General features: G+C 63.1%; 198 protein-coding genes, 2 tRNA genes and 4 pseudogenes (2 of these 204 running past the window's edge). 94 read left to right on the top strand and 110 right to left on the bottom strand.

Annotated elements, in window-relative coordinates:
- The 6 genes from HRU92_RS10710 to HRU92_RS10735 all read right to left on the bottom strand — a co-directional run.
- A protein-coding gene (locus HRU92_RS10710) for a cisplatin damage response ATP-dependent DNA ligase (RefSeq protein WP_172124198.1) crosses the window boundary here: on the bottom strand, positions 1–1,503 show its 5' portion. It extends 75 nt beyond the left edge of the window; only the first 1,503 of its 1,578 coding nucleotides appear in the window; it begins with the start codon at positions 1,501–1,503; its stop codon lies off the left edge, out of view.
- Positions 1,500–2,501, bottom strand: a complete 1,002-nt coding sequence (locus HRU92_RS10715) for a ligase-associated DNA damage response exonuclease (RefSeq protein WP_173088133.1) — start codon at positions 2,499–2,501, stop codon at positions 1,500–1,502. The genes HRU92_RS10710 and HRU92_RS10715 overlap by 4 nt, the downstream gene beginning before the upstream one ends.
- Positions 2,502–2,534: 33 nt before the next feature.
- Positions 2,535–3,236, bottom strand: a complete 702-nt coding sequence (locus tag HRU92_RS10720; RefSeq protein ID WP_173088135.1) for an exopolysaccharide biosynthesis protein — start codon at positions 3,234–3,236, stop codon at positions 2,535–2,537.
- Between the two features lie 35 nt (positions 3,237–3,271).
- Entirely contained in the window at positions 3,272–6,181 is a 2,910-nt protein-coding gene (locus HRU92_RS10725; protein ID WP_173088137.1) for an insulinase family protein, read from the bottom strand.
- A 149-nt stretch (positions 6,182–6,330) separates the two neighbouring features.
- Positions 6,331–7,305: an aldo/keto reductase gene (locus tag HRU92_RS10730; RefSeq protein WP_172124206.1), complete on the bottom strand. Its 975-nt coding sequence runs from the start codon at positions 7,303–7,305 to the stop codon at positions 6,331–6,333.
- Between the two features lie 97 nt (positions 7,306–7,402).
- Complete coding sequence (locus HRU92_RS10735) at positions 7,403–8,083, bottom strand: GntR family transcriptional regulator (protein WP_172124208.1); 681 nt, start codon at positions 8,081–8,083, stop codon at positions 7,403–7,405.
- 175 nt (positions 8,084–8,258) lie between these two features.
- Here HRU92_RS10735 and HRU92_RS10740 point away from each other — a divergent pair, with 175 nt between their 5' ends.
- Both HRU92_RS10740 and HRU92_RS10745 read left to right on the top strand, forming a co-directional pair.
- Positions 8,259–9,539 (top strand): Gfo/Idh/MocA family oxidoreductase, encoded by a 1,281-nt coding sequence (locus tag HRU92_RS10740; RefSeq protein WP_172124210.1) that lies wholly within the window; start codon positions 8,259–8,261, stop codon positions 9,537–9,539.
- Between the two features lie 132 nt (positions 9,540–9,671).
- Positions 9,672–11,186: an ATP-binding protein gene (locus HRU92_RS10745; protein WP_172124212.1), complete on the top strand. Its 1,515-nt coding sequence runs from the start codon at positions 9,672–9,674 to the stop codon at positions 11,184–11,186.
- Between the two features lie 173 nt (positions 11,187–11,359).
- Here HRU92_RS10745 and HRU92_RS10750 read toward each other — a convergent pair whose 3' ends face one another.
- The 3 genes from HRU92_RS10750 to HRU92_RS10760 all read right to left on the bottom strand — a co-directional run bounded on the left by HRU92_RS10750 (position 11,360) and on the right by HRU92_RS10760 (position 13,700).
- Positions 11,360–12,232, bottom strand: a complete 873-nt coding sequence (locus tag HRU92_RS10750; protein WP_172124214.1) for an aldose 1-epimerase family protein — start codon at positions 12,230–12,232, stop codon at positions 11,360–11,362.
- A 12-nt stretch (positions 12,233–12,244) separates the two neighbouring features.
- On the bottom strand, positions 12,245–13,192 hold the full coding sequence (locus HRU92_RS10755; protein ID WP_172124216.1) for a DUF72 domain-containing protein: 948 nt from the start codon (positions 13,190–13,192) through the stop codon (positions 12,245–12,247).
- A gap of 139 nt (positions 13,193–13,331) precedes the next feature.
- On the bottom strand, positions 13,332–13,700 hold the full coding sequence (locus HRU92_RS10760) for a DoxX family protein (protein ID WP_172124218.1): 369 nt from the start codon (positions 13,698–13,700) through the stop codon (positions 13,332–13,334).
- A 131-nt stretch (positions 13,701–13,831) separates the two neighbouring features.
- On the opposite strand from HRU92_RS10760, the gene hrpB reads away from it, so the two are divergent.
- Positions 13,832–16,288, top strand: coding sequence for an ATP-dependent helicase HrpB (hrpB, locus tag HRU92_RS10765; protein ID WP_172124220.1), 2,457 nt, complete (start codon positions 13,832–13,834; stop codon positions 16,286–16,288).
- Positions 16,289–16,468: 180 nt separating this feature from the next.
- On the opposite strand, the gene msrB is transcribed toward hrpB, so the two are convergent.
- From msrB to HRU92_RS10790, 5 genes are all read right to left on the bottom strand, one after another.
- Positions 16,469–16,873: a peptide-methionine (R)-S-oxide reductase MsrB gene (msrB, locus tag HRU92_RS10770; RefSeq protein ID WP_127754033.1), complete on the bottom strand. Its 405-nt coding sequence runs from the start codon at positions 16,871–16,873 to the stop codon at positions 16,469–16,471.
- 89 nt (positions 16,874–16,962) lie between these two features.
- Positions 16,963–17,532 (bottom strand): pyridoxamine 5'-phosphate oxidase family protein, encoded by a 570-nt coding sequence (locus HRU92_RS10775; RefSeq protein WP_172124222.1) that lies wholly within the window; start codon positions 17,530–17,532, stop codon positions 16,963–16,965.
- A 740-nt stretch (positions 17,533–18,272) separates the two neighbouring features.
- Positions 18,273–18,347 (bottom strand) — tRNA-Val (locus tag HRU92_RS10780).
- Between the two features lie 29 nt (positions 18,348–18,376).
- Positions 18,377–18,451 (bottom strand) — tRNA-Val (locus HRU92_RS10785).
- A gap of 210 nt (positions 18,452–18,661) precedes the next feature.
- Entirely contained in the window at positions 18,662–19,021 is a 360-nt protein-coding gene (locus HRU92_RS10790) for a cell cycle two-component system response regulator CpdR (protein ID WP_127754035.1), read from the bottom strand.
- Between the two features lie 196 nt (positions 19,022–19,217).
- On the opposite strand from HRU92_RS10790, the gene HRU92_RS10795 reads away from it, so the two are divergent.
- On the top strand, positions 19,218–20,114 hold the full coding sequence (locus tag HRU92_RS10795) for an N-formylglutamate amidohydrolase (protein ID WP_127754036.1): 897 nt from the start codon (positions 19,218–19,220) through the stop codon (positions 20,112–20,114).
- A gap of 29 nt (positions 20,115–20,143) precedes the next feature.
- Here the strand turns inward: HRU92_RS10795 and HRU92_RS10800 are convergent, their stop codons facing one another.
- The 3 genes from HRU92_RS10800 to HRU92_RS10810 form a co-directional block, all read right to left on the bottom strand.
- Positions 20,144–21,076, bottom strand: coding sequence for a DMT family transporter (locus tag HRU92_RS10800; RefSeq protein WP_172124224.1), 933 nt, complete (start codon positions 21,074–21,076; stop codon positions 20,144–20,146).
- A gap of 106 nt (positions 21,077–21,182) precedes the next feature.
- Complete coding sequence (locus tag HRU92_RS10805; RefSeq protein WP_173088139.1) at positions 21,183–22,028, bottom strand: AraC family transcriptional regulator; 846 nt, start codon at positions 22,026–22,028, stop codon at positions 21,183–21,185.
- A 127-nt stretch (positions 22,029–22,155) separates the two neighbouring features.
- Entirely contained in the window at positions 22,156–22,644 is a 489-nt protein-coding gene (locus tag HRU92_RS10810) for an MgtC/SapB family protein (RefSeq protein WP_349236715.1), read from the bottom strand.
- A 264-nt stretch (positions 22,645–22,908) separates the two neighbouring features.
- Between HRU92_RS10810 and HRU92_RS10815 the strand changes: the two genes are divergently transcribed.
- A complete protein-coding gene (locus tag HRU92_RS10815; protein WP_172124228.1) occupies positions 22,909–23,820 on the top strand; it encodes a bifunctional GNAT family N-acetyltransferase/nucleoside diphosphate kinase regulator in 912 nt (303 codons plus the stop codon).
- A 282-nt stretch (positions 23,821–24,102) separates the two neighbouring features.
- Here HRU92_RS10815 and HRU92_RS10820 read toward each other — a convergent pair whose 3' ends face one another.
- Positions 24,103–24,831 (bottom strand): Crp/Fnr family transcriptional regulator, encoded by a 729-nt coding sequence (locus tag HRU92_RS10820; RefSeq protein ID WP_172124230.1) that lies wholly within the window; start codon positions 24,829–24,831, stop codon positions 24,103–24,105.
- Positions 24,832–25,488: 657 nt separating this feature from the next.
- Between HRU92_RS10820 and HRU92_RS10825 the strand changes: the two genes are divergently transcribed.
- Together HRU92_RS10825 and hisN are read left to right on the top strand one after the other, a co-directional pair.
- The gene (locus HRU92_RS10825) at positions 25,489–26,217 is read left to right on the top strand and encodes a Crp/Fnr family transcriptional regulator (protein ID WP_172124232.1); all 729 of its coding nucleotides are present in this window, start codon (positions 25,489–25,491) and stop codon (positions 26,215–26,217) included.
- 406 nt (positions 26,218–26,623) lie between these two features.
- A complete protein-coding gene (gene hisN / locus HRU92_RS10830) occupies positions 26,624–27,412 on the top strand; it encodes a histidinol-phosphatase (RefSeq protein ID WP_172124234.1) in 789 nt (262 codons plus the stop codon).
- Between the two features lie 19 nt (positions 27,413–27,431).
- Here hisN and HRU92_RS10835 read toward each other — a convergent pair whose 3' ends face one another.
- The gene (locus tag HRU92_RS10835; protein ID WP_172124236.1) at positions 27,432–28,403 is read right to left on the bottom strand and encodes an alpha/beta hydrolase; all 972 of its coding nucleotides are present in this window, start codon (positions 28,401–28,403) and stop codon (positions 27,432–27,434) included.
- A gap of 443 nt (positions 28,404–28,846) precedes the next feature.
- Here HRU92_RS10835 and HRU92_RS10840 point away from each other — a divergent pair, with 443 nt between their 5' ends.
- The 6 genes from HRU92_RS10840 to hpt all read left to right on the top strand — a co-directional run bounded on the left by HRU92_RS10840 (position 28,847) and on the right by hpt (position 37,605).
- The gene (locus HRU92_RS10840; RefSeq protein WP_127754044.1) at positions 28,847–29,308 is read left to right on the top strand and encodes an Hsp20 family protein; all 462 of its coding nucleotides are present in this window, start codon (positions 28,847–28,849) and stop codon (positions 29,306–29,308) included.
- Between the two features lie 144 nt (positions 29,309–29,452).
- A complete protein-coding gene (gene dps, locus HRU92_RS10845; protein WP_172124238.1) occupies positions 29,453–29,926 on the top strand; it encodes a DNA starvation/stationary phase protection protein Dps in 474 nt (157 codons plus the stop codon).
- A gap of 580 nt (positions 29,927–30,506) precedes the next feature.
- On the top strand, positions 30,507–35,192 hold the full coding sequence (gltB, locus tag HRU92_RS10850; RefSeq protein ID WP_349236741.1) for a glutamate synthase large subunit: 4,686 nt from the start codon (positions 30,507–30,509) through the stop codon (positions 35,190–35,192).
- 12 nt (positions 35,193–35,204) lie between these two features.
- Complete coding sequence (locus tag HRU92_RS10855; RefSeq protein WP_172124242.1) at positions 35,205–35,513, top strand: hypothetical protein; 309 nt, start codon at positions 35,205–35,207, stop codon at positions 35,511–35,513.
- Positions 35,514–35,585: 72 nt separating this feature from the next.
- Positions 35,586–37,013, top strand: coding sequence for a glutamate synthase subunit beta (locus tag HRU92_RS10860; RefSeq protein ID WP_172124244.1), 1,428 nt, complete (start codon positions 35,586–35,588; stop codon positions 37,011–37,013).
- 52 nt (positions 37,014–37,065) lie between these two features.
- Entirely contained in the window at positions 37,066–37,605 is a 540-nt protein-coding gene (hpt, locus tag HRU92_RS10865; protein WP_172124246.1) for a hypoxanthine phosphoribosyltransferase, read from the top strand.
- Between the two features lie 26 nt (positions 37,606–37,631).
- Here hpt and HRU92_RS10870 read toward each other — a convergent pair whose 3' ends face one another.
- The 3 genes from HRU92_RS10870 to galE all read right to left on the bottom strand — a co-directional run bounded on the left by HRU92_RS10870 (position 37,632) and on the right by galE (position 41,132).
- On the bottom strand, positions 37,632–38,822 hold the full coding sequence (locus HRU92_RS10870; protein WP_172124248.1) for a DUF459 domain-containing protein: 1,191 nt from the start codon (positions 38,820–38,822) through the stop codon (positions 37,632–37,634).
- Positions 38,823–38,920: 98 nt separating this feature from the next.
- Positions 38,921–40,132, bottom strand: a complete 1,212-nt coding sequence (locus HRU92_RS10875) for a lytic murein transglycosylase (RefSeq protein WP_172124250.1) — start codon at positions 40,130–40,132, stop codon at positions 38,921–38,923.
- Between the two features lie 13 nt (positions 40,133–40,145).
- Positions 40,146–41,132 (bottom strand): UDP-glucose 4-epimerase GalE, encoded by a 987-nt coding sequence (gene galE, locus HRU92_RS10880; protein ID WP_172124252.1) that lies wholly within the window; start codon positions 41,130–41,132, stop codon positions 40,146–40,148.
- A gap of 52 nt (positions 41,133–41,184) precedes the next feature.
- On the opposite strand from galE, the gene galU reads away from it, so the two are divergent.
- The gene (gene galU / locus HRU92_RS10885; RefSeq protein ID WP_127754053.1) at positions 41,185–42,114 is read left to right on the top strand and encodes a UTP--glucose-1-phosphate uridylyltransferase GalU; all 930 of its coding nucleotides are present in this window, start codon (positions 41,185–41,187) and stop codon (positions 42,112–42,114) included.
- A 3-nt stretch (positions 42,115–42,117) separates the two neighbouring features.
- Here galU and HRU92_RS10890 read toward each other — a convergent pair whose 3' ends face one another.
- The 3 genes from HRU92_RS10890 to HRU92_RS10900 all read right to left on the bottom strand — a co-directional run bounded on the left by HRU92_RS10890 (position 42,118) and on the right by HRU92_RS10900 (position 44,986).
- Entirely contained in the window at positions 42,118–43,323 is a 1,206-nt protein-coding gene (locus HRU92_RS10890) for an outer membrane beta-barrel protein (RefSeq protein WP_172124254.1), read from the bottom strand.
- A 198-nt stretch (positions 43,324–43,521) separates the two neighbouring features.
- The gene (locus HRU92_RS10895) at positions 43,522–43,998 is read right to left on the bottom strand and encodes an NfeD family protein (protein WP_172124256.1); all 477 of its coding nucleotides are present in this window, start codon (positions 43,996–43,998) and stop codon (positions 43,522–43,524) included.
- A 10-nt stretch (positions 43,999–44,008) separates the two neighbouring features.
- Positions 44,009–44,986 (bottom strand): SPFH domain-containing protein, encoded by a 978-nt coding sequence (locus HRU92_RS10900; protein ID WP_172124258.1) that lies wholly within the window; start codon positions 44,984–44,986, stop codon positions 44,009–44,011.
- Between the two features lie 138 nt (positions 44,987–45,124).
- Here HRU92_RS10900 and HRU92_RS10905 point away from each other — a divergent pair, with 138 nt between their 5' ends.
- Together HRU92_RS10905 and ligD are read left to right on the top strand one after the other, a co-directional pair.
- Positions 45,125–46,018 carry a Ku protein gene (locus HRU92_RS10905; protein ID WP_172124260.1) on the top strand — a complete coding sequence of 298 codons (894 nt, stop codon included), beginning with the start codon at positions 45,125–45,127 and terminating at the stop codon, positions 46,016–46,018.
- A gap of 3 nt (positions 46,019–46,021) precedes the next feature.
- Complete coding sequence (gene ligD, locus HRU92_RS10910) at positions 46,022–48,706, top strand: DNA ligase D (protein WP_172124262.1); 2,685 nt, start codon at positions 46,022–46,024, stop codon at positions 48,704–48,706.
- Here the strand turns inward: ligD and modB are convergent.
- The 5 genes from modB to HRU92_RS10935 all read right to left on the bottom strand — a co-directional run bounded on the left by modB (position 48,703) and on the right by HRU92_RS10935 (position 52,410).
- A complete protein-coding gene (gene modB / locus HRU92_RS10915; protein ID WP_172124264.1) occupies positions 48,703–49,383 on the bottom strand; it encodes a molybdate ABC transporter permease subunit in 681 nt (226 codons plus the stop codon). The two genes, ligD and modB, sit on opposite strands and share 4 nt — an antisense overlap.
- 6 nt (positions 49,384–49,389) lie before the next feature.
- Positions 49,390–50,124: a molybdate ABC transporter substrate-binding protein gene (modA, locus tag HRU92_RS10920; RefSeq protein WP_172124266.1), complete on the bottom strand. Its 735-nt coding sequence runs from the start codon at positions 50,122–50,124 to the stop codon at positions 49,390–49,392.
- Between the two features lie 27 nt (positions 50,125–50,151).
- Positions 50,152–50,787, bottom strand: a complete 636-nt coding sequence (eda, locus tag HRU92_RS10925) for a bifunctional 4-hydroxy-2-oxoglutarate aldolase/2-dehydro-3-deoxy-phosphogluconate aldolase (protein WP_172124268.1) — start codon at positions 50,785–50,787, stop codon at positions 50,152–50,154.
- A 93-nt stretch (positions 50,788–50,880) separates the two neighbouring features.
- The gene (locus HRU92_RS10930) at positions 50,881–51,387 is read right to left on the bottom strand and encodes a hypothetical protein (protein WP_172124270.1); all 507 of its coding nucleotides are present in this window, start codon (positions 51,385–51,387) and stop codon (positions 50,881–50,883) included.
- Positions 51,388–51,450: 63 nt separating this feature from the next.
- A complete protein-coding gene (locus HRU92_RS10935; RefSeq protein ID WP_172124272.1) occupies positions 51,451–52,410 on the bottom strand; it encodes a carbohydrate kinase in 960 nt (319 codons plus the stop codon).
- 222 nt (positions 52,411–52,632) lie between these two features.
- On the opposite strand from HRU92_RS10935, the gene HRU92_RS10940 reads away from it, so the two are divergent.
- The gene (locus HRU92_RS10940) at positions 52,633–53,196 is read left to right on the top strand and encodes a TRAP transporter small permease subunit (protein ID WP_172124274.1); all 564 of its coding nucleotides are present in this window, start codon (positions 52,633–52,635) and stop codon (positions 53,194–53,196) included.
- On the top strand, positions 53,196–54,584 hold the full coding sequence (locus HRU92_RS10945; RefSeq protein WP_127754065.1) for a TRAP transporter large permease subunit: 1,389 nt from the start codon (positions 53,196–53,198) through the stop codon (positions 54,582–54,584). Before HRU92_RS10940 ends, HRU92_RS10945 begins: the two co-directional genes overlap by 1 nt.
- Before the next feature lie 77 nt (positions 54,585–54,661).
- Here HRU92_RS10945 and HRU92_RS10950 read toward each other — a convergent pair whose 3' ends face one another.
- On the bottom strand, positions 54,662–55,762 hold the full coding sequence (locus tag HRU92_RS10950; RefSeq protein WP_127754066.1) for a TRAP transporter substrate-binding protein: 1,101 nt from the start codon (positions 55,760–55,762) through the stop codon (positions 54,662–54,664).
- Between the two features lie 251 nt (positions 55,763–56,013).
- Between HRU92_RS10950 and HRU92_RS10955 the strand changes: the two genes are divergently transcribed.
- Genes HRU92_RS10955 through HRU92_RS10965 form a run of 3 tightly spaced genes read left to right on the top strand, consistent with a single transcriptional unit; the run spans position 56,014 to position 57,728 of the window.
- A complete protein-coding gene (locus tag HRU92_RS10955; RefSeq protein ID WP_127754067.1) occupies positions 56,014–56,406 on the top strand; it encodes a hypothetical protein in 393 nt (130 codons plus the stop codon).
- A gap of 18 nt (positions 56,407–56,424) precedes the next feature.
- Positions 56,425–56,931 carry a sigma-70 family RNA polymerase sigma factor gene (locus HRU92_RS10960; protein ID WP_173088140.1) on the top strand — a complete coding sequence of 169 codons (507 nt, stop codon included), beginning with the start codon at positions 56,425–56,427 and terminating at the stop codon, positions 56,929–56,931.
- Entirely contained in the window at positions 56,928–57,728 is an 801-nt protein-coding gene (locus tag HRU92_RS10965; protein ID WP_172124278.1) for an anti-sigma factor, read from the top strand. Before HRU92_RS10960 ends, HRU92_RS10965 begins: the two co-directional genes overlap by 4 nt.
- A gap of 6 nt (positions 57,729–57,734) precedes the next feature.
- Here the strand turns inward: HRU92_RS10965 and HRU92_RS10970 are convergent, their stop codons facing one another.
- Both HRU92_RS10970 and HRU92_RS10975 read right to left on the bottom strand, forming a co-directional pair.
- Positions 57,735–58,922, bottom strand: coding sequence for an alpha-hydroxy acid oxidase (locus tag HRU92_RS10970; RefSeq protein ID WP_172124280.1), 1,188 nt, complete (start codon positions 58,920–58,922; stop codon positions 57,735–57,737).
- A 106-nt stretch (positions 58,923–59,028) separates the two neighbouring features.
- Positions 59,029–60,579, bottom strand: a complete 1,551-nt coding sequence (locus HRU92_RS10975) for an altronate dehydratase family protein (RefSeq protein ID WP_248307068.1) — start codon at positions 60,577–60,579, stop codon at positions 59,029–59,031.
- A gap of 124 nt (positions 60,580–60,703) precedes the next feature.
- On the opposite strand from HRU92_RS10975, the gene HRU92_RS10980 reads away from it, so the two are divergent.
- Positions 60,704–61,453, top strand: a complete 750-nt coding sequence (locus HRU92_RS10980) for a GntR family transcriptional regulator (protein WP_172124282.1) — start codon at positions 60,704–60,706, stop codon at positions 61,451–61,453.
- Between the two features lie 42 nt (positions 61,454–61,495).
- Positions 61,496–62,344 (top strand): fumarylacetoacetate hydrolase family protein, encoded by an 849-nt coding sequence (locus HRU92_RS10985; protein WP_173088142.1) that lies wholly within the window; start codon positions 61,496–61,498, stop codon positions 62,342–62,344.
- A gap of 103 nt (positions 62,345–62,447) precedes the next feature.
- Here HRU92_RS10985 and HRU92_RS10990 read toward each other — a convergent pair whose 3' ends face one another.
- On the bottom strand, positions 62,448–62,822 hold the full coding sequence (locus HRU92_RS10990; RefSeq protein ID WP_172125110.1) for a RidA family protein: 375 nt from the start codon (positions 62,820–62,822) through the stop codon (positions 62,448–62,450).
- A 117-nt stretch (positions 62,823–62,939) separates the two neighbouring features.
- Here HRU92_RS10990 and HRU92_RS10995 point away from each other — a divergent pair, with 117 nt between their 5' ends.
- A complete protein-coding gene (locus HRU92_RS10995; protein WP_248307069.1) occupies positions 62,940–63,236 on the top strand; it encodes a GNAT family N-acetyltransferase in 297 nt (98 codons plus the stop codon).
- 3 nt (positions 63,237–63,239) lie between these two features.
- On the opposite strand, the gene HRU92_RS11000 is transcribed toward HRU92_RS10995, so the two are convergent.
- Both HRU92_RS11000 and HRU92_RS11005 read right to left on the bottom strand, forming a co-directional pair.
- Positions 63,240–64,280, bottom strand: coding sequence for a DUF3298 domain-containing protein (locus HRU92_RS11000; protein WP_172124288.1), 1,041 nt, complete (start codon positions 64,278–64,280; stop codon positions 63,240–63,242).
- A gap of 96 nt (positions 64,281–64,376) precedes the next feature.
- The gene (locus HRU92_RS11005; protein WP_172124290.1) at positions 64,377–64,997 is read right to left on the bottom strand and encodes an alpha/beta hydrolase; all 621 of its coding nucleotides are present in this window, start codon (positions 64,995–64,997) and stop codon (positions 64,377–64,379) included.
- A 238-nt stretch (positions 64,998–65,235) separates the two neighbouring features.
- On the opposite strand from HRU92_RS11005, the gene crtY reads away from it, so the two are divergent.
- The 3 genes from crtY to HRU92_RS11020 are packed head-to-tail and all read left to right on the top strand — an operon-like array spanning position 65,236 to position 68,830.
- Positions 65,236–66,417 carry a lycopene beta-cyclase CrtY gene (crtY, locus tag HRU92_RS11010; protein WP_172124292.1) on the top strand — a complete coding sequence of 394 codons (1,182 nt, stop codon included), beginning with the start codon at positions 65,236–65,238 and terminating at the stop codon, positions 66,415–66,417.
- The gene (locus HRU92_RS11015) at positions 66,414–67,910 is read left to right on the top strand and encodes a phytoene desaturase (protein ID WP_172124294.1); all 1,497 of its coding nucleotides are present in this window, start codon (positions 66,414–66,416) and stop codon (positions 67,908–67,910) included. Before crtY ends, HRU92_RS11015 begins: the two co-directional genes overlap by 4 nt.
- A complete protein-coding gene (locus HRU92_RS11020; protein WP_172124296.1) occupies positions 67,907–68,830 on the top strand; it encodes a phytoene/squalene synthase family protein in 924 nt (307 codons plus the stop codon). The genes HRU92_RS11015 and HRU92_RS11020 overlap by 4 nt, the downstream gene beginning before the upstream one ends.
- Here HRU92_RS11020 and HRU92_RS11025 read toward each other — a convergent pair.
- From HRU92_RS11025 to HRU92_RS11050, 6 genes are all read right to left on the bottom strand, one after another.
- Positions 68,827–69,351, bottom strand: a complete 525-nt coding sequence (locus HRU92_RS11025) for a sterol desaturase family protein (RefSeq protein ID WP_172124298.1) — start codon at positions 69,349–69,351, stop codon at positions 68,827–68,829. The two genes, HRU92_RS11020 and HRU92_RS11025, sit on opposite strands and share 4 nt — an antisense overlap.
- Before the next feature lie 80 nt (positions 69,352–69,431).
- Positions 69,432–70,634 (bottom strand): ABC transporter permease, encoded by a 1,203-nt coding sequence (locus HRU92_RS11030; RefSeq protein ID WP_172124300.1) that lies wholly within the window; start codon positions 70,632–70,634, stop codon positions 69,432–69,434.
- The gene (locus HRU92_RS11035) at positions 70,631–71,587 is read right to left on the bottom strand and encodes an ABC transporter ATP-binding protein (protein WP_172124302.1); all 957 of its coding nucleotides are present in this window, start codon (positions 71,585–71,587) and stop codon (positions 70,631–70,633) included. Before HRU92_RS11035 ends, HRU92_RS11030 begins: the two co-directional genes overlap by 4 nt.
- The gene (locus HRU92_RS11040) at positions 71,584–72,510 is read right to left on the bottom strand and encodes a polyprenyl synthetase family protein (protein ID WP_172124304.1); all 927 of its coding nucleotides are present in this window, start codon (positions 72,508–72,510) and stop codon (positions 71,584–71,586) included. Before HRU92_RS11040 ends, HRU92_RS11035 begins: the two co-directional genes overlap by 4 nt.
- Positions 72,511–72,808: 298 nt before the next feature.
- On the bottom strand, positions 72,809–73,798 hold the full coding sequence (locus HRU92_RS11045; RefSeq protein WP_248307120.1) for a sulfate ABC transporter substrate-binding protein: 990 nt from the start codon (positions 73,796–73,798) through the stop codon (positions 72,809–72,811).
- A 219-nt stretch (positions 73,799–74,017) separates the two neighbouring features.
- Complete coding sequence (locus tag HRU92_RS11050) at positions 74,018–74,806, bottom strand: sugar transferase (RefSeq protein WP_172124308.1); 789 nt, start codon at positions 74,804–74,806, stop codon at positions 74,018–74,020.
- Between the two features lie 318 nt (positions 74,807–75,124).
- Here HRU92_RS11050 and HRU92_RS11055 point away from each other — a divergent pair, with 318 nt between their 5' ends.
- The 3 genes from HRU92_RS11055 to HRU92_RS11065 all read left to right on the top strand — a co-directional run bounded on the left by HRU92_RS11055 (position 75,125) and on the right by HRU92_RS11065 (position 78,992).
- The gene (locus tag HRU92_RS11055) at positions 75,125–75,904 is read left to right on the top strand and encodes a metallophosphoesterase family protein (protein ID WP_172124310.1); all 780 of its coding nucleotides are present in this window, start codon (positions 75,125–75,127) and stop codon (positions 75,902–75,904) included.
- A gap of 194 nt (positions 75,905–76,098) precedes the next feature.
- Positions 76,099–77,526 carry a mannose-1-phosphate guanylyltransferase/mannose-6-phosphate isomerase gene (locus tag HRU92_RS11060; protein ID WP_173088144.1) on the top strand — a complete coding sequence of 476 codons (1,428 nt, stop codon included), beginning with the start codon at positions 76,099–76,101 and terminating at the stop codon, positions 77,524–77,526.
- Positions 77,527–77,558: 32 nt separating this feature from the next.
- Positions 77,559–78,992, top strand: coding sequence for a phosphomannomutase (locus HRU92_RS11065; RefSeq protein WP_173088146.1), 1,434 nt, complete (start codon positions 77,559–77,561; stop codon positions 78,990–78,992).
- 72 nt (positions 78,993–79,064) lie between these two features.
- Here the strand turns inward: HRU92_RS11065 and glf are convergent, their stop codons facing one another.
- Positions 79,065–80,216 carry a UDP-galactopyranose mutase gene (gene glf / locus HRU92_RS11070; RefSeq protein WP_349236867.1) on the bottom strand — a complete coding sequence of 384 codons (1,152 nt, stop codon included), beginning with the start codon at positions 80,214–80,216 and terminating at the stop codon, positions 79,065–79,067.
- Between the two features lie 416 nt (positions 80,217–80,632).
- On the opposite strand from glf, the gene HRU92_RS11075 reads away from it, so the two are divergent.
- From HRU92_RS11075 to HRU92_RS11090, 4 genes are all read left to right on the top strand, one after another.
- A complete protein-coding gene (locus HRU92_RS11075; protein ID WP_172124318.1) occupies positions 80,633–81,739 on the top strand; it encodes a glycosyltransferase in 1,107 nt (368 codons plus the stop codon).
- Positions 81,736–82,662, top strand: a complete 927-nt coding sequence (locus tag HRU92_RS11080; RefSeq protein WP_172124320.1) for an NAD-dependent epimerase/dehydratase family protein — start codon at positions 81,736–81,738, stop codon at positions 82,660–82,662. Before HRU92_RS11075 ends, HRU92_RS11080 begins: the two co-directional genes overlap by 4 nt.
- Before the next feature lie 96 nt (positions 82,663–82,758).
- Positions 82,759–83,793 (top strand): glycosyltransferase family 4 protein, encoded by a 1,035-nt coding sequence (locus HRU92_RS11085; RefSeq protein ID WP_173088150.1) that lies wholly within the window; start codon positions 82,759–82,761, stop codon positions 83,791–83,793.
- Between the two features lie 171 nt (positions 83,794–83,964).
- On the top strand, positions 83,965–85,206 hold the full coding sequence (locus HRU92_RS11090; RefSeq protein WP_172124324.1) for an O-antigen ligase family protein: 1,242 nt from the start codon (positions 83,965–83,967) through the stop codon (positions 85,204–85,206).
- Positions 85,207–85,293: 87 nt separating this feature from the next.
- Here the strand turns inward: HRU92_RS11090 and HRU92_RS11095 are convergent, their stop codons facing one another.
- Positions 85,294–86,364 (bottom strand): DUF4214 domain-containing protein, encoded by a 1,071-nt coding sequence (locus HRU92_RS11095; RefSeq protein WP_173088152.1) that lies wholly within the window; start codon positions 86,362–86,364, stop codon positions 85,294–85,296.
- 685 nt (positions 86,365–87,049) lie between these two features.
- On the opposite strand from HRU92_RS11095, the gene HRU92_RS11100 reads away from it, so the two are divergent.
- From HRU92_RS11100 to HRU92_RS11110, 3 genes are all read left to right on the top strand, one after another.
- Positions 87,050–88,768, top strand: coding sequence for a type I secretion system permease/ATPase (locus tag HRU92_RS11100; RefSeq protein WP_172124328.1), 1,719 nt, complete (start codon positions 87,050–87,052; stop codon positions 88,766–88,768).
- 66 nt (positions 88,769–88,834) lie between these two features.
- Entirely contained in the window at positions 88,835–90,172 is a 1,338-nt protein-coding gene (locus HRU92_RS11105; RefSeq protein WP_173088154.1) for an HlyD family type I secretion periplasmic adaptor subunit, read from the top strand.
- Positions 90,173–90,338: 166 nt separating this feature from the next.
- A complete protein-coding gene (locus HRU92_RS11110) occupies positions 90,339–91,757 on the top strand; it encodes a hypothetical protein (RefSeq protein WP_172124332.1) in 1,419 nt (472 codons plus the stop codon).
- A 6-nt stretch (positions 91,758–91,763) separates the two neighbouring features.
- Here HRU92_RS11110 and HRU92_RS11115 read toward each other — a convergent pair whose 3' ends face one another.
- Both HRU92_RS11115 and HRU92_RS11120 read right to left on the bottom strand, forming a co-directional pair.
- Positions 91,764–92,921, bottom strand: a complete 1,158-nt coding sequence (locus HRU92_RS11115; RefSeq protein WP_173088156.1) for a glycosyltransferase family 1 protein — start codon at positions 92,919–92,921, stop codon at positions 91,764–91,766.
- A gap of 68 nt (positions 92,922–92,989) precedes the next feature.
- Entirely contained in the window at positions 92,990–93,805 is an 816-nt protein-coding gene (locus HRU92_RS11120) for a SapC family protein (RefSeq protein ID WP_173088158.1), read from the bottom strand.
- Positions 93,806–94,136: 331 nt separating this feature from the next.
- Between HRU92_RS11120 and HRU92_RS11125 the strand changes: the two genes are divergently transcribed.
- Complete coding sequence (locus HRU92_RS11125) at positions 94,137–96,296, top strand: Ig-like domain-containing protein (RefSeq protein WP_173088160.1); 2,160 nt, start codon at positions 94,137–94,139, stop codon at positions 96,294–96,296.
- A gap of 405 nt (positions 96,297–96,701) precedes the next feature.
- Here HRU92_RS11125 and HRU92_RS11130 read toward each other — a convergent pair whose 3' ends face one another.
- Positions 96,702–98,504, bottom strand: coding sequence for a DUF4214 domain-containing protein (locus HRU92_RS11130; protein WP_173088162.1), 1,803 nt, complete (start codon positions 98,502–98,504; stop codon positions 96,702–96,704).
- 306 nt (positions 98,505–98,810) lie between these two features.
- Here HRU92_RS11130 and HRU92_RS11135 point away from each other — a divergent pair, with 306 nt between their 5' ends.
- Positions 98,811–99,227, top strand: coding sequence for a helix-turn-helix transcriptional regulator (locus tag HRU92_RS11135; RefSeq protein ID WP_172124342.1), 417 nt, complete (start codon positions 98,811–98,813; stop codon positions 99,225–99,227).
- A gap of 310 nt (positions 99,228–99,537) precedes the next feature.
- Here HRU92_RS11135 and HRU92_RS11140 read toward each other — a convergent pair whose 3' ends face one another.
- Together HRU92_RS11140 and HRU92_RS20755 are read right to left on the bottom strand one after the other, a co-directional pair.
- A complete protein-coding gene (locus HRU92_RS11140; RefSeq protein WP_173088164.1) occupies positions 99,538–101,244 on the bottom strand; it encodes a DUF4214 domain-containing protein in 1,707 nt (568 codons plus the stop codon).
- A gap of 610 nt (positions 101,245–101,854) precedes the next feature.
- Entirely contained in the window at positions 101,855–103,570 is a 1,716-nt protein-coding gene (locus HRU92_RS20755) for a DUF4214 domain-containing protein (protein WP_172124346.1), read from the bottom strand.
- 260 nt (positions 103,571–103,830) lie between these two features.
- Here HRU92_RS20755 and HRU92_RS20865 point away from each other — a divergent pair, with 260 nt between their 5' ends.
- From HRU92_RS20865 to HRU92_RS11165, 4 genes are all read left to right on the top strand, one after another.
- Positions 103,831–104,298, top strand: a complete 468-nt coding sequence (locus HRU92_RS20865) for a helix-turn-helix transcriptional regulator (RefSeq protein WP_349236716.1) — start codon at positions 103,831–103,833, stop codon at positions 104,296–104,298.
- A 166-nt stretch (positions 104,299–104,464) separates the two neighbouring features.
- The gene (locus HRU92_RS11155) at positions 104,465–105,946 is read left to right on the top strand and encodes a methyltransferase domain-containing protein (protein WP_172124348.1); all 1,482 of its coding nucleotides are present in this window, start codon (positions 104,465–104,467) and stop codon (positions 105,944–105,946) included.
- Positions 105,946–106,992, top strand: a complete 1,047-nt coding sequence (locus tag HRU92_RS11160; protein ID WP_172124350.1) for a glycosyltransferase — start codon at positions 105,946–105,948, stop codon at positions 106,990–106,992. Before HRU92_RS11155 ends, HRU92_RS11160 begins: the two co-directional genes overlap by 1 nt.
- On the top strand, positions 106,989–109,382 hold the full coding sequence (locus tag HRU92_RS11165; protein ID WP_172124352.1) for a glycosyltransferase: 2,394 nt from the start codon (positions 106,989–106,991) through the stop codon (positions 109,380–109,382). The genes HRU92_RS11160 and HRU92_RS11165 overlap by 4 nt, the downstream gene beginning before the upstream one ends.
- A gap of 6 nt (positions 109,383–109,388) precedes the next feature.
- Here HRU92_RS11165 and HRU92_RS11170 read toward each other — a convergent pair whose 3' ends face one another.
- Together HRU92_RS11170 and HRU92_RS11175 are read right to left on the bottom strand one after the other, a co-directional pair.
- Positions 109,389–110,654 carry an ABC transporter ATP-binding protein gene (locus HRU92_RS11170; RefSeq protein WP_172124354.1) on the bottom strand — a complete coding sequence of 422 codons (1,266 nt, stop codon included), beginning with the start codon at positions 110,652–110,654 and terminating at the stop codon, positions 109,389–109,391.
- The gene (locus HRU92_RS11175) at positions 110,651–111,445 is read right to left on the bottom strand and encodes an ABC transporter permease (protein ID WP_172124356.1); all 795 of its coding nucleotides are present in this window, start codon (positions 111,443–111,445) and stop codon (positions 110,651–110,653) included. Before HRU92_RS11175 ends, HRU92_RS11170 begins: the two co-directional genes overlap by 4 nt.
- Before the next feature lie 494 nt (positions 111,446–111,939).
- On the opposite strand from HRU92_RS11175, the gene HRU92_RS11180 reads away from it, so the two are divergent.
- Both HRU92_RS11180 and HRU92_RS11185 read left to right on the top strand, forming a co-directional pair.
- Positions 111,940–113,838, top strand: a complete 1,899-nt coding sequence (locus HRU92_RS11180; RefSeq protein WP_173088166.1) for a DUF4214 domain-containing protein — start codon at positions 111,940–111,942, stop codon at positions 113,836–113,838.
- 218 nt (positions 113,839–114,056) lie between these two features.
- Positions 114,057–114,278: a hypothetical protein gene (locus HRU92_RS11185; protein ID WP_172124360.1), complete on the top strand. Its 222-nt coding sequence runs from the start codon at positions 114,057–114,059 to the stop codon at positions 114,276–114,278.
- A 225-nt stretch (positions 114,279–114,503) separates the two neighbouring features.
- On the opposite strand, the gene HRU92_RS11190 is transcribed toward HRU92_RS11185, so the two are convergent.
- The 13 genes and pseudogenes from HRU92_RS11190 to HRU92_RS11250 all read right to left on the bottom strand — a co-directional run bounded on the left by HRU92_RS11190 (position 114,504) and on the right by HRU92_RS11250 (position 130,612).
- A complete protein-coding gene (locus tag HRU92_RS11190) occupies positions 114,504–115,772 on the bottom strand; it encodes a DUF4214 domain-containing protein (RefSeq protein WP_172124362.1) in 1,269 nt (422 codons plus the stop codon).
- Positions 115,773–115,935: 163 nt separating this feature from the next.
- A complete protein-coding gene (locus tag HRU92_RS11195; protein WP_172124364.1) occupies positions 115,936–117,846 on the bottom strand; it encodes a nucleoside-diphosphate sugar epimerase/dehydratase in 1,911 nt (636 codons plus the stop codon).
- Positions 117,847–118,084: 238 nt separating this feature from the next.
- Entirely contained in the window at positions 118,085–118,861 is a 777-nt protein-coding gene (locus HRU92_RS11200) for an SDR family oxidoreductase (RefSeq protein WP_172124366.1), read from the bottom strand.
- A gap of 177 nt (positions 118,862–119,038) precedes the next feature.
- Positions 119,039–120,268 carry an OpgC domain-containing protein gene (locus HRU92_RS11205; protein ID WP_172124368.1) on the bottom strand — a complete coding sequence of 410 codons (1,230 nt, stop codon included), beginning with the start codon at positions 120,266–120,268 and terminating at the stop codon, positions 119,039–119,041.
- Positions 120,255–122,012, bottom strand: coding sequence for a glucans biosynthesis glucosyltransferase MdoH (gene mdoH / locus HRU92_RS11210; protein WP_172124370.1), 1,758 nt, complete (start codon positions 122,010–122,012; stop codon positions 120,255–120,257). The genes HRU92_RS11205 and mdoH overlap by 14 nt, the downstream gene beginning before the upstream one ends.
- A 41-nt stretch (positions 122,013–122,053) precedes the next feature.
- Positions 122,054–122,191 (bottom strand): hypothetical protein, encoded by a 138-nt coding sequence (locus HRU92_RS11215; protein WP_164854880.1) that lies wholly within the window; start codon positions 122,189–122,191, stop codon positions 122,054–122,056.
- Complete coding sequence (locus tag HRU92_RS11220) at positions 122,181–123,788, bottom strand: glucan biosynthesis protein G (RefSeq protein WP_210258566.1); 1,608 nt, start codon at positions 123,786–123,788, stop codon at positions 122,181–122,183. Before HRU92_RS11220 ends, HRU92_RS11215 begins: the two co-directional genes overlap by 11 nt.
- A 186-nt stretch (positions 123,789–123,974) precedes the next feature.
- The gene (locus HRU92_RS11225; RefSeq protein WP_172124372.1) at positions 123,975–125,042 is read right to left on the bottom strand and encodes a glycosyltransferase; all 1,068 of its coding nucleotides are present in this window, start codon (positions 125,040–125,042) and stop codon (positions 123,975–123,977) included.
- Positions 125,039–126,130, bottom strand: a complete 1,092-nt coding sequence (locus tag HRU92_RS11230; RefSeq protein ID WP_172124374.1) for a glycosyltransferase — start codon at positions 126,128–126,130, stop codon at positions 125,039–125,041. Before HRU92_RS11230 ends, HRU92_RS11225 begins: the two co-directional genes overlap by 4 nt.
- Positions 126,127–127,257 carry a glycosyltransferase gene (locus HRU92_RS11235; RefSeq protein ID WP_172124376.1) on the bottom strand — a complete coding sequence of 377 codons (1,131 nt, stop codon included), beginning with the start codon at positions 127,255–127,257 and terminating at the stop codon, positions 126,127–126,129. Before HRU92_RS11235 ends, HRU92_RS11230 begins: the two co-directional genes overlap by 4 nt.
- A gap of 9 nt (positions 127,258–127,266) precedes the next feature.
- Positions 127,267–128,400, bottom strand: coding sequence for a glycosyltransferase family 4 protein (locus HRU92_RS11240; RefSeq protein WP_248307070.1), 1,134 nt, complete (start codon positions 128,398–128,400; stop codon positions 127,267–127,269).
- Positions 128,401–128,477: 77 nt separating this feature from the next.
- Positions 128,478–129,449 (bottom strand): annotated as a pseudogene (locus tag HRU92_RS11245) (NAD-dependent epimerase/dehydratase family protein); the annotation flags it as partial.
- 56 nt (positions 129,450–129,505) lie between these two features.
- The gene (locus HRU92_RS11250; protein ID WP_172124378.1) at positions 129,506–130,612 is read right to left on the bottom strand and encodes an NAD-dependent epimerase/dehydratase family protein; all 1,107 of its coding nucleotides are present in this window, start codon (positions 130,610–130,612) and stop codon (positions 129,506–129,508) included.
- 626 nt (positions 130,613–131,238) lie between these two features.
- Here HRU92_RS11250 and HRU92_RS11255 point away from each other — a divergent pair.
- Complete coding sequence (locus HRU92_RS11255; RefSeq protein ID WP_248307071.1) at positions 131,239–132,225, top strand: zinc-binding dehydrogenase; 987 nt, start codon at positions 131,239–131,241, stop codon at positions 132,223–132,225.
- Positions 132,226–132,267: 42 nt separating this feature from the next.
- Here the strand turns inward: HRU92_RS11255 and HRU92_RS11260 are convergent, their stop codons facing one another.
- Together HRU92_RS11260 and HRU92_RS11265 are read right to left on the bottom strand one after the other, a co-directional pair.
- A complete protein-coding gene (locus tag HRU92_RS11260) occupies positions 132,268–133,194 on the bottom strand; it encodes a Ku protein (protein ID WP_172124380.1) in 927 nt (308 codons plus the stop codon).
- 89 nt (positions 133,195–133,283) lie between these two features.
- Positions 133,284–134,684: an amidohydrolase family protein gene (locus HRU92_RS11265; protein WP_172124382.1), complete on the bottom strand. Its 1,401-nt coding sequence runs from the start codon at positions 134,682–134,684 to the stop codon at positions 133,284–133,286.
- Between the two features lie 70 nt (positions 134,685–134,754).
- Here HRU92_RS11265 and HRU92_RS11270 point away from each other — a divergent pair, with 70 nt between their 5' ends.
- A complete protein-coding gene (locus HRU92_RS11270) occupies positions 134,755–135,012 on the top strand; it encodes a hypothetical protein (protein WP_172124384.1) in 258 nt (85 codons plus the stop codon).
- A gap of 12 nt (positions 135,013–135,024) precedes the next feature.
- Here the strand turns inward: HRU92_RS11270 and denD are convergent, their stop codons facing one another.
- The 5 genes from denD to HRU92_RS11295 all read right to left on the bottom strand — a co-directional run bounded on the left by denD (position 135,025) and on the right by HRU92_RS11295 (position 141,377).
- Positions 135,025–136,011 carry a D-erythronate dehydrogenase gene (gene denD, locus HRU92_RS11275; protein WP_172124386.1) on the bottom strand — a complete coding sequence of 329 codons (987 nt, stop codon included), beginning with the start codon at positions 136,009–136,011 and terminating at the stop codon, positions 135,025–135,027.
- Positions 136,012–136,097: 86 nt separating this feature from the next.
- Positions 136,098–136,853, bottom strand: coding sequence for a glucosamine-6-phosphate deaminase (locus HRU92_RS11280; protein ID WP_349236717.1), 756 nt, complete (start codon positions 136,851–136,853; stop codon positions 136,098–136,100).
- Positions 136,854–136,962: 109 nt separating this feature from the next.
- Complete coding sequence (locus tag HRU92_RS11285; protein WP_172124388.1) at positions 136,963–138,774, bottom strand: ABC transporter ATP-binding protein; 1,812 nt, start codon at positions 138,772–138,774, stop codon at positions 136,963–136,965.
- A 21-nt stretch (positions 138,775–138,795) separates the two neighbouring features.
- On the bottom strand, positions 138,796–140,241 hold the full coding sequence (locus HRU92_RS11290) for a M81 family metallopeptidase (RefSeq protein WP_172124390.1): 1,446 nt from the start codon (positions 140,239–140,241) through the stop codon (positions 138,796–138,798).
- Between the two features lie 14 nt (positions 140,242–140,255).
- Positions 140,256–141,377: an ROK family transcriptional regulator gene (locus tag HRU92_RS11295; protein WP_172124392.1), complete on the bottom strand. Its 1,122-nt coding sequence runs from the start codon at positions 141,375–141,377 to the stop codon at positions 140,256–140,258.
- Between the two features lie 104 nt (positions 141,378–141,481).
- On the opposite strand from HRU92_RS11295, the gene HRU92_RS11300 reads away from it, so the two are divergent.
- From HRU92_RS11300 to HRU92_RS11325, 6 genes are read left to right on the top strand one after another with little or no spacing between them, the layout of a single operon-like run.
- Complete coding sequence (locus tag HRU92_RS11300) at positions 141,482–143,023, top strand: ABC transporter substrate-binding protein (protein WP_172124394.1); 1,542 nt, start codon at positions 141,482–141,484, stop codon at positions 143,021–143,023.
- 57 nt (positions 143,024–143,080) lie between these two features.
- On the top strand, positions 143,081–144,001 hold the full coding sequence (locus HRU92_RS11305; RefSeq protein WP_127754138.1) for an ABC transporter permease: 921 nt from the start codon (positions 143,081–143,083) through the stop codon (positions 143,999–144,001).
- Positions 144,002–144,868, top strand: a complete 867-nt coding sequence (locus tag HRU92_RS11310; RefSeq protein WP_172124396.1) for an ABC transporter permease — start codon at positions 144,002–144,004, stop codon at positions 144,866–144,868.
- Positions 144,865–145,839 (top strand): ROK family protein, encoded by a 975-nt coding sequence (locus HRU92_RS11315; RefSeq protein WP_172124398.1) that lies wholly within the window; start codon positions 144,865–144,867, stop codon positions 145,837–145,839. Before HRU92_RS11310 ends, HRU92_RS11315 begins: the two co-directional genes overlap by 4 nt.
- Before the next feature lie 4 nt (positions 145,840–145,843).
- Positions 145,844–146,569, top strand: coding sequence for a copper homeostasis protein CutC (locus tag HRU92_RS11320; RefSeq protein ID WP_172124400.1), 726 nt, complete (start codon positions 145,844–145,846; stop codon positions 146,567–146,569).
- An 11-nt stretch (positions 146,570–146,580) separates the two neighbouring features.
- Positions 146,581–148,008 carry an amidohydrolase gene (locus tag HRU92_RS11325; protein ID WP_172124402.1) on the top strand — a complete coding sequence of 476 codons (1,428 nt, stop codon included), beginning with the start codon at positions 146,581–146,583 and terminating at the stop codon, positions 148,006–148,008.
- Positions 148,009–148,045: 37 nt separating this feature from the next.
- Here HRU92_RS11325 and HRU92_RS11330 read toward each other — a convergent pair whose 3' ends face one another.
- From HRU92_RS11330 to HRU92_RS11345, 4 genes are all read right to left on the bottom strand, one after another.
- The gene (locus tag HRU92_RS11330; RefSeq protein WP_349236742.1) at positions 148,046–148,813 is read right to left on the bottom strand and encodes an aspartate dehydrogenase; all 768 of its coding nucleotides are present in this window, start codon (positions 148,811–148,813) and stop codon (positions 148,046–148,048) included.
- Between the two features lie 91 nt (positions 148,814–148,904).
- Positions 148,905–149,255 carry a DUF2200 domain-containing protein gene (locus tag HRU92_RS11335; protein WP_172124406.1) on the bottom strand — a complete coding sequence of 117 codons (351 nt, stop codon included), beginning with the start codon at positions 149,253–149,255 and terminating at the stop codon, positions 148,905–148,907.
- 61 nt (positions 149,256–149,316) lie between these two features.
- Positions 149,317–150,939 (bottom strand): ABC-F family ATP-binding cassette domain-containing protein, encoded by a 1,623-nt coding sequence (locus HRU92_RS11340; protein WP_172124408.1) that lies wholly within the window; start codon positions 150,937–150,939, stop codon positions 149,317–149,319.
- Positions 150,940–151,098: 159 nt separating this feature from the next.
- Positions 151,099–151,959 carry an alpha/beta hydrolase gene (locus tag HRU92_RS11345; protein WP_172124410.1) on the bottom strand — a complete coding sequence of 287 codons (861 nt, stop codon included), beginning with the start codon at positions 151,957–151,959 and terminating at the stop codon, positions 151,099–151,101.
- A gap of 153 nt (positions 151,960–152,112) precedes the next feature.
- On the opposite strand from HRU92_RS11345, the gene HRU92_RS11350 reads away from it, so the two are divergent.
- On the top strand, positions 152,113–152,694 hold the full coding sequence (locus HRU92_RS11350) for an isoprenylcysteine carboxylmethyltransferase family protein (RefSeq protein WP_172124412.1): 582 nt from the start codon (positions 152,113–152,115) through the stop codon (positions 152,692–152,694).
- A 27-nt stretch (positions 152,695–152,721) separates the two neighbouring features.
- Here HRU92_RS11350 and HRU92_RS11355 read toward each other — a convergent pair whose 3' ends face one another.
- From HRU92_RS11355 to HRU92_RS11365, 3 genes are read right to left on the bottom strand one after another with little or no spacing between them, the layout of a single operon-like run.
- Positions 152,722–154,194 (bottom strand): NAD-dependent succinate-semialdehyde dehydrogenase, encoded by a 1,473-nt coding sequence (locus HRU92_RS11355; RefSeq protein WP_172124414.1) that lies wholly within the window; start codon positions 154,192–154,194, stop codon positions 152,722–152,724.
- A gap of 16 nt (positions 154,195–154,210) precedes the next feature.
- Positions 154,211–155,434, bottom strand: a complete 1,224-nt coding sequence (locus tag HRU92_RS11360) for an iron-containing alcohol dehydrogenase (RefSeq protein ID WP_173088168.1) — start codon at positions 155,432–155,434, stop codon at positions 154,211–154,213.
- On the bottom strand, positions 155,431–156,465 hold the full coding sequence (locus HRU92_RS11365; RefSeq protein WP_172124418.1) for an Ldh family oxidoreductase: 1,035 nt from the start codon (positions 156,463–156,465) through the stop codon (positions 155,431–155,433). The genes HRU92_RS11360 and HRU92_RS11365 overlap by 4 nt, the downstream gene beginning before the upstream one ends.
- A 156-nt stretch (positions 156,466–156,621) precedes the next feature.
- On the opposite strand from HRU92_RS11365, the gene HRU92_RS11370 reads away from it, so the two are divergent.
- The 3 genes from HRU92_RS11370 to HRU92_RS11380 all read left to right on the top strand — a co-directional run bounded on the left by HRU92_RS11370 (position 156,622) and on the right by HRU92_RS11380 (position 159,875).
- Positions 156,622–157,812 (top strand): pyridoxal phosphate-dependent aminotransferase, encoded by a 1,191-nt coding sequence (locus HRU92_RS11370; RefSeq protein WP_173088170.1) that lies wholly within the window; start codon positions 156,622–156,624, stop codon positions 157,810–157,812.
- 42 nt (positions 157,813–157,854) lie between these two features.
- On the top strand, positions 157,855–158,724 hold the full coding sequence (locus HRU92_RS11375; RefSeq protein WP_173088172.1) for an extensin family protein: 870 nt from the start codon (positions 157,855–157,857) through the stop codon (positions 158,722–158,724).
- Positions 158,725–158,792: 68 nt separating this feature from the next.
- Entirely contained in the window at positions 158,793–159,875 is a 1,083-nt protein-coding gene (locus HRU92_RS11380) for a L,D-transpeptidase family protein (protein WP_173088175.1), read from the top strand.
- 78 nt (positions 159,876–159,953) lie between these two features.
- Here the strand turns inward: HRU92_RS11380 and HRU92_RS11385 are convergent, their stop codons facing one another.
- Complete coding sequence (locus HRU92_RS11385; RefSeq protein ID WP_349236718.1) at positions 159,954–160,802, bottom strand: helix-turn-helix domain-containing protein; 849 nt, start codon at positions 160,800–160,802, stop codon at positions 159,954–159,956.
- A gap of 153 nt (positions 160,803–160,955) precedes the next feature.
- Between HRU92_RS11385 and HRU92_RS11390 the strand changes: the two genes are divergently transcribed.
- The 5 genes from HRU92_RS11390 to HRU92_RS11410 all read left to right on the top strand — a co-directional run bounded on the left by HRU92_RS11390 (position 160,956) and on the right by HRU92_RS11410 (position 167,138).
- Positions 160,956–162,233 (top strand): ABC transporter substrate-binding protein, encoded by a 1,278-nt coding sequence (locus HRU92_RS11390; RefSeq protein ID WP_172124426.1) that lies wholly within the window; start codon positions 160,956–160,958, stop codon positions 162,231–162,233.
- A gap of 77 nt (positions 162,234–162,310) precedes the next feature.
- Positions 162,311–163,171 (top strand): sugar ABC transporter permease, encoded by an 861-nt coding sequence (locus tag HRU92_RS11395; RefSeq protein ID WP_172124428.1) that lies wholly within the window; start codon positions 162,311–162,313, stop codon positions 163,169–163,171.
- Positions 163,168–164,001 (top strand): carbohydrate ABC transporter permease, encoded by an 834-nt coding sequence (locus HRU92_RS11400; protein ID WP_127754156.1) that lies wholly within the window; start codon positions 163,168–163,170, stop codon positions 163,999–164,001. Before HRU92_RS11395 ends, HRU92_RS11400 begins: the two co-directional genes overlap by 4 nt.
- Positions 164,002–164,011: 10 nt before the next feature.
- Positions 164,012–165,100, top strand: coding sequence for a sn-glycerol-3-phosphate ABC transporter ATP-binding protein UgpC (ugpC, locus tag HRU92_RS11405; RefSeq protein ID WP_172124430.1), 1,089 nt, complete (start codon positions 164,012–164,014; stop codon positions 165,098–165,100).
- A gap of 25 nt (positions 165,101–165,125) precedes the next feature.
- Positions 165,126–167,138 (top strand): aldo/keto reductase, encoded by a 2,013-nt coding sequence (locus HRU92_RS11410; RefSeq protein WP_172124432.1) that lies wholly within the window; start codon positions 165,126–165,128, stop codon positions 167,136–167,138.
- Positions 167,139–167,178: 40 nt separating this feature from the next.
- On the opposite strand, the pseudogene HRU92_RS11415 reads toward HRU92_RS11410, so the two are convergent.
- The 5 genes and pseudogenes from HRU92_RS11415 to HRU92_RS11435 all read right to left on the bottom strand — a co-directional run.
- Positions 167,179–168,297: pseudogene (locus tag HRU92_RS11415) on the bottom strand (glycosyl transferase family 1); the annotation flags it as partial.
- A 280-nt stretch (positions 168,298–168,577) separates the two neighbouring features.
- A pseudogene (locus HRU92_RS11420) lies at positions 168,578–169,585 on the bottom strand (glycosyltransferase); the annotation flags it as partial.
- 525 nt (positions 169,586–170,110) lie between these two features.
- A complete protein-coding gene (locus HRU92_RS11425) occupies positions 170,111–173,233 on the bottom strand; it encodes an efflux RND transporter permease subunit (protein WP_173088177.1) in 3,123 nt (1,040 codons plus the stop codon).
- Positions 173,234–174,442, bottom strand: a complete 1,209-nt coding sequence (locus HRU92_RS11430; RefSeq protein WP_172124438.1) for an efflux RND transporter periplasmic adaptor subunit — start codon at positions 174,440–174,442, stop codon at positions 173,234–173,236.
- Between the two features lie 319 nt (positions 174,443–174,761).
- Positions 174,762–176,540 (bottom strand): hypothetical protein, encoded by a 1,779-nt coding sequence (locus tag HRU92_RS11435; protein ID WP_210259507.1) that lies wholly within the window; start codon positions 176,538–176,540, stop codon positions 174,762–174,764.
- A 149-nt stretch (positions 176,541–176,689) separates the two neighbouring features.
- Here HRU92_RS11435 and HRU92_RS11440 point away from each other — a divergent pair, with 149 nt between their 5' ends.
- The 4 genes from HRU92_RS11440 to HRU92_RS11455 are packed head-to-tail and all read left to right on the top strand — an operon-like array spanning position 176,690 to position 180,127.
- The gene (locus tag HRU92_RS11440) at positions 176,690–177,793 is read left to right on the top strand and encodes an inositol-3-phosphate synthase (protein WP_172124442.1); all 1,104 of its coding nucleotides are present in this window, start codon (positions 176,690–176,692) and stop codon (positions 177,791–177,793) included.
- On the top strand, positions 177,790–178,386 hold the full coding sequence (locus HRU92_RS11445) for a histidine phosphatase family protein (protein WP_127754163.1): 597 nt from the start codon (positions 177,790–177,792) through the stop codon (positions 178,384–178,386). Before HRU92_RS11440 ends, HRU92_RS11445 begins: the two co-directional genes overlap by 4 nt.
- Before the next feature lie 23 nt (positions 178,387–178,409).
- A complete protein-coding gene (locus HRU92_RS11450; RefSeq protein ID WP_349236743.1) occupies positions 178,410–179,195 on the top strand; it encodes a TIGR04290 family methyltransferase in 786 nt (261 codons plus the stop codon).
- A complete protein-coding gene (locus tag HRU92_RS11455; RefSeq protein ID WP_172124446.1) occupies positions 179,192–180,127 on the top strand; it encodes a beta-xylosidase in 936 nt (311 codons plus the stop codon). The genes HRU92_RS11450 and HRU92_RS11455 overlap by 4 nt, the downstream gene beginning before the upstream one ends.
- A 17-nt stretch (positions 180,128–180,144) precedes the next feature.
- On the opposite strand, the gene HRU92_RS11460 is transcribed toward HRU92_RS11455, so the two are convergent.
- From HRU92_RS11460 to HRU92_RS11475, 4 genes are all read right to left on the bottom strand, one after another.
- A complete protein-coding gene (locus tag HRU92_RS11460) occupies positions 180,145–181,566 on the bottom strand; it encodes a Coenzyme F420 hydrogenase/dehydrogenase, beta subunit C-terminal domain (RefSeq protein ID WP_172125128.1) in 1,422 nt (473 codons plus the stop codon).
- Positions 181,553–182,617, bottom strand: a complete 1,065-nt coding sequence (locus tag HRU92_RS11465; protein WP_172124448.1) for a polysaccharide pyruvyl transferase family protein — start codon at positions 182,615–182,617, stop codon at positions 181,553–181,555. Before HRU92_RS11465 ends, HRU92_RS11460 begins: the two co-directional genes overlap by 14 nt.
- Positions 182,618–182,741: 124 nt before the next feature.
- A complete protein-coding gene (locus HRU92_RS11470) occupies positions 182,742–183,533 on the bottom strand; it encodes a ZIP family metal transporter (protein ID WP_173088244.1) in 792 nt (263 codons plus the stop codon).
- A gap of 4 nt (positions 183,534–183,537) precedes the next feature.
- Complete coding sequence (locus HRU92_RS11475; protein WP_172124450.1) at positions 183,538–184,599, bottom strand: ATP-dependent DNA ligase; 1,062 nt, start codon at positions 184,597–184,599, stop codon at positions 183,538–183,540.
- Between the two features lie 89 nt (positions 184,600–184,688).
- Here HRU92_RS11475 and HRU92_RS11480 point away from each other — a divergent pair, with 89 nt between their 5' ends.
- Entirely contained in the window at positions 184,689–186,092 is a 1,404-nt protein-coding gene (locus HRU92_RS11480; RefSeq protein ID WP_173088179.1) for a M20/M25/M40 family metallo-hydrolase, read from the top strand.
- A gap of 22 nt (positions 186,093–186,114) precedes the next feature.
- Here the strand turns inward: HRU92_RS11480 and HRU92_RS11485 are convergent, their stop codons facing one another.
- Positions 186,115–186,999, bottom strand: coding sequence for a PfkB family carbohydrate kinase (locus tag HRU92_RS11485; protein ID WP_172124454.1), 885 nt, complete (start codon positions 186,997–186,999; stop codon positions 186,115–186,117).
- Positions 186,996–187,943 carry a pseudouridine-5'-phosphate glycosidase gene (locus HRU92_RS11490; protein ID WP_172124456.1) on the bottom strand — a complete coding sequence of 316 codons (948 nt, stop codon included), beginning with the start codon at positions 187,941–187,943 and terminating at the stop codon, positions 186,996–186,998. Before HRU92_RS11490 ends, HRU92_RS11485 begins: the two co-directional genes overlap by 4 nt.
- A gap of 401 nt (positions 187,944–188,344) precedes the next feature.
- Here HRU92_RS11490 and HRU92_RS11495 point away from each other — a divergent pair, with 401 nt between their 5' ends.
- The 4 genes from HRU92_RS11495 (at position 188,345) to HRU92_RS11510 (ending at position 192,641) form a co-directional block, all read left to right on the top strand.
- A complete protein-coding gene (locus tag HRU92_RS11495) occupies positions 188,345–189,436 on the top strand; it encodes a polyamine ABC transporter substrate-binding protein (protein ID WP_127754172.1) in 1,092 nt (363 codons plus the stop codon).
- Positions 189,437–189,496: 60 nt separating this feature from the next.
- Positions 189,497–190,645, top strand: a complete 1,149-nt coding sequence (potA, locus tag HRU92_RS11500; protein WP_172124458.1) for a polyamine ABC transporter ATP-binding protein — start codon at positions 189,497–189,499, stop codon at positions 190,643–190,645.
- A 234-nt stretch (positions 190,646–190,879) separates the two neighbouring features.
- Positions 190,880–191,830, top strand: coding sequence for an ABC transporter permease subunit (locus HRU92_RS11505; RefSeq protein ID WP_127754174.1), 951 nt, complete (start codon positions 190,880–190,882; stop codon positions 191,828–191,830).
- Between the two features lies 1 nt (position 191,831).
- Positions 191,832–192,641 carry an ABC transporter permease subunit gene (locus tag HRU92_RS11510; RefSeq protein ID WP_173088181.1) on the top strand — a complete coding sequence of 270 codons (810 nt, stop codon included), beginning with the start codon at positions 191,832–191,834 and terminating at the stop codon, positions 192,639–192,641.
- Positions 192,642–192,877: 236 nt separating this feature from the next.
- On the opposite strand, the gene HRU92_RS11515 is transcribed toward HRU92_RS11510, so the two are convergent.
- Positions 192,878–193,306: an Rrf2 family transcriptional regulator gene (locus tag HRU92_RS11515; protein WP_127754176.1), complete on the bottom strand. Its 429-nt coding sequence runs from the start codon at positions 193,304–193,306 to the stop codon at positions 192,878–192,880.
- A gap of 861 nt (positions 193,307–194,167) precedes the next feature.
- Positions 194,168–195,949: pseudogene (locus HRU92_RS11520) on the bottom strand (cation:proton antiporter); the annotation flags it as partial.
- 298 nt (positions 195,950–196,247) lie between these two features.
- Here HRU92_RS11520 and HRU92_RS11525 point away from each other — a divergent pair.
- Positions 196,248–197,087 (top strand): transglutaminase family protein, encoded by an 840-nt coding sequence (locus HRU92_RS11525; RefSeq protein ID WP_127754177.1) that lies wholly within the window; start codon positions 196,248–196,250, stop codon positions 197,085–197,087.
- 26 nt (positions 197,088–197,113) lie between these two features.
- Here HRU92_RS11525 and HRU92_RS11530 read toward each other — a convergent pair whose 3' ends face one another.
- Genes HRU92_RS11530 through HRU92_RS11545 form a run of 4 tightly spaced genes read right to left on the bottom strand, consistent with a single transcriptional unit; the run spans position 197,114 to position 200,826 of the window.
- Complete coding sequence (locus tag HRU92_RS11530) at positions 197,114–198,004, bottom strand: transglutaminase family protein (RefSeq protein ID WP_127754178.1); 891 nt, start codon at positions 198,002–198,004, stop codon at positions 197,114–197,116.
- Complete coding sequence (locus HRU92_RS11535; RefSeq protein WP_172124463.1) at positions 198,001–199,089, bottom strand: AAA family ATPase; 1,089 nt, start codon at positions 199,087–199,089, stop codon at positions 198,001–198,003. Before HRU92_RS11535 ends, HRU92_RS11530 begins: the two co-directional genes overlap by 4 nt.
- Positions 199,089–199,772, bottom strand: a complete 684-nt coding sequence (locus HRU92_RS11540; protein WP_127754180.1) for a fumarylacetoacetate hydrolase family protein — start codon at positions 199,770–199,772, stop codon at positions 199,089–199,091. The genes HRU92_RS11535 and HRU92_RS11540 overlap by 1 nt, the downstream gene beginning before the upstream one ends.
- Complete coding sequence (locus HRU92_RS11545; RefSeq protein WP_172124465.1) at positions 199,765–200,826, bottom strand: aldo/keto reductase; 1,062 nt, start codon at positions 200,824–200,826, stop codon at positions 199,765–199,767. The genes HRU92_RS11540 and HRU92_RS11545 overlap by 8 nt, the downstream gene beginning before the upstream one ends.
- A gap of 118 nt (positions 200,827–200,944) precedes the next feature.
- Between HRU92_RS11545 and HRU92_RS11550 the strand changes: the two genes are divergently transcribed.
- The 3 genes from HRU92_RS11550 to HRU92_RS11560 all read left to right on the top strand — a co-directional run bounded on the left by HRU92_RS11550 (position 200,945) and on the right by HRU92_RS11560 (position 203,497).
- Positions 200,945–201,811, top strand: coding sequence for an EamA family transporter (locus HRU92_RS11550; RefSeq protein ID WP_248307072.1), 867 nt, complete (start codon positions 200,945–200,947; stop codon positions 201,809–201,811).
- 73 nt (positions 201,812–201,884) lie between these two features.
- Complete coding sequence (locus HRU92_RS11555; protein WP_127754182.1) at positions 201,885–202,262, top strand: YciI family protein; 378 nt, start codon at positions 201,885–201,887, stop codon at positions 202,260–202,262.
- Positions 202,259–203,497: an RNA polymerase sigma factor gene (locus HRU92_RS11560; protein ID WP_172124467.1), complete on the top strand. Its 1,239-nt coding sequence runs from the start codon at positions 202,259–202,261 to the stop codon at positions 203,495–203,497. Before HRU92_RS11555 ends, HRU92_RS11560 begins: the two co-directional genes overlap by 4 nt.
- A gap of 114 nt (positions 203,498–203,611) precedes the next feature.
- Here the strand turns inward: HRU92_RS11560 and HRU92_RS11565 are convergent, their stop codons facing one another.
- The 5 genes from HRU92_RS11565 to HRU92_RS11585 form a co-directional block, all read right to left on the bottom strand.
- Complete coding sequence (locus tag HRU92_RS11565; protein WP_173088183.1) at positions 203,612–203,959, bottom strand: DUF2934 domain-containing protein; 348 nt, start codon at positions 203,957–203,959, stop codon at positions 203,612–203,614.
- Positions 203,960–204,004: 45 nt separating this feature from the next.
- The gene (locus tag HRU92_RS11570; protein WP_127754185.1) at positions 204,005–204,208 is read right to left on the bottom strand and encodes a hypothetical protein; all 204 of its coding nucleotides are present in this window, start codon (positions 204,206–204,208) and stop codon (positions 204,005–204,007) included.
- A 5-nt stretch (positions 204,209–204,213) separates the two neighbouring features.
- Positions 204,214–204,402 carry a hypothetical protein gene (locus tag HRU92_RS11575; RefSeq protein ID WP_127754186.1) on the bottom strand — a complete coding sequence of 63 codons (189 nt, stop codon included), beginning with the start codon at positions 204,400–204,402 and terminating at the stop codon, positions 204,214–204,216.
- Between the two features lie 77 nt (positions 204,403–204,479).
- Positions 204,480–204,998: a metallophosphoesterase family protein gene (locus HRU92_RS11580; RefSeq protein ID WP_127754187.1), complete on the bottom strand. Its 519-nt coding sequence runs from the start codon at positions 204,996–204,998 to the stop codon at positions 204,480–204,482.
- A 45-nt stretch (positions 204,999–205,043) separates the two neighbouring features.
- On the bottom strand, positions 205,044–205,349 hold the full coding sequence (locus tag HRU92_RS11585; protein ID WP_127754188.1) for a hypothetical protein: 306 nt from the start codon (positions 205,347–205,349) through the stop codon (positions 205,044–205,046).
- 131 nt (positions 205,350–205,480) lie between these two features.
- Between HRU92_RS11585 and HRU92_RS11590 the strand changes: the two genes are divergently transcribed.
- The 4 genes from HRU92_RS11590 (at position 205,481) to HRU92_RS11605 (ending at position 208,453) form a co-directional block, all read left to right on the top strand.
- A complete protein-coding gene (locus tag HRU92_RS11590; RefSeq protein ID WP_127754189.1) occupies positions 205,481–205,768 on the top strand; it encodes a hypothetical protein in 288 nt (95 codons plus the stop codon).
- Between the two features lie 109 nt (positions 205,769–205,877).
- Positions 205,878–207,251, top strand: coding sequence for a hypothetical protein (locus tag HRU92_RS11595; protein ID WP_172124471.1), 1,374 nt, complete (start codon positions 205,878–205,880; stop codon positions 207,249–207,251).
- A complete protein-coding gene (locus HRU92_RS11600; RefSeq protein WP_173088185.1) occupies positions 207,248–208,126 on the top strand; it encodes an ATP-dependent Clp protease proteolytic subunit in 879 nt (292 codons plus the stop codon). Before HRU92_RS11595 ends, HRU92_RS11600 begins: the two co-directional genes overlap by 4 nt.
- Before the next feature lie 30 nt (positions 208,127–208,156).
- Positions 208,157–208,453 (top strand): hypothetical protein, encoded by a 297-nt coding sequence (locus HRU92_RS11605; RefSeq protein ID WP_127754192.1) that lies wholly within the window; start codon positions 208,157–208,159, stop codon positions 208,451–208,453.
- Between the two features lie 3 nt (positions 208,454–208,456).
- On the opposite strand, the gene HRU92_RS11610 is transcribed toward HRU92_RS11605, so the two are convergent.
- A complete protein-coding gene (locus HRU92_RS11610) occupies positions 208,457–209,467 on the bottom strand; it encodes an LLM class flavin-dependent oxidoreductase (RefSeq protein WP_173088187.1) in 1,011 nt (336 codons plus the stop codon).
- Positions 209,468–209,662: 195 nt separating this feature from the next.
- On the opposite strand from HRU92_RS11610, the gene HRU92_RS11615 reads away from it, so the two are divergent.
- Positions 209,663–210,268 carry an acyloxyacyl hydrolase gene (locus HRU92_RS11615; RefSeq protein WP_172124477.1) on the top strand — a complete coding sequence of 202 codons (606 nt, stop codon included), beginning with the start codon at positions 209,663–209,665 and terminating at the stop codon, positions 210,266–210,268.
- An 83-nt stretch (positions 210,269–210,351) separates the two neighbouring features.
- The gene (locus tag HRU92_RS11620; protein ID WP_172124479.1) at positions 210,352–210,888 is read left to right on the top strand and encodes an acyloxyacyl hydrolase; all 537 of its coding nucleotides are present in this window, start codon (positions 210,352–210,354) and stop codon (positions 210,886–210,888) included.
- A gap of 2 nt (positions 210,889–210,890) precedes the next feature.
- On the opposite strand, the gene HRU92_RS11625 is transcribed toward HRU92_RS11620, so the two are convergent.
- On the bottom strand, positions 210,891–212,081 hold the full coding sequence (locus HRU92_RS11625; RefSeq protein ID WP_172124481.1) for an NAD(P)/FAD-dependent oxidoreductase: 1,191 nt from the start codon (positions 212,079–212,081) through the stop codon (positions 210,891–210,893).
- Between the two features lie 421 nt (positions 212,082–212,502).
- Here HRU92_RS11625 and HRU92_RS11630 point away from each other — a divergent pair, with 421 nt between their 5' ends.
- Positions 212,503–213,546 (top strand): aspartate-semialdehyde dehydrogenase, encoded by a 1,044-nt coding sequence (locus tag HRU92_RS11630; RefSeq protein ID WP_172124483.1) that lies wholly within the window; start codon positions 212,503–212,505, stop codon positions 213,544–213,546.
- Between the two features lie 92 nt (positions 213,547–213,638).
- A complete protein-coding gene (locus HRU92_RS11635; protein ID WP_172124487.1) occupies positions 213,639–214,532 on the top strand; it encodes an EamA family transporter in 894 nt (297 codons plus the stop codon).
- On the opposite strand, the gene HRU92_RS11640 is transcribed toward HRU92_RS11635, so the two are convergent.
- Positions 214,513–215,154, bottom strand: coding sequence for a carbonic anhydrase (locus HRU92_RS11640; protein WP_172124489.1), 642 nt, complete (start codon positions 215,152–215,154; stop codon positions 214,513–214,515). The two genes, HRU92_RS11635 and HRU92_RS11640, sit on opposite strands and share 20 nt — an antisense overlap.
- Positions 215,155–215,226: 72 nt before the next feature.
- On the opposite strand from HRU92_RS11640, the gene HRU92_RS11645 reads away from it, so the two are divergent.
- Positions 215,227–215,433, top strand: a complete 207-nt coding sequence (locus tag HRU92_RS11645; RefSeq protein WP_127754200.1) for a DUF1737 domain-containing protein — start codon at positions 215,227–215,229, stop codon at positions 215,431–215,433.
- Here HRU92_RS11645 and HRU92_RS11650 read toward each other — a convergent pair.
- The gene (locus tag HRU92_RS11650) at positions 215,430–215,999 is read right to left on the bottom strand and encodes an NUDIX domain-containing protein (RefSeq protein WP_172124492.1); all 570 of its coding nucleotides are present in this window, start codon (positions 215,997–215,999) and stop codon (positions 215,430–215,432) included. The two genes, HRU92_RS11645 and HRU92_RS11650, sit on opposite strands and share 4 nt — an antisense overlap.
- 210 nt (positions 216,000–216,209) lie before the next feature.
- Between HRU92_RS11650 and sdhC the strand changes: the two genes are divergently transcribed.
- The 4 genes from sdhC to HRU92_RS11670 all read left to right on the top strand — a co-directional run bounded on the left by sdhC (position 216,210) and on the right by HRU92_RS11670 (position 219,670).
- Complete coding sequence (gene sdhC / locus HRU92_RS11655; protein WP_173088246.1) at positions 216,210–216,599, top strand: succinate dehydrogenase, cytochrome b556 subunit; 390 nt, start codon at positions 216,210–216,212, stop codon at positions 216,597–216,599.
- Positions 216,599–216,991: a succinate dehydrogenase, hydrophobic membrane anchor protein gene (sdhD, locus tag HRU92_RS11660; protein WP_172124495.1), complete on the top strand. Its 393-nt coding sequence runs from the start codon at positions 216,599–216,601 to the stop codon at positions 216,989–216,991. The genes sdhC and sdhD overlap by 1 nt, the downstream gene beginning before the upstream one ends.
- A gap of 6 nt (positions 216,992–216,997) precedes the next feature.
- The gene (sdhA, locus tag HRU92_RS11665) at positions 216,998–218,800 is read left to right on the top strand and encodes a succinate dehydrogenase flavoprotein subunit (RefSeq protein ID WP_172124498.1); all 1,803 of its coding nucleotides are present in this window, start codon (positions 216,998–217,000) and stop codon (positions 218,798–218,800) included.
- 87 nt (positions 218,801–218,887) lie between these two features.
- Positions 218,888–219,670, top strand: a complete 783-nt coding sequence (locus tag HRU92_RS11670; protein WP_127754204.1) for a succinate dehydrogenase iron-sulfur subunit — start codon at positions 218,888–218,890, stop codon at positions 219,668–219,670.
- Between the two features lie 61 nt (positions 219,671–219,731).
- On the opposite strand, the gene HRU92_RS11675 is transcribed toward HRU92_RS11670, so the two are convergent.
- Positions 219,732–220,646 carry a hypothetical protein gene (locus HRU92_RS11675; RefSeq protein WP_172124501.1) on the bottom strand — a complete coding sequence of 305 codons (915 nt, stop codon included), beginning with the start codon at positions 220,644–220,646 and terminating at the stop codon, positions 219,732–219,734.
- A 92-nt stretch (positions 220,647–220,738) separates the two neighbouring features.
- Positions 220,739–221,668: a tyrosine recombinase XerC gene (locus tag HRU92_RS11680; RefSeq protein WP_172124503.1), complete on the bottom strand. Its 930-nt coding sequence runs from the start codon at positions 221,666–221,668 to the stop codon at positions 220,739–220,741.
- A gap of 96 nt (positions 221,669–221,764) precedes the next feature.
- On the opposite strand from HRU92_RS11680, the gene HRU92_RS11685 reads away from it, so the two are divergent.
- The 6 genes from HRU92_RS11685 to HRU92_RS11710 all read left to right on the top strand — a co-directional run bounded on the left by HRU92_RS11685 (position 221,765) and on the right by HRU92_RS11710 (position 229,180).
- The gene (locus tag HRU92_RS11685; protein WP_173088189.1) at positions 221,765–223,933 is read left to right on the top strand and encodes a primosomal protein N'; all 2,169 of its coding nucleotides are present in this window, start codon (positions 221,765–221,767) and stop codon (positions 223,931–223,933) included.
- A gap of 261 nt (positions 223,934–224,194) precedes the next feature.
- Positions 224,195–224,755, top strand: a complete 561-nt coding sequence (locus HRU92_RS11690; protein WP_172124507.1) for a F0F1 ATP synthase subunit delta — start codon at positions 224,195–224,197, stop codon at positions 224,753–224,755.
- A complete protein-coding gene (gene atpA, locus HRU92_RS11695) occupies positions 224,756–226,291 on the top strand; it encodes a F0F1 ATP synthase subunit alpha (protein ID WP_172124509.1) in 1,536 nt (511 codons plus the stop codon). It begins immediately after the preceding gene.
- A 24-nt stretch (positions 226,292–226,315) separates the two neighbouring features.
- Positions 226,316–227,206 carry a F0F1 ATP synthase subunit gamma gene (locus HRU92_RS11700; protein WP_172124511.1) on the top strand — a complete coding sequence of 297 codons (891 nt, stop codon included), beginning with the start codon at positions 226,316–226,318 and terminating at the stop codon, positions 227,204–227,206.
- A 21-nt stretch (positions 227,207–227,227) separates the two neighbouring features.
- On the top strand, positions 227,228–228,667 hold the full coding sequence (atpD, locus tag HRU92_RS11705; RefSeq protein ID WP_127754211.1) for a F0F1 ATP synthase subunit beta: 1,440 nt from the start codon (positions 227,228–227,230) through the stop codon (positions 228,665–228,667).
- An 87-nt stretch (positions 228,668–228,754) separates the two neighbouring features.
- Positions 228,755–229,180, top strand: coding sequence for a F0F1 ATP synthase subunit epsilon (locus tag HRU92_RS11710; RefSeq protein WP_172124513.1), 426 nt, complete (start codon positions 228,755–228,757; stop codon positions 229,178–229,180).
- A gap of 53 nt (positions 229,181–229,233) precedes the next feature.
- Here HRU92_RS11710 and HRU92_RS11715 read toward each other — a convergent pair whose 3' ends face one another.
- The 3 genes in view from HRU92_RS11715 to HRU92_RS11725 are tightly spaced (at most 9 nt apart) and all read right to left on the bottom strand, a layout consistent with a single transcriptional unit that may run on beyond the window.
- The gene (locus HRU92_RS11715; RefSeq protein WP_172124515.1) at positions 229,234–229,923 is read right to left on the bottom strand and encodes an aspartate/glutamate racemase family protein; all 690 of its coding nucleotides are present in this window, start codon (positions 229,921–229,923) and stop codon (positions 229,234–229,236) included.
- A gap of 6 nt (positions 229,924–229,929) precedes the next feature.
- Positions 229,930–230,466, bottom strand: a complete 537-nt coding sequence (locus tag HRU92_RS11720) for an RNA pyrophosphohydrolase (RefSeq protein WP_172124517.1) — start codon at positions 230,464–230,466, stop codon at positions 229,930–229,932.
- Positions 230,467–230,475: 9 nt separating this feature from the next.
- Positions 230,476–230,686: the 3' portion of a divergent polysaccharide deacetylase family protein gene (locus tag HRU92_RS11725; protein WP_172124519.1), read on the bottom strand. Its footprint extends 902 nt past the window's final position; the window shows 211 of its 1,113 coding nt (coding positions 903–1,113); its start codon lies beyond the right edge, outside the window — the gene reads right to left on this strand; it ends in the stop codon at positions 230,476–230,478.

Here is a 230,686-nt window from a genome sequence, read left to right on the forward strand (position 1 = left end):
GTTGATGCGCGGAAACCGCAGCGCCACCCCCGATTTGTGCCGCGTCGATTCCTGCGCCGAGTCGAATGCCACCTCGAACACCAGCTCCTTGCGCACCTCGCGCACTGGCCCGAAGCTTTGCAGCGTATTGGTGCGGATCCACTTGTCGAGCTGCTTGAGTTCCTCGTCGGTGAACCCGAAATAGGCCTTGCCGATCGGCACGATCTCGTTGCCCTTCCACACGCCGAATGTGTAGTCCGAATAAAAGGAGCTTCGCTTGCCGTGCCCGCGCTGGGCGTACATCAGAATGGCATCGACCACATTGGGATCGCGCTTCCACTTGAACCAATAGCCCTTGGGCCGCCCCGGCAGATAAGGCGAGGTCCTGAGCTTGAGCATCACGCCTTCATGCCCGTGCTGGTCCGCCCCCTCGCGCCGTTGCTGCGCCAGGTCGTCCCAGTCGGTGAACGGCAGCACCGGCGACAGATCCAGCCGCGTTTGCGGATTAGCCTCGAGCCACCGCTCCAGCCGTAGCCGCCGCTCGGTCCAGGGCAGCGCCCTGATGTCCTCACGTCCATCGAACAACATGTCATAGACGCGGATAAAGGCCGGGGACTCCTTGAGATGCTTGGCGCTCGCCACTTTCTTGTTGAGCCGCTGCTGCAAGTCGTTGAACGAGCCCGCCTCGAAATCGCGCCCCACCAGCAATTCCCCGTCCAGCACCGCCTGCCCGTTCACATTCTCCACAATGTCGGGAAAGGCGGCGGCAATATCGTCGCCCGTGCGCGAAAACAGCGATGCCGTGCCCGGTCCCAGCACCAGTTGCACCCGGATGCCGTCCCACTTCCACTCCGCCGAAAAATCCTCGGGCTTGAAGCGGGTCAGATCCTTTTCCTCATCGATCGGATTGCTCAGCATCAGCGGATGGAACCGCGCGGCATGATCGATATCGGGGCGCTCGGCCTCCCCGCTCAACCAGGCAAAGAGTTCGGTATAGGGCACCTGCAATCCATGCCAAACCTCCTCGATTTCCTGCAGCGGCACCCCGCTCATTTCGGCAAGCGCCGTTTTGGCCAGCCGCGCTGAAACGCCGATCCGCAACGCGCCCGTCGCCAGCTTCACCACCGCCCAGCGCTCATTGATCCCCGCCCGCGTCAGCAGCGCCGCGATGAGCTTGGGCAATTCGCTTTTGGAAGTGGTGTTGAAGAGCTCGATGAGGTCGGTCAGCGACGGCAACTCGCCCTCGCCGCCATGATGGGGCCAGATCAGCGCGATGGTTTCCCCCAGATCCCCGACATAATCGTAGCTCATGGCGAACAGCACGGGATCGACTTCGCGCAGCACGATGTCCTTGAGCAGCGCCGGCTTCACATTGCGGAAGGTCAGCGCCCCGGTCAGCACCGCCAGCGCAAAGCCGCGGTCGGGGTCGGGCGTTTCGCGGAAATACTGCGTCAGAGCCTCGATCTTGCGATTGCGCGAGGGCGTCAGCGCCAGCAGTTCCAGCAATTGGGCAAAGCGTTTCATTCCTCGCCCTCCCCGCCATCATCCTCAAAGCCCTGGATGTTGAGCGGCTCGGCCTCCAGCCCCTGCTGGCGGCACCAATACACCAGCGCATCCTCGCGACCATGCGTCACCCACACGGTCTGCGCTTCGGTCTCGTGGATGGTTTGCCCCAGCTCGCCCCAGTCGCAATGGTCCGAAATCACCAGCGGCAATTCCACCAGCGCCTGACGCGCCCGCTGCTTGACGCTCATCCACCCCGACGCCTGGCAGGTCACAGGATCGGGAAAGCGCCGGCTCCAGCGGTCGCGAATGGCCGAAGGCGGCGCAATCACGATCGCGCCGGCCAGCTCCGCCTTGGCCACACCCGTCGCCGGGCGCAGATCCCCCAGCGGCACGCCGAGCTCTTCATACAGCGCACAAAGCCGGATCATCGCCCCATGCAGATAGATGGGCGCCTCATAGCCGGCATCACGCAACAACCCAATCACCCGCTGCGCCTTGCCCAAGGCATAGCAGCCGATCAGATGCGCCCGTTCGGGGTTCTTGCGCACCGAATTGAGCAGCCGCTCGATCTCCGTCTGCGGCTTGGGATGCTGGAACACCGGCAGCCCGAAGGTCGCTTCGGTGACCAACAGGTCGCACTGCACCAGCTCATAGGGCTGCGCCGTGCGGTCGGCGAGCCGCTTGTAATCCCCCGTCACCACCACCCGCTGCCCATCCTGCTCGATCAGCACCTGCGCGCTCCCCAGGATATGCCCGGCCGGGTAAAAGGTGATCCTTGTATCGTCGATCGCCAGGGGCTCGCCGAACGGCAGCGCCTGGAACTGATCCGCGCAATCCTCGCCATAGCGCACCTTCATGATGGCGATCGTGTCGGGCGTCGTCAGCACCGCGCCATGCCCGGCCCGCGCATGGTCGGCATGGCCATGGGTGATGATCGCCCGCGCCTTGGGCGTGGACGGATCGATAAAGGCATCGATGGCCCGGAGATGGAGGTTTTTGTCGAGGATCTGCGGCATGGTAGCTGCCTAACGCCCCAACCCTTCCGAGGTTCAGGGCGTCTCGGAGGTGTCTCCCCCCGGCAGCAGCGGATCGAGGATCTCGAGCGGTGTGCCTTCGAGCGGCGGCACCAGATCGGGCACGTCCACCCCGAACACCAGCCCGATCGCCTGCGGCGCCAGCCACAGCCCCAGCGCCACCAGCACGGCAAGGCACCCCCACCAGACCAGCGTCAGCAAACCGTCGCGCGCCGACAGCGCCAGCGCAAAGATGGCGATCACCGAAGCGGCGATGGTCGAGGACAGCGGAATAAACTCCAGCAGCGGCATGATCGCGCCCATCAGCACGCACACCCCTGCCCCTAGTCGCCGGGCCCAGGTGCCGGTCAACACCAGCCAGCGCCGCCGCACTACGCCGTCCGCCATCCGGCTCACGGGATATAAAAAGCTCAGCAGCTTGCCCACATGCTTGGGCGCCAGCGACCGCCGCGCCAACCATCCCGGCAGCCAGATCCGGTTGCGCCCCAGCATCAGCTGCCCCGCGACCAGCACTGTGTTGAGCCCTACCAACGAGGGCACGCCCGGAAGGATGCTGAGCGGCGAGACCACGATCAGCGCCGGCAGCAGCAGCATCGGCCCCGCCGCCTGCGCTCCCGCGACATTGCGCAAGGTGCCGATCGACACCGCTTCACCGGCGGCGGCCCGCGCTTCCACCTTGCGCACCAGCCGCTCCAGCGAGCCTTCAGCCTGCGACATGCAGCATTCCCTTTCCCGGCGCCGAGCGCGGTCCTCTAGAGGACCTTGCTCACGTCGAGCAGTCCCGGCCGCTGGGCATTGGCGGCAGTGATAGCGGCTTCCCCGCCCAGCACCACCACATGCCCATGGCTCGCCACCGCCGCAACGGCTTCCGCCAGTTCAGCGAAATCCTTGCTGCTGGCATTGAGCACTTCGTCGCGCCGCTGCTGGCGGATCGCATCGGTCGTGCCGGTCAGCTGCCGCCACATCGAGCCATAGCCCTTGGCATCGGGGAACTGGTAACCGTCCATATCCCCGATCACCCCGATGATGGAACGCGTCAAATCGTTCTCGCCCACCCCAGCCGCCAGCGCCTTGGCCGCGCCGTCATAGACATCGACCGTCTTGAGCAGATTGGGATCGCGATAGCTCAAAAACGAGAAATTGCCCGAGGTCAGGTCGAACCGGCTCGAGCCGCCATAAGCGCCGCCCTGCACCCGCACCTTGTCCCAGAGATAGGTGGTGTTGAGATATTTGAGCGCCACGCTCGCGGCGGCCGAAACCTCGAACCCCAAGGCCTTGAGGTTGGCGCCCTTGCCGACATAATTGACCTGGGCCGGGATCACGAGCCCTTCCGAGCGCGCCGCCAGCGGCCCCGGCCATTGCTGTAGTGGCTGTTCCACCGCCGGCAGCCGTTCGGTGAACGCGCCGATCTCGCCCCGCGCCTGGTTCCACAAAGCGCCGTCAGTGGTCACATTGACCACCATATGTTGGCGGTTAAACAGCGTGTCGCGGATCGTTTCGAGCACCTGCTGCACCCCCGCCCAGTCGCTGTCGATCCGCCCGACAAGTTGGCGCAGGAACTGCAGATAGCTGATCCCGCCCATGCGCTCGGACAGGGCGCCCGCCTGTGTTAGGCCGGCCTTGAGCCTCGTGTCGACAATGGCATTGCCGCTCGGCACCAGCCGCGCTTCAAACCCCGCCTTTTCCTCGAGCGCCATCTGCCGGAACCGCTCGCGGTTATCCAGCCGCGCATCGAGCAGCACATCGCCCATGATGGCGAGCATTTCCTCGACCTTGTCGGCCACCGCCTTGCCCGAAAGGAAGAACCACGCCGCCGTCTCGGCGCTGCCCTGCATCGCCGAAAGCCCGCGATGCTGGTTTATCCCGCCCGTGCTGCGCCCGATGCGCTGCGTCAGCGCCACGAAATCTTCCTTGCTCGTCCCGGTCTGCAGCAGCGCCCGCCCAAACAGCGGCAAATAGGGCAGCAACTCGTCGGGCAATACATGCAGGTCGAACCCCAGATCGAGATACACGATCCCGAGCGTCGGCAGGTCATGGTAGAACAGCCGCGCGCCCCCGATTTCGCCGGTTTCCACCGGCACCTTGCGGATCTCGCGATCGAGGTCACCCAGCGTCAGGGTGGGGATCTTGGCGAGATCAGCCGGATCATCGGCGGTTTCCTGCAGGCGCTTGAGCTTTTCGGTTTCGCTGATCGTGGCCGCGATAGCCGCCTCATCCATGCCGGCGCGCACCTGGGCGAGCTTGTCGGCTTCCGCCGCCGCCTCGCGCGCCCCCTGCTCCGGATCAGCCTCGAGCGTCACCGTGGTGCGGTGAGTATTGTCGAGGAACAGCCGGCGGATTTCGCCTTCAAAATGGCCGCCTTGCGCCTTGTCCTTGAGCGCCGCCAATGCCGTCTCGAAATGCAGCGGCGCCAGCGGATCCCCGCCATGCAGCCAGGTCGCAAGCGCGGTGAACATATAGGTCATCCCGCGCGGATAAGAGCCCGTATTGTTTTCGCGCAGCGAGAACTCGAAAGTATTAATCGCCGCCTCGAGCTGCTCGCTCGGAAAGCCGCGCTCGGCGATTTCGGCCAGCGTATCGAGGATCAGCGTTTCGACCTTGGGCGCGTTGGTGGGGTCGATCCCCTTCATGCCAAAGCTCGCCATGGGCTGGCGCAGCCCCGAGCCGATCCCGCCGCCCGTCATGCCCTCGCCCAAACCCGATTCGGTCAGCGCCTTGCGCAGCGGCGCCGCCGGATTGCCCGCCAGCAGATAGCTCAGCAGCCCATGCGACAGCGCTTCCTCGCGATCAGCGGGGGGATCGATCATCCAGTTGACCGAGATCATCCCATCGCGCGGTTTGTCGGCGTCCTTGGTGCCGGCATAGGTGCCATGGAGCTGGCGCGGCGCGTTAAAGCGCGGCTGCAGCCCAACTTCCGCATCGACCTCCGCCCGCTCGAACTGCGAGAAATAGGCGTCGAGAATATCGAGCCGCTGCGCCGGATCGTCATCGCCCGAAAAGAACGCCCGCGTATTGGAGGGATGGTAGAACTTCTCGTGGAAGCGCTTGAACTGCTCGAAGGTCAGGTCGGGAATGGCCTTGGGATCGCCGCCCGAAGACTTGCCATAGGTCACATCGGGGTAAAGCGAGCGCTGCGACAGGTCGCGCATCACCGCATCGGGGGAGGAAAACACCCCCTTCATCTCGTTGAACACCACGCCCTTATAGACCAGCGGCGCCTTGGCATCCTCGAGCTCGTAATGCCAGCCCTCCTGGTGGAAGGTGTCTTCGGTCAGGAGCGGGAAAAACACCGCATCGAGATACACATCCACAAGGTTGTAGAAGTCCTTGAGGTTTTGGCTCGCCACCGGATACGCCGTTTTGTCCGGGAAGGTCATGGCGTTGAGGAAAGTGTTGAGCGATCCCTTGATCAGCTCCACGAAGGGCTTTTTGACCGGATATTTCCGGCTCCCGCACAGCACCGAATGCTCGAGGATATGCGCGATCCCGGTGGAATCGGTGGGCGGCGTCTTGAAGGTGACGCCGAACACCTTGTTCTCATCGCTGTTGACGAGGCTCAGAACCTCCGCCCCGGTCTTTTTGTGGCGATACAACAGCGCTTGGGAATCTACGTCAGCGATGCGTTCGTCGCGGACCAGTTCAAAGGCGGGATGGGAAAACATGACTACTCGACTGCCTGACAATTGCCCCCAAGGTAAGCAGCCCAAGCCTGATCCGCTAGAGGCAAGCCCTCCCTCCCCCTTGAGGGGAGGGATCGAGGGTGGGGGTTCGGGCGGTTCAACCTACTCGCAACTTGCGAGCTTCGCCCCCGCTAAACCCCACCGCGAATGGCGGGCTTCACGTCCTTTTCATACCATTCCTTGAGCCGCGTATTGAGCGCTGGGAACAGGCTCCGCTGCTCGCTGGCAGCCACATTATCGGCCAGCTGCTCGGGCTTGCTCACCCCCGCAATGATCGTCGAAACCTGCGGATGATCGAGGATCCAGCGCAGCGCAAACTGACTCAGCGGCATGCTTTCGGGCGCGAGGCCCTTGAGCTCCTGCACCAGTTCCAGCCCCCGCTCATAGGGGATGCCCGAAAAGGTCTCGCCCACCGAAAAGGCTTCCCCGTCCCGGTTGAAGTTGCGGTGGTCGGTCGCCTCGAACTGCGTATCCCGGCCGAACTTGCCCGACAGCAACCCGCTCGCCAGCGGCAGGCGCACGATGATGCCGACATCGCGCTCCGCCGCCTTGGGCAGCAACTCGTCCGCCGCATCCTGGCGCAGCACATTGAAAATAATCTGCAGCGTCGCGAGCCCCGGCTGTTCGAGGCACAACAGCCCTTCCTCGATGGTCTCGACGCTCGCGCCCCAGCGGCGCACCAGCCCTTCGGCCTGCAACCGGTCCATCCAGCCAAAGATCGAGCCCTCGCGCAACACCGCGGTGGGCACGCAATGCAGCTGCGCCAGGTCCAGTGTCGCTACGCCCAGCCGCCGCGCCGAACCCTCAAGGCTCGCCCGCACGCCCTCGAAACTATAATTGTTGGGGAACATGCCGCCCCCGCGCCCGAGCTTGGTGGCCACCCGCACCTGCGGGTTCTTGGCGTGCGCCCCGATCCGGCTTTCGCTGAGGCCCCCGCCATAAACATCGGCCGTGTCCCAGAAATTGACGCCAGCCGCATCGGCCGCATCCAGAATGGCATTGGCGGTTTCGTCGCCCACCGGCCCGAACCCGCCACCCAATTGCCAGCAGCCTAGGCCGATCTCGGAAACCTGGTACCCCGTCTTGCCCAATCGCCGCTGTTTCATCGCCACTCTCCCCGTGCCTTGACCCGGCTTAACCCGCTTGGGGAAAGCGAGCAACCGCCGTGCCGGTTCCGCCGCCTTGGTAATGAGCCCCGTCGGCTTAGCCTTCGTCAAAATACTCAGGAAAATCGGCAATGGTCTGGGCCAGCAGCACTTCGGCCCGGGCCAGATGCGCCCGCATCGCCGCTTCGGCCGCCACCGGATCGGCGGCCGCCACCGCATCCACGATCTGCCGATGCTCGGCAATGGCCCGCTGGCTCGAGGACACGCCCAGCGTCAGATAGCGCACCCGGTCGAGCTGCATCTTGTGATCGTCGATCAGCTGCCAAGCATATTCCACCCCCGCCAGCCGCGCGAGCACGCGGTGAAACAACTCATCGAGCTCATGGAAGCGCCGGTGATCATCTGCCACCGAAGCCTGCTCCTGCTCGGCCAATAGCGCCTCGAGCTCGGCGCGAACGCCGGGGGCCGGCTGCGCGGCGAGGCGCCGCACGATCTCGACTTCGATCGATTCGCGGATGAACCGGGATTGCCGCACACCGACCGGCGAGATCTTCTTGACCACTGTCGCCCGCTTGGGCCGGATCAGCAGCAGCCCCAGCTGCGCCAGCCGGATAAAGGCTTCGCGCACTGGCTGGCGCGACACGCCATATTTGGCCGCGATATCGCTTTCCGAAATCACATCGCCCGGCTTGAGGGCCATGGTGATGATGTCGTCGCGCAAAGCCCGCACGACGCGCAGCGCCATGGTTTCTTCGCCGTTCTGGGTCACATCAGCCACCACTTGCTTTGCTCAACTCCGGGCCGGATCGCATGCACACCAGCGCCGAGCCTGCCCGCCCGGGCTTTCCCAGTGCATATCGCGCGACGCATCATAAAAGAAGTAGTGCCACAGCCCAATCTTGTATGGTAGATGCGAAAGCAGCCTCGTTACCTCAAGACCGGAGTTTTCCCCTATGGCCAAGACTTACGCGCTGGTGGGCACCGGCGGTCGTGCCCGCATGTTTTATGAAGCGATCTTCGGGCCCCATCGCGAGCATTCCCGCCTGCTGGCGCTCTGCGACACCAATCAGGTGCGCATGGATTTCACCAACCGCGTGATCGAAACCGAGTTGGGCGGCCAGGCCGTGCCCACCTTCAAGGCCAGCGATTTCGGCGCCATGCTCCAGGAGCACCAGCCCGATACGGTGATCGTCACCTCCATTGATCGCACCCACCACCACTACATCATCGCGGCGCTGGAAGCCGGTTGCGACGTCATCACCGAAAAGCCGATGACCACCGACCCCGAAAAGTGCCAGGCCATCCTCGACGCCGTGGAGCGCACCGGCAAGCAGGTCCGCGTCACCTTCAACTACCGCTACGCCCCGCATAATTCCGCCCTGCGCGAACTGATCGCCGAGGGCGCCATCGGCACCCCGACCTCGGTGCATTTCGAGTGGCTGCTCGATACCCGCCACGGCGCCGATTACTTCCGGCGCTGGCACCGCGACAAGCGCAATTCGGGGGGCCTCATGGTGCACAAATCCACCCACCATTTCGACCTCGTCAATTTCTGGCTGGGCTCGCAACCCGATACCGTCTTTGGCATGGGCGACCTCAAATTCTATGGTCGCGCCAATGCCGAAGAGCGCGGCATCTTCACCCCCTATACCCGCACCACCGGCGTGGAAGCCGCCAGGAACGACCCCTTCGCCATTGATCTCACCAGCAACCCGACCCAGAAGGGCCTCTATTGGGACGCTGAAAAGGAAGATGGCTATCAGCGCGACCAGAACGTCTTTGGCGACGGGATTTCCATCGAGGACACGATGAATGTCATGGTCCGCTACCGCAACAAGGCGGTGATGACCTATTCGCTTTATGCCTACGCCCCCTGGGAGGGCTTCAACGTCGCCATCAACGGCACCGGCGGGCGCCTTGAGCTCACCGTGCACGAAACCTCCTACATCAATGCCGGCTCGACTTCCGACACTGAAGGGGCGGCGAAGGGCGTCACGCTCTACCACTTCCCCTTGGGCGGCGAAGCGCGCCAGGTGCCGGTCAAGCACGGTGAAGGCGGCCATGGCGGGGGCGACAAGATCATGCTCGAGGAAATCTTTGGCAATGCCACGCCCAAGCCCGGTTATGGCGCCAATCACCGCGACGGCGCCCTCTCCATCCTCACCGGCATTGCCGCCAACCAGTCCTTCGCCACCGGCCTGCCGGTCAAGGTCGACACCCTCGTGCGGCTCTGAGGCGACAAAGGAAACTGTGACTCAACGGCTCGGCCCGGCTTTCATCGCCGGGCCGATATGCTAGGGAAGCCCTTCGTCCCCCTATGCGCGAGTCCCGCCACCGGCACGAACCCGCGCCTACCCGGAGCAGGAATGAAGGTTCAGATCGACATGGGCGCCACTGGCGCCGGCGTTTCCAAGGGAAGTGCCTTGCTCGATCTCGAGGAACTCCTCGCCACGCGCCTCCTCGTCCAGGGCAATTCCGGCTCGGGCAAATCCCACCTCCTGCGTCGCCTGCTCGAGCAAAGCGCCCCCTGGGTGCAGCAATGCATCATCGATCCCGAGGGCGATTTCGTCACCCTTGCCGACAAGTTCGGCCATGTGGTGGTTGATGCCGCCCGCACCGAGGCCGAGCTCACCCGCATTGCCGGCCGCATCCGCCAGCACCGCGTATCGGTCGTGCTCAACCTCGAAGGCCTCGATGTCGAGCAGCAGATGCGCGCCGCTGCGGCTTTTCTCGGCGGCATGTTCGACGCCGATCGCGACCACTGGTATCCCGTTCTCGTCGTCGTCGACGAAGCGCAGCTCTTTGCCCCCGCCGTTGGCGGCGAAGTGTCCGACGAAGCGCGCAAGCTTTCGCTCGGCGCCATGACCAACCTCATGTGCCGCGGTCGCAAGCGCGGCCTCGCCGGCGTCATCGCCACCCAGCGCCTTGCCAAGCTGGCCAAGAACGTGGCGGCCGAGGCCTCCAATTTTCTCATGGGCCGCACCTTTCTCGACATCGACATGGCCCGCGCCGCCGATCTTTTGGGCATGGAAAAGCGCCAGGCCGAGCAGTTCCGCGACCTTGCCCGCGGCCATTTCATTGCCCTGGGCCCGGCCATTTCGCGCCGCCCGCTCCCCGTCGTTATCGGCACAGTGGAAACCTCGGCCCGCTCCACGAGCCCCAAGCTCACCCCCTTTGAAGCCCCGGTGGATGCAGCCGAGCTGATCTTCACCGCCGAGCCCGAGCTCGCCCGTCCCGTGGTGCGCCGCCCCGCGCCGCCACCGCCGCCCTCGACCAACGAACTGCTCGCCCAGGTCGCCCGCGCGCGCCCGGAAGCCGAGCCGACGCCGCAATCGCTGTTCCCCGAGATCGACGAGGCCGAGCGCGTTTCGCAGATCGATGCCATCATGGTCGAACTCTTGAGCGACCCAGATGCGGCCTTCCGCACCACGGCAGTGCTCTATCAGGATTTTCTCGTGCGCTGCCGCATCCGCCGCGTTCCTGGGGAGCCGCCCGAACTGCCCGTCTTCAAGCGCCGCCTCGCCGTCGCCCGCGTTGCGCCCGAAAAGGAACTGGCCGACAGCGATGGCTGGCAGGCCGCGCTCGCCATGTCGGAAACCCTCACGGATGACGTGCAGGGCGTCTTTCTGGTGCTGGCGCAAGCCGCCCTCGCGGGCGAACCCTGCCCTTCCGACGCCACTGTGGCGCGCCTTTATGGCACCCACTCCACCAGCCGCGCCCGACGCCTCCTTACCTGGTTCGAGGAGCGCGGCCTGCTCGTCGTGCGGCTCGATTTCCGCAACAACCGCGTCGTCGCCTTCCCCGACCTCAACTGCGAAACCGCCCCCGGCGACCCTAACGGCCCCGACGCCCTCATCGACGAACGCCCCGCCGCGGAATAATCTTTGTCTGGCAGTTCACCGGCCTTCGCGCCTCCCTCCCCCTTGAGGGGAGGGATCGAGGGTGGGGGTCCCTCAACACTGCACCGGCGGTGCCATGCACGCGATTGTCACCCCGGCCCTGAGCCGGGGCCCATCTCGAGATTTCGCCCCCGGCGCAAGCTCACCGGATGTGCCTACCCCAGAATCTCCACTGCAAACCCGAACCGCGCCAGCCCGCCCGGCTCCAGCACCAGCGTCAGCGGCCGCTCTTCGAGCGCCGGTCCCGCGCCCACCCGCGCCGCCATGCCGTGCCAAGGCTCGAGGCAGAGGAACGGCGCCTCCATCTTGGGTTTGCTCCACAAGGCAAAGGCCGGCAGATTGCTCCAGCTGAAGTGCAGCCCCTTGCCGCTTTCCGCCACGAACCGGATGCCGCTGCCCGCCCCTTGCGGAAACACCAGCGCATCCTCATCGAACAGCCCATGCTCCAGCACCAGTTCACCCAGCTTGAACGGCGACGGCAGCATGTCGGGGCCGAGCAGACCCCCTTCGAGCTTTACCCGCGCCGGCTCGGCCCCATTATCGAGCACGGCGCGATGCTCCTCGCCCGCGCAGCCCGGCAGCGGCCAGGCAAAAGCGGGGTGAAACCCGAGCCCAAACGGCATGGCCCGCCCGTCGGCATTGCGCACTTCCGCTTCCACCACGACCTTGCGCCCCTCGAGCCGGTAACTCACTGCCAGCACGAACTCGAACGGATACACCTCGTGCGTCACCTCTGACGCCCTGAGCTCGAAGCGGCAGTGATCCTCCCCCTGCTCAACCAGCGTGAAAATGCTCCGCCGCGCAAAACCGTGCTGGCTCATCGCGAACAACTGCCCCTCGATGCTCACCTGATCGCCAGGCGCCTTGCCGACAATGGGAAACAGCACTGGCGCCCGCCCATTCCAGAATTGCGGATCGCCATGCCACAGCCATTCCCCGCCATCCGCGGTGGTGATGGACTGCATTTCCGCCCCCATGGGCGCAAGGGCGACGCGCAGATCCGCATTGGCGATGGTGATCAGATCCATGGGGTTTGCCTTTCAGACTTGTGGAAGGGTTCGACGCGAACGGGCCGCTATGCGCACTGCCTTGGCCTCGGCGGCATTGGGCGGCGCCCATTCAACCCCGAGTCGCGCCATCAAGCCTAGCGCATCTCCGGGCGCCATCAGCTTGTCGGTGTTGTCGAAAAACAGGTAAACATCGCGCTTTACGCCATCCGCAGTCGGACCGGCGACGAAGTTCCCATCGGTCGGCTCCCCCACCGACCATCGCCGCACCCGCTCGGCCCAGCTGTCGAGCTGGGCGGGGGAATAGCCTGACTTATAGAGCTCCTCCGAGCCATGCAGTCGGCAATAAACAAAGTCCGCCGTCACATCCATCAGCAGCGGCCAGCTCACCGTGTCGGCGCAGACCAGCGCAATCTCGTAGCGCCGCAGCAGCTCGATAAACACCGGGTCGCAAAAGCTCTGATGCCGGATTTCCATGGCGTGCCGGATCGGTCGCACCACCCCGTCGCCGAAATGCGGCGGCGCCCGCAACCGCCCGTCATGCCGCCGCGCCAGTTCTGCCGCCTGCGCCGTGTCGCGCGGCAACAAGCGAAAAAACGCCTCGATCCGCTCCGGGTTGAAGGCAAACCGCTCGGGAAACTGCCACAGCACCGGCCCCAGCCGCTCCCCCAGTGCCAACGGCCCCGAAGCAAAAAAATTGGCCAGCGGCGGCTCGGGATTGGTGAGCTTGAGCATATGGGTCAGATAGCGCGGCCCCTTGAGCGCAAACACAAACCCTTCCGGAACCGCGTCGCGCCATTGCTCGAACGACTTGGGCGTCTGCATCCCATAAAAGGTGCCGTTGATCTCGAGCGCATTGAAATGAACCGCGGCAAAGGCCAGTTCGCGCTTTTGCGGCAGCCCTTCAGGATAGAAATTGCCGCGCCAGGGCGTGTAGGTCCACCCCGACAACCCAATCCTGATCTCCCCCCGCTCCACCAACCGCTGCCCCGTTCACACCTGCTCGCGTCTCAACGCCAGCACGCCAACGGACGTTGCAGGGCACTTTCTGCACCCTCCCCCTTGAGGGGAGGGCCGGGGTGGGGGTTCAGGCCCCTCCACCAACTGGATGTAGCTAGTCTCACGTCAACGGAAACACCCCCCTGATCCGCGGCTCGCGCAGCCACAGCGCCATCCAGGCGAACACCCCCAGATAGAGGCTAAACAGCGTATGGCTGAACAGCGGATTATCCACCCGCAGATTAGCCGCCAGCGCCGCCCCCAGCAGCCCGGTCAACAACACCGCCCCCAGCAACGAAGTGCGTGGGATCACAAACAGGACGGTGCACACCGCCTCGATCACCCCGATCAGCAGCAGATATTTAGGCGGCCATCCCACCGCCTGCAGCGGCTCCAGCGCCAGCGTCGAGCCCAGCAGTTTTGGCGCCACCGACGCACCCAGCATGAACAGCGCCAAGAGCCCCGTCATGATCCAGCCAGCAATAATCATTCTTCGTCCCCACAACCCCGGCAGCCTCACGCTGCCCCCTCCCTCTGACGCTCGCCAGCCGCCCTTGCCGACACGCCCCCATCTTTTCGCAGCGCTTGCCCCCGGCCCCGCCATGCGCCACAACCCCGGCCATGTCCCTGCCGCCCCTCCCTATCGACGAAGCTCTCCCAGCCCTTCACGACGCGCTGGCCGCCGGCCCCTATGCCGTGCTGGTGGCGCCCCCCGGCGCCGGCAAGACCACCCGTGTGCCCCTCGCCCTTCTCGATGCGCCCTGGCGCGCGGATGGCCGCGTCATCGTGCTCGAGCCGCGCCGGCTTGCCGCCCGCGCCGCCGCCACCCAGATGGCGCGCCTCCTGGGCGAAGAGGTCGGCGCGACCGTCGGCTACCGCGTCCGCATGGATAGCCGGGTTGGCCCCAGGACCCGCATCGAAGTGGTCACCGAAGGCGTTTTCACCCGCATGCTGGTGGACGACCCCGAACTGACCGGCATCGCCGCCGTCCTCTTCGACGAATTCCACGAGCGCAGCCTCGATGGCGATCTTGGCCTCGCCCTCACCCTCGATGCGGCCGCGCTCCGCCCCGATCTGCGCGTCCTCGTCATGTCCGCCACCGTCGATGGCGCTGCCGTCGCGCGCCTCCTCAACGATGCACCCGTCATCGAAAGCCTCGGCCGCACTTTCCCGGTCACGACCGAATATCGCGAGCCCGATCCCCTCGCCCGCCTCGAAGACGCCGTGGCCACGGCCGTCCTTGCCGCCCTGCGCGAGCATGAGGGCTCGGCGCTCGTCTTCCTGCCCGGCCAAGGCGAGATCGCCCGCACCGCCGAACGCCTCGCCGACCGCCTGCCGCCCCACACCAGTCTCGCCCCGCTTTACGGCCAGCTCACCCCGGCCGAGCAGGACCGCGCCATCCAGCCCGCCCCGCCCGGCCAGCGCAAGATCGTGCTCGCGACCTCCATCGCCGAAACCTCCCTGACCATCGAGGGCATCCGCATTGTCGTCGATAGCGGCTTTCGCCGCGTGCCCGTCTATGAACCCGCCACCGGGCTATCCACCCTCCAGACCCGCCGGGTCTCCCGGGCCGGTGCCGACCAGCGCCGTGGCCGCGCCGGCCGCACCGCGCCCGGTCACTGCATCCGCCTCTGGAACGAAGGCCAGAACGCCGCGCTCCAGCCTTTCGACACTCCCGAAATCCTCGCGGCTGACCTCGCCGGCTTTGCTCTCGATCTCGCTTCCTGGGGCGTCGCCGATCCCACCCAGCTGCCGTTCCTTGATCCGCCACCCGCCCCGGCCTGGAGCGAGGCCGTCGCCCTGCTGCAAAGCCTCGATGCCCTCGACGCCACCGGCCGCCTTACCGCAGCGGGAAAGGCCCTGGCCCGCCTGCCGCTCCATCCCCGGCTCGCCCATATGGTCGTCGAAGGTGCCGCCGATGGCGACGCGCAAACCGCCGCGGAACTGACCGTGCTGCTCGGCGAACGCGGCCTTGGCGGCGACGGCATCGATCTAGCCCATCGCCTCGAGCGCTTCCGGCTCGATCGCTCACCTCGCGCCCGCGATGCCCGCGCCCTTGCCACCCGCTGGGCCAAATCTGCCGGCGGCAGCGCCGACGCCACCGACCCGCAATCTGTCGGCCATCATCTCGCCCGCGCTTTCCCGGACCGCGTCGCCCAGTCTGCCGGTGCCCGCGGCCGTTTTCGCCTCGCCAATGGCCGGCAGGCCAGCATGGACGCCACCGAAGCCCTCGCCGCCGTGCCCTTTCTCGTCGTCACCGATCTGACCGGCGCCGCCGCCACCGCCCGCATCCGCGCCGCCGCTGCGCTGGAGCGTGCCGAGCTCGAAACCCTCTTTGCCGACAAGATCACCACCGAAACCACCCTCAGCTTTGACGAGGCCAGCGCCAGCATCCGCGCCCGCCGCACCCGCCGCCTCGGTGCGCTACGCCTTGCCGATGAACCCGTGCCCGTCGATGATCCGGAAGCCGCCGCCACCCTGCTTGCCGAAGCGGCGGCGCGGCGTGGCGTCGATGCCCTTCCCTGGAGCCGCGAGCAAAAGGCCTGGCGCGCCCGCGCCAATTACCTGCACGCCACGTTGGGCGACGACTGGCCCGACCTCAGCGCCGAGGCCCTTGCCGACAGCACCGCGACTTGGCTCGCCCCGGCCCTTTACGGGTTGACCAAACTCTCCGAAATCACCGGCGAACAGCTGCGCACCGCGCTGGATCTCCTGCTTCCCTTCGCACGGCGCCAGGAAATCGAAGCCCTGCTGCCCAGCCATTTCACCGCCCCCACGGGCAATGCCGTGCCCATCGACTACACCGCCGAAGGCGGCCCCGCGATCGAGATTCGCGTGCAGGAACTGTTTGGCCTCACCCGCCATCCCACCATTGCCAATGGCCGCATCCGGCTCGTCCTCGTCCTGCTCTCCCCCGCCCACCGCCCGATCCAGACCACGCGCGATCTGCCGGGCTTTTGGGCCGGCTCCTGGCGCGACGTCGCCAAGGAGCTCAAAGGCCGCTATCCCCGCCACCCCTGGCCCGACGATCCCGCTGCCGCCCGCCCCACCGCCCGCGCCAAACCAAGGGGAACTTAGGGCCACGCCCTCTTGGGTTCGAGGCGCCAAAAGCGCACCTCACCATGAGGCCTGTTGATGCATCGAGTTCCAAGTAGCCCTCATGGTGAGGTGCGAGCTCTTCGCGAGCCTCGAACCACGAGGGCGTGCCCCCGAGGCCGGGCACAAAAAAGCCCCGGATCACTCCAGGGCTCTTGGGTCTTATTCGGCGGGGGAAAAGTTCAGCGCCACGCCGTTGATGCAATAGCGCAAGCCGGTGGGCGGGGGACCATCGGGGAACACATGCCCCAGATGGCTTCCGCAGCGCGAGCAATGGCATTCCGTGCGCACCATCCCGTAGGAGCGATCCTCGGAGGTCTCCACCGAACCGGGCAGCGGATCGTTGAAGCTCGGCCAGCCCGTGCCGCTCTCGAACTTCAGCGTCGATTCGAACAACGGCTGGTCGCAACCGGCGCAGGTGAACGCACCCGCCCGCGTTTCATGCAGCAGCGCGCAGGACCCCGGCCGCTCGGTGCCGTGGTTACGCATCACCTGGTATTGCTCGGGCGTCAGCCGCTTGCGCCATTCCTCATCGGTCCGCGTGACCGGAAATGCATGAGCATCCATGCCATTCTCCCGCTTATTCCAAAATTTCAACATGGCTCTCATATAGTGCTGCACCCGCCCTGGCGACAGGCCCAACCCCTCCGAGCCGTTCAAGCCGATGTGACCGGCGCCTCGAACAGCCCCGTAGGGAAGCCATCCTGGCTCACCTGGTTCTTTTCGCGCCAATAATCCTCGATGCCATCCACGCCCTTGGCTCGCGCCCAGCTATCCATCTGCGGGCGCTCCTCGCGATAATCAAACAGCGGCACGCCATAGCCGCACGAGGTTTGCACCAGCTCGATCGCGAGCCGCACCATCTGCCGCGCCCCCAGCGGCGCCTCGCCCCCGAACTGCTCGGCCAGCAACAAGGCATATTCCGCGCTGTCGCGATGGACTACCCGCCCCTGCCCATACAGCCGCAGAATCAGCGGTGGCCCGTCCACAGCGCAAAACATGATGGTCAGCCGCGGATCGATCCGCAGATGCGCCGCCGTTTCATTGCCGCTGCCGGTGCGGTCGAGATAAAGCACGTCATTGTCCCCGAGCACCCGGAACATGTCGGTGCTGCGCGGCGACATGTTCACATGCCCCGTCGGCGCCGCCGAAGCGGTAAAGAACATATGCTGGGCCGCAATGAACTTGTGATGGTGGGATTCGAGCTGGGGAAATCGCTTTGCCATGCCCCGTTTCTGCTCCCGCCCCAGCTACCCGCGCAAGCCCTTTTCATCAGCCAAGCACCAATCCTCGCTCAAGCGCGGCCAAGCACTGAGAGCCCGCAGCACGCGCCTCCCTCCCCTTGGGGGGCTTCGAACCGGCCGAAGTCGAAATCGCTCCAGTGGGGCGATTTCAGGTGAGAAGGCCATGAGAGCAATGCTCGAATGGCTGACGGGGTGGGGGCCGCGTTTTAGCAACATTGCGCCCGCCCAACGACCCCCTCTCTCAATCCCTCCCCTCAAGGGAAGGGACGCAAAAGCTCACCAGGAGAATGGCAAGACAAAGCGACTCCGACGGAACTTGCAAACACCCAGTGCCATCCACCACCCAGCGCCCATGCCCTATCGCCTCCCTCCCCATTGAGGGGAGGGATCGAGGGTGGGGGTTCGGGCCACCGGCTAAACTCGATTCGCGCACAACCCACCGCCAGAACCTCCACCCCAACCCTCCTCTCACGGGGAGGGAGCGGCCCGGCGCAAGCGGCGCGTGTTGCGCCATCCCCTTTGCAGGGCAGGCGCAGACAGCAGTCATCGAGAAACCGGCAAATCAATGCTGGCCGTCAGGCACCATCCGACCCAGCTTCGGGTTGGGGCGAGTCGAAAACAGTAACGTCCGAGAACCGGCGCGCAACGTAGATTACTACGTGAGCACCGGAAGCGCAGGTCATTGCTGTTTGCAGGCCGCCCCGGCGCGAGGAAGGGGCGGATGGTGGGAGTAACAAGGATTGAACTTGTGACCCTTCGCGTGTGAAGCGAATGCTCTCCCGCTGAGCTATACTCCCATCGCCATCGGCGAAGTAGACTAGAGAGATGGTGGGCGTAACAAGGATCGAACTTGTGACCCCCTCGATGTCAACGAGGTGCTCTCCCGCTGAGCTATACGCCCATCTCTCCGGGAAGGAACCGCCGCTAGGCCGTCCCAATGGCGCGGATAGACCACAAAACTTGCTTTGTGGTCAAGGGGCCTCGCGCGCGCCGCTGGGGAGAAAATGCTCCCCCGCTTTTCCGCCTCCACCAGCGCCCAGATCTGCGCGCAGCGATGGCAATTCCAGCACCCCATTCGAAGGCGGCTCAGGCGCCGCCCCAGCGTGTTTGATCACGCGGCCAGCAGCCGCTCCACTTCATTCACCAGATCCTTGAGGTGAAACGGCTTGCTCAGAACCGAAGCATCCTTGGGCGCGTCACTGTCGGGGTTGAGCGCCACCGCGGCAAAGCCGGTGATGAACATCACTTTCAGGTCTGGATCGAGTTCGGTGGCGCGCCGCGCCAGCTCGATCCCGTCCATTTCCGGCATCACGATATCGCTCAGCAGCAGCGAAAACGGCTCCTCGCGCAGCCGCTCATAGGCAGAAAGGCCATTATCGAAGGAAACCACCTCATAGCCGGCGTTTTTCAACGCCCGCGTCAGAAACTGGCGCATGTCATTATCGTCTTCCGCCAGCAGAATTCGTCTCATCACTCTCTCCGGCCAATTCGCCACTGAGTCGCAAATTATCCCACGGATGTTTATGCCAGGTTAGCCATAACGCAAACCGGGCAGCTGGCCCTTACAATTATCTTGATCAACTGGACAAGCCGCGTGCCACGGGCCACATTGCGGGGGTAAACGGCGCCGCGTCGCAGAACGGCGCCCAAGCCTATCGGGAGGGACTGTGCGGTCCGACTATTGGGATCAGCCAGCGTTTGAAACGATCCGGCCGCGCCGCCTCGTGGCGCCCCTGGTGTTCAACTCGGCCCATTCGGGCCGCAATTATCCCGAACGCTTCCTTGCCATGACCCGGCTCGATAATCTCTCGATCCGCCAGTCCGAGGATGCTTTTGTCGACGAACTCTTTGCCCGCGCACCCCATCTCGGGGCTCCCTTGCTGCGCGCGCATTTCCCCCGGGCCTATCTCGACGTCAATCGTGAGCCCTGGGAACTGGACCCCTCCATGTTCGACGAGCCCCTTGGGCCAAGGTTCAACACCACCTCGCCGCGCGTGGCGGCCGGCCTTGGCACGCTCGCGCGCGTCGTGGCCGAAAACAAGCCCATCTATCGCGACCGGCTGACCCTCGAGGACGCGCGCATGCGCATCGAGGGCATTTATCAGCCCTACCATGCCGCGCTGCAAAAGCTGCTCAACGAAGCCGTTGGCACCTTCGGCGTCGCGGTGCTGATCGATTGCCATTCCATGCCGCGCATCAACCGCCCGAGCGACCGCTCCGGCCCCGATATTGTGCTTGGCGACCGGTATGGCACCACCTGCACCCCGGCCCTGATCGACATGGTGGAAACCATCTTCAGCGCGGCGGGCCTGCGCGTTGCGCGTAACCGCCCCTATGCCGGGGGCTTTTCCACCCGCGCCTATGGCCGCCCCCAGCAAGGCGTGCACGCCCTCCAGATCGAAATCAGCCGCCACCTCTACATGAACGAAGCGACCCTGGATCGAAACAGCGGCTTTGACACCATGCGCTCCCTCATGGACCACCTGATCACCGCCCTCATCACTCTCGACCTCCCCACCCTCCTCACCCCCCACACCGCCGCCCAGAAACTCGCCGCCGAATAGCGGACCGGCCGGCGCCTCACCCGCACCCGTCACCCTGCCCGGGCATCCTGCTGCATCAATTCCCGGCGTTCGCCTGCCATGCCGAGGAATGTCCCAGCCACGATCAGGGCTGCACCAACAAGCGTCGATGCGGTTACAGGCTCAGCTAAAAGGAGATGCGCTAACGCAAAACCGAACAGCGGCTCGGTTCCCATCAGAAAGCCAACCCTGGTCGGGCTCGTCCGGCGGACCGCAGCATTCTGGACGTAAAAGGCCGCGATCGTACAAAACAGCGACAGAAAGGCGACGCTGGCCCAAAAGCTCGGGCCGGCCGCCACAACAAGCGCGCCAAGTCCCTGAGTGCTCCAAAGCATCGCCAGCGCGACTACGCTGACGATGACAGCTTGCGTGGCAGTCAGCGCCACGGACGACAATGCGCGCCCCGCCATCAATCGCTTGGTGGCAACGACCATAACCGCCCGAAGCATGGCGGCAAGGAGAATAAGCCCATCCCCGGGCGACCATGCGGTCAGTCCACCCACAAGGCAGCCAACGCCAGCGCAGGCGATAACCGCGCCAAGAATGACGATGGGGGGCGGCACGCGCCGCGCCAGCGCATAGTCCAGAAACGGAGTAAAGAGCGTGCTCAAGGAAATGATCAAAGCCGCATTGGTTGCGCTCGTCTGGGCAAGGCCTGCGATCTCGGCAATAAAGATCACTGCTAGAATAACGCCGAGCACAGCAGCCCGCACCAGGTCCGCCCGCGCCGCGGAGGCCAGTTCGCGCCGCGCCAGCATGGACATGATGCAGGCAGTGGCGAAAAACCGGTAGAAAATCAGGACCAGAACCGGCGCATAGGCCAATGCGCCTTTGCTGACCGGGTAGCTCGCCCCCCAAACCACCGCGACGCCCAGCACGGCCAGGTCGGCCAAACCGGTGGAGCGGCGATCATGTGTTGCCGCCGCATGGACCCTGTCCGTCATCGTCTTTACCCTCGTTCAACTCCGACCCGCCACTGTGACTGACGGTCTAGTTGTCAGTGGGTAGGCGATGGCGCAGGCGAGCTATAGAACAAAAGTGCAGCCCCGATCAGGCCTGCGCATAAGCCGCCGGTGTGGTGCCGACTATGGCCGTGAAGTGCCGCGTCATGTGGCTCTGATCGGCAAAGCCCGCCTGGGCCGCCGCCGCAGCCAGCGAGTGCCTTTCGCGAAGCAGGTTCTGCACCAGGCGCACCTTCAAGCCGATATGGTAGGCATGGGGCGGCAATCCGGTGCGGCGCTTGAACAAGTCGATCGTCTGCCGCCGACCCAATTCGGCCAGCGAGGACAGCAAGTCGAGCCCGACATCCTCTTCAACATGGGCATGGAGGTAGTCGACGAGGTTTCGGGCGCGGTGATCCGGAAGAATAATCGCCATTTCTGTTGGGGCAGTGTTACCGGCAAGCCTCGCCACCACATCCCCCAGGGCATCGAGGGCCGTGTCCCGGGACAGCGCCAGCCGTGACCCATGCACAACCTGGTGGATGCGTTCCAGCCGCGCTGCCAGGGACGGATCCCGGCGGTTGGAGAGCTTGAAGTCCGGCAGGGGCACGCCCTCGCGGCCTTCCCGATTTCCCAGGATGTCCCCCATGGTTTGCTCGGAGACATAGAACATCCGTTGCCCCCAACCACCCTCGACCGCCGCATTGCCGTGGTGCACGTCGCCGGGCCGCATGGTCATGACGGTTCCCGCGCTCACGCTGAGCTGCTCACCCCGGCACCAAACCGAATGCACGCCGGCTGTGATCACCCCAATCAGGTATTGCGGGTGAAAATGGGGTTTGAACGATTGGCGCACATAGTGAGCGGCGAGGGTTTCGAGGCCCCCATGGACCAGTGGTCGCCGGAAGGAAACGCGCTCCGATCCTCCCTTCGCCCGCGCTGGCCTATCGTTCACCGCTCTCGCCTACTCGTTTGTGCCGCAAGGATCCTGCCACCATCGCAGATAAACCGCAGGGAGCGGCGAGTAAATAAAATCCGCAGACCACATCAGCCCCCGTGTCCCCCCGGGGCCTGGCGCTTGCCTATTGGCTATCGCCGTTATCGGCTTTTGACGGCAAGATCAGTGGCACCGCCGCCAGGATGATGAGGATAACAGCCGCCGACAGCACCGCGGTAGCTTCGAGGCCCAAACCGGCAATGACACCAATGCCCGCGGTGGCCCAGATATTGGCGGCGGTGGTCAGGCCCTCCACCTGGTTCTTTGCCGTGCGCACGATAATCGCGCCGGCGCCGAGGAAGCCGATCCCCTGCACAATGCCCTGCAAGACCCGCGACATATCCTCGATCGGCATGCCACTCTGGGTCGGTCCGATGACAAACAGCGCCGCCCCCACGGCAACCAGCATATGGGTGCGCACCCCAGCGCTTCTGCCTTTGCGTTCACGCTCATAGCCAAGAATCCCTCCAAGCATGGCGGCGAGCAGCAACCGCATGGCAATGCGCGTAATGGTCGAAACGTCTGGAACGTCCGAAAATTCACTCAGGGCGGTCGACCAGATTTCGTCTAGCACGGTTGGTTTCCTCATCATGATGCCGGGGCACGGCGTGCCGCTGCACCTATAAGGCAACAGGCCCCACATGGATGCCGTGGGCATGCAAATGCGCGTCCCTGGGTCGCAGCCCGGGGCCTGACCCTCCGCGTGAGCACCCCGGCGCTGGCCTTGGCGGGTACATCCTTGCTATGGTGTGCTTTCCTGTTTTTCAGCTCTGACCCGAAAGAACCAGCACGGCCATGACCGTGACAGGCTTTCATTCTTGCGACCAAGGTGGCGAAGATGAACAAGCCTTTTGTGGCGCTGCGTCCGGAAATCACGCGGACCCACGCCCAGATCCTGATGCGCTGGTTGGAAGATGAACGCGTCACGCGCTATCTCAGTGATTCAAGCAGCGTGTCCCGCTTCATCGCCCGGGCCCTCGATCGAACGCAGCTGCCGATCCTGACCCATTTGTTCAACGGGGGCGGACGCTTCTTCATGGCCCATGATCGCACTGATCGGCCCGTGGGTTTCGTCCGCCTGGTCAAGACCGGCCCCGATTGCGAAATCGTCCTGGTGATCGGCGATCACGACAACTGGGGTCGCCGGCTCGGCGCCAGCACCATCCGCGAAGGGCTGAAGCTCGCCTTTCTCGATATGCGCGCCCGCACGGTCATCGCCAAGATCCATCCGGACAACACCCGCTCGCTCAAGGCCTTTGAGCGCTGCGGCTTTCTGGTCGATCGGGAAACACCAGGGCTCACCGCCCTGTCCATGACCTCTGCCCGCTATCTGCAGCGCCTGCGTGACGGAGCCATGGCCGAAGCCGCCGAGATTTACATCACCGAGATGGACAAAGCCCGCCTCCAGGACCTGATGGCCTACGAGCAAGGACCGGCCATTGTGGACCTCGAACACGAGATCGAACGAGCCATTGTGGTTAATCCCCGGCGCGTCGCGCCCGATGTCGTCACCATGAATTCCAGGCTCGTGCTGCAGCTGGACGACGAGCAGCGCCACGTGACGCTGGTTTATCCGCAAGACGCGGACAAAAACTCGGGCAAACTATCGGTGCTCTCCGACCTCGGCGCCGCAATCCTGGGTTATGGTGAAGGCCATGCCATCGACTGGCTGGTGTCCGATCGTCCACAGCAGATCCGCATCGAACGGGTACTTTACCAACCCGAGTCCGCCGGTCACTTTCATCTCTAGCGGCAGTATCGGGCCGCTACCCCCTACCCCAGCAGCCACCCAACCCACCAATCCGGTTCAGCGCATTCTAGAGAAGCGGACGTTTAAGGATGGTCATCCCTGATCAAACCGGCCCACGAATACCTTTGTGCGAAACCGCCAGTCTGGATGGACAGCGTTTTCGCCGGCAGCGCACCGCGGCGTCGAGAGCACTAACAGGGGAGCCGCTAAACCGCTCCGATGCGGAGCGAGGAACTGAACGGCTGCCGTTCACTACTTTACCGAGCCCAGAGTCCCATGCGCTTATATATCAACGCTGTTGCGCCTGCGGATGTGGAGATACGCTGGATCGAACCCGGCAAACTGTTCCAGTGCAGTGTGGTTGAGGATTTCGATTGCGGAGCCCCGGATGGTTATCATCTCGCTGGCCCGCAGGAATTGAAGGGTGCGGTTAACATGCACAGCCGAGAGTCCCACCGTATCGGCCAGGTCCGCCTGCGTCACAGGTAATTTGAAGCTACCATCTGCAACGAGGCCGACGGCCTTGAGACGGGCATGAATCTCGCAGAATAGGTGCGCGATGCGCCGGTCCGCCTCCCGGGTGCCCATGTTCAGCAGCCACTCCCGCAGGGTCGCCTCATCAACCAAGGTCGCCCACCACAGTGGTCGCTTCAGTCCTGGGCGTTCGAAAAGATTGTCGATCGTTTCGCGCGGGATATCGACAACCTGACAGTCCGTCAGCGCCCCAATGGAGTGATCCATTGCATCCAGAACATGCACACGCAGGTCACAGAAGTCGCCAGGCAACAAGTAGGCGACGATTTGGCGACGCCCGCTCTGATCCATTTTATAGCGACAGGCCAGCCCTTCGGCGACCAGATGAACATCGCTGGGGTTGTCGCCTTCTCGGATGATGTCGCGCTTGGCACTAACGAGCCGGCTGCCTGACCCTGCCTCCCTGACCAGGCTCCGGTCTTCATCGGACAGGGCCGCATAACCTTCCAGTTTACGAATAAGGATGTTTAGCGACATGGCCCCTCACTTTGTCGGCCCCACCCACCACCGTTCACTGCGGATGTATCTAACATATGATAGAAAAACCGAACGGTCTCATCCATTCGGCAGACGGGCCTGGCTAGTCCTCGTGGTTGTCACCTGAGAAGCGGAGAGTAAAACAGACTGCGCCCGTCTCATCGGCTACCGACATGCACCACCTGCCTCGTCCCTCCAAGAACTTGGTTGCCTCGGAGCTCAGGATAGTGCCGGCTGCCCGCACCGCTTCAGCGCGGGCCTCGGTAACACCAGCCAGTTCTACACCCACGGTGTCGATAATAGCTCGGCCGTCCATGACGTGAAAAAAGAAACGAGGCATGTTCATTGCTCCCACAATAAAAGGCGGGAGCGGATTGAACTCTCAGCCGCAGGCGCCCAAGAAAATCGGCCCGCGATCCAGTAATGATAGGCCTAAAGCAGGCGATTAGATAGTGCTAAGGCGTGCAATGGATGTTTTGGCCAGCCCTTTTCTCTAATCGACTACGCAGATCAGCATGCTCGAGGCCGCAGTAATAATCTCAAATATTGAGTTATGTTAAGGTAACGACATGGATGGCGGTCTAATGAATTAGCTAGAGGTTCGGTCCGGTGGCGAATGTTCGCCGCCGACGTTGCTAGCCTCTCAAGGCGCTCGCGATGCAGCAGCACACAGATTTGTTGATTCGACGCCTCCAGAGCATTGGGGCCGTCTCTCCCAGGGACCGGGCTGCGATTGCAGCCCTCCCCATTCGGGAACGTGAGGTTTGGCGCGGGCAGACCGTCCGTAAAGAAGGAGAACAGCCAACCGACAGCATCCTGATCCTTTCTGGACTGGTCTCAAGCTTCAAGGTCTTTCCTGATGGGAGGCGACAGATTATCGGATTTCACATTGCAGGCGATATCCCGGATTTACAGAGTTTAGTGCTGCCGGGCCTGGACTTCTCCCTGGCCGCGCACCAGCACGCAGATGTAGCGCTCATTGCACACGACGACCTGCGGCCCTTGCTTCATGCCGTTCCAACGCTCTCTGACCTGTGTTGGCGTGACACTCTGGTGACCGCCTCAACTTACCGCACCTGGGTTGCTGCCGCTGGAAGGCTCAAAGTGGCCGAGCACTTTGCCCACATTATCTGCGAGTTGCATCTTCGGTACCAAGCAGTGGGGCTTGGCGCGTACAACAAATTGTCGCTTCCGCTTACCGACGCGGAGCTAGGCGACGCGCTGGGCGTCACTTCCACCAGCGCGCGACTAGCGGCGCGTCAGCTGGAAAATGATGGACTGATTGAGGTGGCTGAAGGAGAAGTCCGAATTCTGGACTACGAGCGGCTCCAGGCCTATGCCCAGTTTGAACCCTCCTACCTTCACGTAAACGGCGCCTTGGTTTAGAGCGGCTCCAACTTGGTTTGACCTCCGCGCCATATAGTTGGTCGAAACAGCGGTCACTGGGCTCAGGCGCTAAGCTGTGACATCATCCAAGAGGCACATCGGGCGTTTGGATTGTTAAGCTTAGGGCAAGTTTCAGCACTACGGCGAACGCCAATGGCGAGAACATGAACAAGGTAAGTGCCACAAACACGAGCTTGTACCAGCCCATTTGCTGTGCCCTCGGCGTGACTAAGTCCCGCGATCCAACAGCACCCCCGTGTTTTTAGCGAGAGGGGTCTCGCGGGGAGCGGAGTTAGACGAGCCCACCCCGTTCCCCCGCTCACCTCACTATGCTACCACCACCGCGTCTCCCCCAGACCTCATGGTGAGCCCCCCAGCCACGAGGTCATGCCCCGGTCACCCTCGCATGCCCATTGATTTCGCTGCCATCCAAGCCACCCTGCTCCGCGCAGCGGACGCCGCCGCGGCCTGCACCCTGCCCTTGTTCCGCACGCCCCTGCTGGTCGACAACAAGCTCGCCGGCGGTTTTGACCCGGTTACCGAGGCCGACAAATCAGCGGAAACCGCCATTCGCGCGGTGATCGCTGAAGCCTTTCCCGATCATGCCGTCATTGGCGAGGAATGGGGCAACACGGGCGAGCACCGCTTTTCCTGGATCATCGATCCCGTGGATGGCACCCGCGCCTTTATTTCGGGTGCCCCTGTTTGGGGCACGCTGATCGGCTTTGCGGTGGATGGGGTGGCCGTGGCCGGGATCATGGCCCAGCCCTTTATCGGCGAAACCTTTTTGGCGGTGCCTGGCCAGGCCAGCTATCGCCGCGGCCAGACCCAGACAGCCCTGCGCAGCTCGGGCCAGACCGAACTCGCCGCCTGCCGCGTATTCACCACCACGCCCGCACTCTTCAGCACGCCCGAACTGCAAGCCAAATGGCAGGCTGTGGCCGGCGCCACCCGCCTGCAGCGCTTCGGCATGGATTGCTATGGCTATGCCCTGCTCGCGGCCGGCCATGCCGATCTGGTGGTCGAGCCTTTCCTTAACACCTATGACATTGCCGCCCTGGTGCCGATCATCCGCGAAGCGGGCGGCGCCATTGCCTGCTGGGACGGCAGCGAGCCCACCGGTGGGGGCAATGTGGTGGCCGCGGCTTCCCCCCGGCTGCTGGATGCTGCGCTCGAACTGGTGAATCGCGCCTGAGCGCGACGGAGCCCTGCGGTCAGCTCTGCTCGGTGATGAAGGCGTCAAACGCGGCGAACACCTGCGCGCGAATCGCATCGGTTTCCATGAACAGCTCATGCTGGGCCCCGGGCACCACCATGTGCCGGCCGGTGCGCAGGCGCAGGCCCAACTCCTCGGTCGCCGGTGTCCAGACCACCCGGTCCCGCGCTGCCGCCAGGATCAGGAGGGGCACCCGCAGCTTTTCGGGAAAGTCATCGCGCTGTGCCGCAGCCATGGCCGCCAGCGCCGCCCCGGTCCACTGGATCGTTGGCGCCCCGATTTCAAGTTCGGGATGGGCCTTGAGCACCGCGATGCTCCGGGCAAAGCGCTCGGGATCCCCGGTCAGCGGGTTGTCGGCAAACGCCATTTTCGAGGCAGCCTTGTCCTGCGGCCGCCGCAGCGGCAGCCGTCCGAGGCCCAGAAAGCTCATTGCGCTCAGGACCCGTGCGGCGCCCGCGGTGCCGAAGGGCGGCGATTCCAGCCCCACCATGGGCGAGGACAAAAAGATGCGCTCGAACATCAGCCGGTCATTGACCCCGGCAAACAGCGCCGCAAGCCCCCCCATGGAGTGCGCCACCAGGTAATAGGGCGGCGGGCAATCGGGCAGCAGGATTTCGCTGTGAAAGCTTTTGAGGTCACTCCAGTAATCGGAGAACTTGTCGACATAGCCCAGCTTGGGATTGCCGATCAGCCGTTCCGATCCACCCTGCCCGCGCCAGTCAAAGGTCGCGACGCCAAAGCCGCGCGAGCGGAAATCGGCGATGGTCTCGAAATATTTCTCGATGAATTCGGTTCGCCCCTGCAGCAGGCACACCGTGCCCCGATGCGGCCCCACGCCCTTGGGCCAGATCGCATAGCGCAACCGAACCCCATCGGCGGATCGGAAGAACCCGACGCGTCCCCCTTCGGGGATCGGATTGTTCGGGTCGCTGGCCAGTTTGGGCCCATTGGGATCCACAACAATGGTCATGCCACAAACCTTCATGCCGGAGGGGCCGGTGCTGGAGGCAAGCCGGCCGGAGGGGTGGGCTTATATAGGCGCTGGACAAAAGAAAGCCAGCACCTCTTGCGAGATGCTGGCTCCCTTACGCTGCGGGCCCGTGCGGGGGGCGGGTGACAAGCCCGCAGTTGCGTAGCGCCGGCTTTGGCCAGCACATGCCCCCTTATGCGCCCCCCATCCTGAACGGGGATGCAAAACCGCGTTCAGAATGCGTTCATCTACACGGCCATTGCAGGGCAAAAAAATTTGCAGCGCCCGCTGTGCAACGCTCTTGAACCCCCAAACGGGGCGCCTAGATATAGCTCGTCCGCCGGTTATCCGGGGACCTCACCCGAGCAAATCAACGGCTTGCCTCTTTTGGGAGCCGCATAGCAAGGGTCGAGAACACCACGTTGCTTTCAGGAGAATGTGCTATGCAGACCATCGATTTTTCCCCCTTCTACCGCTCCACCGTCGGCTTCGACCGCCTCTTCAACCGCCTCGATACCCTGAGCGGGCAGGAAGCAAAAACTTATCCTCCCTACAACATCGAGCGGACCGGCGATGATGCCTACCGCATCTCCATCGCCGTGGCTGGCTTCTCCAATGGCGATATTGCCATCGAGACCAAGGAAAACAGCCTGGTTGTGAAGGGTGCCAAGCCCGCCGAGAGCACTGAAAAGGCTCGTGAATTCCTCCATCGCGGCATTGCCGAGCGCGCTTTCGAGCTCCGCTTCCAGCTGGCCGACTATGTCGAGGTTCAGGGTGCCACGCTCGAAAACGGCTTGCTCCATCTGGAACTGAAGCGCGAACTGCCCGAAAGCAAGAAGCCGCGCACCATCCAGATCAGCGGCGGCACCAGCCAGCCTACGATCGAGGACCAGTCGGTCAACTAATCCGACCCGTTCGGAACGATCCAAGAGGCGCAGTCCACCCGGGCTGCGCTTTTTCATTTACCCCCAGCCGGAACTTCACCGCGTCACTCCGGTTTCCCTTGGAACACACGGCAGCCATCTGCCCCTCACCTCAAGGACAAACCCATGGCCATCCCCTCGGTAGAATTGAAGTCCAACTCCAAATCCGCGGTGATCGAGCTGCTCAATGCCCGTCTCGCCGACTCTATCGATCTGGCGCTGCTGACCAAACAGGCGCACTGGAATCTCAAAGGCTTGCAGTTCATCGCGGTGCACGAAATGCTCGATCCATTCCGCGCCGCCATCGACACCCATACTGACGTGATCGCCGAACGGGTGGCGCAGCTGGACGGTATTGCCTTGGGCACCAGCCAAGTGGTTGCCGCCTCCACGAGCCTGCCGCCCTACCCCACCGAGATCCGCAAAGTGCCAGACCATCTTGGGGCACTGACTGAGCGCTACGCCCAACTCGCCAACCAGATTCGCGACGATATCGACACCGTCGAAGAGGCCGGCGACCCCACTTCAGCCGATATCCTGACCGCCTTTTCACGCGAGCTCGACAAGGATCTGTGGTTCCTTAAATCGCATCTCGAATAACTATTTCTGGACTTCAGGCTGGTGCGGCTCCCCGTATTAAGGGAGCCCCACGCGCAAAAATTCTGCTTTCCTATCCCCGAGTTGGCAATTTCCTACTTGGCTGTCCCAAGCCGCTCATATCCCGCTTGACCCCCGGTTTCGATTTATGCAATTGTGACCGCGATAGGGCAGCACGTCTGTCCTTTCTGACGCGTCGCCCCGGTCTCCCCGGCCAGCACGCACGCCGATCCGGCTGGCCCGCTATGCCATTAGCGGAAACGGACAGGCGGGGATAAATCCGAGACGCCGAACGCCCGTTCAGGCCAGTCTCGAAGCCCGAATGAGCGGCCATTTGGATGCAGCGCCGCTCCCACGCATGGACGTATTTGCTCTTCCGAGCCGTACCCGGTACGACCCGCTCGAGCAACGCGCCCACCAGAGGACGACAACGCATCCGCCCCGCTGGTCTGCCGGCACACCCAGGATGCACACGACATAGCGACATGCCCGCTTGGGCCGACAGAGCAAGGATACGACCATGGCACTCCACCGGAACGGACCCACTTCTCCCGTCACGAGCCCAGCCAGCACTCGTAAAACTCTGATCGAGAATGGTCACCCTGTTGCTCTCAATACCGGCCGGCCGGCGGCCCAGGGTCTTTACGATCCAGCCAATGAGCACGATGCCTGCGGCATCGGGATGATTGCCAATATCAAGAACAAGCCCAGCCACGAAGTGGTCGAAAAGGGCCTGGAAATCCTTGAGAACCTTGAGCACCGCGGTGCGGTGGGCGCCGATCCGCTGATGGGCGATGGCGCGGGCATTCTGGTTCAAACGCCCCATGCCTTCTTCAGCAAGGTTCTGCCTTTCCCGCTGCCCGAAAAGCAGTTCTACGCCGTGACCATGCTGTTTTATCCCAACGATCCCGCCCTCCGGGACCGCTGTGCTCAGACCGTGCGGGCCTGCCTCGCCGCCGAAGGACTGACCCTGCTCGGCGAGCGCCTCGTGCCGTTCGACAACTCCGCCCTTTCGGCCGGCGTTATTGCGACCCAGCCCATCATCGAGCAGATGGTGATCGGCCGCCCGGTTGGCCTCACCATCGATGAATTCGAGCGCAAGCTCCTGATCGTGCGCAAGGTGATCTCCAACACGGTTTATCGCGAGATCCCCGAAAGCGACACGGACAACGGCTTTTACGTGGTGTCCATGTCGGCGCGCACCATTGTCTACAAGGGCATGTTCCTCGCCTACCAGCTCAAGGCCTTCTATCCCGATCTGCATGACGAGGACTTCGAGTCCGCCATTGCCTTGGTGCACCAGCGCTTTTCCACCAACACCTTCCCCTCCTGGAAGCTGGCGCATCCCTATCGCATGACCACCCACAATGGTGAGATCAACACCATTCGGGGCAACGTCAACTGGATGGCGGCCCGCCAGGCCTCAGTGTCGTCGCCCCTGTTTGGCGAAGACATCACCAAGATCTGGCCCATCTCCTACGAGGGCCAGTCCGATACCGCCTGCTTCGACAACGCGCTCGAATTCCTCGTGCGCGGCGGCTATTCGCTGCCCCATGCAGCCATGATGCTGATCCCTGAAGCCTGGGCCGGCAACCCGCTGATGGACGACACCCGGCGCGCCTTTTACGAATACCATGCTGCCCTGATGGAGCCCTGGGACGGTCCCGCTGCCATGTCGCTGTCCGATGGACGCTATGTCGTGGCAACGCTCGATCGCAATGGCCTTCGCCCCGCGCGCTATCTCGTCACCAAGGAAGGCCATGTCGTTCTGGCCTCCGAATCGGGTGTGCTCGACATCCCCGAGGAAGATGTGGTCGAGCGCTGGCGCCTGCAGCCCGGCCGCATGCTGCTGATCGACCTTGAAGAAGGCCGCATCATCTCTGATGACGAGATCAAGCAGAGCCTTGCCGTCCGCAATCCCTATTCGGCCTGGCTCGCCCGCACCCAGATCGTGCTGGAAGACCTGCCCGAAACCCAGCCCAAGGCGCCGACCACCTCGGAGTCGCTGCTCGACCGCATGCAGGCCTTTGGCTACACGCAGGAAGACATCAAGCTGCTGATGACTCCGATGGCCACGACCGGTCAGGAAGCCGTTGGCTCCATGGGCACCGACACGCCGATCTCGGCGCTGTCGGACAAGAGCAAGCTGCTTTATACCTATTTCAAGCAGAACTTCGCCCAAGTCACCAACCCGCCCATCGATCCGATCCGCGAGGAATCGGTGATGAGCCTTGTCTCGTTCATCGGACCGCGGCCGAACCTGTTCGACCTTGAAGGCGCCTCGCATCACAAGCGCCTTGAAGTGCGTCAGCCCATTTTGACCAATGAGGATCTCGAAAAGATCCGCGCCATTGGCGACATGGCCGACAACGAGTTCCGCACCCAGACCCTCGATATCACCTACCCGGCCGCTGAGGGCGCGGCGGGCATGGAAGCGGCGCTGGCCACCATCTGCGAGGCTGCTGAAACCGCGGTGCGGGGCGAATTCAACATCATCATCCTTTCGGACCGCCTGGTTTCGGCCGAACGCATCGCCATCCCGGCACTGCTGGCGACTGCTGCTGTGCACCATCACCTGATCCGCAAGGGTCTGCGCACCTCTTCGGGGCTAGTGGTGGAAACCGGCGAAGCGCGCGAAATGCACCACTTCGCCATGCTGGCCGGCTATGGCGCCGAAGCCATCAACCCCTATCTCGCCTTTGAAGCGCTGGCGGCCCTGCATGCCGAAGGCGAGTTCCCGGCCGAAGTCGACGCCCATGAAGTGGTTTACCGCTACATCAAGAGCGTCGGTAAGGGCCTGCTCAAGGTCATGAGCAAGATGGGCATCTCGACTTATCAGAGCTATTGCGGCGCCCAGATCTTTGACGCAGTTGGCCTCAGCAGCGAGTTCGTCAAGCGCTTCTTCTTTGGCACGGCAACCACGATCGAAGGCGTGGGTCTGCTCGAGATCGCCGAGGAAACCGTCCGCCGCCATGCCGGCGCCTTCGGCGACGACATCGTGCTGCAAAAGTCGCTCGATGTGGGCGGCGAATATATGTACCGCATCCGTGGCGAAAAGCATGCCTGGTCGCCCGATGTGGTGGCCGATCTGCAGCACGCCGTGCGGACGCGCGAAGACAGCCCCGAAACGGCCCAGGACCGTTACAACAGCTTCGCGCAGCGCGTGAACACGGCCGAGAACGGCTATCTCGCCATTCGCCACCTCCTCGACTTCAAGCCTCTCGGCCCCGCCGTTGCGCTTGAGGAAGTCGAGCCAGCCGTCGATCTGGTCAAGCGCTTCGTCACCGGCGCAATGAGCTTTGGCTCGATCAGCCGCGAAGCCCATACCACGCTTGCCATCGCCATGAACCGCATCGGCGGCAAGTCCAACACGGGCGAAGGCGGCGAAGAGCCCGACCGTTACAAGCCGCTCCAGGATGGCTCGTCAAACCCGCTGCGCTCGGCAATCAAGCAGGTTGCGTCCGGCCGCTTCGGTGTCACCACCGAATATCTGGTCAATGCCGACCAGCTCCAGATCAAGGTGGCGCAGGGTGCCAAGCCCGGCGAGGGCGGGCAGTTGCCTGGCCACAAGGTCGACTGGATCGTCGCCAAGACCCGCCACTCGACCCCTGGCGTCGGGCTGATCTCGCCCCCGCCGCACCACGACATCTATTCTATCGAAGATCTGGCGCAGCTGATCTACGATCTCAAGAACGTCAATGAGACCGCCGACATCTCGGTCAAGCTCGTCTCGGAAGTCGGCGTCGGCACCGTGGCCGCCGGCGTTGCCAAGGCGCGCGCCGACCACATCACCATCTCGGGCTATGATGGCGGCACCGGCGCGTCCCCGCTGACTTCGCTCAAGCATGCCGGCGGTCCGTGGGAGATCGGCCTCGCTGAAACCCACCAGACCCTGGTGCTCAACCGCTTGCGCGCCCGCGTCAAGCTGCAGGTCGATGGCGGCCTCAAGACCGGCCGCGATGTGCTGGTGGGTGCCCTCCTGGGCGCCGACGAGTTCGGTTTTTCCACCGCACCACTGATTGCCGCTGGCTGCATCATGATGCGCAAGTGCCATCTCAACACCTGCCCGGTTGGCGTCGCCACGCAGGATCCCGTGTTGCGCAAGCGCTTCAAGGGCACGCCTGAGCACGTCATCAACTACTTCTTCTTCATCGCCGAAGAACTGCGCGGCCTGATGGCACAGCTGGGCGCCCGTACGCTCAACGAGTTGGTCGGCCGCTCCGACCTCATCGTGCAAAAACCCATGCCCGAGCACTGGAAGAGCGAAGGCGTCGACCTTTCTCGCCTCCTGTTCAAGCCCGAGCCGCTGGGTGGCGACACCCTGTTCCAGTCCGAGCGACAGGATCACCACCTGGAAGCCGTGCTCGATCGCAAGCTGGTCGAACTGGCGCAGCCAGCTCTCGAACATGGCAGGGCGGTGCAGATCGACTTGCCCATCCGCTCCCGCGACCGCTCGGCCGGCGCCATGCTGTCGGGCGCCCTGGCCAAGCGCTATGGCCTCGAAGGCCTGCCGGAGGACACCATCTCCATCAAGCTCACCGGTACTGCGGGGCAGGCTTTTGGTGCCTTCCTCGCCCATGGCATTTCGATCGATCTCGCGGGCGATGCCAATGACTATGTCGGCAAGGGTCTTTCGGGCGGGCGCATCGTCGTGCGTCCATCCCCGACCACGGGCATCATCCCGGAGAAGTCGATCATCGTGGGCAACACGGTGCTTTACGGTGCCATCTCGGGCGAATGCTACTTCCGCGGCGTGGCCGGTGAACGCTTCGCCGTGCGCAACTCCGGCGCCCTCGCCGTCGTTGAAGGCACCGGCGATCATGGCTGCGAGTACATGACCGGCGGCGTGGTTGTGGTCATTGGCCAGACCGGGCGCAATTTTGCGGCCGGCATGTCGGGCGGCGTTGCCTATGTCCTCGACGAGGACGAAACCTTCCGCTCGCGCTGCAACCTCGCCATGGTTGAGCTTGAGCCGGTGCCTGAGGAGGAATCCCTCATGCAGCGCCTGCATCACCATGGCGGTGATCTGGAATGGCATGGCCGCGTCGATATTTCAGGCGACATGACCAAGCACGACGATGAGCGCTTGCATCAGCTCATCTCCAACCACCTGCACTATACCGGCTCGACCCGTGCTAAATATGTGCTGGATCACTGGGCAGAGATGCGCCCGAAATTCGTCAAGGTGATGCCGGTAGAATACCGCCGCGCCATCCTCGAAATGGAAAAGCGCCGCGCCGGCACCAACACCGTCGTGGCAGCGGAATAAGGGACAAGGATCATGTTAAGAATCGTTGTACTCGCCGCGTCCCTCTGCTTGACCACCTGGCCCGTCGCCGCTGCAGAAAAGGAAATCGCCATCGTCGCTCAGTTCTTGTCGCCCGATGGCGAGCAGCGCATCGAGCTGACCTTTGGTCGACCCGGACTTAGTTTGGCGGATTGCCGGCGCGACTACTACGCATCCCTGCGTTCGATCAAAAGCCAGATGGCCAACGGCTTTGTGCATCCTAATCTGCGCCGTTTCACCTATGTTGACGGCAGCTGCCAGGACGTAACCGGCCAGGGACGCGGATCGCCAGCAGTACGCTAGGGCAGGTTCGGCATCGTCAACGGCGACATCCACTTCTGACGACCATCGATAGACGGTCAGCTAAGGCTTAATATGGGCAAGGTTACAGGCTTTCTTGAGATCGAACGCGAAGAACCGCGTTACGAACCGGCATCCGATCGGGTGCGCCATTTTGGTGAGTTCACCATCCCGATGACCGAAGGACGCGTTGCCGATCAGGCCGCGCGCTGCATGGATTGCGGCATTCCTTTCTGCCACGGCGATACGGGCTGCCCGGTGCACAACCAGATCCCGGATTTCAACGACCTCGTTTACCATGGTGATTGGGAGGAAGCCTCGCGCAACCTTCACTCCACCAACAACTTCCCCGAGTTCACCGGCCGCATCTGCCCGGCGCCCTGCGAGGAGGCTTGCACCCTCAATCTCGAGGACACCCCGGTCACCATCAAGACCGTAGAACAGGCTATCGCCGATAAGGCCATCCGCTCAGGCTGGGTCAAGCCGCAGGTCGCAGCCCTAAAGACCGGAAAGTCGGTTGCCGTGGTCGGAAGCGGTCCTGCAGGCTTGGCCGCAGCCCAGCAATTGGCGCGCGCCGGGCACGATGTGCATCTGTATGAACGGGAGCCCAAGGCTGGGGGCCTGATGCGCTACGGCATCCCCGACTTCAAGATGGAAAAGGACCATATCGACTTTCGGGTCGAACAGATGACCGCCGAAGGCGTCACCTTCCACTATGGCGAGAATATCGGGGTTACCCGACCCTTATCCGACCTGCAGGCGCGTCACGACGCAATCCTGCTGTGCGGTGGCGCCGAAAAACCGCGTGACGTCTCTGCTGAAGGCGTTGAACTCAATGGCGTGCACTTTGCCATGCCTTTCCTGGTGCAACAAAACCGGCGCCTGGGTGGCGAGCCCATCCCCGAGGACGCTGTGCTGAGTGCCGCGGGCAAGCATGTGGTCGTTGTGGGCGGCGGCGACACGGCTTCCGATTGCGTGGGCACATCCTTCCGCCAAGGCGCCATCGCAGTGACCCAGCTCGATGTGCGCCCCATGCCGCCGGAAATGGAAAACAAGCTGACCAACTGGCCCAACTGGGCGGTCAAGATGCGCACCTCTTCGTCCCAGGCTGAAGGCGCCGTTCGGGAATTTGCCGCTGGGACGATGAAGATCATCGGCAATGCCAAGGGTCAAGTTACCGGCGTTGAATGCGCCCGCGTTGATCGCGCGCGCCAGCCGATCCCCGGCACAGAATTCGTGATCAAGGCTGATCTGGTCTTGCTGGCGATCGGCTTTGCCGGTCCGGTCCAGGAGGGTATGCTGACCCAACTGGGCGCGCAACTCGACAAGCGCGGCAACCTGTTTGCCGATACGTTCAGCTACAAAACCAGCGTAGAGAAGGTTTACACCGCCGGCGATATGCGGCGTGGTCAGTCGCTCGTGGTCTGGGCGATTCGCGAGGGTCGTCAAGCCGCTCGCGCCATCGATCTCGATCTCATGGGCAAGACCGCCCTGCCCCGCTAAACTCTGGTGGGCGGGAGCGATCCCGCCTCATCAACCTGCTTCGGACCTGCCAATGACTTCCCCGGCCTATGTTGTCGATGAACTGATTTCCGCCAAGGCCATCGCTGCCCGCGTGGAAGCTCTCGCCAAGGAAATCTCGGCCCATTTCGCCGACACCGACAAGCTTGTGGTCGTGGGTCTGCTCCGCGGATCGTTCATCTTCATCGCCGATCTCGTGCGCGAGCTCGATCTGCCGGTCGAAGTGGATTTCCTGGAAGCCTCGTCCTATGGCAATTCCACGGAATCGAGCCGGGAAGTGCGCATCCTCAAGGATCTGCGCGGGGAGATTGCCGGCCGCGACGTGCTGGTCGTCGAGGACATCGTCGATACCGGTCACACGCTCAAGCATGTGCTCGAAATCCTGCAAACGCGCCATCCCCGGCGCGTCGAGGTTTGTGCCCTGCTCAACAAACAGAGCCGTCGCGAAACCGATGTGCACGCCAAATGGATCGGCTTCGACATCCCGGACAAATTCGTTGTCGGCTACGGCATCGATTATGCGCAACGCAATCGCAACCTGCCCTATATCGGCGCGGTGCGTTTCCTCGATTAGATCAGGCCTGCTCTGAAGTGGCGATCCTAGAGCGGGCTTGCGCCATTATCGGCTGGTACTGCTTCCGGATCGATGCCCACGCCGAACGCATCCACCCGCCCCATCGGGGCATTCATCAACTGATCGAGCGTGAACGCTGGCGCGGGGCTCGGCGCACCGGTTGCCGTTAACAGATCGCCGGCGCGAGCCGGGGCGCGGTTAAGCGGGATAATGGCCCCTGCCACTTCAAGCAGCCGGATTTGCCCCAAGCCCTGAAACGGAGGCCGCAGCATCGCCGCGGCATCGGTGCCGGCGAGCGGATCGGCAACCGCCACGCTCACTCCACCACCCCGGTAAAAGGTGCGCAGTGACTGGCTGACGTAAAAGGCCAGCTTGTCCGCTCCTGCCGAGGAGAAATGGATGCCGTCATCCCGGCGCATCCGGGCGTTCTGTCCGTTCACATCTGGACCATAGGTGGCGTACTTGCCGTCCTCACCCACAAACCGTTCATAGATGTCGAGGAACTCGGCGCCGCCCGAGAAACTGGCCAGCCGCTGAATGGCATTGATCTGGCTGATCGCGGTTGAGTAATCGTTCTTGGACATCGGTGGCAGTCCGACCCACAGGACCGGCTTGCGCGCTGCACGCAGCTTTTGCAGGAAGTCGGTAATCCGCCCTTGGTAGAGGCGGCTCCACTGCTCGCTGAGCGGCTCCAGCGTCTCGCCTTCCGCCTTGATCTCCTGGCGATCATTGAGCCCGATAATCACCACCGCCAGATCGAAGCTGCCCTCGGCGATCTCCTCTTCCACCTCTGCCGTCCAGTTGAAATGATCCTGTCGCACAAAGCCGGAATCACCCACACCCTGATCGATCACCACCAGGTTTGGGTCTTCGGCGTAGAAGCGCTCCAGCGCCTTGGCGAGATCAACAGCCATGGAGTCGCCGAACACGGCCAGCTTGGTGGCATCCGCCGCTTTCTCGACGGTGGGTTTCGGCGGTGGCGCAGCTGCCGCGGGCGCCTCGCGACGCCTTTGCTGCTGCTGTGGCTCCTGGCGCGGCTGCTGGCGTTGCTCCTGCTGGCGCGGCTGCACCCGGCGCGGTTGCTCGACCGGGGGAGCAGCCTGAGGCTCCTCGCCAAACAACAGGTCAAACAAGGTGCGTCGCTTTTGCTGCTGGGCGACTAAGATGTCGGGCACAGGTTGTGCCAAGGCCGGCGCCACGTCCACGAAGATGAACATGGCGATCCACAGGGCCACAGCAACACGGACAAAAGGAGCCTTGATACGCATGGCGCTATATTAGCCCAGGCGCAGTGTCAAAACCATGGCCCTCGATGTCAGCGTTCTGCAGACACCAAGGCTTGATAAGCAGCGCGCGTGATGAAGCCGTCCGCCACCTCACCGCGGCTCGCCTGAAAGCGCGCATAAGCCTCCTGCGTGATCGGCCCTAGTCGTCCGTCCACCGCCCCGTCATAGAGCCCCAGGGCCTTGAGCGCCGCCTGTACCGCCTCGCGCTGCTGCAGATTGGGGAACACCGTGTCGCGCGGCCAGGCTGCCGCAAAGGCGCCTCCTCCCTTGAGGCGATCGGTGAGATGCGCTACCGCCAAAGCATAGCTATCGGAAAAGTTATAGCCCTTGAGCACCAGATAATTCTGCGTCAGCAAAAACTTGGGCCCGTTCTGCCCTGCCGGCACATACAAAAACACCGGCAGGCTCGGATTGGCAAAGGCCCGCCCACCGGCCCGGGTAATCCCCCGTTCAGCGAAAAACGCGATGGGCCGCATCTGGGTGCGGGACGCCAGCAAATAGTCGAAGCCCTGTGGCACCTCGACCTCAAAGCCCCAGTCTACTCCCGGCTGGTAACCGAGCGCGCGCAGATAAACCGCACTGGTCCCAAGCGCATCGGTCAGCGAGTTGTGCAAATCCACCCGGCCATCGCCGTCCCCATCCGTGCCGAACTTCACGACGTTGGATGGGTTCACCTGCAGGTGCCCGATCGCTCCCGCCCAGGAGCCAACAAGGCGCTGTGCATCCAACGGTCCGCGCTGCACCAGCAGCAGCGCCGCAATCAAATCGCCCTCATCTTCCACAAGCCGCGAGCGACGCTGGTGCACAAGGGTCGCGAGCGAGCGCACCACCGGCCGGATCAGTGAGTTGTTGCCCAGCACCGTGCCATAATCGGTTTCCATGCCCCAAATGGCGCCAAGCAGATAGGGATCAACCCCGTATTTCTGCCCCACCGCACCGAACAGCGCCGCATTGCGCTCGATCGCCGAGCGGCCACGCGCCACCCGCTCTCCGGTCACCCGTCCATCGATATAGTCCCAAATGGGGGTAGCAAACTCAGGCTGGCTGGTGACCAGACCAGGGGTACGCGGGTCGGGTGAGAGCCCGTCCATGGCCGCCGAGTAGGTTTGAGCACTCACGCCCGCAGCCAGTGCCTTGGCGCGAAAGCTCGCCACAAAGCTGTCAAAGCTCTCCGCCGGTTGTCCCCATGCCGTGGACAGCCCCGCCAAGCTCAACACCAGAACCGCCAGCAGCCGCTTCATCTTTGTTCCGATCCTAGCGATTGCGCATCATCAGGTGCTTTTCCCAGTCATAGGCCGTCCGCACGATTTCGGTGAGATCGTCGTGCTGCGGCGTCCAGCCCAGCAGCGAGCGCACCTTCTCGCCCGTTGCGGTAATGGAGGCCGGATCGCCAGGGCGGCGCGGCCCTTCCTCCACCTTAAAGTCTACGCCCGACACCGATTTGACAGTGTCCACCACCTGCCGAACCGAATAGCCTTGCCCATAAGCGCAGTTCAGCGTCGTGCTCTCGCCACCCCCGCGCAGATGCTCCAGCAGCAGCGCATGGGCCTCGATCAGGTCGGTGACATGAATATAGTCGCGCACGCAGGTCCCATCGGGCGTTTCATAATCGGTCCCGAAGATGTCCATCTTGGCCCGCTGCCCCAATGCAGTCTGGCAGGCAACCTTGATCAGGTGGGTCGCGAGCGGCGTCGACTGGCCCGAACGCTTCTCGGGGTCGGCACCAGCGACATTGAAGTAGCGCAACACGCCATAGGTCATTGGATGGGCCGCCGCCACGTCCTGCAGCATCCACTCGGTCATGAGCTTGGAGCGGCCATAAGGCGACATCGGGTTGAGTGGAGTGGTTTCCACAACTGGCGCCAGTCCGGTCATGCCGTAAACTGCCGCCGTCGAGGAGAAAATGAAGTGTTTGACCCCACCCGCAACCGCAGCCGCGATCAGATCGCGCGAGGCGGCGGTGTTGTTGGCGTAATATTTCAGTGGATTGCTCACCGATTCCGGCACCACAATCGAGCCGGCAAAATGCACGATCTCGGTTATGCCATGATCGGCGATTATCCGACCGACCAGTTCTTGGTCGGAGGCGGAGCCTTGCACGAAACTGGCACGCCCATCGATGGCCCAGTCAAAGCCGGTAACCAGATTGTCCAGCACCACGACGGCTTCGCCGGCATCGGCAAGCTTGAGAACCATATGGCTGCCGATATAGCCGGCGCCTCCCGTTACCAGAACGGCCATAGATTAACTCCTGTTGGGCAACCCACTGTTGCACGATGGGGTTATGTGGCAGATGTTGCCACCCCTTCATAGCCTTTACCCTTTCGGGAGTGAACGATTGCACAAGCGCGTACGAACAGCGGTTTTTCCGGTTGCAGGTTTGGGGACCCGGTTCCTGCCGGCCACCAAAGCTCTCCCCAAGGAGATGCTCACAGTGGTAGACCGCCCGCTGATCCAGTATGCGGTTGATGAAGCGCGCGAGGCCGGCATTGAGCATTTCGTCTTTGTTACCGGGCGCAACAAGGGCGTGATCGAAGACCATTTCGACCGCCAGTTCGAGCTCGAAACCACCCTTGAGCTGCGCGGCAAATCCGCCGCGCTCGACGAGTTGCGCAAGGACCTGCCTTCGGCGGGCCACACCAGCTTCACCCGCCAGCAGGAGCCTTTGGGCCTTGGTCACGCGGTGTGGTGTGCCCGTGACATCGTCGGGAACAATCCCTTCGCCCTTTTGCTGCCGGACATGCTGTTCAAGGGCACGCCCGGCGTGCTCAAGCAGATGATGGATGCCTATGAGGAAACAGGCGGCAATGTCATCGCCGTCGAGGAAGTGCCCCATGAGGAGGTTTCCTCCTATGGCGTCGTTGCCCGTGGTCCAGGGGAGGATAATGGCTTCCGCATCACCCAGATGGTCGAAAAGCCCAAGCCCGCCGATGCCCCGTCCAACCTCATCATTTCCGGGCGCTATATCCTGCAGCCCGAAATCTTCTCGCTACTCGCCGAACAAACCAAGGGTGCGGGTGGTGAAATCCAGATCACCGATGCCATGCAGACGCTCATGCAGGGCCAGCAGTTCACCGGCGTGAAGTATGAGGGCAAGTCCTTCGATTGCGGATCCAAGAACGGCTTCCTGATGGCCAACATCGTCTACGCCCTTGACCGCCCCGACATCCGCGACGGCTTCCTCAAGGAATTGCGCAAGCTCGACCTGTCCGATCAGCTCTGAGCCTTAGCGGCGCAGGGTGACACCCAGGCTGAGCTGATGGCTGCGATCGCGGCCATCGGCAGTGCTGTCCGTCCTTGCATAGCCATAATCGACGCTTGCGGCAGTATGCGCGTTTACCCGATAATCTGCTCCGGCACCGAGACCATAACCGGTTTCCGTGTCGGCGCTCCCCTCGAAGCGGGCCGTGTGCCATCCCGCTAGCGCGCGCAGAGCCAGCCATGAATTGACGGTGTAACCCAGATCGGCGCTGGCGCTATATTGCACCCGGGTCGTGCCGCCATTGTCCGGTCCCGATGGCTGCACATCAGTGGTCAGAGCCCCTGTCAAGCGCCAGGTGGAATCGGGCCGGTAGGTGACAGCAGCTTCAAACAATTGCGCCGTCACTTCCTCCAGGTTCTCATCATCGAAACGCCGTAACGCCAAACCGGTCGAGGCGGAGGCCTCAAGGGTTTCGTTCCAGCGCCCCACCACCCCGACACTGACTGAACTATCGGTGGCATCGCGCGTCGGCATGCCAGTCTGCCGTGCAAACAAGTCACGGCCCAGATTGCCCTTCCCGAAGACTTCAAAGATGGGAGTCGCCTGGAAGCCGAGGCGCAACCCGCCATCGAGCGTCCAGTAGTTGTCGTCCTCGTTGTCCTCGACCCTCCCATCCACCAACTCGGTGGGACCATAAAGATACCGGGCGACTGCGCCAGTGACGCCGATATTAAACCTGCCGAACTGCCTTGTGGCGCCACCATTGAGGCTGCCCACCAGCGTTGCGGCGGGCTCGGCAATATCATTGGCGAGCCCCGGCGTGCTTGCCGGCTCCTGCGCGTAGGACAGGTCGGCGGCCCCGCTCAGCGCCGTAACGCTGTCCAGCGCGTAACCGCCCTCAAGGTTAAGTCGCAAGCCGCTAACATCCACCTCGTCGGTATCGGAGGGCCGGATAAGCTCCAGCTCTCCCGAGGCTCCGAGCTGGGATCTCGACCCCTCATGCTCAAGCGCGAAGCTCGGGACGAACCGGATATCGAAAGTCTCGTCATCCGTAGACTTGGTATAGGTTCCCCGCAGCGCAGTTGCCCAATCCACGTCGAAAAACGGATGCGCGGGTTCAGCTAGCCCCGCACTGCTCGCCAGCACCGGCTCGGCTGGATAAACATCGGGGAGCAGCCGCTCATTGCTGGTCTCGGAGCCATCGCCAGTGGCATGGTCAGACGCAGCCATGACCGGTCCGGCAGCCAACAGCACGCCAAGCAAGCATGCTCCTGCTGATCGCCGCCGCTGCATTTTGAACCGCACGCTCAAATCCCGCTCCACCCGCCTGTTCGCGGCGCCCGAGGGTTGTCGCTGCGGCCAACCTGTCAGTGTATGGTTAAAAAACCGTTCGGGGCGGCGTGTCGGCAACAGGTTGAACGCGGGCGTCTATGCGTTGGTTGAGGGAGCAACCTGGTCGGCTGGCACTACCCGCAGCACCGGACCATTGCTGCCGGTCACCCGCACCCGTGTGCCCTGCGGCAAATCGGGGCCGGACACCCGCCACAAACTATCGCCAAGGGCTACGCGCCCGAACCCGCCCTCAATCGGGGCTTGGAGCGCCACGACCTGCCCCACCAGGCTTTCGGCGCGCTCGTTCAATTGCGGGTGGTCGCTTTCAGGCGGGCGCGAGCGGCTCCAGCGCACCCAGACAAAGATCGCGATCAGGGACAGGCCCCCGAACAACAGCCATTGCAGCGGCCAGGAAACAGGCTGGAAGAACAGCATCAGCCCGGTGACGATACCGGCAATGCCCATCCAGACCAGGAACCCGCCCGGCACCACCAGTTCCAGCGCCAGCAGCACCAGTCCCGCGACGATCCAGGACCATGGTCCATAGCTTGCGATAAAACTGATGACTTGCATGGCCTGTTTCTCAGCTCTGGCCGGCGCTAGGCGGCCGTGCTGACCGGGGCGGTGCTGCCGGCGCACCAAACGTCTCGCGGGCGATTTCCGCAATGCCGCCAATGGAGCCGATGACGCTCGCGGCCTCCACCGGCAACATCAAAACCTTCTGGTTGGGTGAAGTCGCGATCTTGCCTAGTGCTTCGATATAGTTATTGGCCACGAAATAGTTGATCGCCTGCACGCTGCCTGAAGCAATGGCGTCACTGACCATCTGCGTCGCCTTGGCCTCCGCTTCCGCGGAACGCTCGCGTGCCTCGGCGTCGCGAAACGCGGCTTCCTTGCGCCCCTCAGCTTCCAGAACCTGCGCCTGCTTGGCGCCTTCGGCCTGAAGGATCGCGCTTTGCCGCCGCCCTTCTGCCTCGAGAATGGCCGCGCGCTTCTCGCGCTCCGCCTTCATCTGCCGGCCCATAGATTCAACCAGATCCTTAGGCGGATCGATATCCTTAATCTCGATGCGGGTGATCTTGACGCCCCAGGGCGACACAGCCGTATCCACCACCCGTAGCAGACGCTCGTTGATCTCATCGCGGTGGCTCAACAATTCGTCAAGATCCATCGAGCCCATCACCGTGCGGATATTGGTCATGGTGAGGTTGAGAATAGCGTTTTGCAGGTCGGTGACTTCATAGGCAGCCGCCGCCGCATCCAGGATCTGGTAGAAGGTGACGCCGTTCGCCGTCACCGTGGCGTTGTCACGGGTGATCACTTCCTGATGGGGCACATCGAGCACTTGCTCCATGACATTGATCCGTTTCCCCACGCCATCAATGAACGGCACGATGAGGTTTAGACCCGGCTTGAGCGTGCGGGTATACTTCCCGAACCGCTCGATGGTGTAGTTGTACCCTTGGGGTACCGTCTTTGCCCCGGCGAAGAGCACAAGCAGGGCCAGGACGCCCAGCACGATCAGCGTGATGCTGAGCCCATCAAGCGCAAATCCGTCCATCGATCCCATCCTTGGTTCCGCCTCGTGTCTTGGTCATGGACCTTAGGGGGCGCACTGGCCTGACGCAATTGGGTGGGCGGGAACAAAGCCCATCACGGACTCGTTTACCGCCAAAGTTTCCCCGCGCGCGAGTATCCCATGGCAGCGTCACGTCCCGTCTGGAAAGGTCAGCTTCGTTTGTCGCTCGTGTCGATTGCCGTCGAGCTCTATACGGCCACCAAGAGCAACGCCAAGCCATCCTTTCATCAGATCCATGAGCCGACGGGCCAGCGCATCCACTATGAAAAGGTGGTCGAAGGGGTCGGCCCGGTCGATCCCGACGAGATCATGAAGGGCTTTGAATACGAAAAGGGCGATTACGTCCTCCTTACCGACGAGGAGATCGACGCCGTCAAGCTCGACACGCGCAAGACGCTCGAGCTGACCCAGTTCGTTGGTGCCTGCGAGATCGACCCCATCTATTTCGACAAGCCCTATTTCGTGGTCCCGGCCGACGACCTGGCAGAGGATGCCTTCCGCGTCATCCGCGATGCGCTGCGCGAAAGCCAGAAGGTCGGGCTCGGTCAACTCGCTCTGCGCGGCAAGGAATATCTCGTCGCCATCAAGCCCACCGGCACGGGCCTCCTCATGGAAACGCTTCACTACGAAGAGGAAATCCGCAAGGCCGACCCGTTCTTCGCCGAAATTTCCGCCAAGAAGGCCGACCCGGACCTGCTCGAGGTCGCGACCGCCCTTATCGACAAGAAAACCGCCAAGTTCGACGCGGGCGTGTTCAAGGATCACTATCAGGCGGCGCTCCGCGATCTGATCGCGCAAAAGCTCAAGTCCAAGGGCAAGAAGGTCGAGGCCAGCGATGACGCGCCCGACGACAAGCCGAATACCTCCAATGTGGTTGATCTGATGGCCGCGCTCAAAAGCAGCCTTGAGGGGAGCAACGGCTCGGACAAGGCTCCGGCCAAAGGAACGGCAAAGACCAGCAAGTCACGCTCTACGGCGGAAAAACCCGCAGCCTCTCGCAAAAAGGCGAGCTAACCAATGGCTACCAAGTCCGACACGCTGCTCAAGGACTACCGCGCCAAGCGTGACTTCGCCAAAACGCAGGAGCCATCCGGCGAAAGTGCCGCCAAGCAGGAGCAGGCCGGCGCCCCCCTGAGCTTTGTCGTGCAAAAGCACGATGCCACCCGCTTACACTACGATTTCCGTATCGAGCTCGATGGCGTGCTAAAGAGCTGGGCCGTCACCAAGGGACCATCGGACAATCCTGCCGACAAGCGGCTGGCTGTCCATGTGGAAGATCATCCGCTCGACTATGGCACTTTCGAGGGCACGATCCCAGAAGGCGAATATGGCGGCGGCACCGTGATGCTCTGGGACGAAGGCACCTGGGAGCCGATCGGCGATCCCCATGAGGGCCTCGAAAACGGCGACCTCAAAATGCGCATCAACGGCAAGCGCATGAAGGGCGAATGGGTGCTCGTGCACATGAAAGGGCGCGATACCGCCCGCAAATCCGGCCCGGCGCGCGAGAACTGGCTGCTGATCAAGCACAAGGACGATTACGCCAAGCCCGAGGAAACCCTCACCACCCGTTTCACCACCTCCGTCTCGACCGGTCGCGACCTTGCCGGCATCGCCAAAGGGCTCAAGCCCAAGAAAGCCAGTGCTACACCGGCGGACGCCGTTTGGCATTCCAACCGCGAGCCCACCCCCGACGCGGCACCAAAAGCCAAGCCGACTAAAACCGCCAAGCCCGCTCGCAAATCATCCGCCAAATCGCTCGCCCTCCCCGAGTTCCGGCCACCCCAACTCGCCACCCTGGTTGACGAGGTGCCGCAGACCAATGGCTGGGTGTTCGAGATGAAATATGACGGCTACCGGTGTCTCGCCGCGCTGTCAGGCGACCAGGTGCGGCTCTACACCCGCAACGCCAATGACTGGACGACCCAGTTTGCCGCCATCGTTCCAGCGCTCAGTCAGGTCACCTCCGGCTCGGCCCTGATTGACGGGGAGCTCTGCGCCTTGGACGACAAGGGCCGTACCGATTTTTCCACCCTCAAGAACGCGCTTTCCACGGGCGAGTCCCTGGTCTACTTCGCCTTCGACCTGCTCGAGCAGGATGGCGAGGATCTCACCACGCTCCCGCTGACCGAGCGCAAGACCCGTCTGCAGGCGCTGCTCGGAGAAACCGGGCCCGATAGTCCCATTCAGTTCTCCACCCACGTCGTCGGCAACGGCCTGCGCGTGTTCCAGAGCATCTGCAGCGCCGGCCATGAAGGCGTGATCGCCAAGCAGGCCGACGCGCCCTATCGCGGCGAGCGCTCCCGCTCCTGGCTCAAGGTGAAATGCTCCAAGAGGCAGGAATTCGTCATTGCCGGCTGGAGCACCTCGACCAAGAAGAAATCCTTTGCGTCCCTGCTGCTAGGCACTTGGGAAGACGGCAAGCTGATCTATCGCGGCCGCGTCGGCACCGGCTTCACCCGCGACGAAGCCCAGGCCCTGCAGCAACAGCTCGATGCCCGTGCCAGCAAGACCAACCCCTTCAGCAATATCCCCCGGGCGGCCACCCGCGGCGCCAATTGGGTCAAGCCCGAGCTGGTGGGCGAAGTTGCCTTCACCGAATTCACTCCCGATGGCGTTTTGCGTCACCCCTCCTTCATGGGCCTGCGCGAAGACAAGCCGGCCAGCGAAGTTGTCATCGAAGCCCCCGCCGCGCTGCCGGCCGAGGCGAGCAAACGCAGCGCGGCCAAATCGGCACCGGCGGCCAAAGCCGAGGCTCAAGAGCCCGCTGAGCCCGCCAAACTCGATCGCGAGGCGGGCCTTGCCGCCGCCGAAAAGGCCGGGCTGCACATCACCTCGCCCGATCGCGTCATCTATCCCGGCCAAGGCGTGACCAAAGCCGATCTGCTCGCCTATTACGCCGCGGTCGCCGATCGCATGCTGCCCTATATTGCCGATCGCCCGCTCAGCCTCGTGCGCTGCCCGCAGGGACGCGCCAAATACTGCTTTTTCCAGAAGCACGATTCCGGCGGCTTTCCCGACGCGATGAAAACAGTGATGCTGACCGAAAAGGACGGCAGCGAGGTGGACTATTTCTATGTGGACTCCCTCGCTGGCCTGCTCGCCGGCACGCAGATGAATGTCATGGAATGGCATCTCTGGGGTGCCCGCAAGGAGGATGTCGAGCGGCCCGAACGCATCATCTTCGATATCGACCCCGATGAAGGCCTGGCCTTTGCCGATGTGCGCGCCGCCGCCCGGGACATCGCCAAACTACTGGAAGAGCTGGGCCTCAAGACCTATCCACTGGTCAGTGGCGGCAAGGGAATCCATGTGATCGCCCCGCTGACCCCAAAGGCGCAGTGGCCCGAGGTCAAGGCCTTCTGCAAGCGGGTGGCGCAAGTGCTGTCCGAGCGCGAACCCGACCGGTTCATCGCCAATATGAGCAAGGCCAAGCGCAAGGGGAAATTCTTCGTCGACTATCTGCGCAACGAGCGTGGCTCGACGGCCGTATCGCCTTGGTCCAGCCGGTCGCGCGAAGGCGCTCCGGCTGCCGTGCCTGTCACCTGGGAGGAACTCGAAGCCGTTAACGCGGCCAATCAGTTTACCCTGGCGTTGGCCGCCGAGCGGGCGAAACGACCCGACCCGTGGACCGGCTATTTCGATGTGGACCAGGCCATCACTCCGGCCATGCGCAAGGAGGTCGGCACCCCCGACGCTTAGGGCGCGGTTTGCACCCGCACCCGCCCAAGCGTCGTGGTCAGCACGATCGCCGAAAAAGCGAACACCACCATGCCCGCAGCCAGCAGGTGAGCGGTGCTCCAGTCCAGCCGCTCCACATAGTCATAGATGGCAATGGACAACACCTTGGTCTGCCCGGGAATATTGCCCCCGATCATCAGCACGACCCCGAACTCCCCCACCGTATGGGCAAAGCTGAGCACGGCTCCCGCCACATAGCCCGGCCGCGCCAACGGCACCGCCACCCGCCAAAAGCGCTGCCACGGACTGGCGCCCAGGCACAGCGCCGATTCCAGCGGCTCGTTGCCGATCGCGGCAAAGGCCCCGCGCAAGGGCGCAATCATGAACGGCAGCGACGACAGCACCGACCCGATCACCAGCCCGGTAAACGAAAAGGCGAGCGTCCGCCCACCCCAGAGGGCGGCGAGGCTCCCGCCTGGCCCATTGGGCCCGAGCGCCAGCAACAGATAAAATCCGAGGACAGTCGGCGGCAGCACGAGTGGCAGGGACAAGAGCGCCGCCACCGGCTCCACCCAGCGCCGGCGGCTGCGCGCCAGCCACCAGGCTATTGGCGTGCCGGCAACTAGGAGAATGGCTGTTGTCACCGTTGCCAGGGCCAGGCTCAACCCGACCGGTTGCAGGATCTCGGCCCCGTTCATCGCCCCTCACCGCTCGATCCGGTAGCCCGCCGCCTCGATCAGCGCCACTGCTTCATCGCTGCGCAAGAACTCGAGAAACGCCGTTGCTGCCCGATTGTCGGCACCCAGCTTGAGCAGCACGGCATCTTGCCTGATGGGCGTATACAGTTCGCTCGGAACAATCCACACGCCTGACTGGCCCTGCACCTGGCTCAGACCCACAAAGCCAAGCTCGGCATTACCAGTTTGAACGAACTGCAGGGCTTGGCTGATGTTCTCGCCCAAAACGAGCTTGGGCTGGAGCGCGTCATAGACCCCCAGGGACCTCAGGGTTTCAACCGCCCCTTGCCCATAAGGTGCCGCCTGCGGATCGGCAATAGCGAGCTTTTCAAAGCCACCGCCCAGCGCCGCCCGGCCGTCCGTCACATCGAGCGTCGTACTGTAGAGCGCCAGCACACCGGTCGCATAGCTGAAGACGCTGCCCTCAACGCCAAAGCCTTTATCCACCGCACGTGCTGGGCGCTCGTCATCGGCTGCCAAAAGCACGTCGAAGGGTGCCCCTTGCGTGATCTGGCCGTACAGCAAGCCCGTGGCGCCAAAGCTGAACTGCACTTGGTGCCCGGTTTGCGCCGTGAACACCGGGGCCAATTGTTCGGCAACGCTGGTGAAGTTGGCCGCAACAGCGATCCGGGCCAACTCGGCCTGGGCCGGCCCGACCAACAGCGCTCCCCAGGCGGCGACAACCAGCACCATCCGCTTCATTGCCGCCGCTCCCGTTCCTGGTGCTGCTTAGCCGCGCAGCGTCGAGGCTTCGCGCGCCAGCGCTTCGATCCGGCCAAAGTCATTGGCGGCCAGCGCATCGGCCGGCATGATCCAGGAGCCCCCGACGCAGATCACATTGGGCAGCCCGAGATAAACCTTGGCCTTGGCCGGATCGATGCCGCCAGTGGGGCAAAAGGTGATGTCGGGGAGCGGCGAAGCGAAGGCCTTGAGCACCGGCGCGCCACCCAGCGCTTCGGCCGGGAAAAACTTTAGGAAGCTATAGCCGCGTTCCGCCGCCGTCATCCCTTCACTCGGGGTGCCAATGCCGGGCAACAGCGGAATACCCATGTCGTCAGCCGCATCCAGAATACGCGGCGAGATGCCGGGCGAAACCATGAAGCGACACCCGGCATCCACCGACTGCTTCATGTGCTGGGCGGTTCGGACCGTGCCCGAGCCGACAATGGCGCCAGTAACCTTGCCCATCTCTTCGATCACCTTGAGCGCATTGGGCGTGCGCAGGGTGACTTCGAGAATGGGCAGTCCACCCGCTACCAGCGCTTCGGCCAACGGCCGCGCCTGCGCCACATCATCGAGGATGATGACCGGCACCACGGGCGCGAGCGACAAAATGGAGCGCATGGCTTGTGCGTCTTGCGGCATGGGAACTCTCACGGCAAAGGAACGATAGCACAGGGTTATGAGCTTGCCGGCCCGCCTGCAACCCCGTTGCGCAGCAAACGAGGGCGATTCGACCTATTGCGCCGAAGCTCGCATAAAAACCTGCATCCGGTGAAAGGCCAACCCTTCGGGATCGGGAGCCGCCTCGGGGTCACTGGGCAAGGCGAGCCGGCCATCGGGATTGAGCCTGGTCAGCAATTCACGTTCTAGCCGGCTGAGATCGACAATGATCTCGTAGCCCGGCCCAATGGTCAGATGCCCCGCTTCAAAGGCCCGATGCGCTTCCGTGCTGAGGCAAAGGAAATTGCTGGCCTGCAAACTGCCGCCAGCGTCGCGCGGCCGCAGGGGCGTGACCTCCAACCGCGAATGGGCACTCTCTGCCTCCGCTGCGAGTCCGGTCAGCGCGCAACGATGGCCGTAATGGGCGAGCACGCTCTGGAAGAGGCCGGCATAGCTCTCTAGCGGCTCAGCTTCGAAGCCATCAAAGGGCACCGCAGCCTCTTCAAGCCCGCGCAGCCAGTAGGCCGGGTTGCCGGGATCGTCGCTCCCGCCATTGATGTCATCATCGCCGCCGTCGACCACGTACCGAGCTTTCCGGATTGGATTGCCGGAGCTTATACGTAATTAGCCGCAGCTAAAAGCGGATCAGAATTGTGCCTCTGCGAGCACCCGGTCCACCTGGCTGCGAACCGGCGGCCGGCAGCCTTTTTCGGCGCAGTTGAGACCGGCCACCACTGCGCCAAAGCGCAGCGTGGTTGCGAGCGCCGCATCATCGAGCCCCTGCAATGCCCCTGCGCGCAGGGCGCCGGTTTCGTCCAGCCAGGTCAGGATTCCTGCCATCAAGCTGTCCCCTGCCCCCACCGTGTCGCCAAACACCGGCGGCGCATAAATCCCGACCTGCGCGGTGCCAGATGCCGTAAAGGCGCGCGATCCCTTTTCGCCCAGGGTGACCACCACCAGCTCGCAATTGGGTCGCGCCAACAACTCGGCGGCATGCGCCTCGATGCTCTTGCCCGCATCCAGCGCCTCCAGATCCTCTTCCGAAACCTTGATCACATGGGCAAGATCGAGAAAGGACGACAGCCGCTGCTTGTAGCTCTCAAAGTCATCCACCAGCGATGGGCGAACATTAGGGTCGATCGAGATCGTGGCGCCCTTGGCGACTGCCACCCGTACCACGTCGAGCCACGCTGCCGCGTCCTCGGACAGGATCGGACAAAAACCGCCGATCTGATACAGCGATAAATCCGCGGGCAACGTCGCGATCATGCTCGCCGCAGTAAATGCGCGATCTGCGCCGCGGTAAAACTCGTATTGCGCCTTTCCCTGCGCGTCGAGCGTCACCACGGCCAGCGTGGTCGGCGCCGCGACCCGCTCCTGCAGCAGGGTTTGCACACCGGCCTGCGCCAGTGGCTCGAGCAGGTAGGAGCCAAACCCATCCTTGGAGATGGGACAGAGATAACCCGTCGCGTTACCGAGCTTGGCCAGCGCGATGGCGCAGTTATAGGGCGAACCACCCGGATGCGCCTGCATCCGGATCTCCTCACCCCCTTGGCGCGGCTCGGATACGAGATCAATCAGGCTTTCCCCACCCACAACAAACATGCGCGCTCCTTTGTCGGCGTTTTGCTGCCGTTCTGCAGCGCCATAGCATCTAGGGCGACCTTGTCACCAGCAGAGTGCAGTTTTGCCCCTTCTATCGATTACTAACAAGTTGACGCAAAGCGTCGATGCTGTTCAATCGCAGCATCAAAATTTCCGTGCTCGGCAAGGAGTTGGGTCCCCAAAGATCCGCAGCCGTGCGGAAACTCTGCTGGGGGATATCGATTGCAATTGCTCGCCATGCTCGTCAGGGGCATCAGCGCCATCAATTGGCTTGTGGGACAAATTCTGTCCTGGCTCGCCTTGGCCTGTGTCCTCGTATGCTTCACCGTTGTGGTGCAGCGCTACTTCTTCAACACATCAACGCTCTGGGTGCAGGATCTCTATGTCTGGCTCAGTGGCGCCATGTTCACCGGGGTGGCCGGCTTTGCCCTGCTCCGCGACGACCATGTGCGCGTTGACATCTTCTACCGCCCCGCTTCGGTACGCTGGAAGGCCACCGCAGATCTCTTTGGTGTCGTCTTCTTCCTGCTGCCCTTCATGTATGTGGTGCTGGCCTACACCTATCCCGCCGTCGCCCGCTCCTGGGGCTATTATGAAGGCTCCAGCAATATCGGGGGCATGCCCGGTCTCTTCGTGCTGAAGAGCTTTGTGATCGTCTTTGCGGTCCTTGTCGGGCTGCAAGGCATCGCCATGGCCCTGCGCTCGATCCTTGTTCTCACCAACAACGAGAACCTGTTACCCCCCGATCTGCGCTACGGCGCTAACGACGTCAAGGAAGCGCATTGATGGACCCTGTATTGATCGGGGAGATACTCTCCGCCCTGATGTTTGTGGGCGTGGTCGGCGTCCTGATGCTTGGCTTTCCGGTAGCATTTTCGCTTGCCGGCACCGCGCTGATCTTTGGCCTCGTCGGCTGGTGGCTGGGCGTTTATGACCCCTCCAACTACGGCTCCCTCGCCGGCCGCTATTTCGGCCTGATGACCAGCGAAACGCTGGTGGCGGTGCCACTCTTTGTGTTCATGGGCGTCATGCTCGAGCGCTCCGGTATTGCCGAGCAATTGCTCCTCACCATGGGCAAGCTCTTCGGCAATCTGCGCGGCGGCCTCGCCCTTTCGGTGATCGTGGTTGGTGCCCTCCTCGCAGCTTCCACCGGCGTGGTCGGCGCAACCGTTGTCACCATGGGCCTGATCTCCCTGCCCGCCATGCTGCGCGCCGGCTATGATCCCAAGCTGGCCACCGGCGTGATTTGCGCTTCCGGCACGCTGGGCCAGATCATCCCGCCCTCGACCGTCCTGATTTTCATGGGCGACATGCTCTCGGGCATCAATGCCCAGGTGCAGATGGAAAAGGGCAATTTTGCCCCCGAGCCGGTTTCGGTCGGCGCCTTGTTCGCCGGCGCCATTCTGCCTGGCCTGCTGCTGGTCGGGCTTTACGCTATTTGGGTCATCATCAAGGCAATCATCGATCCAAAGTCGGCGCCGGCTACGCCCGTGCCCGAAGATGAGAAAAAGCATCTGCTGCGCGAAGTCTTTGTCGCCCTGGTGCCGCCGCTCCTGCTGATCATCGCGGTTCTGGGCTCGATCCTGGCCGGTATGGCGACCCCTACCGAAGCGGCATCGGTCGGCTCCGTCGGTGCCATGATCCTGGCGGCAATGCGGTGGCGCTTGAGCTTCTCGGTCCTCAAGCAGGCGGTGATCTCGACCGCCACCATCACCTCAATGGTGTTCATCATCCTGTTTGGCGCGGCAGTGTTCTCCGTCGTGTTCCGCATGATGGGCGGTGACAATTTGGTGCATGAATTCCTGTCCAACATGCCGGGGGGCGCAATCGGCGCCACCATCATCGTCATGTTGATCATGTTCATGCTCGGGTTCATTCTCGATACCTTCGAGATCATCTTCATCGTGATCCCGATCACAGCGCCAGTGCTGCTGGCCTTGGGTGTGGATCCAATCTGGCTCGGCGTCATGGTTGGCGTGAACCTGCAAACCAGCTTCCTGACCCCGCCCTTCGGCTTTGCCTTGTTCTATCTGCGCGGCGTGGCCCCACCGCGGGTCAGCACCGGCATGATCTATCGCGGCATCATCCCCTTCGTGCTGCTACAGATTTTGGCGCTGTTTATCCTGTTCTTCTTCCCCCAACTGATCACCTGGTTGCCCAGCATGCTGTATTAACCTGTGGTCGATCACTGACCCACAAACAAAAAGCCCGGGCAAATTGCCCGGGCTTTTCTGCATCCAACCGATGCCGCTTAGCTGTACTGGACGTATTTTTCGCGCGCCACGAGATAAGGCATGTCGGTGTTCTCGGTGCGGGTGCGCAGCAGGTTGAACGCGGCGATAAAGCTCTCCGCCGTCTTCTTGGTCAGCGGGTCGCCGCCTTCACGGATTTCGGTCAGCAGTTCAACCGACGCCTTGGCACCAGCCTCGACGATCTCCTCGGGGAAAGCGCGGACCTGAACGCCATGTTCGCTGACCAGCGCTGCCAGCGAGCGCGGCTCATTGGCATACATGTCCGAAGCCACATCGTCATAGGCGGCCTGCGCGCAGGTCGCGACCAGCTCCTGCAGGTCCTCGGGCAACTCGGCGAGCTTGGACTTGGACACCACGAGTTCCGTGGCCAGGCCGGGCTCGACAAAGCTCGGGAAATAGTAGTTCTTGGCGATCTGGTAGAGCCCCAGGGCCATGTCGTTGTATGGACCCACGAACTCGGCAGCATCGAGCGTGCCCGACTGCAGCGCCGCAAAGATTTCGCCGGCAGCGAGATTGGTCACCGAAGCGCCAAGCTTGGCCCAGACCTGGCCACCGAGCCCCGGCGTGCGGAAACGCAGGCCCTGCACATCGGCAACGCCGGTCAGCTCATTGCGGAACCAGCCGCCGGCCTGCGTGCCCGTATCGCCCGACATGAAGCCCTTAACGCCGAACTGGTCGTAGATCTCGTCCCAGATTTCCTGGCCGCCGAGATAGCGCATCCAGGCCGTGTGTTCGCGGCTGGTCAGCCCGAACGGCACGCCGGTGAAGAACGACAGGCCCTGGCTCTTGTTCTGCCAGTAATAGGGCGTGCCATGCATCATCTCGGCCGAGCCGTCGATCACGGCGTCCAGCGCCTGCAAGCCCGGCACCATTTCGCCGGCAGCGAAAACCTGAACGTTGAGCCGTCCCCCCGAAGCGCGGCCGATCCGGTCCGCCAGTCTTTGCGCGCCGACACCCAGGCCCGGAAAGTTCTTGGGCCAGGTGGTGACCATGCGCCAGTTGATGGTGCCCTGCGCAATCGCGGGCGCAGCCAGCGTCGTTGCCGCTGCGGCACCGATCGTCGCTACCGATGCGGACTTGAAAAACTCACGTCTCTTCATGCACTTCCTCCCCATAGGTGCAGCTTTGCTGCACAAATACCGTTGTCGCGCCGAGGCCAGCCTTTGGCCCCGTCCGTGACAAGTTGAAGTAAAAAATCAGCCGGCACGCCGCCTGTCCAGTATCTTGTTGCAATCCCAGCAAGATCGTCACTGCAAAGGTTTTTTTGGCCCGCCGGGATTAAACCGCTGCGGCCGGTGTTGACGCTGCTGAGGGCCGCTCTGCCGCCCCGCCAAACCGGAAGGAAAACTCCATGTCGATCCGCATGTTTGTTGCCACCGCCTCCGCGCTCGCCTTGTTCGCCACTCCTCTTGCCGCCGCTGAATATCTGGGCGGCGCCGTTCAATCCACCGATATCGGGGGCAAGATGGTCCTGACCGATGCCGACGGCATGACCCTTTATATCTTCGATAAGGACGAGCCCGGCGTCACCAATTGCTATGAGAAATGCGCCACCAACTGGCCCCCGCTTATGGCCGAGGACGGCGCCACGCCCGAGGGCGAGTTCACTCTGGTCGATCGCACCGATGGCGGCCAGATGTGGGCCTATAAAGGCTGGCCGCTCTACTACTGGAAGGACGACATGGAGCCCGGCGACATCACCGGTGACGGCGTCGGCGGCGTCTGGCATCTTGCTGTTGAATAAGGACGGCGGAAGCCTGGGGTGACCGAGTTCCTCGACGAGGTCGAAGCCTGCGTGCCAGCTCTCCGGCGTTATGCCCGGGCGCTGACGCGCAGTGCCGACCTCGCCGACGACCTGGTGCAGGATTGCCTGGAGCGCGCCATTTCGCGCCGTGGCCTGTTCCGCCCTACCGGCCCGATGCGGGCCTGGCTGTTCACCATTCTGCTCAACCTGTACCGCAATGACCTGCGCACCCGGCACCGCCAGGGTGCGATGATGCCGCTCGATGCCATTGCCGAACCCGCGACCGCGGCGCCCCAACCCGGCCATCTAGCCCTGGCCGAAATGGCCAGGGCCATTGAAACCCTCCCGCCCGAACAAAAGGAGGCCTTGCTGTTGATTGCCCTTGAAGGCCTCTCCTATGCCGAGGCCGCTGCTGTCCTTGGAGTTCCGCTTGGCACGCTGATGTCTCGCCTCGGTCGCGCCCGCGCCGCCCTGCGCCTGCTAACCGGCACCCCGGCCGAGCCGCATCTGAGGACGGTGAAATGAACGCCCCCAGCCGCGATACGCTGATGGGCTTTGCCGACGGGCAGCTCGACCCCACAACGCGCGAGCAGGTCGAAGCCTATCTGGCCGCCAATCCTGACGTCGCGGCTGAAGTCTCAAATTGGGCCCGCCAGAACGACGCCATTCGCACCTTGTTCGAGCCAGCAGGGGCGGAGCCGGTACCGGTGAGGCTGCATCCCCGGCGGATGGCCGCCGAGCTCACCACCCGCCGCCACCGCCTCTGGCGGCAGGCCGTCGCCGCCGTCCTCCTTGTGGGTTTGGGCCTGGGCGCCGGCTGGTTCGCCCGTGCCTGGTCGCCTGCCCCGCAGCCCAGCACTGTGCTGATCGCCGATGCCGTGCGCGCCCATGACGTGTTTGTGGCTGAGAACCGCCACGCCGTGGAGGTCGCCGCCAGCGAAGAGGATCACCTGACTTCCTGGCTTTCCAACCGGCTGGAAACGCCCCTCGCCGCGCCCGACCTCGCGGCCGAAGGTTTCACCTTGGTGGGTGGCCGTCTGCTGCCCGGCACGGCCGCGGCCGGCGGTCGCGCCGCTCAGTTGATGTACGAAAATGCTGGGCGTGACCGGGTAACCATCTATGTCACCGCAGCCCTGCCCGACCGGGAACACGCCTACGATTTCGCCAGCCTGGAAGGGGCGGAAGCCTTTTACTGGGCCAATGCCCACATCACTTGCACCGTGGTGGGCACCCTGCCCGAGCCGCAGATGCAAATCGTCTCGCAGGCGATCTACCGGCAACTGACCGGTGACGGCGAACCTGAAGAACACTATCGCAGCTAGCGGCGGTCAGCCATTCGCCCCTAGCGGCGAGTTCCGCGGCGGCAGGTCGATGGAATAGATATTGTGCAGACCCACCGCCTTGATATCGCGCTCCCCGCAGAGCGCCATGGTGATGTCGAGTTCCCGCCGGATGATCTCGAGCGCCCGCGTCACGCCGGCCTCGCCTCCAGCACCCAGCCCCCACAGGAACGCACGGCCGATAAAGGTCCCCTTGGCGCCCAGCGCCATGGCCTTGAGCACATCCTGGCCCGAGCGAATGCCGCCATCGAGATACACATCGGTGCTGTTGCCAACGGCATCGACAATTTCGGGCAGCACGCGGATCGAGGATGGTGCGCCATCGAGCTGGCGCCCGCCGTGATTGGACACGATGATCCCGTCGGCCCCATGCGCCACCGCCTCGCGCGCATCCTCGGGATCGAGAATGCCCTTGACGATCACCGGCCCGCCGAACCGCTCCTTGACCCAGGCGATCTCCTTCCAGCTCAGCGCTGGATCGAACTGGGATGCCGTCCAGGCCGACAGCTTGGAGAGATCCCCCGCAGCATCAACATGCCCCACGATATTGCGAAAGGTGTGCCGCTTGGTGCCCAGCATCTGCATGGCCCATTGCGGCTTGCGCGCCATTTCAAAGACGAACCGCGGCGTGAACTTGGGCGGCGCCGACATGCCGTTGCGCAAATCCTTGTGCCGCTGCCCAAGGATCTGCAGGTCCATGGTCAGCACCAGCGCCGAGCACTTGGCCGCCTTGGCCCGGTCGATCAGCCGCTCGATGAAACCGCGGTCACGCATCATGTAGAGCTGGAACCAGAACGGCTTGCCCGTGTTCTCCGCCACATCCTCGATCGAGCAGATGCTCATGGTCGATAGCGTAAACGGCACGCCGAACTTCTCGGCCGCCCGCGCCGCCTTGATTTCACCGTCAGCGCTCTGCATGCCGGTAAACCCTGTCGGAGCAAGGGCCACCGGCATCGAGGCCTGCTCGCCGCAAATGGTAGTCGCGAGCGTGCGGCCCTCCATGTTCACAGCCACCCGCTGGCGCAACTTGATCTGGCTGAAATCCTCGCTATTGGCGCGATAGGTCCCCTCGGTCCAGGAGCCGGAATCGGCATAATCGAAGAACTGTTTGGGCACCCGCCGCTTGGCGATTGCCATCAGCTCATTGATGGTAAGGGCTTTGTCGAGGGCGGACATGGGTAAAAGCTCCGGGCGAGCGGCGTGGCCGAGCAACTTGGATTTGGGGTGGTTCATCAAGGCCGCCCGGCTCCGGGCGGCCACTTGGGGGGACGCAGCGCGTCCCCTACATGGTCGCGCCGACCTGCCAGGGCACGAACTCGTTGTCGCCATAACCCAGCTGTTCAGACTTGCTCTTTTCGCCCGAAGCGATGCGCAGCAGCAGATTGAAGATTTGCTGCCCCTTCTCCTCGATCGAGACGCCCTCGATGATATCGCCGCAATTGATGTCCATGTCTTCGGTCATGCGGGCATAAACATCGGAATTGGTGGCCAACTTGATCGAGGGCACCGGCTTGCAGCCATAGGCCGAACCGCGCCCGGTGGTGAAGGCGAGGATATTGGCGCCACCCGCCACCTGTCCCGTCGCCGAAACGGGGTCGAAGCCGGGCGTGTCCATGAACACAAAGCCCTTTTCGCGCACCTGCTCGGCATATTCATAGACGGCCGTTAGCGGCGTGGTGCCGCCCTTGGCTGTGGCGCCCAGCGATTTTTCGAGAATGGTGGTCAACCCGCCCAGCTTGTTGCCGGGCGAGGGATTGTTGTTCATCTCGCCACCGCTGCGGCGGGTATAGTCTTCCCACCAGTGGATGCGCTCGATGAGCTTTTCGCCCACTTCGCGCGATACCGCACGCCGCGTCAGCATATGCTCGGCGCCATAGACCTCCGGCGTTTCCGAAAGGATTGCGGTGCCGCCCTGCCGCACCAGCAGATCGACCGCATAACCGAGCGCCGGATTGGCGGTGATGCCCGAATAGCCGTCCGAGCCACCGCATTGCAGCGCCAGCATCAGCTCGGACGCATCCACCGTTTCGCGCTGGGCTCGCGCCGCCACGGGCAGCATTTCCTTGATCCGCTCGACGCCCCAGTCCACCATCTTGCGGGTGCCGCCGATCTCCTGGATCGTCATGGTCTGGAACGTGTCGGTTTCGCTCAGCCCGTAGCTTTCCTTCATCTTGCCGATCTGGAACGCTTCGCAGCCCAGCCCCACCAGCAGCGCTGCGCCCAGGTTCGGGTTTGCGGTATAGCCCCATTGGGTGCGGCGGAAGATCTGATAGCCCTCGCCCTGGATATCCATGGCGCAGCCGGTGCCATGCACAAAGGGAATGACGCCATCGATATTGGGGTAGTCGGCCAGGATGCCCGAGCGATTGATCTCCTCGGCCATGAACTTGGCGACCGTGGCCGAACAGTTTACCGAAGTCAGGATGCCGATAAAATTGCGCGTTCCCACCCGCCCATTGGCGCGGCGGAAGCCCTGGAAGGTCGCCCGCTCGGCCACCGGCACCATCTCGGGCGCCACCGCCCCCTCGGCAAAAGCGTAGTCGTGATGCAGCGTGCCATCGGCGCCACCCATCCCGCAATTGTGCTCATGCACCCAGTCGCCCGCCGCGATCGCGTCCTTGGCAAAGCCGATGATCTGCCCGAACTTGGTGACGGCCTCGCCGGCGCGGATCGGCCGCACCGCGAATTTGTGCCCCTTAGGCAAGCGCTTGCCGATCACCACGCCCTGCGGCGTCACCGTCCCGGCTTCCAGATTGGACAGCGCCACGGCCGTGTTGTCGCGAGGGTTCAGCACCAGGGTCCTGGCTTCCGGACGAATCATGGTCTCAGACATAATTGGCTCCACTCATGGGTCTCTGGGCGCTCTCGCCTGCGGACTTGCCGCCAGACTGCGGCACGGGAAAACCGCTCCGCGCGTTGGATTTGCCAGGAACCTCGACTGCGACTAACATGTTAGCATGAGTTCGGAAGCCCGTCCCTACCAATTTCTGCAGCGAAGCCATGCCCCAGCGCGTGGCAGCGTCACCCTTGATGTGACCAATTCGCTGCGCCAGGCGATTGTCTCGCTGCAACTGGCTCCCGGCGAAACTCTCGACAAGGCAGCCATCTGCGAAGAACTGGGCGTTTCGCGCTTTCCGGTCAGCGAAGCCCTGGCCCGCTTGCAGATCGAGGGCCTCGTTGAAATTGCCCCGCAACGCGGCTCCACCGTGTCCCTCGTACGTATTGCCGATGTCCGGGAATACATGCTGATCCGCAAGGGCCTCGAAAGCGAAGCCCTGCGCGTGCTGATCGGCAATCACGACGCCGAGGTGATGGCGGCGCTGCACGCCAATATGGCGGCACAACGCACCGCCGCCCTTGAGGAAGACAGCGAGCGCTTCCATGGGCTCGACATTGATTTCCACGACATCATCTTCCGCTCCATGCGGTTCACCAAGATCAAGGGCATCATCGATTCGGCCCGCGCCAATCTCGACCGCGCCCGCCGCCTCATCATCACCCCGCGGCGCCTTGCCCTCACCATTGCCGAGCACCAGGCGATCTTTGACGGCATCCTGTCGGGCGACCAGAACCAAGCCACCTCGGCCATCCGCGCCCATATCGATGCGGTAATGGTTGAACTCTTCGCCTTTGCCCGCGAATACCCACACCTCTTCGCCGACAGCGACGAGAGTGCCGACACCCCCGACACCTTTCCCTATGGCTGAGCGCAATCCGCACAAAGCCACTTACAACCATGGAGTTCGCCGATGAAACTGCTGCGCGTTGGGCCTAAGGGCGCCGAAAAGCCCGCCATTCTGGCCGAAGACGGCACGGTTCGTGACCTGAGCGGCATTGTGGCCAATATCGGCGGGCAAACCCTGTCCGACGGCGGGCTGGCACGCATCCGTGCGGCCGACATCAACGCCCTGCCCCAGCTGCAAAGCGATCGCATCGGCCCCTGCGTGGCCAATGTGGGCAAGTTCATCTGCATCGGCCTCAACTATGCCGACCATGCCGCCGAAACCGGCGCTGCCATCCCCGAAGAGCCCATCATCTTCATGAAGGCCACCAGTGCCATCATCGGCCCCAATGACGACGTCATCATCCCCAAGAACTCGATCAAGCCCGATTGGGAAGTCGAGCTCGCCGTCGTGATCGGCAAGGAAGCCCGCTATGTCGACGAGGCCGATGCGATGGACTATGTCGCCGGCTATTGCGTCTGCAACGACGTCTCCGAACGCCACTTCCAGACCGAGCGCGGCGGCACCTGGGACAAGGGCAAGGGCGCCGACACTTTTGGCCCGATCGGCCCCTGGCTCGTGACCAAGGACGAAGTTGCCGATCCGCAGAACCTCAAGATGTGGCTCGAAGTGGATGGCAAGCGGTACCAGGACGGCTCCACCAAGACCATGATCTTCGGCGTCGCCCATGTGGTCAGCTATGTCAGCCAGTTCATGAGCCTGCAGCCCGGCGACGTCATCACCACCGGCACCCCTCCCGGCGTCGGCATGGGCATCAAGCCCGAGCCCGTCTGGCTCAAGCCCGGCAATGTCATGCGCCTTGGCATCGAAGGCCTCGGCGAGCAGCAGCAGACCGTCAAAGCCTACACCGCCTAAGCTCACCGGCCTCGCAGTCAACACCCTCCCCTCGCGGGGAGGGATCAAGGGGGGCGAGAGCCTCGATCAAAGGCATCTCCCCACTGCTCAGCACCAAACGCCTCTAAGGCCGCCGCGCCACCAGATCGATCTCGACCAGCGCCCCCACCGCGAGCGCCGTCACCCCCACCGTGGTCCGCGCCGGCAGCTTTCCCGGCTGGAAAAAGCTCGGCCACAGCGCATTGAGCGCCGCGTAATCCCGCTCGAACTGCGTGAGGTAAATCCGCGCCATGGTGACATGCTCGAGCCCCAGCCCGACGCCGGCCAGCACCACGCGCAGATTCTCGACCACCCGACGCGTCTGCGCGTCGATCCCCTCCGGCAGCGGTGCATCGGGCGCCGCCGGGTCGGTCGGCATTTGCCCGGTGACGAACACCCAGCCATCCGCCTCCACCGCATGGGAAAACGGCGCCACCGGTTGCGGCCCGGCGGCAATCATGTGGTGAATAGGCATCGACATCGGCGTCTCCAGTTTCTCGCGGCCATCCCGCCGGCAACTTGCCGGCGCCCCGCGGCGTTTTATGATCCGAGCCCAATCCAACCAAGGACGAGCCCCTTGAGCGACACCCAATACACAGTGGAACGTGAAGATGGTCCCAAGAGCGGGCGCTACCTCGTGCGCCTCGATGGCGGGGCAGAGGCGGAAATGACCTACCGCAGGGGACCCGATGGCTCCATGGTCATCGACCATACCGGCGTGCCGCCGCAATTCGAAGGCCGCGGCATCGCCGCTCGTCTCGTCAATGCGGCGATCAGCGATGCACGCGCCGAGGGCTTCAAGATCACCCCGGTCTGCTCTTATGTGGTGGCGCAGTTCCGCCGCCATCCCGAATGGGCTGACCTGCGCGCCTGAGCCTCAGGAGCCGTAGCGCACCGCATTGGCATTGGGGCCGAGCAGGTCCTCAAGCTTGTCCCAGCCAATCGTCACCGTCGGCGCGCCATAGGCGTAAGCGGCCACTTCATAGGGCTCGAACTGCACGGTGAGCCCGCGATCATTCTCAAAGCTCCACCGTGTGGGATCGATCACCACCTCGGCCAGATCCTGCGGCCCCTCGAGCTGCAGGTCTTCGCCATGCTCTTGTTGCAGCTGCTGCCAGACCAGGTTGAGCAGCTTGGCCTGCCAGCCCTCACCCGTGAACAGGTCGCTCGCCTCCAGCGCGCGGTTCTCGGGAACATAGTAATGCAGATAGGCGGTCGCCCAATTGCCGTGTGCCGCGCCATGCCCATACCAGAATGTCGACACATCAAGGCTGATCCGGCTGGGCGTGACCTCCTGCACGGTTATGGCGACATCGCTGTCGCTGCTGGTTTCCAGCGCCTCGGCTTCCCCCTCGCTTGCCAGCGTGCGCAGCGGCGTCAGCTCATTGGCTTGCGCGACCACGAACTCATTGAACCCCTCGGCTAGCGGATCGTCGCTGTCCAGCAAGGGCAGGGCCAGCGAATGGGTGGCCACTTTCCAAAAGGAATCCGGATCACCGGCCGCTTCCGGATCGGGCAGCACCGCGTAGTTGCTCGTCGGGTAGAACCGCTTGCCACCCAGCATGCGGCTGCCTTCCAGCACCTTGCCCCGGTTCTCGAACAAGGTGCGCAGGCACGCGACCCCTTCTTCGTCATAGCTGCCCGTGGTCAGGGGCTGCGCATCATCGGTGCAGGCGCGCTGGGCAAAGTCGAGCCAGCTTCGTTGGTCGGCTCGCAGGGCATCCGTCGCTTGGGTGGTCAGCCCGCCGGTCGCCGTGGCAAAGCTCTTGGCGAGGGTCTCATCGGCGCGCGACAGCTCGGGGTTCTCGCAAATGGCGCGCTCGAATGGCGTGCTCGCCTTGCTGCAATCAAAGCTCGCGGCTGATGCCGGCACAGCCAGCATGGCGATGGTCACGGCTGCAAGAACGATACGGCTCATCGAAGTCCTCCCCGGATGCTCATGTGCTAGCACGGCAATCCGGTCCGGCAAATCCCGCGCGGTCGACAAGCTTAATTGCCCGGCTCGGGGCTGCGCTCAGGCCTGGCCTGAGGCAAAGGAGCTGAGAAAATCCCGGGCTTCCAGCAGTTCTTCCTGCCGCAACTCGTGGCCGCCTTCGTGCCAGAAGAGGCGGGTCTGCGCGCCCTGCCCGGCGAAATACTGCTCGAGCGCCTCGGTCGCCCCGGCTGGCACCATCGGGTCGCGCCGGCCCGCCGTCAGCAACACCTGCCGACCCGCCAAACCGGGGTTCGGTTCCGGCGCAAACGGGATCAGCGGGTGCATCAGCACGCTGGCATCAAACAGGTCGGGCCGGACAAACTGCAGCGCCGCGAGGATATTGGCGCCATTGGAATAACCCAGCCCCACGAGCTTGCTCGGCTGGCTTTCCGCCCGTCGCGCCTCGATGAACGCGGCCATCTCAGCCACCCGCGCCCAAAGATCGTCCATGTCATAAACGCCCTCGCCCGTGCGGCGGAAAAACCGCAGCGCCCCGCCTTCGCTGACGTCCCCCCGCGGCGTGACCACCCGCGCACCCGGCAGCAACTGGCTCCCAAGCCCGAAGAACTGGTTCTCGTCCCCGCCTGTGCCATGAAACAGCACAAAGAGCGGCGCCTCCGCTCCCGCACCCGGCGCATCCCGATAATGTTCGATAGCCATGGCCACACTCCTTGGGCTTGTCTTGGCCAGGAATATCGGTCACCCACCCGCGGCGGCGCAACAGCGCGATGGCGCTACACTCTGTTGCCCCAGCGGCAACGATGGGCTCGATCCCGGCGCTCTGCCTCCTGGCGCCTTCGCGCTCGAAGATGTTAGCGCCGCTGCAACGAAGCTTGATGACTTTGCCCGCCAATCCCCTATTGTCCGCCCCCAACACCGAGCGGACCCCACCTTCTTCATGCAGCAAGGCACCACCACCGATCCGCTGATTCTCGTTGGTGCGGGACTGGCCAGCGCCTTGCTTGCGCAACGGCTCGCCAACACGCCCAATCCCCCGCCCATCCTCATGCTCGAAGCCAGTGGCCAGCCCTTTGGCGAGCATACATGGTCGTTCCATACCGGCGATGTTACTCCGGCCGACCTGCATTGGCTGTCCCCGCTCATCGCCCATCGCTGGGCCGGCCAGTCCGTCCGCTTCCAGGCCTTTTCACGCGATCTCCGCTCCGGCTATGCGAGCCTGTCCTCGGCCTCAGTGGCTGCAGCCATGCAAGCTCTTCCCCATCTGACGATCCGCAGCGCCGCCCCCGTCGCCGATCTGCGCCCGGATGGGGTGATCCTCGCCAGCGGCGAAGAGCTGCGGGCCCAATGCGTCATCGACACCAGCGGCTTTACGCCCAGCCCCGCGCTCGCGCTGGGTTTTCAGAAATTCGTCGGCCAGGAAGTTGAAACCACCGAGCCGCATGGGATCACCTATCCCGTGATCATGGATGCCTCCGTCGACCAACGCGACGGCTACCGCTTTGTCTATCTCCTCCCCTTTTCGCCCACCCGCATCCTCATCGAGGACACCCGCTATTCGGATGGCGGAAATCTCGACCGCGCCGAACTTGCCCGCGACATAGCCGCTTACGCGCAGGCGCAGGGCTGGACCATCGCCTCAGTGGTGCGCGAGGAACATGGCGTCCTGCCGATCGCGCTCGCCTATGATGCCGAGCAATTCTGGGCCGATCGTCCGCGCGACATCCCCCAGGCCGGCATGCGGGCCGCGCTCTTTCATCCCACCACCGGCTATAGCCTCCCCGAAGCGGTGCGCGTTGCCAATCTTGTGGCCGACACCTGGCCCTCCGCCAGCCCCGAACTCGCGGCACGCATCCGCGCCCACGCCATTGCGCGCGCCCGTGCGCAAAAATTCTATCGCCTGCTCAACCGCATGCTGTTTCGCGCCGCCCGGCCCGAGCGCCGCCACCTCGTCCTGCAGCGGTTCTATCGCCTTGGCGAACCGCTGATCGAGCGCTTCTATGCCGGCCAGACCACGCCGGCCGACATGGCGCGCATCCTGATGGGCAAGCCGCCCGTCCCCATTCATCGCGCCCTGCCCTGTCTGCGGGAAGCGCCCTTCTTGTCCCAGGAGCCCTCGTGAGCACCAAGCCCAATCAAACCGCGGCAGTGATCGGAGCTGGCTTTGGCGGGCTGGCCCTTGCCATTCGCCTGCAAAGCGCCGGCATTGCCACGACCCTCTATGAAAAGCGCGACAAGCCGGGTGGCCGCGCCTATGTCTATACCGACGATGGCTTCACCTTCGATGCCGGCCCCACCGTCATCACCGATCCCGATTGCCTTGAGCAGCTATGGGCGCTCAGCGGGCGCAAGCTTTCGGACTATGTGACGCTCCTGCCCGTAACGCCCTTCTATCAGCTCTGCTGGGAAGACGGCTACCGCTTCGACTACGCCAATGATCAGGCCGATATCGATCGCCAGATCGCCGCCAAGTCACCCGAGGATGTGGCCGGCTACCATCGCTTCCTGCGCTATTCCGAAGACCTGTATCGTGAAGGCTACGAGAAGCTGGGCACCGTGCCGTTCCTCAACTTCTGGTCGATGATCAAGGCCGCGCCCCAGCTGGTGCGCCTCGAAAGTCACCGCAGCGTTTATTCCAAGGTCGCCCAGTTCATCAAGGACGACCAGCTGCGCCAGGCCTTCAGCTTCCATTCGCTCCTGGTTGGCGGCAATCCCTTCGAGACCTCGTCCATCTACGCCCTGATCCACGCGCTCGAGCGCAAGGGCGGGGTCTGGTTTGCCCAGGGTGGCACCGGCGCCTTGATCGCGGGCATGGTGCGCCTCTTCGAGGATCTGGGTGGCAAGGTCCATCTCAACGCGGCCATCGACCGCATCGAAGCCGAGGGCGACCGCGTCACCGGCGTATCGCTGGCCGATGGCACCACCCAGCGCTTCGGCATGGTGGCCTCCAATGCCGATGTGGTGCACACCTATAAGCACATGCTGCGCGCCACCCAGCGCGGCCCGGCCCGGGCCAAGGCGCTGGAAAAGAAGCGCTTCTCCATGTCGCTCTTTGTGATCTATTTCGGCCTCAAGACCGAGCATCCCGAACTGCGCCACCACATGGTCCTGTTCGGGCCGCGCTATCGCGAGCTCATTTCGGAGATCTTCGGGGCCGATGGCCTCGCCGATGATTTCTCGCTTTACCTGCATGCCCCCTCCGTCACCGACCCCAGCCTCGCCCCGGCCGGCTCCAGCGCCTATTACGTGCTCTCGCCCGTGCCCCATCTGGGCACCGCCGACATCGACTGGGACGTGCAGGGACCGATCTATCGCGACCGCATCCTCCAATATCTCAACGATCACTATATCCCCGATCTGCTCAAGGATCTGGTGACGGTCCGGCACTTCACCCCCTTTGACTTCCGCGACGAACTCAATGCCCATCTCGGCTCCGCCTTCTCCGTGGAGCCGATCCTGACCCAGAGCGCCTGGTTCCGGCCCCACAACCGCGATGACAACTTCGCCAATCTCTATATCGTGGGCGCCGGCACCCATCCCGGCGCCGGAATTCCCGGCGTGGTCGGTTCGGCCAAGGCGACCGCGGGCCTGATGATTGCGGATGCCGCCCCATGAGCGACGCCGTCATTGCCCAAAGCGAAACCGCCATTGCCCAGGGCTCCAAGAGCTTTGCCGCCGCCGCGCGCCTGTTTGACCGGCAAACCCGCGGCGACGCGGTCATGCTCTATGCATGGTGCCGCCACTGCGATGACGTGATCGACGGGCAAACCCTGGGCCATGCGCAGGATCCCGAATTCCGGCGCGGTCAAGCCGAGCGGCTCCGCCAGTTGCAGGAGCAGACCGCCGCGGCGCTGCGTGGCGAAACAGGAAACAACTCAATCTTTGAGGCCCTGCGCCGCGTCGTCGAGCGCAACCAAATCCCGGCGCGCCACCCTCATGAACTGCTGGCCGGCTTCGCCATGGATACCGCCGAGCGCCATTACGCCAACATCAACGACACCCTCGATTATTGCTACCACGTGGCTGGCGTGGTTGGCGTGATGATGGCCATGATAATGGGCGCCCGCGACAGCCGCGTGCTGGATCGTGCCTCGGACCTCGGCATCGCCTTCCAGCTCACCAATATTGCCCGCGACGTGGTTGAAGATGCCCGCGCGGGCCGGGTTTACCTGCCCGCCGACCTGCTCGCCCGCCATGGCATCACGGCCATCGAGCCCGACAATGCCGAACAGCGCCCTGCCCTGCATCGTGCCGCGCTCGAACTGCTGGACCTGGCCGAGCGCTATTATGTTTCCGCGGGCTCGGGGATGGCGGCGCTGCCGCCCCGTTCGGCCTGGGCCATTGCTGCGGCGCGCCGGGTTTATCGCGCCATTGGCACGCAATTGCGCCAGGGCGGCCCCCAGGCTTGGGACGCCCGGGTCTCGACCTCGGGCACGCGCAAAACCCTTTTGGTTCTCGCGAGCCTCGCCGATGTGGCCGCCTCCCGCCTGCCCCGGCCCCAGGCCGATCGCGACGGACTTTGGCAGCGGCCTTAGGCGGTGGGACGTTCTTCGTCCTTGAGCGCCTCGGCATCGAATGGCCGGCGCCCCGTGTTGAGCTTCTTGACCAGCTTGTCGACCGGTTCGGCATAAACAAAGCCGAATGAAACACATCCGTCCTTGCCCTGCACGGCATGGTGAAGGCGATGGGCCTGGTAGACCCGCTTCAGATAGCCTTTGCGGGGCACATGCTTGAACGGCCAGCGCTGGTGCACCAGCCCGTCATGCATGAAAAAGTACAAGGCGCCGTAGATGGTGATGCCCAGCGCAATCCAGGTCAGTGGCCACCACACAAAGGCCCCCAGCGCGAACAAGGCGATGGCAAAGCCCGCAAACACGACCGCAAAGAGATCGTTCTTTTCCAGCGCGTCGTCGTGCGGCTCGTGGTGCGACTGGTGCCAGCCCCAACCCCAGCCATGCATGATGTGCTCATGCGACCAGGATGCGAACCACTCCATGAAGGCGGTGGTACCCACCACCAGCACGGTCGGCACAAGATAGTGGAGAAGAGTGTCCATGTTCAAACTCGATCAGGCGCCTGTCGGGAACTTAGCATAGCCAAGAACGCGGCTGAAGTGAGGGCATCGAAGTCGCAGGTCTAAAACCGCAACCGCAGGCGGGAAATCCCGACGGCTAGCACCATGCCGACGAGCCCGATGCCAACCAGCACGAGGAGGCTCGGCGCCAGCGCCGCCAGCGCATCGCCCCGCCACATCGCACCCTGATACGCCTCGATGGCCCAGGCATTGGGGGTGAACCAGCCCAGTTCCTGCAGCCAGGGCGGCATCATGAACCGAGGCACCATCGAGCCACCCACCGCCGAACACACCAGCACGAGGAAGGTCGCGATGGTCTGGGCCTGCTGCTTGCTGGTGCAAAATGCCGCCACGGCCAGCCCCAGCCCCGCCGCAGCCACGGCCGCGGCAACAGTGGTCAGCAACCATGGCCACCAATGCTGCAACACCGGCACCTGGTAGAGCAGGATGGCGAGCGCGAAGATCAAGCCGGCCTGCACCACGCCCTGCCCGATCAGGAACAGGAACTTGCCGATCACGACGACATCGGTCCCCGCCGGTCCCACCGCCAGCCGGTCGACAATGCCCGAATTGCGCTCCTCGATCAGCGTCGCAGCCCCTTGCATGGCCGAAAACAGCAGAAACAGGATCGCGACGGCACCCGCATAATAGGTGACGGCGGCGCTGCCATCGCTGGCCTCACCCACCGTATGGATCTCGCTGAGCTCGGCGCTCGCACCGCCCTCCGCCGGCGCGGCGGCCAGCGCGTTGAGAGCCGCGGTAAGACGCTGGGATTGTTCTGGTGAAAAGCCGCCCACGAGCTCACCCACCAGGGGTGCCGTTCTCGACACCGCGACATCGGGCAGATCCTGGGCCAGGATGCGCTGCACATGGCCCATCAATATGGCCGGGGCCATGCTCTTGGCGGGGTCGGCAAAGATCACGACTGGTGCGGCATCGGTGCGCGCCAGCCCATCACGCAGAAACAGTCCCACATCGGCGCGGCCTGCCTGCACCAATGCCTGCATCTCGGCTTCCGAGCCAATGCTGCCCTCCAGCACCCGAAGCGCGGGGATTTCACGTAACGCCGCCTCGAACCGGGGATCGACGGACGCAGCATCAGCCACCCCGAACCCTACCTGGAGGCGCATTTCCTCCCCCCCGGTCCCTGCAAAAATTGCGGCAAAGATCACAAAGATCATCGGCGGCAGCACAAATGCCATCGCCAGCGCACCGCGATCGCGCACAAGACTGAGCACCATGACGCGCAGCATGGCCAGGATCACGCGGCTGCCCCCGGCACTGCTTGCCCTTGCCGCGACAGGTGGAGAAAAAGACTGTCCAACCCTGGCTCCCGCAGCCGCAATTCACGCGTTTCGACGCCGGCATTGGCCAGCCATTTCGCCAGGTCTGCAGCCGGTATCGGCGTCGCCCCGCTCATGCGCGACCAGATCATCGCTGCCTGCACCGGCTCAAACCCACGCTGATTGAGGAAGTCGATCTGCTCTGGTGTTGGGGCGCGCCGCAACTCGACAATGATCTGTTGGCGCCCTTGAAACACCTCATCCACGAGGGCCCGTGGCGCGCCCTGCGGCCCGATCACTCCGCCGCGCAAAAAGCCCACCCGGGAACAAATGGTTTCGGCCTGATCGAGATCGTGGGTCGCCAGCAGCACTCCCATGCCCGCACCCGCCAATTCGGCAATCACTTCGTGCAGATGGTTACGCGCTTCCACATCGACCCCGACGGTGGGCTCATCGAGGATCAGCAGCGCCGGGCGATGCAGAATAGCCGCCGCGATATTGACGCGGCGCTTCCAGCCACCTGACAGGATCCCCACCTGATCGGCCAGTCGCGCCTCGATATGGGTGGCAGCACTCGCCCAGACCACAGCGGCCTTCGCCTCGGCGGCCGAAAGCCCCATCAAGCGCCCGAATACCAGCAGGTTTTCGCGCGCCGTGAGATGGGGATAAAGCGCGATCTCCTGCGGCACGAGGCCGATCTGGCGGCGCACATCCCTGCTCCGGCCCACTTTGCCGGCGATGGAGATCTGCCCCGCATCGGGTTTGCAGCGCCCGCAGATCGACCGGATCAACGTCGTCTTGCCTGCGCCATTGGGCCCAAGCAAGCCGAAGATCTCGCCCGCGTTCACCACGAGGTCGACCCCGTTAAGGACCTGTCTTTTGCCATAGCTGATGCGCAGCGCCTGGACTTGTAGTGCCGCTGGCTGCGAGATCACGGCGTCGGGGTCTCGCGTCGTTCAAACAGGCGGGCGATCATGGCCATCAAAGGTCGGGCATTGATCCGAGTCTGCAACAGCGCAGCTTCCGCCTTGTCCAAATGCTCGCGATAGCTGAGAAGCGCCGCCTGTTCGCCAAACAAGGTCACGAGCGTGGTCTTGTTGCCATCCTTGCCGACATCCTTGCCTGCCTCGTCGGCCGTCGCATTGCTGTCGAGCAGGTCATCGGCAGTTTGAAACGCCAGTCCCAAATGGGAAGCAAACAAGCCAACCGCCTCAACCTCCTTGTCGGGCAGGCCGCGCAGCATGGCGCCCATCCGCGCGGCTGCGACAAACAACACGCCTGTCTTGAGCCAATTCAGCTGCTCGATTCCATCGACGGCAACAATACTGGCGCGCTCATTGACGTCGAGCTCCTGGCCCGCCACCAAGCCGGTCCAGCCTACCGCCGCCGACAACTCCGCCGCAAGCCGGGTCTTGGTGGCATCGTCAACGCCGGCAAGCGCCGCCAATATCCCAAAGGCCTGGCTCAAAAGGGCAATAGCCGCCAGAATGGCGGTCGCCTGCCCAAACGCCATATGCGTTGTCGGGCGTTGCCGGCGCATCACCGCATCGTCCATGCAGGGCAAATCATCCAGAATGAGCGAGGCGGTGTGGACCATCTCCACCGCGCACCCCAGGTCGAGCGCGCCGGCAATCTGCGCGTCCTGGGGCTCCACCACATGATAAACCAGCAAGGGCCGGATGCGTTTGCTGGGGGCAAGCAGCGCATGACGCAACGCCGCGCTCAAATTGGGCGGCACACCTGTTGGACTGGCAAGCAACTGCTCCAGCCGACCCTCGATTGCGTCCCGTGCGGAAAGCATCCCTGCGAGTTGCTGATCAGGGAGCGGCATGCTGTGGCTGTTCCCGGCCGCGCTCATGCTTGCTCCCGCTTGGCCCGCGGGCCCACTGCGACAAGGCTACGGCTGTCGGCTACTGGGAGGCTGGCGCAGTAAGCCGATGGCCGATCGGCAATTACGAATGATTCCTCGGGCACTCCCGTGCCGACGCCGCCGTCTTTGATCATGCTCTTCGCCTTCTCGCCCGACGCTTATGCGCGAGATACCTTAGTCGGGCATAGTGACGCAAGCGAATGGATAGACCCGCACCACCTCGGGATGGGCGAAAAAGGGATCAACAAGGCGGGGATCGGCCGGCTGCCCGGCCGATCCTCCAAAACTACTGTGTAGGGCCTGAGTAAATTTGGTCGAAGATGCCCCCATCGGCAAAGAACGCCGGCTGCGCCTCGCGCCAGCCGCCGAACTCCTCGATAGTCACAAGATTGACCTCACCAAACCGCGCAACATCCTCGGGAGCCGCAGCCTCGGGGCGGAATGGGCGATAATAGTTCGCAGCGGCGATGGCCTGCCCTTCGTCTGAATAAAGATATTGCAGATAAGCCTCCGCAACGTCCCGCGTCCCCTTGCGGTCCACATTGCCTTCCACCAGGGCGACGGGCGGCTCGGCTAGGATCGAAACGGAGGGGGTCACGATGTCGAACGCATCGGGGCCAAGCTCCTCCATCGCGAGGTAGGCCTCGTTCTCCCAGGCCAGCAACACATCGCCGATGCCGCGTTGCACAAAGGTCGTGGTCGCGCCACGCGCGCCGGTGTCGAGCACCGGCACATGCTGGTAAAGTTCGGTGATGAAGGCCTTCGCCGTTTCGTCGCTCCCGCCCTCCTGGGCGCGCGCCCAGGCCCATCCAGCCAGAAGATTCCAGCGGGCGCCGCCCGAAGTCTTGGGATTGGGCGTAATCACTTCCACCCCCTCCTTGATCAGGTCACCCCAATCAACGATGCCGTCCGGATTGCCCTTGCGCACCAGGAACACGATTGTGGACGTATAGGGTGCGCTGTTGTTCTCGAACCGCCCGCGCCAGTCGTCGGGGATGAGATCGGTTCCGTCAGCGATGGCATTGATGTCGCTCTCGAGGGCCAAGGTAACCACATCGGCCTCAAGCCCGTCGATCACCGTGCGCGCCTGCGAGCCCGAACCGCCATGGGTCACCTGTACGGCAATGTTTTCGCCCGTAGTTTCCTGCCAATGGCGCACAAAGGCTTCATTGAACTGCCGGTACAGCTCACGCGTCGGATCATACGAGACATTGATGATGGTCCGATCCTGCCCATGCGCCGTAACGGCAAAGCCCAGCACCAGAGAAGCGCCCAAGGCGCCATAGGCAAGCAGTCTGGCTGTCGTTCTCAATCTGAGTCTCCCTGAAGACGTTGCGCGCAATACTCTAGCAGGAGAGTAGAGTTAAACGAGATCATCGCGTGGCGCGCGCAGCAGCACGGGTAAAATTTCTTGCCCTTGGCTGGCCCTTGCACGCACACCAACTGCTCTCACCGTTCCGACACGATGAGGGCACCCCCGCCATTCACCAACAGCTTAGTGGCCGGACCCGGTCAAAAACTGGTTGCGCAGGGTAAGACCCAGTATCCTGAGATCAAGCCACACGGACAAGTTCTGCATATAGGCCAAGTCGAACTCGATGCGGGACCGTGCCGCCTCCGCATCACCCGTCGGCCCGCGCAGGCCATTGGCTTGCGCCCAGCCAGTGATCCCCGGCCGCACGGCAAGCCGACAATCGTAATAGGGTACCAGATCCTTGTAGGGCATGCCCCCTGCAAACATGCCCGGCACATGCGGACGAGGCCCGACCAGGGACATCTCTCCCCACAGCACATTGAGCAATTGCGGCAGCTCATCAATGCTGGTCCGGCGGATAAAGGCGCCAAAAGGCGTGAGCCGCGGATCATTCCGCCTGGTTTGCTGCAACCCGCTCCTGTCACAGCGATCCACCGGCATGGATCGGAACTTCAATGTCCAGAACAAGCGCCCACCCAGCCCTTCGCGCCGCTGCCTGAACAGGATGGGACCCGGGCTGGTGGCGGCCACAAGGACTGCGACAAGGAGCAAGAGCGGAGCCAGCCCAACAAGCGCCGCGAGGGCGAGGGTTACATCGACCACTCGCTTGATCTGCAACTGGGACGAGCTCGGAACAGCCGCGACGGGACAGCCGTCTTCCCAGAGCAGCGGCAGGCCTCCATGTTCCGTTTGCACGGGCGGTTCATTGTCGTTTTCCGGAACCACTTGAACAAGAGCGCCCTCAGCGCCCGCATCCTCCAGCAAAAGTTCGGCAATGTACTTTGCTGTCTGGGTATCAAGAGGACGCATGACATTGTTCATGGCAGGCCTGATAGCTCACGTGGTAAACAGAGTATTGCGTATGTAGAACTCCTAGCCAACTTGAATCTTCAAGACTCTGCTGTTCCAGTTAATCTTGCACGCTTGCACTGCTGAATGGGGGCCAGCGGGTGACCACATCGCCGTCGGCACGATGTGATGAACAGTCCTGACCGATTTCAAATCGTGGCGTCGGCACGATCTCCTTGGCAGCCTTTGCTGCAATACTGGTGTTACAAGAGAACTGGCTCACCTAAGCCGAACCGCCCCTGACCCACGCCGGCACCTGTGCCGCGGATGGTGCACAAGATGAAGTTCCTGCAGCGGCTGCTCGATCGATCTGCACTCACCGCCGAAGGGGAGCGGCCAAGGCTGCGCGCTTCAACTGATCCTGCAGTCGTCTATGCCGTGGGCGATGTTCACGGCTGTCTTGATCTGCTCGAGCAACTGGAAGGCATGATCCTTGCTGACGCCGCATCATATGCGGGCGAGAAATGGCTCGTGATGTTGGGAGACTATGTTGATCGCGGTCCCCGCTCCGCTGGCGTCATCGATCATCTGCTCGCGCCCCCGCCGGATGGCTTCACGCGGCTGGCCCTGGCCGGCAACCACGAAGCCATGATGCTTGATTTCCTGGCCGCCCCTTCCGAGCGGCACCATTGGCTGGGGCTTGGCGGGACGCAAACACTGCAGTCCTACGGGCTGACTGCCGGTGCGCTTCGCGGCCTGTCCGGCAAAGGCGCCCGCGCCATATTGGAAAGCTCCATTCCCCCGGCTCACCGACGGTTTATCGAAGCCGCCCCCAGCATGATCGAAACGCCGACCACCATCTTCGTGCATGCAGGCTTGCGCCCCGGCCTGCCCCTCGAGCAGCAAAGCGAAGATGACCTGCTCTGGTACCGCCCCGACGCCGCCACCGATTACACCGCCTTCGGCAAGGTCGTGGTGCATGGCCACACTCCGCTCCCAACTCCCCTCCTCTTACCCTCCCACATCAATATCGACACCGGAGCCTTCGCCACCGCCCGCCTAACCGCCGTCCGGCTCGTGGTGGGCCATCGCCCTGCACTACTTCAGACAGGCCTCTAAGTGCGGATTGGCCGGGCGCTAATTAGTTGGGAAGGTAACGGAAGGGCCCAGCGCTTTGCCGTCCTTTCCCAGCCGCCGAAGAGCCCAACCAACCGGTGACGGAAGGACACAGTGCCCCCTTTTTCGTACATTTGCTGCTGCCCGCTCCACATTCAGATGCTATGCACCCGAATCTCGTCAGTGAGAGGACAACAATGAGCAGGCAGATTGTTCCAGTCGTATTGGCAGGTGGCCGGGGAACCAGGCTGTGGCCCCTTTCGCGTGCCGCTCGCCCCAAGCAGTTCCTGCAGCTGACCGGACCTGTCAGCCTCTTTCAGGAAACACTCAAGCGCGTCAGTGATCACTCGCTCTACCTGCCAGCACTGGTGATCACCAATCATGAGTACCGCTTTCTGGTGGCCGAGCAGGCTCTAGAGATTGGCTCGGACCTCTCCGGCGTGCTGCTCGAACCAATGTCGCGCAACACCGCCTTGGCCATAGCCAGCGCGGCCTTATTCGCTCAGGGCAAGTATGGCGAGGACGTGGTGCTGCATGTTCTGCCTTCCGATCACTCCGTCGTGCCAGACGAGGGGTATTGGCGTTCTATCCACACAGCATTGGGCGCCGCGCAAGCTGGTAACCTTGTGACCTTCGGCATCACCCCCACCGCCCCGCAAGCTGCCTACGGCTATATTGAAGCCGGCGAGGCTATTTCTCCTGAGGTGCAACGCGTCGCTCGCTTCGTTGAAAAGCCCCCCCTGGAAAAGGCCGAGGCGATGGTGACCTCAGGCAACTTCTTGTGGAATGCCGGCATCTTCATGATGTCCGCGGCCGACTTTCTTGAAGATTGTCGCTCCTATGCGCCACAAACCTATGAGAGCGCCCAGCAGGCTGTAAGCGGCGCCAGCGCCGACCTCGACTTCGTCCGGTTGAACAAGGACGCGTTTGAAGCTGCCCCCGACATTTCCGTCGATTATGCCGTGTTCGAGAAAACGGCACGCGCGGCGGTTGTGCCGGTCAACTACAAATGGTCCGACCTTGGCTCCTGGGATGCCGTCTGGAATGCCAGCGACAAGGACGAAGCCGGCAATGTCGCCCAAGGCAGCGCAACATTTAGCAACACTACCGGCTCGCTCGTGATCAGCGAAAAGGCCCATATTGCGGTTGAAGGCCTCGAGAACATGGCTGTCATCGCCACCGAAGACGCCATCTTCGTCGGCAAGCTCTCGGAAGCTCAGAAGGTCGGCGCTATTGTATCGCAGTTGCGCCAGCAGGCCGATACCGTGCACCTGACCGAGTTGCACAAAACCGCTTATCGTCCGTGGGGCGGCTATTCCTCGGTGCTGTCCGGGGAACGCTTCCAGGTCAAGCGCCTGTTCGTGCATCCCGGCAAGAAGCTGTCGCTCCAGCGCCACCATCATCGCTCCGAACATTGGATCGTGGTGCGTGGGACAGCTGAAGTCACGGTGGATGACCGTGTTTCGGTGATTACCGAAAATCAGTCCATCTACCTGCCATTGGGGGCAACCCACCGCCTGGCCAATCCGGGCAAGATTTTGCTGGAGCTGATCGAAGTACAGACCGGCTCTTATCTGGGCGAGGATGACATCATCCGAATCGAAGACGATTTCGGGCGGACCTGACAACAAGCAGCGTGAAAGGGTGTTCGCTCCGGATGAGTAACTCAAGCGTAAGATTTGGCACCAGCGGATTGCGGGGCCTGGCAGTGGAACTGCAGGGCGAGGTCGCGCGACGCTACACGCGCGGCTTCATCGAGTACCTTGCGAGCATCGGTGCGAGCTGCAGTGGCAGGGTCTACCTTGCTCGGGACTTCCGGCCGAGCAGTCCGGCAATCCTGCAGGATTGTGCCGCCGCTATTCGCGCGGCCGGTTTGACTCCCGTCGATTGTGGCCTCGTCCCCACGCCCGCCCTGGCGTTCCATGCCATGCAAAACCAGAGCGCTTCGATCATGATCACCGGCAGCCATATCCCGGCTGATCGGAACGGGCTCAAATTCTATACGCCCGCCGGGGAAATCAGCAAAGCTGATGAGGAAGGGATCACTGCAGCGGCGGGCAAGGCCCAAAGTGCCGCCGATGCCAGTGTCCCGCCGGAACAAGACAGTGCCGCCGCCAACTTGTACCTCTGCCGTTACACCTCGCCTCGCCCCATGGCCGGTCTTACCGGGCTCAGGATTGGCGTTTTCGAGCATTCAACCGTCGCACGCGACCTTCTTGTTGCCGCACTGCAGCACAGTGGAGCAACCGTGCTACGCCTGGGCCGTCGCGGAGACTTCGTGCCGGTGGATACCGAAGCCCCGAACGATCCCGTCTTTGCTCCTCTACCCGGCTGGATTGCTGAACACCGGCTCGATGCCATCATCTCCGCCGACGGGGATGGCGATCGGCCGTTCATGGTTGATGGCAACGGCACGTTTGTGCGGGGTGACGTGCTCGGTTTGCTGACGGCGCAGTTCCTGCAGGCGGACGCCATCGTAACGCCGGTCACTTCGAATTCGGCAATTGAAAGAACCGGCCTATTTGCTGCGGTCCTGCGCACCAAAGTCGGCTCTCCCTATGTGATCGCCGGGATCGATGATGCGCGCGCGCAGGGCTATGGCAGGATCATTGGCTTTGAAGCCAACGGAGGCACGTTGCTGGGCTCGGACTGCTCCACGGGGAGCATTGACCTATTGGCCCTGCCAACTCGCGACGCGCTGTTGCCCTTGCTCGCTGTCTTGGGCCTGGCGGCGCGCCAGCAGGTGTCGGTGGCGAACCTAGTGGCAGGCCTGCCGACGCGTCCGATGGTGAGCGACCGGCTGGAAAACGTACCATCGGCTGCCTCCGCCAAGTTCCTCCAGCGTCTTGAAAACGAACCCAAGTTTACTGAGAGCTTCTTTGCGCCGATCGGCGCAGTTGCCAGCCTTTCGGCAGTAGATGGGCTACAGTTCCGTTTGGACACCGGATCCACAATCCATTACCGCGCCTCAGGCAATGCCCCTGAGATGCGTTGCTACGTCGAGGCTGACCATGCTGAACGCGCCCGGGCAGTTCTGTCCTGGGCCCTGGACGCGGCCGAGCGCGCGGTGCGCCCGGCGGATGCGAACTAACCCTGCCGGTCTCACTGCCCCCATTCGTTTGCGGTGGAAAAGACCACAACGCAGTGGCGATTGATCCAATAGCTAGGCCCGGCTCAGCCGGGGCTGCACTTCGGTGTCGAAGGCCTTGAGCGCCGCACCGATCGCCTGGTGCATGTCGAGATAGCGATACGTCCCGAGGCGGCCGCCAAAGATCACGTTCTCTTCACCTTCAGCGAGGCTGCGATAAGCCTGGTAGACCTTTTTATCCTCGGGCGTATCGATGGGATAATAGGGCTCGTCCTCGTGCCGCGCGAAGCGGGAATATTCGCGCACGATATAGCTCTTTTCAGTCTGGTAGTTCCGCTCGGGATTGAAATGGCGGAACTCGAGGATGCGGGTAAAGGGGATATCCTCGTCGGCATAGTTCATCACTGCCGTGCCCTGGTAGTCACCGACACCCACGATCTCGGGCTCAAAATCGATGGTGCGCCAGCTCAACTCGCCGGCCCGATAATCGAAGTAACGATCGATCGGTCCGGTGAACACAACGAGCTTGTCCTTGGGGATGGTGTCCTTGATAGCGAAATAATCGACCCCGGTCTGGATCTCGATCAGGGGATTGTCGAGCATGCGCTCGAAGATGGCGGTGTAGCCGTCAACCGGCAGGCCTTCATACTTGTCGCTGAAATAACGGTTGTCGAAATTATAGCGGACCGGCAATCGGCTGATGATGCTTTCGGGGAGCAAGGTGGGATCGGTCTGCCATTGCTTGGCGGTGTAGCCGCGGATGAACGCCTCATAAAGCGGCCGGCCAATCAGCGAGATCGCCTTTTCCTCGAGATTGCGCGGGGCAGCGTCGCCGAGCTCGGCCGATTGTTCGCGCACCAGCGCCCGCGCCTCGTCGGGTGACATCTGCTTGCCGAAATACTGGCAGATCGTCGCCAGATTGATCGGCATGGGATAAACCTGTCCCTTGAACGAGGTGAACACCCGGTGGCGATAGCCGGTAAAGGCGGTAAAGCCGTTCAGATAATCCCAGACCAGCTTGTTGGGCGTATGGAACAGGTGGGCGCCATAGCGGTGCACCTCGATCCCGGTTTCGGGGTTGATCTCGGAATAAGCGTTGCCCCCGATATGGTCGCGCCGGTCGATCACCAGCACCCGCTTGCCCAGAACATTGGCGACGCGCTCAGCGATGGTAGCGCCGTAAAAACCCGCGCCGACCACAAGGATATCAAAAGACGTCGGATCCACTTGGCCATCCAGAGTTGGAGAATATGACAGCCCGGCCAGGACGCTGCACCACGAACGCGGTTGGCGACCTGATGTGCCGGACCCAGAGCTGGCAGTGTATGCACCAGCATGACCTAACAGCGCTGAACGTAAAGAACCGTCGCAACAGCCGGCGGAGGTATATGCCCGCCCGTGCTTAACGATTAGGAGGAACATTAGCTGCAAGCGCTCTCAAGATCGGCCGAAAGCTGCCGCGACCAAGGCGCGCAAGCTTCCTGTTGCGTTAACTAACGCTGGACCCGACCGGGAAAGCCAACTAGCTGCTTCTTCGAGAACTAAAAGCGCAGGCGCAGTTTTGATCCGCCGGCGGAGCTTTCGCTACGCTCATCGGGCGACGTTCTTGCCGATATGCCCAAAACCTTGCTTCAGGAAGTCGAGTGCGAGTCCTTCATCTCTTCAAGGTCTATCTTCCCGACAGCTACACGGGCGTCGAGCGGGTAATTTGGCAAATAGCCGAAGGCACCGCGCCCTTGGGCGTGACTACGGACGTGTTATCGCTCAGCGCTCATCCCGATCCGAACCCAGTCCGCATCGCCAACCACTGGGCTCACCAGGCCAAGCTCGACTTATATGTGAGGTCAACCGGGTTGTCATTTTCGCTGCTGCCCAAGTTCCAAAAGCTCGTGGCGAAGGCAGACCTCGTTCACTACCACTTTCCATGGCCGATGATGGACTTGATGCATCTTCTGGCGCGTGTCCGAAAGCCTTCAGTCATTACCTATCATTCCGATGTTGTCCGACAGAAAAACCTTCTGCGCCTCTACCGCCCCTTGATGGATCGCTTCCTGGGTTCGGCTGACCACATCGTGGCGACCTCACCCAATTACGCGGCCAGCAGTTCCGTGCTGGCCCGATATCGTGACAAGCTGTCGGTGATACCGATCGGGATAGCCGAAGCGCCTGCGCCCGATCTCAACCGCATTGCGGCAATGCGACAACACGTCGGCGAAGGCTTCTTCCTGTTTGTCGGCGCGCTCAGATACTACAAGGGACTGCCTTTTTTGCTAGAAGCGGCACGCTCCACCGGTCTTCCCGTCGTTATTGCCGGCGGGGGCGACCCCTCGATTGTTGCGCGCGAGCGGCTCGGTAATGTAACCCTTCTGGGTCGGGTCGATGAAGCTGACAAGCAAGCCCTGCTGTCGCTTTGCCGCGTTTTCGCGTTCCCGTCCCACTTGCGCTCGGAAGCCTTTGGCGTCGCCCTTCTCGAGGCCGCTCAGGCTGGCAAAGCGATGATTTCCTGCGAAATGGGCACAGGCACGAGCTATGTGAATCTGGACAAGGTTACCGGTTTGACTGTCCCGCCCGGCAACGCCTCAGCTCTTGGCGACGCGATGCAGCGCCTGGCTAGCGACCCAGGCTTGGCATTGCGCATGGGCGAGGCCGCCCGCCAGCGGTATGTCGAACTTTTCACCGCCGAGGCGATGGGCAGATCATATGCGGCGCTTTATGGTCAGCTCATTGCGGCCAAGGCGAGCGGACCATGAAAATCCTAGTCACCGGTGCCAGCGGGTTCGTAGGAAGGCACCTTGTCTACGCGCTGCGCGCTAGCGGCCACGACGTGAAAACCGCCGGATATTCCAGCAAGACTCCTCTGGATTTCAGAGTCCAACTCTCATCTGACGCTGATTGGACTGCCGCATTGGCCGGGTGCGACGCGGTGGTTCATGCGGGAGCTCGCGCCCATGTCTTCGGTCATATCGGACCGGAGCAGGCCAGCGCGTTCGCGGATGTGAACACCGCAGGCACCATCGCCCTGGCCCGGGCCGCGGCAACGGCAGGCGTTTCCCGCTTCCTCTTCATCAGCTCAATCGCCGCTAGCGGACCGGGTGACGGCGCGGCCATCCGTGAAACGGACACCGCCCGCCCCGTTACCGCTTACGGCCAATCCAAGTTGGCCGCAGAAAAGGCGATTGCTGAGGTCGCTATTCAAACGGGCCTGAAGGTCGTTTCTCTTCGCCCTCCCCTCATCTACGGCGCCGATGCCGGCGGAAGATTTCGGCAAATGCTTGACTGGTGTGATCGGGGCTTCCCATTACCATTTGGCGGCATCAACAACCGCCGCAGCTACTTAGCAGTGCAAAACCTTGGCGCTGCGGTCCTGACCTGCCTTCAGCACCCGGTCGCGGTAGGAAAGGTGTTCAACATCGCCGATACCGATCCCCTTTCAACCCCTGCTCTGCTGCGCCTGATCTGCGACGGCCTTGGCAAATCATGCCGGTTGGTTACGGTGCCAACACTGCTGCTGCGCGCAGCACGCAAATTTGGCCTCGCCGCTCCAATCGATCGCCTGTCCGAGACAATGCTGCTCGACACCACTAGCATCCGGGAAACGCTGAACTGGCACCCGCCTGTGACTGTGCAAGATGGCATTCGCACCGCAGCTTACAATTTTGCTTCCCGGAGGTGACGCGAAACCCCACCGGAAGTCGGCTATGACCCAGAAGAGCCTGACTTGATTTTGAGGCTCTGGCAACAGCAGTTCAGAAACACCGAGTCATACGTTTTGCCACCACTCCTCCTGCCCAGCATCGCGTTATCAGCCGGGATTATCTCGGTCCTGCTCACCATCTGGCTAGAGCGTCATGCGCAACGCCTAGGTCTCGTCCAGGCACCCAATCATCGCTCATCCCATACCAAGCCAACGGCGCGTGGTGGCGGGCTGGCCGTTGCCGTGACTATCGTGGCCGCCGCAATTGCGTTGAGCCCCGTGGGCAGCCCGCGCCTTTTGTGCATTGCCGCCTGCATCGCCGCGATTGCCCTCTTGGGCTTTGCGGATGATCTCAAGGACCTCTCGGCTCGTCTGCGCTTCGCCGCCCAGGCCGTGATCCTGGTTGCCCTGCTTTGGGCCGCCGGACCGTTGCCCTCGCCGGGCCCCGACTGGCTGGCCGGTCCTATCCTGCTGCTGCTCCTGCTGTTGGTTGGGCTCTGGTGGATCAACCTTTTCAATTTCATGGATGGCATCGACGGCATCGCCGCCAGCCAAGCCGTCCTTGTTATCCTGGGGGCGATGCTCGTCTGGAGCCTGGGGAAGCCCGAGGCGATCAGCCAACCGACCTTTTGGCTCGGCTGCTCAGCGGCCGCTGCCAGCCTGGGCTTTCTCCTCCGGAACTGGCCGCCCGCACGGATTTTCATGGGCGACTCCGGCTCTAATGCCTTGGCATTGACCGTGATGGCGCTGGCTCTTCTCTCCATCTCGGCGGGCGAATTGGGGTACAACTGCTGGCTCATCCTGCCAGCAGTTTTCGTCAGCGATGCCACTGTTACCCTTTTGCGAAGGCTGTCCAGAGGCGAACGGCCTTGGCAAGCGCATCGCCGCCACGCATACCAGCAACTGGCGCGCCGCTATGGCCATGCGCGGGTTACCACGGCCTATTGCATCATCACCATAGGCTGGTTGACGCCACTCGCCGCCGCCGCAGAGTGGTTCCCTCCTTGGCAATGGCAGTTAACACTGACCGCTTACCTTCCCTTGGTGCTGGGCGCCTGGCTGTGCAATGCGGGAGCCCGCACGGAAACCCCGGCAGGGGCAACTGAGTAGATCAACCGCAGCCTTCATGCGCCCCCCGTGGCGGATCCATCAGCGCAGCTAGGCTTGTCGGCCCGGACTCAATATCCTCAAGCGAGCCGCCCTTTGCCCAAAGGACCGCGTTAGCGTACAGCCATCCTCGGTCCACCCAGCCACCGCATTATCAGCAAGTCCGGAGCGTGCATGTCCGTCCCAGCAACCGCCGTCCTCGGGATCGCCAGATGGACTTTCCTTGTGGCGCTTTTCGTCCTTGCCAATCTGATCGGCAATGCGTCTCCCTATCTTTATCTCCTAGCCCTGCTGGTTGCCCTCCCCTTCCTGATCGCAGAGCCCATGGCCCGCGCCGCCATGAATCGCCGGGAAAGCTATGGCTATGTTGCCGCCTTTCTCTGCATCGCCATCGCCTACATTTTCGCGAAGGGGGGCTGGAGCAACTTCGATAATTTGGGAAACTTCGTTCCCTACCTGCTGTTCGTCCCGGCCCTGGGCCTGCTCGATGGCGGCTCCAAACCCTCCAACACTGCCCGCGTCGCCACTTTGGCGCTGATCGGCGCCGCCATTGCAGCCGCCGTGGCATCCTACGAGAAGTTCGCCCTGGGCCATGATCGGGTCGTGGGCTTCATCAACACCACTAATCCCTTCGCTATGGCCTCGGTGATGCTGGGCTTTTTGTCCCTCATGGGCTTCCTGGCGCTCAAGGACCGCCGCCGCTACCTCTTCTGCCTTGGCCCTGTGCTCGGGACCTATGCAGCCATTCTGGCGGAGACCCGCGCCGTGATGCTGATCGTCCTGGTCCTGTGCGTCGTCTTTGCCGTTTGCGTCGGCATCCAGCTTAGCAAGCGCGGTCGGCTGGTGCTGTTGCTCACCAGCCTTGTCGGCGTTTTGGCGGGCACCGCCATTCTGCTGCAGCTGGGCGCGACCGTGCGCGCCTTTTCCGCCATCGAGTCGGTCCAGCACTTCCTCACCGAAGGCGCGGCCATCGACCATTCCGTCGCCATCCGGCTCGAACTCTATCGCGGGGGCATCATGGCCTTCCTCGATGCCCCCATCTTTGGCTATGGCTCGCGCCATCACGTCGAAGCCGCGCGCCCCTTCATGGAACCCGGGATCGCTGCCGAAGTGGCGGGCTGGTCGCACCTGCACAACGACTACATCAATTTCGCGGCCCTCGCGGGCATCTTCGGCCTCGTCTCCTATGGCCTTTATCTGCTGATCCCGATCGTCTCGACCTGGAAGTCGGTGCGCGACAGCCAATACCATGCACGCTGCTATGGCGGCTGGGTCGTCACCGTCTGCTATGCCGTCTACGGCCTCTTCGGCTCCGCCTTCGCCGCCGAACTCCTCCTCGCCTTCGGCGCCATGTGCACCGCCACCCTCCTCAGCTTCTGCAAGGACGAGCGAGCGGTTCCGCTCGCAACATCCTAGGGGCGAATCTCGCCTGGGTTCCGGGAAGCCCGACCAGCGCTCATCTGTGGAGCGCTGGAAGTTCTGGGAGGCCGCCCGGCAGCCCAATCACGCCAGCCAGATGCCGCTCTCGATATTGGGGGCGACCAAGGCCACGTTTTCCGCACTGTCGGAAAAGCGCAGCAACACCTCACCCCGGCTCATGCCCGCTTCCAGCTGCCCGTTCCAGTACTGCCAGCCGCCGCCATCGGGAGCGCGATCCAGCACGTTCTCATAAACCGCATTGATGAAGGTGCTGTTCGACGAGTTTTCGCCGTAGAGCCAGCGGAACTCCGGGGACGCAGCAAAATGTTGCGCCAGGGTGCGCATGCCCATGCCATCGTCGACAAATCCGACATTGTTCGAGAGCCCATCGAAATCGGGCTGCCGATCAAAAGCGGCCTGGTACAGCCGGTACACCTGCCCCGCCGTGCCGTCCAAATCCAAAGCCAGGGTGTAATCCGCAAACTCCAGCCGTTCGGTATTGATCAAGTCAACTCCATTGACCACCGCCCGGCCCTCGCCGAGCACATCAACGTTGTAACTACCTGCCGTGTTCTGGAATCGGATCACGTCCAGATCGCCACGCCCGTCAAAGAAGTCGCCCACGTTCGCGAAATTCACCTGATCGCGAAAATCGGTGCCGAAGGTGATGCCACTGGCCACAGGCATGGCATCGCTGATTTGCGCCGTGTAGCTGATCGGATGGGCCGCACCGCCGCGAAACTGCTGGGCATCATCGTGCAAGGTGCCCGAGATAGTCACCACAAATTGCTCACCGGGATCGGCATGGACCGCGGCCTGGAAGGACGTGTGCTCGTCATAAATGACGTAACCGAGTTTCGAATAATACTCCGCAAGTTCCCTGGCCGCCGGCTGGAAGTTGAAGCTGGTGAAATCGACATAAACAAACTGCTGTGGCGCAGTGGTTTCGCCAGCAATGGTGATCAGGAAGGCGGCTGCGTAATTTCCGCCATTGGTGGGCGCGTCGTCATTGATGGTCAGGGTGAATGCGCCCACCCGGTCCGTCTGGATGATGATCTGATCCTGGGTATTGCCACCAAAACCCAGATCTTCAAAGATGATCTGGCTGGGGCTGTTTGGAGTCACTCGCGAGAAAGAACGGATTTCGGTAGCCATGCACGGGTCCCCTGCTGTGTTTGATCGCACCGCCAGCAAGCTACGCTTCTGCAATGAACCCAGCATGAACTGGCCTAGCTTGTATGATGGGCAAAGCCCTTGACGGGGCGCACCTCAGCCTGTTGTTACGTCCCCCATGACCTTCATCGTTGTCGCTATTTGCCTGCTTGCGCTCGGCGCGGTTCTTTACGGCTCCCTCGTTCCCGGTCAATACCGCCCGCGTAGCGGGCTTGATGGACACATCGAGCATGGCCTCGCCTACGCCGTTAGCGCCGCCACTCTGCTTCCCTTCCTGCCTGGCCCAATGCAGGTGCTGGTTGCGGGAGCCGCAATGCTCGGCCTTGCCGGAGCGCTGGAGCTAGCCCAACGGTGGATACCCGGACGCTCCTGCCGATTGACTCACTTTCTCGCGAGCGCAGCGGGCGTCTTTGTGCCGATAACAGCAGGCTTGCTCTTCATGCTTGTTGGTAGTTGATCTTATTTTTGTCATACCGCCGCCAAGTTCCCCCAGCATCTGTCGTGCTAGCAAGCACACGGCCTTTTATGCTAAAGCCGCCTCACAGCCGCGTACCAAGACTTTATTGAAAGTTGACTGCTAGGCTCTACCCGCTGGGATGAATGCATTAACTTGCATCGACTGATCAGACCGACCTGCTCATACCACTGAGCACCACGAAGGCCCGCAATGAAGAATAAGAACGTCTTTTCTGACGCGCTCAAGACGTACCGCTCCGTACTCTTCTCGACTGTCGTCTTTAGCGCGGCGATCAATGCGCTGATGTTTGTGGGCCCGCTCTATATGTTGCAGGTCTATGACCGGGTGCTGCAAAGCCGAAGCGAAATGACGCTTCTGGTGCTGACCTTCATCGCTGTGTTCATGCTGGCGATCTATGGTGTGATGGAATGGCTGCGCTCGCGCGTATTGGTGCGGGCCGGAATGCGATTCGATGACACTCTCGCCAACCCGCTGTTCAATCGCGTGGTCACCAGCACCATTACCCAACCACAAGCCAAGGCCCATTTCGCTTTGGGCGACATCGACCGGCTGCGCGAGTTTTTCACCGGATCAGGCCTGATCGCCATCTGCGACGTCCCTTGGGTGCCAGTATTCCTGGTCGTCTGCTTTGTTTTCCACCCCCTGGTCGGGTGGGTGGCCACGTCTGGCGCCGTCATTATTTTCGTGCTTGCGCTGCTCAACGAAGTCGTCACCCGCAAGTCCTTGGGTGAAGCGAATACGCACTCTCAGGCAGCGCAGCACTTCGCCAACACCACCTTGCAGAACGTGGAAGTGATTCGCGCCCTGGGCATGGAAGACAGCCTTCGCCACCGTTGGGCCGAAATGCATCGCAAGATGCTCGAACTTCAGGCAGGCGCGAGCGATCGAGCCGGCGTTCTCCTTTCCGCCTCTAAATTCGTCCGCATGGGACTGCAGGTCGCAATCCTCGGAACGGGAGCTTATCTCGCCCTTGAGGGGCAGATCTCACCGGGCGTGATGATCGCTGCTTCCATCATGATGGGCCGCGCTCTCGCCCCGGTTGATCAAGTTGTCGGGCAGTGGAAACAGGTTATCGGCGCGCGGCAGGCTTATGCTCGCCTCAAGCAACTGTTCGAGAACCTGCCTGGTGAAGAGCAACGTCTGCAGCTGCCACGCCCCCTCGGGCGCATCTCGGCCGAGGGCGTAGCCATAGCTGCTCCCGGCTCGCGCATGCCGATCGTACAAGGGGTCACCTTCCAGCTCGAGCCCGGTGAAACCCTGGCTCTGGTCGGGCCAAGTGGCGCAGGGAAGTCCAGCCTCGTTCGGGCTTTGGTCGGCATTTGGTCGCCACTTGCCGGTGCAGTTCGGATCGATGGATCCGAGCTTGATCACTGGAACCGCAGTGAGCTGGGCAATTACATGGGCTACCTGCCTCAGTCGGTTGAACTCTTTGCCGGCACGATCGCGGAAAACATTGCGCGTTTCCGCGAAACCGATCCCGAGGCAATCGTCCTGGCAGCACAACGCGCCGGTGTTCACGACTTGATCCAGTCGCTTCCAGAGGGCTACGAAACTCAGATTGGCGTTGGTGGCGGACAGCTATCAGGCGGCCAGCGCCAGCGCGTCGGACTCGCTCGGGCCTTGTTCGGCGACCCAGCTTTCATCGTTCTGGACGAACCCAATGCCAATCTTGATGGTGAGGGGGAAGCCGCACTGGTGCGGGCGCTAAAGGATCTAAAGGAACGTCGCCGCACGGTTGTTTTTGTCAGTCACAAGACTGGGTTGCTGGCTTTGTCAGACAAGACCCTGATCATGGCCGACGGACGCATGCGCGCATTCGGCCCAACGCGCGAAGTCTTGCAGCCCAAACCCGCCGTTGCTGCCCGCAAGGAAGCGGCCCAAATTGCTCAAGTGTCTGCAGCAAGCTAGAAAGTCACCCCTTTTGCGCGGCCATCAGATCGCAGCTTGCGCGCGCGAATATCAGGAACGGGACATATGACCGATCTAAGCATCAAGACCGCGGGTATTTTACCTAAGCGCAAAGCGGACGAGTTTTCACCGCGTCCTTACATCCTGGCGGGCTACGCCACGATCATCCTGGCTTTTGGCGTTTTCGGAACCTGGGCGGCAACAGCCTCTCTGGCGAGCGGCGTCGTTGCGTCGGGCACGGTTTCTGTGGAATCAAATCGCAAGTCGATCCAGCACCTAGAGGGCGGCATCGTCAAAGAGATCTTGGTCCGTGAAGGGGATGTTGTTGATGCTGGCCAGCCTCTTGTAGTCTTGGATCCCACCCAAGCTCAGGGCAACTTCGCCGTGATGCAGACGCGCCAAACTATCCTGCAGGCGACCGAGGCGCGCCTCATGGCTGAAAGTCTTGATGCAGCTGAAGTGGCGTTTCCACCTGAACTTCTTGCCAGCGACAATCCCGAAGAACTCGCTGCGCTTGAAATGCAACGCACACTTTTCAACGACCGCAAGGCAACAAAGGACGGCCAGATCGGCATTCTGCGCGTGCGCAAAGACCAACTCAACGAGGAGGTCGAGGGCCTTGCCGTGCAGTTGCAGGCGACGGACGCGCAGAGAACTTCCATCGAGGACGAAGTGCGGCGGCTGACCACGGGACAGGAAAGTGGCGTTATCTCTACTAACCAGCTTTCCCAGCTAACCCGGCAGAGCTTGGAACTGCAGGGAAACTATGGCCGCCTCGTCGCTGAGATCGCCAAGATTAAGCAGAGTGTCGCCGAAACCGAACTGCAGATCCTCCAGCTGCGCCAGGAGTTTGTGGAACGTGCTGGCAATGAGTTGCGCGACGTCCGCGACCAGCTCAACGAGGTGTCCGAGCGCTTCATAGTTGCCAAGGACGTGCTCGACCGCACCATTGTTCGTGCTCCAGTGCGCGGCATGGTCCAGGGCATCATGGTGCATACGACCCAGGGCGTCATCCGCAGCGCGGAGCCAATCATGGATATTATCCCGCTCGATGATGATCTGATCATCAGCGCCCGTATCCGGCCACTGGACATTGACAGCGTGTCGGTCGGCAGCACGGCTGAAGTGAAGTTCCCTGCCTTCCAGAGCCGCACCACGCCGGTAATTTTTGGTGAGGTACAGGTGGTGTCGCAAGACGTGTTCGACCCCAAGGACGGGCGCACCGAGCCCTACTATATCGGACGCGTTCGGGTGGCGGACGAGAACGTGCCCGACGAGATCAAGGGTCGCCTCGTCCCCGGCATGCCTGCCGACGTGATCATCGCCACGGGCGAGCGGACCATGGTACAATACTTGATCAAGCCGCTGCAGGACTCGTTCTCGAAGGGCATGCGCGAGCAATAAGCACTGTTATTCTGCTCGGCAGCATTGTCTCTAGTTGCTACTCGTTGTACCCTCACCTGCGGGCAAGTTTTCGGCCTGCCTGAACTCGCCGGTTGCTTTTCAGCCCATGGCGAGCGTCAGGTGAGTTCTCTCGCCTAGGCTGCGTCACAAAGGATCGCGATCGCGTATGAGCATCTTGTCCTTCGCAAAGTTTTCCAGCGAGAAGCCGCGCAGGATTATCCCTGATTGGACCAATCAGGAGATGGCCGACTTTTTCCGGGCCCATCGCCTGCTCGTCGAAAGTGGCGCGGCGATTGGTATGGACCGTGGCTTGTCGGACGAAGCCGAGCCGTGGCTGGTGTTTTACGATGCCACTACGCAGGAGGTCTTCTTGCATATCGCCCGGATAGATGGCACCTGTCTGCTGGTCAGTGATCACCTGTCCATCAAGATCAGGGCGCCCCGCATTGATCTCTTGGTCGACCGGTTCGAAGAAGCGATCCGCAATAGCTTCAGCCTGCGTGCAGATCGCTCGTCTAACATCGTCACTCACCCTGCATCCAGGATCATCATGTCGATATCGGCTGTGTTCCTGTTGTTCAAGCTCGACAGCACGAGTGCTGCTTTGGCTCGGGATGATGTAGCCGGTGGGGCACACGAAGCCCAACTTCGCAAGGAATCGGGTTTGCCTCCACGCGCGCAAGCCGCGCTGGTTCGCATCTTCGAAGGCGCTGACAATCCGGTGGCGGTGGCAGCTCTTGCCAGTGTGATCCTGGCCAGCGATCTGCTTTCGAGCGACGCGCACGCCCCTGAATTCGAAGCTGCTCCGGAATTGATGCTGTTCCAGGTTGAGCAGCAAGCCCCGGGCAAACTCCTCGCCGCCCAGGAAAGCGTCGCTGAAGACCGCCAGCAGGTCGAGGACTCATCGATTGAAACGGCTTCAACAACTCCGCCGCTATTGGTTAAACTTCCGGTCCTGATTGCGCCAGTCGTCGGAAAAGGTGACGCGCTTCTTGAGGTTGCCGAAAGCCACTCCGCCCACACCGATCAGGTGGTGTTCCAGTTTGCAGCCGTAGGGCAGACGCGCACGGAGCCGAAGGCGGAGGTCCAGAGCGCGCCGATCGTCGTCACCCAGGCGGTCGCCGCGGAGCCTGCGCCGGAGCCGGAAAAGGCCCCCGCCTCGCCGGCATCTTTGTCCCTGAAAGTGCTCGGTGAACTCGCCGTCTTTGATTGGACGGGCTTCACTCGTACAGATCTGGCTTCCGGCATTGTGGTATCCGACGAGGGAGAGCTCTCTCGTGCTGGCGCGCTCCCCCCGGAATCAGCAGCGCCCGCTGCCTATGGGTTTTCGGCCGACACGGCATTAACTGGCGAGCAGTTGATGAGCGTGCTGCGCCACATGATAACGGGCTTGGGCGGATACGAACTCGAGGAGCAGGGCAGCGTCCTGCGCGTGGAGCAACTCGACGTCGATTACGGCAACCCGGAACTGCTCGGGATTTGGAACAATACAATGGACGACGGAAGCTCGATCTCCCTGGTGGGCCAGATCGAGCTACTCGACGACATAACCGGGTTGCTGTCCGGCACTCAACTGGTTGCCTGAGCTGCCTTATAACCCAAGGGCTTTCCTGTAAGCCACGATCGTCTCGGCGGCACAATTCTCCCAGCTGAATTGTGCCGCGTTTTCCAGTCCCATGCGTGACGCCCCATCTCGCCACGCCTCGTCATCCAGCGCCTGGGCGAAACCTTCTGTCATTGCTGCGACATCGTTGGGCTCCACCAGGATAGCGGCGCCGCCCGCGACCTCTGGGAGCGAACTGCTGGTTGAGGTCACGACGGGAACCCCCGAGGCCATGGCTTCCAGCACCGGCAGCCCGAACCCCTCGTAGAACGAGGGGAACAAGAACGCCCTGGCGCCGGCAAACAGGTCGGGCAGCTGCGATTTCTCGGCAAAACCGAGATAGCGTGCCCAGCCCTCGGCTTCGGCCGCGCGCAGTTTTTCCATGATGGCCTCGTTCTGCCAGCCGCTAAATCCCACCAGGACCAGCGGATAGCGCCGGCGCAGCTCAAGGCTCAGCCGGCCATAGGCGTCCAGCAGGCCGGCAATATTCTTGCGCGGTTCGATCGTCCCTACAAAAAGCGAATAGCCGCCATGCTGGAGCCCCAGCGACTGCAAGCTTGCGCTGGTTTCCGCGGCCGTTCGCGGGCGGAACTCCGGGGAACTGGCCAGCGGCGTGGCATGGATGCGCTCGGACGGCCAGTTGAAATAGCTGGCCAGCTCCTCACCCGCCGCCTTGGACACCGTGATCAAAACGCTCGCGCGTTTTAGCGCCAGCGCAACCTCTCGCTCCATGAACCGGACGCGCTCGGGCGGATGAAATTGCGGCCACTTGAACACGGAAAGATCGTGGATCGTTACGACACTCGGGCCGGCAAAGGGCGGCAGGTAAAAATTGGGGCCGTGAAACACCGCATCCCCCGCATCCTTGAGCGCCCGCCCGCGCCGCCAATGCGACACGGCTTGATGCAGATCCATCATGGTTTCGCTGCGGGCAATAAGGGTTTTGAGCGGCCGCAGCCGCGCCGCCATGCCGGGCACGCCCACTTCCCCCTCGTTGGGCAGGCCATCGCGGAACGACAGGCCGGAGAAATAGCGCAGCTGCTCCACCTGCGGGTTGGCCGCTAGGGCCCCTGCCAGCTCATAGGTATAGCGGCCAATGCCGGTGAGCGGAAAGCGGACCGGATCGATAGCGAGGATAACCCTCATGTGTACTCCAAGGCACCGGGCAGTTGCGGGCTAGGCTGCGCGCCGAAGCGCGATCCCGGCGAGGGCTCTTAATCCTTCAGAAGCGACTCCCAGTCAAATTTCTCGTCTTCCATCGCCGGTGAAAAGAGCTTTGAGGCATCAACGCGCGGTGTCTGGCGAGCCGCACCCTGCGCCTGCGCCAGCCGCTGCAGCACCGAAAGGTTCTGCACCGCCATCAGCTGCGCATAAGCCACCGGCAAGGCGCCGGCACGGCGCAGCGCCAGGAACGCGTCGTCGGAAAGCTTGTTCAAGGCCGCTTCATTGATCCGGCTGATGCCTTGGACCGCGCGGGTGGTTTCGCCATCCTTGAGGTTGATCGGCCATGGCTCGAGCACTTCGGCCGCCTGCAGCGCTGCGACGGCTGTGCTGACAGCATCATTGCCGCGCCGAACCTGCACCAGAAACTGCAGCATTTCGCTGGTGCGCGCATGGGGCGTCACTCCATCCTCGGCGAAAAACGGCGTACCCTCGTCGCTGAGCAGCCCGCTCGCCTCGTCAAAGGCGAGGGTGAACTGTTCGGCCGCCCCTGCCCCGCTATTGGCGAGGATAAAGGGGAAGGCGCGCAGGGCGGCGGGAATATAGGGTCCCAGCCATTTGCCGCCCGGCCCCACAAAGAGATTATTCCCCGGCAACAGGCTGAGCATGGCCACCAGCACCAGCCTGTCGCCGCTTTGCACAAAGGCCAGCGGCATGGAGCGGGCGGCGTGGGCGATTTCCGCCGCCGAAATCTGCACCAGATGGTTGGTTTTGGCGAAATCAAAGGATGCCGGCGCCTGCCAGCCCTTGCCGGCGTGACGCTCGCGGCTGATCGCGACAATGGATGGCTGGTGTTGCGCTGCAGTCATGGCAAATCCCTGCTGTGTTGGATGGAGGCATGCCCCCCAAGCCTTGCCGGGATACTTAACAAAGCCAAGGGCGGCCCGATACCCAAAACCCCGCGACGTCCAATCAGATGCCCACAAGTACAGCCCGTTACATTGCTCACGAAAACGTGTCTTCGCCGTCGAAACTGGCTTGCAACCGGCAAACCGCAAATCAAGCCCAAGTGTTAACCAGAAGTAAACCTTAACTATTGATTAACCCGATGAGTTGAGTCCCTTATCCACTCCGGGGGAGGAGATGGGCAAAGCCACCTGATCTCCGACCAAAGAAGTTCACAGGGCTAAGGAAACAATCATGGCGAGCATTCAGGGTATTTACATCGCGCTGTTCGGGCGTCCAGCAGATCCGGAAGGTCTGGATTACTGGACTGCACAAACCAAGGGCGGCACCGATTTGTCGTTCCTGATCGGCCGGCTCACCGCCGCCGACGAATACGAAGATCTGGTTGCCGGCAAGACGCCGACCCAGGTCATCAATGCAATTTATCAGCAGCTGTTCGACCGTGATGCGGACCCGGAAGGTCTCGCGCATTACCTGGCGCTGCTGGAAAGCGGCGAGCAGAGCATCGAAACCATCGCCATCAACATTCTTGACGGCACCCAGGGTGCGGACCTGCTGACGCTCGATGCCAAGATCGATGCTGCCGACATGTTCACCGACAGCCTTGATCTGGCGGTGGAAGAAAATGCTTACGCCGGCAACACGGCTGAAGAAATCGGCCGCGAGTTCATCGACAGCGTCGATGCCAGCGATCGCGCCACCCAGGAAGAAGTCGATGCTGCCATCGAGCGACTACTGACGCCCGAAGGTGAAGAGCCTGAAGGTCCAAACAATCCCCCCGGCGGTGGTGGCGGCGGTGGCGGTGGAAACAACGGCGGCGACACGACCGCGCCTGAACTCACTATTGAGACGAATGGCTTTTCTGTCGCTCCCAATGGCGAAACCGAGGTGACATTCACGTTTACCGAAGCCGTGGTCGGGTTCACCGCAGAGGATGTGGTGGTCGAGAACGGGACCATCACCAATTTCCTGCGGACCACGGCTACGACCTACACCGCGACGTTCGTTCCAGGTGATGATGGAGCCGGCGCTACAATTTCGGTAGAAGACGGCAGCTATTTCGATCGTGTCGGCAATCCAGGTGAAGGCGCTAGCGTCGGTCTGGCGGTTACCGAAGATGATGTCGTGCTTTTCGATGCCAATGGTGAGTTCGTTTACTCTTCCAACGACCTTCAGGACGTGATCGATTACGCTGGGGAGATTGAAGGTGGAGCCGTCGGTTACCGCATCAATACCAACAGTGACAGCGGCTCCTTCGACGGCGACATCAATCTGAATGTTGCTGGCCTCACGGTCAACGGTTACGACCAGACGCTCAATGGCGGTGTTTACATCACTGGTGAAGGTTCGGCGCTTCGTGGCTTTACCATCGACGGTACGCTTGAAGGTCCATCGGACGGTCCGAACGAAGGTGCGACCGTGTTGGTGCACGCCAACGACGTAGAAGTCAGCGACCTTACTCTTTCTTCCAGCGACGAAGATGCTGCGACTGGTGTCGTTGTTGCAAACGACGTAATCGGCGCGAACATCCATCACAACAACGTCTCTGGTTATAGTGCGGGCGTTTACGTGAACCCTGGTGAGGAGAGTTCCGTTACCGAGAACACGTTCGAAGGCAACGGCGAGTCTGTGATCGTTGAAACTGGCACTGAAGTGAGTGGCAATACCTTCGATGATGCTGGCAGAGACATCCGTGTCTCGTTGCGCGAAGCTGGAACATACGGCTTGTCGGACATCATCGACAGCAACTCGTTTGGTAGTAACGTAGCTATCCAGGCGCGTATCACAGATGGCAGCACGATCACCGGCAGCGACTTCGCGGATGTAATCTACGCGCCCTATGGGAATACTGCTGAAGCAATAAACACGATCTTCAGTTCGTTGGGTGGCGACACCTATATCGCGGCTGAAGGCGAGCACATCGACTTCGAATTTACCGACACTGACCACTCAGGCTTCCAGCGCGATGTGACCACGTTCGACTTCCGAGCAGGAACCGGCCAGGAATCGATCCCTCTGCACATCTTTATCAGCGGTGAAGACTTCCGTGGTGCTGCTAATGCGATAGCAGCTGATCCAGCTGTGGGCGCGTTCGCTATCGAGTATGACAATCCGGGTGCAAGGCCAGCCGGGCCTGTGCAGGATTTCTTCGTGTATGAAACCGGTGATCTGTATAAGCGCGATCCAAACGCGCCATCGTGGTTCGAACCTGCAGACGGGCAGCAAACCCTAGTCGTCTACGACGACCTGGGCGGGGATGAGTTCAACGTTTATTTCGATGCCAACGGCAATGGTGATCTCGACGCGGGAGACGGCCAAATCCACATCATCGGCCTGAACCACGCTGGCGTGGGCTTCTTCGGCCCATCTACAGTGGGTATGGAAGAGGCGTAGTTCAACTAACAACCCCGCACTAAGCGGGACCACTAATCCACCCCCTGAATGGTGGCCAGAAAGCCCGGTGTTCGCATCGGGCTTTTTCATGTCCGGTTTTTAGCTCCAGTGTAGGGAGGCACCGACGCGTTTTGACAAGGCCCCAAATAGTAGGAGCCTCGGTAAATTCTATGCATATGCCCGGAGCCCGCTGACGCGTAAAGCCGCACGCGGGCCGCCATCCGGCGCACGCGGTCTAGGGTGCGCCCTTGGGCTAAAGGCTTGCGAAGATGAGCGCACGGATTGCAGTCAGATGCCCGGTGAGAATGTTGCACGTCATCCTGGACCATTCTTGCTGGTAGGACGACAAACAAAAACCCCGCCGTCTCTCGACGGCGGGGCTCAAACCTAAACTCTTACGAGTAATTAGGCGGTGAAGTTCTGGCTGTCGAGATCGTCGACAGAGAAGCCAACGATCTTCAGGACGCCGTCACCGGCAGAGAGAGTGTCGGTAGCAGGACCGCCAGCAGCTGCAGCGGCGTTGAAGTAAACGTACGCGTCATTGCCGAAGTCGAAGATCGTGTATTCGCCCACAGCGGTGTAGGTCGATACAATGTCCAGAGCTTCCTCAAGGGTGGTCGCGTCTTCTACCTGACCGACTTCGATGTTGCTGAGTTCGTCGTAGCCAGCGCCAACACCAGTGAAATCAAGCTCGTCTTCATCAGCGTCGAAGTCTTCGAGCGTGATCAGGTCAGCTTCGAAGTCCGAAGCGTCGGTCACGTTGGTCAGACCGTTCAGGTCAAACAGATCATTGCCTTCACCAAGGGTGATGGAGATGGTCGTATCTGCGACGTTGTTGGCTCCAGTGAAAGCGAAGGTATCTTCACCGTCGCCCAGATCGAACTCAACTTCTTCAGCGGTCGCGCCGGTCGAAGCATAGGTGACAACGTCATCACCGCTGCCGAACGAAGCCGACTCGAGATCAACAAGAGCAGTCAGGGTCGTGGTGATCGCACCCGTCGAACCCGAAGCGTCGAAGGTGACGGTTTCGGTCAGATCGGAAACGGTCAGGCTAACATCGGACTCGAGGTTGATCGTGACGGTCTCGATTTCCGAACCATCAACGGCTGGCTGAGCTGCAACTGGAGGAGGCCCAACAACGGCAGGAACGGCAGCAGCTTCATTCGTGGTCGTGATGGTCAGAGTGGAGGCAGCGCCACCGGCAGCTTCTTCCACCGAACCGGAAACGGTCAGCGAGGTCAGGTCAACGCCGTTGACGTTCAGGGTCGCGCCGGTATCGATCTCGTCGAGCTCGATTTCAGCTTCGGTTGCGTCTTCGTCATAGGTTACGGTTGCGGTAGCATCCGTGAATTCAACCGATTGACCATTGACCAGGCCAGAGATGGCCACGGCTGCGGCACCCGACTGACGGAAGGTGGTCGCACCTTCGAAGTCCTCAGCGTCGATGGTAGCACCGGCTGCAGTAACCAGCAGATTGATATTCTCAACGCCGGTGATCGAAGCAGTGTCCGGAACATCAAAGGTTGCACCAACCACGACGTTCAGAGTGTCCTCGCCAGCGCCGCCCTGGATGCTGTCGAACTCATTGATCGTGCCAGCAGGAGCGTTGAACGTGTCGGCCAGCGAGGTGCCAACGATCTGCTCACCAACGTCTGCGGTCAGAGTGAAGGTGTCGCCGATCGGGCCTTCTGGAGCATTGGTGACGATGTCCGCAATGGCAGCGTCGGTTTCTTCTTCGCTCGGCACGGTCGCGTCATCAGCCGTTACGCCGCGCAGGTAGTTGCGGCCGGCTTCTGCTGCTTCATCGCCCTGGTAAGCGCGGATTTCTTCAGCAGTGTCGAGCGAGTCGGTGAACTGCTGAGCAGCCTCAACCTTGTTCTCGATCACGTCTTCATCGGTGCCGGTGGCGCCGTCGAGGATACGGATGGCAATGTCCTGAACGGAAGCATCGCCGGACTGCAGCAGAGCCACATAGAACAGCAGGCCTTCAGCATCGGCGGGACGACCGAACAGATCCATGTAGATCTGGTTGACCATGTCGATCTCGCTCTGGCCTTCAAAGCGGGCGGTGTACTCAGGCGAATTCGACAGATCGCTAACGGCGTCGAGGTTTGCGCCATCGTCGGTCGCATCGACATAGTACTGGTAGCCCACTGGATCAGCCGGACGGCCGAAGAGGGCAATGTAGACTTCCTGAATGGTAGCCATGAGTTTTAAATTCCTTTTCTGTGACCGAATTGGCCAAAGAGGCAGCTAAAACGAGGCAATAGGCGCAACTAAAGGTATCTCCCCCCTCAGTTTCCCCATCTCGTCGAAATCAACGTACGCCGTTCTGTTTAGAGTCGTCAAGCACAATGTATTAGGTTCACTGTACCCTAGACTCGCTCGAACACAGTAGACTCCGGCAGGTGAGTCCCCTATATTGATTACGCTAAACGGGGCTGGTCAGGCCATTTGGCTTGGCTAGAATGCAGTAGGGTCATCACGGGATGGTGACTACGAAGTGAGGACAGAATGTATGGCAATCCGCAAAAAGGGCAGTCTGCCGACGACGTAGCCAAGCTGCGCCAGGAAGCCGGTTTGTGGCTGAAAACCCTGCGCGAAGACGCCGGCCTCAGCCAGCGCGACCTGTCACGTCACCTCGACCTCGATTATTACACCTTCATCTCGCAAATCGAATCCGGCAAGGGCCGCGTGCCCCCCAACCAATATGCAGCCATGGCCAAGGCGCTCAAAGTCGAGCCGCATGATTTCGCCAAGCAGATGCTGCGGTTCTACGACCCGATCACCCACGAAATGCTGTTTGGCGGCGAGCCAAAGCAGTTCTCGCCGATCGTGGTGCGCAAGAACGACCCAAAAGTCAGCCAGCTCGCCAAGCGCCTGGCCAAGCTCGAACGGCTGGTTTCGGTTAAAACCGAACCCCAAAGCTAGTCACGCCTGCGCGCCACCAGCGCAGCGCCTTGAAAGCCGCTCCCTGACACCAGCCGCGGGGCCAGTTTCCGTTGGCTCATCATCTTGGCCCGCAGCCCTCCTTGGGGCGCCGCAGCACGCCTCGCGGCCTCGCCCGCCCGAGCCCGCATCCTCGGCCAGAAAACCACCCCTGGAGCCCAGAACAGCCCCCTGCCCGCGGCCGGCACACCCGCGCGCCCACGGCAGCAAAACAACACAAAAAAACCCCGCTGTCCGAAGACAGCGGGGCTCGCAGAACGCGGGGGAGTTACCTCCCCCGACAACCCAGAACTTAGGCGATGGTGAGATAGCCGTTGTTGAACGACACGTCTTCAGCGCTCACGCCGGTGAGGGTGATGGTCGCGCCGTTGAACGTGCTATCGAGATCGCTGCCATTGAAGGTCTGCTCTTCGATATAGAGCACGGTGTCAGCGCCCTGCTGCTGCAGGAAGATTTCCAGCACACCCAAACCGCCAACGCCATCGCGACCCACGACTTCGTCGTTGAGCTCGACGAACTTGAAGCCCTGACCGAAGTAGATCAAATCGTCGCCATCCGCGCCGAAGCCGGCGATGGTGATGACGTCGTTTGCATCAAGGTTGTTGGCGAGGAACAGATCGTTGCCCGCGGTTGCCGCTTCGGCAGCCGAGTCGACCACTTCGAGGTCAAGGTTGAGGCCGGTAGGACCAAAGGTCGCCTGCGCATCGGCAATGGCCGCATCGATGGCCTCGAGCTGATCAGCAAGGTCCTGAGCCTCGGCAAGGTCAGCCCGCAACTCGGCACGCTGGTCGACTTCAAACTGAGCCGCCACAACTTCAGCGCGTGCAGCAACAAGCTGCTCGTAGAGATCGCTGACGCCGTCGCTATCAGTGTCAGCGTCCAGTGCAACCGCTTCTGCCTGGGTGGATGCAACCAGAGCTTCTGCGTTAGCTTCAGCCTTGGCCGCTGCCTGAGCAGCCGAAACAGCCGACAGCAGCGCCGTCACGCCAGGATTGGTCGCTTCGGTCACGCCAGCAGCCAGCTCAAGCGTGCCATTGGTGCTGATGATGAGATCGGTCGCATCGTAAGTTGCCGTACCGTCGGTGGCGACCACCAGAGCGCCAGTGTTCAGCGCACCGAAGCGACCTTCTTCACCAGTCTGGGTGGTGGCCGCTAGAGCAGCAGCGGCAGCAGCTTCGGCTTCAGCTGCAACAGCGGCTTCATAGGCTACGATTGCTTCGGCCAAGCCGTCCACAGCAGCAATGTCAGCCTCAACAGCGGACTGAGCTGCTTTAGCACCCGCCAATTCAGCAGCAAGGACGTTGTCCGAACCGTCAGCCAGATCACGCGCGAGAGCACCCTCAGCCGCAGTCACGTTGCTGGCAATGTCTGCACGCGCGGTGGCGGTAGCCGGATTGTTATCCAGATCCAGCGAGGCCAGGAAGTCAGCTTCCGCCTGCTGAGCCGCAGCCAGGGTGTTGATTGCAACCGTGATGTCGAAGTTCTCGCCAGCGCCGATGGAGGCGATGAAAGCGTTAACCTGGAGCTCGGTGGGGATGGTTGCGTCATCTGCAGTCACGGTCGACAGGAAGGCACGACCCTGCGCAGCTGCGTCGGAGCCGGCATAAGCGGCGACTTCAGCAGGCGTGTCGAGCGCGTCGGTGAACAGCTGGGCAGCGACCACCTTGTTGTCGACAACGTCCTGGTCGACGCCGGTTGCGCCGTCGATGATGCGGATAGCGATGTCCTGGAGATTGGCAGCGCCCGAGCGCAGCAGCTCAACATAGAACAGCAGGCCTGCGGGATCAGCAGCGCGACCAAACAGATCGATGAAGATCTGGTTGACCATTTCAGCATCGCCCATGCCTTCAAAGCGCGAGACATACTCTGGCGAGTTCGACAGCGCCCCAACTGCGCTGAGGTCGGCACCGTTCCCGGTAGCCGCTACATAGTAGTCAAAGCCTGCGCGATCGGCCGGACGGCCAAAGAGGGCGATATAGACTTCCTGAATGGTAGCCATGTGTTTCCAGATTCCTTTTCTGTGACCAAACTGGCCAAAGAGGCAAATACGACGATGGAATAGGCACGACCAAAGGAGATCTCCTCAAGTCTCCCCATCCCGTCGACGCCGGAAGCTATGTCGCTCACCGGGAGTCCGTCAAGGATAAAAGTTGCGCAATTACTGTATGGTCTAATCTTGTATAACCTCGTGAATTGCCCATGCAGCTTGTACATTCATCATCTTTTGTTAACTGGCCCCCAATCAACAAATATCGGCCCAGGGCACGAGAGCACGGCGTTGCGTCGCGGCGCGGCTGCGAGGCGAAAAGCAATCCACCACAGGGACAGAACGTCGACCACGTGTTGCGGCTGCGTCAGCCAGCGGGCAAAGGTTGCGCGGCTTGCAAGGAGGCGGGCCCCAGTCAACGCGATTTGTCCCGCGCACTGGATCTGGATCACCACACCTTGAGTTCCCAGATCAAAGCGGGCCGGGCTCTGCCGCTAACTGCTGCCCATCTCGCCGCGGCGGCCACTTAGCCATCCGCTCCCCCGGCGATGTCGACAAAGAAAGCCCCACCCTCCAAAGAGGGCGGGGCTGGGGTTCGGTAGTCTCGGCGTTACGCTGGCGATCAGGCGAAAACGAAGTTGGAGCTGTCGATGTCTTCCACCGAGAAGCCGACAACCTGAACCAGCCCATCGCCATTGGCGAGGTCGCCGCCCGCGGTGCTGACGAGGATATAGGCGTCGCCATCATAGTCGAACACCGAGACCTGACCACCAGTGGTGTAGCTGCCGGCCACATCGATGGCGTCTTCAAGCGTCGCTTCGTCGGCAATGTCGGCCAGCTCGGTGTTGGTGAGGATGTCCCTGGTGAAGGCCGCCAGGTCAATAACGTCATCGGCATCCTCGAAGTCGGAGATGACGATAAGGCTGTCTTCGAAATTGGCTTCGTCGGTGACGTTTCCAAGGGCTGTGAAGGCAAAGGTGTCGTTGCCACCGCCGCCTTCCAAGGTCACGACAGCTTCTTCGGTCCCGGCGGCTGCATCGATGGTGAAGGTGTCATTGCCATCATTGGCGGCAAAGGACACCTCGCTAGCGGTCAAGCCCGTGGTGGCCAGAGTGACGGTGTCGTCGCCGCTGCCGGCCTCGAATTCCTCGATGGCGACCAGAGGCGTCAAGTCGAGAGTGAGATCGCCCGTGGAGCCCGAGGCGTCGAAATTGGTGAGGCCGACAAGGGTCGTAACGTCAACTGTGGTTTCGCTGCTCAGCGAGAGGGTGAGGTCGGTTTCGGTCCCTGTGCCAGTCAGTGTGAGGGTTTCCCCATCCTCAGTTTCCCCAACGACGGTAATCGAAGTGAGATCGCCGGGTGTGGTTTCGGCGAAGGTCACGGCGGCGGCTCCTGTAACATCATCAAGCGCTACGGTTGCAGCCGAAACCCCATCCGCCACGGTCACCAGGGCTGCCAAGGCGGCGATGCTGCGGAAACCTGCTGTCACCCCTTCTCCCACTTCTACCGGTCCGGCCACGCCGATCTGCCAAACCTGCTGCGCCCCTTCAAAGGACTCCGTGGACAGATTGGTGACTGCCGCAGTGGTGGCGATGTTGATGATCTCGACCCCATTGATGGTGGCGAGCGGGTCGATGTCAGCGCCGCCAGCGCCGACGATGTTCATGGTGTCGGTGCCAGCACCGCCCTGGATGTCATCAAGCGGGGTGATGGTGGTATCGGCGCCGCCGACATTGGCCTGGAAGGTGTCGTTGTCGTCGGTGCCGGTGAACTCATCGATGCCGGTGGTGAGGGTGAAGGTGTCGCCGGGAACGCCGGCATTGTAGTTGTCGACGATGGTCTGGAGCGCTGCGTCCACCTCTTCCTGGGTCGGGATGGTGGTGGGATCGTCGGTGACGGCATCAAGGAAGTTGCGACCGGCTTCGGCAGCCTGGTCGCCCTGGTAGGCCAGGATTTCCTCGGAGGTGTCGATCGAGTCGGTAAAGAGCTGGGCGGCTGCCACCTTGTTGTCGATCACGTCCTGATCGGTGCCCGTGGCACCATCGAGGATGCGGATGGCGATGTCCTGGGGGCTGGCGCCACCGTTCTGGAGCAAATCGACATAGAACAGCAGGCCTGCCGGATCAGCTGGGCGGCCAAACAGGTCCTGGTAGATTTGATTGACACGGTCAATGTCGCTCATGCCTTCGAAGCGACTGGTATATTCCTCGGAGGCGGACAGATCACCGACCGCATCGAGGTTTGCACCGTCGTCAGTGGCTTCAACATAATACTGGTAGCCAACTGGATCGGCCGGACGGCCGAAGAGGGCAATATAGACTTCCTGAATGGTAGCCATGTGTTCAGTTTCCTTTTCCGTGACCAAATCGGCCAAACAGGCATTTACGAAGATGGAACTAGGCGGCGGACCCATAAGGAACTCGCCCCAAGCTTCCTCCTCCCGCCGGCCGGAAACCTACGTCTGAGCCCGTAATTCGGTACAGTAGCGAAAACGATGTACACCCCTAACCCGCAATAGAATTGGCCATTGGGGGGTACAGTATTTATCTTGGGATCGGATGATCAGCGTGACGGAAACGATGGTGATTTCCTGAGCACATGAGTGCCGCCACGTCCATCGGCGCACCCCGAGGTGAAAACAAGATGTATGGAAATCCTCAGCATGGCCTGCACCCCGACGAGGTTCTTCGCCTGCGCCAGGAGGCGGGCAGATGGCTGCGCGAGCTGCGTGAGGCTGCGGGCCTAAGCCAGCGCGATTTGTCCCGCGCGCTGGATCTCGACTACTACACCTTCATTTCCCAGATCGAGTCCGGTCGCGGTCGGGTGCCGCCCAATCAATACGGCGCCATGGCCAAGGCGCTGAACGTCGAGCCACATGACTTCGCCAAATCGATGCTGCGCTTCTACGATCCCATCACCCACGACATGCTGTTTGGCGGCGAACCCAAGCAATTCGCCCTCACCGTCGTGCGCAAAGGTGATCCAAAAGTCAGCCAGCTGGCCAAGCGCGTTGCGAAGCTCGAACGCTTGGTCACGATCAAGCCAGATAAAGAACCTTCCGCGTAAAGCCGTCTTTTTAGGCCACCGGTTTGCCCACGGCACGCGCTTGCGCCTGCCTCGCCGCGGGAATCTGCGCGGCATGTCGCGGCGCCCAATGCAGGGCTCGGGTTGCATCGGCTGGAGCGGACAGTGTATCTCCCACGGTCAAACGGCCTGCAACACTGGAGCCAGGATGAACGAGCGGTTTTCGATCGATGCCGTGTTGGATAAGGTGCGGGCACTCAGAACACCTGAGGCTCCACCGCAGCGCCAAATCCCGGAATGGAGCGCTGAGCAGCGCGTTCGCAGTGCCGCCGAAGTGCCCCTGATCCCACTGCCCCCCGAGGATAAGCTCGATCCCAACCGCGGCACCTATACGGTGGGCGACTTTCTCGCCCTCAGCGACGAGGCAATGATCAACGAGGCTTATCGCGTGGTGCTGGGGCGCGAGGGCGACGCCCTTGGGCGCTCCCACTACCTCAAGAACCTGCAGGAAGGCCGCGCCACTCCAGCCTCGATCCTGATGGCCATGCGTTTTTCGGCCGAGGGCCGCGCCCGGGGCGTGCGCATCAAGCGCTTGCTGCCTGCCTATGGGCTCTACCGCCTGGCGACCCTCCCCGTGCTCGGGCGCCTGTTCTCGCCGCTTGTGGCGCTGATCAACCTGCCGGGAACCCTGCTGCGCATTCACCGGCGGCTGGCTGCGGGTGAGTTGCGGCAAAAACAAACCATTGAAGCGACCAATAAGGCGCTGCTTGCCATCCGGCGGGCCCTGATCGAAGCGGGGGTGGAACTGCAATCGCTTTCGCGCCTGGGCGAAAGCCACTCCACCCAGATCGAGGTGATTGGGGAGCAAACCCTGGGTGAAATGCGCGCCATGCGCGAACAATCCCTAGCCCAAACCGGGCACGTGGCGGAGCTGGTTGCCACAGCCCGCCAATCGGTGGCGCAAACAAGCCCTGCAGTGATTGAACCCGCAATCGCGGACATCGAAGCCCACGGCCTCGATGACCTCTACCTGGCTTTTGAGAACCGCTTTCGCGGCACCCGTGCCGAAATCGCCGCAAAGATCGCCCGGTATCTTCCCTTGTTCCAGCGCAACCCGGCAGTGGCTGCAGGCGGTGTGGTGCTCGATATCGGCTGTGGGCGTGGCGAATGGATCAAGATGCTGGCCGACAACAACATCGCCTCACGCGGCGTAGACATGAACGGCGCCATGGCCGCCGCCTGCCGCGAGCAGGGGCTTGATGCAGTGGCGGGCGACGCCATCGCCTATATGCGCTCCCTGCCCCCGAACACGCTGGGCGCGGTGACTGGCTTTCACATCGTGGAGCATCTGGCCTTTGAGGACCTGATCGCTATGCTCGATGCCGCACGCCAGGCGCTCATGCCAGGCGGCGTGATCCTGTTTGAAACGCCCAATCCCGAAAATCTGGTGGTGGGCGGCTGCACCTTCAACAACGATCCCACGCACAACAAGCCGCTTCCTCCCGAAGTGCTTCGTTTTCTGGCGGAGGCGCGCGGCTTTGAGCAGACCCGGGTAATTCGCGAGCTAAGCGATATCGATCTCGCATCGCCCGAAAGCGGATTCGCGCCTTCCGAGGTCAATGACTGGTTCCGCCTTCCCATGGACTATGCGCTGTTTGCCCATAAGCCCGCCGGGGGCCAGGCCAACTGATGCGGGTAGGAATTGCGACCGTTTACACGCCCGGCATAGCTGGGGGTGCCGAGCTGCATGCCCAAGGCCTAAGCGATGCGCTGCACGCTGCCGGACACCTGGTCCATCATCTTCGCATGCCATTCACCTATTGGCCCGCGGCCGAAATCGGCCGGTCCATGGATGCTTGGGCCAGCATGGATTTCACCCGTTATGGCGGGGGGCAGATCGACAAGATCATCTGCCTCAAATTTCCGACTTATCTGCTGGATCACCCCAACAAGGCGGTATGGCTGTTGCATCAGCACCGCGCCGCTTACGAGCTCTACGGCACCCCCATGGGCTTTGAGGATCGTCCCGAAAATGCCGCCCTGCGTGATCGCATCATCGCTGCCGATACGGCCGCGCTCGGAGCGGTCACGCCCGTCTGGACCAACTCGCAGCGTGTGAGCGAGCGGCTGCACAAGTACAACGGCATTGCATCGGCGCCGCTCTACCATCCGCCCCATGGGGCCGAGCAGTTCCGTTGTGAAGCTGCCCTGCCCTATATCTTTTATCCCTCGCGCCTCGAAACCCTCAAGCGACAGCACTTGTTGATCGAGGCAATCGCCCAATGCAACTCGCCGGTGGGGGCCGTTCTGTCGGGCGAAGGGGGCACCCGCGCCGAACTTGAACGGCTGATCGAGCAGTATGATCTGGGCAATCGTGTCAGGCTGGTTGGCCACATCACGAGGGACCAATTGCTGGACCTTTACGCCAACGCACTCGGCGTCTTTTTCGGGCCGTTCGACGAGGATTACGGCTACATCACCCTTGAAGCCATGCTTTCGGCCAAGCCGGTGATCACCTGCACCGACTCGGGTGGTCCGCTCGAATTTGTTCGCGATGGCCAAACAGGTTTTGTTGTGCCTCCTGATGCTCCCGCCATTGCTGCGGCCATCGCCGCGCTTGCGGGCAACCCTGCACAGGCCCAGGCCATGGGAGCGGCTGGGCGAAACGCCTATGACGCTGCAGGCATATCTTGGACCAAAGTGGTCGAAACCCTTACCGGCGACCAAAAACCATGAAGATTGCCATCCTCACCCCCCATCCCGTGCCGCTCGCCCTGGGCGGCTTGGAAAACCTCAAATGGGGGCTGCAAAGTGCCATTGAGCGGCTGACCGAGCATAGCTGCGACGTTGTCGGCCTGATCTCGCCAGAAGGAAACCTGTGGGACCTGATCCGCTCCTACCAAGAAGCGAGCCGGCTGGACCTTTCCGCCTATGACTGCGTGATTTCAGGCAAATATCCGATGTGGATGGTCGATCACCCCAATCACATCGTTTACATGCTGCACAAGCTGCGCGGCCTTTATGACACCTATCCCGGCGACAGCGGATCGGGCGAACTGCGCCAAGTCCCCGAACTGGTCGATCTCCGGACCTGGATGGGCGAGATGACGGCAGCCGGCCGCATCCACGGGCGCACCGAAAACGCGGTCCTGTTCGAACGTCTGGAGCGATTGCGGAACGCCCAGCTGCCCCAGAATCTTTTCCGCTTTCCAGGGGCTCTTGCCCGCGAAATCGTGCACTTCCTTGATGCAGGTGCAATCAGCTCGCGGCAAATCCGCCGCTTTGCCGTCCAAAGCATGACGGTCAAGCGCCGCGCCGACTATCTGCCGTCCGAAGTCGACGCCAGCGTGCTTTATCCGCCGGCCCATCGCGACGATTACCATTGTGCAGGCGACGATTACCTCTTCACCTCCAGCCGCCTCGACAGTCCCAAGCGGCTCGACCTCCTGATAGCGGCCATGCAGCAGGTCAAGGCCGATATTCCCCTGCTGATTGCGGGCACCGGCCCCGACGAAGCACGCCTCAAAGCCCTTGCAGCCGCCGATCCGCGCATCAAGTTCCTGGGCTTTGTCGCCGACGAGCAGATACCAGACCTCTACGCCAATGCGCTTGCTGTGCCCTTCGTGCCTTATGACGAGGATTATGGCCTCGTTACCATCGAGGCGATGCGCAGCTCCAAGCCGGTGCTGACCTTCGCAGACTCCGGCGGACCCACCGAGTTCGTGGTGGATGGCGAGAATGGCTATGTCGTCCCGCCCTCCCCTGCGGCATTGGCCCAGCGCATTGATCATCTCGCTTCCCATCGCACCGAAGCCCGCCAGATGGGCGCTCGCGCGTTGGAGCGGGTCAGCAGCATCACCTGGGAAACTCTGGTGACTGGACTGCTGGAAGAGGCGCCTCGCCTGCCCCGGTCCAATGGGCGGCGCAAGCTAACCGTTGCCACCACTTTCCCGATTTACCCCGCGGTCGGGGGCGGCCAGTCCCGTGTGTTCAATCTCTACCGGCAGCTGGCCCAGAGTTTCGATGTTGAAGTCGTAACCTTGACCAGCGGCGGGCCGGAGATCAGCGAGCGCCATATCGCGCCCGGTCTCAAGGAAACCCGCATCGCCAAGTCGATCCAGCATGAGCAACTCGAAAGCCTTTATTCACGGGCTTTGGACGGTCATTCTGCCACCGATATCGCGGCAATCGAGATGATCGGGCTGACCCCGGCCTTTGGGGAGGCCCTCGAGCGTTCCGCGCTCGAAAGCGAGGCGGTCATTGCCAGCCATCCCTATCTGGTCGATGCCATTCGCCGCGCCGCGCCCGGCAAACCCCTTTGGTACGAAGCCCACAATGTGGAGCTTACGCTCAAGCAAAGCATGCTTGAGGGCGTTCCTGAGCGGGACAAGGCGCTAGCCGCGGTTCGCCGCGCGGAATTGCGTTGCTGGCAAGAAGCGCAGCTGGTTTTTGCTTGCGCCGACCGGGATCTCAAGGAGTTCGAACACCTTTACGGCCCCACGCGGGCCCGCCTGCTGGAAGTGCCCAATGGCGTGGAGCCCGCCGATTTCAACTTCGTCCCCCTGGTGGAGCGCCGGCGATTGCAGCAATCGGCAGGTGTCGGACACAGGAAAACGGCTCTCTTCATGGGCAGCTGGCACGGTCCCAATGTGGAGGCAGTCGAGCTGATCCTGCGCGAGGCGGCGGATGCTCCCGAGTTCCGGTTCCTGGTTGCGGGCAGTTGTTGCCTGCCCTTCGCCAAGCGCACGCTCCCAGCAAATGTCGAGATGCTTGGTGTTGTGAGCAACGAGACCCGCAGCGACCTGCTTGCGGTTGCCGATGTGGCGCTCAATCCCATGCTGAGCGGGTCAGGCACCAATCTCAAGATGCTGGACTATTTCGCCTCGGGCGTGCCAGTCGTGTCGACGCGCTTCGGCGCCCGTGGACTCGAAATCATCGAGAACAAACACTACCTTGCTGCGGAGCCGGGCGAGTTTGGTGCCGCCCTGCACGATGTGGCGCAACGCAGCGAGCAATCCCTATCCGAGCAGGTCACGGCCACCCGCCAGATCGTTGAAAACCACTATTCCTGGGCGATCATCGCCCAGCGCTTCCGGGAGGAGCTGGCGCAATTGGGCTTGGCCTAGGAGGGCTTAGCTCTCCACCTCGGCTTCGACCCGCCCCGGCGTTCGCGCCTGCCCCCGCCACACTTCGATCTGCGAGGGAATGAACATCTTGCCATCGAACGGATCACCCTGGTTCACCACCGCAAAGATGAGGGCGAGGTCGCGCCACTCAAAGCTCTCGGCGAGATGGCTTTCATCGGCCGAGAGCGACAAGGCAATCGAATAGGTACCCGGACCCAGATTCAGCGGGAATCGAATGGAGAACACCGCGCCCTCTCCCGGGGCCAAATCGGTGAGCACTTGGTCCGAAAAAAACGTGTTGGTGCCATAAATGGTTTGCCCCACCCGATCCTTGATCGCATAGCCAAGCACCAGCTTGGGAATTGCGACCCTGGCTTCCACTTCGACGCGAAGCTCCACCGGGGTAGCGACCGGCACCGTGTCGAGCGCCTTGCCGGCAAGATCAAACAGGCCGACATCCCCGATCACGGCCTTGCGCGAACCAGAAATGGTCTGGATGCGCCCCGAAGGATGCTCGAGCGTCTCGATCACCTCGCCCTCTTTCTGTGCAATCAGGGCATTATAATAGTCCAGCACACTTTCCGGATCACCATCCCGGACGATCTTGCCACCCTCGAGAAGGATGGCGCGATCGCAGATGCTTTGCAGCGCGATCTTGTCGTGGGACACCAGGATCAGCGTCGTTCCCAGCTCCCGGAACTCCCGGATGCGCTTGAAACTCTTGTGCTGGAAGTAAGCGTCGCCAACCGACAATGCCTCGTCGATGATCAGGATATCGGGCCGGAATGCAGTCGCCACTGCAAAGGCCAGCCGCACCTGCATGCCGCTGGAGTAAACCCGGATCGGCTGCTCGAAATACGCCCCGAGCTCCGAGAATTCCTCGATGCCGGCGATCACCGCGTCGATATCGGCTTGGTTGTGCCCCATCATGCCCGCGGCCTGATAGGCATTCTGGCGGCCGGTCATTTCGTAGTTGAAGCCCATCCCCAGCTCGAGAATGGCGGCGATGCGGCCATTGATCTCGATGGCGCCCTCACTGGGCCTGGTCGTACCAGTGACCATCTTGAGCAGCGTACTCTTGCCCGCGCCATTGCGCCCAACAATGCCCAGCGCTTGGCCCGGCGGCACCTCGAAGTTCACGTCCTTGAGGACCCAGTTCTCCTCGACCGGCTGGGTTCTTGCACCAAACCAGGTGGCGATGCGGTCGAACTCGTGCCGATAGCGGCGAAATGCCTTGCCCAGCCCTCTGACGCTCAGAACCGAACCGCTCATAGCACGTCCACCATTTCCCCGCTCGAGCGGCGGAACAAGGTCATTGCCAGCGCCATCAGGCCCACGGCAAGCACCGCCAGGCAAGCCAGGCTGAGCAGATTGGGCGCCTGGCCATAAACCAGCACGCGATGATAGCCATCGACCACCCAGAACATGGGGTTGAACATGAGGATGAACCGATAACTCTCGGGAATGATGTCGATGATGTATACGATGGGTGTCATCCAGAACCCGAACTGCAGCAAGATGCCGACGGCCTGCGCCACATCGCGGATGAACACATTGAGGACGCCTAGCGTCAATCCTAGGCCCAGACCCAGCGCCGCGGTTAGCACGGTCAGCACGGGAAACCAGAGCAGCGCCCAGCCCGGATTGTGCCCGAGCAGCGCATAGGCCGCGAGCACCAGCACAAAAAAGATCAAATTGTTAACCAGAGCAGCGCCCAGGGTGATCAGCGGCAGCACGATGCGGGGAAAAGCGATCTTCTTGAGCGCGTTGGCATTGTCGATAAAGATCGTCAGCGAGCGGTTGAGGATCTCGGTGAACAAGAACCAGGCGCTGAAGCCCGCCATCAAATAGATCGAGTAAGCGAAACGATTGTCGATGCCCGGCAAGCGGCTAGACATCAGTGCCGACAGCACGAAGGCGTAGATTGCGACCTGTGACAAGGGCGACAGCACGATCCAGAGCACACCCAGGCCTGAGCGCGCCACTCGGGCACGAAAGTCCAGCCGGATGGCAGACCAGATGAAGTACCGATAGTTCAATGCGGCTTGGAAAAGTCCCGCCATGTGCTCGATTCGTCCGGTGGTGTCGACGTCGCGGTCGTCTGTAGCAAACCCAAACCGCCATTGCACGCTTGAGAACCGAACCTTGCCAGTTCGGCCGCCTTCACACCCCGACTAGGAATAAATCCGAGTGCAGGTAAGTCCGACTCCAGCAGATTTTTGCCGCTCCTGCTCGGCACGGTAAACAGTTTCCTGAGGCCGGTGTAGAGCCCCGCCCCACGCAAGAGGAACGGCTTTAACTGCTATTCGCTTAGCTATTCAGCACCGGCAAGTATTCACCTTGCAAACCAAATACTTGAACGCTCCGGCGCGCCAGCAGTCTGCAGCAGTGATTAACTCGAAGGATGTATGAAGCAATAACCGTTGGCTCTCCAGTCGACATGGTTAACGTCAAGTGACCTGCGTACATAAAATACAAGGTAAAACTCGGCGTCGCCCTAAATCTTTCGTCGCTACCCCTTCGGTCAACAGCAACACAACCTTGTTGGCGACCAAGAATGGCGAAGATCGAAAAAGTATTTGCGACCGGCACCTCCTTTGTTGACGACCTGCTTACAGCGAACAAATGGACTGCCAACAGCATCAGCTTTGGCTTCGTCGCCTCCGCTAGCGCCTTGGGCGCCGATTATGGACGCGGCGAGGCGAGCGACGGCTTCAAGACCCTGTCGGCCCAGCAGCAGCAAGCAACCATTGACGCCTTCGCGCTATGGTCGGGCGTTGCTGATATCGATTTGGTGCAGACCAACTCGGCACAAGCCGAAATACGCCTCGGCACTTCAGCCCTGCCGCGGACCGCATGGTCGTACCAGCCCTCGGAAGCCGAGTTCAGCGGGGACATCTGGATCGGCTCGGCGAGCTATAACGCCAATCCAGCGCAGGGCAACTACGGCTTTTTCACCATCATGCACGAGATCGGCCATGCGCTGGGCCTGGGCCATCCCCACGATGCGAGCCTGAACGCCGGAAAGGGCGCGGCAGTGGGCGACGCATCCGAGGGCCTCTGCCCCTGCTGCGCAGGCGCCATTCACGGTCAAACCGCGCAGATCGGCACCGCGACCGCTGCTGCTAGCGCCAATCCTGTCGACGCCATGGCTTATTCGGTCATGAGCTATCGCTCATTCCAGGGCGCTGTCCTGGGCTCGGGCTACCAAAACGAGACCTTTGGCTACGGCCAGTCTCCCATGCTGCGCGACATCGCGGCCATCCAGCATCTCTATGGCGCCAATTACAGCACCAACAACACTGACACGGTTTATCGCTGGAGCGAGACTTCCGGCGAGAAGTTCATCGATGGCCGTGGCCAGGGAGCGCCCGGCGCCGCTAAGGTCTTTGAAACTCTTTGGGATGGCGGCGGCGCCGACACCTACGACCTGTCGAACTTCAAGACCGATGTGAAGCTCGACCTCGCTCCCGGCGGCTGGACGGACTTCGGCACCAGTCAACTCGCGCGGCTCGGCCCCGGCCAATTTGCTCCCGGCAACGTCGCCACTGCATTTTTGCACAATGGGGACCAGCGCGCCCTCATCGAGAACGCTGTAACCGGAGCGGGCAATGACGTTCTGGTCGGCAATATCGGCGACAATATCCTCGTGGGTGGAGCCGGCAACGACAAGCTTTATGGCGCACAAGGAAACGATATCCTGGTCGGGGGTCATCTCGGCAGCGAGTTGAAACTGCTGGGTATCGAACTCGCCGTACCCTCACTCCTGCGCGGAGCCGCGTTGCGGGTGGACGGCGACGACCTTCTGGTGGGCGGTGGCGGCAATGACATCCTCGTGCCGGGCTTGGGCGAGAACGAAGTTGATGGGGGTGCCGGTTCGGACACGATCATCATCGACCTGCCCTTTGAAGCGGTGGTCATCGTTGAGCAAGGCGGCGGCACGCATCTTATCACCTATGCCGGCGGTTCGGTGCTCGCGCGCGGAATTGAGTTCATAGCGCTCAGCGACGGCATTTATTCCACCGGGACGGCGGTCGTAGACTTGGATCCTGCAGCCGAAAGCGTCGCTCTCCTTTATCGCGCTGCACTCGACCGCGACCTGGATGCGAGCGGCCGCGATTACTGGACCGGCGTCATCGAGCAAGGCGGCAGCCTGGTTGACATCGCCGCCTCGCTCATCAACAGCCCGGAATTCGTGACCCGCTTTGGTCATCTTCAAGAACTGGGTGAGACACAGTTCGTCGAAATGCTGTACCAGAACGTTCTCGGCCGCGAGGGCGAGCCTGATGGCCTTGCTTATTGGACCGGCGCAATGGCGAACGGCACCAGCTACTCGCAGGTGCTTCTAGCTTTCGCACAAAGCCAGGAAAACGTTGCCGCATTCACCGATGAGTTGATCACTGATGTTGGCATCACAGCGGTAAGCGAAGCTCAGTGGGCGATGTTTGCCGCCTAAACCTGCAGTGCTTCGCTTCTTCACACCAGCACGTGAACAACTCTGGCGAACGCTACACAGCCGCACTCACGCTCTGCAGCGTTGCAGGGGCGACGCGCCGGGGACGAACGGCCGCGTAGCGTCTGCCCAAAAGCACCATTGGCGTTGACTTGAGCAAGACGCCATACTTGTCCTTTCCCCTAGTGGGTGGCTGATGCGAGATGGTTTGGAGATCCGCGATGACGCGAATAGGATACAGCCGTGCGGTTGCCGCCGTTTACGAGGCGCCTGCCGGATCGGCCCTGCCCCATTTGGCGGTGGTGCTGCTGGATGGGCAGGTGATCACCGCCCAGCCACAGGACGACATCGAGCAGGCGAGCCGCTTCGCCGCTGAAGCCCTGCGGGTATTACGCGCGCTTGAGCTGAGCGACCCCGATTTCGTGATCGAGGAAGACCTTTAAGGTCAGCAGATTACGCGGGCGCGCGCTCCCACAATCCTGACCTATGTCGCCGTCATAGCGGCGGAACGCACCTGGGGTCATCTGGTTAGCGGCACAAAAAAATCCCGGTGCCGAGGCACCGGGCAGTTGGCCGCCCATTCAGGAGGCGGGCCTAGTATATGGGTATCGCCGGGCCCGGGGCCAAAAGGTCGCAGTTGGGCGCCCTTTCCCCGCTGCTGCGCTGACTCAAACGTACCAGATTCCATCCTCCACCGCCGCGGCAGTCTTGGCAACATTCTCCTGGCTTTCCGAGAAATCAACCAGCACCCGATCGCGGCCATAGGCATCCCCGAGCCGGCCCATCCAATACATATAGCCGTTCATGTCGGGGGTACGGTCGAGCACATTGTTGTAGAGCAGGTTCAGAAACTGCCCGTTCGACAGCTCGGCCGGAGCGCCGTAGGTTTTCTGGAACTCCTCGGAATGCTGGAACTGGTCCGCCACCCAGACCAAATCGCCACGTCCAGCATCCAACTGCCTGATCCAGAAACCCAACCCCTCGACATCGGGTTCGCGGTCAAACGCCGCCTGATACAGCCGGTATGCCTGCCCCGCCGTTCCGCCAAGATCAAAAGCCAGCGTACCGTCGTCAAAACCCAGCCTTTCCACCCCGGTCAGGCTGTCGGAGCCATCGGGAGAGCTGGCGCTAAGATCGACCACGTCAACCCCGTTGGCGCCGAATGTGGTGACGCCATACTGCTCATGCGCGCCGCCGAACAAGGCGAAGTCGAGCCCGGCCCCGCCATCGATCCGATCATTGCCGCCGCCGCCGGTGAACCGGTCATTGCCCCCGAGCCCGAACATGGTGTCGCCGCCACTGGTGCCCAGATAGACATCGTCCCCGTTGGTGCCGCCAAAATTTCCAGGTGCAGGTGGGGTTGGTGTGGGGGGTGGAGTCGGATTGCCACTACTCTTGCTGCCATACAGCGCCTCGGCGCCCGCAATGTCCCCCGGGGTTAGCTCGACCCGGGTGCCGATCGAGGGATACATGATGGTATTGGTATCGTCGGTATGATCCAGCCCTAGCGCATGGCCAATCTCGTGCAGAGCGACCGCAAAAAAATTGGTGACGCCGGCCACGAAAGATTTTGTCGTGCCCCAGCCTTCGGCCGTGTCGAACCGGATTCCCGCCTCTGCCAGTTCGTTGAACTGGCCGCCGGGGTAAAAGCTATATCCCGCCTCCGCCAGGGTATTGGACCTGCCGTCAATGCTGTCCCAGCCTAGCTGGATTTGGGTGGAGGCGCTCGCCGCCACTTCCACGAAGTCGATATTGGCAACGTTTTCCCAAGCCTGGAAGGCGTCCCGGATCAGGTTCTGATAAATCGGCTGACTGATCGGCGCGTCAAAACTGTAGAAATTGCCCGCCACCGCGCCAAAACTCCAGGTGACCTGCCCTCCGGGCGCTCCCAGTGTTGTGCCGTTCCACTTCGCTCCGGTGAACTCATATGCCGCCATGTCGACCCCTTGTTCGTGCACACTGTTCTGGGGCCACATATCCGCATAATTTCGTTACGAAGAGGGCAACACGAAGCATCGGAGTTGCTTGGGCGAGACTTTCCGGAACAAGATCGATCACCCGGCCATCCGCGGCATTTGCAGCACTGCCGCGCCTTCTGCCCTAGCCGTTGCTGCTGAGCCGTGTTGTCAGCTCTGCGGTCGTCCCCTGCGTAACCTCCGCTCGGCCCTCAAGGGGAATAACGGGGGCGGCAATCCGCCCAAACAGCTCTGTGCGCGCCGCGGCCTCGTCGCCGCGCTTGATGGCGGCTTGCAGCGCTTCGAGGGCGTCGGGCACTTCATGGGCGCCGTTGCGCAGCGTGGCGCGCAGGATCTTGGGGTGGCGCGTCGGGTGGGCGCTGCTGGCGTCGTAGAACAGTTCTTCGAACATCTTTTCGCCCGGCCGGCTGCCGACAGTGACGATCTCGATGCTGCCCCCCGGATTGTCGCCGTCGCGCACCGTTTGACCGGCGAGCTGGATCATGTTGCGCGCCAGGTCCGAGATTTTGACCGGCGCCCCCATTTCGAGCAAGAACACGTCGCCGCCGTCGGAAAGCGCCCCGGCCTGCACGATCAGCTCGGCCGCCTCGTGGATGGACATGAAATAGCGCGTCATCGCCGGATCGGTCAGCGTCACCGGCCCGCCCTTGGCGATCTGCTCGCGAAACAGCGGCACTACCGAGCCGTTGGAGCCCAGCACATTGCCAAAGCGCACCGCACAAAAGCGCTGCCCGGTGCCGGCAGCTTCCGCCAGCCCCGCATAATGGCGCATGATCAGCTCGGCCCAGCGCTTGGTGGCGCCCATCACATTGGTGGGCCGCACCGCTTTGTCGGAAGAAATCAGCACGAACTGCTCCACCCCTGCCTCAAAGGCAGCGCGGGTGATGCAAAGCGAGCCAAAAACATTGTTGCGCATGCCCTCGAGCGCATTGGCTTCCACCAGCGGCACATGCTTGTGCGCGGCAGCGTGAAACAGCACATCGATCCGGGCGCAGTTCAGCGCGCGGCGCACCGCGGCTTCGTCAGTGACCGAAGCCAGCACCGGCACGATCTCGGCATCGGTCTGCTCGATCAGTTCACGGTGAATGTTGTAAAGCGCAAATTCGTTCTGCTCCAGCAGCACCAGCCTTTGCGGTGACCAGCGCGCCACCAGCCGGCACAATTCCGAGCCGATCGAGCCGCCCGCCCCGGTGACAAGAATGGAGCGCCCACGGATCATCTCCCCCAAAAGCTCTGCATCGGCCGGCACCGAGGAGCGCCCCAGCAGCTCATCGATGTCGATCTCGCGGATCTGGTTGACCAGATATTTGCCCGCCAGCAGATCGGCGATATGGGGCAGCGTGCGGATCTTGATGGGGTGGCGCGTCAGATCGGCCACGATGCGCTGCCGCTCGGCCGAAGTCACTGAAGGCATGGACAGGATCACTTCCTGAATGCCGAAATTGGCGATCAGCTGGGGCAGATAGTCCGGCGAATAAACCCGCAGCCCCGCTACATCGCGCCCCTGCAGCGCGCGGCTATCGTCCAGAAATCCGGCGATCAGGCGCCGCCCTTGCGAGCGCAATGCCATGGCCAGCTGCGAGCCGGCTTCCCCGGCGCCATAGATCAGGATTTGCCCCGATTTCAGCTGGTCGTCGCGCGGCGCCCAGATGAACTGCTTGGCGGCAAAGCGGCTGCCCGCGATGAACAGCAGCCCGATCATCCAGTAAAAAAACGGCACCGAGCGCGGCACAATGCCATTGCCGGCCATTTCGGTTACGAACACCACCGCCACCCAAGCCATCGCGGCGAGGGTCATGGCCTGCAGCATGGTCCAGATTGCCCGCTCGGGCAGGTAGCGGATCACGGCGCGATAAAGGCCGTGCCGGATGAAGATGGGAATGGCCACCAGTGGCGCAGCCGCAATCAGCAGCCATTGGGCGGGCGTGGGCACAAAGGGGGCGCTGTAGCGCAGCGAATAGCTCACCCAAACCGCGCCGGCCAGCACCACGGCGTCAAAGCCGATCAGCAGGACCCGCTTTGCCGGACGAGGCATGGCACCTAGGGCCGTTCTGAACCGTTCCAAAAGCGCCAAGATCAACTCAAATTCCCATGCATACGCCAAGCCGCCGACGCATCACCTGGCCATTAGTTACCCCGACGGGGCGTCCAGGAGAAGTGTATGCGGCACACACCTGGGCTTAAATAGGACGCAGCCCCCGCTCAATGCTGCGATGGGAGCGCTGAACCTGCGTCAAAGGAGCTAGTCAGGGCGGGGCACTGCCGCCCTGCCGCTAGGGCGTATTGAGCACGTCCTTGATGAAGCGGTAGTGGCCGGCAGTCAGGCCCCCATCCACGGGGATGGTGACGCCGGTAATGCCCGACGCGGCGTCCGAAGCCAAGAACAGCACGGCATTGGCCACTTCCTCGGGCACCACCATGCGCCCCATCGGGTAATGCGGCAGCACCTTGTCGAGCAGATGCGGGTTCGCCTCCAGTCGATGGTCCCAGGCAGCCGTTCGCACGGAGCCGGGCGCCACCACATTGGCGCGCACACCGCGCGCACCCAGTTCCACTGCGATCGCCTTGCCATAGGCGATTAGCCCGGCCTTGGCCGCGGCATAGGCCGGATTGCCGAAATGCTGCAGCCCGTTGACCGAGGAAATCAACACCACATTGCCCGCGCCCCGCTCGGCCATGCCAGCAGCGATGGGGTCAACCAGTGCATAAGCGCCATTGAGGTTGATGGCCATTTCGCTGGCCCAAACCGCATCATCGAGCTGGCCGAAATGCTCGGCGCGGGTGTAGCCGGCATTGGCGATCACCGCATCGGGCACGCCATTGGTCGCCAGGTGCGCCTGGACGGCCTGGCGCGTGCCCGCGGAATCGGTCTGGTCAAAGAGGATGCGAGCGGCGAGCGGCAGGCCTTCCAGCATTTCCAGATCGCGATCGGCGCCGACCACCTGCGCGCCCGCTGCAGCGAATTTTTCCACCAGTACCCGGCCAATGCCGCCGCCAGCGCCCGAAATCAGCACCGTCTTGCCCTCAAGCCCCAAGAAAGCCTGCGTCATCCCTGCCATCTCCATCTGGTCTGCGCAAAACCGGCGGCCATAGGTGCCGGTGCAATCAACGTTCTGCACGCGCGGTGATATACGGCCGATCAGGGAGCGTGAAAGCGTCTTTTGCACCCGCCGCGAGAAATTCGCTCCGCAAGAGCTCAGGCTGCGGCGGCGGCTTTCGCCAAGAACTCAGGCGGGAGCAGGTGATGCCCGGCGCCGCAGCTTGGCTGTTTGCACCAGTGTCCAGGCCAGCAGCAATTGCATGGCCAAGCCCGCCAGCAACATGGCCCCATCCAGCAGCGGATCGGGCGAAACCCCGGTCTTGATCGTTTGCAGCGCCATGCTGATCAATGTGCCGGTGGCAAAAACCGCAAGACCCTGCTGGCCCATCCAGCGCAAGGGCGCGGCATAGGGCGACCCCGCGATCTGTCGGGTACAGGGCAGGCAGGCAAAGACATAAAACAGCGCCAGGGCATGCAGCAGCCGCGGCAGCGCCAGATAGGTCTTGTCGAACCAGGTGATGTAGAACGGCAGCCCGGCCCGGCTCAGCGCCCCTAACACCCCGCGCCCCGCTTCCGCCAGCGCCGGAATGCGCGCCCACAGCAGCACGAACAGCACAAAGCCGAGCGCCACCCGGAACAAGGTCTTGTTGGCCGGTACAAAGCTTTCCCCCGCTTTCATCGCCGCGCCCGAAAGCAAGCCGACGATAAAAAGGATCTGCCAGGACAGCGGCCCCAGGAACCAGCCGCCTGGGGCGGGATAGCTGGGGAAATTGAGCCGGAACTGCCCCGCCACTATCCAGACCAGCACCGAGCCCGCCAGCACCCAGAGCGGCTTGCGCAGCCCGGCCCAAAGCAGCGCCGGCGTCGCCAGGAGCAGCACGAAGTAAAGCGGCAGGATATTGAGATAGCCCAACTGGTGGCTCAGCAGCGGAATGCCGACCATCACCCCGAGCGGCTGCTTGAACAGCGCCGCCACATTGTTGGTGAGCAACATATTGGGCAGGCCGAACCACAAGGCGCCCGCGGCAAAGATCGCCAGAGTCACCACCGTCATGGTCAGGTGCACGAGATAAAGCTGGCGCGCCCGCGCCCAAACCTTGGCCAGCCCCGCCCAGAACGAGCCGGTGCGGAAGCTATTGGAATAGGCCAGCCCCGCCGCCAAGCCCGACATGAACACAAAGGCTTCCGCCGCATCCGAAAAACCGAAATTGCGGCTGGTGAAATTCTCGTAGATCGTGCCCGGCACATGGTTGATGAAGATCATCACCAGCGCCAGGCCGCGAAACATGTCGAGCCGCGGATCGCGCCGGCTGGCGGGGGCACTCGCCTCCCGCGCCGGCGCTCCGCTCGCAGTGCCCCTGGTCCTTAAGGTGTGCCCTGCTTGGGTCCGGCTGACCGCCGGCTCAAGCGTGGACATGCTGGCCGATCTTGCTCGCTGTCAGGTCCGTTTCCGGCTTGCCCTGCCATTGCTCCATGATGGCCACATGCTCCTTCATCACAGGGGTGATGCACTGCTCGGTCGGCGTGCGGAACAGCCTTGGCAGTTTCGATTTCGTCGAGGCATGCGAGCTCGCGGCAATCAACACCGGCGCAAGGATCGCGGGCAGCATCGCCGGCGCCAGCCAGAGCGCCGCCCCGGGCGCGAGGGCGAGGGTCAGCCCCAGCGTCACCACGCCCGTCAGCACGATCCACCAGCTTGCGGACCAGGCCTGCCGCAGCGTCAACCCGGTTTGCGCCCGGTGCGTGGCGGGCCAGCCGCCATCGATCCCCAGCAGCACCTGCACCACCGCCCGGCTTTGCAGCAGCAGCATCACGGGCGCCAGGACCGTGGAAAACACGATCTCCCCGAGTACCGACAAGAGGGCCACACCGGTGCCGCCAACACGCCGGTTCTGCCCGTCGAACATTCCGCGGATCAGGATCAGCAGCTTGGGTAGAACCAGCACCAGCGCCACGGCAAGCCCCAGCCCCCAGATGCCACCGGTCGCCTGCGGCAGCGCCGGCAAGACGATGGGCTGGCGCGGAAACACCGCCGCAATAATGCTCGCCGCCAGCAGCAGCAGCCAGAACGGGGAGGCCATATAGGCCATGACCCCCTGCACAAAGGTGAACCGGCTCCACCATTTCAGCCCTGGCGCCGCCAGCAGCCGCCAATGCTGCAGATTGCCCTGGCACCAGCGCCGGTCGCGCTTGGCATATTCGATGAGGTTTTCCGGCCCCTCCTCATAGGAGCCCTCGAGCGCAGGATCGACCATCACAGTCCATCCCCCGCGCGACAGGAGCGCGGCTTCCACATAATCGTGGCTCAAAATATGCCCGCCCAGCGGCGGCTTGCCCGACAGCACCGGCAGCCCGCAATTGGCGGCAAAGGCGCTTACCCGCACAATGGCATTGTGCCCCCAATAGGGCCCTTCGCGCCCCTGCATCAGCGCCGCGCCACGCGCAAAGGCGGGCGACAGATAGCCGGCCGAAAACTGCATGCAACGCCCGAACAGGGTCCTGGCATTGATCACGCGTGGCACAGTCTGCAGCAGCCCCAGGCTCGCGTCCGCATCCATGCGCCGCGCCAGCTCGCCAATGGTTTCCCCTTCCATCAGGCTGTCGGCATCCAGGATCAGCGCATAATCATAGGCGGCGCCGGAGCGGGAGATGAAATCCTCGATATTGCCGGCTTTCTTGCCGACATTGTTCTCGCGCCGCCGATAGAAAATCCGCCCAGCCGCCCCAGGCTCGCGGATCAACTGCTCGAACCACACCGCTTCTTGCGTCGCAGCTTCCAGCGAATTGCTGTCGCTGAGCACGGCGATATGGAAGCGGTCCGCGATGCCCAGCGCCACAAGGCTGCGGTTCATCGCGGCAATGCGCGCGAACACCGCCACGGGGTCCTCGTTATAGATCGGCACCAGGATTGCGGTCAGCCCCTTGGGCTTGGCGCGCGCATCAAATGCGGGCCGCCGCGCCGGCGTGAACACGCCCAGCACCGCCGCCGTCGCGCCCCAGACCAGCCAGAACCCGCTCAGCCCCACCAGCGCCACGCGCACCAGATCGAGCACCGAAATGCCGTCCGCTCCCGTATACTGGAGAAAAAGATAGCCGCCCCACAAGCTGGAGCCGGCAGCAACCAGGAGCGCCAGACCCCGCACCAGGACTGGCCTCATCATCGCAGGTAAGCCATGAACCGCATGGTTGGCGCCAGTTCCCCTCAGAGCCACGAGAAGGCAGTTATGGCATTGCGGAGCGCCTGGAACAAGGAGCGGCGCCGCTCCAGCTGCTGCTTGGGCATGGGGAGGGGAGCGTCAGGCAAGGCGCTGGCAAAGAAGAGGTCGCCATCATACTTCATGGGTTGGCCTCCACTGATACAGCCAGGTTTCGGTCAGCTTGCGGCCGGAGCCCACAAGATAGGCCATGATTTCCATCGGGTTCAAAGCGTCCGCCTCGATATCGAGCACCAGCCGCCAGGTGCCATTGGCCGGCACTTTGGACAGCGCGGAATGGCGCACCACGCCGCTCGAGACGGTCGCGAGCACGTCGATACGCGCGTCCTCGGGCATGCCAGCGAGTTCACCGCCTTTGAAGTCGATGACGAATTTGCGCAGATTGGCGGCATTGGCGACACCCGAGACCCCGCCCTGCCCGGCCCGGGTTTCGGCGACATAGGCGATTGGCGCGTCTTCACTCGGATCAAGATCGCCCCAGATCAGCTTGTAGCTGAATTCGCGTTCCGACCCCGCCACAACGGGTTCGGCCGGGATCCAGAACGAAACGATGTTGTCGTCCACCTCGAGTGTCGAAGGAATTTCGATCAACCTGACCGTCCCTTCGCCCCAATTGCCAATTGGCTCGATGCGCACCGAAGGGCGGCGCTCGTAATGGGCGCCGGCATCCTGGTAAGTCTCGAAATCGCGGCCGCGCTGATAAAGACCGAACGCACGTGGATTGTTTTCCCACAGATAGGAATTGCCCAGCGCATCGGTATTGCTGAGCGCGCGCCACAGCACTTCCCCGTTCTCGCGCTCGATCAGCAAGCCATTGCTGTCATGCACTTGCGGCCGGTAATCGTCAAAGCCGGCGCGATTGGCTTCGGCATAAAGGAACATCGAGGTCAGCGGCGCTATACCCAGTTCCTTGACGTCCTCGCGGAAATAAAGCCGCGCCGTCACATCCATGGCCGTGGCCTGGTTGGTGTCGCTGCCCGGGGTGAACACAAAGCGGTAAGCGCCGGCAAGGCTCGGGCCCTCAAGCGCGGCATAAACCACCAGCGGCTCGTCGCCTTGGGGCTTTTGCAGGTAGAATTCAGAAAAGCGCGGAAACTCCTCGGGCCCTTCGACCCAGGAATTGAGCACCACACCGCGTGCGCTCAGCCCATAAACATTGTCCCGCCCCAGCGCGCGGAAATAGCTCGCGCCCAAAAACGAAATCAGCTCGTCCCAGGCTTCGGGGCGGTTGAGCGGATAGTTGAGGCGAAAGCCCGCTATGCCGGGGAATGGCTGGGCGTGGGCGGCGGCATCCACTTCGGTATCGTGGTACTCAAAATCGTCGGCGCTGAATTCCATGGGGTGCGCTACCCCGCCTTCGATCTCGTAGATGCGGATCGGCTCGGCAAACAACCAGCCCAGATGGAAGCCATGCACCTGGTAGCCGTGGTCATCGCCGGCCCACTTGGCGCGCTCGCCACGATATTGGATGCGCCGATAGGCGTCGTAATCCAGCCCGGTAAAGCTTTCCGGCAGGTTGAACACCGGCTTCTGGTAAGGGGCTGCGCCGATATCCTTCATGCGCGCGCTGAACGCGTCGAAATCAAAGGCAAATTCCTGCCGCTCCTCGAGTGCGGCATAAGCCGTGCTCGAAAGCGAAGTCGTCGACAGGAGCGCCAGGCCGGCGCCCATGATGTGCAGAAAATGGCGTCGATTCGGCAGCTCAAGGCGTGAACGCGTCAACTCAGTACCCAATAGGTTTGGCTCTATGCTCTTTCGGCAAATTCCGAATGGCGCATAGCCGTAAAAGTTGACGCATGGATGATATGCAACATCGGCATAACTTGGGCGGACCCGTCACACCCGTTTGCAAGCCCCAATCTGTGGCAAGAAGGACACAGTTTCGTGAGCCAAGCGCTGCCCTGCCCGCTAGAGTGAGGCCAGCGCCGCCAGCAATTCGCGCGCCCGCGCTTCTCCGGTATGACCCGCCAGCACTAGGCTCTGGGCCTTCGCCGCCATGGCTTCGCGCTGCGCTTCACTCAGCGATTCCAGCGCATCGATCACATCGTCGCTCGTGCGGGCGAGCACGATGGCTTCCCCTTCCGGCAACAATTCGGTCAGGCCCGGCCAGATATCGCTGATGATCGGCGTGCGGCACGCCGCCGCCTCGAACAAGCGCACGCTGGGCGACCAACCCGCCGCAATCATGTCGGCGCGCGTCACATTGAGGGTAAAGCGTTGCGCGCTGTAAAATGCGGCATGTTCGGCCGGTGGCAAATGCTCGATCCGCTCCACATTGGCCGGCCAGTCGATCTCGGCCGGGTATTGCGGCCCTGCCACCACAAAGCGCCGCTCCGGCAATTGCCGCGCCGGCTCCATCAGCAGCCGCTCCAGCGTCGGCTGCCGATCCGGGCTATAGGTGCCGAGATAACCCAGGTCCCAGCGGATCGCCGAGCCAGTGGGCCCATAGCGCTTGCTGTCCACCGAGCAATACAGCGCCTCGGCGCGCTTCGCGCCATATTCGGTTTCAAGGCGCGTCAGCACCGGCCCGCCCGAAAACGAGAAATAGATGTCAAACAGCGGGATCTGCCGGCGCGCCAGATATTCCTCGTCGCCCCGGTCGAGCTTGGCCAGGGTCACGGGCGTGTCGATGTCGTAAAAACAGAACCGCGTCAGCCCCAGGCTCGACAGCGCATCGATGGCGGCAACGCCCTCAGGCACATAAGAGCCCACCAGCACCGCATCGGCTGCCTGCAGCGTCGCGCCAAAGCGCGCGAGCAGGTCATCGACGCTGCTGTAATAAGCCAGTTCGCAAAAGTCGGGGTCCGGCAGGTCGCGGTTATTGGCGTACCAGGGCACGTCGCGCTCCAGGAACAGCACGCGCTTGCCCTCTGCGGCAACGCCGCGCAACAGTGCCCGAAAGGTCGTCGCATGCCCATTGCCCCAGGACGAGCTCAGAGACAGCCCGACAACGACCAGATCGAAATGCTCGGTCATTGCGCGGCCTCGCCGACCCGCTCGCTATACTCCCGGAAGATCCGGTCCGCTTCCACCGCCCGGTGGTCATAGGTGTGCTCGCGCAGCACCCGCGCCAGCGCCGCCTGCCCGATCGCCTGCGCCCGCTCGGGCGACAGCGCGGCCATGATCTGCGCCACGTCCTGCCCGTCGCGCGCCACCAGCACTTCGGTTTCGGGCTCGAGGAAGAGCTCGATCCCTTCCCAGAAATCGGTGATGAGGCACGCCCCGGCGCCGGCCGCTTCGAACACCCGCGTTGCCGGCGAGAAGCCATTGGCCGCCATGCTTTCGCGCGAAATATTGAGCACGGCCTTGGGCGTCACATTGAACGCATTGTGCTCGCCCGTCGGCACATGGCCGATATAGTTGATATTGCCGGCCATTGGCTTGTCGTGCCAGCCCGAGCCACCCAGCATGAAGCGCTGGCCGGGCGTGCGCGCCGCCGGCTCCAAAAAGAAGTGTTCCACGCGCGCTTCGCGGTCCGGCAGGCGATTGCCCAGGAATCCCAGATCGGCGGTGAAGCGCGGATTGGGCGGCACCGGATGATGGGTCTGCGGATCGAGCGCATTATAGACGGGGATGCACTCCTTGGCGCCCACCGCCTTATAGGCCGCAACCACCGGATCGCCGCCGCCATAGGTCAGCACCAGATCGATCTGCCCGAGCGCGCGGCGCAGCGGATGCTCGGGCGCGGCGCGCAGCTCGGCCAGCGTCGCCGGCGCATCCACATCCCAGAAAATCTTGAGCGCACCGGGCCGCGAGGCTTTCAGTACCTCGTCGAGCAGCAGATCGTCCTCATAGCCAACGCCGCTCGCCTTGACCACGATATCGGCGTCCACCGCATGGGCGGCCGCTTGTTTCAGCGCCTCGATCGTGCCTTCATAAACGACGACCTTGCACCATTCCGGCGGATCGATGTCGCGGTTCTTCTGGCGGTCATACACATCCGGTTCGTAGAACGTGATGTCGTAGCCGCGCGCCGCCAGCGCCCGCAGCAGGCCGCGATAATAGGTGGCGGCGCCGTTCCAGTAGGCGGACAGCAGGCTCGAGCCATAGAATGCGATTTTCAAGAGGCGGCCTCCCCGGCAGCAAGTTGGTTGGAAACGCGGGCGGTGCCGTGCTGGCCCAGGATGGCCAGCAATTCGTCGACCCGGTGCCGGCAGGTGTGCCGCGCCTGGATGGTCTCGAGACCCGCCGTTGCCAGCGCCGCCGCCCGGTCGCGGTCGGCCAGCACTTCGGCCAGCAGCCGCTGCATGTCCGCGCCATCCCGGGCAAACAGGAAATCCGTGCCCGCCCGGAACAGGCCCTCGGCATCGCTCCAGGGCGCCGAAATCAGCGGAATGCCGCAGGCCAGCGCCTCGAACATGCGAATGGTCGGGATGCCCGGCAGGTTCTGCACATAGGGGCGGCGCGGAATATGAACGGCGACGCGGTGCTGCGCAAAAGCGCGCGGGGCATCGGCATTGGCGATCCAGCCGCCATAATCGAGCCCGGCCGCCTTGAGCGCCGCGAGCGCTGTTTCGGGATAGCGCACGCCGCGCACCGTGCCCGTCAACTTGAGCTGGCGCGCCGGCTCGACGAGGAAACTGGCGATCTCGGCGGTGCGCTCATCGTCGCCCCAATTGCCGATCCAGATCAGGTCGCGCGTCCGCTCTATCTCGGGCATAGGGTGGAACAGCGCATCGTCCGCCGCCTCGTGCCAGGTGAACACCTGCTTGCCCCAGCCCGCCCGCAAATAACGCTCGCGCAGCGTTTCGCCAAAGGCGAGGATCGCGTCGTAATGCTCGAGTTCGAGCCCGGCAATATCGCCCTCGGCGGAAACCGCGCGGTGATGGGTGTCATGGAACAAGAGCGTCCAGGGCGCGCCGTCGCGCCGCAACTCCCCGATCCGCGCCACCAGCGCCGGGTCGGTCCATTCATGCACCACAACCACATCGGCCTCGGCGAGCGCCGCTTCGTGGTCGAACCCGGCGCCATATTGCTCGGAGCGCAGCATCGGGAAATCGCTGGTAAAGCGATCCACCGCCCCTGCCCCCTGCTGCGTGAGCAGGTTCTGCCGGCTCCAGGCGTCTTCGGGCTCGAGCGCCAGCGCCTCATGGCCGCGCCGGACCAGGTCGCGCATCACCCCGCGCAGGAAGTGGGCATTGCCGTGGTTCCAGTCGGAAACCAGCGAGTGGGTATAAAAAACAAAACGCATCAGAATTCCTTAGGCACGGCCCGCAACGGCACCGGCCGACAACAGCTGGCGATAAAGCTCGCCCATGGCGCCCGCTTGCGCGGCAACGCTGAAGCGCTGGGCGCGCTCCTGCCCCTTGGCCGCCAGTTCCGCCCGCAGCGCGGGATCGCCCGCCAACTGGTTGATGCGGTCGGCAAAAGCCTTGGGGTCATGGGGGCCGGCAAACAGCGCCACCCCATCCCAGAGTTCGCGATAGGTCGGGATATCGGCCAGCACCAGCGCCGCGCGCGCCCCCGCCGCTTCCAGCGGCGCCAGCCCGAACGGCTCATACAGCGAGGGCGACGCGACAATGGCGGCTTCCGCCATCAGCGCCTTGACCCCGCCATGGGTTAGCTCGCCGCGATGATCGGCATGCTCGATGGCCAGGAACTGCCCATTGGGCCCGCTATTGGCCCCCGCCATCACCACTGGCCACACCGTGTGCTCAGCCGCCTGGTCCAGCACCCGGCCATTCTTGCCATCATCCCACCAGCGCCCGGCGGCAAACACCAGTTCCGCCTTGTCGATCTCGGACGGCGTCGGATGGGCGCCATTATAGATCACCTGCAGCCCCTTGATGGGGCCATAGCTGCGGCGCAGCATGTCGGCATGGGTTTCGCTGGGCGCCACCACCGCATCGGCATGGTCGAACCCGCCCCGGTTGAGCCGCTGCTGCCAGTGCCAGTCCAGCGGCACCGGCCCATTGCGCACCGCGGCAAACCAGGTGACGACGCAGGAATGGCTCACCACCAGCACCGGCACATCCAGCTTAAGCCCATAGGCTTGCGAGGGCAGGTTGAGATGCACCAGATCCACCTGATGCTCTTCGGCCAACGCAGCGATCAGCCCGGGCACGCCGTCCAGCGCCGCCTCGTTTTGGGCGGTCCAGTCCAGCGGCGCTTCGAGCCACACCAGCGTGCCCAGCCGCTGGGCCTCCTCAACCTGCGCCACTGAAGGCCCCGGCCCAAACCCGGCAAACACAAAGCTGAAGCCCTGCTCGCGCAGTGCCGAAGCCAGGTCCATGGCATAGCGCCACACCCCGCCCACGGCATCCAGCGACATCAGCACCCGCCGCGGCTGCGGCCCGGTGCTGTTGCCATTGGCGGCCCCGATTGCCTCGGCCATTATGCCCGCACCCGCTGCTGGCTGGCCTTGGGCACCGCAATGGCGTGCTGTGGCGCGAGCCAATTGCACAGATCCACGATCCCGTCGCGCCAGCCCATGCGCGCGCTCCAGCCCAGTTCCGCTTCGAGCCGGCCCGTATCGGCGACGAAATACAGCTGATCGCCCGCCCGCCAGTCGCCATAGCCGATCTCGACCTTGCGCCCGACCAGCTGCTCGATTTCGGCCAGCACCATGTTGAGGCTGACCGCATTGCGCGGCCCCCCGCCCAGGTTGAAGGCCCGGCCCGAAACCTTGCCGATACTGCTCAGAACACTGCGATAAGCCGCCACGGCATCGCTGACATGGAGCACATCGCGCACCTGCTTGCCGTCGCCATAAAGCGTGATCGCCTCGCCCTTGAGCGCCCGGATCAGGAAATGGGCGACCCAGCCCTGGTCCTCGGTGCCGAACTGGCGCGGTCCATAAATGCAGCTCATGCGCAGCACGGCCGTGGGCAAGCCAAAGCTCTTGGCATAATCGAGGACATATTGGTCCGCTACGCCCTTGGAGCAGCCATAGGGCGTGCAGAAATCGAGCTTGCGGTCTTCCGACACGCCGCGGGCCCGCATCACCTCGTCGACGGGCAGATAGCGCCCATCGCTTTCGGCCATGGCCATGTCCTCGAGACCGCCATAAACCTTGTTGGTGCTCGAAAACACCACCGGCGCATTGCGCCCGGCCGCACGCACAGCCTCGAGCACATTGATCGTGCCGCGCGCATTGACCTCAAAGTCATCGAGCGGATCGACAAGACTCGTCGTCACCGCGGTTTGCGCGGCGAGGTGAAACACCGCCTTGGCGTCGGCAAATACGGGTTTGATGGCCGTCAGGTCGCGGATATCGGCGCGTGCCAGCTGCACGCGCTCGCCATGGTTCTGCTTGAGCCAGGCCAGGTTCTGCTCGACGCCGGGGCGGCTGAGATTGTCGAGCACCACTACCTGCTCGCCATCGCGCAAAAAGCTGTCGGCGAGATTGGAGCCCACAAAGCCGCTCCCGCCCACCACCACGATGGTGCCGGCAGCAGGGGCCTTGCTCATGGCGCTGGCGCTGAGTGGTTTGCTCGCTGTCACGAAACCAAACCCCGCTCCTCCAGCTGGCGCTTCATTTCGGCGCCCCGGTCGATCGCCTGCGCCTCGCGCACCCAGTCCGCCAGCTCGCCCAGCGAATCTTCGAGCCGATGCTGCGGCTCAAAGCCGAGCAGCTCGCGCGCCTTGGAGATATCGGCAAAGCAGTTGCGGATATCGCCCGAGCGCGCCTTGCCCATGATGTCCGGGGCGATCTGGGGCACGCCCATGGCTTCGGCCAGGAGCGTTGCGACCTGGGTAATCGTATAGGCATTGCCGCTGCCCACATTAATGACATGGCCGGGCGCTTCGGCTCCTTCGAGCGCGAGGCGGAAGGCGCGGGCCACATCGCGCACATGCACAAAGTCGCGGCGCTGCTCGCCATCCTCAAAGATCATGGGCGGCTGCCCATTGGTGAGGCGGGAGGCGAAATTGGCCAAAACGCCGGTATAAGGATTGGACAGCGCCTGGCCGGGGCCAAACACGTTGAACAGGCGCAGTGCCACGGCGTCGACCCCATAGGCCTCGCCAAAGATCAGCACCTGCCGTTCCTGCGAATATTTGGTCAGCGCATAGATCGAGGCCAGGTCCACCGGCTTTTGCTCGTCCGTGGGCGCGGGCGTCAGGGTTTCGCCATTGGGGCCCGTGGGGTTCCAGGCGCCGGTCTTGACGCTGGCGGCGCGGCGGCGAATGCTTTCGAAGCGCTGCCCTTCGGAGCCGACATAAACGCCTTCGCCATAAACGCTCATCGAGGAGGCCACGACGATGCGCTTGATCGGGCGATCGATCATGGCTTCCAGCAGCACCGCGGTGCCGAGATCATTGCCACCGACATAGCGGGCGATTTCATACATGGACTGGCCCACGCCCACTTCGGCGGCCAGGTGGATGACGCTGTCGATGCCCTCGAGCGCCGCGTTCACCGCATCCTTGTCGCGCACATCGGCGCGGATCACCTCGACCCCGGCGGGGGTTGGCGCTGCCGCATCCCCATGCACCTGGTCGATCATCGCGTCCAGAACGCGCACCTGGTAATTATTGGCCAGCAATTCCTGCGCCACATACCGGCCGATAAAGCCGCAACCACCAGTGATAAGAACGTGAGTCATGTGCACCTGACGCTTGAAGATCCGCCGAGATTTCGGCAGAAAAGAACAACCAAAGCCAGTTTCCCCCGATTGCGGCAACCGGGCAACCCTGAGGGGCTGCATGAACCGGAAAATCGCCGCCAAGGAAACCAGCGCAGCAGCAAAGCTGCCTCAGCTTCATGTACTTAGATGATGCTTTCAGGTCAAGCGCACCAGCCCGATCTGCACGGCTCCAGGCAGGTAGATTAACCCAAGTTACTTATAAGCTACTATATAGACTAAACGATGGAACCAAGTGATCCACCGCGCGTTTAAGTTCATTGGTAAGTCAGAAACCTTCCTCCCCGCCCTCGATTCTTTCTCTGTAACGTCCTCTATAACGTTCTGCATGTCACCCGCTCTCGGGACGCCCCCATCTATCCCCTCCCCCCTGAGGGGAGGGCTAGGGTGGGGGTTCGGGCCCCACAACACGCTCGACCGCCACAGCGGAACACTTGGCTCCTCAAGGCCTGCCGCGCTCACCCCCGATCCCATCTGACGCAGCTCCCCCGCAGCAAAACTTGCGGACAACCGCCCCGCCTTGCGCTACCAAGACACCCCTGATTGCGCCCCTTTGGGCGCCCTGAAACTCAACCGAAAGGCAGGTCATGAGCGAGATCGAGGCAGCAGCACCCGAGATGGCGGCCGCAGTGGTTACTGGTCCCGGAGCCATTCGCATTGATCGCCAGTCAGCGCCACAGCCCGGCCCCGGACAGGTCCGCGTGGCGCTCGAAGGCTGCGGCGTTTGTGCGTCCAATCTCACCCCTTGGGCCGGCCCCGAATGGATGCAGTTCCCCACCGAGCCCGGCGGGCTTGGCCATGAAGGCTGGGGGCGCATCGATGCGCTGGGCGACGGCGTGACTGGCCTGGCGGTCGGCGATCGCGTGGCCGCGCTGTCCTATCATAGCTATGCTACCCACGACGTGGCCGAGGCCGATGCCGTGGTCAAGCTCCCCGCCGCTCTCGACAACCAGCCCTTCCCCGGCGAGCCGCTGGGCTGCGCCATGAACATCTTCAAGCGCAGCGACATCCAGCCCGGCCAGACCGTTGCCATTGTTGGTATCGGTTTTCTGGGCGCGCTCCTCACCCAACTCGCGTCCCGCGCCGGCGCCCGGGTCATCGCCATTTCCCGCCGCCCCTATTCCCTCGATATCGCCAAATCCATGGGCGCCGCCGAAGTGATCCCGATGAACGATCACTGGCAGATCATCGAGCAGGTCAAGGCACTGACCGATGGTCAGTTCTGCGATCGCGTCATTGAAGCGGTGGGCAAGCAATGGCCGCTTGATCTCGCGGCCGAGCTGACCCGCGAGCGCGGCAAGCTGATCGTTGCCGGCTATCACCAGGATGGGCCGCGCCAGATCAATATGCAGCTCTGGAACTGGCGCGGGCTCGACGTGATCAACGCCCATGAGCGCGACCCCAAGATCTATATTCAGGGCATTCGCGATGCCGCCGATGCCATCATGGCTGGCAAGCTCGATCCCTCGAGCCTTTACACCCATGATTTTGCGCTCGAAGAGCTCGACACCGCCCTCGACACCACTCGGGATCGTCCCGATGGCTTCCTCAAGGCGCTGATCCGCTTTGGCTGAGCCAATTTCTGTGCCAGCCGGGCACTGCTGACCCGCTGAACGCTAGCCCGCCTTTTTGGCCGGCGCGCGTTTGGCAGGGGCACGCTTGGCGGGCGCCTTGCTCGAGGTAGAAGGCGCCTTGGGTGCCTTCGCCGCCGCCGCCCGCCGGGGAGCAGTCGGCTTGGCTTCAGGGGCCGGCGCCTGCTCGATCGAGCGTTTGAGCGAAGCCATCAAATCGATCACATTGCTGCTGCCCTTGATGGGCTCGGCCGGCTCCGCCTTGGGCTTGCTGCGCTTGGCATGCGTCTTGAGCTTGGCCGTGATCAGCTCCTTGACGCTATCCTCGTAATGATTGTGGAAGGCGGCGATATCGAATTTTTCGGTTTGCCGTTCCATCAGCGCCATCGCCATCTTGACGGCCGCCTCGTCGGCGGGCGCCGCGTCGATGCGGCCAAAGAACTCGCGCTCATCCTTGAGCTCTTCCTTATAGTGCAGCGTATTGAGCACCAGCCCCTCGCCGGAGGCCTGCAGCGCTGCCAGGTGCTCCTTGCCATTCATGGTGATCTGCCCGATCCCCACTTTCTGCCCTTGCTGCAACGCATCGCGGATCACCACATAGGCATCCTCGGCGAGGTCGTCCGCCGGCTGCACATAATAGGCCTTGCTGAAATAGACCGGATCGATTTCGCTCAGTTCAACGAACTGCGACAACTCGAGCGTGCGCTTGGTTTCGAGCTTGACCGCGTCGAGTTCGTCTTCGCTCAGCAGCACATGCTCGCCCTTTTCATATTCAAAACCCTTGATGATGGTTTCGGGCTCGACCGCGCCGATCCCGTCCACCACTTTTTCATAGTGGACCGGCTGCATCGTCGGCTGGTGGATCATTCGGAATCGGGTGCGTGCTTCGGTTTGGGCCGGATAAAGCTCGACGGCAATCGAGACCAGGGAGAGGCGGATCTGGCCCCTCCAGGCCGGGCGTGAAGCAGGCATGGCGGGTACTCTCGAATCACTAACAGGCCGACTCAATCCCGCGCCCGGTGATTCGTTCCGACTCCAAAAATGAATCTGCGCCCAATGGTTTAGGCGTGATTGCCGCCGCCCCAGGCACCCTCCCGCCAGCCCCGGTCGACGCGGCAAATCCCGTCCACCCAGACGCCAGCAACATTGCTGCGATTGGCCCCATAAACGATCTTTTCGAACACCGCCCCGGGCTCGGTTTGCCCGAAGAGGCGTATCCCGCCGTCCACCGCCCCGGTGTCGATGGCGAGCGCATCGAACCGGTAGCCCGCCGCAAACACCCCGATCGGCAAGTCGAGCGCTACCCCGCCCCCGGCCGTTGCCAGGTGAAACGCGGTGACAAGGTCGACCCGTCCACTGCCACGGCCGCGCTCGGCCGCGGACAGCGCCGGATCCACCCCTTCTTCGAGCATCCGCGACACCTGCACCGTTGTGCGGCACGCCTCCCACATCGATGCACTGGGCCCACCCGAAATATCGGTCCCCAGCCCCACATGCAGCTGCTTTTCGAGCGCCTGGCGCAGCGGAAAGACGCTGTTGGCGAAATAGATATTGGAGAGCGCGCAATGGGCCACCGCCGATCCCCGCTCGACCAGCAGGTCCATATCGTCCTCCGACAAGAACGGCGCATGCGCCACCACCGATCGCCGCCCCAACAGCCCGAACCGATCCAGCGCAGCAGCATCGCTGATTCCGAAGCGCTCAAAGGCATAGTGGTGCGCCCAGTCGCTTTCCGAGCAATGGGTCTGCACATGGCACTCGCATTCGCGCGCCAGCTGCCCCAGCCCCTCGAGCGCCGCATCGGTGCAGGAGGGTACAAAGCGCGGCGTTACCACCGGCAGCACCCGCCCCTCGCCATTGTCGGCATGCCCACGGATATAGTCGATCACCGCGCGGGTATCGCGCACCGCCGCTTCCGCACTCTCGTCGCGGTAATCGGGCGGGCACGCCGCCGGATCGTCCATCGCCACCTTGCCGATCAGCGCCCGCTGCCCCGCCGCGATGCACAGATCGGCCAGCACTTCCGTCGCCGCACGATCCTGCGTGGCGAAGTACAGCGCCGTGGTCGTCCCACCCGCGAGGAGGTCTGCCACCAGCACGCTATAGCGCTCGCGGGCAAAGTCGAGGTCGCGATACTGCGCCTCGAGCGGGAAGGTATATTTTTGCAGCCACACTTCCAGTGGCTCGTCGAGCGCCAATCCCAGCTGCGGATATTGCGGCGCATGCACATGCAGGTCGACCAGACCGGGCAAACCATAATGCGTATCCGGTAGTCGGATGACGCGCTCGCCCAGTTCGTTCAGAACCCGTTCACCTTCATGGCTCGACCGGGGCAAAACCGCGCTGATCACCCCCGCCTCGTCCACGCAAATCAGCGTATCGGCCAGCACGTCGAGCCGCTCCGGCACCGGCGCATGCAGGAAAGTCCCCAGTACCGCACCGCCCCGCACATCCGTTGTCATGACCTTCTTGCTCCTTTGCTGCCGCCCTCGGCCCCGCTATGCTGGCCCACCTTCTTGAGAACCTACACCCATGACCAACGACCTCGCCTTCCTCGATGCCGCGACCCTCGCCGCGCTCGATCGCTTCATCGACAAGACCGACGAGCCCCCCACTCCGCGCTTGTCCCGCGAGGAAGCGGTCAATGTCGTGGTCCAGGATTGGCTCATGGCCCAGGGCTATATGCCCATTCCCCAGGAGCCCGGCGAGACGGTGGAGACCAACGAGGCGGCGGTCCCGGCCGCCCATGTGCTGGACGACACCAAGACCACCTTTGGCGAAGAACCCTGATCGGACAGGCGGTTAGCCGAGCTTCGGCTTGCCGCCCATTTCGTCCTCGATGAACACCTGAACGATCTCGTCGAACGAGTTTTCGGCCCGGAAGCCCAGCGCCTTTGCCCGCTGCGGATCGAAATTGCGCGCCCAGCCGCTGACCATGCCGGCTACAGTCGGATCGGGCTCGCGGCGGATCAGCGCGACCGCCTCATCCCCCGCCACCCGTTGCAGCGCCGCTATTTCCTCGGCCACCGTGGCGCTCACGCCCGGCATGTTGAGCGAGCGCCGATTGCCCAAGGGCGCCGTATCCATGGTCGCGGCATGCAGCAGGAACCCCACCGCCGAACGTGGGCTCGCGAACCAGTGCCGCACATTCTCGTCCACCGGCAACACCGCTTCCTGCCCATTGAGCGGCTCGCGCAAGATTCCCGAAAAGAACCCGGACGCCGCCTTGTTGGGCTTGCCCGGCCGCACCACGATCGTGGGCAGGCGAATGCCCACGCCGTCGAGAAAGCCGCGCCGGGAATAATCGGCCAGCAGCAATTCGCAGATGGCCTTTTGCACGCCATAGCTCGTGAGCGGCGTCAGCATCTGCTCGTCCCCGATCACATCGGGGAAGGGCATGCCAAACACGGCAATCGAGGAGGTGAACACCACCCGCGGGCAGTAACCGCCACCCCCGCCCGCTAGCCGGATCGCCTCCAGCAGCGCCCGCGTGCCATCGAGATTGATGCGATAGCCCTTCTCGAAATCGGCTTCCGCTTCCCCCGAAACAATGGCGGCGAGGTGAAAGATCAGGTCCGGCCGGCCAGCAATCAGCTCTTCGGCCACCCCGGGGTCCGACAGGTCCGCTGCACGCAACTCCACCGCCAGCCCCTCGGGACGCGCCGGCGCGATCACATCCACCAGGGTCAGCTGCTCGATCGCCTGCTCGCCCACCTTGCCGGAGCGCACCAATTGCTCCGTCAGCTTGCGACCGACCATCCCCGCCGCGCCAATCACCAATACCCGCATGCCTAAGCCTCCTCCGATAAGAGGCTATTGGCTAACGGTATTGTGGCGCCCTGTCACGGCCTTCCTGCACCGGCTACCCGCCTGGGCTAGCCGCGCAGCTGGGCCGGCAACAGCGCCGCCGCCGCCTCGTCGCACACCAGGGTGACACGCGGATGGGTCTGCAGGAACGAGGCTGGGTTTTCGGGTCGCACGGCCCCGCTCATCGCATCGGCCAGCGCTTCGGCCTTGGCCGCGCCCGTTGCCAACAGGATGATCCGGCGCGAGTCGAGAATGGTGGCGATACCCATGGTCACCGCGTGGTGGGGCACCTCGGCGCCGGGCGGGAAATCGGTAGCATTAACCTCGCGGGTGCGCTGCGCCAGCTCGACGATCCGCGTGCGCGAATTCTGCGGCGAGCCGGGCTCGTTGAAGCCGATATGACCGTTGCGGCCAATGCCCAGCAGCTGCAGCTCGATCCCGCCGGCTGCCGTGATGGAGGCCTCATAGGCGGCCCCGGCCTCGGCCGAGTTGCCATCCGGCAGGTGCAGCTTGCTGGTATCAGCATCCACCAGGTCGAACAGGTGCCGGTGCATATAGGCGGCAAAGCTCGACGGATCGTCCGCTGCCAGCCCGCAATATTCATCGAGATTGAAGCTCGTCATCCCCGCAAAGGACAAACCTTCGTCGCGGTGCAGCCGCACGAGCTCACGATAAACCCCGATCATGGAATTGCCCGTGGCGAGGCCCAAAACGCTCGCCGGAGCCGCCCGCAGCTGCGCTCCGAGCTCCGCTGCAACACTGATCTCGGCTTCCTCCGCTGTCGGGAACACACGAATTTCCGGCATCGGGGTCGAACTGCTCACTGCATTGTCTCCAAAATCTGGTCGTCCCGCGCTTGGAAAGCCTTTCGCGCGGCAAATCAAGCTGGTTAGGCCAGCCGGAGAGGCAGACCCAACAAATTATTGGCCGTCCCTAGGCGACCTGCACCACATGACCCGGCGCCACTTCCTCGTAGCGCCGCTTGGGCGGCACAAAGCCGGCCGGACGAACCGGGCTGGGCAATTCGTCATTGGATACGGGCCGCCGCACTTGCCGGCGCGCCGGATCGGGCACCGGCACCGCCGCCATCAGCTTGCGGGTATAGGCGTGCTGGGGATTGGCAAAGATCGCCTGGCGCGGCCCGATCTCGACGATCTCGCCCAGATACATCACCGCCACGCGATGGCTCACCCGCTCCACCACCGCCATATCGTGCGAAATGAAGAGATAGGAGAGGTTCAGCCGCTCCTGCAGATCGAGCATCAAATTGATGACCTGCGCCTTGATCGACACATCAAGCGCCGACACCGCTTCATCGGCCACGATCACCTTGGGATCGAGCGTCAGTGCCCGGGCAATGCAGAGCCGCTGGCGCTGCCCGCCGGAAAACTCGTGGGGAAAGCGCTTGGCCATTTCGGGCGATAGCCCCACTTCCTCGAGCAGGTGCAGTGCCTTGTCGCGCGCCTCGGCCCGGGTGCCAAGCTTATGGGCGAGAAAGGGCTCCATCAGCGCTTCCCCGATCCGCATGCGCGGATTGAGGCTGGCAAACGGATCCTGGAAGATCATCTGCACGGTCTGGCGCAGCTCGCGCAGATTGTGACCGGAGAGGCTGAGGATATCGCGCCCTTCCACATCCACTTCCCCGCTGCGGGGTGTGGTCAGCCGGGTGATGGAGCGGCCGATCGTTGACTTGCCGCAGCCCGATTCCCCCACCAGCGAGAGGGTTTCGCCGGGATAAAGCTCAAAGCTCACATCCTCCACCGCATGCACCGCGCCCCCGGGTCCGCGCAGGAAGCGGCCGCTGAGATCATAGCGGGTAACGAGATTCTTGACCTTGAGGATCGGCGCCGTCCGGTCCACTTCCCGCGTGGTCGGAGCCGGCTCGCTGGCTGCGCCCGTTTGCGGGTCGATAATGGCGAAGCGGCGCGGCTTGGGCTCATCCTTCATCGCGCCCAGCTGGGGCACGGCGGCGAGCAGCGCGCGGGTATAGGGGTGCTGGGCGCCCCGGAACAGGTCAGCGGTGGCGCCGGTTTCCACCGCGTCGCCCCGATACATAACGACGGTGCGGTCGGCGATCTCGGCCACCACACCCATATCGTGCGTGATGAAGAGCACCGACATGCCCTCTTCTTCCTGCAGCGCCTTGATCAGGTCGAGGATCTGCCCCTGGATGGTCACATCGAGCGCGGTGGTCGGCTCATCGGCGATCAGCAACTTGGGGCGGCTCGCGAGCGCCATGGCGATCATCACGCGCTGCCGCATCCCGCCCGAAAACTGGTGCGGATATTCCTTGAGGCGCCCGGCGGCATTGGGAATGCGCACCCGCTCGAGCAGGCGAATGGTTTCCGCCCGCGCTTCGGCCGCGCTCATGGGATTGTGGCAGGTCAGGGCTTCGGCGATCTGCCGCCCCACCGTGAACACCGGGTTGAGCGACGTCATCGGCTCCTGGAAGATCATCGAGATCTCGTTGCCGCGCACCCGCCGCATCTCTTCTTCGCTCAATGACAGCAGCGAGCGGCCATTGAGCAGGATTTCGCCCTCGATCCGGCTGCTGCCCGGGGGCAGCAACCGCATCACCGACAGCGAGGTCACGCTCTTGCCCGACCCCGACTCCCCGACAATGGCCACGGTTTCCCCGGGCATGACGTCAAAGGACACATTGCGCACAACGCTGTTCCACTCCCCGCCAGTGCGGAAGGAGGTGGAGAGGTTGCGAACGGACAGGACGGGTGCAGGCGTGGTCATGGGCAAATAGCTCCGAATTGCTTAGCGCTGGGCGCGCTCGGCGCGGGCGGAAGGCACGGCTTCCGGCACGAACGAGAAATCCTTATCGAACGGATAGGTCGGGTGCGGCTTGTGGTTGCGCTCGAGGCGCTCCACGAACTGGTCCACCACCCCCGGCGACAGGGCCATCAAATTGGGATTGGCGATCGGGCTCAACTCGGGCGAGAGATAACCCGATTTGACCACCACGATCTTGGCCGCCACGGGATCAAGCCCGAGTTTGGTGAAATCAGCGATATAGTGGAAGGGCCGCCGGCGCGCGGTCAGCACCAGCTCGATCCCACCGATCCGCACCACCGCTTCGCGCAGCCGCTCCTGCTCGACTTCGAGCAGATTGACCACTTCGACTTCCGTCTCGACCGGCGTGCTCGACACATCAAGGCTCGCCCCGATGCGAAGATGCAGCTTGGCGCCGATGCCCGCCGCATAGGCGGCATCGGTCGCCGCCTTGTCGGTGATCCCGGCAAACACTACGCCTTGGGCGTTGCGTTCGATCAGCGCCGCCAGCACTTCGGCGCGATCGCCGACACCGCCGCCGGTGGGGTTGTCCCCCGCCTCGGCCAGCACCACCGGCGCCGTGGGCGAACTCACCGCCCAGTCGACGCATTCATCGATGCTGCCGGTCTTGGGGCCGAAGCGGAACTCTTCGCGCACTTCCCAATAGTCCTGCGCCAGATGCTTGGCCGCTTCTTCCATTGCGGGGCGATTGACGCCCGTCACCACCGCGCAGGCCGTAGCGCGCGGCTCGTCGGCCCAGACATAGCCGACCTGGAACGAGGCATCCCAGATGCCCGTCGGGTCTTCCACGGCCTGCATCTGCGCATAAAAGGTCTTGGCGGGCTCGTCCTGCGTGCTGGTCCGCTCGCCCGGCAGCAGCACCGGCACTGGCGCCCAAACGATATGCGGCCGCTCGCCGCTCGACAGCGCGCGCACCAGCATGGTCACCGCCCGGCGCATCGTGTCGGCCACGTCGATATGGGGCGCAGTGCGATAGGTCGAGAACATGTCGAGGCTGTCGATGATGCGCTGGCTGATATTGCCATGCAGGTCATAGCTCGCCGAAATCAGTACATCTGGGCCCACCAGCTCGCGCACCGCACTGATCAGGTCGCCCTCGGCATCCTGCAGGCCTTCGACAAACATCGCGCCATGCATGGCGAGGTACACCCCATCGAGCGGCAGCGCCGCGCGGATGCCCTCGAGGATCTCAGCCTTCCAGGTCGCATAGATCGCCCCTTCCACCGGGCCGCCCGCGATGGCGCGGGCATGCAGCACGGTGATGAACTCAGCCGGGAAATGGGTCAGGAACTCGAAATAGCCGTCCTTGATCATCGAAGGCCCGCGCAGCACGCGGAAATCGGCCTCGCGCGCCAGAACGGGATTATATGTGCTACATTCGACATGCAGACCGGCAACGGCAATGCGCATGCATCTTCCTTCCATTAAATAAGACCATTCAAGAAGCTTTCGGCCACCACGCTCGCGGCGCCCCGGCTCCACACATCATTGTCCACCCGCTCGGTGCGGATGGGGGTGCGGCCCGACAGGCGCGGCAGCACATTGGCTTCGATGGCCTGCTGCATCACCGTGGCAAACAGCCCCGAAAAGCTCTTTTCTTGATGCGCGATCAGGATCATCTGCGGATCGTTGATCTGGATCACGGTGGCGATCGCCAGCCCCAGCGCCGAGCCCGCGCGATGCAGGATCCGGATCGCCGCCGATGAGCCGTTAGTCGCCTCGTGCTCGAGTTCGCTCAGCGAGGAAATCTGCAGCCCCTCCTCGCGCGCCAGTTCGGCTAGCGCATTGAGCGAGGCAACGGTGTCGAGGCACCCAACCTTGCCGCAGCGGCAGGGCCGCCCCTGCAACTCGATCGTGCAATGGGCAATTTCCCCCGCCCCGCCATGCGCTCCGCGATAAAGCCGACCATGGATGAAATGGGCCGAGCCGATCCCGCCGCCCAGCGAAATCACGCTGAAATTGTTGAACTCGCGCGCTTCCCCGAAATGCTTTTCGCTGATCGCCAGCGCCTTGGCGTCGTTCTCGACAAAGGTGGGCACCCCGACGCGCTTGCCGATCAGCTGCGCCAGCGGCACATCCTGCCAGCCCAGGAGCGTCGACTTGATGCAGCGCGCCTGCTCTTCATCCACGAGGCCCGACAGCGCCACCCCGATCCCGGCCAGCCGCTCGCGCGCGATCCCATCGATCAACCCCGGCACCGCGGCCGCGACATTATCGGCGAATTGCTCGGGGTCGGGATCGAACTGCAGCGCTGCCCGGGCAAAGATATTGCCCTTGAGATCGGTCAGCGCGATCTGCGCGGGCCGGCTCAACAGCGAGATGCCGATGAAATAAGCCCCATCCGCCCGCAGGTCGAGCAGCACGGCCGGCCGCCCCTGGCGCTGCACGCTCGTGGTTTCCTCCACCAGCGCGCCCTCGATCAGCTCGCGTGTGAGCCCGCTCATCGCCGCCTTGCTGAGCGCGAGTTGGCTGCCCAGCTCCGCCCGGGTAAGCGGACCCGAGGAATTCAGGCTGCGCAGAATGCGATGGTGCGTGGGTGTGAGCAAATGAACCTCTATCCCTTGACACTAAGTCCTATGAGTGAACTACTCAAGCCAGGTTAGTTCACCCACTAACAAAACTTTCACAGGTCGATCTCGGAGCGCGTTGGATGAAGTTTGTGCCTACTACCCGCAGCCTCATGGCTCGCATTGCCCTTGCCGGCGTGCTTGCCTTTACCCCCAGCCTCGCCATGGCGGACGTTCTCAACGTCATGCAGAGCGAAGCCCCCCGCTCCATGGATCCGGGCGATCAAAGCGCGACCTTCACCAATGCGCTGCTCCGCCCGATGTTCGAAGGGCTGACCGATCGCGACGCCAACCAGCAGATCGTGCCCAAGCTCGCCACCGAATGGACTTCGGACGAAGCGGGCCTTGTCTGGACCTTCAAGCTGCGCGAAGGCGTTGTCTTCCATGACGGCACCCCCTTCAACGCCGAAGCTGCCGCCTACAACTTCAACCGCCACCTCGATACCGAGCGCGGCCTTGCCGCCAGCGGCCGTCTGCGCACCTTCATGGCAGGCGTGCGCGCCGTTGATGAATACACCCTCGAGATCACCCTCAAGTCGCCCTACCCGGCCTTTCTGGCCCTCCTGACCACCCAGGCCGGCTGGCAGGTCAGCCCGGCTGCCGACGAAGCCGGCAATCTCGGCTCCTCCTCGGTCGGCACCGGCCCTTATCGCCTCGCCGAATACCGCTCGGGCGATTATGTCCTGCAGGAAAAGTTCGCTGACTACTGGGGCGACAAGGAAGCTGGCGAAGACCAGATCCGCTGGACCTGGTCGAGCGAAACCTCCGTGCTCAACATGGCGCTCCAGACCGGCGACGCCGACATCATCAACCCCGTTCCGGCCGCCTTTGCCCGCCAGATCGAGGGCAATCCCGAGCTCTCGCTCAATGTCTCGGACGGCTCGGCCGTGTTCTGGGTCGCGCTCAACACCGAGTCCGAGCCCCTCAACGACGTGCGCGTCCGCCAGGCGCTGAACTTTGCCACCGACAAGAACGGTCTCGTCCAGGCGATCATGGCCGGCTACGCCATCCCCGCCACCTCCCCCCTCGCCAGCATCACGCCCGGCTTTGATCCTTCGCTTAACCCCTATCCGCTCGACCTCGAGCGTGCCAAGGCGCTCCTTGCCGAAGCCGGCGTTGCCGATGGTTTTGAGATCGATGTCGTGGTCCAGGAACCCGAAGCGCGCATCGGCGAAGTGCTCCAGGCCATGTGGGCGCCGCTGGGCGTCAAGCTCAACGTGCAGCGCATGGAAAGCGGCGTCTGGTCCCAAGCCGCCTTTGGCGATGTTGCCCAGAAGGCCGACCAGAATGTCGACGCCGTGATCGCGTCATGGTCTTCGGGCGTCAACGGCGCTGACCTGCAGCTGCGCCCGCTCTACCACTCCTCGAGCTTCTCGCCCGGCGGCGCCAATCTCGGCTTCTTCAAGAACGACGACTTCGACGCCCTGCTCGACAAGGCTGCTGCCACCACCGACGAAGCGGCCCGCAACGAAGTCTATGTGGAAGCCCAAAAGCTCATCAATGACGAGGCGCCTCACGTCCTCCTCTATGTGAACCAGGACCTCTATGCGACCCGCGACGGCGTGTCGGGCGCCTGGATGGTGCCGGGTGGTTTCGTGCGCGTCGAAACCGCGACCAAGGACTAACAACCGTCTCCGGCCGGGCGAGCATTTCACTCGCCCGGCCCTTGCCTCGAGAGCCCAATGCAATCCTATTTCCTGCGCAAGCTGGCATCCTTGCCGCTGATCCTGATCGGCGTGTCGCTGCTGGTGTTTATCGCCATCCGCGCCCTGCCGGGCGAGCCCGCCCGCGTGCTGGCCGGGCCTGAAGCCACCCAGGAAGCGGTGGACGCCATGACCGTCAGGCTGGGGCTCGATCGCTCCATCCCCGAGCAATATCTGCTGTTTGCCACCAATGCGCTGCAGGGTAATTTCGGCAATTCCATCCGCTCCAATCTCCCCGTGGTGCAGGAAATCGCCGACCGCCTGCCCTATACGCTGTCCCTTGCCGCGCTCGCCTATCTGCTGGCGGTAGCCGTGGGCGTTCCCGCCGGCATGGCCGGCGCCATGAACCGCAACCGCTGGCCCGATTACCTCGTGATGATCCTGGCTATTGGCGGCGCCTCCATTGCCAATTTCTGGCTGGCGCTGATGGCGATGAACTATTTTTCCGTCGAGCTCGGCTGGCTGCCCCTGCTCGGCGCCACCTCCTGGCAAAGCTATATCCTGCCCGCCGTCACCCTTGCCGTTTTGCCCACCGCCGTGATCGCCCGCATGACGCGCTCGAGCATGATCGAGGTGCTGGGCCAGGATTATGTCCGCACCGCCCGCGCCAAGGGCCTGCCGGCGCGCCAGGTCTATTGGAGCCATGCCCTGCGCAATGCGCTCATTCCTATCGTCACCATTGTGGGGCTCAATTTCGGCAGTCTCATCGGCGGCGCCGTGGTCACCGAGTCCGTGTTCAACTGGCCTGGCCTCGGGCGCCTGATGGTCGATTCCGTGCGCTACCGCGATTACCCGGTGATCCAGGGCGTGGCGCTCGTTGCCGTGTTCGGCGTCGTGATCGTCAATTTCCTCGCCGAAATGCTGATCGCTGTCCTCAATCCCAGAATAAGGTTCGAATAGATGTCCGCTCCCATGACATCACCGGCTCGTCGCCCCAACGGGACGGCGCGGGCCTTGAGCTGGATTGCCGGCAACGCCAACCTCGTGATCGGCGGGGTCCTTGTGGGCCTTATCGTCGTTGCCGCCATCTTCGCGCCCTGGATCGCCCCGGCTGATCCTTATGCGCAGAACCTGCTCTCGACCCTCCTGCCTCCCTCTTGGGAGCATCCCTTCGGCACCGATGACAATGGCCGCGATATCTTTGCGCGCGTCATCTATGGCGCCCGCATCACCCTGCTTGAAGTGGTGCTCGCCGTCGCGCTTGCCGTTTGCACTGGCGTCCCCCTCGGCATCATTGCCGGCATGGGCGGTCGCGTGCTCGATCAGACCATCATGTGGATCATGGACGTGCTCTTTGCTTTTCCCGGCATTGTGCTCGCCATCCTCATCGTCAGTGTGCTCGGGCCCAGCCTCATCAACCTGTTGATCGCCATCGCCATCTTTTCCGTACCGGTTTACGCCCGCCTCAGCCGCAATCTGACGCTTGGGCTGAAGCGCATGGAGTTCATCGAGGCGGCCCAGGCCCTTGGCATCCCGCAGCACCGCATTCTGGTGCACTACATTCTGCGCAATGCCATCGGCCCCATCATCGTGCAATCAACGCTCACAGCCGGCACCGTGATCCTGTCGGCCGCGAGCCTGTCCTTTCTCGGCCTTGGTGCCCAGCCGCCAACGCCTGAATGGGGCGCCATGATGAGCGTTGGCCGCAACTATCTGGGCGTCAACATCTACATGTCGCTGTTCCCGGGCCTCGCGATCATGCTGACCGTTCTGGGCTTCAACATCCTCGGCGATGGCCTGCGCGACCTGCTGGATCCGCGCAAATGAGCACACCAACAAGCGTCTTCCTGCGCGATCCGGCTGCGCCAGCCACTGCGCTTTGCGCCGATATCGGTGGCTCCTTCATCAAGTTCGGCCAGGCCTTCGGGCCCGGCCAGGTGCAGCGGGTCGACGAAGTGCCAACGCCGGCCGACAACTGGCCCGCCCTCGTAGAGGCCCTCACCGGGCTCTCCACGCGTTGGAACGGCCCGGGCGCCGCGGTGCCCTTGGCCATATCGACTACTGGGCTCTTTGATCACCGTAACGGCACCGTCAATGCCGCCAATATCCCTGCTTTCAAGGGCCATGACGTAGCGGGCGAGCTTGCCGCCGCCCTGGCCCGTCCGGTCGTGATCGCCAACGACGCCGATACCTTTGCGCTGGCCGAAGCCAATCTCGGCATCGGCCGCGGCCATGACGTGGTGTTTTGCGCTATTCTTGGCACCGGCGTCGGCGGCGCCCTCGTGGTTGATGGCCGCACCGTGCGCGGGCATCGCGGCGTCACCGGCGAATGGGGCCACGGCCCCATCACCCAGACCCGGCTGACCCTCCGTTCGGGGGAAACCCTAACCATCCCCCGCTTTGCCTGCGGTTGCGGCCAGATCGGCTGCACCGACACGATCGGGGGCGCGCGCGGCATCGAACGGCTGCATTCCCATTTGCACGGTCAAGAACAGACCAGCCACGAAATCCTCGACGGTTGGGAAGCCGGCGACGCGGCTGCCGCCCGCACTGTCGAAGTCTACCTGGCGCTGCTGAGCGAACCTCTGGCCTTTGCCGTCAACATCACCGGCGCTTCGGTGGTGCCCGTTGGCGGGGGCCTTGCCGCCCGCACCGCGCTGATCGCGGCGCTCGACGCACAGGTGCGCACCCGCACCCTCAACAGCTTTGCCGAACCGCTGGTCCGTCCGGGTCAGTTCCTCGACAACGGCGGGCTGGTCGGCATGTCGGTGCTGGTCCAACAAACCCCAAGGGCTTGAATCCATGATCCTCGAAGTTTGCGTCGATAGTCCCCGCGGCCTGCATAGCGCGGTCGAGGCGGGTGCCGATCGCATCGAACTCTGCTCCGCCCTGGCGCTCGGCGGCCTATCACCCAATCCGGGTCTGGTTGCGCTCGCGAGCAAGGCGGCGGTTCCGGTCTACGCCATGGTGCGCCCCCGCCCCGGCGATTTCATCTTCGATGCCGCGGACGAAGCCGCCATGCTGGCCGAGATCGACCAGCTGCGCGCCCACGGCATTGCCGGCGTTGTGCTCGGCGCCAACCGCCCCGATGGCACGCTCGATGCCGACCTGCTGGCGCGTCTCATCGCCCGGGCGCAGGGCATGGGCACGACGCTGCACCGCGCCTTTGACCTGACGCCGGATCAACCGGCAGCGCTGGAAACGGCAATCGAGCTGGGCTTTGAGCGTGTCCTGACCTCGGGCGGCCAGCGCTCGGTGCTCGATGCGGCCCCCACCATTGCCCAGTTGCTGGCGCAGGCCAGCGGCCGCATCACCGTCATGCCCGGCGGTGGCATCAAGCCGGCCAATGTCGAGCAGATGCTGGCCGTGCCTGGCATCACCGAGATCCACGCCTCCTGCCGCAGCCCGCTCGGGCTCGATCCGCAATCGCTGCCCGTCCAGTTCGGCTTCCAGCCCGCCGACGAAGGCGAAACCGACCCAGTGCTTGTGGAGCGCATGCGCGCCATTCTTTCCCAACACTCGGCCTGAGGAACCACAAAATGAAAAACACCCAAGCCATCTGGGACCTGGTCGACCAGCACCGCGCTTCCTTTGTCACGTTGGCCGACACCGTCTGGGCAACGCCCGAAACCTGCTACATGGAAACGCGCTCCGCCGCGGCCCATGAAGCGGCGCTGCGCGAGCACGGCTTTTCGGTTCGCACGGGATTGGCCGATATCCCCACCTCCGTTGTCGGTGAAGCCGGCAACGGCGGCCCGGTGATCGCCTTCCTCGGCGAATTCGACGCCCTGCCCGGCCTCAGCCAGGAAGCGGGCAATGCCACCCACACGCCCCTCCAGGCTGGCGGCAACGGCCATGGCTGTGGCCACAATCTGCTCGGAGCTGGCAGCCTGCTCGCTGCCCGCGCCCTCAAGGATTATCTGGAAGCCAACAACCTGCCCGGCCGCGTCCGTTACTACGGCTGCCCCGCCGAAGAAGGCGGTGGCGCCAAGGCCTTCATGGTCCGCGCCGGCCTCTTCGACGATGTCGATATCGCCATCACCTGGCACCCCGGCATTTTCGCCGAAGTGACCCGCCGCTCGAGCCTGGCCAACACGCGCATTGATTTCACCTTCACCGGCCGCGCCGCGCACGCCTCTTCCGCCCCGCACCTCGGGCGCAGCGCCCTTGATGCGGTGGAGCTGACCAATGTCGGCTGCAACTATCTGCGCGAGCATGTCCCGACCGACACGCGCATGCACTATGCCATTCTCGATGCCGGTGGCATTGCCCCTAATGTGGTGCAGGCCCGCGCGAAGGTGCGCTATTCCGTGCGCTCCTCCACCGTCGAAAGCATGCTCGATGTGCTCGCGCGCGTTCAGGATGTCGCTCGCGGCGCCGCGCTGATGACCGGCACCAGCGTTGAGATCAAGATCATCAGCTCGGTGGCCAATCTCATCAACAACGCGCCCCTGCAGAACGCCATGTCCGCCGCTCTCGCCGAACTGGGCCCGCCCCAGTTCAGTGCCGAGGACGAACGCTTCGCCCGCGCCATCCAGGCGACCCTCTCGCCCGAGCATATCCGCCATGATTACGAGCGCTATGCCATGCCCCCGCGCGACGACAAGGCGCTGGCCGATTTCCTGATCCCCGCCGATATCGCCGTCCCCACCGCCGGCGTCGCCTCGACCGATCTGGCCGATGTGAGCTGGGTCGTGCCCACGGTCCAGCTTGACGGCGCCAATTTCGCCATTGGCACCCCGTTCCACTCCTGGCAGCTGGTCGCCCAGGGCAAGAGTGCTGCCGCCCACAATGGCATGATCCACGCCGCCAAGGTCATGGCCGCGACCGCCGTCAAGGCCCTGGAAGACGCCTCCCTGCGCGAGGCCGCTGCGGTCGCTCTCAGCCAGGTCGCCGGCCGTGCCCGCTACAAGACGGCGATCCCCGAAGGCGCCCTGCCCCCTATCGCCGACATGACCGCCAGCTGATCACAACAAAAAGCCCCGGCAAACCCGGGGCTTTTCTTTATCCGATCGGCGAGGCCGCAAAAAACTCCCGCACCGCCGCTTCCACGCTTAGCGCTGCCAGCCACGAGGTGCGCGGATTGTCCGGCAGCGCCGCATTCTCGAGCGCGATCTCGAACTGCCCGAACGCCCCCCGCGCCAGCACCTCGTGCCGGTTGCCCCCCGCTGCCGGGTCCGCCACCAGCCGCACCTGCGTTGCCTCAAATCCCAGCCCGCTCAGCGCCACCGCCGCACACACATTGGCGTTCTTGGGAAACAGCCGCGCTGCCTCCGCCGCCGTGCCGCTGAAGAACTCCGCCGCTTCCGTAATCGAGCCGAGCGCCACCAGCGTCTCGGCATGGCTGCCCGCCCAGGCCTGCGGTGGCTTGGTGCCGCAATAAACCACCGCGTCGAGCCCCGCCAGTCGCGCCGCCCGCAGCACATCGAGCCCGCCGATCGCCCCCGGCACCAGCGTCAGCCGTCCGGCAGCCGTGACGCTCCCCGCCACCCGCGTTCTGAGCTCGGGATCCGCCAACGCCCCCACGGACGCCACCACCACCGGCACCCCGGCCTTGAGCAAAGCCGGCACATGCCGCGCCACCGCCTCGTGCCCGGCACATTCCACCACCAGCGACGGCCCCCAGCCGATCAGCTGCTCGACCGTGCTGAACACCTCCAAATTGCCCGCTTCGGCCGGGCTGCGCACCAGTGCCGCCCCTACCGCCAGCCCATCGCCCCGCGCTTCCAGCGCCCCGATCAGGCTGCGGGCCATTGCCCCCAGCCCAATCACCGCAATCCTGCTCTGATCCGCCCCCAAACACCCAACTCCGCCTGCTGCCTAATGCAGCGGGCATAGCTGTCCCCGCCCCCTCGGGCAACCGTCAGCTGCGCAGGATCTTTTCCATCGGTCGCCCCTTGGCCAGTTCATCGACCAGTTTGTCGAGATAGCGGATCTCGCGCATCGTGGCCTCCTCGATCTCCTCCACCCGCACACCGCAAACAACGCCCCGGATCAGCGCCCGATCCGGGTTCATCTGCGGCGCCTGGGCAAAGAAATCCTCGAAATTGGTGCCCGCTGCCAGCACACCCGCAAGGCTCGCTTCATCATGCCCGGTCAACCAGCAGATGATGCGATCCACCTCCGCCTTGCTGCGCCCCTTGCGCTCCGCCTTGGCGACATAGGCCGGATAAACGCTGGCGAAGCGCATCCCATAGATCCGATGCCCCGGCATGGCTGCCCCTCCCCGAGCTGCACTCCCCCGAGGCCAACCATAACCCAGATCGGGCCATCGGTCAGCTGCGGAGCCCCGGCGCCTCCTGGCCGGTGCTTTGCACATATTCGGTATAGCCCCCGCCATAAACATGCACACCCTCGGGCGTCAGCTCCAGCACCCGGTTGGACAGCGCCGCGAGGAAATGCCGGTCGTGCGACACGAACAGCATCGTGCCCTCATATTGGCTGAGCGCGGTGATCAGCATCTCCTTGGTGGCGATGTCGAGATGGTTGGTGGGCTCGTCGAGCACGAGGAAGTTCGGGGGATCGAACAGCATCATCCCCATCACGAGCCGCGCCTTTTCCCCGCCCGACAGCACCCGGCACTTCTTGTCGATCTCGTCGCCCGAAAACCCGAACGCTCCCGCCAGCGCGCGAAGGGGCGCCTGCCCCGCCTGAGGAAACGAGCTTTCCAGCTGCTGGAACACGGTCAGATCGCCATCGAGTACATCCATGGCATGCTGGGCAAAATAGGCCATCTTGACCGATGGCCCGCGCGACACCGTGCCCTCGTCCGGCTCGGTCGTGCCGGTCACGAGCTTGAGGAGGGTCGATTTACCCGCGCCATTGACCCCCATGATGCACCAGCGCTCCTTGCGCCGCACATGAAAGTCGAGCCCGTCATAGATCGAGCGGCTGCCATAGCTCTTGCTCACGCCTTTGAGCAGCGCCACGTCCTCGCCCGAGCGGGGCGCGGGGCGGAACTCGAAATCCACCGTCTGGCGCCGCTTGGGCGGCTCGACCCGGTCGATCTTGTCGAGCTTTTTCACCCGGCTCTGCACCTGCGCGGCGTGGCTGGCGCGCGCCTTGAAACGGGCGATGAAATCGAGCTCCTTGGCCAGCATCGCCTGCTGGCGCTCGAATTGCGCCTGCTGGTTCTTTTCGGCAATGGCGCGCTGCTGCTGATAAAACTCGTAATTACCCGAATAGGTGGTGAGCCCGCCCGCATCGATCTCGACGATCTTGGTGCAGATGCGGTTCATGAATTCGCGGTCGTGCGAGGTCATGAACAGCGCGCCCTGATAGTTCTGCAGAAACGCTTCCAGCCAGATCAGCGATTCCAGGTCGAGGTGGTTGCTTGGCTCGTCGAGCAGCAGCGCATCGGGGCGCATCAACAGGATACGCGCCAGCGCCACGCGCATCTTCCAGCCGCCCGACAGCTTTCCGACATCGCCGTCCATCATCTCCTGGGAAAAACCCAGCCCATCGAGCACTTCGCGCGCCCGTCCATCGAGCGAATAGCCGTCCAGTTCCTCGAACTGGTGCTGCACTTCGCCATAGCGCTCGATAATGGCGTCCATCTCGTCGGCCTTGTCGGGGTCGCCCATATCAGCTTCGAGCGCCCGCATCTCGCTGATCAGCGCACTGACCGGCCCAGCGCCGTCCATCACTTCGGACACGACGCTGCGCCCGCTCATCTCGCCCACATCCTGGCTGAAATAACCAATGGTGATGCCGCGATCCGCCGAAACCTGGCCCTCGTCGGGCTGCTCCTCGCCGGTGATCAGGCGGAACAGCGTGGTCTTGCCGGCGCCATTGGGGCCAACCAGTCCCACTTTTTCGCCCTTCAACAAGCTGGCCGAGGCATCGATAAAGACGATCTGCTTGCCGTTTTGCTTGCCGATATTGTCGAGGCGGATCATGCGCTGTGGTGTCCAAACTAATCCGCCGCCATGAATGGCGGCGGTGAAAAATCTTTGGCACCGATTACAGCAGATTGGCGCGCCCCGAAAGCCACCCCGGCCATGGCACGTTGCCGCTCCGCCGCTTCGTGGCTGGCAACTGCTGAAAGCTGGCGCCCCTCAGGCGCGCCTCGCCTTGCGCAGACCGGCGGAAAACTGATGCGCTTCCACATCCCGCACGAACCGCGCCAGCAGCCCGTTGAAGAGTTCGGCCTGGCTCCAGAACGGCGAATGGCCCGCCGCTGGAATGGTCAGGCATTTTCCGGTCCAGAGCTGTGGAACGGTCAGAGTTTCGAGGTAATGCAGGCGCACCACCGGATCATCGCTGCCATTAACCAGGGCGACAGGGATCTCAGCCGATTCCACGACCCGCTTCTGGTCGGCGCCATCGCCTCGCATCATGCTCCTGAAAAAATTCTGCCGCAGCCGCCCGTCGGCGCGGGCCAGCGCCTGCCTGTTGAGCTCATCTGGCTCGCCCTCGCCATAGCACATGGCAAGAAAGCGCCTTGCGTCGCGTGGGGTAAACTCAGGCTTGCTGGCCAGCAGCATATCCCAGCTTGGTCGGAACCCGCGCAGCATGCCAATCGGGCCCTTGGCCACTGGCGGCGTGCCAACCAGCATGGCGCCGCTGATCCAAGCACTGCGGGCCATCATTTCGATGGCGATATGGCCGCCCAGCGACCAGCCGCACACCGCGACCTGGTTGAGATTGAGCTGGCCCAGCACCTCAAGAACCGCCTCGGCCAGATGCGTGAGGCTATAGCCGTCCAGATCCACTGCATCGGTGGAATGCCCATGCCCGGGCAGGTCCACCGCGAGGAGGCGGAGCGGCTGCAGCATTGGGCTGTCGAACTGCCGGCGGAACGCATCGGTCGAAGCGCCGGAACCATGCAGCAACAGGAGCGGGTATCCGGCGCCGCCGCTGTCGCGCAAGGCAATATCAGAATAGCGTGTCCTGATGACTTTGCTTCTGGCCCGCATAGCAGAGGCTCCCTTCGGACCACCAATGCCCCTCTAAGTTTGCGGAAGCCTTAAGCGGCATCCTTAACCGAATTATTCGGTCCGGAGCCGATCACAAGTTGACACTCCCCCGGCCTTGTCGGCAAATGACAGTCTCCAACCCGAGAGGTCGAATTGAACTCCGCGCTTGATCTTATCGTCACTGTCATCAGTTGGAGCGTTGTGGCCCAGCACATTTGGGCAACAAGAGGACACTTTGTTTCGGACAAGATGCAGTGGCCCGCAGCTTTGCTCGCGGCGCTTGTCCTGCTGACCGCGATCATCTACACCGTCATTATTTGGAGTGATGAACAGCCTATATTGGCAAAGTCGGTCGGCTTACTTCTGGAGCTGGCGGCCATGGCTTTGTTCTGGTCGGCCATTCACGCCTCACGCTACGCGCAGCTGCGCTTTGCCTTTGACGCAAATCAACCCAGGACGCTGTTGCAGAGCGGCCCCTATCGCTATGTGCGGCACCCCTTCTACACATCCTATATTATGTTCTGGGCGGGGTGGGCGATAGCGGCCTGGTCGCCCCTGGCCATTCCGACCCTGGTTGCCATCATCGTCATGTACATTCTGGCTGCACGGAGCGAGGAGCGGCATTTCGCCGGCACGTCCATGTCCAGCGACTACGAGGACTATCGGGCCCGAGCCGGTCTTTTCTGGCCCCGTTTGTCGCGGTCCGGGGCTCGCAACCAGCAAGTGGGTAACTAGCGGCGGGCCGTGCCCGCCGCTCGGGACTTACCAGGACGTGGCGATATATTTGGCTTCGGTGAATTCCAGCAGGCCATGATGGGCCCCTTCGCGTCCGAGCCCACTCTGCTTGACCCCGCCAAAGGGGGCAGCAGGATCGGATACGAGGCCGCGATTGAGCGCAATCATCCCGCTCTCGATCCGCTCGGAGACCCGCAGGCCCCGGGCCAGGTCACCGGAATAGACATAGGCCACGAGCCCATATTCGGTGTCATTGGCCAGCCGGATAGCTTCCTCTTCGCTGTCGAAGGCGACGATTGGCGCCACCGGCCCAAAGATCTCTTCATGCACCAGCGCTGCTTCAGGGCTCACATCCGCCAGAATGGTGGCTTCGTAGTAAAAGCCCTTGCGCTCGGGGACCGAGCCGCCCGTCACCACCCGCGCACCGCGCGACACCGCATCGCTCACCAGCGAAGCCACCTTGTCGCGGCTCTTGGCATTGACCAGCGGCCCCAGCTGCGTTGTGGGATGATAGCCCGGCCCAACCTGAAGCGCCTTCATGCGCGCGGCGAACTTCTCGGCAAAGGCTTCCAGAACGCCGCGCTGCACGTAAAAGCGGTTCGCAGCCGTGCAGGCCTCCCCGCCATTGCGCATCTTGGCGATCATCGCGCCATCCACCGCCGCATCGATATCGGCATCATCGAACACCACGAACGGCGCATTGCCGCCCAGTTCCATGGAGCAATTGATCACCTGGTCGGCCGCTTCCTTGAGCAGCACACGCCCGACTTCCGTCGAGCCGGTGAACGAGAGCTTGCGCACCCGCGGATCATGCAGCATGGCGCTGATCACCGGACCTGACTTGCCGGTCGTGACCACATTGACCACGCCGTCGGGCACACCCGCTTCGGCGAGGATCTCGGCCATGGCATAGGCGGTCAGCGGCGTTTCGGTCGCGGGCTTGAGGATGCAGGTACAGCCCGCCGCCAGCGCCGGCCCGATCTTGCGGGTGGCCATTGCCGCCGGGAAATTCCACGGCGTCACCAGCACGGCAATGCCCACCGGCTGGTACTGCACGATGATGCGGTTGTTGCCGCTCGGCGCCATCGAGATTTCGCCGTTGAGCCGCACGCCTTCCTCGGCATACCAGCGGAAGAACTCGGCCGCATAGGCCACCTCGCCCCGCGCATCGGGCAGCGCCTTGCCATTCTCGCGCGAGATCAACTCAGCCAGCCATTCGGCGCGTTCGGTCATCAGGCCATAGGCCTTCATCAGGATGTCGCTGCGCTTGCGCGGTGCAGTTGCGGCCCAGCCTGCCGCAGCGGCAGCGGCAGCATCCACCGCCGCAATGCCATCCTCGACGCTGGCATTGGCAACGGTGGTGATCACCTCTTCGGTGGAGGGATCGAACACGTCGATCCGCTCCCCGCTTGAAGCGGGACGCCAACGGCCGCCAATAAACAGATCGGTGGCGAGATTGTCGTAATCGCCCTGAGCGCGGATTGCTGATGACTGGGACATGGGAACTGCCTTTGGTTCAATGGCGGCGCAGGCGATCGCGATCGCCGGCATGAGCTGCTTGGACAATCTGCTGCATGGCAGCCAGATCGAGAGGTCGTGGATTGTTGTTGACGAGCCGGGCCGACAGCAGCGACTGCTCGGCGACCCAGTCGAGCCGCTCGACGGGAACGCCCAGCTCGGCCAGGGTACGCGGAATACCCAAGGTGGCAAAGAGTTCGGCTACAGCCTCGATCGCCGCATCAGCCAATTGGGCCTCCTCGCCTTGCGTGATGCCGAACAGGCGGGCGATCTCGGCGAATTCCGGCCCGCAGGCTGATCGGTTGTAGTCCATCACATAGGGCATCAGCACCGCCACCCCAAGCCCATGGGCGGTCTTGGTCAGCGCCCCCACGGGATATTGAATGGCATGGGCCGCCGCCGTGCCCGCCACGCCAAAGGCCTGGCCGGCGCAAAGCGCCCCATACATCACCTGCTCGCGCGCCGCGGCATTGCCCCCATCGGCCACAGCCGCCGCCAGATTGCCCGCCAGCGCGGCAATGGCGATCCGCGCCTGCGCGTCGCTCTGGGTGTTCTTGCCGATAAACACCTGCTGGAGGGCGCGCCCCGGGTCCATCGGATGCTTGATGGCGGTAAACGCCTCGATCGCGTGGGTCAGCGCATCGGCACCCGCCACCGCCGTCAGCCCGGGTGGGCAGGTCGACGTCAGCTCGGGATCACACACCGCCACTTCCGGGATCAGATAGGGGCTGGAAATCCCCACCTTGGAGATCCGCACGGGATCAGCCAGCACCGCCACGGGCGTCACCTCCGAGCCCGTCCCCGCCGTGGTCGGCACCGCCACCACCGGCAACACCGGGCCGGGCACCTTGAACTCGCCGTAGAATTTGGAAAGCTCGTCGCCATGCGTCAGGGTCAGCGCCACCAGCTTGGCCAGGTCAAGGCAACTGCCCCCGCCGATCCCCACAATCACATCGGGCCCGAACGCGCGCGCCTTGGCCGTCGCCTCCGCGATACAGGCCAGCGGCAATTCGGCGATGGTGCCGTCATAAAGCTCCGTGCGCAGCCCCGCCCCTTCCAGCGCCGCGCGGATCGCGCTGAGCTTGGGGTCCTGGTTGAACCGTTCATCCGAGCACAGGAGGACGCGCTGACCCAGCCCCGCCACGATAGCGGGCAGCGCATGCCGCTGGCCGGCGCCAAAATAGATCGCCCGCGGACTGCGGATGGCGCCATAGATGCTCATGTCAGCTCTTTCGTTGTGGAAGCCGGATCACCGGCCAATTCGCATAATTTGGCCCAAAGCGGCTCGGGCAAGGCAATACCCGTTTGGAGTCGCTCCGCCCGCACGCGCATCGCCCGGTCGCCCGGCACCGCTACCTTGCGCGCCCCCTCGGCATCGCCCGAAGCGCGCACCAGGTCGAGATAAGCGGCTATCCGCGCCGACGTGCCCGGCTGCAAATCTGGATCAATCAGGATGAACACATCGCCTTTGGTGGCCGGCCGGGTGGAATCGAGCGTTCCAGTGACGTCGCGCCCGATAGCTGAATCAGTGAGCGCCACCACCAGCAGTTCAAGCGCGAGCCCCAGTGCATAGCCCTTGGCTTCGCCAAACGGGGCAATCGAGCCCTTTTTGGCCGCTTCCGGATCGGTGGTCGGCTCCCCCTCGGCGTCCAGCGCCCAACCTTCCGGCAAGGCTTGCCCGCGCTGCGCATAGTCATAGATCTGGCCCATGGACACCAGGCTCGTGGCCATATCCAGCACAAACGGATCGCCCGGCTGCGGCACCCCGATCGCCACCGGATTGGTGCCCAGCATGGGCGTGCGCCCGCCCCAGGCATGCACCAGCGCTTCGCTCGTGGTGAACCCGAGCGTCACCAGCCCGTCCCGCGCCAGCTTCTCGGCATACCAGGCCAGCATGCCCAAATGATTGCTGTGCGCAATCGCCACCACCACGACTCCACTCTGCCGCGCCCGTTCGGCCGCAAGCTCCAGCGCCGCCATCGCCACCACCGGCCCCAGCCCATCCTCGCCGTTGACCTGTAGGAAATTCTCGCTCCGCCAGGTCATATTGCCGGTCGCGGTGGGGCTGGTAACGCCATTAGCCATGCGGTCAGTCAAGCGCGGCAACCGCAGCAAGCCGTGCGACGGGCGCCCCCGCAGCTCTGCCTCCAGCAGCAGATCCACCTGCAGCGCCGCTGCCTCCGGGGGAACCCCAGCTCGCCTCAGCGCCGCTTCACTCACCCGCCGAGCATCTTCCGCGGCAATATTGATCATAACTATATCCTATCCGATACGATTTAGCGGCAGCACACCCGCGAAGTCAAGCGCCTGCTCCGTGCTGGAAGCGATTGCCTTGGCCGCGCCAATCGGCATAGCTGCGCCTTGATTTGCGGGGCAACCCATCGCCCCACCCAGCAGTGGATTGATCTCATGCACCAACATCTCGCTTCACCACCCCAGGCCCGCCAGGCGGTGCTTGATTTGGCCCCGTCCCGCATCCGCGAGGTTGCCAATGCCGGCATGGATCGCAGCGATGTGGTTCCGTTCTGGTTTGGTGAAAGCGATCAGCCCACCCCCGCCTTTATCCGCGCCGCCGCGGTGGAATCGCTGGAGCGCAACAACACCTTTTATACCCAAAATTTGGGCCGCCCCGCCCTGCGCACCGCGATCGCGAGCTACATTTCCCAACTGCGCAACATCACCCTCGGCCCCGACCGCGTCGGCGTTACCAGCTCTGGCGTATCGGCCCTGATGTTGGGCAGCCAGCTCGTCCTATCCCCGGGCGATCGGGTAGTTGTCGTCACCCCCATCTGGCCCAACATCGCCGAGATCCCCAAGATCCTCGGCGCCGAGGTCACCCGGTTCCCCCTCAGCGTCATCAACAACCGCTGGCAGCTTGACCTCGACCACCTGCTCGCCACCCTTACCGACGACGTGCGCATGCTCGTCATCAACTCGCCCAACAACCCCACCGGCTGGACCATCACACCCGAGCAGCAAGCCGCCATCCTCGCCCATTGCCGCCAGCGCGGCATCTGGATCTTGTCGGACGAAGTTTATGACCGGCTGGTGTTCACCCCAGGCCAAACCGCCGCGCCTTCGATGCTCTCGGTCGCCGATCCCCAAGATCGCCTCATCGTCGTCAACAGCTTCTCCAAGACCTGGCGCATGACCGGCTGGCGGCTGGGCTGGCTGGTGCTGCCCACCAACCTCGTGCCCCAGCTCGAAAAGCTCATCGAATACAACACGTCCTGCGTACCCGAATTCGTGCAGGCCGGGGGTCTCGCCGCCCTCACCGATCCGGCCAGCGCCGCCACCGTGACGCAGATCCACCGTGAACTGGGGGAGGCCCGCGCCACCCTGCTGACAGCCCTGCGCCAGCTGCCCGGCGTCACCCTGCCGGAAGCTGATGGCGCTATGTACGCCTTTTTCCGCGTCGACGGCCACGCCGACTCGCTGGCCCTTGCCAAGCGCCTCGTGGCCGAAGCGGGGCTGGGCCTTGCGCCGGGGAGTGCGTTTGGCGATGAAGGCGAAGGCTGGCTGCGCTGGTGCTTTGCCGCGGCGCCGGAACGCATCGATACCGGTGTCGACCGGCTGCGCTCGTTCTTGAGGCAAAGTTGAATCGCATTGGCAACGCGCGGCGTTCAGCCGCGTTCTGCCACCATGTTACGCACCTCACTGCTTACCGTCATGCTGCTTTTGTCCTCGCTGGCGCTCGCCCAGGAAGCGCCCGAGGCAATTCCGCCCATGCCGCGGGACCGGCCCGAAGGCCTGACCGACGCGCCCCCAGCGGATGCAACAGCGCCCGCCGACGCCGAGGCGGAAGCCCCCGAGGCTGACGCAAACGCGCCCGAGGCCGGCGCCGAGCGACCTGAGGGCGATCTGGACGCACCAGAAGCCGAGCAACCGCCCGCGGATGCCGCACCCGCCGCGCAAGAACCCGCCGAGGTCGCCGAACCCGCCGAGCCGCCTCGCCCCTATCAAACCCAGTGCCCCGCTGTGATCGGCGGCCAGATCGAAGCCAAGCTGCTGCCCCCCATCGATGAAGGCGAATGCGGCACTCAGTCCCCCCTGGCGGTAACCGGGATCCTGGTCAACGGCCGCATGGTGCCGCTGTCGAGCGAAGCCACCCTGACCTGCGAAGTGGCCACGACGCTGCCGCAATGGGGCGAGGCGATCGATGGCTATCTGCAGGCGCGCGAAAACACAGAACTGGCCAGCCTTGATATCGGCACCAACTATAATTGCCGTGGCCGGGTCGGCGGCAGTTCCGATCGCCTTTCCGAGCACGGCATGGCCAATGCGCTCGATGTGGTCGGCTTTACCTTTGCCGATGGCCGCACCGTCACGGTCGAAGGCGATTGGCCCGCCGCCGACGCGCCCGAGGGCAAGTTCCTGCGCTTTGCCCATGATGCGGCCTGTTCGAGCTTTTCCACCACACTTGGGCCCGAAGCCAATGCTGAACACCACGACCATTTCCATGTGGATATGGGCTGCCATGGCGCGGCCTGTCAGGCTCGCCTCTGTGAATAGGGTTTAATCGGGGCAACTTGGGCTGACATGGGGCGTTGAGGTGGCAACTGCTTGTCCTGAGATCAATTATGAACTTTGCCGCCCGGCTCTCCCTCCCCCTGCTTCTCGTCGCCTTTTCCCTTCCAACCACCGCCCAACAGCTCCCTGCCGCTTCACCGCCTCCCCTGACGCCCGAGGCGATCAACGCTGCCAGCCTTGAGCCGCTGCTGCCGCTCTTTGCCGTCCCCTTGCCGGACGAAAGTGCCGAGCCGTTGCCACCGCCCCCGCAGAACGAGGGCGCCACCGACTTGTCAGCCGAGGCTGAGGGATCCAAGCTGCCCGACCCAGCCATCGCGCGCCTCCAGATTCTTCTCGACCGTGCCGGCGTTTCTCCTGGCGTCATCGATGGCTATGACGGCGCCAATGTCCGCAAGGCGGTGATGGCTTTTGCTGCAATTAATGGCCTACCCGGCAATGGCGCACTTGATCCTGCAGTGCTGGCGCGCCTCGAAACCCCTGACCCGGCGGTAATGGCCTACACCATCACGGCCGAGGACGTTGCCGATATCGTTGAGCCGCTCCCCAGCGACTACGCCGAATTGGCCGAGCGCGAATCCCTCGGCTATACGAGCGTCGCCGAAGCGCTTGCCGAAAAATTCCACATGGATGTGAATTTCATCGAGACGTTGAATCCGGGCGCAAGCTTTGTCGAAGGCGAAGAAATCGCCGTGGCCGCTCCAGGATCTGACCTGCAGGGCATGGTCGCCACCATCGAGGCCGACAAGCGCATGGGCATGCTGCGCGCCTATGATGCCACCGGTCGCCTTCTTGTCGCCTATCCCGCGACCATCGGCAGCGAGGACAATCCTTCACCCTCGGGTACGCACATGGTCGAGGTCGTCGTGCTCGATCCCGATTATACCTACAATCCTGAGGTCAATTTCCAGCAGGGCGACAACACCGAGGTGCTGACCTTGCCGCCCGGCCCCAATGGCCCGGTCGGTACGGTCTGGATCGATCTGTCCGAGCCCACCTACGGCATCCATGGCACGCCCGAGCCCTCCAAGATCGACAAGACCGGCTCGCATGGCTGCGTGCGCCTGACCAATTGGGATGCCCGGGAACTCGCCGCCATGGTTGAGCCCGGCGTTCCCGTCACCTTCATCGAATAAGCAGGGAATAAGCAGGCTTCTCGTCGCGCCGGCCCCTCGGGTCGGCGCGGCTGCCCTCGCACCTGGATCCGTCTTGAATCAGTTCCGGCGCAGGCCCGCTCCACCCGGCCGAGCCCGGGCATCGCGCCGGAAATCGCTGGGCGCCATACCGGCAATTTTGCGGAAGGACTTGTTGAAGGCGCTGAGCGAGCCAAAGCCGCTTTCCATTGCTACCTCCAGCACATTGGCGTCCTCCTGCATCAGCAGCGCCTGCGCATAGGAGAGCCTGAGCAGGTTCACATACTCATTGAGCGTCATGCCGGTGGATTTCTTGAACACGGACATGGCGTATTTCGGGTGGATATCGGCCGAGGAGGCAATATCGGCCGAACAGATATCATGCCGGAAATTGCCGGCAATGAAATCGCAGATGCTGCTGACATTGCTGAAGGATTGCTGGTCCAGCCCTTCGAGCGCACCCTTGCTCGCCCCACCCGGTTCGACGAGATAACAGGGCTCGAACTGCACGCGCTCGATGCGCAGCAGTAATTCATTGATGGCGTGATCGGCCCGCTTCTCGTCGCCCGGCTGCATATAGCGCGACCAGCGGTTGAAATTGCCGGCATCCGTGCCGTCGGGTGTGCTGGTCACGAGCGTCGCGCCCCGCATCAGCTTTTCCGACATATCAGCGGGCAGCCTTAGCCGGAAGAAATGCACCAGCGGCAGGTGGATCGCCACAAAGAACGCGTCTTCCGAGGTGTCGATCACCTGGTGCGGCAACCCGCCCCAGAACATGCAGAGGTCGTTGGCTTTGAGGGCTACATTATGCCCGTGCATCCGGTACTCCACCGTACCGCTGAAGATGTAATTGATCTCCACCTGCGCGTGCCAATGGGGCGTGTTCATGATGCCTGGCTGCTCGTGGCTGACCACCAGAGTATTGGGCACGCGCTCCACCGCGCTTTTTGCAGGCTCCCAGAAGCGTTTTTCCAACTTCTTACTTTCCGGCAACTTGGCATTCCCTTTCGGAGGGACGCCGGGCACCACATGAGTAGCTTAGAAAGCGCTCAAGGGAAGAGCAAATAAAAAGGGAGGACTTTCATGCGCATTCATCTTGCCTGCGCGACGCTGGCGCTCGCCACCGCCATGGCGACTGGCTCGGCCTCGGCTCAGTCGGGCGAAATCACCATCTGGAGCTGGAATGTGGCAGCCTCGGCCCTCCAATCGGTGGTGCCCGGCTTCAACCAGCAGTTCCCTGACATCAAGGTCACGGTGGAGGACCTGGGCAACCAGCAGGTCTTTGACAAGACGCTGGCCGGCTGCGCCGCGGGCGGCGCCGGCATGCCCGATATCGTCACCGTCGAAAATTTCGAAGCCGAAGGCTTCTGGAACCAGTTCCCCGATTGCTTTGCCAATCTCAAGGAGCTCGGCTACACCCCCGAACTGCAGGCGCTGTTCCCCGATTTTAAGCGCACCGAACTCGAATTGGGCGATGTGGCCTATGCCATGCCCTGGGATTCGGGTCCGGTGGCCGTATTCTATCGCCGCGACTTCTATGAAAAGGCTGGCGTTGATCCCGCCACCATCCAGACCTGGGACGATTTCATCGAAGCTGGCAAGAAGATCGCCGAAGCCAATCCGGGCGTCGTCATGTCCCAGGCCGATTTCAACGGCGACAGCGAATGGTTCCGCATGATCGGCAACGAGCAGGGCTGCGGCTATTACTCGGTGGATGGCCAGTCCATCACCATCAACCAGCCCGCCTGCGTCGCCACGCTCGAAAAGATCAAGGAAATGAAGGATGCCGGCACGCTGACCGCCGCCATCTGGGATGAAAAGATCCAGTCCAACACCGCCGGCACCGTCGCTAGCCAGGTTTATGGCGGCTGGTTCGAAGGCAGCATCCGCGACGGCTCGCCTGATCTCGCCGGCAAATGGGGCGTCTACCCCATGCCCAGCCTCACCGCCGATGGTCCGCACGCTGCCAATCTGGGTGGCTCTTCGCTCGCCATCACCAACAACTCCGCCAACAAGGAAGCCGCCTGGGAGTTCGTCAAATACGCCCTGACCACCAATGACGGCCAGGTGACCATGCTGCGCGAGTTTGGCCTCGTGCCCTCGCTAATCTCGGCTCTCGAAGATCCCTATGTTAGCCAGCCTCAGCCCTATTGGGGCGACCAGCCCATCTGGTCCGAGATCCTTGCGACCCTGCCCAACATCCAGCCCAGCCGCGGCACGGCGTTCCTGAACGACGCTGAATCGGTCTATCGCGCCGTCCAGACCCGCTACTTCAACGGCGAATATCCCGACGCCCAGGCCGCGCTCGACGACGCTGCCAACCAGATCGCCAGCGCCACCGGCATGCCGATCGCGGAGTAATCACGCGCGCGGGCGGCTCCCCGGGGCCGCCCCACCCCTTCACCCTCCACAACTGTCCGGAGCGGGAGAGTTCTTGCATGCGCCTGCGCAATGGCCCGGCCTATGGGTTCCTGGCTCCCTATCTGCTGATCTTTCTGGCCTTCTGGATCTGGCCGATCATCAATTCCTTTGTGATCTCGCTGCACAACACGCGCGTGAACCCCTGGGTGTTCAACCCCGCGTTCAACTGGACGCGCATGATCGGCGACCCCGCCTTCTTCAACGCCCTGCGCAACACCCTGGTGATCCTCGTCATCCAGGTGCCCGTCATGCTGGTGCTCGCCACCCTCATGGCCGTGCTCCTCAACTCCCCCAAGCTCAAGGCGCGGCCCCTGTTCCGCTTCGCCTTCTTTGCCCCGGTGGTTGTGGGTGAAGTCGCCTATTCCGCCATTTTCCGGCTGATGTTCAGCTTCGATTTCGGCATCGTCAACAAGCTGCTGACCGGCATCGGCCTGCCCCGCGTCGACTGGTTCGCCAACCCCACCGCCGCCATGGCCGTGCTCATCATGGCGGTCACCTGGCGCTGGGCCGGCTACAACGCCATCATCATCCTCGCGGGCCTGCAATCCATCCCCGAGGACGTCTACGAGGCCGCAACTCTTGATCGCGTCAGCAAGGTCCGGCAGTTCTTTTTCATCACCCTGCCGCTCCTCAAGCCCATCCTGATCTTTTGCGCCGTGCTGTCCATCATCGGCACCATGCAGCTCTTTTCCGAGCCCTTCCTCATCACCAATCGGGGTGGCCCCGGCCAGGCCACCGAAACCCTGGGGCTCTTCCTCTACCGGCAGGGATTTGGCTCGGGCAACTTCGGCTATGCCTCCACCGTCGCCTACGCCATCGCCGCGCTGGCCGTCGCCATCTCGCTGGCCCAGCTCTGGCTCGGAAGGGAGCCCAAATGAGCAAGTCCCGCCGCGAACGCACCCAAACCATCGCCCTCCACCTGCTGCTCCTGCCGCTGGCGCTCCTGTGGCTCTTCCCGCTCTGGATGATGCTGGTCTTCTCAACCATGCCAGACTACGGCATCTTCTCGCCCAATATCGAGCTCTGGTTCTCCGACCAGTTCTTCGCCAACATCGCCAACATGCAGGCCGATACCGATTTCCTGCGCGCGCTCGGCGTTTCGGTGGGTGTCGCCGTGATCTACACCGCCCTTTCGGTATTCCTCACCTCCATGGCCGGCTGGGCCCTCGCCCGCTACGAATTTGTCGGCAAGCCCCTCGTCCTTGCGATCATCCTCGGCACCATCACCCTGCCCTATTTCGTGGTGGTGATCCCCCAATTCGTCATGGTCGCCCGCGACTTCAAGCTCGCCAATACCTGGATCGCGCTGATCGTGCCGCCGCTCTTTAATTCCCTGGGCGTGCTGTTCATGCGCCAGGCCTTTTCCATGATGCCCAATGACCTTTTCGATGCCGCCCGCGTCGAGGGCGTCAAGGAATGGAAGATCTATCTCTTTGTCGCCATGCCGCTCGCCCGCCCCACCATCGCCGCCCTCTCGATCATTCTCTTCCTCGCCTCCTGGAACAATTATCTCTGGCCCCTCCTGATCTCGACCGACCGCGCCATGTTCACCGCCCCCGTGGCGCTGGGCTCGCTGATCGGGCTCACCAAAGTGTCCTGGGGCGGCATCATGGCCGGCGCCGTTTTGCTGACCGCGCCCATGCTCGTCGTCTTCCTCCTCTTGCAGCGCCACTTCATTGCCGGCATCGCCGCCGGCGCCATCAAATAGGAGCGCCGCCATGGCCGAAGTCTCCCTGCGCAATGTCACCAAGCGCTTTGGCGCCGTTCCCATCATCCACGGCGTCAGCCTCGATGTGGCCGATGGCGAGTTCGTCGTCTTTGTTGGTCCCTCCGGCTGCGGCAAGTCCACCCTCCTGCGCATGATCGCCGGGCTCGAGGACATCAGCACCGGCGAGATCGGCATTGGCGGGCGCACCGTCAACGATGTCGAGCCCGCCGAGCGCGGCATCGCCATGGTGTTCCAGACCTATGCGCTCTACCCCCACATGACCGTCGAGCAGAATCTGAGCTTCGGGCTGCGCATGAACGGCAATGATCGCGCCGATACCGAGCGCCGCGTCAAGCGCGCCGCCGCGATCCTCCAGATCGAGCCCCTGCTCGCCCGCCGCCCCAAACAGCTCTCGGGCGGCCAGCGCCAACGCGTCGCCATTGGCCGCGCCATTGTGCGCGAGCCCCAGGCCTTCCTCTTCGATGAGCCCCTTTCCAATCTCGATGCCGAATTGCGCGTGCAGATGCGCGTCGAGATCGCCCGCCTCCACAAGGAGCTGGGCACCACCATGATCTATGTCACCCACGACCAGACCGAGGCTATGACCCTTGCCGACAAGATCGTCGTGCTGCGCGAAGGCCGCATCGAGCAGATGGGCGCCCCGCTCGAGCTCTACGACGATCCCGCCAACCAGTTCGTGGCCGGTTTCATCGGCTCGCCCAAGATGAACTTCTTGGCCGGCGAAGTGGTGCAGAACGGCGCTACTGGCACCGTGATCGAGCTCACCAACCAGAACAACGCCCGCCTGCCCATGCGCGTCGTCGCGCCGGGCCTGCGCGCGGGCGATCGCGTCACCCTGGGCGTGCGCCCTGAACATTGGGGGGAAGCGGGCGCGGGCGATCTCGACCTCCCCCTTGCCGTTGATGTGGCGGAGCATCTCGGCTCCACCTCCTATCTCTACGCCAACACCAAATCGGGCGAACCGCTGGTGATCGAGCGCGAGGAATCGCGCCACGAAACCCGCCGCGATCAGCTGCTGGTGTCCATCAATTCAGCCAAAGCCTTCCTCTTCGACGCCGCCGGCCAACGGCTGCGCTGATCAACTTTTCTGCAAAGGACCAACCATGACTACAACCAATCCCGTCCGCTGGGGCATTCTGGGGCCAGGCGGCATCGCCAAGGCCTTCGCGCTCGGCCTCGCCCAAGCCAAGAGCGGCACGCTCACTGCCATTGGCGCGCGCAATCCGGGCAAGCCCGACCTCGCCGAGAACTTCCCGGGCGCGCGGATCGTCGATGGTTATCAGGCCCTCTTGGATGATCCCGAAGTGGATGCCGTCTATATCTCGACGCCCCACCCCTTCCATGCGCAATGGGCCATCAAGGCCGCTCGCGCGGGCAAGCATGTGCTGGTGGAAAAGCCCATGACGCTGTCGGCCGCTGCGACCGACGCGGTGTTCCATGCCCACCGCCAGGCTGGCACTTTTGCTGCCGAAGCCTTCATGTATCGCCTGCATCCCGTGACCCGCAAACTCGGCGAGCTCATCGCTTCGGGCGCCATCGGCGAAGTTCGGATGATTGAATCGAGCTTTGGCTTCCAGATGCCCCGCTTCATGCCCGAGCATCGCCTGTTCAGCAATGATCTGGCCGGCGGCGGCATCATGGATGTGGGCTGTTATCCTGTTTCCATCGCCCGCTTCATCGCCGGCGCTACCCAGAACCAGCCTTTCCTCGATCCGGTCGAGGTCACCGGCACCGCGCGCCTCAATGCCGAGGGCACCGATGACTGGGCCGCCGCGACCCTCACCTTCCCCAATGGCATCATCGCCCAGGTCTCCTGCGCCGTGCTCGTCAATCTCGACAACACCCTGCGCATCATGGGCTCGGAAGGCCGCATCGAAGTGCCTCGCTTCTGGTTTGCCGGCGGCCCCAACAATGCCGGTGGTCCCGGGCGGATCGACATCGTCAGGCCCGATGGCAGCCGGCAAACCATCGACCTCGGCATCGACGCCCATCTGTTCTCGTTCGAAGCGGAAGCGGCGAGTCAGGCGATCCTTGCCGGCAAGACCCAACTCGATGCGCCCGGCATGTCCTGGGCCGATTCTTTGGGCAATGCGCGGGTCCTCGATCTCTGGCGCAAGGAAGCCGGCGTCGAGTTCGCCATCGAGCAATCGACCCGCGCCACCTCGACCATTTCTGGCGAAGCCTTGCGCGCGGGCGGCACCACCATCCCGCGCCGCAACCTGCCGGGCCTCTCCAAGGCGCTTTCGGCTGTGGCGCTGGGCTTTGAGGATTTCCGCACCTTTGCCTCGGGCTCGGTGCTGATGGATGCCTATTGGGAAAAGGACGGCAATCTCTTCGATACCGCCTTTGTCTACGGCGCCGGCTATACCGAAACCCTCTTTGGTCAATGGCACACCAGCCGCGGCACCCGCGAACAGGCCGTGCTGATCGGCAAGGGCGCCCACTCCCCGCTTTGCTATCCCGACCAGATCGGCAAGCAGCTGACCCAGTCGCTCGACCGGCTGCAAACCGACTATGTCGACATCTATTTCATGCACCGCGACAACACGGACGTGCCGGTTGGCGAATTTGTCGATGCCATGGACCGCGAGGTCCAGGCCGGCCGCATTCGCGGCATCTTTGGCGGCTCCAACTGGACGCGCGAGCGCATGGACGAGGCCATCGCCTATGCCGAAAAGACCGGCAAGCAGAAGCCCGGCGCCCTCTCCAACAACTTCGCCCTCGCCGAAATGCAGGACGTCATCTGGCCCGGCTGCGTGTCCTCGTCGGACGATGCGTGGAAAGCCTGGTTCCGTGACCGGCAGATCCCCAACTTCGCCTGGTCGAGCCAGGGGCGCGGCTTCTTTACCGACCGTGCCGGTCGCGACAAGCTCGACAACGAGGAACTGGTCCGCGTCTGGTACAACGAGAAGAACTTCGGCCGCCGGGACCGCGCCGTGCAACTCGCGCGGGAACTCGGCAAGAGCCCCATCCATGTGGCCCTGGCCTATGTGCTGCACCAGCCCTTCCCCGTCGTGCCGCTGATCGGGCCGCGCACCCTCGCCGAACTCGATGACAGCATGTCGGCCTTCGACATCAAGCTGACGCCCGAACAGGTCCGCTGGCTCGAAGGCTAGGACCTCCTGCAACTGAGGGGAGCCCCCCGGGCTCCCCTTACTAGTGCCAATCGGGATGCGCCGCGCGTTGGCGCATGATTTCGTCGGCGAGCGGCTGATACACCCGCCGCCCATCGCCCTCGCGATGATGCTCCAGCAAGCCATTGTGGCACGGCCGGTCATCGTCCCAGCCGAAATGATTGAGCACGGGATAAAGGCAGATGCCTTCCATCGGCACGCCCATGGTGCGCGCCGCCGCCACCTCATCGGCCACATAGGCAAACCACGCCGGCCGGCGCTCATCCTCGATGCCCGTTTCCGCCACCAGCATGGGCCGTCCATAGCGTGCATGCGTGTCGGCCAGCATCTGCCGCAGCGGCCGGTAATGGGCCGAGTTCATCTTGATCGTGTGCCCTTTATGGAACCACTGATTGTTGTGGTAGTAATTGACCCCCACGATATCGAGCAGATCAGGGCTACCGCCAAGCTCCGGCAGCAGGCGCCCCGCCAGCATATCCCACGCCTGGAACTGCGCCTGTGTATGCCCTTGCGCTATCTTGGCCTGCTCCGGCCGGCGGGGGTAAGCCACGATGTTGATGATGGGGTCGCAATGCACGAACCGGGCTCGCGCGTCCACCTGGCGAATGGCACGCATCGCCGCCAGTGACGCGCGCGCCAGTTGTACCTTGAGCTCGTATGCGCGCTTGCTGGCAAAGGGATTGAGATAGCGCGCATCCCCACCTGCCCAGGCAAAAAACGAGATTTCGTTGACCGGAGCATAAAACGGCACCGCATCGCTTTGCTCACGCACCAGTTGCGCCGCAGCCCTCGCGAACTGGGCGAACCGGTCCACAAAGATCGGCTTCCAGATATCGATATCGTCGGGCCAGCCATAATGCAGCAGGTCCCAAACGACCTGGGTTCCAGTCGCTTTGGCCGCTTGCAGCATTCCCAACCAACTCGACCAGTCATACTGGCCCGGGCTGGTCTCGATCCGGTACCAGCGCACGCCATCGCGCACAGTGCGAATGCCGAAGTCCTGCAACTGCCGGTAATCCTCAGCGGCAAATTGGTCATGTTCGCTGGATGCAATGATGTCGAGCCGCAAACCGCTCTTGCGCTTATGTGTCGAGCATTCGAACCCGCCCTGCATAAAGGACTGGAACAGCTTCGGCGCCGGCGCCGGCGCTGGGGCGCTCACGGGACCGCTCCAGCGGCATCAAGGTCTTGTCCCAGCATGGCTTGTTCTCCCCGCCAGCCGGGGGCCTCCTTTGCAATAGGGGGCGAGCCCGACAGCCCGGCGCGTGGCCTGTCGGCGCTGAATCCGCAGGCAAGCTCGAAGGTTAAGATCGCCCGGTAGGTCCTGGCCTGCGCCAGGCCTCCGGCGGTCAAGCCGATACCGAGCTCACCCCGAGCGTTGTCCGCCCATTCATCAGCCGCAATGGCACGCTGGCAGCTTCGATTGCCTCCTGCACCAATGCATCCATATTCATGGCGGTCTTGTCCCAGCTCATCTCCGCCAGGATCCTGTCGACCCCAGGCAGCCATCCGGCGGGAGCCGCGGCGAGCTCAAGCGCTTCTTCGCAGGCCGCCACGAATTCCGCGGCACCCGCCGCAATGCTGACGCCCCGCACCTTGCCATATTGGCGCACCACATCGGGCACCGGCGTTGACACCACCGGCTTGCCCGCCGCTAGATATTCCGGCGTCTTGGTGGGACTGATGAACTTGGTGGCTTCATTGACCGCAAAGGGCATCAGCGCCACGTCCCACTTCGCCACAATGCCCGGCAGATCGGCATAGTCGCGCTGGCCCACAAAGCTGATATTGGATGCCTGGGGCAGATCGGCCGCGCTGATCTTGACCACCGGCCCGACAATCTCGAACGACCACTCTGGGCGCAAGGCTGCAACCTCAGCCAGCAGGTCCAGATCCATCCGCTCGTCGATCACCCCATAGAAGCCAAAGGTCTTGCCCAGCTGCCGAGGACGGCGAGCTTTGGCGAAGTGGGTGGTATCAACGCTGGATGGAAAGGGGTGGATATTGGCGTGGGCGTGCCGCTTGGCTTCGTAAAGGCTGTAGCCGCCGGTAAACACCGCATCGGCCCGCTTCAGCAGGTCGGCCTCCAGTACCCGCAGCCGGGCCGGGGCAAAGCGGAAATTGGCCAGCTCGTCCATGCAATCATAGATCACGGCGGCGGCGTCCACATGCCGGGCAAAGCCAAACATCATGGGCGTATAGAACCACAGCACCGGCTTGCTTATGCGATTGACCTTGAGCATCAGATCGAGCAGCGCCGCAAGGCCCTGCTCCCGCTCCGCTTCGCTCCAGGACCGCGGCAGCCTTGGCCGGACGGCAATCACTTCCGTGCCCGCAAAGGGGTGATATTCCAGATAAGGCAGGTTGTGATCGGTCGGGATGTATTCTTCGAAGAAGAACACCCGCCGCTTGGCCGAAAATCGTTGCATCAGGTGCTGTGGCCGCTGCAGCACGAAGTCCCATCGCAGATGGGAGAAACAGATCAGCGGGTTTTCATCCGCTTCGAACCGGGACGGATAGGCCTTGGACTGCGCGAGGGGGGCTGACATTGAGTCTCCTATGCCAAAGCTGCCGCCAAGCGGCTATGTAAAGCGAAACGAACGGCGCCGGCTTTTGGATGCGGTGCCGCCAACACCAACATCAGTCATAAATCGAGCGCATTATGAGCTCGGCCGGGTGGCAACTTCCCGGTCTCTTGGCAGCCTGCTCCAAGCCCTCCGCCACCGGGCGAATGGGCTGGCTCCCGCGCGTTCAGAACCCGTTCAGAATGGGTTCATCTAGATGAACAAACAGCGGTTTTGCCTCGCCTCCGCCCTCCATCAGTCTGAAAAGGAACGCGGCGGCAGAAGCGGAAGCGCACACCCATTGGCTGGAATTGTCGCTGCCACGCCTTGGGCCGGCTTACCCCTCACAACGGGCAGCAGGACGAATGGTTCCCTACTAACCCTTTATATTTACGCGACAATTTGCTCAGGTTCATCGGATGGCGCCTTGGGCAGGAAGCGCCGGCTGAACCGCGCGAAGCTATCGAGATAGGTCAACATCACCGGCACCACCACCAGCGTCAGCGCCGTGGAACTCACGAGCCCCCCGATCACCGCCTGCGCCATCGGCGCATTCTGCCCACTCCCCTCATGCAAACTTAACGCCAATGGCAGCATGCCAAAAATCATCGCGAGGGTCGTCATGATGATCGGGCGGAACCGGGTGCCGCCCGCTTCCACCAGCGCCTCGTAAAGGTTCCAGCCTTCCCTGACATGCTGATTTGCGTTGTCTACCAACAAGATAGCGTTCTTCACGACAAGGCCCATCAGCATGATGAAGCCAATCACCGAGAACATGTTGAGCGTGGACCCGCCGATCAGCAGCCCCACCATCACGCCAATCAGCGCCAGCGGCAACGACACCATGATCGCCAGCGGTTGCAAGAAACTGCCAAACTGGCTGGCCAACACAAGATAAATGGCAATCACCGCCAGCAGCAGCGCCGAACCGGCCGAACTCGCGGTTTCGTTGAGCTGTTCCACATCCCCGCCCAGTGAAACACTATATCCTGCTGGGAGAACTAAGCTTTCCGTCGCGGCCTGAACCGCTGGCATGACGTTGCCGAGTTCAACACCAGCCAGGCCGGCCTCAACACTGACCTGGCGCGACAAATCCTGCCGCAAAATCTCGCCTGGCCCAGTGGACTGGACGATCTCAGCGACTTGATCCAGCCGCACCATTCCATTGGAGCCCGTGGCCCCGCTCTGGGTAATCGGCAGCGATCCCAATGCGGTAACGTCTTCGCGCGCCCACTCCGGCAGGCGGACGGAAACCGTGTAGCTGTCGCCATCAGGCGCGGTCCAATCGGTCACATCCTGACCACCCAACATGGGGCCAAGCGTATTGCCGATCTGCTGCAGGCTGACTCCAAGATCACTGGCGCGATCCCGATCAATGCGCACGCCCAGGACGGGCTGGGCGGCATCGAGGCTGGATTGCACGTCAACTAGGCCCGGGATTTCCTCCATGCGCGCCTGCAACTGGTTGGCTAGCCGCTCCAGCACAGCGAAGTTGTCGCCATAAATTGTCACCGAGATCGGCGCACTTAGCCCCCCAAGTCCCCCCGCAGCCCCCACCATGAACGTCGCTCCCGGAATTTGCGCCAGGGCCTCGCGCACCGGGATGGTCATTTCTGTTGGCGTGCGCTCACGCAGTCCCTGATCCACCATGGACACCACAATCGTCGCGCGGTTGTCACCGGTGGTCGTACCCGCATTGATTGTCGCATAGGTGCTTTCGACCTCGGGGAAGCGCTTGAGCGTTGAATCCACCTGCAGCACCTTGCTGGCCGTGTATTCGATGGAGGAACCCGGAGGCGTCTCGATCTCGACCTGGAATTCACCCGTATCAGTCGCCGGAACAAACTCCACGCCCACAAGCGGGAACAAGAAGAAGGTGCCGACAAAGGACAGCAATGCAATCCCAAGCGTGGTCTTGCGGAATTTGAGGCACCAGCGCAACACGCCACGGTAACCTTGTGCGATCCACTCAAAAAACCGGTCGAACTGCGCCACTGCGCGCCCCACCGGCCCGCGCTTGGCGCCCGGATGGGCGGCCGGATCATACCAGACGCTCGACATCATCGGATCAAGCGTGAAGGCCACAAACAGTGAGATCAACACGGCAACGGACACGGTGACCCCGAACTGCAGGAAGAACCGGCCTAAAATGCCTTCCATGAAGGCGACCGGCATGAACACGGCGACAATGGATAGCGTGGTGGCGAGCACCGCCAGGCCGATCTCGTTGGTGCCATCCAGCGCTGCCTGCCGGTGCGACTTGCCCATATGCAAGTGCCGCATGATGTTTTCGCGCACGACAATGGCGTCATCGATCAAGATGCCGACGGCCAGAGACAGTGCCATTAGCGTCATCATGTTGAGGGTAAAACCCAGGAAATACAGCACGATCATCGTGCCGATGATCGAAATCGGCAGTGTCAGCCCGGTGATCACGGTCGAGCGCCAGGAATTGAGGAACAGGAACACGATGACGACGGCGAGAACCGCGCCCTCGATCAGCATGTTCTGCACCGCATGGAAAGACTGCTCGACCGGAATGGCGTTGTCCCTGACGATGTCGATGCGCACGCTCTCTGGCAGTTCGTTCGCCTGCAGATCGGCCAAAGTGGCGCGCACCTGCTCGGCGACCTGCACCGTGTTGGCGCCCTGCGTTTTGACAACGTCAATCGCCAGCGCCGGCCGCCCGTTCAGCAGCGCGAGGCTTTCCACCTCCGCCTGCCCATTCTCGACGACGGCGACGTCGCGCAGATAAACTGGCTGACCACCCTGGCGCCCCACGACGATGTCGAGGAAATCGGCTTCCTCGCCGATGCGGCCCTCGACCTGGATCGATTGCACCTGCGCACCTTCGGTAATGGAACCTGCCGGTAGGTTCTGGTTCTCCTGGCGCAGCGCCTGCAGCACCTGGTCGACCCCAATATTGAACGCGTTCAGGCGATCAGGATCGACCAGCACATTGAGTTGGCGCGGCACGCCCCCGACCACGGTCGCGCGTCCTACGCCGGGAATATTGGATAGCCGCGTGACAATCTCGTCCTCGGTGAGCGCCGTCAGATCGCGCGGCGACATTGTTTCCGAGCTGACTGCCAGCGAGATCACCGGCAACTCGGAAGGATCGAAGCGAAGCACCTGCGCATCCCCGGCGTTGTCGGGAAAGTTCGCTTCAACCGTGGCCAGCCGGTCGCGAACATCCTGCGCCGCCGTCTGCGAGTTGACGTTCATGTCAAAGATGATGATCACGAGGGCTTGCCCGGCCTGCGAGGTCGACTGGATGGTGTCGAGCCCACTGATCGTGTTCACTGCCTCTTCGATCGGCTCGACAATGTCGTTTTCCACGGCCTCAGGGGAAGCGCCGGGATAACTCACCACCACGGCAACCACTGGCAGGTCGATATCGGGCAACTGCTCGATGGGCAGTCGTTGATAGGAGTAGATGCCGAACACCAGCATCGCTACCATGATCATGGTGGTAAAGACGGGCTGATTGACGCTGATCCGGGTAAGAAACATCTAGCCCTCCACCATCTCGACGCGATTACCTGGCTGCAACTGGCTCAGGGGAGCGGTAACGATCATGTCGCCAGGCTGCAGACCCGCTGTGATCTGCACCAAACGGCCCCCCTTCCAGGTGGACCCTTGCTCGATGGCTTGACGCACGACGTGATCGCCTTCGACCTTGAGCAGGAAGAACCCTTCGGCATCCTCGCGCACCGCACCGGTAGGTACCGCCAAGGCGTCGACCGCTTCGGCAACCACGATCTGGCCGGTGGCGAACATACCGCCGCGTAACAGGCCATCGGGATTATCGAGGCCAATGTAAACCGGGATGGTCCGAGTGCCTGCTACGGCTACGGGGTTGACCCGATCAACCGTGCCGTCGAAGGTCCGGTCTCCAAACCCTTCCACGTTGATCAACACCGGCTGCCCGGCGGCAACGAGGCTGCTCGCGCCCACCGGGGCGGCTGCATCCATTTCCATCTGGCTGAGATCGACAATGGTGAAGAGGGGCGTTCCAGGTTGCACGGTTTGACCCGGCTCTACCGCGCGCTCTGAAATGATACCGCTCATGCTCGCGCGCAGGGTGGCGTTTTGCACCGCAATGCGCGCCGCCTCCACCTGACCTTCCAAGGCAGCAAGATTGGCGCGTAGCGCATCCACACTCGACTGCGCCTCTTCAAGGCCGGATGAAGCGGACAGTCCGCGCTGGATCAGATCAGTGGTGCGCGCCAGCTGACTTTCAGCGAGCTGCAACTGGGCACGAGTGGCTTCGGCGGTGTTGGTCTGCTGGTCGAGCTGAATTTGCAGGCTCTCGGTGTCGAGCTGCATGAGCACATCGCCCTCGTTCACCGTGTCGCCCGGCCGGGCCAGCACGGCCACAACCCGGCCCGCCACCTGCGAACCCAACTGGGTCTGGCGCTGTGGTGCAAGGGAGCCCGTCACCTTGACCAATTGCTGCAGCGTCTGAGGCTCCACCTGGGTGATCTCGAGAGGATTGAGCTGCATCACCGGCTCGGCCGCCTCAGCGACCGGTGCCTGCTCAACGGGAGCCGGTTGGGCTCGCATCCAGAGGAAATAGCCCACCCCGCCCAGCACAAGCAGGGCCAGGACGATCCAGGGTCCGAGCCGCCGACGCGGTTTTAGCCCTGCGGTTTCCCGGGCCGCATTGTCGCGCTCACGTTTACTTTGCGCCCATTCTGGCTTGGGTGTGTGCCCAGTCATGGTGTGTTCCCGTATTGATGGGGCTGGCCCCGATATCTTCCGCAAGAGCCCGGTTCTCGCGCCCCTTTGAACCGGTCGGCGGCCAAAGCAAATGTCAGCCTATCTCAGACGCAACGCGGCGTCCTTGTCCCCCATCAATGCTTGAGCCCGCCAACCAGCACCGCCCGAGAGTGCAGCCCTCGTTCACGCTTTCGAGTTTCGGCCGACCGGGCTACTGCCTCTGGCCACCCCTTCGGTTGTCATTCAGGTTGGAGACCGTCCACCTTCCCGCCACGGCGAGTGATTTGGTTTACGACACATTTCGGCAGCCCTATGGCAATCACCCTGACCCAGCAAGTTGGATCGACATGGGAGGTGAATGACCAGATAAGCACGCGGCCGCCAATTGCGAATAGCGTTGGACCATTACGCGGGCGGCCTCGGCATCGGCACCACCATTACTGCCGGCAGCAAAGCTCCAGAGGCCGATCTGGAACCCCAGATAGCACAGCTCCATGGCGTCGAGCAGTTCCGGATCGGCAGGTCGGCCCGCGGCTGCTGCCACCTTCTGGGCGAGGATGGTGCGTTCGGCCGCCGTGAGTTCCAACTCGACTGCCGCCCCGGCGATATCCCAGGCAATGTCCTGACAGCCCACCAGGTCGTGGGCCGAGTCGTGATCCAGTGCATCGGTCTTCAGTAATCGCCCCTGCGGGCTGACCAGCCACTCCCACCAGTGCAGGCGATTGTCGGTATGAGCCGGTTGCACTCGCTCGGCGAGCGCCTCCGGAGCGCCCAGTGCCATGCTGACCCGCTTGGACGCATCCTCCCCCAGCACCACGCCGATATTGTATCGCGCCATCTCGTACAGCTCGCCAAGCGCTGCCCCCGCAGCGTCGGCGGGAAAGGCGCGCGCGCGAAAGCTAAGGTACTCGCCGACCTGCTCCAGCAGCCAGCCCCGTTCTGGCTGTGCTTGGCGCAGGCTGCTGCCCTCGGCCCAGCGCTGCACGAGGAAGCCGTGGCACATACCCGCGATTTCCGGGGTCCATCCCGCTTCGACCAACTGGTGCCCGCGCCGCAGCTTGTCGTCCGCCATGCGGCCCAGCCCAGCCCACTTCACCAGCCAGGTGCCCGTTGCCGAAACCGCCAGCAGCTTGCGTTTTTCCAGCCCCGTGTCGACAGGCGGCCAATTGGCCGCATCAGCTGCTCCAAGCTGCCGCCAGCCGCCTCCCGAGATATCCCGCAATGGCTCCTGGAGCGGCCCGATCAAGGTCTCGACCCAACCCGCAAGGCCGCCCATGAAACCAGTTTTGTTCAGCACGACACTGTCAAAACCGATGCTGTGGCGTTGTGCTCGGGCCCAGCGTTGGCGATGACGGGACTCGGCCTGAGGTCCGAGATCTCCTGTGTGGCTGGGGAAGAAGTGGATCTGCTCGGGCGAAATGCCGGCGACCTCGAGCCAATCGGCAACACTGCCGAAGGAACTGCCCGATAGCCCAGGGCCTTCGTCTACAATGGCGAATTGGGCTTGCGGGTCCGCGAGAATTCTGGCGGCAAGCCCGGGTGCGACGGTGATCTGCCGATGATAGGGATGTCCATGAGGGCGCAGCGTGAACATGGAATCGGCGCCCAGGCCTGCCGCAACCATGGCGGCGAGACCCGTGCCAATGCTCCGTATGCCGAGCACCACCGTTTGGGCACCCAACCCCGATCTTTCCGCTGCCAGGAGATAGCTTTCGGGAAAAAGGGCGTAGAACGCATAGCCCTCACCTTGTTTGGTGCGGATCGAAACCGAACGGCTGAGTTGGTTCAGGTGTTCGACGGGAACTTCGCCGTATTGAAGCTCGCAACCGGCCCAGGACCGTCCCACCACCCCGGCCAGCCCGATCAGCAGGGTGCTGCTTGCTTGTGCATCAGCGCTCCAGTCGTCAGCTTCATCCATCTTCCAGGCGATATCGAGCAATCCTTGCGCCAACTCGCCGGCACGGATGAAGGCACTTACCAGCGCCGCATGCCGGGCAATTCCAGGCGGCATCCCCTGCAAACCCAGCAGCTTCTGGGTAATTTCCGCCCCCAGATCCCCAGCATTTTCGAGCCGCTCGGCGTCGCCATAAACCAGCATTTCCCCAGACTCCCTTTACTCACGGCGCTCGGCAACGCACAATGCAGCTCTGTGTTAGGCGCCAGGAGGCGTTCCCGCGCAACGGGAACCAAGCCCCCGGGGCGCCGTTTTGCACCAGCATTGTAGATGCTTAGCGAGGAATATAGGGCATGGCTTCAAAGAAGATTCGCATCGGGCTCGTAGGGGTGGGCAACTGCGCATCTTCATTGGTTCAGGGACTCACCTATTATCGCGACGCCGACGGCAATGAACCCGTGCCGGGGCTCATGCATGTGGACCTGGGCGGCTATCATATCCGTGACATCGAAGTTGCGGCGGCTTTCGACGTTGCCGAGGGCAAGGTCGGGCGCGATGTCGCCGAGGCCATCAGCGCCGAGCCCAACAATACCCATCGCTTTGCCCAGGTTGCTCCCACGGGGGTAACCGTTGAGCGCGGCCCCACTCTGGATGGCATTGGCAAATACCTCGCTGACGCAGTAACCGAGTCTGATGCGCCGGTCGCCGACGTGGCCGCTATTCTGCGGGACGCGCAAGTGGACGTGCTCATCTCCTACCTACCGGTGGGCTCGGAAGAGGCGACGAAGTTCTATGCCGAGCAGGCCTTGGCTGCCGGTTGCGGCTTTATTAACTGCATTCCCGTTTTCATCGCCTCGCGCGCAGAATGGGAACAGAAGTTCGCTGACAAGGGCCTGCCAATCATTGGTGATGATATCAAGAGCCAGGTTGGCGCCACCATCGTGCATCGCATGCTCGCGAACCTGTTCCGCGAGCGCGGCGTCAAGCTGGACCGCACCTATCAACTCAATTTCGGCGGCAACACCGATTTCCTCAACATGCTGGAGCGCGAGCGGCTGGAATCCAAGAAGATTTCCAAAACCCAGGCGGTCACGAGCCAGATCGACGTTCCCCTGCCCGCCAACGACATCCATGTCGGCCCCAGCGACCATGTGCCGTGGCTGACCGATCGCAAATGGGCCTATATCCGCCTCGAGGGCACCACTTTTGGCGGCGTGCCGCTCAACGCCGAACTCAAGCTCGAGGTATGGGACTCGCCAAACTCGGCCGGCGTCGTGATCGATGCCGTGCGCTGCGCCAAGCTCGCGCTCGACCGGGGCATTGGTGGTGCTCTCGTGGGCCCCTCGAGCTATTTCATGAAGTCCCCGCCCACCCAGTTCACCGATGACGAAGCGCGCCAGCGAACCATGGCCTTTATAGCCGGCACGGAGGACGGGCTGCTCGGAGCGGCCGAGTGACGACCACTTTTTATCTGGTCCGCCACGCAGCCCATGACAATGTCGGGGGGTTTCTGGCCGGACGGACGCCAGGCATCCGGCTGGGTGAAGCAGGCCGCGCCCAAGCTGCACGGCTTGGCCAGCGCATGGCGAGCGAGCAGTTCGATGCCATTTATGCCAGCCCGCGTGAACGGACGCAGGAAACCGCGGCGGCGATAGCAGCTGAGCGCGATTTGCCGGTCCATACTGCGCCAGAACTCGATGAAGTGGACTTCGGCGCCTGGTCAGGCAAGACTTTCGACGTGCTCAATACCGACCCAACCTGGCGGCAATGGAACACGATCCGCAGCCTCAGCCGCACGGCCGGTGGAGAATCCATGCTGGACGTGCAACGCCGGGCACTCACATTGCTGGAGCGCCTTGTCGCCGAGCATGAGAACGGGCGCCTCGTGCTTGTCAGTCATGCCGATATCATCAAGACACTGGTCAGCTATGTTCTGGGTCTTCCCATTGACGCCTGGCCCCGTTTCGATATCGGCCCGGCATCCATCACGACAATTGTCGTTGGTGACTGGGGCGCCAAGCTCTGGACGCTGAACGAAGTTATCTCCTAGCCAGCGTGCCCGTATCCATCAGCATCCAAGCGCAGCAACAAGGAACAGTCATGGCTTTGTCGGCCGATGAGTTGAAACAAAAGATCGAAACCTTGGGGCCGTGGTTCCACAATATCGATCTGGGCGGCGTTTGGACTGCGCCCAACCACTTCCTGGGCGATTATCCCGGCCGCAAGTACCGCAGATTTGCTGACGCGATCCCCGCCGACCTAACGGGCAAGAGTGTGCTCGATATTGGCTGCAACGCCGGCTTCTATTCACTCGAAATGAAAAAGCGCGGCGCCGACCGCGTCCTGGCGGTCGATTTCGACGACCATTACCTCGACCAGGCGCGCTTTGTCGCCGCGACGGCGGGAGCCGATATCGAGTTCCGTAAGCTCTCGGTTTACGATGTTGGGGCGCTGGGCGAGAAGTTCGACGTCGTCATCTTCATGGGCGTGCTCTATCACCTGCGCCATCCGCTCTTGGCGCTCGATTTGATCCGCGAACATGTCGCCAAGGACCTGCTGGTGTTCCAATCCATGCAGCGCGGCTCGACCGAGATCTTGCCACTCGAGAGCGACTACCCGTTCACCGAAACCGCAATTTTCGACCAGCCGGGCTATCCCAAACTCCACCTCATTGAGCAGCGCTACAGCAACGACCCAACCAACTGGTTTGTGCCCAATGCCGCGGCCGCCGAAGCTTTGCTGCGCAGCGCGGGTTTTGAGATCATCAGCCACCCCGAGCAAGAGGTCTATATCTGCCGCACTGCGGCACAATCCCCCTATGCCAAGCCGGTCTACCCGGCCACAGGAGCCACTGCATGATTGAAGCCGCGATGATCTGGAACGAGCCCAACAACAAATCGCATTGGGACCCCGAGATCGACCCCGATTGGAGCCGTTTCGGCCAGATGGTCAATTTGGCGGCCGACGCCATCAAGGCACAGAACCCGGCGATCAAGCGTGTGCTCGGTGGCATTTCCCCCATCGATCCCGGCTTCATCAATCGCATGATGGGCTATGGCGTGCTCGACCGGCTCGACGCCGTCGCGCTGCATGGGTTCCCTCTCGACTGGAACTTGTGGCAGATCAGGGAATGGCCAGCCAAGGTCGACGAAATCCGCGCTGTGACCGACTTGCCGATCTGGATCAGCGAAGTGGGTATTTCCACCTTTGGCGCCGAGGAGGTCCAGCTTTGGGGCCTGCAGCGTACCGCCGAGCTGCTCAAGGGCAAGGTTGAGCGCATCCAGTGGTACAGCCTCTACGATCTTCCCCGCGAGTGGGAGGCCACCACTCGCCACCGCGAGGCCGAGGGCTCATCCTATTACCGGCACTTCTATATGGGGCTGCTGCGGGAAGACGGCACGCCCAAGCCAGCCTACGAGGAGTTCCGCAAGCATACGCCCGATTTGGGCGTGGTGCAGTGGTTTCATTACCACGATCACCGGCTCGACGATGCCGTGCGGCACATGAAGGATTTGGGCGTCACCTATATGCGCACCGGCCTGTCCTGGGCCGATAGCTTCCGTCCCGATGCGCTGGATTGGTTCGACCGCCAGATGAAGGCGCTCGAAGACTTCAACGTCACGGTGACCTTCTGCTTTACGCCAGAACACCGCGGTATCGCGCCCCATCACACCAGCGCTCCGCAGGTGCCCGAGGAGTTTGCCGAGTTCTGCCGCCAGATGATCGAGCGATATGCGCCCGCTGGCGCGACCATGGTCAGCGACTCAACCGCTGCACCGCTGCGTGTTTGATCCCTTGGGGGCGGCTGTTAGCCGCCCTCACCCTTGATCTTGAGCTTGTCCACGAGCTTGCCGATGCGACCCCGCCCATAGGCCACGCCGTGGTAGAGCGCCAGCGCCGCCCGACCCCAGCCCACATAAAGCCGAGGCTGCCCGGTCTGCTTGGCGAGCCAGGCCATGCGGTGGCTCCAGGCACTGATGCCAAAACGCATGATGTAGATGAGCTGGCGCCGCGGCGCGATACCATGCCGCTTTGGTGCGACCCGCTTTTTGGGCCGAATGCCCAGTTTGGGCCAGCTCAGCCGATATGCGAGCCCCTCGCGCCGCTGGCGGAACCCCGCAGCCTGCGTTTGCACCACAAACTCGTGGTCGACCGGCTGCAGATCCAGCCGCCCTTCGCCGATGGCGTTCTGCACCAGACCATGCACCAGCGGCGAGCGCACGATCACCACATTGGTGCCGCGCCCGTCTGATGAATAGGGCTCCACCCAGGCATCGCCAAAGGCGATGTCGGCGGTTTCCGCCACCACGTCGTCGCAATAATTGCAGGCCGAGTTCATGAAGAAACCCGAGCCCCAATCGCCATCCACCAGATGCCACCAGTCCTGCGTGCGGGCGCTGCCATCGCGCTGCGTCAGCTGTGCCGTGTACCAGTTGGCGGGCCGGTCAGGGTTCTTGAGCCGGTACTCGACTTTTTGCACCTCGCTCCACTCCGCGCCCATCTGCCAGGCAAAGCTTTCGATCATCCGGGCGCTTTTCATGTGGCCGCAAAACAGCCCCAGCACGAAAACGATGCGCTCCTTGAGGACAGGATCTTCCTCGCGCAGGAGATTTACCGCCTTGATGAAACAGGGGATGCCCACCACCGCATAGCGTCCGGGCACGGCGCGAATTTGTGCGATGACCCCGGCCATATCCACGGGGTAATAGCGCGACTTGGCGCCGCCCCGCAGTTGGTCAAGATCACGCGAGATGCGATAGCGGAAAAAGCCGTTGCCGGTTTCGGGCAGCTCGGGCGCGACATGGGCAACGCCGTCCACCAAGCCCTGGCGCAGCAACTCCGCCGCAACCCAGCTGACCATTCCGCCCGAACTGCCTTCGGCCCGAAAATCGGGCTCGGCTACGGCGCCAACATAAGCCGCCTCATAGCGCCCGATGCGCGGATCGCTGAGAGGCGCCTCGGCAAAACGCTCCAGCGCCAACTGATCCTCGTTGCGCGCCAGCGGCGAAAACGGACAGGTGCGCGAGAACGCCTCGGTGGCCTCGCCCATGAAACTAGCCGGACCGATGGGCTTTTTCTGCCCATAGGCATCCCAATCCATCGCCGCCGCACCGTTATTCGCCTGCGCGACGCAACTGCCGCAACCGATGCACAGCCCCGCGCGCACAATGGCGTCAGGACTGACCAGTTTGGGCTCCGCCCGCTTGGGCGCCGGATCAAGCAAGGACATGGTCGAGATAGCCGTTGGAATGGACACGCAAGGCTTCGATCCGCGCTGACACCATGGGGTCGAGAGCTTCTCCCAAGGTGGCAGCATATTGCTTGGCCGATGTCTCGGCACTGGCGAGGTGCCGTTCGGCCCCCACCGTCGCCATGAGATCCCGGACCTTGTTGGAGCGGTAATCGGACAGCGCGGCGGCAAATGGCTTGTTGTTCAGGAGCGCGAACACGCAGCCATGGAAGAAATTGGTGGCGACTGCGCTGGCCCCCGCAATGAAGCGCGCGAACTCCTCGGGACCCGCTTCGATCCAGCTCTCGTCGGCCCAGTCATTGCGATAACCGATGCTGACGAGCCGCAGCCTCTTGTCCTCCGCAAACTGGCGCACGCCGTCCCTGAACCATCCGGGTAATCCATGACCGTAGACCGCCAGATAAGGCGCGTCAGCCACAAGCGGCTCCGCCGTTGGCGGGAATTGCAGGCAAGGATCGAGCACCAGGGTTGGCTCGAACCCTAAGGCTTCGCTAACGAGGCGATGAGAATTGGCGTCACGCACCGCAATCGCATCGAACTGCCGAAGTTTGTCCGCCCAAGCCGGATCCAGGCCATCGCCGGCGGGGTAATTGCCAAAACTTGCGGCGTAAGAAGCCAGTTTTCCCGCACGTAGCCCATCGCCATAAAACAGGGGCACCGCACCATACCAGGGGTGACGCAGGTTCCAAACTTCATCGCTGCCGACAAGGATCAGGTCGAAGATTTCCATGGTCTCGGGCGCATCAAGCGCAAAGCGCTGCGACAGCGGCAATCGGTCAAAGGCGGCAAAGAACTTGCCCATCTTCTCGCGATAGCGCGGATAATCTTCGGCGGAGGTCTTGATCGGCAGGAGCGGCTGCAGTGCGCAGCGCCATTCCAGGCGATTGACCCGGGCGGATTCATGTTCAAGCAACACGGCGTCGAGGCCGCGCGCGCGAAGACCTTCCACCAGTTGCCGCGCCTGCCAGTATGAGCCGTAATTGATACACCGATGAAGGGTGAGAACGCCGATCCTTTGCGGTGCAACCATGCCTAGACAATACCCAAAACAATAAAGAACGCCGCCTTAAGAACACGAGGGGCAGTGCAAAGGCAATGGTGCCCCCTCTCAGCCCACGTCGAACTCGTCATCTACCGGGTCGGATTTTTCAACGCTAGCCTGCCCCAGTCTCAAGGTTGGACAGAACCATCACGAGGACGAAGCCAAGTCCGATCGCAATAGCGGCCGACTGCTGGAACTGATGGCTTTCCGCTTCGGGCAGCAAACTGCCGATGGTCAGATAGAACATGGCACCCGCGCCCAACCCCAGAAGGCTGCCCAGAACGGGTTCGGGTAGGCCTTTGAGCAGGAACCAGCCCACCATTGCCGAAACAAACAGCGAAACCCCGATCAGGCTGGTCCACAGCAAGGTCTTGCGGGCGGCGCCTTCCTCTCCTGAAGCGGCATCAATCGCCCCGAGGCTCAGGCCCTCGCTGATATTGTCGAGGACGATGGCCAGTCCCACGATTAACGCCACCCGCATATCCGCAGCGGCGCTGACCCCAATCGCCAAACCCTCGATCAGCTCTTCGGAACTCGTGGCTGCCCCGATGACGGTCACCTTGCGCGCCCCCTTGTTGTGACGCTTCTGCTTGGCGTCAACTGCCGGCTTCTGGTCTGCCTCGGGCCCGGCCAAGGCACCGTGGTTCACCAACAGGTCCAGCCCGTAGACCAAGGCGAAGCCCACGGCAAAACAAACCGCAACCAAGGCCAGCGGCGCCCGCTCCAAAGCGCTCGGTACCAGTTCGAAGGCAAAAGTGCCCAGCAGCACGCCCGCGGCCACGCCCACCGCCAGGCTCAGAAACAGCGATGACGGTCGGATGCGCGTGGCGATGAAACCGCCGAGTGGTGATGCGAGGCCGGCAACCAGAGCCACGCCAAGTACAGGAAGCAAGCCGTCCATGATGTTCCTAGAGGTTTAGCGCTGCCAGGCTTTCGGCCGAGGCTGCCGGGGCGATCTGCTCGAAGGTGCATTGGCGTGGCGCCTTGTCCGGACGCCAGCGATGCAGCCGCGTGCCATGCCGGAACCGGCCAGCGGTGACGTGATCGTAGAACACCTCGACCACGAGTTCCGGTTTGAGCGGCACCCACTGTGTCGAGCGCTCGGTGCTCCAGCGACTGGGGCCACCTGGGGCGTCGCCGGTAAAGCCTTCGCCGCCAGCAAGCGCCTCTACCCGCGCGGTGATTTCGGCGCGGTCTCGCGAAGCGATGCCCGAGGTGAAGCCCACATGATCGAGCAAGCCTTGCTCGTTATAGAGCCCGAGCAGCAGGGAGCCGACCTCGTGATTATTGCTCCCATAGCGAAAGCCACCAACAACGCAATCGGCGGTCCGGATGCGCTTGATCTTGAGCATCGCCCTCGTACCGCTCTGATAGGGTTCGTTACTGGGCTTGGCGATGACCCCGTCGATTGCCGCGCCGGTGTGCTCCAGCCAGCCTTCTGCAACGCTTCGATCTTGGGTACGCGGAGACAAGCGCAGTCGCGCGGCTTCCGGGGCATCTGCCAACAGGGCTTCCAGTTTGTGCCGCCGCTCTGACAAAGGAGCGTCGATCAGGCTGGCGCCATTTTCGTCAGCCAGCAGGTCAAAGGCCACGAGCAGGGCTGGGGTTTCCGCCGCAAGCTTGCGCACGCGACTTTCCGCGGGATGCAGCCGCATCTGCAGGGCATCAAAGGACAAGCTGCCATCGGTGGAAATCACCAGTTCGCCATCGAGCACGAACTGCTCGGCAGGAACCTCCGCGAGCGCAGCGAGCATTTCCGGGAAGTACCGGCCCAAAGGCTTGCCCGACTTGGCGAAGAGCGCGACCTCACCCCCCGCCTTGACCGCAATGCAGCGAAAGCCATCCCATTTCGGCTCGAACTGCCAGCCCTCACCTCGCGGCAAGTCCTCGATGAGCTTTGCCTCCATGGGCTCGATGAAGTCGGCAGGCGGGGGTGGGGATGGTGTCGCGATCTTGTGCACTTTGGGCATGGGGGATACTCCGCTTCTTCAAGCGGACTCCCTTGCCCTTGGTTCCCACAAGCGGCATGGTCCGGCCAATTGCCGCGAAAGGATTACCTATGATGAACACCAGTGCGCTCGACGCCGTCCTCGCCCAGGTTGACCAGGGCCTCGACGCCAGCCTTGAACGGCTCAAAGCCCTGCTGCGCATCCCGTCCATCTCGACCGATCCAGCCTTTGCGCAGGATTGCCGGCGCGCCGCCGATTGGCTGGTCGCGGACCTGCAAGGCCTCGGCTTTGAGGCCGCCGCCCGTCCCACGCCTGGCCACCCGATCGTTGTCGCCCATGGTCCACAAACACCCGGGCCGCATGTGTTGTTCTATGGTCACTATGACGTGCAGCCGGTCGATCCCCTCGCGCTCTGGCACACCGACCCATTTGAGCCCGTGATCAAGGAGGGCCCCGAAGGCCGCACCATCATTGTCGGGCGCGGCGCCTCGGATGACAAGGGGCAGCTGATGACCTTCCTCGAAGCCTGCCGCGCCTGGAAGGCGGCTACCGGCAGCTTGCCCGTGCGCGTCTCCGTCATGCTGGAAGGCGAGGAAGAAAGCGGCGGCAAGAACCTGCCCGGCTTCATGCGAGCCAATGCCCAAGAGCTGCGCGCCGACGTGGCGCTGGTGTGCGACACCGATATGTGGGACCGCCAGACGCCTTCCATCACCTCCATGCTGCGGGGCCTGGTGGGTGAAGAGATCACCGTCACCTGCGCCAACAAGGATTTGCATTCCGGCATGTTCGGCAATGCCGCGCGCAATCCCAACCAGGTCGTCGCCGACATCGTCGCCTCCCTGCGCGCTCCCGATGGAAGCGTGACGCTCGAGGGCTTTTACGACGACGTCCCCGAAATCACCCCCGAGCTGCGCGCGCAATGGGAAGGTCTTGGCTTCGACGAGGCCGCGTTCCTTGGCAGTGTCGGCCTGTCGATCCCGGCCGGGGAAGCGGGTCGCTCGGTGCTGGAAACGATCTGGTCGCGCCCGACCTGCGAGATCAATGGCATCTGGGGCGGCTATACCGGCGACGGCTTCAAGACGGTGATCCCCTCGCAAGCAAGCGCCAAAATCTCGTTCCGGCTCGTTGGCAACATGGATCCGGACAAGATCCGCGCGGCCTTCCGCCGGCATGTGGAAGCGCGCATTCCGGCCGATTGCACGATGACCTTCAAGGAGCATGGCGGCTCACCAGCAGTTACCGTGCCCAGCGAGGGTATCTATCTGCGTCAGGCGCTCAAGGCGCTGACGGACGAGTGGAACAAGCCGGCCGTGATCACCGGCTCGGGTGGCTCGATCCCCGTGGCCGGAGAATTCAAGTCCATTCTTGGGCGCGACACGCTGCTGATCGGCTTTGCGCATGTGGATGATGCCATCCACTCACCTAACGAAAAATATGACCTCGAGAGCTTCCACCGCGGCATTCGTGCCTGGGTGCGGGTGCTCGCCGCCTTTGCCGATTCCGCCAAGGCCTAACGTGTATTGGACAGCCGGCAGTTCAGGCCGCCGGCTGTCCGCCCAGGAACTGCACCGCCTCGGCACCGGCCACGATGGCGCGCGCCAGGGCATCAGCCGGCTCGGCCCCCCCCAAATGGGCCGCCACAAAGCCCGCGGCAAAAGCATCGCCGGCACCCGTGGAATCGACGACCGGAACCACGGGCGCGGGTAGCGCCAGACGCAAGCCATCCTTGCCGCCCAAGGCTGCGCCGTAGCGGCCGCGCTTGATCACCACATTGCTGAAGTGATCCCCCAGCAGCCGCATCTGCGACTCAAAGCCAACCACTCCGCAAAGGGTTTCCGCCTCGGTGTCGTTGGCAAATAGCCAGTCGGCGCCACTGGTCCAGCGCAGGAACTCGGCCGGCCCAACCTCATCGAGAAAGCCGATGGACGCGGGATCGATAGCTACCTCGATGCCACGCGAGCGAGCGGTGGCGAGCAGCGCCTGCACGGCATGGCGCGGTGTTGCAGCAAAAAAGCTGTAGCCCGATACCATTACCATTCCGACACCCTCAAGCAGGCTTGGGGGCAAGTCTTCAGCACACAGATGCAGGTTTGCCCCGCGGTCGGTCAGAAAGCTGCGCTCGCCGTCTGGGTCGAGCAAGGTCACCAAGACCCCTGAGGGCAGGGATTTGTCGGCACCAAGCGCCGGGATCACTCCCAGACCGCGGAAGTAGTTCTCATACATCGGCTGGTCCGCAACCCCCACGCGGGCAGCAAACAGCACTTCTGTCCCCATGGAACCCAGCCACACGGCCTGGTTGGCGCCCGAACCGCCGGGGCGGCTGCGAATAGTGGCGCGGCGGTCCGAGCCTTGCACGACAGGGCCTTCAGGCTGGACGATGACGTCCGTCATCACGTCCCCGATCACCAAGACCCGGCTCATGCGCGATGCAGCGTCGGCTTGGGCGATGCGCGCTCGGCCAGTGCCACGGCAATCTGGGCGGCAACGGCGGCGTTGTTTTTCACCAGCTCGATATTGGCCTCGAGTGACTTGCCTCCGGTAAGCTCGAACACCCGCTTCAGGAGGAACGGAGTGAGGGCCTTGCGGCTGACGCCTTCCCGCTCGGCATCGGCGATGGCTTCGGCGATGCGGGCTTCAATGGCTCCAGGGTCAAGGGCCGCAGCTTCCGGGATGGGATTGGCGATCAGCACGCCGCCGAGCCCCAGATCGGCCTGCATGGCGATGACGCGGGCCAGTTCGGCAACGTCGTCAAAGCGGTGATCCACCTTGTGCCCGCTTTGGCGGGCCCAGAAGGCAGGAAAGTTATCGGTGCGGTAGCCCAGGACCGGCACCCCATTGGTTTCGAGCACTTCGAGGGTCTTGCCAATATCAAGGATCGACTTGGCGCCGGCACAAACAACGGCAACTGGCGTGCGGCTCAGTTCCTCGAGATCTGCCGAGATATCAAAGGTTTCCCCCGCGCCCCTATGCACCCCGCCGATGCCGCCGGTGGCAAACACGGAAATGCCAGCGAGCGCGGCGATCTGCATCGTGGTGGCAACCGTGGTGCCGGCCATCACGCCCTTAACGAGGAGCGAGGAGACATCGCGTCGCGAGGCCTTGGCGGCAGTGGCGCCTTCCTGGGCGAGGCGCTCAAGGTCTTCCCCGCTCACCCCCACGCAGAACCGGCCATCCATGATGGCGATGGTAGCAGGCGTTGCGCCATGTTCGCGCACCACGGCTTCCACCTGCTGGGCCATGGCCAGGTTTTGTGGATAGGGCATGCCATGGGTGATGATGGTGGACTCCAGCGCCACCACGGGTTGGCCGGCTGCGAGGGCTTTTTTGATGCCGCTGCTGACTGAAAGATAGGCTCTGCCGTCCATGGGAAATCATTCCGCTGCCAGAATAAAGGCGCTTTTGCGCCAGTGTGCGCGGCGGCTTGTGCGCCTTGTCGACGCAGGGCGTCAAGTGGGTCTGCGTGTGGCGCCATTTTCCCTTGTCGCCCCCGGCATTTGGCTCTAGTTTGGCAGCAATTCCAGCGTTGAAAGGGCACTTCGCTGTACACGGTTTGGGTTGATCGCGCCGTCTGCGCGGACCGATTTGCTCCCGGCTTTGGGCTCACGGCAGCAGTTTGTTTCAGCGTTCCAGCGCGCTTGTTCGCCATGCCGGCAGGGGCTCTTGCCTCGCCGGCGCCACAAAGATGAACGCCCTCTGAACATTTGTTCAGGCGGCCAGTTCGCCTCCCTTTTCTATCTCTATTTCCATCTCACAGGAGCTCCATCACATGAACAAGTCGCTCGCACTTGCCCTCGGCACGCTCATGGTCGCGGCACCCGTCCTCGCCCAGGAAGAGCCCGTGCTCAATGTTTATAACTGGTCGGACTATATCGCCGAGGACACCATCGCCAATTTCGAGGCGGAAACCGGCATCAAGGTCAATTACGACGTCTACGACACCAACGAGATCGTCGATGCCAAGCTGCTGGCCGGCTCGTCGGGCTATGACATCGTGGTGCCGAGCGGCAACTTCCTGCAGCGCCAGATCCAGGCCGGCCTGGTGCGTGAGCTCGACAAGTCGCAGCTGACCAATCTGGGCAATCTTGACCCCGCAGTGATGGCGACTGCTGCCGACTTCGACCCGGACAATGCCCATGCCGTGCCCTATATGATCAACACGATCGGGCTGGGCTACAACACCGCCAAGGTGGCGGAAGCGCTGGGCGCCGATACTCCGATCGACAGCTGGGATCTCCTGTTCAAGCCCGAGAACGCGGAAAAGCTCGCGAGCTGCGGCATTGCCGTGCTCGACAGCCCTTCGGAAGTGGTGGGAATTGCCCTTCATTATCTCGGGCTCGATCCCAATTCGGAAAGCGAAGAAGACCTGGCCAAGGCCGAGGAACTGCTGACCGCAATCAAGCCTTCGATCCGCTACTTCAACTCGTCCCAGTATATCGATGACCTCGGCAATGGCGAAATCTGCCTGGCGCTGGGTTATTCGGGCGACGTATTCATTGCTGCCGATGCGGCAGAAGAAGCCGGCCAGGGCGTGGAGGTGGGCTACCTCATTCCCAAGGAAGGCGCGGGCACGCTGATCGACTTCATGGCCATTCCCGTGGATGCGCCCCATCCCGAAAACGCCCACAAGTTCATCAACTACATCCTCGAGCCCGAGGTCGTGGCCGCGATCACCGATTATGTGTTCTATGCCAACCCCAACCTGCCCGCGACCGAGTTCGTGTCCGACGAGGTCAAGAACAATCCTGGCATCTACCCGCCAGCCGAAACCGTCGCCAAGGCCTTTGCCCTGACCGCGCATAGCCCCGAGTTCGAAGAACTCTTGACCCGCACCTGGACCCGCATCAAAACCGGCCAGTAACAATTCCCACCCATCGGGGGGCGGCCGCTGTGCCGCCCCTTCTGACTTTTCGAGTGCGCCATGGCCAAGAAACCCCAGATCGCCGCCGATACCCGACCCTGGCGCGACCCGGCAGCCAAACCTTTTGTGCGCATCAAGGACGTGACCAAGCGCTTCGGCGATGTTTATGCCGTCAATGAAGTTTCGCTCGATATTTTCCAGGGAGAGCTGTTCTGCCTGCTGGGCGGATCGGGATCGGGCAAATCGACGCTGCTGCGCATGCTGGCCGGTTTCGAGCAGCCCACCAGCGGCACCATCGAGATCGATGGGCAGGACATGACCGAGGTGGCCCCCTATAACCGCCCCGTCAACATGATGTTCCAGAGCTATGCCCTGTTCCCCCATATGAGCGTGGAACAGAACATCGCCTATGGCCTCAAGCGCGACCACCTGCCCAAGAACGAGATCGCCGAGCGGGTCGAGGAACTGCTCAGCCTCGTCAAGCTGCAGGATTACGGCAAGCGCCGGCCGCACCAGCTGTCGGGCGGCCAGCGCCAGCGCGTGGCTCTCGCCCGTTCGCTGGCCAAGCGACCAAAGCTGCTGCTGCTCGACGAGCCCTTGGGCGCACTCGACAAGAAGCTGCGCGAGGAAACCCAGTTCGAGCTGGTCAAGATCCAGGAATCGCTGGGCGTCACCTTCATCGTCGTGACCCACGACCAGGAAGAAGCCATGACGCTGGCCACCCGGATCGGGGTGATGAATTATGGCGAAATCGCCATGATCGGCGAGCCGACTGATATCTATGAATTCCCCAATTCGCGCTTCGTGGCCGGCTTTATCGGCTCGGTCAACATGGCCGAAGGCGTGGTGATCGACGACGAGCCCGACCATGTGCGCATCCGCTCGGCCGAGCTCGGTTGCGACATCTATGTCAGCCATGGCGTCGACTGCGCGCCCGACCAGATCCTGTGGTGGGCCGTGCGCCCCGAAAAGATCAGCCTGTCGCGCGAAAAGCCCGAGGATGAGCACGACGCCAATGTTACCAAGGGCATGGTGGAAGAAATCGGCTATCTGGGGGACATGACCGTCTACCAGATCCTGCTCGCCAGCGGCAAGCGCCTGCGGGTGACGCAAACCAATACGGTGCGCGGCAATCCCGACGCGATCACCTGGGACGAGGAAGTGTATTGCGCCTGGGGTGGCAATGCCGGCTCGGTGCTGACGGTATGATGGCCAACCCAGCCACAGCGGCGACCGGTTCGATTGCGGCATTTGGCCAGCCGCCGAGCTTGGCGATGAGCCGGAACCCCCACCCGGTCCCTCCCCTCAAGGGGGAGGGTGTGGATCGGGGCTCCCGGTCACCAGTGACACACAAGTCCACCCCCTCTTCGGCCCTCCCCTCAAGGGGGAGGGAGGGCAAAGCAACTGCATCGTGGCCCGGAACGGTCGAGGGCGGAGTTATCCATGTCCAGTTTTGACATCGACAATCCCGCGCCGCGCCGGCGGACCTGGACCATGGTGGAGCGGGGGCTCGCCGCAGTTGGGATTTCGGGCAAGATGCTGGTGATCGCGGCACCTGCGATCTGGCTGACCGTGTTCTTCCTTGTGCCGCTGGTTGTGGTCTTCGGCATTTCGCTGTCGATCAAGCAGTTCGGCCGCCCGCCCTATTCCGACCTCATCACCTTTGATGAGGAAGGCACGGTGCAGCTGACGCTGCACCTGACCAATTACCTGCGCCTGTTCACCGACAATCTTTATGTCGCCGCGTATCTCAGCTCGATCCGCATTGCCTTTATCTCGACGATCATCACGCTCCTGATCGGCTACCCCATGGCCTATGCCATTGCCCGGGCGCCTGATCGCTGGCGCAATATCCTCTTGATGCTGGTGATCCTGCCGTTCTGGACCTCGTTCCTGCTGCGCGTTTATGCGCTGACCGGCTTCATGCGTGGCAATGGTGTGATCAACCAGTTCCTCGGGCTGTTCGGCATCGAGCCGCTGGTGATGATGCAGACCGATTTCGCCGTTTATGTCGGCATTGTCTATACCTACCTGCCCTTCATGATCCTGCCGCTCTACACCAATCTGGTGAAGCTGGACGGCGCCTTGCTGGAGGCTTCGGCCGACCTCGGCGCGCGGCCCTGGCGCACTTTCCTGTCGGTGACCATGCCGCTTTCCATGCCCGGCATCATTGCCGGCTCCATGCTGGTGTTCATTCCCGCTATTGGCGAGTTCGTGATCCCCTCGCTGCTGGGCGGACCCTCGACCCTGATGATCGGGCGCGTGTTGTGGGACGAGTTCTTTGCCAACACCAACTGGCCCCGGGCCGCGGCGGTGGCTGTTGCGATGCTGGTGGTTGTGGTGATCCCGATCATGCTGCTGCAAAAGGCGCAAGACGCCGTGGTGGAGAAGTAAGATGCGGCGAGGCTGGTTTTTGCCCATCGCAGCGGCGCTGGGTTTCGTATTTCTCTACGCGCCCATCATTTCGCTGGTGGTGTTCTCGTTCAACGAATCCCGGCTGGTGACGGTCTGGTCGGGCTTTTCCTTCAAATGGTATGGCGAGCTGTTCCGCGATCCGCAGATGCTGGGTGCCGCGTGGCTGAGCCTGCAGATCGCCGCCGTCAGCGCCACCATTGCCTTGTTCCTCGGCACGCTCTGCGCCGTTGCGCTGGTGCGGTTCCGACGCTTCAGGGGCCGCACCGTGCTCGCGGGCACGGTTTCGGCGCCGCTGGTGATGCCCGACGTGATCACGGGCCTCGCATTGCTGCTCTTGTTCGTGGCCATGGAAGGCACGCTGGGCTGGCCGGCGGGCCGGGGCATGCTCACCATCATCATCGCCCATTCCGTGTTCTGCATGGCCTATGTGACGGTGGTGGTGCAATCGCGCCTGTCCGACCTCGAGCTCAGCCTCGAGGAAGCGGCGATGGACCTGGGCGCGACGCCCGTACGGGTGTTTTTCGACATCACCCTGCCCATCATCGCCCCTGCCCTGGTTTCGGGCTGGCTGCTGGGCTTTACCCTGTCGCTCGATGATCTGGTGATCGCGAGCTTCGTGTCCGGCCCGGGCTCGTCCACCCTGCCCATGGTGATCTTTTCCAAGGTGCGACTGGGCGTGTCGCCCGATGTCAATGCGCTCGCGACCATCATCATCGGCATCGTGGCGTTGGGTGTGCTGGGCGCAACGCTGTTCCAGCTACGCTCACGCCCACATGCGTCAAGCCGTTAAGTTCTCGTTCAGCAAGCCGTGATTGGACAAACCGACCCGGGCACCCCATCTTTCTCATATGTTCAACAAATGTGAAGGAGGTGATCCAATGTCTATTGAGATTACGGCGCTCAACGAGAGCCTTGGATTTGGTGGTCTGGCAGGCGAGGTACGCCTCGGCTAACAACACCTCCTCCGGCTTTGAGGCCGTTAAACTCAGAAAGGGCTGCCGCAAGGCGGCCCTTTTTTGTTGCCCGCTAGACCGGAAGATCTTCCAGCTGCAATGAATCGGCAAGGCTGGTCCGATCGAGCACTGCCCGGGTAGCAAGGGTGACCCGCTCGAACACGTGGCGGATTTCGCATGACGCCTCATCGCGACAATCCTCGCAACGCCGGTACGCCGTCAGCGACAGGCAGGGCAAGGGCGCGAGCGGCCCGTCGATGAGGCGCAGCACTTCGCCAAACATCACCTCTTCGGGGGAACGCGCCAGCACATAGCCGCCAAGCCGGCCGCGACGGCTGGTGACGAGCCCGGCCCGCTTGAGCTCAAGCAGGATCTGCTCGAGGAATTTCTTGGGAATGCCCTGTTCACGCGAAATCTCGCCAATCATGCGCGATTCACCGCGCGCCGCCCGGCTGAGGGCAAGCAGGGCGCGCAGCGCATATTTGGCCTTTTGCGAGATCATCGGGCTTGGCGCTTAGCCTCTCGGCTCGGGAGTCACAGGCGGCGCCACCGATGGACGGTCGGCTTCCCCGTCCTCGGGTTCCGGCGGCAGTTCGTCCAGTGACGGCAGGCTATCGCGGGGCTCGGGGGTAACCTCGGGTGGCTCGCTGGGCGCGGCCGGCTCAGCGGGCAGCGCCGGCTCAGCGGGCAGCGCCGGCTCAGCAGCCATCGCGGGCCCACCGGCAGGCAACAGCGGCTCGGGAGCCTGGGGGGTGGACAGCACCGGACCGTGCTCGTGGGTCTCGGCCGCAGCGTCGTCGACGGGCGGCACCAGCAGATCAACCGGCTCGGCGAGCGAAGCCGGCTCACCAACCTCCACCAGAGGCTCTTCGCGAACTACAGCCGCCTCGGCCGCGGACGGGTTCGCGGCGGGCGGCATAGCGGGCGCAGTTGCGGACCCGCCACCATCAACCAGCACCGGCGGCACCTGAGCCGTCTCCTGCGTCTCGGGAGTGGCACTCGGGGCGCCAACAGGATGGGCGGCAAGCGGCTCGACAGGACCGAGTGCCTCGGCGAAAGCATCGGGCGCGTCGACATCGGTGAGACTGTCGTTGAGCAACTCCGGCTCGGTTTCCATGAAATCGGGTTCGAGGGTTTCCCCGGCAAGGGTCGTGGCCAGCGGCTCGATTTCCGTGGCTTCGGCGGCGGGGTCCGATTGGAGGCTCGCAGCCTCGAAATCGCCCAGCACCGGCTCGGCCCCCGCTGCGAGCGGGGCGCCCGCGACCTTGTGCAGGATGTTTTCGGTGGGGGCGAGCCGCGCTTCGGCCGCGCGCGCCTGGGCCGCGTATTCCTGGGCAACGAGCCCATCATCGGCGCGCGCACCACTGAGCCAGGCGAGCATGCCGGCGGCAATTTCGCGCTCGCCCATGATCACCGTATCGGCGCCGTGGCGCGTGAGGTGCTCGACCTCCTCGTCCGAATGGGCGCGGGCGATGATGCGGATGGCGGGATTGAGCTTGCGGCCCTGCTCCACCACCGTGCCGGCCTCGAAGCCATTGGGAATGGCGATCATCAGCGCTTCGGCGGCACCCAGATTGGCAAGCTTGAGCACATCAAGGCTCGCAGCATTGCCCACCACGACCGCTATGTCCTTGGCGCGGGCAGCGGCCACGGCATGGTCGGTGTCTTCGATCAGCACCAGCTTGCCGGTAGGCTGCAGGGCGTCGGCGGCGACGCGCCCGACCCGGCCATAGCCCACCAGCACCGTGTGGCCGGTCAGGGTAACGGGCTCGGGAGCGTCATCGAGGTCCTGGGTGTCGCTTTCAACGCCAACCGCATTGGGCCGGTCGGTGGTCAGCGGACCATCGGAAACGACTGGCCCCTCGCCCGGCTCGATGCGGATGTCGTCGTCGCGTGCCGAGCGGCGGCCGAACTGGGCTTCGAAGGTTGGCTTGAGCACGTCAGCGCCCCAGAACACCAGCGGGTTGAGCACGATGGAGATCAGTGCGCCCGCCAGGATCAGGTCCTGCCCTTCGGGCGGAAGGATCGCCAGCGACACGCCGAGCGAAGCAAGGATGAACGAGAACTCGCCGATCTGCGCCAGCGACGCCGAGATGGTCAGCGCGGTGCCAACCGGGCGGCGGAACAACAGCACGATGCCAAAGGCGGCGGCGGATTTGCCGATCAGGATGATGAACACGGTGGCCAGCACCGGCAGGGGATCGGTGATGATGATGGAAGGGTCGAACAGCATGCCGACCGACACAAAGAACAGGACGGCAAAGGCGTCGCGTAGCGGCAGGGTTTCCTGGGCGGCGCGGTGGCTGAGCTCGCTTTCCGACAGGATCATGCCGGCAAAAAATGCACCCAGCGCCAGCGACACACCGAACAGCACGGCTGAACCTAGCGCCACGCCCAGTGCAATGGCGAGCACGGCCAGCCGGAACAGTTCGCGCGAGCCGGTATGGGCAGTGGCGTGGAGGGCCCAGGGGATGAGCCTCCGGCCAACGATCAGCATGAAGCCCACAAAGGCCGCGACCTTGACGAGGGTCAGGAACAGCACGCCCCAGATCCCCACTTCGGTGCGCAGCACGCGCTCGACAAACGACACGAAGGGATCGTGGATGCCGCTATCGGTGCCATAAAGGCTGGCAATGGCGGGGATCAGCACCAGCGCCAGCACCATGGCCAGATCCTCGACGATCAGCCAGCCAACGGCGATGCGGCCCCGCTCGGTTTCAATCAAACGGCGGTCCTGCAGGGCCTTGAGCAGCACGACGGTGGAGGCCACCGAAAGCGCGAGGCCAAACAGCAGGCCCGCGCCGATGCCCCAGCCCAGAACGATCCCCAAACCCAGTCCCAACAGTGTGGCAAAGCCGATTTGCACCAGCGCGCCGGGAATGGCGAGCGCGCGTACGCTCATCAGGTCCTTGAGCGAGAAATGCAGCCCCACCCCGAACATGAGGAGGATCACGCCCAGCTCGGCCAGTTCTGCCCCCAGCGCCTGGTCGGCGACAAAGCCGGGCGTATTGGGGCCCACCAGAATACCGGCAAACAGATAACCCACCAGCGGCGGGAGCCGGAAGCGATTGGCAATCATCCCGAAGATAAAGGCCAGCACCAGACCCGCGACGATCGTCGAGATCAGGGGGGTATCATGGTGCATGAAAGAACTCCGGGCTAACAACAAGGACAAGTGCAGGAATGACCCTGCTGCAAATTGGGGCATCACTGCGTGATCCGCAAGCGCCCGCTATCGGGAAAAGTGCAGCAATTAAATCGGTTTGGTCAGTTTTGCTGCAGCCCTCTCTTTGTTGATCAAGTTTGTCAGCGTGATGGCGAGCTTGACTAAAGCGCAGGGGGCTCGCAAGGGTTGCGGCGGTGGCGAGGTTCAAGCGCCAGCGAACCGCGCGATCCCACCGATTGCCGCCGGGTTTCGCACCCTGGGCAGACACGGAGTGGCGATGCGGTTATCCATTGGCTGTGAGATCGATTACGAGGTTTTCGACAACGCCACCTTGATCTTCAATGTCGAGGCGATGCATGGCGGGCGCCAGCGAATATTGAACGAGCGCATTGTGGTCACCCCGCCATTCGTGACCGAGCAGTTTACCGCCAACGACACTGGCAACCGGTTCCGGCGCCTGACGGCATCGGGTGGAGCGCTCAAGCTCCGCTATGACGCCCAGATCGTGCTTGATCCAGTGCTGGCGAACCCGGCCGATATCGGCGAAGTTCCGGTGGCGCAGCTGCCGCCCGAAACCCTCGGGTTTCTCAATCCCTCGCGATATTGTCCATCGGACCTCCTGGCCCGCTTTGCGTCGCGCCAGTTCGGCGATGTGGAGCCTGGCTTTGTCCGGGTGACCGAGATCTGCAACTGGATCCATGAGGAGGTCGATTACCTCGCCGGCTCCAGCGACACCTCAACAACGGCGGCCGACACCTTTGCCACGCGCGCTGGCGTGTGCCGCGACTTTGCGCATCTGGGCGTGACCTTTTGCCGGGCGCTCGGCATCCCCGCCCGCTTTGTGTCCTGTTATGCCTGGCAGCTGCAGCCGCAGGATTTCCATGCGGTGTTTGAGGCCTATCTCGGTGACCGCTGGTACTTGTTCGACCCCACGCGCATGGCGGCGCTTGACGGGCTGGTGCGGATCGGCTCGGGACGCGACGCAGCCGACACGGCCTTTGCTACGCTTTTTGGCAATGTGCAGTCGCGCGGAGTGCGCGTTTGGGCCGATGCGCTCGATGCGGATACGGATGAACCCTGGACAGTGGATGCGGTCAGCGTCGCCGAACTCAGCTGAACCAGACGGCGCCCAGGGCCGAGCCTTCAGCCCATAGAATCTTGCAGCGAGGTCACGCGCTCGACCCGGACTTCCACATCCATGCCCAGGTAATCCCCCGCAGCGCCGGTATAGGTGCCGGCAATGGGAATGGCCTGCCCGGGCTCGCGCGCCACCCCGACCCGGATCAGGTCGCGGGTGCCAATGATGCCATTGGTTGGATCAAATTCCACCCACCCGGCTCCCGGCAGGAAGACCTGGCACCAGGCATGGGTTGCGCCGCCGCCGCGATGACTGCCATCGCGGTCTGGGGAGTAAAGATAACCCGACACAAACCGGGCGGCGAGGCCGAGCGAGCGGACGGCCTCCATCATCAGCAGCGCGAAATCCCGGCAGGTGCCGCGCCGGCTCGACAGGGTGACGGAGGGGCGCTGCGTGCCCGGCTGGGTGCGCCGGATATAGGCAAAGCTTTCCTTGATGGCATAGGTCATGGTCATCAGCAGGTGACCGGTATTGGTGCTGCCCCGCGGATCAAGGAAGCGCCGCGCCCAGCTGTCGACTTCGGTTTCCTCGGGAAACTGGCGCTGGCTGGTGGGCCCCAGATCCACCGCGTCCGTGCCGCCATAGTCAAAGGGATACAGCTTGGCGCGCGGATCGATCTCGAAATCGGGCGAGCTTTCGGGCGCATGATCGAGCACCATGCTGGCGACGATGCGCAGCTCGTCAGCGGGCTTCTCGAAGCGCGCGAGGGCGATGCAATTGCCAAACACATCATGGATCCAGCGCACACCGACCGGTTCAGGCGAGATGCGAAGGGCAAAGGATTCCAGCGTTTGTTCCATGCTGTCACGCGGGCGCACCAGAAGGCGGTGCTCCCCGAACTGTACAGGACCGGCATAGCGGTAGACCGTCTCGTGCCTGACCTGGAGCAGGGTCATGAGACCACCGTGATCTTTTCGGCCGCCCGGGTGATGGCGGTGTAAAGCCAGCGCGCGCGTTCCTCACGGAACACGAAGCTTTCGTCGAACAAGTAGACATTGTCCCACTGGCTACCCTGCGCCTTGTGCACGGTCAGGCAATAGCCAAAGGTGAATTCATCAAATTGCCGCCGCTCGGGCCAGCTCATGGCGTCTTCTTCGCCCGAAAAGAACGCCTTGTGGGTCATTACCTTGGCTTCGCCCTTGCCCTCGTCAGCGCCCAGCAGCAGCGAATATTTGCCATTCGCCTTGCGCGCCACTTCGGTGACGATCCAGATCTGGCCATTGAGGAGGCGCTTGCGCGGATTGTTGCGCAGGCACACCATGCGATCGCCCACCACCGGCTCGTGAAATGGCAGGCCGCGCAACTCGCGCAGGCGGTCATTGTACTGCAGCCGCGTCTTGTTGCGTCCCACCAGCACCTGGTCGGCCTGGAGCACAGCATCGCGATCCACTGAGTCACGCCCGACCACCAGTGACTCGCCATAGCGGCCATGTTCGAGATAGCCGCCTTCGCGCACATCCATGGACAACCGGATGATCGGATTGTCGGCAGCCTGGCGATGGATTTCGGTGAGCATGATATCGGGCTCGTCGGCGGTGAAAAACCCCGCACCCTGCACCGGCGGCAGCTGGAAGGGGTCGCCCAGCACCAGCACCTTGACCCCAAAGGACAGCAGGTCCTGCCCCAGCTGCTCGTCTACCATCGAGACTTCATCGATGACGATGAGATCGGCATCCGCTGCGGGTGATTCCGGATCGAGCACGAAACGGGGCTCGCCTTCCTTTTCGCTCACCAGCGAATAGATCAGCGAATGGATGGTCTGGGCACCCTTGCAGCCACGCCGACGCATCACCAGCGCGGCCTTGCCGGTGAAGGCGGCATATTTAACGTTCTTGACGTCACTGCCCAGATGCACGGCAAGCGTCGACTTGCCGGTGCCCGCCCAGCCGAACAGCCGGAACACCTGCGGCCCGTCCCGATCCTTGAGCCAGCTGGACACGGCTTTGAGGGCCGCGTCCTGTTGTGCCGACCATTGCGTCATCAGCTGATCGTGGTCGCGATAGTGCCCACGCCTTCAATTGTGCCAACCAGCTGGTCGCCGCGCTGAACCGCGCCGACGCCGGCCGGCGTGCCGGTCATGATCAGATCGCCCGGCTCGAGACGAACCAGACCCGAGAGATAAGCGATGGTTTCAGCCACGCCCCAGAGCTGGTCACCCAGATCGCCACGCTGCCGCTCGACGCCATTAACGCTCAGAGTAATGGCACCCGTGCCGGGATGCCCGATCCGATCAACCGGCACGATGGTGCCGATGGGGGCGGACTGGTCAAAGCCCTTGGCCATGTCCCAGGGCCGGCCGGCCTTCTTGGCGACGGCCTGCAGGTCGCGCCGCGTCATGTCGAGGCCGGCGGCATAACCGAACACGTGATCGAGGGCCTGGCTTTCCGGGATGTCGACGCCGCCGGTGCCGATGGCCACCACCAGTTCGATCTCGTGGTGCAGGTCACTGGTTTGGGGGGGATAAGGCACCGCGCTGCTATCCGTCACCACGGCATCGGCGGGCTTGCAGAAAAAGAACGGAGCTTCGCGCGCGTCATTGCCCATTTCACGGGCGTGTTCGGCATAGTTGCGTCCAACGCAGAAAATGCGTCGCACCGGAAACATCCGTCCGTCATCCACAGGAAGGCCAACGGGTGCCGGTGGCGAAAACACAAACTCAGTCACGCTTGAATTCCTCTACATAAGAGCCCAGCAAATCCTGGTCGATGGGCCCAAGCCGGTCGTTGGCGGTAAAAGTCTGGTGCCAATAGGGATAAAGCAGCGGCGGCCGGCTGACGGCGTCGAGCCGCGCCCGCTCCTCATTGGAGAGCTTGAGCTCGGCGGCAGCGAGATTGTCGCGGAACTGCTCTTCGCTGCGCCCGCCGATGATCACCGAAGTGACGCCCGGCCGGCCCAGCAGCCAGGCCAGCGACACCTGCGCCCCCGACACATTGCGCTCTTCGGCAATGGCGACGATCACATCGATGATGTCATAGAGCCGATCCCAATCAGGCACCGGCGGCTCGCGCCAGCCCCCCACATGGCGGCCGGCATCGGGGCCGCCTTCGCGCCGGTATTTGCCCGACAGGAGTCCGCCGGCAAGCGGAGACCAAACGAGAATGCCCAGCCCCTGATCCTGGCTGATCGGCACCAGCTCATATTCGGCTTCGCGCGAATGGAGGGTGTAATGGATCTGCTGGGAAATGAAGCGTTCATTGTGGCGCTCGCCGGCAGCCTGGAGCGCCTTCATGATGTGCCAGCCAGAGTAATTGGAGCAGCCGATATAGCGGACATGGCCGTGCTTGACCAAGATGTCGAGCGCTTCCATGGTTTCTTCAACCGGGGTCATCCCGTCCCATTCATGGACTTGGTAAAGATCGATATGGTCGGTCTTGAGGCGCTTGAGGCTGGCCTTGCACTGCTCGATGATGTGATGGCGCGACAGACCCGCATCATTGGGACCATCGCCGGTGCGGAAGCGCACCTTGGTGGCAAGCAGGGTGCGCTCGCGGCGCCCGTTTTCGCTCAGCGCCACCCCGATCATCTCCTCGGACACGCCCTTGTTGTAGATATTGGCGGTGTCGAGCAGGTTGATGCCGTGATCGAGGCAGAGATCGATCTGGCGGGTGGCTTCGTCCTGGGGCGTGTTGCCCACCCGCTCGGAGCCACCAAAGGTCATGGTGCCCATGGTCAGGCTGGATACGCGAAGTCCCGAACGGCCGAGATAACGATACTCCATGGCGGAGCTCCTGTTGTGCTGGGTCGTTAGGGCTAGTGCGCAAACGCGGTCGGGTCAATGCGCGCTATGCGCGGGCACCCCAAAACTGCTACGAGTCTGGCCTCCACTGGAAGCCTTGTTGTTGCGGCCCGCCAATCCATTTGTATCTGTTTCGCTGGTGACGCTGGGCATGGTGGCCACGCAGATCGGCGCTTCGCTCGCCAAGGGGCTGTTCCTCCTGATCGGGGCAAGCGGCACCACGGCGCTGCGCCTGCTGCTTTCGGCGCTGGTGCTAGCCATCCTGTTCCGGCCCTGGCGGTTCCGGCTCGATCGGGCGCAGTGGCGCGCCGTGGGTTTTTATGGCGCTGCGATGGGCGCCATGAACCTGCTGTTTTATAGCGCGCTCGCCACCATTCCCCTTGGCGTCGCGGTGGCGCTGGAATTCACCGGCCCCCTGGCCGTGGCGCTGGCGGGCTCGCGCCGCGGCATTGATTTTGGCTGGGTGGCGCTGGCGGTGCTGGGGCTGCTGTTCCTTTTGCCGCTATTTGGCTTGTCTGAGCCGATGGACCCAATGGGGGTCGTTCTGGCACTGGCCGCCGGGGCGTTCTGGGCGGGCTATATTGTTTTCGGGCAGCGCGCGGGTACGGGTGGCGGGCCCCATACGGTGGCGCTGGGCGTGGGGCTTGGGGCAGCGCTGGTGCTGCCCTTCGGGCTGTGGAGTGCGGGCGCCGCCATGTTTGACCCGGCCATCCTGCCACTGGCGCTGGCCATGGCGCTCCTGTCCAGCGCCATTCCTTATTCGCTCGACATGCTGGCGTTGCCCCACCTGCCGGCGCGCACTTTTGGCATCCTGATGAGCGCACAGCCGGCGCTGGCCGCGTTGATGGGGCTGGTGCTCCTGGGCGAGCAATTGAGCGCGTGGCAATGGGCCGGCATTGGCGCGGTGATGCTGGCGTCGCTGGGCAGCACCGCCACAGCCCATCGCAGCCCGCCGCCACTGGCCTGAACCCGACGAAATCGGCTGCAAGGCCTGTCGGCTTTTGGCATAGTCCCGCGTCATCAATCAGAAGGGACGCGCCATGCTCTACGCCGTGTTGTGCTATAGTGACGAAAATGTCGTCGGCTCCTGGACCAAGGAAGAAGACGATGCCTGCCTTGCCCGCCTGGCCCAGGTGCAGGACCGGCTGGATCAAAAGGGCAAGCTCGGTCCCGTGGTGCGCCTGCTCCCCACCACCGCCGCGACCACGCTGCGCAAATCGGGCTCGGGCGAGCCGCTGGTGATCGACGGCCCCTTTGCCGAAACCAAGGAACAGTTCCTGGGCTTTTACGTCGCCGATTGCGAAACCCTCGATGAAGCGATCACCTTTGCCAAGGACCTCGCCAAAGCCAATCCGGTGCAGGGTTCCTATGAAATCCGGCCGCTTTCCATCTACAAACCCAGTGGACTCAAGCCATGACCGACAGCGCCTGGATCGCAGCAGCCCTTTCGGCAGCTCGCCCCCAGGCGCTGAGCGCCTTGTTGCGCTATTTCCGCGACCTTGATCGCGCCGAGGAAGCCTTTCAGGAGGCGAGCCTGCGCGCGATCAAGACCTGGCCCGAAAAAGGCCCGCCGCGCGAACCGGTGGCGTGGCTGGTTTTCGTGGGCCGCAACAGCGGCATCGACCAGGTGCGCAAGACCCGGCGCAATGTGCCCCTGCCCGCCGACGACATCCTCTCCGATCTCGACGATGCCGAAGCCGACATGGCCGAGCGGCTCGACAACGAGCATTATCGCGACGACATCCTGCGGCTGCTGTTCATCTGCTGCCATCCCGAATTGCCGGCCACCCAGCAGATCGCGCTGGCGCTGCGCATCGTGGCGGGCGTGCCCACCAGGCAGATCGCCCGCGCCTTCCTTGTGGGGGAAGCGGCGATGGAGCAACGTATCACCCGCGCCAAGGCGCGCGTCGCCGCCAATGCCGTGCCGTTCGACCCACCCGATGCGGTGGCCCGCGCCGAGCGGCTGGGGGCGGTGGCGCTGATGATCTACCTCATTTTCAATGAAGGCTATTCGCGCGGCCACTCCGATGAAGCGGCGGCGCGGCTTTGCGACGAGGCGATCCGGCTCGGACGCTTGCTGTTGCGCCTCTTCCCCACTGAACCCGAGATCATGGGCCTGCTGGCGCTGATGCTGCTGCAGCATGCGCGCAACCCCGCGCGCGCCGACGCCGCTGGCAATCTGGTCCTGCTGGAAGACCAGGATCGCAGCTTGTGGAACGGCCAGATGGCGGCCGAGGGGCTGGCCTTGGTGCAAAAAGCGCTGCGGCACGGGGAGCCCGGCGCCTATCAGGTGCAGGCTGCCATCGCCGCCCGGCACGCCGTGGCCCAAAGCGCCGCTGAAACCGACTGGGCCAGTATCGAGCAGCTATATGGCCTGCTCGAAGTGCTCCAGCCCTCCCCGGTGGTGACGCTCAACCGCGCCGTCGCCGTGAGCAAGGCGCGTGGGCCCGCCGCGGCGCTGGCGCTGGTGGAGCCCCTTGCCGAGCGCCTTGATGGCTATTTTCATTTCCATGGGGTGCGGGGCGGCTTGCTGCTGCAGCTGGGCGAACACGCCGCAGCGCGCGAAGCCTTCAACCGGGCGATTGCACTGGCGGGATCCCCCGCGGAAGCGGCCCATATTCGCGGCCACCTCGATCGGCTGGGAACGCTGTAAGATGGTGGTGACGATCCGGCGCCGCTCAACCAGCACAGTTCAAGCTAGCAAGCGAGGCTTCGTCGGCTGCAAGGGCGCAAAAAAGATGCCGGCGCGGACGCCGGCATCGGTTTGTTATTTGGCGGAATTCCCTCGGGCTCCGGCCTGACCGGCCGAGGAGCCTGCGCCCCCTGACTGGCGGGCACCGGCTTGCTGTTCGCCGATGGTGCCGCCGACCGGTCCGTCAATCCCGGTGGTTTGACTGCCAGGCGGCAAGGCCTCTGCAGGCGGAACGCCGATGGGATTGGGAACCATGTCCTCGATCCCGCCGCCGCCCTCGTCATCCTGCTCGCCCTGGGCGGAGAACTCATCGCTGGCCTGGCGCCAGTGATCCTCGTGGCGCCCTTCGGGGCGGCCTTCCTGCTCCCAGAGCTGGTAAGCGCGGTCCCGGGTCTTGCCTTCTTTATGCTCGTCCTGGTCCATCGGATTGCCTCCTCGGGCGGTTGTCAAAGGGGGTGTAAGCGGCGCCTAACCCTTGTCGCGGTTGTTGTGGGTGTGATGGCTGTCGCGCACCCCGCCCCCGCCTGAAACGTCGGACTGCCGCCCATTGGTCGGCTCCCCTGGCGCTGGACCGCGACCCTCAGTGGGGTCGGGAAGGTCCTCACGTTGGTGGCTGCTGCCGGGACCGCCATGGTGGCGATTGGCTTCCGGAATTTTCTGAGATGTAGACATGGCGCTCACCGATCGTGCTGCAGACCCTGATTGGTCGTGTTCTGCTTGATGTTGCCTTGGCGACCCTGCTGATCATAGTTGCGTTCGGCGCCATTGGCGGCGGCGTTGCTGGTATTTGGATCCAGGGTGGCCTCGCCGCCGGGGCCTTTGGTGCTCCGGTTGGCGGGTGGCACGGGAGGCAGATGTTTGCTCATCGTTGATCTCCTTTTGCGTAAGGGAAAACGTGCAAGCCCCCAGCATGTTCCCCAATTGGTGCCGACAATAACGGGAGCTAAGCGGGAAGCTTGGCCGCCCGGCGCGCCTTGCGGCTGGCCAGCACGGTTTGCAGCGGCACCGGCGCCCAGCCCTGCGGATCGACGCCCACGTCGTATTGGCGCGTGACCGGGCTTAGCCGTCCATGGGAGTGGCCATGCAGGTTGATGGACTTCTTGCCCTGCGCGTTCCAGGTGCGGAACGGATAGTGGCAAAGCACCAGCATATGGCCCTCCAGATGCAGTTCGGCATAATGTTGCACGCTGGCCCAGCCGTCGGCGGCCAAGGTGGCCGGCCCGTCATTATTGCCAATGATCAGGTGCTTGCGGCCGGGGAGCGCAGCGAGCAGGGCCGCAACGGTGGCGCTGTCGCCGCGGGAAAAATCGCCGAGATGCCAGACTTCATCCTCGGGGGAAACCGTCTGCGCCCAGGCGGCAACCAGCGCCGTGTCATGTTCGGCAACCGTGCTGAAGGGGCGCCGGTCGATGCGCAACACGCGCGGATCGCCAAAATGGCTGTCGCTGGTAAAGAAAATCATCCCGCCTCCCCGCCTGGCCGCGTCGAGCCTTGAGCCAAACACGCGTTAATAGGGTCGGGAAAGCGCGCCGCCACCATCGGCGAGCAGGGCGCGCCATTGCATGTGGTCCCCAAGGAAATTGGCGGGCGCAGCCTCGAACTCGACGATCACCCGCAACATCAGGCGATAGGCTTCATTGGACACGGCGAACACCAGCCGCAAGGGCCCCTGCTCGGGGATGAGTTCGGCGGCCACCTCCATGGCCGTGCGCAAGGCTTCCTCGCGCGCAGCCGGAAGGTCCTGCAACTCGACGCCGGTGTGATCGAGGCTGAGATCACCATTGGCCATCATGTCAAAGTAAAATCGGGGCATGCACTTAATTCCTGCTCGCACCAAGCAATGCTCAGCTCTCGCGATTGTTTCCGTCCGCTTCGATCACAATCTGGAACTCTGCTGCAGTTCTGCGCCTTTGTATCAATGGCAACAAAGGTCGGAGAGGTCCCATGCCCCGTTTTCAAACCTGCCCACCACATGCGGCACCCGCCGACGCGGTTGTGGTCAATATCTGGCATGCCCTGGGCCGGGTGGTTGGCGATGTGGGCTGCGCCCATTGCCCCAATGCAAGTGATTACATCGTCCCCGACTTCCCTCGACCGGTGCCGCTGGCGTTGGAACGCGCCGAGGAAGTTCGCGCCCATTGCGGGCTTGCCCGGGTGGTCATCGCCATTGATGATCCGAGCCTATGGAAAGCCGAATGGGGCGCATTGCTGCAAGCTGAAGGCGTTCATTGAACCCTGACGCTGTTTCGCCTGAATTCTTGACCTATTCGCCCTGATCTTGCCGGGTTAGGGCTATTGATTATGTCCGCAGCGGCTCCGTCGAGCCCCGGGGTCCTGATTCATGCAGCTCAAGCCGAACGCGTATAGGCTCAACGAAACCGTCAAGGGCGTTGAAACCATGACCCGCTTTGCCCTGGCCGTTTTGGCGCTGGCGTCGGGCGTTTACACCTATCTCGGGGTGCGCGGGCTACTGGATGGCTCGGCCACATTCGTGTTTTTCGCTGCCATCATTTATTCGGCCGCCGTCTCGGTCGCCATTTACGCCTTTTGGAGCTTTATGCTCCGTTTCGTGCCGCTGGTGACGTCGGGCGTGCAACGTGCGGGCCTGTTCGCCACCATGGCCGTGGGGTGCCTCATGATCATGGCCATGAGTTCATGGCTTAATGCCGCGGCATTGGCGGGCTCGGCGGCCACCGAGCAGCATATGGCGGTGACGCTCCAAGGCTATGCCGAGGACCTCGACCAGGCCCATGCCAATGCGCTGGCCGCCCAGTCGCTGCTGCCCGATGTGCAGCGCGCCGCGGAACGCTTTTCCGGGCTGGCCGCGGACGAGCGGGAGTCAGGCGCCCTGACCGGCACCACCGGCTCGGGCAGCGTCGTGCAATTGCTCACCCAGATGGGCACGCAGATGAACCAGTTGGCGGTCACCATCACCAGTTCGCGCGATGAAGTCGCCCTGCAGTTCGAACAAGGCTCGGCGCGCCTCGCCACCATGCGCGAGCTGGTATCAACGCCGGGCAGCATCGAGCCGCGACTGGATGGTTTCCAGGCCGAGGCCGTGCAACTGACCGCCGTGATCGCGGCGCTGCAGCAGACCGGCGTCGCCGCTTCGGTCAAGCGCGCTTCGGCCGATCTTTCCGCCGGCTTTATTGCTCCGGTCGCCGATGGGCAGATTGGCGACCTGGCCAATCGGCAGAACCAGGTGATGGAAACGGTGCGCACTTCGGTGGCGACCCAATCGGCGGCGCTGACCACCGCGGCCGACGAGATTCTGGCGACACCGGCCGTTGAGCAACGCCGCTTTGTGCCCCTGTCCAGCGCCGAAGCGGTGCTGCGCTATTGGCAGGACTTCATTCCTTCCTGGGCGGGCGCCATCTCCATCGATCTGTTGCCGGTGGTGCTGGTGTTGGTGCTGATGATCGTCAACGACGCCATGCGGCGGGAATCTGAATCTCTCGAAGAAGCGGAAAACATCACTGCCGCCGAAATGCTGCGCGCCATGGCGCTGTATCGCCAGATGGAAGCGGCGGGCGTGGTTGTTCCTCAGGCACCACCGGCGGAGCGGACCGAGCCCGAGACTGTGCCCGAAGCACCGATGGAGCCATTGGCGCCCGCTGCGGCCAGCCACACCGATCCAGCCGACGGGGCGGATGCGACAGTGACGCCAATCGACAGCGCCCAGCGCAAGCGGGGCGACGGCCCCGCGCGCGTATGAGCACGAGCGTCGAAGCGTCCGAAGAGCCGCAGCGCGCCTCCTGGGGCCGGCGCCTGGTCCAGCGGGCCGCGGCGGTGGACGATGGCGCAGTGATGCGCACCGCGTTCTGGGCGCTGCTGCTGGGCACGGTTTCGGTGCTGTTCGTCGACTTTCGCGAATTGACGCAAAACCAGGCCGCGCCCCTGCCCGTGCCGACGCAGCCCATCCTGCCGCCCGCCCCCGCCACAAACCCCGAGGCATCGCCGGGCGCCGGCACCCGCCCGGCGATCACCACCAGCCCCGAAGTGCTGGAAGGGGCCCTCGTCATCGGGCTGCGGCCCGGGGGCGAGTTGAGCCTTACGGGAACGCTCGATGTCGGCTCGGCGGAGCGGTTTGCCGCCGAGATTGCCGAGCGGGGCGAATATGTGCAAACTGTGGTTCTCGACTCCCCTGGAGGATCGGTCGTGGATGCACTGGCGATTGGCAGTCTGATCCACCAAAGGGGCCTTGCCACCAAGGTCGCCGCGGGCTCGCTTTGCGCCTCCTCCTGCCCCATCATATTCGCCTCGGGCGCCGAGCGGATCGCCAGCCCCGAAGCGGCTATAGGCGTGCACCAGATCTATGCAGCGGCGCTGGGCGGCAATGCCCAGGACGCGCTTCGGGTCGCCGGCACCGCGATGAGCGACGCGCAAACCACCACCGCCCAGATCACCCGGCATCTGGAACAAACCGGGGTTGATCCCGCGCTGTGGCTGCATGCGCTCGAAACGCCACCGCAGCTTTTATACTATTTCACGCCCGAGGAGATGCTGGCCCTGAGGTTGGCTACTCGGCTCGATAACGAAGATTTGGCCGATGGAACCGGAGGAGAAACGGAGCCGTTACGTGCCAGATAAGCCGGGAACCGGCAACAAGGGGAGGCGAGCATGTCTACAAACCAAACATTGACACGTCATCGCGACATCCAGGTCTGGGTGACGGGGCGACGCGGGCGGCCGGCGATCGCCCGGATACGCAATCCGGATGGCCAGCAACGGGCGCAGCTGCGCCTGAGCTTTGGCAGCCCGGTGAGCGACAAACGCGACCCGGCGGCCCTTGATGACGGGGTCAGCCCCTGTTCCTGGGCGGCGTGGCTGGCCGAGCTCGATCGCCAGCGCCTGGCGCTGCGCATCGACCCGGCTGCCGGCGCGTTCGAGCTGGTGGATCGCAACGCGCAGAACTGAGCCCTAGGAGCGCGGTTCAAGCCCAAGAGCGTCGGCGATCAGGCTATAGGAGCGCCGACGCAGTTCGTAGGAATGCATGGTCGTGGTGATCATCACCTCATCGGCCCCGGCCGCCTCGGCTTTCTGGCTGATGGCGGCCTTGACCGTTTCGGGCGACCCCACGATCCAAAGGCTCGACTGATGCTCGATCACCGCGCGCTGCTGGGCGGTGAGCGGATGGGCGATCGCCTGTTCGGGGGCAAACAAGCGGCGCTGTTCGCCCGAATGGAACAAGGCCCAGTTCACCTCCTGCGAGCTCGACAGGAACCGCGCTTCCTCGTCGGTTGGGGCGCAGATCACCGACAGGCATAGCAGCGTGCGCGGCGCGGGAAAGGCTCCGGTGGGCGTGAAGGCTTCGCGATAAGCGGCAAAGGCAGGCGCGGCTGGCGTTTGGCTGAAATGGGCGGCAAAGGCATAGCCGATCCCGAGCTGCCCGGCCGCCGTGGCGCTCGAGCCCGAGGAACCCAGCAGCCAAAGCGGAGGGAGGCTGATGCCGCCGGGCGCAACGGCGACATGCGAGAATGGATGCTCGGGGGGAAAGCCTTCTTCCTCAAAGGCCAGCATCTCGCTCAAATACTGCGCGAACTCCTCGCCGCCGCCGGTGCGCAGGGCGCGCATGGCATAGCCGTCGCCACCCGGCGCGCGCCCCAGGCCCAGATCGATGCGGCCGGGATGCAGGGCTTCAAGCGTGCGATAGGCCTCGACGATCCGCAGCGGCGCGTGATTGAGCAGCATCACCCCGCCCGACCCCACGCGGATGGATTTGGTGTGAGCGGCGGCACTGCCAATCAGGATTTCGGGCACGGAGGACGCGATTGAGGGCATGCCATGATGCTCGGCATACCAAAGCCTGGTGTAACCCAGCTGGTCGCCCAGCTGCGCCAGCTTGATGGTCTCAGCCATGGCCTGGGGCGTGGTGGTGCCATCAGCGATGGGCGCGAGATCCTGGATGGAAAGGGCGAAGGGTGCGGTCATGGGCTTTGGGCTTTCGCGGCTAGTCTTTGCCCCCTCATATCGGTAAATTACGATGAAAGCGAGACAGCGTGGCGGCGTGAGGGCTACCGAGGCGTGGCGCGCGCAGCACAGAGCGGGGGTAATCAGGCGGCAGTGGTTGACTCGGCCGGGCTCTTGCCGGTTACTGACGCCGATCAATACCTTCCGAGTGCGGCCATGACCAAATCCCTTCCAGCTTGCCTCGTGGCGGCTTTGCTGCTCGGCACTGCCGCTCCCGCAGTGGCGCAGACCGATGTCGCCGCCCTGCCCTCGGCCGGCGTGCTGGACATTGTCGATGAAGTGCGCGTGGGCCTGGCGTTCCACGGCGTTTATTACACGCTGATCCCGCAGGATTTCGGCGACTGGGATTATAGCCGGCTCGAGGACGTGACCTTCGACGTTCTCTTCACCTCCCCTGATCTCGATGCCTTCCGCTGGATCGGCGCGCCGCGGCCAGAAATTGGCGCCACCATCAATCTCGAGGGCGAGGACAGCCTCGTGCATGCGGGCCTGACCTGGCAGGCGCATCTCTTTGATAGCCCGGTGTTCGTGGAAGGCACCTTTGGCGCGGCGATCCACAATGGTTATCTGGGCGACGACGCGCCGGACGGCCGGCGCAAGTTCGGCTGCCGCGTCAATTTCTACGAGCGCATCGGGCTGGGCGTCGACCTGACGGAAAACGCCACCGCCACCTTGGCCTATGAGCACTCCTCCAATGCCGAGCTGTGCGACTACAATGCCGGGATCTCCAACCTCTCGCTCAAATTTGGCTGGAAGTTCTAGCCGGTTAAGCTGCGCTTAGGCATAGCAACGCAATGATGGGAAGGCCGGCGATCCCCGGCCTTTTTGTTTTGCGTAGGCCCGCCATGCTCCGTTTCTGCCTTCCCCTCCTTGCCCTGCTGGCCACCACTGCACCCGCCTGGGCGCAGGTGGATCTGCTGCCCGAAATCCGCGCCGGTGTTTTTGCGCGCGATGCGGGCGCCGATCTATTCGATGGCGGGCGGATCGAGGACGCCAATGTGGAGCTGCTGTTTGCACCCGATTGGGGTCAGCTGGGGCCCTTGGGCGAAATCCGGCCGCATATCGGGGCCACGCTCAATACGGCGGGGCATGAAAGCCTGGTTTATGCCGGCGCCAGCTGGACCGTGCATGTGCCAGTGCTGCCGGTCTGGGGCGAGGCGAGCCTGGGTGCCGCATTGCACAATGGCGAGTGGCTCGACGATGACGTACCCCAGCGCTGGGGCTGCACCGCGCTGCTGCGCGCCTCGGCCAGCGTCGGGGTCAATGTCTTGCCCGGCGCGGCGGTGATGCTGACGGCCGAGCACCTGACCGATGGCGGCGCCTGTGGCGGCCCCGACGAGGGCGTCACTAATGTGGGCGTGCGCGCGGCACTGCGCTTCTAGGCTCAGGCGACCTGGCCGGCGGCCCGGCCCGAGGCCCAGGCCCATTGAAAGTTGTAGCCCCCGAGCCAGCCGGTGACATCAACCACTTCGCCCACGAAATAAAGGCCGGGCACATCACGCGCAGCCATGGTCTTGGCGTCGAGATCGCGCGTGTCGATGCCGCCCAGCGTCACTTCGGCGGTCCGGTAGCCTTCCGTGCCGACGGGCTTGAGCGTCCAGTCCGACAGGATCGCGGCGGCCTGGTCGAGCTTCTTGTCGGAAAAGTCGCCGACGATCCCGGGCAGGTTGAGCTCATCACCGAGGAGCTGGGCGAGCTTTTTGGGCAGGAAATTGCCCAAGACGGTCTGGATCTGCAGCTTGGGCGTGGTTTGCCGCGCCTGGCGCAACAGCTGCCCCGGATTGCGCCCGGGCATCAGATCCACCCCGATCGGATCGCCCTCGCGCCAATAGCTCGAAATCTGCAGGATCGCCGGGCCGGAAAGACCGCGATGGGTGAACAGCAGCGCTTCGGCGAACCGGATTTTGCCGTGGCGCACCACGGCGTCCGTGGCAATACCGGCAAGCTCCTTAAGGCGCTCGAGCGCGCCCGTTTCAAAGGTCAGCGGTACCAGTGCCGGCCGGGTGTCCGTGACGCGGAGGCCGAACTGGGCCGCGAGCTGATAGCCAAAGCCGGTGGCGCCCATCTTGGGAATGGACTTGCCGCCGGTGGCGACGATGAGGCTGTCGCAGGTTACCGAACTGGTCGAGAGCTGGAGGGCAAAGCCGGTGTCCTCCTTGCTCACCGCTTCGATCGCCGTTTCCAGCACCAAGGTCACACCGGCCTGCCGCATTTCGCTCAGGAGCATGCTGTTGATCTGAGTGGCAGGGCCATCGCAGAACAGCTGGCCCAGGGTTTTTTCGTGATAAGTGATGCCATAGCGCTGGACCATGGCGATGAACATTTCGGGCGTATAGCGGCTCAGCGCCGAGAGGGCGAAGCGGGGATTGTTGCTCAAAAAGCGATCCCGGCCCTTGTCGGTCGTCGCGTGGATATTGGTGAAGTTGCAGCGCCCCCCGCCCGAGATGCGGATCTTTTCGCCAGCATATTTGGCATGATCCACCACCAGCACGGTGCGACCGCGCTTGCCCGCTTCAATGGCCGCCATCATGCCGGCAGCGCCGGCGCCCAGCACCACGACGTCGTAGTGGATCATGCTCTGTCCTTTTTGGTTGGGCGCAGTTACCGCGATAGCCCAAGCGGGCGCAAGGCTTGCGAGGGGTGACGCAGTGGCAAGGGGCAACGGGCCGCAGGCGTCTGGCCCCGCCCTAGCAGCGGGGGAGCGCAGTAAAGGAAAGCCGCACAGCAGCCGTTGACTAAATCCTATTTGGGAGTATGACTTCGCCTGCTTTCCATTCAAGCAGTCAAACCATGCGCAGCATCAGCACATCAGTGACCTCATCCACCGCACGGCTGTTCGCGGGCGGCGGTGCTGCGCTTATGACTAAAACCACCAAAACCGCCTGAAGCTTTTCCCCGGGTCGCGCTCCCGCCGGGGAGAGGCCGAAACCGGATGACCATGGTCCCACCGGGATCGTGCGGGGCGGAAAATTGGTACAGGGACTGGAGTTCCATTCATGGGTTATCGCGTCGCAGTTGTAGGGGCCACAGGCAATGTGGGCCGCGAAGTTCTCGCCATCCTGGCCGAGCGCAAGTTTCCGGCCGACGAGGTCATTGCGCTGGCCTCATCGCGCTCCATCGGGCGCGAGCTGAGCTATGGCGACAAGATCCTCAAGGCCAAGAACCTTGACGATTTCGACTTCACCGGCGTGGATTTTGCCATCATGTCGGCCGGCGGCGCCATTTCCAAGGAATGGGCGCAGCGCATCGCGGCCAAGGGCTGCATCGTCATCGATAATTCCAGCTATTGGCGCTATAACAGCGACGTGCCGCTGGTGGTGCCCGAAGTGAACGCCCATGTGCTGGACGCCTTCATGGCCAATCCGCGCCGCACCAACATCATCGCCAATCCCAATTGCTCCACCGCCCAGCTGGTCGTGGCGCTCAAGCCCTTGCACGACTTTGCCAAGATCAAGCGCATCGTCGTATCGACCTACCAGTCAGTCTCGGGCGCGGGCAAGGAAGGCGTTGACGAGCTCTGGAACCAGACCAAGGGCATTTTCGTCAATGACAGCCCCGGCCAGGGCAACAAGTTCCCCAAGCAGATCGCCTTCAACGTCATTCCCCAGATCGATGTGTTCATGGAAGACGGCTACACCAAGGAAGAATGGAAGGTGCTGGCCGAAACCAAGAAGATCCTCGATCCAAAGATCCGCGTAACCTGCACGGCCGTGCGCGTGCCGGTGTTTGTGGGCCATTCGGAAGCGGTCAATATCGAGTTCGAAAACCCCATCACCGCCGATGAAGCGCGCGACATCCTGCGCGAAGCGCCGGGCATTTCGGTGCTCGATAAGCGTGAGCCCGGTGGCTATGCCACGCCGGTGGAGTGCGTGGGCGAATACGACACCTTCGTGTCGCGCATCCGCGAAGACGATACGGTGGAAAATGGCCTCGCCATGTGGGTGGTCTCGGACAATCTGCGCAAGGGCGCCGCGCTCAACACCATCCAGATCGCCGAAACCCTGATCGAGCGCGGCCTGATGGCCAAGAAGGCCGCCTAGCCTTAAGACTTTTCGCCGGCCCCTACCCGGGGGCCGGCATTGTTCACGCGGCCGACGGGGATCCGCCAAGCCCGCAGCCTGCAGGGTCCTCCATGTCTCCGCGCGATATTTTGCTCGCCCTTCTGGTTGTGACCGTCTGGGGCGTCAACTTCACCGTCATCAAGCTCAGCGTTGCCGAACTGCCGCCGGTGCTGGTCGCGGCGCTGCGGTTTTTCTTTGCCGCCGTGCCGGCCGTGTTCTTCGTGCGCCGGCCCGATGCACCCTGGCGCCTCGTGATCGCCTATGGACTGTTCATGGGCGTGGCGCTGTATGCACTGCTCAATCTCTCCATTTACCTCGGCATGCCCGCGAGCCTGGCGTCGCTCGTGCTCCAGGTGCAGGCCATGTTCACCATCCTTTTGGGCTTTGTGGTGTTGCGCGAGCGCCCACGGCCGCAGCAATTGCTGGGCGTGGCGGTGGCCTTTGGCGGCATTGCCCTGATCGGCAGCGTTGGGCTCGAAGGGGTCGGCTTTTTGCCCTTCGCCCTCATCATTGCGGCGGCAATGGCCTGGGGCGTCGCCAATATCGTGTCCAAGAAAGCCGGCAATATCGATATGCTGAGCTTCACCGTCTGGGGGAACCTGGTGGCGCCCCTGCCCCTGCTCTTGTTGTCGGTGGCGCTTGATGGTCCGGGCGTGGTCGCCCATGCGCTGACCCATCCCACCTGGCAGGTCACGGCGATGGTGGCGTTCCTCGCCTATCCCAATACGCTGTTCGGTTTTGCGGTGTGGAGCAATCTGCTCAAGCGCTACCCCACCGCGAGCGTGGCGCCCTTCACCCTGCTCGTGCCCGTGGCGGGCATCGCCTCGGGCGTCGTGTTTCTCGGGGAAACTATCGGGCGGGTGGAGATCGCCGGGGGCGCGCTGATCCTCATCGGCCTTGGCTTGGCGGTGATCCGCCGGCGCGAACCGGCGGCTTGCGCCGCGATCAGAGCTCCGGGCGGATAAAGTCGCCGGTTTCGCTGTCCATCACCCAGAGCTCGCCGGTTGAAATATCGAACCAGGCGCCATGCACGGCCAGCTTGCCCGCGCTTTCGAGCTCGGCCACATAGGGGAAGGTGCGCAGATTATTGATGGAGTTGCGGATGGAGATCCGCTCCAGCGCGGTTTGCCGCTCGGCCGAAGTCAGCAGCTTGTTGGCGCCCAACTGGTTAGGCAACTCGCCCAGCATGCCGATCCATTTGCCGATGAAGTCGCCATGGTCGAGCGGCTCGGCCGTGGGATCGAGCGCGGCGCGAATACCGCCGCAGCGGCCGTGACCCATGATCACGATATTGGCGATGCCCAGCGCCTTGACGGCAAACTCGATGCCCGCCGAGGTGCCGTGCTGGCCGCCATCGGGCTGGTAGGTTGGCACCAGATTGGCCACGTTGCGCAAGACGAACAATTCGCCCGGTCCCGCGTCAAAGATCATCTCGGGCGCAGCGCGGCTGTCGCAGCAGGCGATGATCATGGTGGTGGGATTTTGCCCAAAGGCGGCGAGGTCGCGAATCCGATCGCGCTCCCGGGAATAGCGCCCCGCCATAAAATTGGCGTGACCCTTCAAAAGGTGTTCAGGAAAGCGGTGCATGGGCTTTCAATTAGCTGTAAGAGCCAAAGAGATCAACTCCAGCGCGATAGCGCCAGCGCATCGGTGGCATGCATGATTATCTACCGGTTTTTGTCGGGTGAGGACGACGCGAGTTTTTGTCACAAGGTCACCAAGGCGCTTTCGGAAGGCTGGAGCCTGCATGGCTCGCCCACCTATGCCTATGATGCCTTCAGCAAGAAGATGCGCTGCGGGCAGGCGGTGACTAGGGTCGCCCCGGACCAGCCCTATGATCCCGACAAGAAGCTGGTCGACTACTAGCGCCGCTCAAGCGCCAGCCATTGCAGCATCATGATGGTCTTGCCATCGATGATCTCGCCCCGGCCGATCATGGCGAGCGCTTCCGCGAGCGGCAGCTCGAGCACTTCAATATCCTCGCCCTCATCGGCGAGCCCCCCGCCCGCGGCGGCCGAGCCGGCGTGGTAAAGCCCGAGATAGCAGCTGACTTTTTCCTGCACCGAGCCCGGGCTCATATAAGCGTCGAACATATGCTCGACACCGAAGGGCTCGTAGCCGGTTTCTTCCAGCGCCTCGCGCATCACCGCGGTTTGGGGCGCATCGTTGTCGACAAGCCCGGCACAAACCTCGACGAGGAAGGCTGGATCACCGGCGGCAAACACGGGATAGCGGAACTGGCGGATGAGGATGACCGTCTGCGCGTCCGGCTCGAACAGGAGAATGGCCGCTCCATGACCATGGTCATAGCATTCGCGCACCTGATGCTGCCAGGAACCATCGCTGCGCTGGTAGTCAAAGCTGGCCTTGGTGAGCGTGCCCCAGTTATTGGCCAGGGTTTCAACAGTAACGTCCTTGATCCGCTTGCTCACGCCGGCCCCTTTGATTCTGCCCCGGCGTTCTAGCCCATGGCCCTGGGCATCGCAAACCGCGCGGGATCGGCCGAGGAGGCAACATTGGTCAATTGCGGCGAAAGTTTATCCCTGCAAGACGTTTTCGGGCTTTGACCTTGCGACAGCTCGACGCTAGAAGTCTTGAACTATTCCAAACTGCAGCGGCTCTGCCGCGCCAGCGAGGCTGCATTGCCGGTTAGACCCCGTCCGATCTCCCCCCATCTGCAAATCTATCGCTGGACCATCACGATGACGATGTCGATCGTTCATCGTGCGACCGGCATTGCCAATTATGCGGGCTCGTCCCTGCTGGTGCTGTGGCTGGCCGCCGCCGCCTGGGGCGAGGAACTCCTCAATGTCGTCAATGCCATCTACGGCTCATGGCTCGGGCAGCTGGTGCTGTTTGGCTATACCTGGTCGTTGATCCACCACATGCTGGGCGGTTTGCGCCATTATGTGTGGGACCTGATCTATGGCCATGAGGCCGGCCAGCGCGAGGCGCTGAGCTGGGCCAATCTCGTGGCCTCGGTTGTCCTCACCCTCGTTGTCTGGACCATTTTCGTGTGGGTTGGCCGCTGATGCGCGAACAGATCATTTCCAAGGCCACCATCGCCAATCCCAAAAGCAAATATGGGGATGCGCGCTCCTCGACGAGCCACTTCATCCTGCAGCGCCTCTCAGGCGTCAGCAATATCGTGTTCCTGGGCTTTTTGATCTTCATCGTGGTGCGCCTCGCCGGCCAGGACCGCGCCGAGATGGTCGAGGTGATCGGCAATGCCTGGATCGGCCTGCCCTTTGCCGTGCTGCTCGTGATCGTGACGCTGCACATGCACAATGGCATGCGCGATATCCTCGAAGACTATTTCGCCGGCCGCACCTATAGCCTTTACATGATGCTCAACACCATGTGGACACTGGCGATCGCCGTGATCGGCGTGTTCTCCATTCTCAAGCTTGTATTCTGGGGTTAGTGGCTGATGGCTTCCACCTATGAGATCATCGACCACGAATTCGACGTGGTGGTGGTAGGGGCCGGTGGCGCCGGCCTCCGCGCGACCCTGGGCATGGCCGAACAGGGCTTCAACACCGCCTGCATCACCAAGGTCTTCCCCACCCGCAGCCACACCGTGGCCGCGCAGGGCGGCATTGCCGCTTCGCTCTCCAATATGGGCCCCGATAGCTGGCAGTGGCACATGTACGACACCGTCAAGGGGTCGGACTGGCTGGGCGACAATGACGCGATGGAGTATCTGGCGCGCGAAGCACCCGCGGCGATCTATGAGCTCGAGCATTATGGCGTGCCGTTTTCGCGCACCGAGGCGGGCAAGATCTACCAGCGCCCCTTTGGCGGGCACATGACCGAATATGGCGAAGGCCCGCCGGTGCAGCGCACCTGCGCCGCCGCCGACCGCACCGGCCACGCCATTCTCCATACGCTCTATGGCCAGTCGCTGCGCAACGACGCGCAGTTCTTCATCGAGTATTTCGCGCTCGACCTGATCATGGGCGAGGATGGCTCGTGCCAGGGTGTGATGGCCTGGAAGCTCGATGATGGCACCATGCACCGCTTCCGCGCCAAGCTCGTCGTCTTGGCGACCGGTGGCTATGGCCGCTCCTATTTCTCGGCGACATCAGCCCATACCTGCACCGGCGACGGCAATGGCATGGTGGCGCGCGCCGGCCTGCCGCTCCAGGACATGGAATTCGTGCAGTTCCATCCGACCGGCATCTATGGCGCGGGCGTGCTGATCACCGAAGGCGCGCGCGGCGAAGGCGGCTATCTCACCAATTCGGAAGGCGAGCGCTTCATGGAGCGCTATGCCCCCAATGCCAAGGATCTCGCCTCACGCGACGTCGTGAGCCGCTGCATGACGCTCGAGATCCGTGAAGGGCGGGGCGTGGGCCCCAAGAAGGACCACATCTTCCTTCACCTCGATCACCTTGATCCCAAAGTGCTCCATGAGCGCCTGCCCGGCATCACCGAATCGGCAAAGATCTTCGCCGGCGTCGATCTGACGCGCGAGCCGATCCCGGTGCTGCCGACCGTGCATTACAATATGGGCGGCATTCCCGCGAACTATCATGGCGAAGTGCTTTCCCCCACCGAAAGCGAGCCCGACCGCGTCGTGCCCGGCCTGATGGCCGTGGGCGAAGCGGCCTGCGCTTCGGTGCATGGCGCCAACCGGCTCGGCTCCAATTCGCTGACCGACCTCGTGGTGTTCGGCCGCGCCGCCGCCCTGCGCGCCGGCAAGGTGCTCGATCGCACGGCCCCCGTGCCCGCGATCAGCAAGAGCCAGGACGACAAGATCCTGGCCCGCTTCGATCGCTTGCGGAACGCCAATGGCAACCAGCCGACGGCCGACCTACGCGAAGCCATGCAGCGCACCATGCAGGAAGATGCCGCCGTGTTCCGCACCGGCGAAACCCTGCAATCGGGCGTGCAGCGCATGAGCGCCATCTATAACCAGATGGCCGATGTGCGCGTGTCGGATCGCTCGCTGATCTGGAATTCGGATCTGGTGGAAACGCTCGAGCTCGAAAACCTGATGGCCAATGCCATGGTCACCGTGGTGTCGGCCGAAGCGCGGCACGAATCGCGCGGCGCCCATGCCCGCGAGGATTTCCCGTCGCGCGACGACGTCAACTGGCGCAAGCACACGCTGAGCTGGATCGACACCGATACCGGTGCCGTGCGGCTGGGCTATCGCCCCGTCCATGTGGACCCGCTGACCGATGGCATTGATTTGAAGAAGATCGCGCCCAAGGCGCGCGTATACTAGGCGGGCGACGGGTAGCCTCGTGCAGCATACTGGATCGAGACCAAGCTCAGTGCCGCCGCAGCGGCGCTTAAGAGAGGAAGACGCATCATGGCCGAGCTGACGCTCCGAAAGGCCGATCGCCCGCTCAAGGGCAAGACCTGGCCCAAGCCGCAGAGCGCCAAGCGCCTGCGGGAATACCAGATCTATCGCTATGATCCCGATCTGGGCGACAATCCGCGCATCGACACCTATTTCGTCGATCTCGATGATTGCGGCCCAATGGTGCTCGATGGGCTGCTCTATATCAAGAACAAGGTCGATCCCACCCTGACCCTGCGCCGCTCCTGCCGCGAAGGCATCTGCGGGTCGTGCTCGATGAACATCAACGGGCTCAATACCTTGGCCTGCACCAAGGGCATGGATGACTCGGCCGGGCCGATCAAGGTTTACCCCCTGCCCCATATGCCGGTGGTCAAGGACCTGGTGCCGGACCTTTCCAATTTCTACGCGCAGCACCGCGCCATCGAGCCCTGGCTCAAGACCACTTCGCCAACTCCGACCAAGGAATGGACGCAGTCGGTGCCCGAGCGCGCCAAGCTCGACGGGCTTTATGAGTGCATCCTGTGCGCCTGCTGCTCCACCTCCTGCCCCAGCTATTGGTGGAACGGAGAGAAGTATCTGGGACCGGCGGCGCTGCTGCAGGCCTATCGCTGGCTGATCGATTCGCGCGACGAAACCACCCAGGAGCGGCTCGACGACCTCGAGGATCCGTTCAAGCTGTATCGCTGCCACACCATCATGAACTGCGCCAAGGTCTGCCCCAAGGGGCTGAACCCGGCCAAGGCTATCGCCGAAATCAAGAAGATGATGGTCGAGCGCCGCGCGGCGTGACGCACGGCACTGGAATGAGCAAACGGCGGGTCATGGACCCGCCGTTTGCATTTGAAAGAACCTAGTTCGGCTCCACCAGCGCCACGGAGCCGGCTTCAAACGCGGCCTTGCAATCGGCGCTGTCATGCATGGCATGTTCTTCGAACCGGTTCAGCGCCGCCCCCGGCCCTTCAAAGCGCGGGTCGTCGCATTCATCGTCATTGGCGTATTCGGACGTGTTGTCGCCAAAATCGATGCCCTCGGTCGGATAGGGTGCCCCGGCCTGGTAGCTGGGCTGGTACACGGCGCGGATGGCGACCTTGCCCTCGCTCTCCAGCGTCCGGCAATCGGTGGCGTCGGCCTGGATGTCTTCGGAGAGGAGCTTCTTGCTCGTCCCTTCGCCGCGAAAGCGCGGGTCATCACATTCCCCGTCATTGGCCCAGCGGCTGGTATCGCTGCCATAATCGAACTGGGTGACCGGCGGGGGCGCATTGGGATCGCGCAGGGTGATGGTGCCGGCCTCAAAGGCGGCACGGCAATCGGCCGCGTCATGCATGCGGTCGACCTCGAGCAATTCGTCCGCGACACCGGCACCCTCAAAGCGCGGATCATCGCATTCGTGGTCATTGGCCCATTGGCTGGTGTTATCGCCAAAATCGGGCGCCGCGGGTGGATTGGCCGCATTCCCCTGCCGCAAGGTGATCCGCCCCGCTTCAAATGCCGTACGACAATCGGTGGCGTCATGCAGCCGGTCAGCCTCGAGCAGTTCGACGGCTACGCCTTGGCCCTCGAAACGCGGATCATCGCACTCGCCATCATTGGCCCATTCGCCGGCATCGTCGCCCCAGTCGATAGCGCCGGTATCAGCGGCGGTGCCGGCGCTGGGCGCGGGCTCAAGGGAATTGGAGAGCTTGTCGCCAAAGGCCGATCCGAGCGTGCTGCCCATCAGCACCAGGACGCAGGCGATGGCCGGCAATGGCTTGTTGATCGCTTTCACTGATCTCTCCTTTGTGCTCGCGGCAACTTAGCGCGAGTTGAGCCCGGCGCACAGCATGCGCGCGGCCGATAAACGGGCTAGCGACAGGCGGATCACCCGCGTGGATGGGCCTTGCGATAGCTTTCCAGCAGTCGATCGGTATCGACTGCCGTATAGATCTGGGTGGTTGAAAGCGAGGCATGCCCCAGCAGCTCCTGGATGGCGCGCAGATCCCCGCCCCGGCTGAGGAGATGGGTGGCAAAGGAATGGCGTAGCGCGTGGGGCGTTGCCGATTGCGGCAAGCCAAGAGCGCCGCGCAATTGTTCCACCCGCAGTTGGATCAAACGGGGTGACAGCACGCCGCCTTTGACGCCCCGGAACAGCTGATCCTCCGGCCAGAGCTTGAACGGGCAAAGCTCGCGGTAAAGCGCGATGGCTTTGTGCACCGGTCCGATCAGGGGCACCATGCGCACCTTGCCGCCCTTGCCGGTGACGCGCAGCGCTTCCCCTTCGAGGTCGCCGGACTTGATCGCCAGCGCCTCCGAGATGCGCAGGCCCGCGCCATAGCAAAGCGAGAGCACTGCCATGTCGCGTGCCGCGACCCATGGTCGCTCTTCCATTTGCCCGGTGGTGGCAATGGCATCGCGCGCTTCGGGCACGGTCAGCGCCTTGGGCAGGCCCCGCGGCTGCTTGGGCGTACGAATGACGTTAAGCGCTTCGGTCGTGAGCACGCCTTCACGCTCAAGGAAGCGAAAAAAGGATTTGAGGGCCGAAAGCACCCGTGCCAGCGAGCGCGAGCCCAGGCTTTCCGATCGGCGCTGCGCCATGAAGGCGCGGATATCGGCGGCCCGCAACTCCCTAAGGGTGAGGAGGGTCACCGGACCGCCGGTGTGACCGGCCAGAAAACTCAGGAACTGATCGAGATCGCGGCCATAGGCCTCGAGCGTGTTTTCGGCGAGCCGCCGCACCGCGCCAAGCTCGCGCTGCCAGAGCGAGAGCTGCAGGCGCACGAATTCATCGGTGGCAAAAGCGGTGTCGGTCATGGCTTCAAGCTAGCCTGCGGGCGTTAGCAAAGGGTAGCGGCTTTGGCAGAATCACTTGCGCTTCCTATGTAGCGGATGCGAACAGAACAAGCACAAATGACCGAGCATCCAGATATCGTAGCGGTGATGGTGGGGGTAGCCGTTGAGGGCCCCTATTCCTATAGCGTGCCGCCAGGCATGCGGGTTGAACGCGGCTCGATCGTGGCGGTGCCGCTGGGCCCGCGCCTGACGCTGGGCGTGGTCTGGGGACCGCCCAAGGATACGATTGCCCATAATCGGCTGCGCGCGATTGCCCAAAGCTATGACGTGCCCCCGCTGTCGGAAGAACTGCTCAAGCTCGTCGATTGGGTGGCGCGCTATACGCTGGCGCCGCCGGGACAGGTGCTGCGGGCGGTCCTGCGCTCGAGCGAAGCGCTCGATCCGCCCCGCCCGGTTATCGCTTATCGCCGCACCGGCTATGAGCCGGAAAAACTGACCCCGGCCCGCCTACGCGTGCTCGATACGCTGACCGATGATATGCCCCTGCCCCGGGCCGCGCTACTGGGGGCCGCCGGCGTGTCGCAATCGGTGCTGGATGGGCTGGAACGCGCCGGCGCGCTGGAAAAGCTCGAAATCCCGCCCCCGCCCGTCGCCTTGCCGCCCGATCCGGACGAGGGCGTGGCGCGCCTCAATCCCGAGCAGCAAGCCGCGCTCGAGCAAGTGACGGCGCTTGATCCCCATGAGTTCGGCGTGGCGCTGCTTGATGGCGTCACCGGCGGTGGCAAGACGGAAGTGTTTTTCGAGGCGGTGGCCGATACGCTGCGCGTGGGCCGGCAGGCACTGATCCTCTTGCCCGAAATCGCGCTGACCCACACCTTCCTTGATCGCTTCACCAAGCGCTTTGGCACCCGTCCGGCCGAGTGGCATTCAGAAATGACGCCGCTGCAGCGCGCCCGGGTCTGGCGCGGCGTGCTCGATGGCACGGTGCGTGCCGTGGTGGGGGCGCGCTCGGCCCTCTTCCTGCCGTTCCGGGAACTCGGCATGCTGGTGCTCGATGAAGAGCATGACGGCGCCTATAAGCAGTCGGACGGCGTCAACTACCATGCGCGCGACATGGCCATTGTGCGCGCCCGCTTCGCCAAGGCCCGGGTGATCCTGTCTTCGGCCACGCCCTCGGTCGAAACGCGCAACAACGCCAATGCCGGCCGCTATGCCCATGTGCTGCTGACGGCCCGCTATGCCGCGGCGAGCCTGCCCAATATCACCGCCATCGACATGCGCCTCGACGGGCCCGAAAAAGGGCAGTGGATCGCCCCGACCCTGGCGCGTGAAGTATTTGCCGCGCTCGACCGGGGCGAACAGGCGCTGTTGTTCCTCAACCGGCGCGGCTATGCGCCGCTGACCCTTTGCCGCTCCTGCGGGCACCAATATCAATGCCCCGATTGCTCGGCCTGGCTGGTGGAACACCGGTTCCGCGGCGTGTTGATGTGCCACCATTGTGGCCATGAGATTCGGGCGCCAAAAAACTGTGCCGCCTGCGGCGATGTCGATGCCCTGGTGCCGGTGGGGCCGGGCATCGAACGCATTGCCGAGGAAGCCGCCGCCCGCTTTCCCGATGCGCGCCGGGTGATCCTCTCGTCGGACATGGGCACCAATGCCCAGTTGCGCGAGCGGTTCAGCGAGATCACCCGCGGCGAATATGACCTCATCATCGGCACCCAGCTGGTGTCCAAGGGGCATCACTTCCCCAAACTATCGGTGGTGGGGGTGCTCGATGCCGATCTGGGCCTTGCCCATGGTGATCCGCGCGCGGCCGAGCGCACCTTCCAGATCCTGACGCAGGTAGCGGGGCGCGCCGGGCGGGCCTCGCAAATTGGCAAGGCGTTCCTTCAGACCTACCATCCCGATCATGCGGTGATGCGTGCGATGGTGACGGGCGACCGCGAGGCCTTTTACGCTCATGAACTGGCGGCGCGTGAAGCGGGCATCCTGCCCCCGTTCGGGCGGCTGGCGGCGCTGATCGTTTCAGCCAACGAGCATGACATTGCGATGAACTTCGCCAGGCGCCTGCTCTCGGCGGCTCCCATGACCGAGCGGGTGCGCTTGTTCGGACCGGCAGATGCGCCGGTCGCCATGGTGCGCGGCCGCCACCGCGTGCGGCTGCTGGTGCAAAGCAGCAAGGAGTTCGACCTCTCGGGCTATGTGCGATTCTGGCTGCAAAGCGCCGAACGCCCAACCGGCAATTTGCGGGTGCAGGTGGATATCGATCCCGTCAGCTTCATGTAACTGTCACAACGATAGGCCAAACAAAGAGCCGCGACCAAGCGACACACTGATGGAATTGCCATACCTGCGACACTTTCGCCGTCGTGGAATCCCCAGGGGGAGCCTTGCAAGGCGCGCGCCGCTTATGTTAGAGCGGGCCTGACTTCCAGGGAGCAGGCAGATTGCTCCTTTTTCAAGCAAGAACAAGCCTTGGCACCGTCCGGCTTTCCCCATCGGGACAGGCGGCGGAGCGAACGGGTAAACCAAGAGGGTGATGCGGCATTGGCAGCGCAGAGTGGAGTGCTTACCCAGATCGCCCGGCCATACGCGTCGGCTCTGTTTGATCTGGCGCAGAGCGAGAACCAGCTCGCTTCGGTCGAGACGGGACTGTCCGACGTTTCCCGGCTGATGAACGAAAGCGAGGATTTTACCCGCTTCCTGCGTTCCCCGGTGATCACGGCTGAAACCAAGGCAGAAGCGCTCAACGCCCTTTTGGCCCGCGCCACCGTCAACCCCCTGCTGGCCAATTTCCTGCGGCTGGTCGCCAAGAACGGCCGCTTGTTCGCACTGGACGGCATCATCACCATCTTCCGGGAACTGGCAGCTGCCGCGCGCGGCGAAGTTACCGCGGATGTGGTTTCGGCAACCCCGCTCAGCCATGAGCAGGCCAATGCCCTGAGCGAGACGTTGCGCGCCCGGATCGGCAAGACCGTCACGCTCCATCAATCGGTCGATCCCTCGTTGATCGGCGGCCTTCAGGTGAAGGTCGGATCACAGATGATCGATTCTTCGCTCAAGACAAAATTGACCGCGATGAAGATCGCCATGAAAGAGGTCGGGTAAATGGACATCAAAGCCGCGGAAATTTCTGCGATCCTCAAGGACCAGATCAAGAATTTCGGCCAGGAAGCCCAGGTTTCCGAAGTCGGGCAGGTGCTTTCCGTGGGTGACGGTATTGCCCGCGTTTACGGCCTCGACAAGGTGCAGGCCGGTGAGCTCGTCGAGTTCCCGGGCGGCATCAAGGGCATGGCGCTCAACCTCGAAGCCGACAATGTCGGCGTCGTGATCTTCGGCAATGACCGCTCGATCAAGGAAGGCGACGTCGTCAAGCGTACCGGCGCCATCGTGGACACCCCCGTGGGCAAGGGCCTGCTGGGTCGCGTTGTTGACGGCCTGGGCAATCCGATCGACGGCAAGGGCCCGATTGAATACACCGAGCGCCGCCGCGTCGACGTCAAGGCTCCCGGCATCCTGCCGCGCAAGTCGGTGCATGAGCCGATGTCGACCGGCCTCAAGGCCATCGACGCGCTGATCCCCGTTGGCCGTGGCCAGCGCGAGCTGATCATTGGCGACCGTCAGACCGGCAAGTCCGCGATCATCCTCGACACCTTCCTCAACCAGAAGCCCGCGCACGATGCCGGCGCTTCCGAGAGCGAAAAGCTGTACTGCATCTATGTCGCCGTGGGCCAGAAGCGCTCCACCGTGGCCCAGTTCGTGCGCCAGCTCGAAGAATCGGGCGCCCTGCCTTATTCCATCGTGATCGCGGCAACCGCTTCCGATCCCGCGCCGCTCCAGTACATCGCGCCCTTCACCGGTTGCGCGATCGGCGAGTTCTTCCGCGACAATGGCATGCATGCCGTGATCGCCTATGACGATCTGACCAAGCAGGCCGTTGCCTACCGCCAGATGTCGCTGCTGCTGCGTCGTCCGCCCGGGCGCGAAGCTTACCCCGGCGACGTGTTCTACCTGCATAGCCGCCTGCTTGAGCGCGCCGCCAAGATGAACGAATCGCATGGTTCGGGCTCGCTGACGGCACTGCCCGTGATCGAAACCCAGGCCAACGACGTGTCGGCCTATATCCCGACCAACGTGATCTCGATCACCGACGGCCAGATCTTCCTTGAGACCAATTTGTTCTTCCAGGGTATCCGCCCGGCCGTGAACGTTGGTCTGTCGGTGAGCCGCGTGGGCGGTTCGGCCCAGATCAAGGCGATGAAGCAGGTTGCCGGCTCGCTCAAGGGTGAGCTGTCGCAGTACCGCGAAATGGCGGCATTCGCCCAGTTCGGTTCGGACCTCGATGCCTCGACCCAGCGTTTGCTGAACCGCGGTGCGCGCCTGACCGAGCTGCTCAAGCAGCCCCAGTTCAGCCCGCTCAAGACCGAAGAGCAGGTGGCGGTGATCTTTGCCGGCGCCAATGGCTATCTCGACTCCATCCCCGTTTCCAAGGTCGGCCATTTCGAGCAGACCGTGCTTGGCGCCATGCGCGGCAAGTATTCGGGCATCCTCTCGACCATCGCGTCCGAAAAGCAGCTCAGCGACGACACCCGCGCCAAGCTCAAGTCGGCACTCGATGACATCAAGAAGACCTACGCGGCCTAAAGCCTGCAAGGAGTTGACTGGCCCATGCCGTCGTTAAAGGACCTCAAGAACCGGATCGACTCGGTCAAATCGACCCAGAAGATCACCAAGGCCATGCAAATGGTGGCGGCGGCCAAGCTGCGCCGCGCCCAGGACGCCGCCGAAGCCGCCCGCCCCTATGCCGAACGCATGGGTCGGGTGCTAGCGAGCCTTGGCGCGGTCTATGAGGGCCAAACCAATGCCCCGCCGCTGCTGGCCGGCACTGGCCGGGACCAGACCCATCTGCTGATCGTGGCCACGGGCGAACGTGGCCTCGCTGGCGGGTTCAACTCTTCCATCGCCCGTCTTGCCCGCGACCATGCCAACCGGCTGCTGAGCGAAGGCAAGACCGTCAAGATCCTGACGGTGGGCCGCAAGGGCCATGACATCCTGCGCCGCCAGTTCCCTGACCATATCATCGATACGGTCAGCTTCCGCGAGGTCAAGCAGGTCGGGTTCGCCCAGGCCAACCAGATCGCGCAGAACGTGCTGGCGCTGTTTGCCGCCGGCGAGTTCGACGTGGCAACGCTGTTCTACGCCAAGTTCGGTTCGGTGGTCAGCCAGGTGCCGACCGCAACCCAGATCATTCCCGCCCGGCTCGAAACGCCGGCCGGCGCCGAAGGCCAGCTGGCCGCTCCCGGCGTGATCTATGAATACGAGCCCAACGAAGAGGCGATTGTCGAGGACCTGCTGCCGCGCAACATCTCGGTGCAGATCTTCCGGGCGCTGCTGGAAAACGGCGCCTCGTTCTACGGCGCGCAGATGAGCGCCATGGACAATGCCACCCGCAATGCCGGTGAAATGATCAACGCCCTGCAGCTGAGCTACAACCGCCAGCGCCAGGCGCAAATCACCAAAGAACTCATCGAAATCATTTCGGGCGCGGAAGCGCTCTAACCTTCAAGCGAGGACGAACAAATGGCAGACACCAAGGTCGGTCGCGTATCGCAAATCATCGGTGCCGTTGTTGACGTCACGTTCGATGAGCATCTGCCCGCCATCCTGAATTCCCTGGAAACCACCAATAACGGTGCACGCCTGGTGCTCGAAGTTGCCCAGCACCTGGGCGAGAACACTGTGCGCACCATTGCCATGGACACCACCGAAGGCCTCGTGCGCGGCGCCCAGGTGATCGATACCGGTTCGGCTATCTCGGTTCCCGTTGGTGAAGCCACCCTCGGCCGCATCATGAACGTGATCGGCGAGCCCATCGACGAAGCCGGCCCGATCGGCGAAGTCGAGCGTCGCGGCATCCACCAGGAAGCCCCGAGCTTTGCCGAGCAGAGCCCGGAATCACAGGTTCTGGTCACCGGCATCAAGGTTGTGGACCTGCTCGCTCCTTATGCTCGCGGCGGCAAGATCGGCCTGATGGGCGGCGCCGGCGTTGGCAAGACCGTGCTGATCCAGGAGTTGATCAACAACGTCGCCAAGGCACACGGTGGTTATTCGGTGTTTGCGGGCGTCGGTGAACGCACCCGCGAAGGCAACGACCTTTACCACGAAATGATCGAATCGGGCGTGAACAAGGACCCCCATGAGAACGGTGGCACTGCCGCTGGCTCCAAGTGCGCCCTTGTGTTCGGCCAGATGAACGAGCCCCCCGGTGCGCGTGCCCGCGTGGCGCTGACCGGCCTTACCGTCGCCGAGAACTTCCGCGACCAAGGTCAGGACGTGCTGTTCTTCGTGGACAACATCTTCCGCTTCACCCAGGCTGGCTCGGAAATGTCGGCTCTCTTGGGCCGCATTCCTTCGGCCGTGGGTTATCAGCCGACGCTGGCGACCGATATGGGTGCCATGCAGGAGCGCATCACCACGACCAACAAGGGCTCGATCACCTCGGTGCAGGCCGTGTATGTGCCTGCCGACGACTTGACTGACCCGGCACCCGCGACCTCGTTCGCCCACTTCGACGCCGTGACCGTGCTGAACCGCGCTATCTCGGAAAAGGGTATCTACCCGGCCGTGGATCCGCTGGCATCCAACTCGCGCATCCTTGACCCCAATGTGGTGGGTGACGAGCACTACCAGACCGCCCGCCGCGTGCAGGAAATCCTGCAGAAGTACAAGGCGCTGCAGGATATCATCGCCATCCTTGGCATGGACGAGCTTTCCGAAGAGGACAAGCTCACCGTGGCGCGCGCCCGCAAGATCGAGCGCTTCATGAGCCAGCCTTTCGACGTGGCCGAAGTGTTCACCGGCTCGCCTGGCGTGTTCGTGCAGCTCGAAGACACCATCAAGGGCTTCAAGGGCCTGGTGAACGGCGAATACGACCACCTGCCCGAAGCCGCCTTCTACATGGTCGGCACCATCGAAATGGCTGTGGCCAAGGCCCAGAAGCTGGCCGCACAGGCCGCCTAAAGCTAAACGGTCCGGGCGCCCTGCCCGGACCATTGTTTCTCCTCCTGCCCGGCCAGTCGGGCGCGGACCGCCCAAAGGATTGCCGGCATGGCTGAAGGCCTCAAGCTCGAGATCGTTTCGCCCGAACGCCTGGTGCTGTCGCAGCAAGCGACTGCCGTTTCTGTTCCCGGCACCGAAGGCTATTTCACTGTGATGGCGGGCCATGCCCCGTTCATGACTACCCTGCGTACGGGCTTCATCACCGTCACCAGTGATGCGGGTGCGCCGGCTGTGTTCTTCGTGCGCGGCGGTTTTGCCGATGTGTCGCCCGAAGGGCTGACCATCCTTGCCGAAGAATCGGTGCCGTTTGCCGAACTGGGCCAGGAAGACCTGCAGGCGCGCATCCGCACCGCCGAGCAGACCCTGGCTGCCGCCAACACTCCCGAGGAGCGCAGCTTCGCCCAGGAAGTGGTCAGCGGCTTGCTGAACCTGGCGCAGGAAGCGTCCTATCTCAACGGCGCCCACGCCAACTAAACCAAAGCCCGGCACTGCCGGGCTTTTTTGTTTCCTGGGGTCCGTTTTTCGCTTCAGTCGGCCAGGGCCGCAGCAACAAGCGCCTTGGCGTGCAGTTCGGTCGTGTCATAGACCGGCAAGGGGCTGGTGCTGTCATCGATCAGCATGTTGATCTCGGTGCAGCCCAGGATCACCGCATCGGCGCCGCGCGCCGCCAAGAGCTCGATGGCCGAGACGTAAACCCGGCGCGATTCCTCGCGCACGATGCCCCGGCACAGCTCTTCATAGATAATGCCGTGCAGATTGGTGCGCCCGACCTCGGGCACCAGCACCTCAAGGCCCCGCGCTACCAGCCGCTCGCGATAGAACGGCATTTCCATGGTGAAGCGGGTGCCAAGGAGCCCTACTCGCTCCATGCCGTCCGCCTGCAGCGCATCGGCGGTGGGATCGGCGATATGGATAAAGGGCACAGTGATGGCCGCGGTGATGGCGTCGGCGACATGGTGCATGGTGTTGGTCGCCAGCCCAATCAGCTCGGCCCCTGCCCCTTCGAGCGCGCGGGCGCTTTGCGCCAACAGCTCGCCAGCGCGGCCCCACTCCCCTGCGGCCTGCAACTGGGCAATGGGGGCAAAATCAAGGGAATGCAGGAGAATGGGCGCTGAATGCAGCCCGCCCCGTAGCCGGGCCGTTTCGCGGTTGAGAGCCCCATAGTAATGCGCGGTGGATTCCCAGCTCATGCCGCCGATGAGGCCGATGGTTTTCATTGCCGTTTAGCTGTGGGTGAAGCGCTGCGGGATATCGGCAAAGGCCTCGACGACCTTGTCATAGGCGTCCTTCTTGAACGGCACGATCAGGGATGGCAGACGCGATAACTGCTCCCAGCGCCATTCGTCGAACTCGGCCGGATGCTTGCCACCGCCGGGGGTCAACACATCGATCTCGCTGTCATTGCCGGTAAAGGCAAAAGCGAACCAGCGCTGGCGCTGGCCGCGGAACCGGCCCTTGAGCGCGACGCCGAGTTCTTCATCGGGCAAATCGTAATAGATCCACTCGGGCGCTTCGGCGAGCAGGCTAACCGTCGTGATATTGGTTTCCTCATGCAGCTCGCGCAGCGCTGCGCGCAGCGGATCCTCGCCCGCATCGATCCCGCCCTGCGGCATTTGCCAGGGCGAGCCGTGTTCGGCGGACTTTTCCGGGTCGTTCTCGAACTTGCGACGGCCGATAAAGACATTGCCCTCCGCATTGAAGACGGCGATGCCGACGCAATCACGATAGGGCAGGCTTTCGCGCGTGGGACGCTCGGACATGGAACAACTCTACTTCATCAGGGCCGTGGCCGGCACCAGCACAACACCGCGGCTTTCCAGTTCGCTGGCCCATTGGGCAATGGTGGAAACCGAAATCGGCAAGGCGCTTACAATACCAATTGCCGAACCATTCTCTACCGCTTTGGCTTCAAGGCTCCCCAGCGCTGACAGAATGGCTGCCTGGGCGGGATTGGCGTCGACCAGGAGATCGGCGCGGGCA

The organism is Devosia sp. 1635 (assembly GCF_013185955.1).
Lineage (GTDB): Bacteria > Pseudomonadota > Alphaproteobacteria > Rhizobiales > Devosiaceae > Devosia.

Coding starts and splice junctions, on each gene's coding strand:
- HRU92_RS10720 (WP_173088135.1), bottom strand. CDS start 3,236: ATGTCGCAGGCTGAAGGCTCGCTGGAGCGGCTGGTGCGCAAGGTGGAA.
- HRU92_RS10750 (WP_172124214.1), bottom strand. CDS start 12,232: ATGGATCTGATCACCATCGCCAATGCGGATCTGCGCGTCGCCCTTGCG.
- HRU92_RS11495 (WP_127754172.1), top strand. CDS start 188,345: ATGAACAAGTCGCTCGCACTTGCCCTCGGCACGCTCATGGTCGCGGCA.
- HRU92_RS11565 (WP_173088183.1), bottom strand. CDS start 203,959: ATGGACCAGGACGAGCATAAAGAAGGCAAGACCCGGGACCGCGCTTAC.
- HRU92_RS10790 (WP_127754035.1), bottom strand. CDS start 19,021: ATGAGACGAATTCTGCTGGCGGAAGACGATAATGACATGCGCCAGTTT.
- HRU92_RS10895 (WP_172124256.1), bottom strand. CDS start 43,998: ATGCAAGTCATCAGTTTTATCGCAAGCTATGGACCATGGTCCTGGATC.
- HRU92_RS11095 (WP_173088152.1), bottom strand. CDS start 86,364: ATGGCTACCGAAATCCGTTCTTTCTCGCGAGTGACTCCAAACAGCCCC.
- dps (WP_172124238.1), top strand. CDS start 29,453: ATGGCCATCCCCTCGGTAGAATTGAAGTCCAACTCCAAATCCGCGGTG.
- HRU92_RS11100 (WP_172124328.1), top strand. CDS start 87,050: ATGAAGAATAAGAACGTCTTTTCTGACGCGCTCAAGACGTACCGCTCC.
- HRU92_RS11475 (WP_172124450.1), bottom strand. CDS start 184,599: ATGCCCAAAGTGCACAAGATCGCGACACCATCCCCACCCCCGCCTGCC.
- HRU92_RS10990 (WP_172125110.1), bottom strand. CDS start 62,822: ATGATTGCCGCCGGGCCGCAACCGGTGGCGCCGTTTTCCCATGCGGTG.
- HRU92_RS11620 (WP_172124479.1), top strand. CDS start 210,352: ATGCTCCGTTTCTGCCTTCCCCTCCTTGCCCTGCTGGCCACCACTGCA.
- HRU92_RS11700 (WP_172124511.1), top strand. CDS start 226,316: ATGCCGTCGTTAAAGGACCTCAAGAACCGGATCGACTCGGTCAAATCG.
- HRU92_RS11455 (WP_172124446.1), top strand. CDS start 179,192: ATGATTGAAGCCGCGATGATCTGGAACGAGCCCAACAACAAATCGCAT.
- HRU92_RS11120 (WP_173088158.1), bottom strand. CDS start 93,805: ATGACTGCAGCGCAACACCAGCCATCCATTGTCGCGATCAGCCGCGAG.
- HRU92_RS11315 (WP_172124398.1), top strand. CDS start 144,865: ATGAGCACACCAACAAGCGTCTTCCTGCGCGATCCGGCTGCGCCAGCC.
- HRU92_RS11140 (WP_173088164.1), bottom strand. CDS start 101,244: ATGGCTACCATTCAGGAAGTCTATATCGCCCTCTTTGGCCGTCCGGCC.
- HRU92_RS11270 (WP_172124384.1), top strand. CDS start 134,755: ATGACCAACGACCTCGCCTTCCTCGATGCCGCGACCCTCGCCGCGCTC.
- HRU92_RS10715 (WP_173088133.1), bottom strand. CDS start 2,501: ATGCCGCAGATCCTCGACAAAAACCTCCATCTCCGGGCCATCGATGCC.
- HRU92_RS11440 (WP_172124442.1), top strand. CDS start 176,690: ATGGCTTCAAAGAAGATTCGCATCGGGCTCGTAGGGGTGGGCAACTGC.
- HRU92_RS11425 (WP_173088177.1), bottom strand. CDS start 173,233: ATGTTTCTTACCCGGATCAGCGTCAATCAGCCCGTCTTTACCACCATG.
- HRU92_RS11305 (WP_127754138.1), top strand. CDS start 143,081: ATGCAATCCTATTTCCTGCGCAAGCTGGCATCCTTGCCGCTGATCCTG.
- HRU92_RS10985 (WP_173088142.1), top strand. CDS start 61,496: ATGAAACTGCTGCGCGTTGGGCCTAAGGGCGCCGAAAAGCCCGCCATT.
- potA (WP_172124458.1), top strand. CDS start 189,497: ATGGCCAAGAAACCCCAGATCGCCGCCGATACCCGACCCTGGCGCGAC.
- HRU92_RS10730 (WP_172124206.1), bottom strand. CDS start 7,305: ATGAAACAGCGGCGATTGGGCAAGACGGGGTACCAGGTTTCCGAGATC.
- atpD (WP_127754211.1), top strand. CDS start 227,228: ATGGCAGACACCAAGGTCGGTCGCGTATCGCAAATCATCGGTGCCGTT.
- HRU92_RS11215 (WP_164854880.1), bottom strand. CDS start 122,191: ATGAAGTATGATGGCGACCTCTTCTTTGCCAGCGCCTTGCCTGACGCT.
- HRU92_RS11205 (WP_172124368.1), bottom strand. CDS start 120,268: ATGTCCACGCTTGAGCCGGCGGTCAGCCGGACCCAAGCAGGGCACACC.
- HRU92_RS10875 (WP_172124250.1), bottom strand. CDS start 40,132: ATGAAGCGGCTGCTGGCGGTTCTGGTGTTGAGCTTGGCGGGGCTGTCC.
- HRU92_RS11300 (WP_172124394.1), top strand. CDS start 141,482: ATGAAGTTTGTGCCTACTACCCGCAGCCTCATGGCTCGCATTGCCCTT.
- HRU92_RS11485 (WP_172124454.1), bottom strand. CDS start 186,999: ATGAGCCGGGTCTTGGTGATCGGGGACGTGATGACGGACGTCATCGTC.
- HRU92_RS10825 (WP_172124232.1), top strand. CDS start 25,489: ATGCAGCAGCACACAGATTTGTTGATTCGACGCCTCCAGAGCATTGGG.
- HRU92_RS11390 (WP_172124426.1), top strand. CDS start 160,956: ATGCGCATTCATCTTGCCTGCGCGACGCTGGCGCTCGCCACCGCCATG.
- HRU92_RS11105 (WP_173088154.1), top strand. CDS start 88,835: ATGACCGATCTAAGCATCAAGACCGCGGGTATTTTACCTAAGCGCAAA.
- HRU92_RS10890 (WP_172124254.1), bottom strand. CDS start 43,323: ATGGCTGCGTCTGACCATGCCACTGGCGATGGCTCCGAGACCAGCAAT.
- HRU92_RS11545 (WP_172124465.1), bottom strand. CDS start 200,826: ATGGAGTATCGTTATCTCGGCCGTTCGGGACTTCGCGTATCCAGCCTG.
- HRU92_RS11000 (WP_172124288.1), bottom strand. CDS start 64,280: ATGAGCCGTATCGTTCTTGCAGCCGTGACCATCGCCATGCTGGCTGTG.
- HRU92_RS11175 (WP_172124356.1), bottom strand. CDS start 111,445: ATGGCGGGACTTTTCCAAGCCGCATTGAACTATCGGTACTTCATCTGG.
- modB (WP_172124264.1), bottom strand. CDS start 49,383: ATGAACGGGGCCGAGATCCTGCAACCGGTCGGGTTGAGCCTGGCCCTG.
- HRU92_RS11580 (WP_127754187.1), bottom strand. CDS start 204,998: ATGATTTTCTTTACCAGCGACAGCCATTTTGGCGATCCGCGCGTGTTG.
- denD (WP_172124386.1), bottom strand. CDS start 136,011: ATGCGGGTATTGGTGATTGGCGCGGCGGGGATGGTCGGTCGCAAGCTG.
- HRU92_RS11380 (WP_173088175.1), top strand. CDS start 158,793: ATGAACTTTGCCGCCCGGCTCTCCCTCCCCCTGCTTCTCGTCGCCTTT.
- HRU92_RS11510 (WP_173088181.1), top strand. CDS start 191,832: ATGCGGCGAGGCTGGTTTTTGCCCATCGCAGCGGCGCTGGGTTTCGTA.
- HRU92_RS11625 (WP_172124481.1), bottom strand. CDS start 212,081: ATGATCCACTACGACGTCGTGGTGCTGGGCGCCGGCGCTGCCGGCATG.
- HRU92_RS11400 (WP_127754156.1), top strand. CDS start 163,168: ATGAGCAAGTCCCGCCGCGAACGCACCCAAACCATCGCCCTCCACCTG.
- HRU92_RS11195 (WP_172124364.1), bottom strand. CDS start 117,846: ATGCCTCGTCCGGCAAAGCGGGTCCTGCTGATCGGCTTTGACGCCGTG.
- HRU92_RS11410 (WP_172124432.1), top strand. CDS start 165,126: ATGACTACAACCAATCCCGTCCGCTGGGGCATTCTGGGGCCAGGCGGC.
- HRU92_RS10760 (WP_172124218.1), bottom strand. CDS start 13,700: ATGATTATTGCTGGCTGGATCATGACGGGGCTCTTGGCGCTGTTCATG.
- HRU92_RS20865 (WP_349236716.1), top strand. CDS start 103,831: ATGAGTGCCGCCACGTCCATCGGCGCACCCCGAGGTGAAAACAAGATG.
- HRU92_RS11635 (WP_172124487.1), top strand. CDS start 213,639: ATGTCTCCGCGCGATATTTTGCTCGCCCTTCTGGTTGTGACCGTCTGG.
- HRU92_RS11465 (WP_172124448.1), bottom strand. CDS start 182,617: ATGGTTGCACCGCAAAGGATCGGCGTTCTCACCCTTCATCGGTGTATC.
- HRU92_RS11115 (WP_173088156.1), bottom strand. CDS start 92,921: ATGAGGGTTATCCTCGCTATCGATCCGGTCCGCTTTCCGCTCACCGGC.
- HRU92_RS10965 (WP_172124278.1), top strand. CDS start 56,928: ATGAACGCCCCCAGCCGCGATACGCTGATGGGCTTTGCCGACGGGCAG.
- HRU92_RS11065 (WP_173088146.1), top strand. CDS start 77,559: ATGAGTAACTCAAGCGTAAGATTTGGCACCAGCGGATTGCGGGGCCTG.
- HRU92_RS11575 (WP_127754186.1), bottom strand. CDS start 204,402: ATGAGCAAACATCTGCCTCCCGTGCCACCCGCCAACCGGAGCACCAAA.
- HRU92_RS11040 (WP_172124304.1), bottom strand. CDS start 72,510: ATGAGCGCGGCCGGGAACAGCCACAGCATGCCGCTCCCTGATCAGCAA.
- HRU92_RS10855 (WP_172124242.1), top strand. CDS start 35,205: ATGTTAAGAATCGTTGTACTCGCCGCGTCCCTCTGCTTGACCACCTGG.
- hisN (WP_172124234.1), top strand. CDS start 26,624: ATGCCCATTGATTTCGCTGCCATCCAAGCCACCCTGCTCCGCGCAGCG.
- HRU92_RS11310 (WP_172124396.1), top strand. CDS start 144,002: ATGTCCGCTCCCATGACATCACCGGCTCGTCGCCCCAACGGGACGGCG.
- HRU92_RS10935 (WP_172124272.1), bottom strand. CDS start 52,410: ATGTTTGTTGTGGGTGGGGAAAGCCTGATTGATCTCGTATCCGAGCCG.
- HRU92_RS10900 (WP_172124258.1), bottom strand. CDS start 44,986: ATGGACGGATTTGCGCTTGATGGGCTCAGCATCACGCTGATCGTGCTG.
- HRU92_RS11535 (WP_172124463.1), bottom strand. CDS start 199,089: ATGACGCAATGGTCGGCACAACAGGACGCGGCCCTCAAAGCCGTGTCC.
- HRU92_RS11135 (WP_172124342.1), top strand. CDS start 98,811: ATGTATGGCAATCCGCAAAAAGGGCAGTCTGCCGACGACGTAGCCAAG.
- HRU92_RS10980 (WP_172124282.1), top strand. CDS start 60,704: ATGAGTTCGGAAGCCCGTCCCTACCAATTTCTGCAGCGAAGCCATGCC.
- HRU92_RS11630 (WP_172124483.1), top strand. CDS start 212,503: ATGGGTTATCGCGTCGCAGTTGTAGGGGCCACAGGCAATGTGGGCCGC.
- HRU92_RS11365 (WP_172124418.1), bottom strand. CDS start 156,465: ATGATCAATATTGCCGCGGAAGATGCTCGGCGGGTGAGTGAAGCGGCG.
- HRU92_RS11130 (WP_173088162.1), bottom strand. CDS start 98,504: ATGGCTACCATTCAGGAAGTCTACATTGCCCTCTTCGGCCGTCCGGCT.
- HRU92_RS10945 (WP_127754065.1), top strand. CDS start 53,196: ATGGACCCTGTATTGATCGGGGAGATACTCTCCGCCCTGATGTTTGTG.
- HRU92_RS11360 (WP_173088168.1), bottom strand. CDS start 155,434: ATGAGCATCTATGGCGCCATCCGCAGTCCGCGGGCGATCTATTTTGGC.
- HRU92_RS11160 (WP_172124350.1), top strand. CDS start 105,946: ATGCGGGTAGGAATTGCGACCGTTTACACGCCCGGCATAGCTGGGGGT.
- HRU92_RS11435 (WP_210259507.1), bottom strand. CDS start 176,540: ATGCTGGTTTATGGCGACGCCGAGCGGCTCGAAAATGCTGGGGATCTG.
- hrpB (WP_172124220.1), top strand. CDS start 13,832: ATGTCCCTGCCGCCCCTCCCTATCGACGAAGCTCTCCCAGCCCTTCAC.
- HRU92_RS11670 (WP_127754204.1), top strand. CDS start 218,888: ATGGCCGAGCTGACGCTCCGAAAGGCCGATCGCCCGCTCAAGGGCAAG.
- HRU92_RS10800 (WP_172124224.1), bottom strand. CDS start 21,076: ATGACGGACAGGGTCCATGCGGCGGCAACACATGATCGCCGCTCCACC.
- HRU92_RS11505 (WP_127754174.1), top strand. CDS start 190,880: ATGTCCAGTTTTGACATCGACAATCCCGCGCCGCGCCGGCGGACCTGG.
- ligD (WP_172124262.1), top strand. CDS start 46,022: ATGGCTACCAAGTCCGACACGCTGCTCAAGGACTACCGCGCCAAGCGT.
- galE (WP_172124252.1), bottom strand. CDS start 41,132: ATGGCCGTTCTGGTAACGGGAGGCGCCGGCTATATCGGCAGCCATATG.
- HRU92_RS11080 (WP_172124320.1), top strand. CDS start 81,736: ATGAAAATCCTAGTCACCGGTGCCAGCGGGTTCGTAGGAAGGCACCTT.
- ugpC (WP_172124430.1), top strand. CDS start 164,012: ATGGCCGAAGTCTCCCTGCGCAATGTCACCAAGCGCTTTGGCGCCGTT.
- crtY (WP_172124292.1), top strand. CDS start 65,236: ATGCAGCAAGGCACCACCACCGATCCGCTGATTCTCGTTGGTGCGGGA.
- HRU92_RS11340 (WP_172124408.1), bottom strand. CDS start 150,939: ATGATCCGCCTCGACAATATCGGCAAGCAAAACGGCAAGCAGATCGTC.
- HRU92_RS10950 (WP_127754066.1), bottom strand. CDS start 55,762: ATGAAGAGACGTGAGTTTTTCAAGTCCGCATCGGTAGCGACGATCGGT.
- HRU92_RS11325 (WP_172124402.1), top strand. CDS start 146,581: ATGAAAAACACCCAAGCCATCTGGGACCTGGTCGACCAGCACCGCGCT.
- HRU92_RS11430 (WP_172124438.1), bottom strand. CDS start 174,442: ATGACTGGGCACACACCCAAGCCAGAATGGGCGCAAAGTAAACGTGAG.
- HRU92_RS20755 (WP_172124346.1), bottom strand. CDS start 103,570: ATGGCTACCATTCAGGAAGTCTATATTGCCCTCTTCGGCCGTCCGGCC.
- sdhD (WP_172124495.1), top strand. CDS start 216,599: ATGCGCGAACAGATCATTTCCAAGGCCACCATCGCCAATCCCAAAAGC.
- HRU92_RS10815 (WP_172124228.1), top strand. CDS start 22,909: ATGAACAAGCCTTTTGTGGCGCTGCGTCCGGAAATCACGCGGACCCAC.
- HRU92_RS11555 (WP_127754182.1), top strand. CDS start 201,885: ATGCTCTACGCCGTGTTGTGCTATAGTGACGAAAATGTCGTCGGCTCC.
- HRU92_RS11685 (WP_173088189.1), top strand. CDS start 221,765: ATGACCGAGCATCCAGATATCGTAGCGGTGATGGTGGGGGTAGCCGTT.
- HRU92_RS11490 (WP_172124456.1), bottom strand. CDS start 187,943: ATGGACGGCAGAGCCTATCTTTCAGTCAGCAGCGGCATCAAAAAAGCC.
- HRU92_RS11370 (WP_173088170.1), top strand. CDS start 156,622: ATGCACCAACATCTCGCTTCACCACCCCAGGCCCGCCAGGCGGTGCTT.
- HRU92_RS11585 (WP_127754188.1), bottom strand. CDS start 205,349: ATGCCCCGATTTTACTTTGACATGATGGCCAATGGTGATCTCAGCCTC.
- HRU92_RS11530 (WP_127754178.1), bottom strand. CDS start 198,004: ATGACCCTGCTCCAGGTCAGGCACGAGACGGTCTACCGCTATGCCGGT.
- modA (WP_172124266.1), bottom strand. CDS start 50,124: ATGAAGCGGATGGTGCTGGTTGTCGCCGCCTGGGGAGCGCTGTTGGTC.
- HRU92_RS11640 (WP_172124489.1), bottom strand. CDS start 215,154: ATGCACCGCTTTCCTGAACACCTTTTGAAGGGTCACGCCAATTTTATG.
- HRU92_RS11720 (WP_172124517.1), bottom strand. CDS start 230,466: ATGTCCGAGCGTCCCACGCGCGAAAGCCTGCCCTATCGTGATTGCGTC.
- HRU92_RS11355 (WP_172124414.1), bottom strand. CDS start 154,194: ATGTCCCAGTCATCAGCAATCCGCGCTCAGGGCGATTACGACAATCTC.
- HRU92_RS11155 (WP_172124348.1), top strand. CDS start 104,465: ATGAACGAGCGGTTTTCGATCGATGCCGTGTTGGATAAGGTGCGGGCA.
- atpA (WP_172124509.1), top strand. CDS start 224,756: ATGGACATCAAAGCCGCGGAAATTTCTGCGATCCTCAAGGACCAGATC.
- msrB (WP_127754033.1), bottom strand. CDS start 16,873: ATGGATGCTCATGCATTTCCGGTCACGCGGACCGATGAGGAATGGCGC.
- HRU92_RS11265 (WP_172124382.1), bottom strand. CDS start 134,684: ATGACAACGGATGTGCGGGGCGGTGCGGTACTGGGGACTTTCCTGCAT.
- HRU92_RS11480 (WP_173088179.1), top strand. CDS start 184,689: ATGATGAACACCAGTGCGCTCGACGCCGTCCTCGCCCAGGTTGACCAG.
- HRU92_RS11605 (WP_127754192.1), top strand. CDS start 208,157: ATGTCTACAAACCAAACATTGACACGTCATCGCGACATCCAGGTCTGG.
- HRU92_RS10740 (WP_172124210.1), top strand. CDS start 8,259: ATGGCCAAGACTTACGCGCTGGTGGGCACCGGCGGTCGTGCCCGCATG.
- HRU92_RS11055 (WP_172124310.1), top strand. CDS start 75,125: ATGAAGTTCCTGCAGCGGCTGCTCGATCGATCTGCACTCACCGCCGAA.
- HRU92_RS11570 (WP_127754185.1), bottom strand. CDS start 204,208: ATGTCTACATCTCAGAAAATTCCGGAAGCCAATCGCCACCATGGCGGT.
- HRU92_RS10870 (WP_172124248.1), bottom strand. CDS start 38,822: ATGTTCATCTTCGTGGACGTGGCGCCGGCCTTGGCACAACCTGTGCCC.
- HRU92_RS11525 (WP_127754177.1), top strand. CDS start 196,248: ATGCGGTTATCCATTGGCTGTGAGATCGATTACGAGGTTTTCGACAAC.
- HRU92_RS11375 (WP_173088172.1), top strand. CDS start 157,855: ATGTTACGCACCTCACTGCTTACCGTCATGCTGCTTTTGTCCTCGCTG.
- HRU92_RS11595 (WP_172124471.1), top strand. CDS start 205,878: ATGCAGCTCAAGCCGAACGCGTATAGGCTCAACGAAACCGTCAAGGGC.
- HRU92_RS11225 (WP_172124372.1), bottom strand. CDS start 125,042: ATGACCGAGCATTTCGATCTGGTCGTTGTCGGGCTGTCTCTGAGCTCG.
- HRU92_RS11590 (WP_127754189.1), top strand. CDS start 205,481: ATGCCCCGTTTTCAAACCTGCCCACCACATGCGGCACCCGCCGACGCG.
- HRU92_RS11710 (WP_172124513.1), top strand. CDS start 228,755: ATGGCTGAAGGCCTCAAGCTCGAGATCGTTTCGCCCGAACGCCTGGTG.
- HRU92_RS11600 (WP_173088185.1), top strand. CDS start 207,248: ATGAGCACGAGCGTCGAAGCGTCCGAAGAGCCGCAGCGCGCCTCCTGG.
- HRU92_RS10835 (WP_172124236.1), bottom strand. CDS start 28,403: ATGACCATTGTTGTGGATCCCAATGGGCCCAAACTGGCCAGCGACCCG.
- HRU92_RS11165 (WP_172124352.1), top strand. CDS start 106,989: ATGAAGATTGCCATCCTCACCCCCCATCCCGTGCCGCTCGCCCTGGGC.
- HRU92_RS10775 (WP_172124222.1), bottom strand. CDS start 17,532: ATGGCAAAGCGATTTCCCCAGCTCGAATCCCACCATCACAAGTTCATT.
- HRU92_RS11200 (WP_172124366.1), bottom strand. CDS start 118,861: ATGACGCAGGCTTTCTTGGGGCTTGAGGGCAAGACGGTGCTGATTTCG.
- HRU92_RS10820 (WP_172124230.1), bottom strand. CDS start 24,831: ATGTCGCTAAACATCCTTATTCGTAAACTGGAAGGTTATGCGGCCCTG.
- HRU92_RS11560 (WP_172124467.1), top strand. CDS start 202,259: ATGACCGACAGCGCCTGGATCGCAGCAGCCCTTTCGGCAGCTCGCCCC.
- HRU92_RS11615 (WP_172124477.1), top strand. CDS start 209,663: ATGACCAAATCCCTTCCAGCTTGCCTCGTGGCGGCTTTGCTGCTCGGC.
- HRU92_RS11125 (WP_173088160.1), top strand. CDS start 94,137: ATGGCGAGCATTCAGGGTATTTACATCGCGCTGTTCGGGCGTCCAGCA.
- HRU92_RS11020 (WP_172124296.1), top strand. CDS start 67,907: ATGAGCGACGCCGTCATTGCCCAAAGCGAAACCGCCATTGCCCAGGGC.
- HRU92_RS11180 (WP_173088166.1), top strand. CDS start 111,940: ATGGCGAAGATCGAAAAAGTATTTGCGACCGGCACCTCCTTTGTTGAC.
- HRU92_RS11240 (WP_248307070.1), bottom strand. CDS start 128,400: ATGGCCGAGGCAATCGGGGCCGCCAATGGCAACAGCACCGGGCCGCAG.
- eda (WP_172124268.1), bottom strand. CDS start 50,787: ATGCCGCAAGACGCACAAGCCATGCGCTCCATTTTGTCGCTCGCGCCC.
- HRU92_RS11235 (WP_172124376.1), bottom strand. CDS start 127,257: ATGCGTTTTGTTTTTTATACCCACTCGCTGGTTTCCGACTGGAACCAC.
- HRU92_RS11255 (WP_248307071.1), top strand. CDS start 131,239: ATGAGCGAGATCGAGGCAGCAGCACCCGAGATGGCGGCCGCAGTGGTT.
- HRU92_RS11185 (WP_172124360.1), top strand. CDS start 114,057: ATGACGCGAATAGGATACAGCCGTGCGGTTGCCGCCGTTTACGAGGCG.
- HRU92_RS11260 (WP_172124380.1), bottom strand. CDS start 133,194: ATGCCTGCTTCACGCCCGGCCTGGAGGGGCCAGATCCGCCTCTCCCTG.
- HRU92_RS11515 (WP_127754176.1), bottom strand. CDS start 193,306: ATGATCTCGCAAAAGGCCAAATATGCGCTGCGCGCCCTGCTTGCCCTC.
- mdoH (WP_172124370.1), bottom strand. CDS start 122,012: ATGATGAGGCCAGTCCTGGTGCGGGGTCTGGCGCTCCTGGTTGCTGCC.
- HRU92_RS11290 (WP_172124390.1), bottom strand. CDS start 140,241: ATGCGCATTGCCGTTGCCGGTCTGCATGTCGAATGTAGCACATATAAT.
- HRU92_RS10970 (WP_172124280.1), bottom strand. CDS start 58,922: ATGTCCGCCCTCGACAAAGCCCTTACCATCAATGAGCTGATGGCAATC.
- HRU92_RS11250 (WP_172124378.1), bottom strand. CDS start 130,612: ATGACTCACGTTCTTATCACTGGTGGTTGCGGCTTTATCGGCCGGTAT.
- HRU92_RS11395 (WP_172124428.1), top strand. CDS start 162,311: ATGCGCCTGCGCAATGGCCCGGCCTATGGGTTCCTGGCTCCCTATCTG.
- HRU92_RS11285 (WP_172124388.1), bottom strand. CDS start 138,774: ATGACCACGCCTGCACCCGTCCTGTCCGTTCGCAACCTCTCCACCTCC.
- HRU92_RS11345 (WP_172124410.1), bottom strand. CDS start 151,959: ATGCGGGCCAGAAGCAAAGTCATCAGGACACGCTATTCTGATATTGCC.
- galU (WP_127754053.1), top strand. CDS start 41,185: ATGTTGCCACCCCTTCATAGCCTTTACCCTTTCGGGAGTGAACGATTG.
- HRU92_RS11110 (WP_172124332.1), top strand. CDS start 90,339: ATGAGCATCTTGTCCTTCGCAAAGTTTTCCAGCGAGAAGCCGCGCAGG.
- HRU92_RS11610 (WP_173088187.1), bottom strand. CDS start 209,467: ATGACCGCACCCTTCGCCCTTTCCATCCAGGATCTCGCGCCCATCGCT.
- HRU92_RS10860 (WP_172124244.1), top strand. CDS start 35,586: ATGGGCAAGGTTACAGGCTTTCTTGAGATCGAACGCGAAGAACCGCGT.
- HRU92_RS10955 (WP_127754067.1), top strand. CDS start 56,014: ATGTCGATCCGCATGTTTGTTGCCACCGCCTCCGCGCTCGCCTTGTTC.
- HRU92_RS10905 (WP_172124260.1), top strand. CDS start 45,125: ATGGCAGCGTCACGTCCCGTCTGGAAAGGTCAGCTTCGTTTGTCGCTC.
- HRU92_RS10975 (WP_248307068.1), bottom strand. CDS start 60,579: ATGTCTGAGACCATGATTCGTCCGGAAGCCAGGACCCTGGTGCTGAAC.
- HRU92_RS11090 (WP_172124324.1), top strand. CDS start 83,965: ATGTCCGTCCCAGCAACCGCCGTCCTCGGGATCGCCAGATGGACTTTC.
- HRU92_RS11645 (WP_127754200.1), top strand. CDS start 215,227: ATGATTATCTACCGGTTTTTGTCGGGTGAGGACGACGCGAGTTTTTGT.
- HRU92_RS11005 (WP_172124290.1), bottom strand. CDS start 64,997: ATGGCTATCGAACATTATCGGGATGCGCCGGGTGCGGGAGCGGAGGCG.
- HRU92_RS11190 (WP_172124362.1), bottom strand. CDS start 115,772: ATGGCGGCATATGAGTTCACCGGAGCGAAGTGGAACGGCACAACACTG.
- HRU92_RS10840 (WP_127754044.1), top strand. CDS start 28,847: ATGCAGACCATCGATTTTTCCCCCTTCTACCGCTCCACCGTCGGCTTC.
- HRU92_RS11170 (WP_172124354.1), bottom strand. CDS start 110,654: ATGAGCGGTTCGGTTCTGAGCGTCAGAGGGCTGGGCAAGGCATTTCGC.
- HRU92_RS11715 (WP_172124515.1), bottom strand. CDS start 229,923: ATGAAAACCATCGGCCTCATCGGCGGCATGAGCTGGGAATCCACCGCG.
- HRU92_RS11680 (WP_172124503.1), bottom strand. CDS start 221,668: ATGACCGACACCGCTTTTGCCACCGATGAATTCGTGCGCCTGCAGCTC.
- HRU92_RS11050 (WP_172124308.1), bottom strand. CDS start 74,806: ATGCGTCCTCTTGATACCCAGACAGCAAAGTACATTGCCGAACTTTTG.
- hpt (WP_172124246.1), top strand. CDS start 37,066: ATGACTTCCCCGGCCTATGTTGTCGATGAACTGATTTCCGCCAAGGCC.
- HRU92_RS11335 (WP_172124406.1), bottom strand. CDS start 149,255: ATGCCGGGGCATCGGATCTATGGGATGCGCTTCGCCAGCGTTTATCCG.
- HRU92_RS11320 (WP_172124400.1), top strand. CDS start 145,844: ATGATCCTCGAAGTTTGCGTCGATAGTCCCCGCGGCCTGCATAGCGCG.
- HRU92_RS11060 (WP_173088144.1), top strand. CDS start 76,099: ATGAGCAGGCAGATTGTTCCAGTCGTATTGGCAGGTGGCCGGGGAACC.
- HRU92_RS10745 (WP_172124212.1), top strand. CDS start 9,672: ATGAAGGTTCAGATCGACATGGGCGCCACTGGCGCCGGCGTTTCCAAG.
- HRU92_RS11460 (WP_172125128.1), bottom strand. CDS start 181,566: ATGTCCTTGCTTGATCCGGCGCCCAAGCGGGCGGAGCCCAAACTGGTC.
- HRU92_RS11025 (WP_172124298.1), bottom strand. CDS start 69,351: ATGGACACTCTTCTCCACTATCTTGTGCCGACCGTGCTGGTGGTGGGT.
- sdhA (WP_172124498.1), top strand. CDS start 216,998: ATGGCTTCCACCTATGAGATCATCGACCACGAATTCGACGTGGTGGTG.
- HRU92_RS10725 (WP_173088137.1), bottom strand. CDS start 6,181: ATGTTTTCCCATCCCGCCTTTGAACTGGTCCGCGACGAACGCATCGCT.